The following is a 230,686-nucleotide window of genomic DNA, read 5'->3' as shown; positions in this document are numbered from 1 at the left end:
GAAGTACAATATGGACGTCGTTGAGTTTGCAAAAAGGGTTATGGAGGAAGGGGGCTTGAGATGAGTTTTCTCGATTACCTCGTTGTGATATCCACCTTGGGAACAGTGGTTTTCTCTTGGACTTACCTTCTTCTTGGAAAAGACAACGCTCATGGAGAGATAAAACAGGAAGAGATAGAAGAGAGGATAATGGAACTCATGGGAAAGTTCCGATATATGTCTGCAAACAGATTAGAGCTTCTTGACAGGAAAACACAGGAACTCAAAAAGCTCATAGCAGAAGCAAACACAATTATGTCAAAACTCATGGTGAGGATGTCAGAAATAGAAAGAGAGCAAGAAACAAAAATTGTGAGCTCATCCGAGGAAACCGCAGAGGTTGAGAAAGAAGAAAAGAACACGAAGGAGGACCGTGAAGGTGAAATCGAAGAAGTCGAAAAGGACTTCGGTCTAGAAAAAAGAATAGTTTCCATGTACGACAGAGGATTTTCAGAGGTAGATATCGCCAAAGAACTGGGAATCACAATAGGGGAAGTCAGGTTGGTACTTCAACTTTTCAAAAGAAGTGTCGGTTGAGAAGTAAAAAACGGAATCTTCCGCTAGAATCTTTCAAAAATTCCGCCTCTGGTACAAGTTTTTTAAGAGCTTCCACTTGATCCTCACCGATCTCCATGAGTACGATCTTTCCTTCCACGTTGTACCTCCTGAAAAACTCCTTGTAAAAATTTAGTCCATCTTTACCCCCAAAGAGCGCCTCTGAAGGTTCAAAAAGAACATCTCTTGGAAGTTTCGCGCCTTCTCTTACATAAGGAGGGTTGGAAAGGATCATGTCTATCAAATCGAATTTTTCTCTGAACGGTTCCAAAAAGCCTCCCCTTTTTACCAAGAATCTTTCAAGGACTCTGTGTCTTCTCGCATTTTTTTTGGAAACCTCTACCGCTTTTTCAGAAATATCTGTTGCTAGAACGATAACATCTGCAAACTTTGCAACACTCACACCTATAGCTCCACTTCCTGTCCCAATATCCGCAACTACTCTTACGTTGTATTTTTTTATGATATCCAAGGCCAACTCGACGAGTTCCTCCGTTTCAGGTCGCGGTATGAAAATTCCTTCTTCGACGTAAAAAGAAAGCCCCATGAACTCTTTCTCACCGAGGATATAATGAAGAGGATATCCCGTTGCTCTTTTCATCACAAGTTGTCTAAGATTTCTCTCTCGATCAGCAGGAACGAAAATGTTCTTTGACAGTAAATCTTCTTTTCTCACCCCTAAGACTTTCGAAGCTATCAAAAGTACCTCCAGAGAAGGACTCTCTGTTACATTCTCTAGAGTTACCGATAGCTCTTTCATCAAATCCCAAATTTTTCTCTCAACTCCGGAGACATTCTCTCTGGCGACCATGGTGGGTCGAAAGTAAGCTCCACCTCCACATTACCAACACCTTCTATTTTCTTTATTGCTTCCTCTGCATCAGAAAGAATCATGCCAGCCAATGGACACATGGGTGTCGTCATGGTCATGAGCACCTTCACATTGTTTTGATCGTCGATCTGTATATCGTACACAAGGCCCAAGCTGACCACATCCAACCCCAGCTCGAAGTCTATAACATTCTTTAGAGCGTTCAAAACGTCTTCTTTGGTAACTTTTTTTGACATTTTTATCCCTCCCATTTTTATTATACTATGATAAAATCAAAATTAGAAGAACCAAATTAGGAGGTGAAACTATGCCGAAAGTGACAGTCTCAATAAAGGTGATACCGGCTGTAGAAAATGGGAGACTCCATGAAGTGATAGATAAAGCGATCGAGAAAATTGGAACCTGGGGAATGAAATACGAAGTGGGTCCTTCCAACACTACTGTAGAGGGAGAATTTGACGAAATCATGGATCAGGTAAAAGATCTAGCAAAATATCTCGAAAAATTCGCTAAGAGATTCGTCCTTCAACTTGATATAGATTACAAAGTTGGAGGCATCACCATTGAAGAGAAGGTATCGAAATATCGCTAAGTGGAGTTTCTTGGTCGTGGTGATTCTCGTTTGGGAATTTTCTCATGTTCCACAATATCTTCTTCCCAAACCAACTTCCATCGTGAGAGAGATGATATCCCAATGGAAGATTGTGATAGATCACAGTGTGTACACTGTAGTAGAGGCTCTTCTAGGGCTAGTGATCGGCCTTTTGTTGGGAGTAGGACTCGCCGTTCTGATGGATCTTTTTCGGGTGATACGAGATGTGATATACCCTGTTTTGATTGTATCCCAAGCGATCCCTATAGTTGCAGTCGCGCCACTCGTAGTCATCTGGTTCGGACTTGAAATAGGTACGAAAATAGGGATCGTAGCTTTCGTCACCCTCTTTCCCGTCGCTCTTAACACACTGGAAGGCTTCAGAACGATCGACCCCGATGCACTAGATCTTTTCAAGGTGATGAAAGCATCGAAATTGCAGATGTACAGATACCTCATCGTCCCTCATACACTCCCTTACGTATTCTCTGGTCTAAAGATATCCGCAACCTACGCTGTTGTTTCCGCCGTAATAGGAGAATGGCTTGGCGCAGAGAAAGGACTTGGCATATACATGATAAGAGCAATGAACACTTTTAGAGCGGATCGTCTTTTCGTTTCCGTCATAGTGGTTGTGATTCTGAGTGTTCTTATTTTCAAATTGGTAGATTTTCTCTCCAGAAAATTGACGCCCTGGTTCGAAGAAAGGAGGTTGTTAACATGAAAAAGACACTTCTGATTCTTCTCTTGGTTTCCTCTCTACTTTTAGCAGAGGATATAACAGTTGTTCTGGATTGGTATCCCAACACGAATCACACAGGATTGTACGTTGCAAAAGATCTTGGTTACTATGAAAAAGAAGGTTTGAACGTAAAAATCGTCCAACCTTCCAGGCTCACAGCAGAACAACTTGTAGCCAGTGGAAAAGCCGAGTTCGGAGTGAGTTATCAAGAAGCCGTAACTCTTTCCCGGGGTGAAGGAATGCCCATTGTTTCCATAGCAGCTATCATCCAGCACAATACATCCGGTTTTGCTTGGCTGAAGAGTGAAGGAATAAATGGCGTTAAAGATTGGGAAGGCAAGAAATACGGAAGCTGGGGATCACCAATAGAAAAAGCGACTATAGAATATATTATGAGAAAGTACGGAGCGGATCCTTCAAAGGTGATCTTTGTGAACGTAGGACAAATGGATTTCTTTGCGGGGACATTGAACGATGTGTTCGATTTCGCTTGGATTTTCTATGGTTGGGATGGCGTGGCAAGTAAAGTTAAAGGAATAGAGATAGAGTACTTACCACTCAAAGAGATAGACGAAGTTTTCGACTATTACACTCCCGTCCTCATAACCAGTGAATCACTGATGAAAGAAAATCCAGAACTCATAAGAAGGTTTCTCAGGGCAACGGCAAAAGGGTATGAATATGCTATACAGCATCCCGTTGAAGCAGCCAAGATTCTACTAAAATACGCTCCCGAGTTGGACGAAAAAATAGTGATCGAGTCCCAAAAATATCTCGCTGGTCAGTACAAAGCAGATGCGGAAAAGTGGGGTTATCAGAAAGAAGAGGTATGGAGGAGATACGCCGAATGGCTTTATTCGATGGGATTCCTGAAAAAAATGATAGACGTGAAGAAAGCATTCACGAACGAATTTCTACCGTAATGACCGTGGAACACTTGAAAATCCGATACGATGAACTATTGGTTGTTGAGGATCTCTCCTTGAACCTATCTCAAGGAGAGATCCTCTCTCTTGTTGGACCTTCCGGATGCGGCAAAACCTCCATAATAAAAGCGATCTTGGGATTGATTCCATACGAAGGAAACGTGAAACTCTTCACCTCACGCGTGGGATATTGCCCTCAGAAAGATATTCTCTTCGATTGGATGACAGTCTATGAGAACGCGATTCTTCCCCTTATCTTAAAGAAAGAACGTTCACCCTCCAATCTCAAAGAATTGTTCAAACGATTTGGGCTCTCGGGGTTCGAGAACAAAAGACCTTATCAACTCTCCGGCGGAATGAGGCAAAGACTCTCTCTTCTCAGAGCGGTACTCTCAGGAGATGAGTTACTCATACTCGATGAGCCCTTTTCTTCTGTGGACGCTTACACGCGGAAAAAGCTTCAAATATGGCTTTCAGAAGAAGTCTATAGAATGCAAAGTTCCGTTGTACTCATAACTCACGATGTAGAAGAGGCAGTGTTGCTATCGGATAGAATATTAGTACTCTCCAACAGACCATCCAAGGTCCTCGAAGAAATATCGGTTCCACTTCCAAAACCAAGAACTCTGAAAACCTTAACAAATCCAAAATTTTCCCAGATTGAAGAAGGGATTCTAGAAATTCTTATGAATCAATCTTGACCTTTTCGGGTATACTCTCTTTTTCTTTCCCAACTACGGTTCTGTTGTTCACTATTCCGTTCAAATAGTTTCTCAATCTTCTCACTTGGAAGATGAACGTTTCCAGCTTATTTTGAATCACGGGAGTGAATGGGTTACCATCGGATTCTACGTGAATAACAGGTAGGTCTCCAAACTCTTCTAAAACCTTTTTCGCCATTCCTTTCGCTCTGAGTTTTTGTTCTTCCATTCCCCTCTTCACGATAGCTTCTGCTATTCTGCTCGGCATACACCCGAACGGTCCTATTGATATGACTCCATCGTAATAATTCACTATCTCATGAAGAATGGTTCCTATCGTAAGGATCGCTTCACCCGTTAGTTTTGGATTTAGAAAGTCTTTCGCTGAATTAACAATTTCTTCCACGTTCACGAGATGTCCTTTGTAAAATCCTGTCCTTTCAAGAATTTTTTTCACTTTCCTTTCAATGTATCTCTTCACAAAAATCTCCAGGTGCTTTTTAAATCTATCCATTGGAGTGGAATTCGGGGATATGAGCCTTCTCAAGAAGAGATAGTCGGTGTAATATATCCATTCATGAACCGGAGAAATATGCATGATGATACCGTTCCTCTCCATCAGATTCTCCAGATTCTTCCTCGAGAATTCATCTCTCCTCACGTATATTTCTCCGGTCAGAAGGACCTTCGGAGCTTTGTCGTAGTCCATGATCTTTTCGACACTCGAAATCACTTTCGCAACTTCTCCGAGTGTCTTGAAAAACTTGCCCAGTGAGTCGTTAGCCAAACTCATCAATATTTTTTCTTTACACGCCTCGACTATCTTTTTTGCTTCTTCTTTGTCTTTTGCCAGAGTCATCACTCCTCTTTCTACATCGAAGAAAACGTCGGAAACCACAACAGCAAGCCATAATCTGATTCTGAACGCCGTTCCGAGCCCTGCATAAGCATTTTCTGAATTCAAGCCGAAGAGAGTCACATTCTTCACGTTGTGCCTGTCTAACCATAGATTCATGAAAACACTGTATTGACCAAACCTACACGGTCCCATCGTCTCCGGCATGAAGTACAAGATGATCTCATCATCACTGCTCTTTTCCCCGATATACTTTATGAGACTTCCGAGCGTGAGTTGAAGTGGAAGGCACTCTTTGGAAAGGGAGTTGCTTCTTCCAAGTTTGAATTCTTCCACATTTGGAGGCGGACAAACATCAGATTTTATACCGTAGTATCTGAAAGCAGCAGAGAGACATTGTGAACCAAACTGACCCATCGAAGGGAAGACTACTTTCACTCGTTCATCATCGAGGGACTTTTTCGCACCATCTGGTGTCACAACGTAAAGTTTCCCTTTTTCCAAAACAGTATAAGGTCTTTTCACATCTTTCTTTGTCTCTTCTTCTTTCAATCTGAGATAACTTCTTACTATGTCGATGAACGCTTCTACACGGGTTTCTATACCTGCATCTGCTGTATGACTGTCTAGTTCCAAAACCAAAGATGGCTTTTTTCCCATTATGTCTCTGAAGTAGGATATGATGAAAGAATCAGGACCACAACTGAAGTTAGTTATGTAAACACCAAAAAGTTTTGGATGCTTTTTTACAAAGCGGGCCGCTTTCAAAATCATTTCTCCCCATGACCAGTACATGTTCCTGTAACCCTCTTCCATTTCGAAAGGTATCGAATCGAAATTTACGATAGGTATCCCGCGAGTGGCGAACTTTTCTGGAATACCCATGTTTGCATCAGAAGAGAACGCATTGTAAGACCTCCCGAAGAGCACGACACCAAAATCTGCGTTTTCCAACTCTTTCAAAAAATGATTCCATTCATCTTTTATCGCATCAAATCTTCCCTGAAACACCCTCCATGCTTTTTCGAAAGCCTTTTCCCCTTCTTCCCTTGACTTACCGAGCTTTTCCGCTAGTTTGAGAAACTGATCTCTTTCATCTCCGCGAGAGAAATCAAAATACTCACTCACAAACTTTTCTCTTAATTCTGGAAAAGCTGACACAATCCAGTCGGGTTCACTTTGAACGAAAGGACAGAAAACGTTGTAATTTTCCGAGTTCGTCACTTTTATTCCACGTATTCTCGGAACCAAGATCAAGTCAGGTTTTTTAGAAAGAAGATTGTACATATACCCATGAGAAAGCTCAACAGGAAAGCAGAATTCTGAGTTCTTTCGCTCCCAACCTTCTCTGTCGGATTTGTCGGGGACAACGACATCGAATCCCAACTCAGTTAAAAATGTGTAGAACAAGGGAAAAAGATTGTTCATGGCGAGAGATTTACTGAGCCCGATCGTTTTTCCAGAAACAGCGCGTTTTTCGAAATCGAAGATAAATCTTTCCCTCTTCTTCACAAAGTTGTACTTTGCACTGTCAATACTAGTGTGACGCACTACGTTTTCGTACTTGTTACAAGCGCCACCAAACGGAAACCGTTTACCCTCTATTTCTATGATCCTGATCTCACATTTTCTATCGCACTTCTCCTTTCCACCGGGACAAACGAAAGTTCCTCTGTATTTAACCTCCCTAGATACCAATTCTTTCAAATCGAACTCTTTCTTTTTCAAAAGGCCTAGTTCTATGTTTTCTTTGGTGAGAAGTGCCACACCGTACGCACCCATCAACCCGGGATGGGGAGGGACGATGATCGGTTTTCCAACCAGCGCAGCCATGGCAACAGGAACCGCTTTATTGTAGCAAACACCACCCTGCATGAAAATCTTATTGCCAACCGGCCTACTTCCTTTCACTCTGTTCAAATAGTTCATACAGACAGAGTACACCAAACCTGCACAGATATCCTCTTTGGAAATCCCCTCATTCACAGCGGTTTTAACGTCACTTCCAATGAAAGCGGCACATTGGTCACTGAAGTTCGGAGGATTCTCACCCTTCATAGCAAGATCTCCTATCTCTGTATAATGGATTCTGAGGGACTCCCCTGCTGCTTCTTCCAGAAAAGAACCTGTACCCGCGGAACACGCCTCGTTCATCGCATAATCAGTGGGAACACCGTTTACAAGATACGTGTATTTTGCGTCTTGTCCTCCTATTTCAAAGATGGTGTCCACTTCTGGATCGAAATGTGCAGCTGCTTTAGCATGGGCCATGATCTCGTTATAAACGGCATCGGTCTGAGAATAAAGACCTACGATCTTTCTTCCAGATCCTGTAACACCGAGACCAACGATCTTGACCTTTGTACCGTTTAGTTGCTCAAGAATGGAGGTATAACATTGACGAGCTGCCTTTATGGGATCCCCCAAAGTCCTCAAATATACTCCAGCCAAGATGGCATTGTCTTCGTATCTCATCAAAACTGCTTTAGTGGTAGTAGATCCAACATCTATTCCTACGATACAGATATCTCCGTTTTCAGGTTCCTGAAAAGGCATTTCTTTAAACTCAACGAGATGAGTGAATTTTCTCAAAGGTTCATGAGTAGGAAAACTCGACCTCTTCTCTTTTTTTATCAGAAATGAACGCTTCGTTTTGATGTTGTTCGATACTCCCCATAGATAGGCTCCATACGCTTCGAAAAACAAAGCTTCTTCGGGCACAATAACTTCCAGCATCTTTTTGAGATGTTTCAACATGAGATTGTTCCTGGTTGTGCCACCGACGAGGAGAATTTTCCTCACATTCGCTTTGTTCGCCAACTCTACAATTTTATCCGCCATCACTTTCCCCAAGCCATTCAAAACGAGTTCTTTCGGAACCCCTTTGTTCAAAGCATGCGTACAATCACTCTTACAGAACACAGTGCATCTCGAAGAAAGTTCGTAATATTTCTCCGTATTAACAAGATTCGCCTCTTCCAGAGAAACACCCATTCTTTGAAGCTGCTGGAGAAAGAATTCACCCGTTCCCGAAGCACATTTGCTTCCTGTGTATATACCGGTTATTATACCCTTTTTGTTTACTCTATAGAGAATGGTGTTCTCTCCGCCTGCACTGACCACAGCCTCTACCAGTCCGTACTTCTTCATTAGGTTTCTGTATGCAATCTCAGTGGCTTCGGCCTCGGAAATCTGGGGAAGATCTATGATTTCCCGTGTTTTACGCCCGGTGAGAACAACGGGGCCCTTTTCAAGGAAGGTAGGAATCATAGAAGACAGAAGTGCTAAAGGATCTCCATTATGGGGAAGATTCCCTTTCTCTCCTCTATTGTAAAACGATATGCTCGTGGACCCAGCACATACACCGGTCATTGGCATCACCTCTTTGTTGCATATTTTAACACTGAAAGAGCCTTTTCTCAACTCGCCCCCTTGAAATCTTTCACAGTCTGTGATATCATTTGTACCGGCGACCCGGTAGCTCAGCAGGCAGAGCACCTGACTTTTAATCAGGGGGTCGTGGGTTCGAATCCCACCCGGGTCACCAGTGGTGCGAGAGTGGCGGAACTGGCAGACGCGCTGGACTTAGAATCCAGTGGGCTGAAGCCCGTGTGGGTTCAAGTCCCACCTCTCGCACCAAGATACGTCAGGCGGGTGTAGCTCAGTGGTAGAGCACCAGCTTGCCAAGCTGGGGGTCGCGGGTTCGAATCCCGTCGCCCGCTCCAAAAGCTGAAGAAGGGGGAATATCCCCTTCTTTTTCTTCTTGGAGGTTGATGGGAGTTGTATTCATTCTCCGTTCTCATATCACTCCTGGCAATCGTGATCTTTCAGAGAATATTGAAGAAACTATCACTTTCGTTGCTCTCTGGCATAATCATCCTGTTTTTCGCTTTGAGAATTCACAGAATTGTTGAGATGGTCTCTCTTGTACTCGTATCCGGCTCTTTTTGGTCTCTTCTGACAACGGTTTTCTTGATTTACCTGTTGTCCAGCATAATGGAAGTTTCCGGCGATTACGAAAAATTTTCCAAGGAGATGAAAAACGTTTTCTCCAGAAACGTTGACTCCTTTGTACCCGCTCTCATGGGACTCATGCCGATGCCTGGGGGTGCCCTTTTCACAGCACCTATTGTGAAAAATTCCCTTCCGGATGAAAACCCACTGAAACTGGCTATCAGAAACTATTGGTTCAGACATACGATAGAGTTCTTCTGGCCCATATATCCCGCCTTTGTTCTAGTTTCGGAACTCTCTGAGATCAGCATTGATCGGATTTCCATGGGACTCTTTCCTGTTTTCGCCATCGCCTTTCTGGTAGGATGGGTGTTCTTCAACGGAAGGCAACTCCCAAAGATATCGCCTCCCGAATCTTTTTACAACCTTGTCTCTTTGATCCCTATCTTGGGAACAGGTGTTTTGATCTTCTTTTTCAAAATTCCTGGATGGCAAGCTTTACTCCTTAACACTGTAGGATACGGGATATTCAGAAGAAAGCATTTTTTTCAAGCTTTGAAGACTATTCTAAAAAAATGGGACATCATAGTGGTTCTCTTCCTCGTATATCTTTACAAGATCGCGATCGACCAACACAACGTCGGTGAAATGATTTCTATAGAATTCACTAGTTGGAATCTTCCTCCGTGGTTGCTCTTGGTTTTCTTACCTCTCATTGCCGGAATCTCAACAGGTATAACCCAAGCAGCAGTTGGTATTTCCCTTCCTGTCATTTTAGGAATTTTTGATGAAAAATCCGCTCTCTACACTTACATGTTCGCCGTTGGAGGGGTGATTCTCTCTCCAGTTCATCTTTGTGTGGTACTTTCTGCGAAATACTTCGCAGTCGACGTTTTCAGCATACTTAAAAGAGTGAGTTTGCCCCTCATCATCACTTTAGTGTTGGGAACGCTCGTGTTGGAGGCGGTAACGTGAATGAAATTATTGTCAGAGGAGCCAGAGTCCACAATTTGAAGAACATAACAGTGAGGATTCCGAAGAACAAATTGGTTGTCATAACAGGAATATCAGGTTCTGGGAAATCCTCATTGGCCATGGATACGATATACGCGGAAGGGCAAAGAAGGTATTTGGAATCCCTCTCTACGTATGCGAGGCAATTCCTTGGAGATCTGAAAAAACCGGATGTGGACGAAATAGAAGGGCTCTCTCCTTCCATTGCCATAGATCAAAAAACCGTGTCACACAATCCGCGTTCCACGGTGGGAACTGTTACAGAGATTTACGATTATCTTCGCGTCCTGTACGCAAGGATCGGAAAAGCACATTGTCCAGAGTGCGGTAGACTTCTTGAAAAGAAGAGCATCGACGAAATTTTGAATGATCTGTTCCATTCCTTTGAAGAAAAGAGTCGTATATACATACTTGCCCCAATCGCTACGGAGAAGAGAGGAACGTTCAAAAAGGAACTGGAAGAATTCGTCTCCAAAGGGTTCACTCGCGTTGAAATAGACGGTGAGATGTACAGACTCGAAGAAGTACCAGAACTTGACAAGAACAAAAGACACACGGTGAAATTGTTGATCGATAGGTTGACCCTTGAAAAAAAGAACGAACACAGAATTTTGGACAGTTTGGAGCTCGCTTTGAGGGAAGGGAAAGGATTTGTGGAGATAAAGAACCTCGATTCTGGGGGAAGTAAGGTCTTCAGTGAGAATCTCATGTGTCCGGTGTGTGGGATAGGTTTTCCAGAGATAACTCCGAAGTTGTTTTCGTTCAATAGTCCTTACGGGGCTTGTCCAAGTTGTCACGGCCTTGGTTTCACGTTCGAAGTGGATCCCCACTTGGTTGTGGATGAAGAAAGAAGTATACTCGATGGTGCGATAATCCCCTACAGATGGGATAGAAGACTCACACGTTGGGTAGCGAGAGAGATCGAGAAAAAAGGAGCTTCACCCTACACTCCATTCAAAGAACTCCCCGGAGAGATAAAAAGATTTGTTCTCTACGGTGACAATCGTTTTGAAGGAGTGATTCCAAAAGTTCAAAGGTGGTACAAGGAAACGAGTTCCTCCGAAATGAAAGAATGGTTGGAGAAGAACTTTATCGTCCAACGTACGTGTTCTGCCTGCGGTGGAAAGAGGTTGAACAGAGAAGCTCTTTCCGTAAAAGTAAACGGATTGAACATACACGAATTCACCGATCTTTCGATCGATGAAGAGTTAGAATTCTTGAACAACTTATCTCTCTCGAAGAGGGAACTTGAGATCGTAGGTGATCTTCTGAATGAGATAAAAAAACGATTAGAGTTTTTGATGGACGTTGGCCTTGGTTACCTTACGCTTTCGAGATCTGCCACCACTCTCTCTGGAGGGGAGTCGCAGAGAATAAGGCTTGCGACACAAATAGGATCAGGGCTTACAGGTGTTATATATGTACTCGACGAACCCACAGTGGGGCTTCATCCTCGAGACACAGAGAGATTGATAAGGACTTTGAAAAAACTCAGAGATCTTGGAAACACTGTGATCGTTGTCGAACACGATGAAGAGGTGATAAAAAGCGCAGATTATGTGATAGACATAGGGCCTGGAGGAGGAACAAACGGTGGGAAGGTCGTTTTTCAAGGGCCCGTGGAGGAACTTTTGAGAAAGCCGAATGGTTCCTTGACGGGAGAGTACCTTTCCGGTAAAAAGAAGATCCCTTTCAGAAAAGACCGTCGTGTCCCCTACGGGTTTTTGAAATTGAGAGGTGTGAAACACAACAATTTGAAAAACATAGATGTCGAAATACCTCTCGGTGTGTTCGTCTGTGTTACCGGGGTTTCGGGCTCTGGAAAGTCTTCTCTGATCATGGAAACGCTCTATCCAGCCCTCATGAACGTACTCCACAACACAAAAATGCCAGCAGGAGAGTTCGATTCCATCGAAGGTTACGAAAAGATTGACAAAGTCATAGCTATCGATCAGTCTCCCATTGGAAGGACACCCAGAAGCAATCCAGCAACTTATACGAAAGTTTTCGATGAAATACGCTCTCTTTTTGCCATGACTCCTGCTGCAAAAGCTCGTGGTTACACGAAGAGTAGGTTCAGTTTCAACTTGAAAGGAGGAAGATGCGAAGCTTGTCAAGGACAGGGTTACGTGAAAATTGAAATGCTTTTCTTACCAGACGTGTACGTTGAATGCGACGTGTGTAAGGGGAAAAGATACAACAGAGAAACCTTGGAAATAACCTACAGAGGCAAGAACATATCCGATGTACTCGATATGACAGTGGATGAAGCCTTAGAATTTTTCAAAAACATACCCACCGTGAGAAGAACCCTTCAGGTTCTTCACGATGTGGGACTCGGATACATAAAACTCGGGCAACCGGCTACCACACTTTCCGGTGGAGAAGCACAGAGAATAAAACTCGCATCTGAGCTAAGGAAAAGAGATACAGGCAAAACCCTTTACATCCTCGATGAACCAACAGTAGGACTACACTTTGAAGATGTGAGAAGACTTGTTGATGTTCTCCACAGACTGGTAGACAGGGGAAACACGGTGATAGTGATAGAACACAATTTAGATGTCATAAAAAATGCAGACTACATAATAGATTTGGGGCCTGAGGGTGGGAAAGAAGGAGGTCGAATTGTCGCAACAGGTACACCTGAAGAAATAGCAAAATGTCCAAACTCTCACACCGGTAAATTTTTGAAAAATGTGATATAATGCTTTAAGAGGTTTATCGATTAAAAACGCGCTTCGAAGCAGGCAAACATGCGAAAGGAGGTGCAAAGCGCCACCAGGGCGCGTAGCTTATGAAAACACTTCTCTTGATCATTCACACCGTTATCAGTGTGGCTCTTATTTACATGGTCCAGGTACAGATGTCGAAGTTTTCTGAACTCGGTGGAGCTTTTGGAAGTGGAGGACTTCATACAGTCTTTGGAAGAAGAAGAGGACTTGATACAGGTGGAAAGATCACTCTCGCACTTTCTATATTGTTCTTCATCTCCTGTATAGTAACAGCCTTCGTATTGACGAGGTGATGGGATGACCCCCGAAGAACAAGTAAGAATCCTCAAGAGGAACGTTGTCGATTTCATCAGCGAGGAAGAGCTTCTTGAGCGGATAAAAAAGAAAGGTAAACTTCGCGTGAAACTGGGTGTAGATCCTTCCAGGCCCGACCTTCACCTTGGTCACGCTGTAGTGTTGAGAAAACTGAGAGAATTTCAAGATCTTGGTCATACTGTTGTTCTCATAATAGGAGATTTCACGGCTCGCATTGGAGATCCTTCTGGAAGAAACGAAACACGTCCTATGTTGACAAAAGAAGAAGTGCTGGAAAATGCAAAAACATATCAAGAGCAAGCATTCAAAATACTCGACCCCAAACGCACGGAACTTCGATTCAATGGAGAATGGCTCGATCGCATGACTTTTGCAGACGTGATAGTTCTTTCCTCGAAGTACACGGTGGCCCGAATGCTCGAGCGAGACGATTTCGCCAAAAGATTCAAGGAAGGCATTCCCATCACCATATCCGAGTTTCTTTATCCCTTAGCTCAAGCGTACGATTCCGTTGCTATCCAAGCCGATGTGGAGTTAGGAGGAACAGATCAGCTGTTCAATCTTCTCGTGGGCAGGAAGATACAAGAAGAATACGGCCAGGAGCCCCAAATCGTTATGACGATGCCCATCATAGAAGGAACAGATGGAAAACTCAAGATGAGCAAGAGTTACGGAAACTATATAGCTTTCAACGACTCTCCCGAGGATATGTATGGAAAACTCATGTCTATTCCCGATGGACTCATAATAAAGTATATGAGACTTTTAACAAACATACCGGAAGAACAAATCGATGAATATGAAAGAAAAATGGAGGAGAAAAAGATAAATCCTAGAGATGTAAAAATGGTTCTCGCTTACGAAATCACCCGTTTCTTCCACGGGGAAGAAAACGCCAAAAAAGCTCAAGAACACTTTGTGAAAGTTTTCCAGAAAAAAGAAACACCAGACGAAATGCCGACTATCGAACTAGATCAAGAAAAGAACATCGTCGATCTTTTAATGGAAATTGGCGCTGTGTCCAGCAGAAGCGAAGCCAAAAGGCTCATTTCACAGGGCGGTGTGTACCTCAACGGTGAGAGGGTTGAGGACATAAAGTTCGTTGTGATTCCCGATGGAGAGAAGATTCTGAGGGTTGGCAAAAGGAAATTCTACAAGATCTCATACAGAGAGACGAAAAAACTTTAGAAAACTCTTGAATTTCCTTCAGTCGTGATGGTATAATCACCACAGGATTTCATGTAATCAATGTGAAGGGAGGTTTGTCCCATGAGAAGAGTGTTATTTGCAGTTGTTGTTTTGTCAATCATGTTCTCATCATTGTTTGCGTTCTTCCCTGATGTTCCAAAGGATCATTGGGCTTACGAGTACGTCTGGAAACTCTGGCAAAGGGGTATTTTCATAGGTTATCCCGATGGTGAGTTCAAAGGGGACAGGTACATTACCAGATACGAAGCTGCCACAGCTGTGAGTAGACTTCTTGACTTCATCGAGCAAAAAATGTTAGCAGGTGTCTCTGGAAATCTGACCCAGGTCGTTGGAAACCTGTCGGACAAGTACATGGCACTGGAAGAAAAAGTTGACTCTTATGCAACGATGATAGACACCCTTGCTGCTCAAATAGGCAATGTACAAGTTAATTTCATGAAAGCAGACAAAGACATATTAGCAAAAATCGATGCCCTCAGAGACGAGCTCAAAGGAGAATTCGGAAAGGGAATCGAAACGAACAGAGAAGTTATCAACAATGTGGCTCTCAGACTTGGAAATCTGTCCAGGGATTATGATCGCTACAAAGAAAACGTGGAATCCAGGATCGCAGAAGTCAACGACAAACTTTCATCACTCGAAAAAGAGCTCGGGAACAAGATAGCAGATCTCGAAGGGTTGGTCAATCTTCACGAGAAAGATATCATAAACCTCTACAATAAGGTCTCATCCGTGAAAGAGGAACTCAGCCAAAAGATTGCTGCAACCGAGGAAAAACTTTCCAAAAAAGACGAGGAAATTTCGGCGATGGTGGAGCTTCACGAGAAGGACATCATAAACCTCTACAACAAAGTCTCCGAACTGAACGAAGATTTGAATAAGAAAATACTTGACACGAAGGCCGAACTTTCTGCTAAAATAGAGTCACAGGAGAAGACAATAAACATGGTGTACACGAAACTCCTCGATGTTCAAAGCTCGTTGAGCGACGAAATCGATTCTCTTAAAGCGCAGAACGAGAAACTTCAGAAAACAGTAGATCTTCACGAAAATGACATCATAAATCTCTACGGAAAAACCTCGAAATTGGAAGAAGATCTCAACATGACAAACGATAAGATAGACCAAATAAAGGCTGAACTTGAGAGTAAGATTGAGAGTGTGAAAGCTTACAACAGAAATCTCAGCATCCTGACAGGTGCGTTCTTCGGAATCCTTGGCCTCATTTTGATCGCAATCAGTGGAAAATAACTCAAAATTTATCTTGAGGGGAGGTAAGATGTTATGAAAAAACTGCTCGCTCTTTTCTTGGTGTTGGGTCTTCTGTTCACAGCAGCGTTCGCCTACGAGGACACAGTAAAGGTCAGTGTTTCTGGTACTGGCTACTTCAACGTGTACCTAGATGAAGAAGGTATCGATCTCGAAGGTGGTATTAGTGATCTTTATGTTAGTGTTCTTCCCACATCTGGAAGCGTGACTTCTCCAGCCACTATCACGGCGAATTTCAGCATTGATGTTCTCGGCACAAACGCTTCTCTCAGCAACATTTCTGTGATGACCGATCTCTTCGATCTTGTATACTACAACTACTCCCTCTACAACGATGGATACATCTTCAACTACGTTGGCGAGAGAACCCTTGAATTCACACCAAAACTGGGGATCGAAGGAGTTTCTCTGACTGTTTACTTTGCTGATATTGCAACTGAAACCGATCTCGACAACGCTACAAACGACACGAACAACTTCTTCGATGACGCAGTTGCTTTGAAGGTTGGAGTCACGAATCTTGATCTTTTCGATGCCACTATCTTTGGAGCGTTCTACGACACCGACACCACCAACGCCACGAGCGCGTACGGTTATGCAGCTCACTTGGGTCTCACCGGAAAAGACATTCTTGAAGGCCTCAGTGTGAATCTTGCTTACGCATACGAAGCAACAAGCTCCTACTTGGTTGAAGCAGCTTACAGCAAGTCCTTCGAAATGGCTCCCGTTACTTTGACAGTGAGCCCGTACTTCGCCTACTCCGAAGGCACAGTAAGTTACTATGACAGCTACTCTGGTGATGGTTGGGCTGCACCTTGGGGTTCCAAACTCGTTAAAGTTGGTCTCAACGCACAAGCCGGTGTTACCGACGAGATAACGTTCAGCGCAGACCTCACCCCGACCTACGATCTGGCTGCCAACTCTTTCACTCTTCCCGTTACACTCGCTCTCGCTTATGCATCCGATGTTGCAAGCGCGAACGTGAAGGCTTCTTGGAGCGATGCCGTCAATGCAGCCACCGATGTTACTGTTGATGCAGATCTCACAGTCACCGCCGTTGAGAACCTCACAGTCAAGGCCGCCGCTAAATACTTGGTCAGCACCAACGAACTCGGCTACAATGTTGAAGCCTACTACGTCTACGGTCCTCTCACAACCGGATTCTTCTTCGGAACTCTCTTCGATGGTACAATCCACACCTACAGCACATGGTACCTCTACCTGAAGGCTTCCGTCTCCTTCTGATATGACAGACGAGCAATGCCACCCCCGGCTCTTGCCGGGGGTTTGTTCTTGTTGTATAATAGGTAACTGGAGGCGTGTCCGAACTGGCTAAGGAGCCGGTCTTGAAAACCGGTGGGCCGAGAGGCCCGTGTGGGTTCGAGTCCCACCGCCTCCGCCAGCCCCTCGTGGGGCTTTTCTTTTTAGGAGGTGAAAAGATGAAAGCCCTTCTCGTGATAGACATCCAGAGGGATTTCGTTGATAAAGAGGGTTCACTCTATTTCGATGGTGCCGAGAAAGTGATAGAGCCCGTCCTGAAATTGGTAGAAGAGTTCAAAGAACACAAACTTCCCATCATCACAACTCAAGACTGGCACTCTTTAGATGATCCCGAGTTCAACATTTGGCCTAAACACTGCATCGAGAACACAAACGGTGCAAGGCTCACAGAAAGGTTGGAAAAAGCACTCGAAGGGTACGATTTACATTTCCCAGTGAAAAAAAACAGATACAGTGCGTTTTACAACACAAACCTGGAAGAAATTATCAAAAAGAACAACATTGATGAAGTTTTTGTCTGTGGGGTTGTGACACACATCTGCGTTCTTTTTACTGTTGAAGAGTTGAGAAACAGGGAAATACCTGTTAAAATAGTCACTGAAGGAGTGGCTTCTTACGATGAAGAACTCCATAAATTCGCTTTGAGAGAAATGAAAGAAATTTTAGGTGCCGAACTCATCTGAGGTGATTGAGGTGAAAAGACTCAGTCCTGAGGTCTTCAAAGTACCGATTGATCGAATAAGAAACGGCTACTATTCCGATATATACTTCATCAACTATGTTAAAGTTTTGAAAAGAGATAATCGTCATCCACGTGTCTACTACCAATTCTTCCCAAGGAAAGATGCCGTTATTTGCGGTATAGATGAGGCTCTCGCTATATTAAAATTCTGCACCGGATATTACAAAGATGAAGAAAGAGCAAGAGAACTCTTCGAGGAGATTCTGAGGCTCGACAAAGAAATGCAAGCAGCTTCCGTTGAAATGGATGTTAAAAAAATTGTGGATCTCACTAGAAAAAAATGGGATCTCAGACTCGAGTTAAATGACTTGTGGGTGGACAAGTGGGAAGAAATAGAAGTTCATGCTCTCTATGATGGTGAGGAAGCAAAAGAAGGAGAACCTATCCTGACCATAGAAGGGAACCCTACCTATTTCGGATATCTGGAGACAGTCCTCCTTGGTGTTATCGCAAGGGCTACGAGCACCGCTACCGCTGTGAAGAAGGTTGTCAAAGCAGCAAGAGGAAAACCTGTGCTCTTTTTCAGTGCCCGCTTCGACCATTATTGGGTCCAAGCAACGGACGGTTACGCTGCTCTCAAAGCAGGCGCGTTCGGAGTTTCCACTGACGCAAATGCAGACTATTGGGGTGTAAAATCGATGGGAACCATGCCTCACGCCCTGATAGCAGCTTACGATGGAAAAACGGAAGATGCGGCTATTGCCTTCGATAAACATATGGAAGAGAATGTAAACAGAATCATTCTTGTAGACTGGGATAACGACGTGATAGGAACCACGTTCAGGGTGATAAAAGCTTTTTACGAGTATGTCATGAAGAAACCCTTTAAATTGGGTGTCACCGATCCTTCACCGATAATAGGTTCAGGAAAAAACAAAATCTGGGGAGTTAGATTTGATACGTCTGGAAATCTGAGAGACAGATCCGTCGTTCCGAAAGATGAATCTTCTTTTGGTGTCTGTCCCGAGCTTGTTTGGAGAGCGAGGCAAGAATTTGACAAGGTAGGACTAAAGGATTTGAAAATAGTCGTCTCTGGTGGATTCGATGAGAAAAAGATAGATCTCTTTGAGAGACTTGGTGTTCCCGCAGACGCTTATGGTGTGGGGTCACGCCTTCTGAGAGAGAAAATAGACATCACCGCAGATGTGGTTGAAGTGAACGGAAGACCTTGTGCGAAAGTGGGAAGACAGAAGATAGAAAATCCTCGCCTGAAGAGAGTAGGAAAGAGATATTGGGAAGATTGAGGAGGTGAGAAAAATGGAAGTGAAAAAAGGTACTTGGATAATAAAAAAGGGTTTTGCAGAAATGTTCAAGGGTGGAGTCATCATGGATGTTACAACTGCAGAACAAGCTAAAATAGCAGAAGAAGCTGGTGCCGTTGCTGTCATGGCACTTGAAAGGGTCCCGGCGGACATAAGAAAAGAAGGTGGAGTAGCAAGAATGGCGAGCATTGCCAAAATAAGAGAGATCATGGAAGCCGTCTCCATACCTGTAATGGCAAAAGTACGAATAGGACATATCGCGGAGGCGAAAATCTTGGAAGAACTGGGAGTGGATTTCATAGATGAATCCGAAGTTCTCACACCCGCAGATGACAGATTTCACATAAACAAACATGAATTCAAAGTTCCATTCGTTTGTGGTGCAAGAGATTTGGGTGAAGCACTGAGAAGAATTGCAGAAGGGGCTGCCATGATAAGAACCAAGGGTGAAGCGGGTACGGGGAACGTTGTAGAAGCGGTGAAACATATGAGAAAAGTGATGGAACAAATAAAACAGGTAACGAAAATGGAAGATGAAGAACTGGTCGCTTATGGGAAAGAAATAGGTGCACCTGTGGAACTCCTGAGAGAAGTGAAGAAACTCGGGAGACTTCCTGTTGTGAATTTCGCAGCTGGAGGAGTGGCAACTCCTGCTGATGCGGCTCTCATGATGATGCTTGGAGCGGATGGAGTATTCGTTGGCTCAGGTATTTTCAAATCCAAAGATCCTAGAAAGATGGCAAAAGCGATGGTACTTGCGGTAACTTACTGGGACAATCCCAAAATTTTACTCAAAATCTCTGAAGATATAGGTGAACCCATGAGGGGTCTTGATGTTGAAGAGCTCGAAGTAAGAATGCAAGAGAGAGGGTGGTAAAGGATGAAAATAGGTGTCCTGGGTATCCAAGGAGATGTTAGAGAACACGTAGAAGCGCTTCATAAACTCGGCGTTGAAACGCTGATCATAAAACTTTCGGAACAGCTGGAAATAGTAGACGGAATCATCCTTCCTGGTGGGGAATCCACTACCATGATTCGCATTTTAAAAGAAATGGGTATGGACGGGAAATTGAGAGAAAAAATAAAAGATGGAATGCCTGTTTTTGCAACGTGTGCGGGTGTCATCCTGCTTGCAAAGCACATAAACAACTATCAACAAGAAAAGTTAGACGTCATGAATATAACTGTTGAAAGAAACGCCTACGGGAGACAAGTAGAAAGTTTCGAAACTTTCCTTGAAATACCAGCCATAGGGAAAGATCCATTCAGAGCTATCTTCATAAGGGCTCCGAAGATAGTCGAAGTAGGAGAAGACGTGGAGATTCTCGCGCGACACGAAGAGGATCCTGTCCTTGTAAGAGAAGGTAAAATGCTCGCAAGTACGTTCCATCCTGAACTCACAGATGATCTTAGGCTTCACAGATACTTTCTTGAGATGGTGAAATGAGATGAAAGTGAGGATCGAGGTGGAGGACAGCAAACTCAAGAGAAGGCTAGAAAAACTTCTCAGAGAGGAGGGGTTCCTGATAAAGGAACCCGCTGATTTGGTTGTCAGTGATAACATAAAAGACTACGTGGAACCGCTCATTATGATCGCGGAGATCGTTCCTGAAAATGTACCGGAAGTCGTCCTGGATGTTGTTGATCCGCGTCTTCCAGATTCTCTGCTCAAAAAGAGATTTAAAATGATAAGAACATATTTAAAGTTCCCAAATGGAATACTTAGCTATCTCGAGGAAGAATTTGAAAAATCCAAAAGATATAATTTTCCTCTCTCCGTTGTCTATCTTTCTTTTGAAGACGAAGCCACGGCAAAAAGAGTTTATGAAATATTGGAAGAATCCCTGAGAGCCTCTGACAGATTCGATTTCGTGAGGAAAAACGAATTGATTCTTATTCTTCCAGGAACACCAAAAGAAGGAGCAGAGAGGGTTTTGAAGAGACTGAAAAGAAGGCTTCTCAGAATCAACTGGACAAAGCAAGTTTCCTTGGAACATAGTTGGGCTCAAGTCGAAGACTGGATGGACTCTATAGAGGATCTACTCATGGCCCTTGAAACTTCCACGAGGAGGTTGGGGATAACCTGAGCAGGAAAGAATGGGTGAACGTTGTTCTTGCGTTGATTTTTGGATTCATAGCCGTTTTTTTCATCTTCAGAGGGATCGATCCAAGAGAATTTTTTGAATACTTCCGCTTGAAATCTTTATTCCACGTTGCTTTGTTGTGTGGAATATTTCTTTTTTCTATTTTGATAGATTCTGTAAGAATGAAGTGGCTGTATTTCTTCGTTTGGAGGAGAAAGCTTTCTCTCTACCATTCTTTTTTCAACAACTACATGAGTTTCGTTTTCAGCATGCTCACCCCTTTCTATTTCGGTGGCCAAGTGTTCCAAACATACCATCTTTCGAGAATCGGTTTTGAATCCGAAAACAGCGTTAACGTGATCTTATCAAGGTTTGTAGAATACCTGATATCTGTTGCGATTCTTTCCATTCTCGGACTTTGGAAATACAAGAACATGCTTCTCACCGGTGGCTTGATTGCTCCTAAGTTGATCCTTTTAGCATATCTTGTGAGTGTATCCTTCATAGGAATTGTGATAACAGCACTAGTTCATCCGCCGATCATTGCCCATCTGTTCAACAACTTTAAAAAGGTGAGATGGGTAGATAAAGTCGTAAAGAAAATCACCAAAAAGGAAGATTGGGATACTCGGTTTTTGAACTGGACACACGATTTGAAGGAGAGTGTTCATGTTCTTTGGAAAAGTGGTTTCATGCTCTTAGATTTCCCCCTTACAATATTGTCCCTTCTCGTCCAAAGTTTCGCATTTTACATGGCCGTTCGCTTGAATTCTGGAAACTTGAGTTTCTTTGACACAACAGGTCTTCTCTACTTTTTAAGTTTGGTTGTTTTCTACATTCCAACACCTGGTGCCAGTGGAGGAGTGGAAGCCGTCTATCAGATTGTGTTCAGCAAAATCCTTCACTCATCTGAGAAAACCCTCGCATCTGTCATCACCTGGAGATTGGCCACGTATTATTTACCTATTCTACTAGGCTTGATTTTCCTGGCCGCCTACAGATATCCGAAGGAAGTGGGGAAATGAAAATAGTTCTCAGATTCAAAAAAAGAGGGATGAAAAGATTTTTGTCCACACTGGAAAGTATAAAATTTGTGGAACGGGCTCTCAGACGTGCTGAATTCCCATTGATTTTCACGGAAGGTTTCCACCCAAAGCCCAAAATGAGCTTTCTTGATGCCATGCCGGTTGGAGTGGTAAACTTGGCATTTTATGTGGAAGTACATGTGAAAAGCATCTCAATTGATTATGTTGAAAATCTCAAGAAAAACTTACCGAACGACTTTTTTCTAGAAAACGTTTGGATTTTTGATGAAAGTATAAACAAAATCGTCACTTCCTACCGTTTCAAGATAATAACACCTCACTATATAGACCTTTTGAGCAAGGAAGTCGAGAAAAAAGGAAAGAAACTACTTTTCAAAGAAAACGTGGAGGATTTTGAAGTTTCAAGGTTGAGAAAGTATTATATTTTTAGGTACACTCAAAGAAGAGAAAGGTTGATAAACCCTTTTCTTTTGATCGAAAAGGCAGATTTTTTCTTACCAATATGTGAAGAGGCACTCGTTGAAGGTGGAGAAACTCTCTCCAATCTCCTCGAAAGGAGGGGCATTCGTGTCAAAAAAAATTCTTCTTGTCGATGATTCAGCGGTTTTACGAAAAATAGTTTCCTTCAACCTGAAAAAAGCGGGATGTGAAGTTGTTGAAGCTGAGAATGGGCAAGTTGCTCTTGAAAAACTTTCTGAGTTCACACCGGATTTGATTGTATTAGATGTGATGATGCCCGTGATGGATGGTTTCACTGTTTTGAAAAAACTTCAAGAAAAAGAGGAATGGAAAAAAATTCCCGTGATCGTTCTTACAGCAAAAGGTGGGGAGGAAGATGAAGCCATCGCTCTTTCTCTTGGAGCAAAAAAGGTAATGAGAAAGCCTTTCAGCCCTTCCCAATTCATCGAGGAGGTGAAGCGCCTCTTAAATGAATGAAAGAAAAATATGCGAAAGGATTGCAAAGATACTGAATACAAATTACGATTGCTCGAAAGGAATAGAGGAGCTTTTAAACATTTTGGAATATGAGTTGAATGAATACAAGAAAAATCTTGAAGAACAAGCTATTTTCATGGAAGCTCAGCTTGAGGAACTTTCGCGCTCCTACGAAGAAATAACGACCCTACTGGAAATATCCGAGATACTCGGAGTTTTCGAATTCCCTATGAATCTCCAAGAAAAACTGGAGAAAGTTCTACCTCTCCTTAAGAACGTGATTAAATTCAAAACTTTCCTCGTTCGAATAGAGGAAGAAGGTCTTACAATGGGAAACCTGAGACAGGAAGACATAGAATCAGAGCTCAAAGAAAGAGAAAGAACAATTTTAATAGAACCCGGTAAGTCCGAGAAATTCTCTAACCTGTTGTTCGTACCCATAGCTGGTAGTAGGTACTATGGATACATGTGTTTCTCGGAAAAAGAAGAGGGAATCTTTACAGCGGGTGACAGAAAAATAGCAGAGGTAACAGCAAGATATATAGCAAACGCATTGGACAGAGTGGAATTCCTCAAAAAGGAAATCGAGCGTCAAAGATTGGAAGAGCAAATGGAGATAGCAAGGAATATACAATCCGTTCTCCTTCCTCAAAAGATCCCCACCACAGATTTTCTTGAAATAGCCTCATGTTCTCACCCTGCGGTTCAGGTGGGAGGGGACTACTACGATATCTTTCTTACAAAAGGCAAGCTACTCGCCATAATAGGAGATGTAGCAGGTAAAAGTGTACCTGCCGCTCTTCTCATGAGTGTGTTGAGAAGCTACTTAAAAGTACTCACCCCGTCGTACTCAAACCTAGAAGAACTGGTGAATCGTCTGAATAATTTACTCTGTGAAGATATGATGAATGATCGATTTGTGACAATGGCCTTCTTGGAAATTTTTCGAGATGGAAGGGTGAGCATTATCAACGCCGGTCACAATCCTATTTACTTTCTTCGCAATGGCGAAATAATAGGAAAAATAGAGGCGTCTGGAATCCCAATGGGTATATCGGAATGGAACTACAAAAAACGTATCGTGCATCTGAGACCAAACACCTTCATTATAACCTACACCGATGGAGTAACAGAAGCAAGAAACGAGATGAGTGAAGAATTCGGATACGAGAGACTAGAAAAAGTACTCAGAGGATATCAAGGAGAGTCATCACAAGAACTTCTCAACACTCTTTCGAGGGAAGTCAGAAAGTTTATGGGTAGCGCATCTCAGCACGATGACATGACGATCATGGTGTTAAAATATAAAGGACAACAGGAGGTGGAATGATGTCAGGTCATAACAAGTGGGCCAATATCAAGCATAGAAAAATGGCCCAAGATGCGAAAAGGTCTAAGATTTTCACAAAACTCATCAGAGAAATCATTGTTGCAGCGAGGGAAGGAGGAGGAAACATAGAAACCAACCCTAGATTGAGAGCAGCTGTCGAAAGGGCAAAGGCGGAAAACATGCCGAAGGAGAATATCGAAAGAGCCATAAAACGTGGAACAGGAGAACTCGAAGGCGTGGAATACCAAGAAGTAATCTACGAGGGGTATGCTCCCGGCGGTGTTGCAGTCTACATTAGAGCACTCACCGATAACAAGAACAGAACTGCTCAAGAGCTGAGACACTTGTTCAGTAAGCATGGAGGAAGCCTTGCTGAGAGCGGCTCGGTGAGTTGGATTTTCGAGAGAAAGGGTGTTGTCGAGATACCCAAAGATAAAGTGAAAGATCTGGAGGAACTCGTGATGGTCGCCATAGATGCAGGTGCAGAGGATATAAAAGACACAGAGGATCCAATTCAAATAATCACAGCACCTGAAAATCTTTCAGAATTGAAAAAGCAACTAGAAGAAGCAGGATACGAAGTAGAAGCCAAAGTAACATTCATACCCAAGAACACGGTGAGAGTAACTGGAAAAGATGCTGAAAAAGTTCTCGAACTTCTAAACGCCTTGGAAGACATGGATGATGTCCAAGAAGTCTACTCCAACTTTGAAATGGACGACAAGGAAATGGAGGAGATACTGTCCAGACTCGAAGGTTGAGTATATTCATACTCTTGATTTCTCTACATTTGAGCGCTTTTTCTGGTTTTTTTGAACTGGGAACCGGTTTCCAAAATGGAAAACCTATTTTTGGTTTCGTTCTATCACCGGAGCTGAAAACCGAGTTCATCGACGGAAGATTTCGCTTCGACTTTTTCGCGGATTTCAGGGAAGGAGAATTGTCGCTCCTTCCTTTTACCTTTGACAACCCTGTATACTTCAAGTTCGATGTGGACGAATTCACATTGGAATACTATTCGCCAAGGATTTTGAACGCGAGCTTCATCGAGTTTAAAAAATCTTGGAATGTACATTTTAATTCAGTGGGTGCTATTTGGAACGGAGAAAAGTTTTTCCTTTACACAGAAGTCCCCGTGATCGCTGTGGTTTCAAATGAAGGTGATTATCACATCGGAACGAAGATAGAAGTTGCGAATTTCAGTGTTGAACCCTTTTTCGAAAACGGCCAGTTCGGCGCTTGGATAGGATCTGAAAGTTTCAAAATTGGGATATCGAACTGGATCGGTTTTATTCTCAAATTCGAAGAAGCATCTTTTCGTTTTCTTTACGAAAGAAGGATGAAATTAGGATTTTCCTTTATGAACAACAGCGGCTGGATTTTCGTAGAAGAAGGTATCATAGAAGGTTGCTGGAAGGTAGGGAGGATACATGTGGGAGGAAAAATCGGAAAGGAAAATTGGACCATTCAAGCTTCCGTCGAGTTCTGAGTGGAAGGAGTTCCCACAAGAAGAATTCGAATGGTTTGTGAAAGAAGTGGAAAAGAGATTCGGTATCAATCTTTCATCTTACAAACCTCAAAGGGTGAAGCGCAGAACTGAACTTCTTCTGAGAAAGTACAACGTGGATTATAGAAAATATTTAGATATGATCACCAAAGACAAGAGGTATCTAAACGAATTCTTGGATAAGATGACAATAAATGTGACAGAGTTTTTCAGAAATCCCGAAAAATGGTGGGAGTTGAGGGATGATGTTATACCTTCAATTGCCAGAAATGCTTTGAGAATGAGATTCTGGAGTGCAGGATGTTCCTCAGGAGAGGAACCTTATTCCCTCTCCATCCTTGTTCACGAGCTAAAGCTTACTTATAAGACGAACATTTTAGCAACGGACATAGACGCTGGAGTCCTGAAGAAAGCCCAAGAAGGAGTTTATGAGGAAAGATCTCTGGTGAACACACCGAAAGAGTACATTGACAAATACTTCGAAAAACTACCCGATGGAAAATACAGAGTAAAAGACACTGTGAAGAAGATAGTTACATTCAAAAGACACGATCTTTTGAAAGATCCTTTCGAGAAGAACTTTGATCTTATATTGTGCCGGAATGTGGTCATATACTTCGAACCAGAAGCGAAACAGGAACTTTACAAGAAATTCGTAGAATCTTTGAAAACTGGTGGGTTTCTCTTCGTAGGAAGCACCGAAAGGATATTCAACTACAAAGAACTGGGACTCGAAATCTACAAGCCTTTCATTTATAGAAAGGTGAAATGAATGGCTTTTATCATGGTATTAACGATAGTGCTAGACCAGCTTACTAAAAAAATAGCAAGTAACATCCATGGGACATTTTACCTTATCCCAGGATTTTTGAAGTTCATCAAAGCCACCAACAGAGGGATAGCTTTGGGGCTTTTTGAAAATCTTTCTGAACAAATGCTATGGGCAGTGTTATTCGTTGTGGTTGGTCTTTCTCTTTTACCGTACGTTTTGAAATTCACTAAGTTCGAAAAGATAGCCATAGGATTCATTCTGGGAGGTGCTTTAGGAAATCTCTTGGATAGAATAAGATTTGGGTACGTCTTGGATTTTTTGAATCTGACATTTCTACCAACGATATTCAATCTCGCCGATGTATTCATAATAGTGGGTGGCGGATTAATGATTCTAAGTGTGTTTAGAGGTGAAGATGGTGAAAAGTTGGAAAGTCGAAAGAAGAGAAGAGGGATGGAGACTCGATCAGTTTTTGAAGGAGAAAACACCGGCATGGATTTCCCGTTCGATGATACAAAAGGCAATAAAGGAAGGAAAAGTGAAAGTCAACGGTCAGATCAGGAAACCGAGTTACAAATTGAAAGAAGGAGACTTAGTGGAGGTGGATCTACCTGAAAGACCAAAAGAACCAACGGTCCAACCCGAAGAAATAGATTTGAAGATCCTTTACGAGGACAGAGACATCATTGTTATCGATAAACCTGGTGACATGATAGTCCACCCTGTCCCTTCCAAACTGAGTGGAACCCTTGTCAACGCCCTTCTTCATCACTGCAATGACCTTCAAGGCATAGGCGGAAAATTGAGACCTGGCATAGTCCATAGACTAGATAAAGAAACCTCCGGTGTTATTGTTGTCGCAAAAAACGATTTTTCCCACCAGGCTCTTTCGAAACAGTTCAAAGATCGAAGAGTGAAGAAAACATATATCTTACTAGCAAGGGGATGTATAAAGAATGACGAAGGGATAATCGAACTTCCTCTTGCGAGACATCCCATATTGAGGATAAAGATGACTGTTAGTGAAAACGGGAAGGAGGCAATCACAATATACAGAGTACTCAAAAGATTCGACGACATAGCCACACTCGTCCTGGCTTTTCCAAAAACGGGAAGGACACATCAAATAAGGGTCCATATGAAAAGCCTTGGTCATCCCATCATGGGTGATAAGATTTACGGAAAGTACAAAGAAGACGAGATTTTCGGAATAAAAAGACAAATGCTTCACGCGTTGAAGTTAGGTTTCTTTCACCCTCGGACGGAAGAGTGGATGGAGTTCGTTTCTCCGCTACCGGAGGATTTTAAAGAAGCTATTAGGAGTATATCGAAATATGTGGAGGAAAGACGGAAATGATTCCTTGGGTGATATCCCCGTATTCTTTCGATGGATCCGTAGTCAGAATCGAAAAATTGATCACTTTGCTGAAGGAAATGAGATTAAAATCAGTTCTCCTCGCCGATAGAAATTTCCATATTGCCGTGAAATTCAACACTTTAATGAGAAAACACGATTTAATACCGGTTCATGGTTTATGGAAAGAAGAGAGGGTTTTCGTTGCAAGAAACAGAGAAGAATACGATCTTTTGGTGAAATTCTACAACGGCGAGGAAAAAGCAGACAATCTTTTGAGTTTTCAAATAACCGATCTTGTACCCGTCAGGTATCTGGACCCTACGGAAAGAGAAGCTAGCATTTTCATGAGAAAAGTGTTTGGTCTGGACGAGAATGTGAGGGGGTTTCCAAAAAGATGCGAAGATATCGCCAAGATTGTAAAGGCTGAAGCTTATGATCTCAAAGTCGATCAAAAATTACCCATTCCGCCGGAAGACTGGTACATCTCTCTCGAAAGAAAAGCGAAGGAATTAGGAACAAAATACGTTGAACGTTTGAAAAGAGAATACGATCTCATGGAGAAGAAAGGATTTGTCCCCTATGTATACACCGTAGAAAGGCTAGTGGAAATTGCAAAAAGAATGGGAATAAAGGTAGGGCCAGGAAGAGGTAGTGCTGTCGGTTCCTTGATGGTGTATCTCTGTGGTATCACGGAGGTCGATCCTCTGAAACACAATCTTTTATTTGAAAGATTCATGAACGAGGAAAGGGATGAACCACCAGATATAGACATTGATGTAGAAGATAGAAAGAGAAAAGAGTTGATATCGGAATTGGCGAGAGAATTTCACGTTTATCAAATTTCCACTTTTGGAAACTTAACGGAAAGATCCCTGAGAAATCTTATCAACTCTTTTCCCCTGGATTCTGAGCAGAAAACTCTGATCTACAAAACTGTCTACGGTTTGCCACATCATAGAAGTATCCATGCTGCAGGAATCGTGATATCAGAAACTCCTCTCACATTACCAATGAGGTTGGAAGAGGGAACTCCAGTGACAGATTACGATATGCACTCACTTGAGAACGTTGGTGTCGTGAAAATGGATATTCTAGGGCTGAAAACTCTCTCTTTCATAAAAGATCTTGAGAAAGGAAAGATAGATTACTCTGATGAGAAGACTTATCGTACTATCTCCAGAGGAAAGACACTGGGAATCTTCCAGTTAGAGGGGTTTCAAGCAAGAAAATTGTGCAGGAAAATAAGTCCAAAAAAATTGGAAGATCTCTCCATCCTTCTCGCCCTCAACAGACCAGGTCCCCTGAAATCCGGTATAGACAGTGCATACACCTCTCCTAAAAACGTTCCTCAACTTTTCAAAGAAATATTTCCAGAAACGAAGGGAGTCGTGATATTCCAAGAACAGATAATGAGTTTGGCAATGTTTGCGGGGCTTTCCGGTTCCGAGTCCGATACGTTGAGAAAAGCAATTGCAAAAAAAGAAAGAGAAATAATGATACCACTCCTTGAAAAAATGAGAGAAGGTCTTATCAAAAAAGGTGTTCAAGATGTGGATTTCATACTCAATATTCTCTTGAATTTCTCATCGTACGCATTCAACAAATCTCATAGTGTCGCCTACGCACACATCACGTTTCAAACAGCTTACTTGAAAACACACTTTTTTGAAGAATTTTTTAAAAAATACTTCGAATACAACATAGGAGACTCCGAAAAGATTTTCCTTGCCGTCCAAGAATTGAGAAGTGAGGATTACAAGGTTCATCCACCGGATGTGAACATCTCTGGAGAAAGTCTCATCATCGAGAACAAAGAAGTTTATCTTCCCTTAACAGCTGTAAAAGGTGTTGGAATCAGTTTGATAAAGGAAATAGAAAAGGTGCGTCCGATTAAGAGTGTGAGAGATCTTCAAGAAAGAGTTCCGAGGAATATTCTGGAGAACATGATCGCTGCTGGTGCTTTCGATAATTTGTATGAAAACAGGGCGGAAGCTTTCGACGATCTGAACAAAAGAGTGGACAGGGACATTTTGGAAATACGTGAACTGTTCGGTGAAAAGATAGACAGATCTGCCCCGAAGATGAAGGTGAGTGATGTAAACGAGCTGGAGAGAAAAAGTTTGGGATTTCCCCTTACACTGAATTACGAGGTACCCGTGGGACTCTTTGGAAACATACCCGATGTTTTCACCTACGGTAAGGTTCTTCCTGTAGTTGTCAGGAGAGTAACAAGAGGAATTGTAACAGACGGTGTTTCAATTTGTCAATTGTTAAACGATATACCAGATGGGTTGTTTCTGATTCTTCTCTCTCCTTTCCGAAAATCCTTGAGAATATGGCCTTTCAATGAAAACATGCGTTTCCTTTACAAGGTGAATTCACCTGTGAAACTCGAAAGAGCTGGTAAAAATGAAATAACACAGGTTGGAACGAAGATATACGAAGGTTACCGCCCAGTAAGTGATGAATACGAGTACAAAATCATTCAATAAATCTTCTTTCACATTATGCTATAATTCTGATATAGTAAGGTTCACTACATTTTTGGAAAGGGGGTACAAGTATGAGGAAATTTCTCGTGGTAATTTTGGCTGTGTTTTCTGTTCTGATTTTAGCCGAGGTGAAAAATCCAGACACTATCATCGATGCAACCATCGGGGAACCGGATACCCTCGATCCACATTACGCATACGATACAGCCAGTGGTGAAGTGATCTACAACGTGTACGAAAACTTAATCGCTTACAAAGGAGAAAGCCTCACGGAATTCGAACCTCGCCTTGCAGAAAAATGGGAGATCTTGGACGATGGAAAAACTTACAAGTTCTATATTAGAAAAGGTGTGAAGTTCCATGAAGGTGGGGATCTGACTCCAGAAGACGTGGAATACAGTTTCGAAAGAGGTTTGATTTTCGATCCTGTAGCAGGTCCAATGTGGATGCTTTGGGAAGCACTGTTCGGTGTGGATTCACTCGAAACCTTTGTCGAAGAGAAGATAGGGAAACCCTATAACGAACTGTTCGATGAAAACGGCGAACCACTTCCCGAGTACAGGGATGCTTTAATCAAAATTTACACAGATTACATTGATCCCGCCATTGAAGTTGAAGGTGATGCTGTTGTGTTCCATCTTGTAAGACCTTTCGCTCCGTTCATGTACATTCTCGCTCAGAGCGCCAGCTGGAGTGCCATTCTAGACAAGGAATGGTGTATCGAAATTGGTTGTTGGGATGGAAAGGCAGATACGTGGTGGAAGTACCACAACATCAGAAAAGAAGATTCTCCACTCTATGCCAGAATGAATGGAACGGGACCGTTCAAGTTCGTAGAATGGGATAGAACGCAGCAGAAAGTTATTCTTGAGAGAAACGACAACTACTGGAGAGAACCGGCAAAAATCAAGAGAGTTATCATCTGGGGTATCGACGAATGGAGTACCAGAAAAGCCATGCTCCTTCAAGGAGACGCAGACATCTGTGTGGTTCCGACACAGTATCTCGAACAAGTAGAGGGTAAACCCGGTATTACTGTGATAAAAGGACTTCCTGAACTCGCCGTTACTTCTCTCCATTTTGCCTGGAACGTTCCCGAAGACAGTAAATACATAGGTTCAGGGAAACTCGATGGAAACGGAATACCACCTGATTTCTTCACCGATGAAAACGTAAGAAAAGCTTTCATTTACGCCTTCGATTACGAAACCTTCATCAACGAAGTCCTAAAAGGTCTTGGTAGAAGAATCCCCACAGACCTCCCAGAAGGATTACTTGGATTCAACGAAGAATTGCTAAACGATCCGGATGCTCCTCACTTTGATCTTGTAAAAGCAACGGAATACTTCCAGAAAGCTTGGAATGGAGAAGTGTGGAAAAAAGGATTCAAACTTACGATTCTCTACAATACAGGTAACGATGTGAGAAGGACCGCTGCGGAAATGTTGAAGTCCTTCATAGAAATGATCAATCCGAAGTTCAAGATCGAAGTAAGAGGTGTACAGTGGCCAACGTACCTGGATGCTACAAAGAGAGGGGAAGTCCCCGTATTCATCATAGGTTGGCTAGCTGACTATCCAGATCCTCACAACTTCATATTCACCTATTACCACAGTGCAGGTGTTTATTCAGGAAGACAAGGTGAGAACTTCAGAAAATTCGTTTCCTCACCCCATCCAGAACTTGGTGGAAAAAGCCTTGACGAACTCATTGAAGAAGCTATCGCAAAGACCGATCCAGCTGAAAGGCAGGCTCTCTACGAGCAAATCCAGAGATTCGCAATGAAGCACGCACTCGGTATGCCGCTTTACCAACCATTGGGCGTAAGGGTTCAAAGAAGTTGGGTCAAAGGTTGGTATCACAATCCAATGAGACCAGGAGACGATTACTACGCACTTTGGAAGGCTGAAGAATAACATAAAAAGGGCCCCGCAGGGCCCTTTTCTTTTTGTCCTCTCTCACGCAAGTTTTTCTTCTGCCGCTGCTCTTGGGGTTTCTTCCACTTGCACTCCAGCAAAGACGTCCAATCCTGTACCAGCCGGTATGAGCTGTCCCACTATTACGTTCTCTTTCAAACCAATGAGAGGATCCACTTTGCCTTCAATCGCTGCAGCTGTTAGAACCCATGCTGTCTCCTCGAATGCTGCTGCACTGAGCCATCCTGGGTAGTTCAAAGCGGCCTTTTTGAGGGAGAGCAATCTCCTCTTGTACTTGATTGGTTCTTTTGGAAGGATCTGATATGTTACAACTCTATTTTTCTCCAGAACGTCTATTTCTTTTATTCCTGCTTTTATGAACTCATCGAGAAGCTCTTCTGTGACTTCTTCACCTTTTTGTGCAAGCTCGACCAATTGACCATCCTCTGATTCCGTGATCACCCTTCTCGCCAATGTTTTCCCTACAACCCATTTTCTGTTTTCTTCAACCTTTGCGTTTCCTTCGAATATTTCTCTGTTCACTCTTCTTATGTCCACAAGAGGTACTAGCTGATCCGGCAGGTAATCACTGTCTCCAGGGTCGACAACCAGCGCCATACTGAGCATTTGCCTGAAAATAATTTCGAAGTGTTTATCGTGAATGCTAACACCCTGTTGGACGTAAGCATTCTTGATGATCTTCAGAAGGTTCATAGCGGTGAGAACACCTTTCTCCGATTCTAGTTCGAGGAGTTTCCACCATACGATAGCACCCGTGGTTAGAGTTTCTCCTCTCAACACCTTCTGTCCCTTCTGTACCTTTACTTTCGCTCTCTTTGGTACTTTGTACGCATGTATACCACCCAAGTAATCTTCCACGTATATAACTGTTCGTCCTGTTTCATCGGTTGTTATGTCTTTTACAAATCCGTCTACTTCACACAAAACAGCTTCAGAACCATAATATTTCCTTATCTCTTTCTTCCCACCGCTCTTTTCTTCCCTCAGGAACGCATAAGGTTCGAACGTCTTTTCAACCGTTGTGAGACCGCTAACAATATCACTGGCACCCATGACACCTCCAACGTGGAAAGTTCTCATGGTGAGCTGGGTACCAGGTTCCCCTATGGACTGAGCAGCAACTATTCCAACGGACTCTCCCACGTTCACTATTTTGTGATTGGAAAGATCCATGCCATAACATGCGGCACAGACCCCGTACTCGGACTCACAGGTGAGAGGAGATCTCACGATGATATCGGGCCTTACAAGTACCTTTTCAACACCGTTTTCTTCAAGAAGCTTCGCTACGATCTCGTTTATCACTTCCTGATAAACCACCAATTGCTTTTCACCTTTTTTGTCGTATATAGGATTCTCATCTGCGTAGACCGTACCAACAACAGGATACATCTTCACTTTTATCTTGTACTTTCCTTCGTTCTTGGCGACTTTTATAACATCCCATGTGAGCTCCGTTCCCTCTTCAAAGTCTCCAACAGGTTCTGCGATCTCTGTGTACGTTTTGGGAAGCGTAAGTTCAGATATGTCTATTTCACCAAACTTTACAACATCAACCATCTTCTTGTAAGAAGCGAGGAAATTCGCGTCGTCGTCCGTGAGCATCGTGTTCCGTGTGTATTCCTTACCCGTCTCTGGATTTTTCAAAACTTCTTTCGTTTCTGGCTCAACGACGTCACTTGCCAATACTCTTCCAAAGAGGAAATCGTTGAGTTTCTCCACAACGGTACCATCTTTTATCAAGTCCATAGCTCTGACACCCTCATGCGTACCACAGTCGGGTTCTGTCACAGTAACACTCTGTGCCACATCAACCAAGCGCCTCGTTAGATATCCAGCGAACGACGTGTTCATTGCAGTATCGACTTGACCCTTTCTTGCTCCGTATGTGGATATGAAGAATTGAAGTATGTCAACACCCTCTCTAAGGTTCCTGTCAACTGGATAGTCGAATGTCAAAGCTTCGTGTATGGCTTGACCCTTGAAAATCTTTGATTTAATCTCTCTGGATCTTGGGTCGTAGGCTTTGATCATCAATCCTCTTATACCGGCTAACTGCTTCACCTGATCTATGTTCCCTCTTGCCCCAGAATTCACCATCATGTAGATAGGGTTGAATGGGTCCTCGGCAAGTGTTTTGGATGTAAGTTGTGTGATCTCCTCCGTTACGTTCATCCAAAGTCTTATGATTTCACTCTTTCGTTGCTCTTCTGTAAGGAAACCTTTTTCATAGTTTTCTTCTATGATTCTTACCTTCTCCCATGTTCTCCTAAGCATTTCATCCCTCGTTGGAGGAATCCTAAGATCTTTCAGGGACAAAGTAAGGCCAGATACCGTCGCATAGTGGAATCCAAGATCTTTCACATCATCAAGAAGATCCGCTGCTCTGTCTATTCCATATCTCTTGAAAGTTTCATAAACCAGGGTGTTTATCTGTTTCTTGTCGAAAATTTTGTTGTAGTCTCTCAAATCTTCTGGAAGAATGTTGTTGAATATAACCCTTCCAAGAGTTGTTTTGATTCTCTTTTCTTCTCCCCTTATGTTTACCTTTATGAGAATTGGTGTGTGGAGTTTTATGTATCCGAAATGGTATGCGAGCATCGCTTCTTCCGGCGATGAGAATTTCCATTTAACATCTTCCTCTTTCAAAGAATCGAAATCCTTTCCAACGGTTGTCAGATAGTAAGATCCTATGATTATGTCCTGTGTTGGTAGGGATATTGGTTTTCCATGAGCGGGCGATATTATGTTGTACCTTGAAAGCATAAGAAACCTTGCTTCGGCCTGTGCTGCAGCTGAGAGAGGCACATGAACCGCCATTTGGTCACCGTCGAAATCTGCGTTGAATGGAGGACACACAACGGGATGCAATTGAATGGCGTTACCTTCAACAAGCTTTGGTTCGAACGCTTGGATCGACATTCTATGAAGTGTAGGAGCTCTGTTCAGAAGCACAACGCTGCCTTTTATGACCTCCTCGAGGACTTCCCAAGCTTCTGGCATCTCTTTCTCTATTATGGCTTTTTTCACCTTTCTCATTGTTTTGCTCGCCGTTCCTTCGCCCAAGAGTTTCGCTAAAACAAAAGGTTTGAATAGTTCCATCGCCATTTTTTTCGGTATACCACATTGATGTATCTTCAAATGTGGTCCCACAACGATAACAGCTCTCCCAGAATAATCCACTCTCTTCCCAAGCAGATTTCTCCTGAATCTTCCTTTCTTACCTTTCAAGAGATCTGTGAGAGATTTCAAAGGCCTCCCGTTTCTATCTTTCAAAACCGCCCTTCTGTTTCTCTTTCCTTCGGAGTCTGAACCGTTGTGAATGAGAGCGTCCACAGCTTCTTGAAGCATCCTTTTTTCATTTCTCAGGATAATCTCGGGCGCTCCAAGTTCCAAAAGTTTCTTGAGTCTGTTGTTTCTGTTAATGAGCCTTCTGTAAAGTTCGTTCAAATCCGTTGTGGCAAACCTACCACCCTCTATTTGGATCATTGGTCTGAGATCTGGTGGAATGACGGGCACAACCTCCAGTACCATCCATTCTGGTTTGTTACCCGATTTGAGGAAATCCTTTACCATCTTCAATCTTCTTCTCAGTTTTATCGCTTTTGAACTAGAGGCGGGCAATTTCTTGAGTTCTGCTTCGATCTCCGCTCTCAATGCTTCCAGATCCAGATTTTGCAGAAGCTTCTTTATAGCTTGAGCTCCACTGTCTGCAACGATCTTTTCGGGGTAGATTTGAAGATAAGCTTCGTACTCGTTTTCCGTGATAATGTCACCTATTTTTAAACCTGTTTCTTCAGAAACCTCGGGATCTATGTCTGTTATAACAACTATTGGCCTATCGTTTTCCGTTCGTTCTTCAACATCGAACATGGCCGGGTAGTGAGATTCAAAAATCTTATATTCTGTGGAAGAAAGATATTCCTCTTCGAAAAGGAACCTATCTGCTAGATGATCTCCTTTTTTCACCACATCTCCGTTGTTGACATAAACGAGAGCTCCCTCGAAAACGGGATATTTTCTCTCTTCTATAACCTGCTCAACGTAGATATTACCCGTGGATAATACCTCGAAGTTTCCATCCTCAAGGGCTTTTATATTAAGATTCGAACCGAATCTCACAACACCCGATGTACTCGCTTTGACCGCTGGGAGAGTGGTGGATGTTGTAAGTTGATCCCCCTTCTTCACTTTCTGACCGTTGGAAACGAGAACTCTGGCACCATAAGGTATAGTGAAAACAACCGGTTGATCTTTGCTTGTTGTGAGAGGCTTTACCATTATTGTGTTCGAAACATCATCTATTTCCACATGTCCATCAAACGGAGCGTACATGGGTTCAACTGTCATCTCTTTTGTAAGCTCCTGCCCTTTTTCAACCTCTTGACCATCCTTCACAACGATCACCATGCCGGGAAGAACTGTATGTTCCGCTCTGTTCACGTTCCTGACAATGATCCAGGTGATCTCTTTTCCTGTAACTGTTTTTTCTGTTTTCAGGCTAATTTCGCCATCTATATCAGAAAGCACAGGAGATTTGGGATTCTTAACAATGAACGCCTGCTCAACATCGAAGTCCCATTTCTTTCTGTAAATTCTGTACTCCGTTTCGTAAAGAGTATCTCCACGCATGAAAGGAGTATCCTTTGGATCTGTCACAATAAAGGCTCTTTCTATAACTCTACGACTCCCATAGTAGATAATATTCTCGAGATCAGAAACACTCATGTTGAGTAGAGTCCCAAGGACACTTGGAATACTTTCCAGATACCAAATATGAACAGCGGGAGCTGCTAACTCTATATGCCCCATCCTTTTTCTTCTCGCTTCTCTGGATTCAACCCTGACACCACATCTTTCACAAACCGTTCCTTCGTATTTCTTCCCCTTGTATTTACCACAAGCACATTCATAGTCCTTCACAGGACCAAAGATTCTTTCACAGAACAATCCATCTCGTTCGGGCTTGAAGGTTCTGTAGTTTATAGTTTCTGGTTTCTTAACCTCCCCTCCAGACCAGCTTCTTATCACGTCTGGCGAGGCTATCTTTATTTGGATCGCCTTTATTTTTCTCTTGAAAGAAGACATGGGCATTCTATCACCCTCCCAATATCAGTACTTATCAATATCTATCTCATTTCCGTTTTCATCATAAAGCCGGACGTCGAGTGCCAATCCTCTCAGCTCTTTTATGAGAACTCTGAAGCTCTCAGGAACACCGGGTTCCGGTATGTTCATATTCTTCAAAATAGCTTTGTATGCTTCGTTCCTACCCTTGATGTCGTCGGATTTTATAGTTAACATCTCCGCGAGTGTATGGGCTGCACCGTACGCTTCAAGCGCCCAAACTTCCATCTCACCCAACCTTTGTCCTCCAAAGTGAGACTTCCCACCCAGAGGCTGTTGATGGATCAAGGAATAAGGACCCGTAGATCTCGCGTGTATTTTCTCTTTGGCTATGTGGATCAACTTGAGCATGTACATGTAACCCACTACAACAGGATTATCGAAAGGTTCACCCGTTCTTCCATCTCTCAACAAAACCTTTCCGTTAGGATTATTTTCATCGTCGCCTAGGTGAAGTCCTCTTTTCTTTCTCTCCTCGTAGAGTGGTTTCAAAATGTCATCTTCATTGGCTCCTTCAAAGACAGGTGTTGCGAACCATTTTCCTGTGAGTTTGGCAAGCCAACCAAGATGTGTTTCTAAAATCTGTCCCACGTTCATTCGGGAGGGAATTCCAAGAGGATTCAAAACCATCTGAACAGGTGTCCCATCGGGTAGAAACGGCATATCCTCCTTTGGGAGAATGTTGGAGACTACACCTTTGTTTCCATGACGCCCCGCCAATTTATCCCCTATGTCAAGGGTTTTCCTCGCTGCCACATACACTCTAACGAGCTTCAGAACACCCGAACCTAACTCAGCTATGTCATTCTGATCGTAGACATCTACTCTTATAACTCTTCCTTCGACACCATGAGGAAGCCTGAGTGAGGTATCTTTAACATCTCTACCCCTCTCCCCAAACACAGATCTGATGATCTTCTCTTCAGGTGTAGTGTCTCCTTCTCCCTTGGGGGTTACCTTTCCAACAAGTATAGCCTGAGAACCCACACCGTAATCACTGACAACGTATGCCCCTACTCTGATAATTCCATTCTCATCGAGATTTTTGAGAAGTTCTTTACTCACATTCGGTATATCGGCAGTGATTTCTTCGGGTCCAAGTCGTGTTTCCCTCGCCTGTGTTTCATAAACTTCGATATGAACGGATGTGAAAACGTCTTCTTCTAAAAGCTCTTGGCTAACCAAAATTGCGTCTTCGTAGTTGTAACCTTCCCATGGCATAAACGCAACCAAAATGTTTCTTCCAAGTGCAAGTTCACCCATATCAGTGGCCGGTCCGTCCGCTATTGGATCTCCTTCTCTGACTAAATCTCCTTCATTCACAATCGGCTTTTGATTTATCGTAGTATCCTGGTTGGATCTCACAAATTTCAGTAGTTTGTACTCATCCACAACTGGATTCCCGGCTTCGTCATACATTAAATTACCATTTTCATCGATTCGATGAACAACGATTTTGGAGGCATCCACCTCTTTGACAATACCATCATGTTTTGCCAGAACAACATAACCAGAATTCTTCGCCGCTTCCCATTCCATTCCTGTCCCGACGAGCGGTGCTTCTGTTTTCAAAAGAGGTACAGCCTGTCTTTGCATGTTGGATCCCATGAGAGCTCTACTTGCATCGTCGTGCTCGAGGAAGGGAATCAAAGAAGCAGAGACACTGAACGGCTGCTTTGTTGAAACATCCATCAGGTCTACTTCTTCCCTGGGGACAAGTCTTATATCTTCCCCTATACGAGCGACTACACGTTCTGGAATGATATTTCCGTCTTCATCCACTGGGGTTGTAGCGGGAACGATCTTGTATTCCTCTTCTTCGTTGGCTCTCAAATAGACAATCTCGTTTGTTACTTTGCCATTTTTCACTTTTCTGTAGGGCGTCATTAAGAATCCGTACTCATCCACCTTGGCGTATATAGCAAGTGACGTGATGAAACCTATGTTTGCACCTTCTGGTGTCTCAATGGGACAGAGCCTCCCATACTGCGAATAGTGCACGTTTCTTGCTTCAAAAACTTTGGATTCCCTACGCAAGCCGCCTGGTCCTACAGCGGAGACTCTCCTCTTGTGTGTTAGTTCTGACAAAGGATTGACCTGATCCATAAACTGGGAAAGTTGATTCATAGCAAAGAACTGGTTCACCGTTGAAATGATGGATTTTATGTTTATCAGACTCTGTATTGAGGCTTTGCTCAAAGAGTTTATGAGAGTCAATCTTTCTTGTATCGCCTTCTGTGCTCGAGCAAATAGCCTTTCGAATTCTCTTTGAACAAGCTCTCCCACTGATCTGACTCGTTTGTTTCCAAGATGATCCTTTGTGTCGAAGGGTATCGTTGGAAGTTCCTTATTTATGTTGGAAATATACCTGATAGCAGCAAAGACACTTATATCGGAACCAACATCATAGTTTTTTCTGAAAGTAGAGATGAGCTTTCTAAGATCATAGGATGCTGTCTTTCTTTTTTCAAGGTATTCTTCCTTGAATATTCTTACCAGATTTTTCATTTCGTAAGAATCTATTTCGAAATCGTTGATATATCGTCTTTCAAAGTAATCGAAAAGAATTCTAGAAGCTAAAACAATATCTAGAGGTTTTAAAATAGGAGAGGTCTCATTGTAAACTTTTTCACGCGCTTTTTCTGGATCTTCACCTTCCACTTCTATGAGGTACTTAACATACGCATTTTTGAGTCTTTCGTTGACTTTGTATCTTCCCACTTCAGAAAGATCGTATCTTTCTGAATTGAAGAAAAGGTCATGGAGATATCTTTTAGCGGCGTTAATTCTAGGAAGTTCCTCTGGTCTCAACTTCCTGAATATCTCCAGATATGCGTCGACAACAGTGACTTCGTTCAAACCGTAAACTCTCGTTTTTTCTTCTTCCTCTCCTTCGTTCGATGATGACAAGATCTCCAACATTTTTTCAAAAGTATTCTGCGCAATTGGATGAACAATCTTCACTTGTTCTATGTTATCTGACATCAAGATCCTCTCGGCCAAATCTTTGGTGAGAATTTCCCACTTTTCCGCGATCTTCCTATCGCCATCGTAAACATCTTCTAAAATGATGGACCCAACGTGAAGGAGCAGACTGTCCTCGTCGTCAGCATCGAGAAAGGTTGGATACAACGACAGGATATCTTCGTCCTTTTCATAACCGATCGTTTTTAAAAACAGGAAAAGATTGACTTTCTTTCCATCCAAACCTGCGTAGAGAACACCATCATAGGGATCCAGGATGACTTCAAGCCATGCACCTCGAGACGGAAGAAAATAACCACCGTATTCTTCTCTATCTATATACTCCGAAGAAAAATACAATCCAGGGGAGACCACTATCTGATTTACCACAACTCTCTCTGCACCGTTTATAATGAAGGTTCCCCTTTCTGTCATATAAGGAATGTATCCTAAAAAGACTTCTTCTTCCTTCATCTCGCCGCTTTTCAAATCTGTAAGACGGGCAGTCGCATAAACGGGAACACTGTAAGTTAATCCTTTCGCTTTACATTCTAGGGGTTCAACGGTTGGTTCTCCCACTCTTGTGGAAACGAACTCCAGTGCAAAACCCTTATCTGATTTTCTCAAATCTGAGCGGGTTGTCTGTGAGTAAATCGGAGAGAATTTTCTGAGAACTTCGAGAAGGCCTTCTTCAAGAAATTTTCGGTAGGAATTCTTCTGGATTTCCACTAGATCTGGTACGGATATGGGCTCTTGGATTTTGCCGAAAGAAAGCCTTTTTCTCCTACCGCAAGAAATCTCTTTCATTTTCTCACCTCTCGTTGTGGAGTAAGAAACCCCCAGGATTTTTTTCTCCTGGGCTTGATCTTTCGAGAGAAAGAAGAGGGAAATCGGGTGAGAAGGAACACTCGTATCGCACTTTACTTATTAAAACACAAAAACCCTGTACCGGCAAGAGGCGGTACAGGGTTGCAACATACTTTTTTCACAAATGAAAATTTATTTCAATTCCACTTCTGCGCCGACTTCTTCGAGTTTCTTCTTGATTTCCTCGGCTTCCGCTTTAGCTACTCCACTCTTAATAACAGCATCCGGTGTTCCGGCTTTCTCAACAAGATCCTTCGCTTCTTTCAGACCAAGTCCTGTGATCTCTCTTACAACCTTGATCACTTGAACTTTGTTCTGGCCAAAGCTCTTCAAAACGACATCAAATTCCGTTTTTTCTTCTTGAGCGGCTCCAGCAGCACCTCCAGCAACTGGAGCAGCAGCAACTGCTACAGGTGCCGCAGCTGTAACACCAAACTTGTCCTCCAACTTTTTAACGAGTTCAGCAAGTTCAGAAACGGTGAGTTTCTCAATCGCTTCAATGATTTCATCAATCGTCATTCTCAAACACCTCCAATCATTCAGATTTTTTCTCTTTAACGGCATTGAGCACAAGTACCAAATTCCTCAAAAGACCACTTAACACGAACACAAGGCCTGAAATGGGAGCTTGTACGCGACCAACGAGCATAGCATAGAGTTCTTCTTTGGTCGGAAGCTTGGCTATGTTTTCTACTTCTTCCGAAGTGAATTTCTTAGCTTCAAGGAATCCGCCCTTTAGCTTTGAAAAATCAACTTTTTTGTCTTTGTAAAAATTATAAATGATTTTCACAGCTTCCACAGGATCCCCATCTGTAACATAAAGCACGGCGGTGGGCCCTTTCAAAAATTCTTCATAACCTTCGTATCCTGCGTTCTTGAGCGAGAAGTTCAAAAGAGTATTTTTTACAACCTTGAATCGTGCACCATCACCGTACTTTTCTCTCAATTTAGAACGAAGCTCGGTGAGCTCCGCTACGGTAAACCCGAGAAAATCTGCAAAAAGAATCAACGAAGCTTGCTTGAACACCTCGCTCATCTCTTTTACAATAGCCTCTTTTTGTTGTCTAGTCAGCAATCGATTCACCTCCCAAAAATTTTTGTGGACCCCGGAGGGGTCCACAAAAAGGTTTCAAGACCTTTTTGGGACGCCTCCGGCAGGATTATTAACCCGTCGGCCCTGCCATCTACGGCGTCTTCGTATATCATTTAAGAATTTCTTACTCTTTCAGGATGCTTTGAAGGTTCAATTTTATACCAGGCCCCATTGTAGAAGAAAGAACAGTCTTTCTTATAAATTGTCCTTTGACGCCAGCCGGTTTCATTTGCAAAATCTGCTTTATAGCGGAAATTACGTTTTCCCTGAGTTTCTCATTGTCGAAACTCCTCTTTCCCACTGGTATATGAATGTTTCCTGTTTTATCAGTTCTGACTTCTATTCTTCCTTTCTTGAATTCTTTAACAGCCTCTGCCACTTCTTGGGTAACCGTTCCTGATTTTGGGGACGGCATCAAACCTCTTGGCCCGAGTATCTTTCCAAGTCGCCCTATAACTCTCATCATATCCGGTGTTGCTATTGCAACATCGAAGTCGAGAAATCCTTCCTTTTCTATCTTCTCCACCAAATCTTCGGCACCAACATAATCTGCACCGGCTTCTTGAGCTTCTTTTGCTTTTTCACCCTTGGCAAATACCAAAACTTTCACTTCTTTTCCTGTACCATGAGGAAGAGTGATGGTTCCCCTTACGTGTTGATCCGGTCTCCTGTAATCTATCCCTGTCTGTATATGGAGTTCTATCGTCTCATCAAACTTCGCGGTGGCCGTCTTTTTAACGAGTTCTATCGCTTCATCCAGATCGTAATATTTAGTTCTATCTACCATTTTTTTTGCTTCCAAATATCTCTTGGAGTGCTTCGGCATTGCGCCTCCTCCTTTCCTTTTACATCAATCCACCACTTCAATTCCCATACTTTTAGCTGTTCCTTCTATTATCCTCACAGCAGCTTCGAGATCGTTAGCGTTCAAATCTGGCATCTTAATTCTAGCTATTTCTTCGATTTGTTTTCTTGTAACCTTTCCCACTATCTTTCTTTTTGCTTCAGAAGATCCTTTCTCTATGCCGGCAGCCTTTTTTAAAAGGAAAGAAGCGGGTGGTGTCTTGATAATAAAGGTGAACGATTTATCCTCGTACACAGTGATGACAACAGGAAGTATCATACCAACCTTATCTGCCGTTTCTGCGTTGAACCTCTTACAAAACTCCATGATGTTAACACCATGCTGCCCCAATGCGGGACCAACAGGAGGTGCCGGCGTAGCTTTCCCTGCAGGCAGTTGCAATTTGATCTGGGCTGCTACCTTCTTAGCCATACTAACAAACCTCCTTTGTGTGGTACGGAAAACTCCTCCCACAACTTATCACTCGATTTTCTCAACTTCTGAAACGTGAAGCACAACAGGTGTTTCCCTTCCGAAAATGGTCACATTGACTTTCAATTCTTGCCTTTCTGGATCTATTTCCTTTATAACACCAGCAAAATCCTCGAAGGGTCCACTTATTATTTTCACGGTATCTCCCACTTTGAACCCCATTTCCACTTTCACAGGTTTCTTCTTTTCTTCGTACTCTTCAAGTCCCGCCAATCTGAGAATAGGTCTTATCTCTCTGTCTTTGACAGGAATTGGTTGTCCTCCCGAGCTCACGAATCCCATCACGTAAGGCACCGAGCGGACAAAATTGTAAGCTTCGTCGTTCATGATCATCTCTATGAAAACGTATCCAGGAAACAACTTTCGTCTCTTCGTTTTGTAGATTCTGATCTCTTTCCTAGTGGGAAAATCAACCACTTCTACCCTACCTGAAACTTTCGCAAAGAACTTCCGAGCTTCTGCCAACATTTCACCTTGCTTCACTTCTTTTCCCTTCTTCACCTTGTTTTTGTCAAAGACATCTTTGGGTATGTAGTAGACATCCTGCTCTCCGTCAGCTGTTTGAACAACCACTTTTTTCATTCGTTCAATTTCAACAATTCTTCCATCGAGTTCGCAGATATATTCCTCATCTTTGGAAAGGGGTAAGCCTTGCTTCACTTTGGTTCCCACTTTTAATCCCGATTCAATGCCAGAAGATTCTGGTATATAGTAAGTCTTTGTATATTTTCTATCCATCGTTTCTATCACGATTTTCCGCACGTTTTTTACTTCGATAATCACACCGGCTCTCCTGACATAGATAGGCGGTTCTTCAGCTATAAGATCACCCTTGTTTACATCTTTACCGTTGTTAACATGCAATTTGGCTTTGGGGGAGAGAATGACTCTCTCAGAAGGACTTGTGGCATCTAAAACTATCTCTTCAGGAATCACAATCCTACCGACAAAATTCCTGATCCCTGTAGCCTCTATTTTTCTCTCGATGTTTTCCTTAACTTTTTCTTCATATCCCGACATGGTGATTATTATGTACCATCTTTTCCTCATACCTCAACCACCTTATCCTATTCCAAGTGCTTTAAAAATGGCAGTCACGACTCCCGAAAAGATGAAATCGAGAATAAAAAAATAAAGACCTGTAACGACCAATATCACAAGTACAACACTAAAAGAAGTAAAGAGCTCCTTTCGGGAGGGCCAAGAAATTTTCTTTCCTTCAGCGATAACTTCTCTGAAGAATTTTCGAAGCTTTTCCATCTTCTGTGCCCCCTCAGTTCAAAAAATGGCAGGGCCGGCAGGACTCGAACCCGCAACCACCGGTTTTGGAGACCGGCGCTCTACCAATTGAGCTACGGCCCTGCAATTACGCTTTTGTTTCGGTGTGAACAGTATGAGTATTACACTTCGGGCAATATTTTCTAAGCTCCAACTTTGCTCTTTTTTCCTTGTTCTTTGTTGTGTAGTAATTCTTGTTACCACACTTGGAACATTTCAAAGCTACCAACACTCGCATGTTGTTTCACCCTTCCTTTAAAAGATACTGGTGGTGGGGGGAGGATTTGAACCTCCGAAGGCATTCTGCCAGCGGATTTACAGTCCGCCCCCTTTGGCCACTCGGGCACCCCACCATTGAAGTTTGTCGTGGAGCCAGCGGTGGGACTCGAACCCACAACCTACTGATTACAAATCAGTCGCTCTACCGGTTGAGCTACGCTGGCCCATTCGTCTTTTCGATGACCACGTTTTTCATGGCGGCGGTGGGACTCGAACCCACGACACGGTGATTATGAATCACCCGCTCTCGCCGCTGAGCTACGCCGCCCAGGACCGTTCAATAATTTTACTATCACCCTTTTTCTTTGTCAACCTCATTCTAACTTGAGGAATATAAAAAATGTGTTAAAATAATAAGGAGAGCAAAGCTCTCCTTATATTTTGGATCTGGTGGGCTCGGGAGGATTCGAACCCCCGACCACCCGGTTATGAGCCGGGCGCTCTGCCAACTGAGCTACGAGCCCATCCCGGTAGTACATTATATTCTAACACAACCACCTTGTCAAGGAGTGTGATGCACATGAGAAGGGACCCCATTAAAGAAATGCTTGTGAAATATCCTAGGATACTCGTCATAAAAGCTGCGTTGAAGATATTAAAAAACGGTAGCAAGATAGATAGAGAGAAAATCGAAAAAACCATCGTCAATATTATGTCAAAAAAAGAGGGCTGAGATCTCGGCCCTCTTTTCTGATTCATTTTTCCCCCTCAAATATCAGATGCTCAACGTTCATATTGTTATATGTTAGTATTGTAACAGATGATACCAAGGGAAGGGAGGTCTCAAATGAAGCTCCCTGTTTTGGATAAAGGATTCGTCGAATTGATAGACATGATGGGAAATGATCTTTCCGCTGTGCGTGCCGCTCGTGTATCATTCAACATGGAATTGAAGGATGAAAAAAGAGACAAGCATCTCGTTGAATACCTTATGAAGCACGGGCATGAATCCCCTTTTGAACACATTGTCTTCACCTTCCATGTAAAAGCTCCTATCTTCGTTACCAGACAGTGGTTCAGACATCGGATAGCTTCCTACAACGAGTTGAGCGGAAGGTATTCGAAACTTTCATACGAGTTTTATATACCTTCGTCAAAACGTTTTGAAGGATACGATATAAAAGTTTCCCCAGAAGAAATAGTGAGAAAAATATCAGGAATTGTAGACAAAGCTTACAAGATGTACACGGAACTATTAGAAGAGGGCGTTCCAAGAGAAGTCGCAAGAATTGTGTTGCCTTTAAACCTTTACACCCGATTTTATTGGACCGTGAACGCTAGAAGTTTGATGAACTTCTTAAATTTGAGGGCAGATTCCCATGCTCAATGGGAAATCCAGCAGTACGCCTTGGCCATTGCCAAAATTTTCGAAAAGAAGTGTCCCTGGACTTTCGAAGCTTTCCTTAAGCATGCTTATAAAGGAGATTTGTTAAGGGAGGTACGAACATGAAAAGGAAGCTCTTCACGCTGATCGTTTTTACAATTTTCAGTGTTTCTGTTATGGCCATTTACATTTCCGAGGTTAAATTCGAGGGATTGAACGTACTCAAGCCAGAGTTCATAACGGAAAAAGTGGGAAAATTGTTCGGGGAAGTCACATCAAATGAGATTCAAAATTATCTCAAAAAGATCTTCAATTTGGGCTATTTTTCCAGCTTGACCCCTTCTTTCGAACCATCAGATCTTGGATACAAGTTGGTTGTAAGTTTGAAAGAAAACCCCCTGGTTGAAGATTGGAAACTCGAAATAGAAGGTCCTGGTTTGATCGATAAAAAGGAGCTTGAAAAACTTGTTAAAATTGAAAAAGGCATGCCCTTGAACACAAATTCACTGAAGGAAAGCTTCGAAGCGATTAGGAACAAATACAATGAAGCTGGGTATTTTCTCGTTGAGATAAACGGAAACTTTGAAGATGGAATCTACAAAATTCTCGTAAAAGAGTACGCACTTTGGGATATTGTTTTCAACGGTGAAACAGATGGTCTGGACATAGTATCCATCTTGTCGAAGGCAAAGATAAAGACTTTGAGAGATTATTATTCTTCTTCTCCATTAGTTAGATTTTTCACCATGAGCAAAAAAGATTTTTACCCCACGTATTCAGAAATAAGCAATTTTATTTCCATTTTGAACACTTATCCCTTCTTCTCTGAAAAAACGTCCGTGGATTTCAAAAAAACCACGGTAAAAGATATAGAAGAAAAAAATGTGGTAATCATGGTCGTTAATGTGGTTCAAAGGAAAATTTTTGAAGGAGAAAAAGTCTTCAAAGAATTCGTTTTTCTTGGAAACACCATCTTTACAGATCGAGAATTGTTACACGCATCCGGTTTGTCCTCCGAAGAAAAGTACACGAACTCTCAAATTCTACTTGCCATGAATAGGATTGTCGATTTTTATAACAAGAACAACTATCCATACGTTTGGGTTGAAGCGAGAGTGGAAGACAGCAAACTCATCTTCAACGTTTATGAAAAATACGTTCGTTCGGTGAAGATAGAAGGTTTAAAAAGAACAAAACCTTACGTGGTAGAGAATCTGGTTGCCGTGAAAGAAGGAGAACCATTGAACAGAGAAAAAATCTCCCTCACCTATTCTTATTTGCAGAATAGCGAATATTTTGACGCAGTGAATATCTACCCACAGTTTTCTACCACAGCTACACAAGTTGATGTCGTGATCGATCTGAAAGAGTCGGAGAAAACACGAAATTTTATTGGTGGTATTGGATGGACCATGCCCAAAAAAGGTGAATGGTGGGAAGGTTTTTCAGGCAGCGCAAAAGTCTCCATGGTGAATACCTTTGGATACGGGGAATCTTTCTCCCTTGATGTAAATCTCGGGTTCACTGAAAGAAGCATTGAAGGAAATTTCAAAATCCCCGTTAAGTACGAAATTCCCATGAATATCGAATTTGGGATAGGATATACGAACTACGCTACTGGAAGTGGAACAGATACGATCAACATGAAGAGTGTGGTATCAACGCTTCCATACAAGGGTCATTCCTTTGGAATAGGATTCCTTTACGAAAAATTCCTCACTGAAGAAAGCAAAGGAACTCTTGCAGCACTTTTTAAATACAAGTACAACACGAAGAATTCTGCCATACTTCCAACAAAAGGTTACTTTTTGTCTCTCGATCTAACTCGTGCGGGACTTCTTAATCTAAATGAGCAGAAATATTGGAAAGCAATTCTTTCAGCACAAGCGTACTATCCTGTCTTCGAAAGTCTTTTCTGGAGTTTCAGAGGAATAGGCGGTGTCGTTTATAATGAAATTGGAACTGAACTTCTTGAAGTATCAGGACAGTACGCGGTACGTGGTTATAACTACTTTGAGACGAAAAAGATGTTCAAACTTTCAGCAGATTTGAATTGGATTCTACAGAGAGAAAACGTTCCAGTAGTTACAGGATTGTTCTTCGATTACGGTGGTGTGGAAGAAGGAAGTATGAGGTACCTCTCCTCTGCAGGAATAAAACTTGATCTCGTCGTACCGCTCTTTGGAAGTATTGAAATTGGAGGAGCTTACAAATTTAACGAAAAAGACTGGCAGTTTTACTTTCTCATGGGAAGTTGGTGAGGAGGGTGTGTAGGTGAAAAAGATCGGCATCATAGGTGGTGGACAGTTGGGGAAAATGATGAGTCTTGAAGCGAAGAAGATGGGGTTTTATGTAACAATACTCGATCCTACTCCAAAAAGTCCGGCTGGACAAGTTGCAGATGAACAGATTACTGCAAACTTTTTCGATTCGGAAAAGATAGAAAAACTGGTGAGAAATGTCGACGTCACCACCTATGATCTCGAACACATAGATATCAAAACCTTGAAAAGATTGTACAATGAAGGTTATGAGATCCATCCTTCACCATACATCTTGGAGATAATACAAGACAAATTCGCCCAAAAGGAATTCTTGAGATCCAAAGGTATACCGGTTCCCAGATACAAGTTGGTAACAAACTTGGAAAAAGACGTCGAAGAGTTTAGTTTCCCTGTCGTTCAGAAAGCAAGAAAAGGAGGCTACGATGGACGAGGGGTATTCGTGATAAAGAACAAAGCAGATATTGAAGAAGCTCTAGTGGGCGAAACCTACCTTGAGGAGTTTGTCCCTATAGAGAAAGAAATCGCTGTAATGGTGGCAAGAAACAAAAAAGGTGAAGTTAAATGTTATCCAGTAGTTGAAATGTTCTTTGATGAAGAAGCCAATATTTGTGATACAGTAATTGCACCTGCAAGAATTGAAAAAAAATTTGAAAAAAGAACAAAGGAAATAGCAACTTCCATTGTAGAGGCTTTCGAAGGTATTGGCGTTTTTGGAATCGAAATGTTCCTCACTAAAAACGGAGAAATTCTGGTGAACGAAATCGCTCCTCGGCCCCACAACTCAGGACATTACACAATAGAAGCGTGTGTCACAAGCCAATTTGAACAGCACATAAGAGCAATAATGAATCTTCCGCTCGGTTCAACAAAACTCCTCACTCCTGCTGTGATGGTCAACCTTCTTGGGGAAAAAGATTACCACGGAACACCTAAGTTGATTGGGCTCGAGAATGCTCTTGAGATAGAAGGACTTTCTCTCCACTTCTATGGAAAAAAAGAGACTAGACCCTTTAGAAAAATGGGACATTTTACGGTAGTCGATGATAATGTAGAAACAGCTTTAGAAAAGGCTTTAAGGGCAAAAAAAATTTTAAAAGTGGTTTCAGAGGAGGTTTCATCATGCCGAAAGTAGGAATCATCATGGGAAGCGATTCAGATCTTCCCGTTATGAAAGCAGCGGCAGAGATTTTAGAAGAATTTGGAATAGACTATGAAATCACTATCGTCTCCGCTCACAGAACTCCGGATCGTATGTTTGAATACGCAAAAACGGCCGAGGAAAGAGGTATAGAGGTCATCATTGCAGGAGCGGGCGGTGCAGCCCATCTTCCTGGAATGGTTGCAAGTCTCACACATTTGCCAGTCATAGGAGTTCCCGTCAAGACTTCTACGTTGAACGGCTTGGATTCACTTTTCTCCATTGTTCAAATGCCAGCTGGGGTTCCAGTTGCCACTGTCGCAATAAACAACGCGAAGAACGCGGGAATCCTCGCGGCATCCATTCTAGGAATCAAATACCCAGATGTGGCTGCAAAGGTTAAAGAATACAAGAAAAAGATGAAAGAAAGAGCCTTACAAAAGGCGAAAAAATTGGAAGAGTTAGGTCACAGTAAATATCTTGAAGAAAAAGATTGAGATTTGTGATAAAATTAACTTGGAAAGAGAGTTCCACCTGAGGTGAAGGGATTCCGACACCGAGGGGGAACATGCCCCTTCGGTTTATGAAGGGGATTTCTTTTTATGGGGTGATAGTATGAGACTTCCGGATGCAGGGTTCAGAAGGTATATAGTAGTTGCTGGAAGAAGAAACGTTGGAAAATCATCTTTTATGAACGCACTTGTAGGGCAGAATGTATCCATAGTGAGCGATCACGCAGGAACAACAACAGATCCTGTCTACAAATCGATGGAGTTGTATCCTCTCGGACCCGTTACACTGGTCGACACACCGGGTTTGGACGATGTAGGAGAACTGGGACGACTCAGAGTAGAGAAAGCTCGAAGGGTATTTTATCGAGCAGATTGCGGAATACTAGTGACGGACAGCGAACCAACGCCTTACGAAGATGATGTCGCTGAACTCTTCAAAGAGATGGAAATACCCTTTGTGGTTGTGATAAACAAGATAGACGTACTGAAAGAAACAGCCGAAAGACTGAAAAAAAATTATGAAGATCGGTACAGAGTGAAAGTGCTTCTCGTTTCTGCTTTGGAAAGAAAGGGATTCGAGGACATTGGAAAAGTACTCTCGGAAATCGTACCAAACGACGAAGAGTTGCCCTATCTTGGCGATTTGATAGACGGTGGCGATTTGGTTATCTTGGTTGTTCCGATAGATCTTGGAGCACCAAAAGGGAGACTCATCATGCCCCAGGTACACGCGATAAGGGAAGTTCTGGACAGAGAAGCAATCGCTCTGGTGGTGAAGGAAAGAGAACTCAGATATACGCTAGAAAATATAGGAATGAAGCCGAAACTTGTGATAACAGATTCCCAAGCAGTGATGAAAGTTGTATCTGACATACCAGAGGATGTTGAGCTCACCACATTTTCTATTGTAGAATCGCGCTACCGTGGTGATCTTTCTTACTTCGTCGAAAGCGTTAAAAAGATAGAGGAACTTGAAGACGGAGACACAGTGGTCATCATGGAAGGTTGCACGCACAGACCTTTAACCGAAGACATTGGGAGAGTCAAAATACCGAGATGGCTCGTGAATCACACAGGTGCTCAACTGAACTTCAAAGTAATAGCAGGAAAAGATTTCCCAGATGCTGAAGAACTTGAAGGCGCGGAATTGATTATCCACTGTGGAGGATGCGTTTTGAATCGCACGTCGATGATGAGAAGGGTGAGGATGGCAAAAAGACTGGGTATTCCTATGACTAATTACGGTGTAACTATCTCTTACCTACACGGGGTTTTAGACAGAGCTATTCGTCCATTCAAACGGGAAGTGGAAGTATGAGAAAAGAAAGAGACTACCTTGGAGAACTCGAAATAGAAGAAGACGTCTACTACGGAATTCACACGAAAAGAGCCTTGATGAATTTCCCTTCAACGGGTGAAAAGATAGATAGAGAATTCATTTGGGCCTATTTCATGGTGAAAAAGGCGTGTGCCCTCCTAAACATGGAATTAGGTTATCTGGAAGAAAGGGTAGGGAAAGCTATCGTTCAGGCATGCGACGAGTGGGAAACTTTGAAAGACTACATAGTAGTGGATCCACTCGCTGGTGGTGCAGGAACGTCGGTAAATATGAACATAAATGAAGTAATCGCAAACAAAGCAACCGAGATCTTGGGGGGGAAAAAAGGAGAGTACATTGTCGATCCTCTGATGCATGTAAACCTGCATCAGTCCACAAATGATACCTTTCCAACGAGTGCCAAGATTGCAGTCATCGTAAAGCTGAGAAAACTCATAGACGAAGTGATAAAACTTCAGGAGAAAATCCAAGGAAAAGAAAAAGAATTCTACACTATCAGAAAACCTGGAAGAACCCAACTTATGGATGGTCCTCCCATCATGTTGGGTCAAGAATTTGGAGCATTCGCAGATGCTTTGGCGAGAGACAGATGGCGGCTCCATAAGGTTGAAGAAAGGATCAGGAGCGTGAACATAGGAGGTACTGCTATAGGAACAGGCGTTGGCGCACCGAAGGACTACATCTTGAAGATCGCAGAAAAGGTCAGAGAAGTAACAGGAGTGAAAATTGCTAAGGCAGAGAATCTGATAGATGCCACACAAAATTGGGATGTCTTTGCGGAAGTACATGGTCTACTCAAATCTCTCGCCGTCAACTTGTACAAGATAGCGAATGATATAAGGCTTCTGGGAAGTGGTCCAAATACCGCTATAGGAGAACTCCTCCTACCCGCAGTACAAGCAGGGAGTTCGATCATGCCTGGAAAAGTAAATCCCGTTGTACCAGAGTACGTGATGCAGCTTTGTCACTCGGTATTTGGAAACGATGCTGTTTTGAATCACGCGTGCGCTCTTGGAAATCTCGAACTCAACCAATTCGCACCTCTCATAGTCCATCTCACTTTAAAATCTCTGTCCTTTCTGACCAATTCTTGCAAGGCTTTGGCGAGTTACATAGTTAAAATAGAGGCGAACAAAAAACGTTGTGAAGAGAATCTTTTAAGGTCAATTTCGAACCTCACACCTTTAATAAATATCTTTGGGTATGATTCTGTTTCCAAAGCTATAAAAAAGGCAAATTGGAACATTCAAGAAGCTTTGAAGATGCTTTCCAAAGAAAAAAACATCCCGATCGAAGAAATTCTAAAGAAGCTCAATTTGAAAAAGATGACCGGACTTGGTTATTCCTTGTAAAAATAATCTACGAGCTTTTCGTAAAGGTACTGATACTCCTTGTAAAGCTCATCGTACCTATTGTTTACTTCTGTTTCTACCTTGAAAACTTTTCTCACCTTAAGATGATTCGCCAAAAAGTCCTCGACGTTTTCTCCGAAAGATTTCAAAGCCATAACATACGCTCCGAAGGCTGATGGATTATTTATGTTCGTCACCACGATATCTTTCCCTAAGATATTCGCCAGAAGTTGAACCCATTCTGGTGCGGAAGTGAAACCACCTGTGGCAACGATTCTCTTTGGCTCAACTTTTCCTACTTTCGTTACTGCGTTGTATATATCTTTTATTCTGAAACAAATTCCCTCGAGTGCTGATCGAGCTATGTCACATCTTTTGTGTGATGAAGATAAACCCACTAGAACTCCACGGTACCTTTCACGCCAGTGAGGAGCTCGTTCTCCATTGAGAAAAGGCAAGAAAATTAATCCATTCGCTCCAATAGGAGATTTCATAGCTGTCCTCACAATCTCATTGTAATCTTCAAATTTCATAATATCTTTGAGCCACATCAGCACTATTCCTCCATTGTTTATTGCACCTCCTAAAACGTAGCTCTTTTCATCTATCAGATAACACCATGTCGAGATTCCTTCTCGATCTATGACGGGTTTGTCTAAAACTACTCGGAATGCTCCACTTGTTCCTATGGTTACGGTGGCGGAATCTGAAGTCATGGCGTTCACTCCTACATTCGTCATCACACCATCGCCACCACCGAGAACAAAGAGAACATCTTTAAAGCCCAACTTTTTCGCAATAGTTTCCTTCATCCTTACTCGCCCGTAAGGTGACAATATTATCGGTAGTTCATCTCTACTCACACCGAGTATCTCGAGAATACTATCGTCCCAGTCGAGACTGTGGATATTCATAATCCCAGTGCCGGAAGCAAGTGACAATTCTTCTACGAACTCCCCCGTCAATTTCTGCAAAATGTAAGACTTTATAGAACAGAACCTCTTGGCTTTTGAATTTTTTTTCATCCAAAGTATCTTCGAAGGCCAATACATAGGATGAAGGGGACATGCAGTTTTTTCGTAGAAAAACCGAACACCGTATCTTTTCTCGAGTTCTTCCTTTTCCTTGTAAGATCGACGGTCTGCCCAGTTGAGAAGAGGGGTTACGGGTTCAAAATCTTCATCAAGTCCGAGTATGCTATGAAAAACAGAACTCAAACCAACGTACAAAACATCGTCCTCTTTTGGAACCCGCTCCAGAAGCTTAAGAGTAGCGGACAGTATTTCGTTGGGATTTTGTTCTACTGCTTCAGGTGAAGGAAAGAAAATTTTATAAGATTCTTTCAAGATTTCCCAATTACCATTACGTTCAAAGAGAAGGCGTGCGCTCTCTGTTCCTATATCGATAGCAACGATCATCTTCTCCTCTCCTTCAAGTCGTAAAGGTACTTCCCACCCGGCTCTATCCAAAGAGAATACTCATCCATAAAGTCTTCTTTCCTTATTTTCGAAGGATCCATATATCCTAAATTCACTGCTTTACATTCATCTTCAGGGATGGATGTTGCAAGTATCACATCGAATTCAAAATCCTCTTTTCCCGTTTCGGGATCGAACACGCCTGCTCCTCTAACGTTGATCACATGTGCCGCAACGTTTTTGTTGAAATCAGGATGTTTCTTCAAGTACCATTTTACGTAATCTTTACAATGGTATCCGATCTCCCTGATCCATTTGTCCATCTGTGGATTGGAGTGGAACTTCTTGATATGAGGAGCGTAAATTATGATTTGTCCGCCTTTGGCCATCACTCCAGGTCTTTGAAGCTTGTAGGAACCCTTACCGGCTGTCCACACTTCGTCGTATTCTTCACCTATCACCTGAACTGCTCTTTTGAGAGAACGATCCAAGTATTTCACGTGAAGCTTTGCGCTGAGTTCACATGCCTTCTCATAAGCCCTCAGAAATCCTTCATATCCTTCGTCAATGTAAAGTGCTCTGGGAATCACTTCTTCTTCTTCCTCGTACACCATATTCAGGGTGAAAGACCTGATTTTTATCTTTTGAAAAACCAATTCAGATGCACGATTTATTATTTTCCTCGCCGGGTTGTCTACCGTCCCTATCAACCTTGGGATCCCTATGAGAACTGCAGCCCAATGAAAGGTGTCAACCACCTCGGGACTCGCGATTCCAGGTATGACTATCTTCAATCCTCCAGAAAATCCTGTAGATTCGTGTGGAACCGTCCCATTGATGAAAAAGATCACATCGAAATCCTCAAAAAGCATCTTATTCACCTTTACAGGTATTTCTTCCTCCAAATCTCCTTCTGTCATCTCCGAAACAAAATCTGGTGAAAGAGATCCAACGAATTCCAATGCTTCTGGATTGAAGAACTCGTGGTTGTGAAAGAAAACTCCTCTCTCGTATTTGGATATTCCCAGCTTTTTTTCGAACTCCTCAACTGTCATTGCTCTGTGTGTACCACTCGCATTGAGTGTATGAAATTCTTCTATTCCTTTCTCGAGGAGCAACTTGTACAGATTTCTAGCTATCAGGTTCGTGAAATCTACTCTTGTATAATCGGTATGGATAACCAGAACCCTTTTGATTTTTCCTAAATCCTCAACAAGCTTTACTAAACCTTCCGTTATTTTTTCTTCCGTAAGAGGTTCACCTTCTAAATACACAGTCACACTCTCACCCCTTCAATTTGCAGTCCAACCACCGTCGACAAATATGATTTGTCCCGTTATATACCTAGACTCTTCTGAGGCAAGAAAGACGGCAACACCCTTCAAATCTTCGGGAACGCCCGTTCTTCCCAACGGTATTCTCTTCAGCATGTACTCTACTTTCTCCGGATCGTTGAATACTTGCTCTGTCATTTTTGTTTTGTACCACCCGGGAGCAATGGCATTCACTCGTATTCCGTACTTTCCCCATTCTTTCGCGAGAGCTTTTGTCAACGAGGCCACTCCTCCTTTCGATGCCGCATAAGCAGCTATGTTTGGCATAGTAACCTCTTCAACGGTGAGAGAACCTATGTTTATTATCGAAGGATTATCGGATTTTCTGAGTAGTTTGAAAGTTTCTTTACACACGTAATAAGTTCCCAAAAGGTTCACAGCTATCACTCGTTCGAATTCCTCTATCGGAAACTTTTCCGCTGGATATCGTTTGTTTATTCCTGCCGCGTTGACCACAGTATCTAGTTTCCCAAACTCCTCTTCAACGATTTCTATCAATTTTTTCACATCCTCGTATTTAGAAACATCACACTCGTAAGCTTTCGCGATTACTTTGTATTCCTTCGATATTCTTTGAGCGGCTTCCACTGCTTCCTGAAAATTTCTGCTCACTAACAAAACAGTACTCCCTGCTTCTGCCAAACCTTGAGCGATTCCAAATCCCAATCCTCGAGATCCCCCCGTTATGAGTGCCGTTCTTCCTTTCAAATCGAACACTTCAATTACCTCCCAAAAGAGTTACATGCTTTTTAATATGGTTGGCAACTATTTCGTAGAAGAGTTCTTCATTCTGTTCGAGTGTTTCGAACAGCGCTTTTTTCAAAGATATATCACGAAGAACTGAACCGTAAGTGACGTGAAGTATCTGTCTCACATTGCTATCTTCAAAAAGTTTCGGGAGATCTTCATCCTTCACTTCATCGATATCAGGAGCTTTTGAAAGATCAGCTGAAATGTGATAGGACTTCCTGTCTTCTTCGAAATGATTAACGGCACATTTGAATATCTCACGGAACAATGAAGGTTTCACAATGGAAACAGTTTTTATAGCTTCCAAATAACTCGTACCAGCTGTTTTCACATGAAAGAGACCATCAGTTGCTGCAGAAAAGATAGGATACACAGAGAATTTGTCGCTGCCAGAATGAAGGGATAATTTGTATCCACCAAACATTCTAGAAATCTCCGCATGCATCTTTATCTCTTTTTCGAACAATGCAAGATCTCCTTTGTAGTCCACTCCTTTTTCCCACTCGCCAATGAACCTAAGAGCAAGGTTTGTAAACTCAACTTTTTTCCGCCTCAGCTCCTCAACCACGAAAATATGAAACAAAGGACTTGTAGGTGTTTCAGTTTCATCTACGGAAACCTCCAAATCAAAATCGGAAATTTCGTCCTTCAATATTTGATACATCATGCTCACATATACCACTGCATCGTAATAAACCAAAGCAGCATCTCTTAAGTTTTTTTCATCGAATTCGACTTTTTCTTTCACTACGGTGTATTTTTTTCCAAGGTAGATCTTGTCCAGACGCTCTTTTTTCAGGATGTTCTCAAATATCGCATTCTTTTCTTTTTCATCTAGTCTGGAAAGGTTTCTCACATGATCCGAAGGATCCAACGTGAACATTGAGAACCCCTCTCTCGCTGCAGCAATTAGATCCTCTTCCTTTTTGATGTGATCTGCATCTGCCCCAAAACTTTCACTGAAGCCTTCTTGGAAAACACCCCAGGTGGCATCATCCAGAACATCTCTCCAGTTCCTTCCAGTCCTTTCGTTTTCTCTTACAGACTGTTGTGCAAACACAGGAAAGAGCCCAGAATCTTTCAAAGCCCTAACGTGAGCAGGCGTGGTGATACCAAGTCTGTCTCCAGTTCCAAAAGAAGGCTTCAAACCTATAGGTACAGGTTTCAAATCGGAAAAGTACGTTTTCAAAACTTCTAGGTTTTCGTGATTTTTTCTACAGAAGAAGAATCTTTTATCCTCTATCTTATGTTCTTTAAAGAAAGAAAGACCCTCAGGAGCTTTTTCACCAGCAACGATGAGCAATTTTCCTTCCTCTCCTTTCGCCAGGAAGAAGGAAAAACCGGATTTTTCTCTATACGATTTTTCATAAACTTCATAACCTCTTCCAAAATGCTCTCTGAAGGCTTTCAAAACCATATTCTCACCCTTTCTCATAAAGGTACAGATTCCTCAAGGTTTCCCGCTCAACGTTCTTTAGATGTTCTTTCAGTTTATCGATAGCCCCTTCTTTGTCTCCTTGAAGGATTTTCTGAACGAGTTCTTTATGTTCCTCGTTTGAAACGGTGTACCTTTCATTGAGGTGTCTCACAAGATCTATTCGATCCCAGATCTTCTCGTAAAGAGAAATTATTAGCTCGTTCTTCGAAGCTCTTATGAAAAGCTTGTGAAGCCTTTTATCGGAATCATCGAAAAGATCTCTTCTTGAACTCCTTTCTACTTCTTCTATCTCTTCCTTTATCGTTCTGATTTCTTCTGAAGATGCTATCCTTTCAAAATAGTTATCAAGGCAAAAAACTTCCATCATGAGTCTCGTTTCTATGGTTTCCATTATGAATTTTTCATCAACTTCGGTGACAAAAAAGCCGACCCTTGGAACCACTCTCACAAGACCTTCCGAAGAAAGCTGAAGAAGGGCATCCCTCACCGGCGTAAAACTTATCCCGAGTTTTTCGGAGAGTTCTCTTACGTTGAGCTTTTCTCCCAATCTTAACTCGTGATTCAAGATCATTTCTTTCAAAAGATTGTATACTTTCGTTCTTACAAGATCCACTTCTATTTTTTTCATACTATCTCTCCTTCCTCCCAATCGATGTGAAATACTCCTTCTTTGTCGATTCTTTGAAACATATGTGCTCCAAAGAAATCTCGCTGAGCTTGTATGAGATTTGCCGGGAGCTTTTCTTCGGTCATACTCATGAAGTAATTGTAAGCGGAGCTCATAGCAGGTACGGGGATCTCATTATCTACGGCCATTCTTAGAACTCTTTTCAAAGAATCTAGACGATCTTCTAACAAAGAAATCATTTCTTTGCTTCCCAACAAATACGCGTTGTTATAAGATACATGCTTTCTTATCGTATCTATCAATCTCGCTCTGATGATACATCCACCTTTCCAAATTCTTAGAACTTCTGGAAGATCGATGTTATAGTTGAATTCCTCTGATGCCTCCGCTATTAACCACATCCCCTGAGAAAAAGCTGCCAACATGGCAAAGAAGAGAGCATTTTCAAGATCCTTTATCAGATTGTCACTTTTTTGAACGGTGTTTCTTTTTTTATTATACAATTTCGAAAGTTTGACTCTTTCATTTTTGAAATGAGAAATGATTCTTTCAACCACGGCAAGATTTATCGAGGGAGTAGGAATTCCAAGATCTAGAGCTGCTTGTGATGTCCATTTCCCAGTTCCTTTCTGCTCCGCCTTGTCCAAGATCACATCAACCATCGGCCTTCCCGTTTCTTCATCTTTCTTTCTCAAAATTTTGTAAGTTATCTCTATGAGAAATGAGTTGAGTTCCCCTTTGTTCCACTCTTCGAAAATCTGCGACATTTCTTCAGGAACAAGTTTCATCACATCCCTCATAATATGATAGATCTCCGCGATTGCTTGCATGATGGTGTACTCTATTCCATTGTGGACCATTTTCACAAAATGGCCTGCTGATCTTTCTCCAACGTAGGTGCAACAAGGTCCATCATCCGTTTTAGCAGCGATCTTGAGAAGGATCTCTTCGACCAATGCGTAGGCCTCTTTGCTCCCACCAGGCATCAAAGAAGGCCCATGAAGGGCTCCGCGTTCACCACCAGAAACTCCCATTCCAAGAAAGAGAATCCCTTTCTTCGAGAGCTCCTCGTATCTTCTTTCTGTATCCATGTAATGAGAGTTCCCCCCATCTATTATCAGGTCCCCCGGTTCCAGATACGGTAACAACTGTGAGATAGTGTCATCAACAGGTTTCCCTGCCTTTACCATCAAAATGATTTTTCGTGGCTTTTCGAGAGACTCAACAAATTTTTTGATGTCGTAATGAGCTTCTATTTCCTCGTTTCTAACGCGATTTTTCACAAACATTTCTGTTCTTTGCGCTGTCCTATTATAAACAGATACTTTATAACCTTTCCTTGCGATGTTCAAGGCAAGATTTTGTCCCATCACTGCAAGTCCTATGAGACCGATGTGTGATTTCAAGAACACCACCCCCTTATAAAAACAAAACGAGCATAGTGCTCCAGAAACACTATTTCATAAATTTGCTTCCCAAAAACATTGTAAACCATGGAACGTAAGTAACTAATAAAAGAACGATTATCATGGAAATATAAAATGGCCACATGGCTTTCACCGTTTTTTCTATGGTCGTTTTCCCTATTGCACAACCAACAAACAATGTGTTCCCAACTGGTGGAGTGCAAAGTCCTATAGATAAATTCAGCAACATTATGATTCCAAATTGGATCGGTGACCAACCAAGCTTTGTAACAATAGGTAGAAATATTGGTGTGGTTATTAAGATCAGAGGAGCCATATCCATTATCATTCCAAGAAGTAATAAGGTTAAGTTTATCAACAACATTAAAAGATACTTGTTAGTTGTCACACTCAAAAGCATTTGTGCAATCGTATGAGGTATTCTCAAATAAGCCATCAGATATCCAAAAGCAGATGCATTCGCTATCAAAAACAAAACCATGGCAATCGTTATGGATGCATTTTTGAAAACTGTTATTATTTTCCTAAAGTTCATAGTTCTATAAACAAAAACAGTTATTATCAATGCATAAACTGCAGCTATAACAGAAGCTTCTGTTGCCGTAAACACTCCAAATGCTATTCCCAGAATTATTATCAAAGCTGCCATTAATCCTAAGATCGAATCCCTCGTTATTTTCAGTGCCTCTTTGAATCCCACCTTTCCGGCTTTAGGATAATTTCGTTTTCTAGCTATAAAGTAAGCAACTATCATTTGCGACACTCCAACCATTATTCCTGGAATGTAACCTGCCATGAACAGTGCGCCTATAGAAACACCACCTGCAGCGAGGGAATAAATTATCATGTTATGACTTGGGGGAATGATGATTCCTTGTGTTGAAGAAGTTACGGTAACTGCAACCGAAAATTCTCTATCGTAACCTTCCTTTACCATCATAGGAATCAATAATGCCCCTATTGAGGAGGTATCTGCAACTGAAGATCCAGATACTCCCCCAAAAAACATACTTGCTACAATGTTCGTCATAGCAAGACCGCCTCTGATTCTTCCAACGAGTATTTTCGAAAATTCAACTATTTTCTCTGCTATTCCACCATCGGCCATTATTTGACCAGCAAGTATAAAGAATGGTATTGCTATAAGCGAAAATGCATTTATTCCTGCGCTCATTCTTTGAAACACTATCATTACCGGTATTCCTAAATAGTATGCGGTTAGGAATGCCGACAATCCGAGGGAAAAAGATATAGGCATTCCTACCATCATCGTTAAGAAAAATGTCGAAAGCAATACGGCAGTTCCCGCTGTTTCTCTAGAAACGTTTTGAACAAAAGGTAATCTCAAAAAGAATGAGACAAAAATAAATGCTAGTACAAAGATGGATATTAAAGTCAAAATGGTAGGAATTCGTATTTTCATTTTCTTCTCCTCCCGAAAACATCCACTGTTATTCTTATAAAAACACTGAATATTATTAGTATCCCACTTACCATCGCAGGAAGATACATCCACCAAACGGGAATTCCGGTTGCCGGCATTCTATTAGGTAACCTCACTGAAAGAATATAACTATATTTCGCCATTACGTATCCAAAACTCCCTATCAAAATCAAGACAATAAATTCCAAGGTTTTTTTAAACCATTCCGGAAGCAAATTCGTAAAAAGCTCCACCTTCATATGAATGCCACTTCGAACGCCAACCCCTGCTCCGAGTAAAGAAATCCAAATCATAATAAGAAGCGATATTTCTTCTGACCATGATGGAGGATTGTTGAATACATACCTTGCGATAACTTGATAAAAAATAATTACTAACATTGCAGCGAGGCCTATAACAGCAAAGTAAATTATCACTTTTTCTACAAGTTTTGATATTTTGTCTAGTATCTTCATTATTATTTCCTCCCTCGTTTATTATAGTAATCCGGGGGTTCTTTCCCCCGGATTACCTTGTGATAAACAAGGATATCATTTCACAGCTTGTATTTTCTCTATCAATTCTTTGTACTGCGGATATTTGTCATAAAGAGGCTGGACTGCTTTTTGGAACAACGAAACATCTGGATAGAATATTTTCGCACCACCTTCCTGAACAGCTTTAAGTGCTTCCTCTTCCCACTGTTTCCAGAGCAACTTTTCATACTCAACTGATGCTATAGCAGCCGTTTTGAAAATCAATTTTTCTTCTGGTGTCAATTTATCCCAAAGAACTTTTGAAACGAGGACCACTTCTGGTATCCTTGTATGACCATCCAAACTGTAGTACGGAGCTACTTCGAAATGTCTTGTTTCATAATAGCTTGGCGGGTTGTTTTCTGCACCGTCAATGACACCTGTTTGAAGTGCGGTATACACTTCTTCAAATGCCATTGGAACGGGAGATGCTCCCAGCACTTTCATAAGTTCAATCATGACAGGATTCTTCTGTACTCTTATTTTCAGCCCCTTGAGATCTTCAGGTTTGAGTATAGGCTTTTTCACTGTATAAAAGCTTCTGGCACCCGCATCATAGTAACAAAGACCAACAAGACCTACTTTCTCAAGACCTTTCAAGAGTTCTTCACCGATTGGTCCCTCCAAGACTTTCCACATATGCTCCGAATCTCTGAACAAATAGGGCATGGTAAGAACACCTATAGGTTCGTAGAAAGCAACTAGAGGTGAAACAGAAACTCTGTTGATATCGATTGCACCAAGTATCGTTTGTTCTATCGTTTCTTTCTCAGAACCAAGCTGGGCGCTGGGATAAACCTCTACCTTGTACTTTCCATTGGTCATTATCTCTATAACTTTTCCCATAACTTTCAGCGCTTCCACTGTGGGATAACCCTCTGCATGGTCGTCAGCTGCTTTCAAAATAATTGGATCGGCAAGAATGAATGTTGAGAAAAACATCAGGACCATCAACAAGATTGAAACGAACACGAACTTCTTCACAATAAACACCCCCTTGGACTAAGATATGTGACATATCACACCAGATATATTATATCGAAAAAGATGCATTATATTCAAGAATATACACTTTTAATGTTGAAAACCTATATTGGAGGCCGACGCTTTCTATTGCTTTTAGAAGATAAGATCCTTAACCATGGGATTGAGCCTCCAGATGTTCTAGAATGATAAAATGGAAACAGAATTTACCTCAAAAACGAGAATAGTTTGTTCGTTCAAACCTGAAGGAGGAATAGAAGTGCTGTCTACAACTTTCACAGCTATCTTGCCTTCTTTTTTTATCATTCTCATTGGATACACGGTGGGAAAAATTTTTTCACGAGAAGCCATGGGGCTTGCCTCTAAAATAGCAATCTGGGTCATGGTACCCACAGTGACGTTTACCTTCGTAAATGAGTTTACACCGAGTGTTTCTAATTTGAAAGACTTTGGTATAGGAATGGTGATCCTTTCTTTGTTTTTCTACCTCTACTCACGGTTCTTCAGGGAGAAGAAGGATCTCGTATTTGTAACCTCTGTCGCTAGTAACGCGGGATATCTAGGATATCCTATACTTTTATCTTTGTGGGGAGAAGAAGCACTTGCTTTGGGTGTCGTCTACGCTTTTTTAATAGTTCTTATGTATACCATCCTTCCCGCTTTTCTTGGAAAAAAGTTGGAATTCAAAAACCTCCTAAGGTTGCCGTACATTTATGTGTTGCCGATCGCTTTTTTAACAGGAAAATTGGGATGGCATTATAAGGATCTTCCTCCCTATATACTAAGCACAGTGCAAATGATCAAGGGATCAGCGATTCCCTATCTGCTTTTGTATGTAGGATTATCCGTTTCAAAAGTGAAGGTTGGTAAACACCTCCTAAAAATAGGAGCAACTATTATTTTCAATAAACTCGTCTTTGCACCACTGATTGCCTTAGGTTTTGTAGTGATTTACAAACTTAACGGTTTAGCAGGAAAAGTTTTTGTTTTGGAAACAGCTATGCCAGTAGCGGTAAACAGCGTAGTACTTTTGGCTGCTTTAAACGGCGACGATGAAACAGCAGGTTTCGGAGTAACCGTTACCACTTTTTTTGCAGTTTTCACTCTTCCCATATGGGCTATTATTCTAGAAAGCATCTTTATTTAGATTTTTTCGGTTTTTGCCACAACTTTTCATAAGATATCCCAGTTATTGCTTCACAAATTCCTTTAACATCTGCACTCACGGATGCCTTGCTTTCACCTTTCCTGAGTCTTTCTATTTCTGTCATTAAGATTTTGTGGATCTTAGGATTTATTTTAAATCTGAATGAGAAAAGTATACCAACGATAATCAAGGCAAGAGGAACAACTGCGGTCAAAATTTTCAATCCTAACAACGTTCTAGATGATTGAACTCCCTTAGGAACATATCCTATCAAATCAAGGGCGATGCCTATCGCGAAAAGTGCAAAAGCCTGCACAGATTTTCTTATGAAAGTCATCATACCAGAATACAACCCCGCTCTATTCTCCGAGGTTATCAATTCGTCAACATCCGCAACCATTGGAAGCATAGCCCAGGGTATCATAACACCTGCAGATAGTCCAGCTCCTATTACGATACTGTCAACAATTATCAGAAGGTTCGAAGAATTGGAAGGCATAAACGCAAGCATCAACATACCAAATCCCCACAAAGAAAGTCCTATCCTGTACGCCGTGGCACTTCCTAAAGAATTTGACAATTTTACGTATATGGGAAGAAACAGAATTTGAGTTAATAAAACTGCACCCATAACTACGGAAAACATATTCTCTTTGTTTAAATAGTAAGTCAAGTAATAAGCAAACAGGGCCATCATTATATCCATAGCCGTGTATGCAGAAATGTACATGGCAATGTGCACTCTAAAAACTCTGTTTTTGAAAACAGAAAGCACATTTCCAGATACTCTGGATGAAGAACCTTTCCTGTTTTCCCAGGTTCCGAGAAAAACGAATAGCCACGGAAGAGAGTAAATTATTCCGAATATCATTCCCATTCTGCTAAAACCTATTTTGGGATCAGGGGCTGAATCCACAATCATCTTTGGAAGGGTACCAGAAATAAGGGCAGAGATTTGAGAGAACATCATCCTTGCTCCGGAAAGTCTTGTCCGAACATAATAATCATCTGTCATATCAGTAATCAAAGCACTGTAGGGAACCATGACCATTGTGTAAACTGTTGAAAAGAATACATAAGCTAAAGAATAATAGATAAAAATAGAGAGCTGAGAACTTGAGACAAAAGGATACCAAAGGATGGAAAAGCTCACAAATATAGGAACAATTCCTATTAGAAAATACAAGCGCCTTCTACCAAAGCGTGACTTCGTGTTATCAGATATGTAACCCATTAAAGGATCTGAAACAGCATCCCAGATTTTCCCAATGATGATAACGAGTCCAGCTAGAGTAGGACTCAATCCTACTACATCCGTGAGGAAAATTAAAAAAAGAGTACCTATAACAATAAACGAACCCCCTCCAAATATATCTCCTAAACCGTAGAAAACGAGATTTTTGAATTTCACAGACTTCATATTTTCCCTCCCTTCCAAGCTGATTCGAAAAAATGAGGCTTTTTAAAACTTTTTATTATAATAATTCTTCCACGATTAGTATTATAAAAACATCATACTGAAACAACAAAATCAAAATATAATAAATATTTGTCAATAATCGGCCGTAATATTGTTTTCTTTGAAACATATCGTTAAAATCACACTTGACAAATTGGTATTACCAGATATAAAATATGAGCGTACAACTTCTCTACTAGGGGGGATCAGCATGAAGCGTTTCAGTGTGGTGATTCTTGCTTCTCTTTTGTTGGTCAGTGCGATAGCGTTTTCTTCAACGGTAAGAGTACTCCTTTGGGACGACGCTATGACCAGAGCTTTAAAAGCAGGTTTAGATGAGTTTGAGAGAAAAACGGGAATCAAAGTCGAACTCGAATTGGTACCAAGCGGTTCAATGCTCCAAAAAACACTTTTAAGTGTGACTCTTGAAAATTCGGATTATGATCTTGTCGCTGTGGATGAGCCTAACATACCGATGGTTGCACCTTTATTACTACCTCTCTCCGAATGGCCCTCTACAGATTATTATCCTCAGCCTGATATGAACGATATTATGCCTCTTGCACTCGAAGCGGGAAAATGGAAAGGTGAATTTATGGGCCTTCCTGTTAACGCAAACATATACGTATGGCTCACCAGAAAGGATATTATTGAAAAGTATAAGGATGAATTCAAAGCAGAATATGGTTACGAGATGAAAGTTCCAGAAACTCTTCAAGAACTCCTTGATATGGCCAAATTTCTTTCCAAGAAAGGCATATACGGATGGGCTCCATTTACAAAACCAACGGAGGGTAGTACTTGCGAAGCTATATGGATGTTCAGAAGTTTCGGAACAAAAGTTCTCGAAGTAACAGAAGATGGTTACAAAATAGTGCTTGACAAAGAAAAAGCAGTTCAAGCTATCGAGTTTTACAAAGAGCTTCTAAAATACGCTCCGAAAGGTGCTCTGGATTATGGTCATTCCGAAAGAATGGCTGCTTTTGCGCAAGGTCAAGTGTTCTCTATGTTCAATTGGCCCGCACTAATCCCGGATCTTGAAAATCCTGAAAAATCTCTTGTCGCGGGAAAAATTGTGTACTCTGCTCCCCCAGCTGGTCCCGCTGGAAGAGCGGCTGTAAGAGGAGCTTGGATAGTAGGAATACCCAAAGCTGCCAAAAACAAAAAAGCTGCTGCTGAATTTGCATACTGGTGGATGGCGTTGGATACTCAGAAAAAGCTCATTCCAGAAGGGATGACTCCTGCCAGAGCTTCTCTGTTACTTGATCCGGAACTTCAAAAGGAGAGACCTTGGTTTGCAGGAATTTATGACTCTCTCAAGTATGCCGTCGAAAGGCCAAGATTCGAGCATTATCCAGAAGTTTCTCAAGTCATAAGAGTTTACTGGCTCAAAGCCATCTCTGGAGAGCTCCCCGCTGAACTAGCGGTAGACAGGATGGTGATCGGCATTGAAAACGTCCTCAAGAAATACGGCTACTAAAAAAATAAAAAGGAAGGGGATCGGCCCCTTCCTTTTCTTCATTATTCCAACGCTTTTAATAGTTGCTTTTATTTTGTTATATCCGGTTGTATATGTCTTTTTCATCTCTTTTACGAATAGACAATTGCTATTCCTTGGGAATGTAAAATTCATTGGCTTTCAGAACTATTCCTCTATGTTTAAAGATCCAGATTTTTGGCATTCTTTATGGTTACAATTAGGTTTTATAGCCATAGCACTTCCTATAGAGCTTATTATTGGATTTTTCGTTGCATTGTTGTTCAACAAGGAATTTCCTTTTTCTAAATTACTTCGTTCTTTACTCATGCTTCCTGTATTTGTATTACCAGTTCTTTCCGGATTGACTTGGCGATTGATGTTACAACCGGACTATGGTGTGCTAGCTGCTCTGTTTCAGAGACTATCAATTGGGCCAGAAGCTTGGCTCGCGGATAAAACCTTTTCCTACGTGGCCGTGATTTTTCAAGATATATGGAGAATGTGGCCTTTCATGTTCATGATAATATTCGCTGGTTTATCCTCACTACCCAATGAATATATAGAAGCCGCTCTTATAGATGGCGCAGGTTTTTTTCAAAGAGTATCATACATCATTATCCCTTTTTTAAAGCCAGTTTTGGCAATCGCTTTTCTTTTAAGACTAATTGACGCTCTCAGAATTTTCTCGGAGGTTTACGTTATGACTTACGGAGGTCCTTCAAACGCGACTATGTTACTTTCACTGTATATACACAAGCAAGCTTTTGAGTTTGGAAACATATCCTACGCTTCTGCAGTGGGGACGTTCTTGATGATTATCTCGCTTGCAATATCTTACTTCGTTGTTAAAAGAGGTTTGCGTGGTGAGACACTATGAGAAAAAGAACAATGGGATGGATCATCTTTTTTATTGCCCTTTTCATAGTAGTTGTAGAACTTTTTCCAATTCTTATAGTTGTTCTAAACGGTTTTAAAAAAGACATAGACATCTGGAGTAGAAATCCTTTCTATTTTAAACCTACTCTTGCGAGCTATAAAAAAGTGTTCGAAAATGAGGATTTTGTTCGTGGCTTGAAAAATTCCTTGATAGCCGCAAGTATTTCTTCCTTTGTTTCTGTCTTCTTCGGTTCAATGGCCTCTTATGGATTATCCAGGTACAGATTCAAAATAAATGACGGCATTATTTTCTTGCTACTTCTTTTGAGAATGGTACCACAAATAACGTTGTCACTTCCTTTCTATCTAATCTTCAAGAAAATGGGCCTCAGTGACAATATTTTAGGATTATCTCTAGCACACATCAGTTTCAACCTTCCATATGCTGTGGCTTTGCTTTTACCATTTTTTGAAGGCATACCGCGCGATTTTGAAGAAGCTGCAAAAATAGATGGTTGCAAAGATTTCCAAATATATTGGAGGATATTCTTCCCTCTTGCATCAGCTGGGATTGTTGTAGCTGCTGTTTTTACATTCCTCATGTCATGGAACGAGTTTATCTACGCTTTAGTTTTAACCGGTGTGAGGGCAAAGACGGCACCTGTTGCAGTTAACGGATTCCTTGGTCAATATGCTCCATTGTGGGGTCAACTTTCGGCCGCTGGAACAATTATGCTCATTCCCGTTTTTGCCATAACTTTAGGTTTTCAAAGGTACATAATAAAGGGTTTGTCAGCAGGGGGCATTAAAGGATAAGGAGGTGTCGATACAATGAAATTCTTTCTCGATAGTGCCAAACTGGATGAGATTGAGTACGCCATTAAAAAATGGAAGATCGATGGTGTGACAACGAATCCAAGGCATTTGATGAATGCAGGAATGACAGTAGAAAATTTTGCCAAAGAAGTGAAAAAACTTGTCGAAGGAACGCATATCACCGTGAGTCTAGAAGTCAATCCACATTTAGATTCTCCAGAAGAAATCGTTCAGGAGGCTCTTTCGTTAGCAGCGATCTCAGAAAATTTTGCAATAAAAATTCCAGCTACAGAGAATGGGTTTGAAGCTTTAGCAGAATTGAGCCCTAAGGGAGTGAAAGTGAATGTGACTCTGGTTTTCAACATGGTTCAGGCGGTCCAAGCTGCTCGGCTAGGGGCTTTTTATATAAGCCCTTTTGTGGGATGGAGAGAAGAAAGAGGGGAAATGAACACAGATTTTTTGAAACAAATCGTTCAAGCTGTAAAAGGATACGGTTACAAATCCCAGATAATAGTCGCTGCTGTTAGATCTGGAAGGCACTTCATAGAAGCAGCCATGTCAGGAGCTGACATTGTGACAGCGGGGTTCGAAGTTTACAGGAGAGCCTTTGACAATCCGTATACAAAACTGGGACTTCAAATCTTTTCTGAAGCGTGGGATAGCATATACAGGAGGTGATACAGAAATGGTAGTGGATTTTTTGGTTCACAAAGAGGGAGATGACGTAGGAATAGCAGTTCGTGACATATCTGCCAATGAAAAAATAAAAGGAAAAACACTTGAAGGAGAAAAATTTTACGAATTGGAAACCAGAGAGGATATTCCACTCGGTCACAAAATAGCATTGAGGGACATCAAAGAAGGAGAAAAAATAAAAGAATACGGAGAAGTAATAGGTAAGGCTACAAAAAACATTACCAAAGGTTCCCATGTTCACGTTCACAACATACGAAGCCTGAGATGGGGGTGATAAAAATGGAAAGAACAATACTTGGTTATGTGAGAGAAAATGGAAAGGTTGGTGTCAGGAATTACGTTCTTCTATTACCGGTTGACGATATATCAAATGCCGTTGTTGAAGCTGTGGAAAAATCCATTGCTGGTACTCTTGCTCTTCCACATCCATACGGACGACTTCAGTTTGGGAAAGACTTGGAACTTTTCTTCAAAACACTTATAGGAACGGGATCCAACCCAAATGTCGCTGCGGTAATAGTTGTTGGTATCGAGCCAAAATGGACTCACAGAGTGGCAGATGGAATAGCCAAAACAGGAAAACCTGTCGAAGCCTTTTGGGTGGAGGGATATGGTCAACTCGCAACAATTGAAAAAGTCTCAAGAGTTGCTGTAAAAATGGTAGAAGATACCACCAACTTGAAACGAGAACCGGTGGATATCAGTGAAATTACAATAAGCTTGAAATGTGGAGAATCGGATACCACTTCAGGACTCGGCTCAAACAGAGTAGTAGGGAGATTCACTGAGAGATTCCTCGAAATAGGTGGAACGGTACTTTTCGGAGAAACAACAGAATTGACAGGTGCCGAGCATATCATAGCTTCTAGATTCAAGAAAAAAGAAGACAAAGAAAAATTCTTGAAGATTTTCAATGAATATCAGGAATTGATTAAATCACAAGGTGTAGATCTCCTTGGATCACAACCTACTGAAGGAAACATTGCAGGCGGTTTGAGTACGATAGAAGAGAAAGCTCTTGGAAATATTCAGAAGATTGGAAACGCCATGATAGATGGTGCTTTAGATTTCTTAGAGGATGTTCCAGGAAAAGGACTGTATTTCATGAACACTTCATCCGCTGCTGCAGAAGCCGTTACACTCTTTGCAGCAGCCGGTGCCGTAATTCATCTTTTCCCAACCGGGCAAGGAAATCCTATAGGAAATCCTATAATACCCGTCGTGAAAATCACAGCAAATCCGAAGACTGCACGTGTTATGTCAGAACATATAGACATCGATGTTTCGCCAGTATTAACAGAAGGAGTAAGCATAGATGAAGCAGCTGACAAACTTTGGCAGAGAGTTGTGGAAACAGCAAATGGGCGTATGGTGAGAGCAGAAACACTTAACCACAAGGAATTCGTTTTAACAAAACTTTACAGGAGCGCTTGATAATGGAAATAGTGCTTCCTTACGGCAAAAGTGAGATTATTTTAACATTTCCGAAAAATTTAAAAATCGAACTTTTAGAGAGACAGCGGGGGAATTTCCCCCGCATGGATGAGAAAGAAGTTAAAGAAGAACTCGAGAAAGCCTTCAAGGAACTTCATGTTTCTGGGAAAACAGTAGCAGTTGCTATTCCTGATCAGACACGACCTAACATATCAAAAGACTTACTTCCACCTTTAGTGAACATTCTATCGAGAAAAAAAGCAAAGGAAATACGCATATGTGTGGGGACAGGACTTCATAGAAGCCCATCAAAAGAAGAAATAACTGAACTTATTCCAATTAAAAGTCGCGAGATAAAAATTCTTGTACACAACGCGGATAAGAGAGAGACGTTAACCTTTGTGGGGAAAACTTCTTTCAATACGCCTGTATGGATCATGAAATATTTCGTGGAATCCGATCTTAAAATCGTCCTCTCTCTCGTGGAAGAGCACCAATTCGCGGGTTTTTCAGGTGGTGCGAAAGGAGTGGCAATAGGGTTAGGTGGAAGGGAAACCGTGAGCAAGAATCATTCCAAACTCGCTTCCCCTTTTGCAAAAATAGGAGTTATCAAAGGAAATCCAGTGAGAGAGGAAATAGATGAAATAGGAAACATGGTAGGTTTGGATCTTCTGATAAACGCCGTCACGAATGAGAGGAAAGAAATAATAAAACTGTTTATTGGAAGCCATCCAGAATCTCATCGGAAAGCATGCCATTTTGTAAAAGATATTAGTGGGATGCCTATAAAGAAGCTCTACAGTGCGGTAATAGTGTCCCCAGGAGGATATCCCAGAGACATAGATCTTTATCAATCCCAGAAAGCTTTAGTTGTTGCCCAAGAATTTTGCAAGTCGGGAGGGAAAATATTACTTTTAGCGGAATGTTCGAACGGGTTTGGTGACGAAGGAGGATACGTTCAAATCCTCGAAAAAGCCTCTTCCCCAGAGGATGTTATAAAGAATTTTGATTTTTCAAATTTTAAGGCAGGGCCTCATAAAGCATTTTTATTGGCTCGCACTCTTACTAAATGTAAAGTATTCATACTTTCATCTTTACCCGGAGAAAAACTAAGAAAAATGTTTTTTCATCCTTTAGAAAACACACGTGAGGTTCTCAAAATTGTCTCTTCTGAAAAAGAAATCGCTGTTATCCCAAACGCGTCCCAAATTATTCCGTACAAAATCTACAAACTGGGAGGGTGAAATCATGAAGATGCTTGTTGCTGGGAAATGGATAGATAGAGATGAGCAAATAGAGGTTTTAAATCCTTATGATGGAAGCGTGGTTGGTACAGTTCCCATAGCCACAGAAGAGGATATAGAAGAGGCCATTAGTAAAGCCGTCGAAGGGGCAAAAGTGATGAAAAAAACTCCGATTTGGAAACGAGTTGAGGTATTGGAAAAAGCAGCGGAACTGATCGAGAAAAGATCCGAAGAAATGTCGGTTCTTCTTGTCAAAGAATCCGGAAAAACTATAAGAGAGGCCAGAGCAGAAGTACTCAGAACTGCTGGCCTGTTCAGATTGTCAGCGGAAGAGGCAAAAAGGATTCATGGCGAGACCTTACCTTTTGATTCTCTGAAAGGTTCCGAAAAAAAGAAAGGATACTTTATAAGAGAACCTGTTGGTATAGTGGCTGCTATAGTACCTTTCAACGTTCCGTTAGCCCTTTGTGCTCACAAGATAGGTCCTGCCATAGCGGCTGGAAACGCTGTTATCATAAAACCTCCTACCCAAGATCCTCTCACGAATTTGATTCTAGGGGAGATACTACTTGAAGCAGGTCTTCCTCCTGAAGCCCTGAGTATTCTAACAGGACCGGGTGGAAAGGTGGGAACTGCCATCGTAAGAGACAGAAGGATAAGAATGGTTAGTTTTACAGGGAGTGTTTCAGTAGGAAAAATGATAATGCAAAATGCCGGCCTCAAAAAAGTTGCATTGGAGCTTGGGTCCAACAGTCCACTTATAGTAACAGAAACCGGAAACCTTGAAAAGGCAGTAAAAGCCACAGTATCTGGTGGATTTTCACAGGCTGGACAAGTTTGCATTTCTGTTCAAAGAGTCTATGTTCAGAGGACTATATACGAAGATTTTGTGGATCTACTCATAAAAGAAGTGAGCAAATTAAAGACGGGGGATCCCATGAAGGAAGAAACTGATATGGGGCCAGTAATAGATGAAGCCAACGCCATTAGAATAGAGGAATGGATAAGAGAAGCGGTAGAAAAGGGCGCCAAAATAGGAATAGGAGGGAACAGGAAAGACACCCTGATTCAACCAACAGTTCTGCTACACGTACCAAAAGATACAAAAATGATGACTGAAGAGCTCTTCGGTCCGGCAGTTGCTGTAAATGCTTTTGAGAGTTTTGACGAAGCCCTTAAAGAAGCGAATTCCACAAAATATGGCCTTCAAGCGGGAGTTTTCACCTCAAAAATCGATGAAGCGTTTAGAGCTATCGAAACACTGGAATTTGGTGGTGTTTTAATAAACGAAGGCCCGCGATATAGGGCAGATTTCATGCCATATGGTGGATACAAAGAAAGCGGAATAGGAAGAGAAGGGATCAGATTTGCGTTAGAAGAGATGATGGAAATAAAAACTATCATATTCGATCAGGGGTGATATCTATGATCAATCTTCTACTTGTTCCAGCCGTGAGAAGTACATATGAGGTGTCTGAAGGAAGGAGCATATTTGAAGAAGAATTAAATATCCTAAGAAAATACAAAGAGGTCAATTGGATCATACCACCGGATGTTGTAGAGTACCCAGAAAATTTAGAAGCGTTTTTAAATCGTTCGAAGAAGATAGACATAGACGGTATGGTAATCATGAGCTTAACCTTTCATCTTGGTAACATTGCTCTTCTTCTTTCGCAAGAATTTCCAAAAACTCCAATGCTTTGTTGGGCAGTCCCTGAGCCCCCTTATTCTTCAGAAGGGAGGGTAAAACTCAACTCTTTAGTAGGAGCGCATCTTGACGTATCTAATTTGAAAAAAATTGGAAGAAAGGATGTTGATTTCATTTACGGTTCATCAAAAGACAAATCTTTTCACCGAGAGTTCAAAGAATGGATTGATGTCATAAAAATCAGCAAAAAACTGAAAGGATCGAAAATAGGAGTTCTAGGGGGGCATGCAAAAACTTTCTTGAACATTGACATTTACGAACCCCTTCTTTTAAAAGAGTTGAATGTGATGGTAGAATACATTCCCTTGAACACTGCCTTTAATATAAGAGCGGATGATGAATCTTTAAAAACTCTGAAGCGTGAAATGGAAAAGATTTACGATACGAGTAAGCTTTCTGAAGACAAAAAAAATAAAGTATGCAATTTGGCTATTTCCTTGAAAAGAATCATAGAAACAGGAAACTTTGATGCTTTAGCTATTAGATGTTGGCCAGAGTTTGCTACCCATTACGGGATATCACCTTGTGCTGCTATGGCATGGAATATGGCAAATGACTTCGTTTTAAGCTGCGAAGGTGATATACTAGGAGCTATTACTATGTTGATGCTCAAAGCAATTGGATGTCAGGATGTTTACCTTTCAGATATTAGTCAGATCATCGAAAAGGATTCAACTTTTCTAATGTGGCATTGTGGAGTAGCGCCGCATACACTTTGGGATGGCAAATCAAGAAAATCTTTGGAAACCTATTTTGCAGGCGGAAAAGGTGTAACCACGGATTTTGTCCTTAAGCCAGGACATGTTACCATTGCTCGAGTAGATCATATGGATGGGGAATGGAGACTTTTTGTAACTGAAGGCGAAGCCATTCCCACTAAGCAAGAGTTAAAAGGAACATACGTGAGAGTCAAGGTAAAAGACCCTGTGAAAACCTTAAAAGTTCTCGTGGAAAATGGGTTCCCGCATCATGTCGTTTTAGGATACGGATCTTTTGCAAATCCACTGATAAGATTTGCGAAAATGAAAGGATGGAAGGTGTTTAGAAATGGTGATATTCAATCCCTCTAAGAATAAATTTTACATTAAAATCCAGGATCGAATCCTGTTTTCCTCAGAAAGGTTATGGGAAGGTACTGGAGAGGTAGAAATTAAAGAACACCATGGACACTACCTCATAAAATCGGTTTTAAAAGAAAAGAAAAAATTTGAGGGAACCTTAAGGGTGGTTTCTGAAGACCCCTTAGAAATAGAGATCAATGGGAACAAAACAAGTAACAGAATAATAATGGAGATCGAATTGGAAGATGATGAGATCATCTTCGGAGGTGGGGAACAATACAACGAACTCAATTTGAGAGGGAAAAAATTTCCATTGCTTGTGCAAGAACAGGGAGTTGGCAGAGGAAAAAACTTAATATCCCTCCTTGCAGCACTAAAAGGAGTGAGGGGAGATTGGTACACTACATATTTTCCTCAACCAGTTTTTTTCTCCAACAAAGGATACGGAATCGTCTTGAAAGTCTTTACTCCTGTAATGATTGAATTGAAAGATGTTGCTACTTTTGAAATATGGAATAACAAGTGTAGCGTCATATTCCTCGAAGGTTCAATAGAGGATATGGTGAGAAAATTCTATGAAATTTTCGGTGGAATATTTGAGTATGAAGATTGGATGTTTGGTGTATGGTTAGCCTCCCAAGGAGGAATAGAAAAAGCTGAAAAAGTCATTGAAACAGCCAAAAAGTGGGATATCCCTCTTCATGCTATTTGGTGTCAAGATTGGTCTGGAAAAGTGTACACCAAGTTTGGAAGACAAGTGTACTGGAACTGGGAATACGACAGGGAGGATTACCACGATCTGCCGGAGTATATCTCAAAATGGAGGGAAATGGGCATCCATTTTTTGGCTTATATAAACCCGTTCTTGATAAAAGATGGGAAAATGTACAAGGAAGCTGCCAAAAACGGCTATTTAGTTAAGAAAAGAGATGGTAGTGTCTACGACATTATTGTTACAACATTCCCAGCCGGGCTTTTAGATTTAAGCAATCCGGAAGCATTCGAATGGTACAAGTCGGTAATAGTAAGGAATATGATATCGATAGGTATAGATGGTTGGATGGCCGATTTCGGGGAGTATTTACCATTAGATGCTCTTTTGAAAACCTCGTCAGCCGTTGAGTTCCATAATAAATATCCAGTAGAGTGGGCAAGGTTGAACTTTGAAGCTGTAAAAGAATCATCGAGAAGTATTATCTATTTCATGAGATCGGGATTCCTCGGATCAACCAAATTTTGCCCATGCTTTTGGGCAGGAGATCAAAACGTCGATTGGTCAAAAAGCGATGGATTACCAACCGTTGTTCCAGCTATGTTGAGTTCTGGTCTTTCTGGCGTAAGGTTCATGCATTTTGATATAGGAGGGTACACTTCTCTATTTTGGTTGAAAAGAACTCCCGAACTGTTTATGAGATGGGCCGAAGTGGGAGCTTTCTCTCCTGTCATGCGTACCCATCAAACTAATCGACCATTGAAAAATATTCAATTTGACACACAGGACGATATACTAAAACATTTCTCGAAAATGGCAAATGTACACGTGTCCCTTATTCAATATATAAAAGAACAATTCAACACTTCTCTGAAAAACAACTTACCAGTTGTGAAACCTCTGTTTTTAAACTATCCCGAGGATCTTGAGTCTTGGAGGACAAAATACCAATATCTCTTTGGAGACGACATACTAGTGGCTCCCGTTTTGAAACATGGTAAGAGATGGTGGAGAGTCTTTTTGCCACGAGGAGAAAAATGGGTACACATTTGGTCCCAAAAAACATTCAAAGGAGGATGGGTGGAGATCCCCGCTCCTCTTGGTGAACCACCTGTTTTTATAAGAGAGGATTCCAAATTTTCAGAAGATATTCTGACTACCATAAGAAAGATAGAAAGATTTTATGGATAGTTGCTAGAGTACCTATTGAACGAAACTCAAAGGCTTAGATGATCGAGGATGTTTTTGTAATGATTTTCTATAGCCTTTAGAAGATGCGTTTTGTTATTTGAGACTATTGCATTGAGTATATCCTCATGAAACTTTATGGATCTTTTCTGATATTCCGAATCTGCCAGATAATCCTTTTTCAGAACATACCAGATACGGCTTTTCATGTATTCCAACAAATTACCCGCTAAAGATGAAATGATGGGATTCCGCGCTGCTTTTATGTACACTTTGTGAAACATTATATCTGCCTCTGTCAAAGATTGGAAATTCTTTCGCTTGTAGTTTTCCTTCATCATGGAAAGAAACCGCTCCATATCCTCTATCATTTGAAGAGTAAAATTGTGAAGACAAAATTCCGCAATTGCTTTGTCCAAAAACTCACGAGCGTTCACCAATTCATCTATATCATACTCTAAAAAAAGCTCAAAATTTTCTGATCTACTGTTTTTTTCCCTGGGAAGTCTTACAATGTAATTTCCGCTCCCTCTTCTACTTTTGATGATTCCTGAAGCTTTCAGAAAGCTCAGAGCTTCTCTTACGATTATTCGTGAAGCACCCGTTCGTTCACACAACTCTCTTTCCGAAGGAAGTCTATCACCCTTCTTCAGATTCATTTCTTCTATCAATTTTTCGATTTTTTCCACTGTTTCATGAACCTTTGACACAAAACCCCTCCTTTAGTAAAGATAAAACTTCCTATCTTGATCTGTTTTTTCTTTTTCTGTTGCTATTCAAAATGAGTCTCTTTCGAAGCAGATTCAAAGAATCCGCATATTCGTCGGCAAATCTATCCATCGAATTTATCTCCAATATGACGATTCCATCGAAACCAGATTCCCTTATGATTTTCAACACTTTGTTGTAGGGGATATCGCCTTCCCCAATGGGAAGATGGAGGTCCCCTATTCCATAAACAAAACGAAAGGCTTCTATATCCGGAATCTTTTGATACGTCTGAGGCGATTCACCAAAATTATCACTGAGGTGCAATTCTACAGCATGTGGGAGACCTTTTTTCAACTCTCCATAAAAATTGATCCCTGTGTAACTTGTAAAGATAAAGAGATGCCCTACATCTATGACTAACTTAACGTTAGGATGATTCACTGTTTTTACAAGTTCTAACACCTCGGAAACGGAATGGGTTACATTTTCAATTCCTATCACAACGTTCTTCTCTCTTGCGAATTCTGCGAGTTCACCGAGGGCGTTAATTTCCGCTTTTCTCTGCAACCTTTCAGGTATGTCTATGGAATGGTCTACATCACCGTAATGGTATACCACCACTTCTGCCTTTATCTCTCCGGCAAACTCTATAGTAGCCTCCATAACCTTGTAATGCCAGGGATTTGTTTTTATCTTGAGGTTGATAACATCAGGGGCGTGTACCGTGTAACGAAAATTGTAATTGGAAAGTAGTTCCTTTACTCGTTCCAACCTTTTCCTGATGATGCGACCTCTAGCAATGACATCGAGTCCTGCTGCCGGTATCTCCACGTAATCAAAGCCAATACTCTTGAAGAATTCAAGCTCACTCACCAATCTCTTTATCGATCCGTTCACCCTTCTCGTATCGACGTTCGTTCCTATTCCTTTGATCATCACCGCACCTTCTTTAGAAGATCGTCTCCTCAGTTTGTGGATCGAACAAATGTAGCTTTTCTACGGACGGAACGAGGAACACCTTCTCCCCTGGCTGCGGTATTTTACCGAGCTCGCCAAAAACCTTTATCAACTCTCCGTGCTCTGTTTGCACATTCACTATTATATCTCTTCCTAAAGGTTCTACAACGTATACATTTCCCGGAATAGCGTTTTCTTCACGCTTGTAAGATATCTTACAATGTTCAGGCCTGATTCCCACTACCACTTCCTTTAAATCGGTACGTACAACTTGTGGTATTTTTAAAACTACGTTGTCTCTTCTCAAAATAGTCTGGTTTTCTGCCACGACAACAGAAAAACCTTTCAAAAAATTTGTAGGGGGATTTCCTATGAAGGAGGCAACAAACATGTTTTTCGGTTTTTCATATACCTCGTCCGGTGTTCCATATTGAACAAGTTTTCCCTGATTGAAAACCGCTATTCTCGACGCCATCGTCATAGCTTCAGCCTGGTCATGTGTCACATAAACCGATGTGATACCAAGCTCCTGCTGCAAATGTTTTATCTCTGCTCTCATGAGCATTCTTAAGTTTGCATCCAAATTCGACAAAGGTTCGTCGAAAAGCAGAACTTTCGGCTCTTTCACAAGGGCTCTTGCGAGTGCTACCCTTTGTTGCTGACCCCCTGAAAGCTGCGCAGGTTTTCTATCTAGCAAGTTATCTATGAGGAGTTTTTTCGCTATCTCAACAACTTTCTTTTCTATTTCTTCTTTAGGAAATCTCCTAGCTCGCAAAGGAAACGCGATGTTCTCAAAAACGGTCATATGAGGATACAGGGCATAGTTTTGAAAGACCATCCCAACTTCTCTGTGTTTTGGAGGTATTTCGTTGACAAGAACGTCGTCAAAGTATATCTCCCCCGAAGTGGGTTTATATATCCCGGCCAAAGTTAAAAGAGTAGTTGTCTTGCCGCACCCAGACGGTCCAAGAAGCGCTACGAATTCCCCATCCTTCACTTCGAAGCTAACACCATCTACCGCTCTCACCTTTCCAAAATACTTCCTCAGATTGACTACTCTGATACCAGGCATTATCCTTTCACTCCCCCACCAATCGTCAACTTTATCATATGCTTGCTGACAAAGAAGAAGAAAATGATGGTTGGTATCATGTAGAACAACCCAACGGCTGTAACGAGTCCATAGTCCGCGAATCTGTAATCTCCTATAAATCCCTTCACATACTTCGAAAGTGTCCACAAATTCTGAGAAAAGATGAATGTGTTCACGAAGACAAATTCAGACCACCCTGATAGGAAAGCAAAGATAGCGGTAACTGCAATTCCTGGTTTCACAAGGGGCAATAGGATCCTTCTCCATACTTCGAATCTGCTGTATCCGTCAACAAGGCCTGCCCACTCGAGTTCCCAGGGTATACCATCGTAAAATCCTTTCATAATCCAAGTTCCCCACGGAACTTCCAAAGAAGCCTTGAGAAGAATAACTCCCCACAGGGTATCTAAAAGTTTGAGTGTCCAAAGCAGATAGAAAACTGCTGTCATGAGCGAAATGGCAGGAAATGCGTGTAAGGCTAGGATGAATTTCATCATAGTGGATCTCCCTGGAAAATCGTATCTTGAAAGGGCATATCCTCCTAAACTCGTAATTATAACTTCAACTCCCATAACACCAAGTGCAAGTAATGCTGTGTTCAGGGTGGTATGCCAAATATTCGGATATCCCTTTATTTCTTGCCAAAGAAATCTCCAATTTTTTAAAGTAAGCTTAGTGGGAATGAATCCGTTAACAAGGTCTTCACTGAAAGATCTAAGGACGAGCCAGACGTATCCAATTAGAATTGGAGAAGTGATCAAGAAGAGAATGAATATTATCACTATTGTTCTTATTTTCTCCGAATTTCTTTGCCAGAAGGAGAGCCTCATTATTCCACCTCGACCTTCGGTCTTTCCATCAAAGACTCGAAACCAAAGAATCTCATGTAAACAAATGCCGAGATCACACCAATAATGACCAGTATTATGGAAAGAGCAGCACCGTAACCGAATCTAAAATGGGAGAAAGCATTGTGATAGGTATAAAGTGCCCAAACTTCTGTTCTGTAAACCGGTCCCCCATCGGTTATGATGAGAATGTATTCAAAAGAAGCCAGGAGTGAAAGGGTTTGGTAAGCAGTTACGAAAAGCAGATGCCATTTTATCAACGGAAGAGTAATTCGGCGTGCAATCATGAACCAACTTGCACCATCGATTTTCGCAGCTCGGTAGTAGTCTTCTGGAATGGATTTTATTGCAGCAGTGAAAACAAGCATACCCATAGATGCTCCGATGAACCCATTTGCGAAAATGATCATCCACATTGGAGCGGTGTGGAGCCAATCCTGTGGTGGCAATCCGAAAAAGCTCCTCAGGAAATTTACAAGTCCGTATTCAGTAGGATCGAACATCCAAAGCCAGAGAAGACCGTAAACAACAGATGGTGTGAGTCTTGGTAACATCCAAAGAGTTCTGAAAAAATTCCCCCATTTATCGCTTATGGAAGTGGTGAGAAGGGAAAGCAAAAGGGCAGTTCCCAGATTAAACATCCCTAGGGTACCAAAAGTATAAATGAAAGTGTTTGCGATTACTTTGGGTATGATGAAATCAGTGGAAATGTCCTTAAAATTCTGAAAACCCACAAAATTCCACGAAAGCGTGTAATCCATATCTGTGAATGCTATCACTACAGTGAGTACCACCGGTATGAAAAAGAACACTATCACAAAAAATAAGAGAGGCGAAAGAAGGAACCAAGCTTTCAACTTTTTCATGTCCTCACCTCACGAAAAGAGTGAGGGGAGAACCCCTCACTCAATGATCACAACTCTGTCTTTCAGTTGAGATTTTAATCTTTTCGCCACATCCTCTGCCACTTTCTCCGGATTCATACCACCTTCTGCCATTTGCATACCTTCGAAAATGATTTGATTGTAGAGATTGAACATATCATCGTTCGGTATGAAGCCTGAATACGGTAGAAGTTTTGTTCCTTCAACCATGATGAATTCCTTCGTATATTCTGGAAGGACGGTCTGTTGCCACCTGATGGGAAGATGCCCGCTTTCAACGGCATGTCTCATGTTGAGTTCCGGCGCGGAAGCAAGTGTTATAAGCAAGAAAGCAATATCAGGATGTTTGCTCGTACTCGGTATCATGTAAACAATGGGATGGGACAATGTATTCGGTCTCCCTTTATCTCTGAACTTTGGAACCGGCGCAAGGATGAACATGCTCTGAAGCTCTTCTTCGGTTTTTCCGTAATCCTTCTTCCATTCTGCCCAATTCCAGGTACCACCCATCCATGCCAAAACTTTTCCACTTGTGACATCTTTGTGCACAGAGGTCCAAGGTGTTCCTATCATGTTCTTAGGCAAGATCTTGTAGGTATTCGCCAAATCGTACAGGAGTTTATAATAGCGCTTCATGTCCTCCACATTGTAAACAAACACCGCGTTTTCTTCATCATAGAAATCGATACCCATGCTGATCATAAGCTGGTAATAGTCGATACCTGCTTTTGGCCTGTGATAAATACCCCACTCAACATACCCTTTTTCCACAGCCTCTTTTGCTACTTCGATGAAATCTTCAAAGGTGAATTCTCCCTTGGCGATACGTTCCGGTAATGAGTTGATTTCCTCATCAGACCATCCAAGTTTTTTCAACACCTGTTTGTTGATATAGAACGGCCTAGCTTCTGTATCCTGTGGAATACCGTAAATCTTCCCTTTGTACTTCGTCGATTCCCAGAGCGATGGTATGAAATCGTAATAGACCTCGTCCCAATACTTCTTCACGTATTCATCGAGAGGAATAATATATCCTGCTCTAGCCCAAGCTCCTATGTCGTCGTGGCCTGAACAGACAATATCCACAACCTGACCCGACTTGATACCGAATACCACTTTCTGTTTGAAAGAGCTCCAATCTGTGGTGTCAAAATATCCATCCACTTTAATCGTAAGATCTACTCCAAGATCTCTGAGTATCTTGTTGAGCCTCTCTGCTGCGGTCTTTAAGTTTTCAAACCTGTAATAGGAAGGATTGTCAGGACCCACCGTCCATGCGGTAATAGTGATTTCTTCTGCGAAAATCAAGAGAGATGCCACCAAAAGGATCGTCAGTAGAAGTTTACGCATATCCTCACCCCCCATTGGAACAATTTTATCACGATTTGTTTAGAATTTGTTAATGGTTTTCAAGAAGACATCAATCTATTGAGTTTTTCGTAAGAAAATTGAGCTGCTTTCTCCATACCACCTGGCAACGGAAGACACTCCACAGACACATACCCATTGTAGCGTATTTCTTTCAACGTTCTAAAAATGCCCTCAAAATCTATATGACCAAATCCTGGAGCCCATCTGTTACTGTCCGCCACATGAAAATGGTAAAGCTTTTCACCAGCTTTTTTCAAACTCTCTGAGATATCTACTTCTTCTATGTTCATGTGGAAAGTATCTGCAAGTATCCCTACTCTTTCCGAGTTGATTTTCCCCAACAGTTGTAGTGCTTCATCCACGGTGTTTATGAAGTCTGTTTCGTATCTGTTAAGAGGCTCTATGACGAACTTCACATCAGTTGTGATCTTGAGAAGATATTTCATACTGTCGATAAAAATGTCCTCAACTTCTTGTCGCGATCTTCTTTCTCTCCTTCCACGGATAAGACCGATGATGACAACCGCTCCGAACATCGTTGCAACTTTCGCATGGCTTTCCACTCTTCTCAGTGCTTTCTTCCTGATCTTTTCATCAGGGTGTGTTAAAGATAAACCCTCCGCAAGATAAGCTTGACCAGTTCCAAAGGCACAAATAGGGAGTTCCAATTCTTCTGACATATTTCTAACTTCGTTCCAATCTACAGTAGAGGGATCTCTCACCGCTATTTCCACCGCTTGATATCCTATCTTTCTAGCAAGTTCCATTCCCTTTTTTAAATCTCCTTTAAAAGCTAATGCATCAAAAGCAGCATCAGAAGTACTTATCACCAAAGAAAGTTTCAACGCTCTCCCTCCCATTCCTAACGTTTGCATCTTTAAAAAGTAATAGATTTACCCGGTAACGCCTGCCGCAGCAGCTATTATGTTCATCACTTTCTCTGGAGTAACTTCCTTCTTATCGTAATCACCTATTTTTTCTCCTTTCTCCAGAAGGACTAACCTATCAGCCACTTCATAAACGTGATAAATGTTGTGCGTGATAAATATCACAGAAATCCCTCTTTTCTTCGCTTCCAAGATATGTTCAAGAACTTTCTTTGTTTCACCAACGGAAAGAGCCGCCGTTGGTTCATCCAATATGAGAAGCTTCGCACCAAAATATATAGCCCTTGCGATTGCAACTGCTTGTCTCTCTCCTCCTGAAAGGAATGCAACTGTTTCATCTGGAGACCTGATGAATATTCCCACATCTTTTAGAACCTCTCTTGCAATTTTTTTCATCTTTCCAACATCCAAAAACTTGATAGGACCTACCTTACGAGTGATTTCCCTACCAAGGAAGAAATTTCTCCAAATAGGCATCAAATTGACGAGAGCAAGGTCTTGATAAACTGTTTCTATTCCCATTCTTCTGGAATCCCAAGGAGATTTAAAAAATACTTTTTTTCCTTCAAAATATATTTCCCCTTCATCTGGTTGATAGTACCCAACGAGAATCTTTATAAGCGTTGACTTCCCCGCCCCATTATCACCTAGAAGACCGACTATTTCCTGCTTTTTCACGTAAAAATCTACCCCTTTTAACGCTTGAACCTTACCGAAACTTTTCTTTATCCCTCTCATTTCAACTATGTAGTCACTCATCCTGCCACCCTCTTCCTGATCTTCGCATTTATGATCGCTGATATAACAAGTATGACTCCTATAAATGCTCTATACCAATAAGCGGGGGCACCTGCGAGAACCAAACCACTTCTGACCATTCCTATCATGAAAGCTCCTATAAAAGTCCCTAAAATACTTCCATAGCCACCTGTGAGGAGTGACCCTCCTATTACGGCAGATGCTATGGCTTCAAGTTCCATTCCTTGCCCGAGAGTCGGATCTATTATCTTGAATCTTCCAAAGGTCGTGATACCCGCTATTCCCGCAAGAAGACCGCTTATCATGAAGTTTATAAGTTTCACTCTCTCTGTTGGTATTCCAAGAGCTTTTGCCGCTCCAAGATTGCCACCAGTAGCAAATACCCAATTTCCATAAGCGGTTCTTTCGAGAATTAATCCGAACACAAAAGCAAGAACTATAAACCAAACACCTGAATACCTAAGATCCCCCGCCAAACTTCCTCCAAAAAATTTCAGAATCTTGCTACTTTTTTCCAACATTATAGGAAATCCCCCAGTGACTGCAAGAAGAACTCCTCTCCAGAACATCATCATACCAAGAGTTGTTATGAACGATGGAATATTTGTTTTCAGTGTGACAACACCGTTCAAAAAGCCAATTCCAATACCCACAAGCAATGAAACCAAAAGAGCAAAAGCACTTGAAAAACCAGAATTCATCATAAGGGCCATCACCATAGGAACAACGGCATAAGTGGAACCAACAGAAAGATCGAATTCCCCCGAAATCATTAACATAGTTATACCTACAGCAACTATTCCTAGTTCTGATGCCATTGTGAAGGTAGAAGCAAGATTTTCTATACTTAAAAATCTTTCTGATATAAACATGAACAGGATGAAAAAGATGCATATACCAACAATTGCTCCCATTTCTTTGAGTCTGAGAATTTTCATTAAGAATCTTTCAGATTCCAATTTTCCACCTTCCATGAGTTATCCCCCCGGTTTGAAAGGGGGGGAATCCCCCCTTTTTCTATTATCTGTATCCCATCTGTACTGTCTTCTCAACTATCTCAACATTACTCTTGTCAATGATTGAAGGCCCCGTAAGAACTTTTTCGTGTGGTATTAAACCGTACTCTTTGTACAAATACAGGAAGACGATCGGCAGGTATCCCTGGAGATACTGTTGTTGGTCTATGGTAAACACAATCACTCCTTCTTTTATGGCGTTTATGATTTTCGTTGATAAGTCTATAGCACCTATCTTAACCTTTCCTGCCAATCCTTCTTCTTCTACCAGTTGTATTGCAGGATGTGCACCCAAAGGTCCCAAAGTAAAAATAGCGTCTGTGTCAGGATGCTTCATCAAGTAACTCTTCATTACTGTCAATGCTTTTGTCGGGTCCGTCGTTATATCCAATTTCTCAACGGGTATGTGTTTCTCCGATAAGACATCTATGATACCCTTGGCTCTAGCCTCTAAACCCGCGTGTCCTGGCTCGTGAATAGCAACAACTGCCCTCTTTGGAGTGAATTCTTGTAACATCCTTCTAGCAGCGTAAACACCGGCCAGGTATTCATCCATGCCGACGTAAACCAAATAAGGTATGGCCTCTTCCGGAGGTCTTGTATCGGGAACGTTTATCGCGACAACGGGTATACCCATCTTTATAGCCTTCCGTAATGGTTCATCAAGGGCAACAGGATTGGTTATAGTGACAATCAAACCATCGGGTTTTCTAGCTATCGCACTGTTCACAAGATCGATGAATTCCTTCAAGGAGTACTTTTCGGGTCCCAAATAGACAGCTTCCACTCCAAATTTTTCGGCCGCGTCCTTCATGCCTTTCATAACTACTCCCCAGAATGGATCAGCTGGACCACCGTGAGATACCAGATAGAATGTGTACTTAGGAAACGCCAGCACAACTACTACCAAGAGTATCACCAAGAGAAACTTCCTCATGACAGATCCCCCCTCAGGTAATTTATCCGGCACAGACAAGCCGGATATTTAGCGATTTCTCAGCATTGTTCATCTTTTAAAAAGGCTTCAACATCTTCTCTTTTCAAAGGTCCAGGATGTTTCATTTTCAGAGAAGTTATCTTTGCGGAAAATTTAGTAGTTTCTTCCAAGTTCATTTTTTTGAACAAATATGCCACCAAAAATGCTGCTGTACAGGTGTCTCCCCTTCCTGTTCTTCCTTCCATGGTCCACCCTTCGAAAGGTGCTTCAAAGAACATCCCGTTGAACACTATTACTCCATTTCCATGTGTAACAAGAACTAATTTCACACCATGAGAATAGACAATTTTACACGATTCTCTCAAATCATCGGTTCCTGTCAGTACTGCAGACTCTTTGGCGTCCATTTTGAAAAGATCGAAGAATCTTAAATACTCAACTCTTTTCCATTTTTTGTAAACTAACTTTCCATTTTCGGGAACTCTCAGAAAACCTTGCGCGTCTGCGGAAAGAAAATTCACCTTTTTTCTCAATATTGGTATCAGATCTTCTGGAAATTCACCAAACCAAAGAGGATTAACGTGAACAACTTCCCCAGTTACATACTCCAGATCATCTTTCGTGAACGGATCAGCCGCAGAAATGAGGAAACTCTCTCGCTTATCCGGTTCGTTGGAATATCTGTTCTCTATACTCGTTGTTTTAGGACTATCGAGAAAGATCACTTCGATACCGAAATTTTTCAAAAAGGAAAAATAAGGCACATCCTCTTTCGAACACTTGGTGACTACCTTCGATCGCACCCCAAGGAGGGAGGCGGCGATGGAACCCATTACCACCCCTCCTCCACGCATAACTTTGCGTTCCCCAGATACCACATTCACATCCTTGGAAACGTGCCCGACGAAGGTGATCACAACATCACTTCCTCTAATCTCACAGGTCTTTTTTCTTCCATAGATTTCTTTGCAGCATACCCGAGAAGAAGTGCCATCTTACCATCCTCTCCACTCACTGCAGGCGGCTTATTGTTTCTCACACTGTCCACAAATGCTTTTAACTCTTCCAGATAAGCTTCTTTGTACCTTTCAAGGAAGAAATAGAGATACCTAGAACCGCGATCACCATGTTCATCGGTGAAGACAACAGTGGATTCTCTCACGTTGTCTACAGAAATCTTTCCTCTCGTTCCGAACACTTCCAATCTCTGGTCGTAACCGTATATAGCCTTCCTTGAATTATCTATCACTCCCAAGGCTCCGCTTTTGAATCTTAGAACGACCACTGTTGTATCAACATCCCCTACCATCCCAATTTCTTTGTCTATCAAAACAGACCCTGTTGAAAAAACTTCCTCTACTTCTTCTCCCATCACATATCTTGCCATGTCAAAGTCGTGAATAGTCATGTCAAGGAAGATACCACCGGAAACCCTTATGTAATCGATCGGTGGCGGTTCTGGATCTCGACTTGTGATTCTGAGAATGTGTGGTTCACCTATCGTTCCCTTTTCAACAGCTTCTTTCACTTTTCTAAAATTCCTGTCAAAACGCCTGTTGAAACCCACGAACAAAATCACTTTGTTTTTCTTCGCTTCTTCTATCATCTTGTTCACATCTTCAAGAATCAACGAAAGAGGTTTCTCACAAAAAACATGCTTCTTTGCCTTTGCACAAGCAACGACCAAATCTGCATGAGTGTCAGTGCTAGAACAAACTAGGACAGCATCAACCTTCTGATCTTCTATGAGCTCGTAAGGATCTACATAAGCTCTCGCTACATTGAATCTTTCCGCCATCTTTTTCAGATGGTCTTCTCTAACATCGGAAATTGCGTACAACTCTACATCATCTAATTTCATAATATTTTCCGCATGGATCGTTCCTATCCTACCAAGACCGATAACACCGAGCCTCACAGTATCATCCCCAGAGATTACCCGCAGTGTAGAGATTCCTCCATCCTTCACTCAAGGGTTCTTTTGTGAGAGCTTCCAGTTCCTCCTTCGGCCTTTGTGAAAGCATTTCAGCAGGAGGTAATTTCCCTGCTGGAAACCTTTCCATGATGTCTCTCACAAGTTTTTCAAGATAATCGAGTAAAGCTTCCACTCCTTCTTTTGCTTTTTCAGCAGACGCGAGAGTAGCTTTTCCAACCACTCCTTCGGGATACGCCACCACTTCAATTGGCCCTCCACCTACATGTCCATACCAGGCAATTGGTCTGTGGAGGAGGTTACCAGCTTTATCTATGTGTCCCTCGGGAAGAAATCCTTTCGGTTCGGTATCTACCGCCCATTCTTGATGCATGAACTCTGGAAAGAGTGCTAAACTCCAGGAAGTCTCCACTTCATCTGCATGAATAAAAGGAGTTTCGTAAGGACCACCTTCGTCTTTTGTTTTGAACTTGTCCTGTATCGCGTGATACCAGTTTAAATTGATTATGATGGCGGGAACTTGGAAGATCTTGGCAAACTTGTGTATAGCAACGGGAATCACGAACTCTTGACCGTGGCCGTTGAGAAGAATCTGTTTTCTAAAACCTGTGTTCCAAAAACCCGCTATGACGCTCACCAAGTAGTCTATGAACGCTTCATCCTTGACTGGAACGGTTCCAGGCATACCAATGTGGTGATAAGGATGGTAACCGTACCAAATTGGTTCGGCCACTGTACATCCCGTCTTCAGAGCAACTTGCTCTGCCATTCGTGTAACGAGAAATGTATCTTCTCCTGTTGGAGCGTTCGGACCATGATTCTCTGTACTTCCCACAGGAATTATGATGAGATCGCACTGTTTCAGTCTTTCTTTTATCTGTTTCATCGTCATAGTTTGGTAGTAAACACCCGTTGGCCTTTCCATGTGTCCTCCTTCGGGAGGAATTTGCCATTTACCCATAATCTCTCACCTCACTCGTTCAACATGGTGACTTTCACCAAAGATTTGTCTGTTTGAAGCTTCTTTATGTACTCAGGAATCTCTTCCAATGAAACCACTTTGGAAATGATCTTTGTCATGTCCATACCGGAAGCCATCAAACTTATCACTCTTGGAAACGTACCATGACCAGAATGTCCCTGTGAACCAAATATTTGTGCTCTTCTTACTTGAAACACTTCTCCAGTCAATGGTATCTTCGCATCTGCTCTCGCCACGATCACCACTGTAGAGTTGATACCTCTAGATCTCCAAATCACTTCTTCTATCTGAGGCCAGACAATCTGTGGGACACCAGTTGCTTCTAAGAAGAGTTTTGCACCCATACCACCTGTGTAATCGAGAACTGCCTCCACAAAATCTTCTTTTGTCGGATCTATCACATAATCTGCACCGAGTTCCTTACCCAGATTTCTTCTGGGTTCCGATGGTTCGGAGAGAATCACATTCGCTGCCCCAGCATGTTTTAATATTGCTACCGCTGCGAGTCCGATAGGTCCTCCTCCAAGAATTACCACATTATCACCAGGTCTGATTCCTCCACCTCTGACAATCACAGCATTGTAAGCAACAGAAGTTGGTTCAACAAGACTTCCCGCGAGGAAGAGTTTGTCTCCTTCATACTTACCCTCAAGTTCCTTCAAACTCCAGGCATACTTTGCGTCTACTTTTATGTATTCAGCGAACGCTCCATCCACGTTGAAACCCAATTCGTTTAAATTTTCACAGTGATTTGGAAATCCCTCTGCACAGGGTCTGCAATGACCGCACCACAACATCTCTTCCGCACAAACAGGTTCTCCTATCTCAAAACGTTTGTTCGTTCTTCTGTTGATAGCTTCCGGCCCTGCTTCCACTACCACTCCGGAAAACTCGTGACCAAGTGTAACTGGAAAACCTGTGAGGCCAGGATAGAGAATGTATCCTTCTTCATCAGTCTGGGCCATGTGTACATCACTACCACAGATACCACACGCTCTTACTTTAATGATGATCTCTGTTGGTTTTTCTATCTTCGGTTCTGGAACTTCTTCCACCTTAATCTCAGGATATCTCCAAACTTTGCTGCCAAGCCAAGTGAGTTTTCCTTCGACATCCTTTGGTCCCAACTTGAATCCAGATCTTGGATCCCATTTCGCATGTAACCGTACAGCCTTCATAAGATATCCCTCCTTTACACCAATCCCAAGATGTTTTTGATAACAAAAAGAGCTCCCCCGATCGCTACCCCGTATTCTTCGATTTCACCTTTTTTAATGACAACATCTTCGAGAATGTCTTTTGGTACGGTGTTCTCCAAAACAGATTTGATTATAGGCTCAATTTTCTCGAATTGATGAAATCCTATTCCACCTTTGATGATCACCACATCTGGGTCAACCAATACAACAGCATTCGCAATGGCAACACCGAGGTGCTCTATTCCCTCTTTCAAATCCGAAAAATGTTGGTCAAACACTTCATTAGGTTCAATTTCACCAAACTTTCTCTTCAGGGAAAAACCGGAGAACCACTCCTCCAGGTGTCCGAAACCTTTCTCAGGAACTCTCTTTCTCTCCTTCACCCAATCAGTTACAATGTGTCCAAATTCCCCTGCCTTTCCCTTGGCACCTCTAAAAATCTCCCCGTTGTAGACCATCCCCGCTCCAATACCCCAACCTATGGAAATCAAGAGCACGCATTTAAACCCTTTACCAGCTCCTATTCTGCTTTCTGAAAATGCATCTAAATTCGCATTGTTTTCTATGAGAACGGGTAAACCCGTTCTACGTTCCAACTCGTGCCTCAGATCCCAGTTCATCACTCCAAAAGCAGGAAGTCGTTTCACAAAACCTTTTTCGTCAACAGTCCCTGGGATGCCTATTCCTATCCCAAGGACTTTGTCTTCCCTCAAAAAGGGATCAATAACATTCACAATTTCTTCAAAAAGATGTTCCTTGCCAATTTTTTCCGGCAAGTTTTTATGTTCTTTCCTTAAGACAGTTCCGTTTAAATCCGTAAGGATAGCATCGATTTTTGTACCTCCGATATCCACACCCACAACGTATCTGTTTCTTGGAACAAAAGAAAGCAAAATAGGTCTCCTTCCTCCTCTAGATGAGCTCTCCTTTTTTCCGGTTTCTTTAACAAACCCCAAATTTATCAGCTTGTTCACAGCCTTAGAAACAACGGGTTTACTAATTCCCAATTTCCTGCTAATGTCTATTCTTGAGATATTTTTCCTGTCTTTTAGTATTTGAAGAATTGTTCTTTCAAGTTCGTTCAACATACGACTTCTTCGTCCTCCCTGTTCGTTCGTTCTTATAAACTAACTAACTCCATTATAATCAATTTGTCAATATACAGAAAAATAAGAAAAAAAGAGGAAACAAAAGTTTCCTTGGGTTAAAATTCTATATTCAACCAAGAATTATTATTTTCTAATGAATATTATTGTTATTCAGGAATCAAATGAATTTCTCTTTCATTTAAAACTCTGATCCCGTTTTTTTCCAGAAAATAGGCGGTGACCCCCTTCCCTTCAACTAATTTCCCTAAGAAGCTCCCATCGTAGACACACTTATTTCCACAAGAAGGACTTTTTGATTTGAGGATTGCGAGATCAATCTTCAAAAGGCGGGCAATATTGAAGGTGAGTTTTGCACCCCTTACGTAATTTTCTGTTCTATCATTTCCGAACTCGTCAACAACTTTCTCTTTTCCTGTCCAACCGTGTCCACCTATGATTTCACAGCGCGGTCGTGGTGTAGGAAGACCACCCAACTGTTCAGGGCAAACGGGAATCAAGACATGCTTTTCTAAAAGAGAAATCACTTTTTCATCGATTTTTGAAACACCATCGTATCTTGTGGGTATCCCAAGAAGGCAGGCACTGACAAGGATCTTCATTCACCACCAGCACCCACCAATTCTTTTTTTAAAACCCAGATCTTACTTGGCAAGTAGTTCAGAGGATTCACAGCCTTCTCTCTCACTCTGATTTCAAAATGGAGATGAGGTCCTGTACTCAATCCCGTGCTTCCAACCCGCCCTATCAGTTGTCCTTTTTTCACGTATTGTCCTTCATAAACATCTATCTGCGATAAATGACCATACACATGTTCATAAGATGAAGATTTTATCTTCACCATAAGACCATAACCGCCGTTTACACCGGCAAATTCCACAATTCCACTTTCAGCTGCGAAAATGGGAGTCCCTGTGGGAGCGGCTATATCGATTCCAGAGTGAAAGGAATACTTCCCCGTTATCGGGTGTATCCTCCAACCGTATCCCGAAGAGATTGTTCCGTAAACCGGCCATATGAAAAACTTCTCGTCGTTGAAGGCTTTCCCAATAGCACTCTCAGGAATGAACAACTTTTGACCAACGTATATGATGTCCGATGTCAGATGATTTGCCTCTTTTATCAAAACAGGGGTCGTGAAAAATCTTTTTGCTATGATATCGAGGTTATCTCCTTTCTGTACTGTGTACATGTATCCTGGAGGCTGAGGGATAATGATAATCTGACCAACCTTAAGATTCCAAGGTGTAAGACCCGGGTTCCAATCCAAGATGAGTGAAGGTGATACACCAAAGTCAAGTGAGATACTGTACAAGGTATCGTTCTTCTGTATCTTATAATGTACTAAGAAATAGGAAGAAAGGCCATACGTAATCGAAACGAACAGCCAAAGAACAAGTAACCACCGCCTCATTTTTCCCCATCCTTTCATACGAGCTCTATCAGTTTTTCAGGTATCTTGTAAGCTGGTAGGATGTAATCTGCATATCCTTCTTCTATTACTGACTTTGGCATACCGAAAACTACACAAGTCTCCTTGGATTCCGCAATCACTTTCCCTCCATAAAATTTGACTTTGAACGCTCCCTTTGTTCCATCTTTACCCATCCCCGTCAGAATAACGGCGATTGTTTTCGATTTATAGATTTCAGCTGCTTTGTCCAAAGTGAAGTCTACGGCAGGTCTTACGTTGTTTATTTTATCAGATTTGTCCAGAAAGAAAAAAACCCTACCGTTCTGTGCCTTCAAACCAAGATGAAAATCCCCTGGGGCCACATACACATGACCTGGCTTGAGCTCTTCACCCTCTTCAGCTTCTTTTACAACCAGTTCCGAAGAACTGTTCAACCTCATAGCCAGCGATTTTGTAAAACCTGGCGGCATATGTTGAACCACAACAATGGGAGCAGGGAAATTTTTGGGAAGATTCGGTATGATCATATCCAAAGATCTAGGGCCACCTGTTGAGGAACCTATAACCACGATTTTCCCACCAACAACAGGTTTCGATATAGTCAGCCGCGAAACTTTGGGTTTAAAAATCAAAGTACGAGGATCAACGTTCATAGCCTGTCTGATCTTATTTAAAAGATCCGATGCAACCTGTCTAAAGGTCATGGAAATCGAACCATGAGGCTTTGTAACGAAATCTACGGCCCCATTCCTCAGTGCTTCTATGGTTATCTCTGCTCCTTCCTCTGTTAAACTGCTCACCATTATGACGCGAGTGGGAGACTTCTTCATAATGAGCTTCAGCGCTTCAATTCCATTCAACTTTGGCATTTCAACATCCATGGTTACGACATCTGGCTTCAATTCTATTACTTTCTCAACCGCTTCTAGACCATCTTTTGCAAAACCGATTACCTTCATGTCAGGCTGAGAATCTATAATGTCTTTCAGCACCATTCGCATGAAAGCGGAATCATCCGCCACTAGAACTTTTATTTGTTTGTCTGTCATATTTTTTATACCTCCTCATTATCAAAGAGAGCACAGGGAAGAATATCAAAACGCCAGAAACAAAAAATTTTGCTATAGATGGAGGCCATGAAAAGAGATTTTTTCCTAAGATCAATATTCCCACGACTATCGAAAACAAAGAGTACCAAAGCACTAATCCAGCCGCGATATCCTTTACCAGTCTGACAGATTCACTGTAATCTTCAAAAAAAAGATCAAGAAACTTCTCCACAACAGTATTCAGCAGTTCGGCTCCTATAACGGAAAACACAGCAAAGTAAAGCCACAACAAGTCTTTACTATCCAAAGGTAGAAACAATGAAAACATAGCTATCGCTATTCCTATGAAAAAATGTATTTTGAGATTTCTCTCTAACTTTAAAGCTTCTTCTATTCCTCTAAAAGCGTTTTTAAAAGAATTCAGAATGTTATTCGAATCCCGGCGCAAGTTTCTTCCACACCCTCTCCGTTCTTATTTTGAATTGTTTTTCAAACATGTTGTATCCAATTTCCAATGCTTTTAAATTTACTTCCCATAATGACCGACGAACATAATCTTTTAAAGCTCTTCTCAAATACTCTAATTTCGCAATGTTGCAAACCTTTGCCAACACCCCTATCATTATCATGTTTGAGACTAAAGGAGTTTTCAACTCAGATATGGCTCTTTCTGTAGCAGGAACGAAGAGTATTTTACGAGTAATCCGATTTACGAAATCTGGAACGTTTTTTACAAACGCCTTATCGAGTAGTACTACCCCGTTTATCTTAACGGATTTGTACAATTCATCCATCGCCTTTTGATGCATTATGCACTCGATATCGAAATACTCGCTTTCTGGATAATCTATTCGTTCGTCATCGAAAAGGATATCACAATAACTCACATCTCCCCTTACTTGAGCAGTGTACGATTGCGTCTGAACCACCCATTTCCCTTCGTAAACAAGAGCTTTTGCAAGAATCAACCCTGCCAAAATATTTCCCTGACCGCTAATTCCTGCTATGCGGATAGATACTGGTTCTGTCATTCCATCGCCCCTTCTCTCTTTGTCAGGCGCCTGTAAGATGTGAGAAAGTCTTCCTTTTCTATATCGCGGAAAACACCTATTTTTATTTTACCTTCTTCGACTCTTTCCAAGGAACAAGTATGACTTTTGAAATACTCCATCATTTGATAGGGTTCTGGCATTCCATTGTATCTGCCAAAGTAAGTGTGGCAATTCGTTAAAACATCTACGACAGAGATTCCTCTGTGCTTGAGTGCTTTTTTCAGAATTTCAACAAGATGGTCGTAATGGTAAACTGTGCTTCTTGCCACAAAAGTGGCTCCAGACGAAAGAGCAAGGTTCACCACATCGAGAGGTTCTTCAAAAGATCCAATAGGAGTGGTTGTTGTTTGCTGATAAAGAGGAGTTGTTGGTGAAGCTTGCCCACCTGTCATACCGTATATCATGTTGTTGAACACGATTACCGTAATATCTATGTTTCTCCTACAAGCATGAATAAAGTGATTACCACCTATTGATACGATATCTCCATCTCCACCCATGACAACTACTTCGAAATCTGGCTTTGCAAGTTTTACACCTGTCGCAAAAGGAATTGCTCTTCCATGAAGTGTGTGAAGGGTGTTGAAGTCAAGGTAACCTGTTGCTCTTGAAGAACATCCAATACCAGAGACCACTGCCAGTTTTTCCTTAGGAAGTGAAAGGGAATCAACTGCCTCTAAAAAAGCTTTTAAAATTATGCCGTTTCCACAACCCGGACACCAAACACTGGGCCACCTTCCCGGTCTGAGATAAGATACAAGTTTCCTCGTTTTCATTTCATATCACCCTTAAATTGAACACTCTCCACTCCAGTGAGTTTAAAGAAAAAATCCGTCAAAGGGTCGGGATAATCTTTCTCATAAACGACTCTCTTTATTCCAGCGTTGACAATGAGTCTTGCGCAAATAGAGCAAGGTTTATGGGTTACGTAGATAGTGGCACCGTCCACCGCTATACCAAATTTCGCTGCTTGCATTAAAGCATTTTGTTCCGCATGCAGTGCATAACACACTTCTTGATGTTCTCCAGAGTTTATACCTAGATCATCACGAACACAACCTATTTCATTACAGTGAGGAAACTTTGAAGGAGGTTGGTTGTAACCTGTGGCGAGAATTCTATGATCTTTAACGATCACTGCTCCAACTTTCCTATGGAAACACGTGGATCTCTCGCTCACCATCCTGGTTATCCGCATAAAATAGGAATCCCAAGATTCCCTGTCGTCTGGCTTTTTCCCTATTCTCAAATTGTTCAAATACTCTGTTAATCTCTCCTTCACAGGATCACCCTTAGTGATTGTATCATAATAAAACTAAGGGGGTTTACTTCCCTCGTTCTTTGTAGTATAATCATTATCCCCGACCCCTGCCAGGTGAGAGGGACGGAGAAGAAAAGAGGGAGGAGAAACCTCCTCCCGAAAAAGAAATCATCCTATGGCCTCCCGTCCCCTCTCTCCTGTCCTTACCCTTACGCAATCCAGAAGATCCAAAACAAAAATCTTCCCATCTCCTATTTTTCCTGTCCTCGCACCTTTCTGTATCGCGTCTATTGTTGGTTCCACAAATTCTTCATTCACGGCAATCAATAACATCACTTTTTTTAACAAATTTACCTCTTCTATTTCTCCCCTATATGTCTCGGTGTAACCCTTTTGTTGACCACATCCCAGAACGTTCATAACAGTCATTTTATAAATTTGGGCATCGAAAAGTGCTTTTTTTACATTCGGAAGTTTATGAGGTTGTATAACTGCTATTATCAACTTCATTTTCTATCACCTCCTCATCTTGTTGTAAATATCTCGAAGTCTGCATACCCTTCCATGCCGTGCTCATCGATGTCAAGACCTTTTAGTTCAGTGTCTCTATCAACTCTCAAGCCTATCGTTTTTTTGATCATCCAGAAAACGAGAAAGCTTGTTACAACCGTCCAAACAAAAACACTAGCAACTCCCATCAATTGAACCACAAGCAAATGGATTCCTCCTCCAAAGAAAAAACCATTAATATCCCCTATCCCACTTGCTTGAGCATACTTGCTTTGTACAAACAATCCTACAGCGATCGTACCCCACGCTCCGTTGATACCATGGACCGATATGGCACCAACAGGATCATCGATTTTCAAAACCTTATCAAAGAATTCTACAGCAAAAACAACGAGGATTCCGCCGATCGCTCCTACAATGATAGAACTCACTGGGGAGATAACAGCACACGGGGCGGTAACAGCAACAAGTCCGGCAAGAGCCCCATTCATAGTCATGCTTGCATCAGGCTTTCCAAATCGCAACCATACAGTCATCATAGCAGTAATTGCACCGGCTGCGGCAGCAAGATTGGTGTTCAGGATTATCATACCTATCGCTGCATTCGTTCCCGCAAGAGTGCTTCCTCCGTTGAACCCAAACCATCCAAACCAGAGAATGAAAGTCCCAAGTGCAGCAAGTGGAATGTTATGTCCAGGAATGGGTCTAGGATTACCTCGACTGTCATATTTCCCAAACCTGGGACCTAGGAGGGCTGCTCCTATCATAGCGGCCCATCCTCCAACAGAGTGCACAACAGTAGAACCCGCAAAATCAATAAAACCTTTTTGAGCAAGCCATCCCCCTCCCCAAATCCATTTCCCGACGACTGCATAGATGAAACCTGTGACGAAACCTGTATAAAATAGGTATGCACTGAATTTTGTACGCTCTGCCATGGCTCCAGATACGATAGTTGCAGCAGTCCCTGCAAACGCCATTTGAAACATCCATACTGCGAATTCCCATAGTCCTTCTTTTGTTGAGGGATCGAAAGAAAGCGGATGTTTTCCAAACATTATCCAATATCCAAAGAGGAAGTAGACTATGGAGCCTACAGAAAAATCCATGAGATTTTTCATGATGACATTGACCGTGTTTTTTGCACGTGTGAAACCAGATTCAACCATGGCAAAGCCTGCTTGCATAAAGAAAACTAAGCCAGCAGAAAGAAGAATCCATACCATGTCTAGAGCTTTTTCTATGTCTACACTTTTACTTTGACCAAACCCTAAAGAAATCATAAAAAGAATAGAAAATAACAAGAACACCTTCTTTCGCATAAAAACACCTCCTTTATAAGTTTGTATGAACAAAGTTTATCAACAATAAAAATACAACACTATGGAGTTCTTCCTTTTAAGGGCACGAACCCCATATTTATCTATCTATTTAATTTAAAATATCGTCAAATTTTCTTTGGAGGAATTTTTGTATGCTTTAATGGTAACAATCATCATCACGAAAGTCAATTACGAGAATGTTTCGATCATATATATAGTGATATAATGCTCTAGGAGGGATTTTATGTCTGGAAAGCTGACAGTAATAACAGGTCCCATGTACTCTGGGAAAACAACAGAATTACTTTCCTTCATAGAAATATACCGACTAGGAAAGAAAAAGACGGCTGTTTTTAAGCCAAAAATTGATACAAGATATCATACAGTCAAGGTGGTTTCCCATTCGGGCAATGGTGTAGAGGCCCTTGCAATTGAAAATCCAAAGGAAATCCTAGAACATGTCGATCGAGAAACGAAAGGAGTTTTCATAGATGAGGTTCAATTTTTCGAAAAAGATCTTTTCCATGTGGTAAGAGAACTGTTGGATAGAAGCATTGATGTCTTCTGCGCAGGATTGGATCTTACACACAAACAAAATCCATTTGAAACAACCGCGCTGTTACTCAGTCTCGCAGATACGGTGATAAAGAAAAAGGCAGTATGTCACAGATGCGGTGAGTACAATGCAACCCTTACACTAAAAATTTCGGGGGGTGAAGAAGAGATAGACGTAGGAGGCCGGGAAAAGTACATATCGGTGTGTAGAAAGTGCTACAATTTTCTCAAAAAATCAGTTTGAAGATGCTTCCCTCACCTTCTTGACTCTCTAATATCACCTTTGCACCCAACTTTTGAGATAATTCCTTTACTATAGAAAGCCCCAGACCTGATCCCTCTGTATTTCTTGATATTCTATAGAATCTTTCGAATATCTTCTTTTGTTCTTTCTTCGGAATACCTGGGCCTGTATCTTTCACATAGATCGTTAGCTTACTGTCCTTGTAAGCTCCCACAGTAACTTTTCCTTTTTCTGTAAACTTTATGGCGTTGTCTATCAAATTCTCAAGAATGGTTCTCAGGGCATCTTTTTGAACTTCTAAATACAAGTTATCCGGACATTCAATTTCCAATGTTAGACCTTTCGTCTCCGCTTTCGGTTTGAATTCCTCTAAAATCTGTCTCAAAAGCGTTTTTACATTCACCACCTCTCTCATTTCACTTTTGAACGGTTCGCCACTCTTAGCCAAAAGAAGAAGCTGTTCTACTTGTTTTATCATCTTGTTCACGTGTTTTTCCATTGTAGAGAGTTTATCTTTTACCTTCTCTGGAAGATCTTTCTGGTATTTCAAGATGTCTAAGGTGGTCTTTAAAACCGTGAGAGGAGTCTTAAGTTCGTGAGAAGCATCCATAGAGAATCTTTTCAAACTTTCGTAGGCAATTTTTACAGGATTAAGAGCAAGTTTTGATATGAAATAGCCAAATATCCAAGCACCACTGGATGTGAAAACGAGAAGTAACAAGTACATGGAAACAAGTCTCTTTCTTCTTTCGATAAGATCAGACATATCTCTTCCCACTCTAAGAAAAATTGTAGTATCTCCAAGTTCGATCTTCTTAGTGAACACTCTGTAATTTCCTTCCGTCGAAAATCCTTCCTTTACTGGAGTCCCTGGTGCTTTTAGTTGTTCACCGACTTCGAGGAATACTTCACCAGAAGGAAAAACAAATTGAAATCCTTCCCCACGTGGGACAAAAACAGGATTCAATTCTCTCATCATCCGCAACATTCCCATCATTCCAGGTACCCTGAGTCTCTTTTCGATGAATTCTAATGTTCTCATGAGCTCTCCATCGAATTGCCTTGTGATCCTGTTTTTTTCGGCAACAAAAATGATTCCCGCTGCTATTGCCACAACGAGAAGTATGGAAAAGGTGAAAATGACAGTCCAGGTGAGATGTGTTTTTTTGAAAGCTTCTTTTTCATTCGTCACGAATGACATAACCGATTCCCCTTATAGTGTGAATTAATCTCCTCTTGAATCCTTTGTCCACTTTCTTTCTCAAATTTTTTATATGACTTCTTAAAACATCAGAGAAAAAAGTATCTTCAAGGCTCCACAAGTGTTCTTGAAGCTCTTCTTTTGTAACTACCCTGTTCTTGTTCATCATAAGGTATTCCAAGATTTGGTACTCTTTCCTTGTGAGATCTATTTCTTTTCCAGCTCTGAAAGCTTTCTTACTGATGGTATCCAACACGAGATCATCGCAAACAAGCTTTGTGTTCTTGTTCTCTGTTTTTCTTCGAATCAGGGCTTTCACTCTGGCAATTAGTTCTCTTAGATCAAAGGGTTTTGGAAGGTAATCATCTGCTCCCATGTTGAGACCCTTCACACGATACTCCACATCAGAAAGAGCTGTCAGCATCAGAATAGGTGTGTTGATACCTTTTTCCCTCATCGCTTTCAGTATTTCCCAGCCATCATGGACAGGTAACATAATGTCCAATATTACAACATCGAAGACTTCATTCAAAGCCATGTACATTCCTTCTTCTCCATCATAACAAACGTCAACTGTGAACATTTCTCTTCTCAACGCTTCTGCTATTAAGTCGGCAAGATCGCGCTCATCTTCGACCAAAAGGATTCTCACCTCTCACCCCTCCATGTATTTTGACTCAGTGGAATTTTACCAGTTTGAATGTAAAAAAAGCGTGTAAAATCGACATACCTTGCTTCTCTTGTTCTCGATTCGTATTTTCGAAAAGGCTCCTTATCTTTCTTGAAAGGCAGTTATTTTTGAGGTATAATTTAACACGCAAAAGTTGGGAGGTCGTCTAACGGTAGGACGGCGGACTCTGGATCCGCTGGTGGAGGTTCGAGTCCTCCCCTCCCAGCCAGTACAAGGGATGCAGTGGCATCCCTTGTTTTTTCTTCATAGACAGTTTTTATTTTTATGCGGTATTTTGAATAATTACAGGTGTTTTTCACAAATACCACCCACATTTCTCAATTGAAAAATTTATGCTACATTTCTTGCACAAACATATTTGATATGGTATAAATGTTATACACAAGATTTTATATTCATGCTTTTTCCATCCTTCAGGAGGTGAATGTCTTGCCTTATGACCTCCCGCATTTGTTACCTGATAAGGATTTCAGGGTACCATCTGCGTGCGGTATATCTGGAATTATGAACACATCCGGTAAAAGATTCAGCGGCAGCATCATAATCGAATCGATGGCACTCATGAGGGAAAGAGGAAACGGTCTTGGTGCGGGTTACGCTGCTTATGGAATTTATCCGGAGCTGAGAGACTTTTACTGTTTTCATATGCTCTACAATAGCAATCTCGATAAAAAAAACACTGAAGAATACATAAAAGATCATTACGAAATCATCGAAAGTGAACCTATCCCCACTAGAAAAAATCCCCATATCAAAGAAGTTCACATTCTATGGCGATACTTTTTGAAGCCAAAGGATATTCCTGAGGACAGAACAGAAGAAGATTACGTGGTTGACACCGTTATGTTCATAAACGAAAAAATGAACGGGGCTTTTGTGATGTCCAGTGGAAAGAACATGGGAGTGTTTAAAGGGGTCGGTTTTCCAGAGGATATAGGAGACTTTTACAGAATAGACGAGTACAAAGGATACATTTGGACTGCACACAACAGGTTTCCAACGAACACGGTTGGATGGTGGGGAGGAGCACATCCTTTTGGCATTTTAGACTGGACGGTTGTACACAATGGGGAGATTTCTTCTTACGGCATAAATAGGAGATTCCTAGAGGCTTATGGCTACAAATGTACCCTCATGACGGATACGGAAGTTGTTGCTTACCTTGTTGATCTCTTTATGAGGAGATTTGGATACAGTCCTCAACTTACCGCCAAAATACTTGCAGCCCCCTTATGGAAAGATATAGATCTCATGCCTGAAGAAGAAAAAAAGCTATACACTGCATTGAGAATGAACTATGGAGGAGCTCTTCTCAACGGGCCTTTTGCCATAATTGTTGCGAACAATAACATGATGATGGGATTAAACGACAGGATAAAACTTAGACCTTTAGTCGCTGCAACAAAGAACGACTTTTTGTACATAGCTTCGGAGGAGTCCGCTATAAGGATTATTTGTCCGAATCCTGATGAAGTTTGGACTCCCAAAGCTGGTGAACCCGTAATTGGAACTCTGAAGTCTGAAGAAAAAGTTCGGATGGTATTGGAGGGAGAAAATGGCTAAGAGAAAAGTCCCAGCGGAATTCGTTGTGGAACGTGACGATTACAAGTGTATAAGGTGTCTCGCATGTGTTAGAGTGTGTTCCTATGGAGCTAACTATTACGATGAAAACGCCAACAAAGTTTATACAGAAAACTATAAATGTGTTGGATGTCATTTCTGTGAAGCTATCTGTCCAACTGAAGCGATAACTATTAAAAGAAATAACTTTGACATCAAGCCGCTCGCTCATTGGACTCCGGAACACCTGATAGGAATTATGAAACAAGCAGACACTGGCGGGGTTCTTCTAACTAGCATGGGAAACGACAGACCATACTTCAGTTATTTTGACAGAATTGTTCTCAACGCAAGCCAAGTGACCAATCCTTCCATAGATCCCCTCAGAGAACCCATGGAAATCAGAACCTATATAGGAAGAAAAGAATCGAAATTGGAGATAGAAGAAGAGGAAGAAGGTAACGTGAAGCTCAAGACAGAAATAGCACCCCAACTGAAGCTCGAAGTCCCAGTGATGTTCACAGCCATGTCTTATGGTTCCATCAGCTTGAACGCTCTTTTGTCCCTTGCGAGAGCTGCAAGAACGGTGGGGACGTTTTTCAACACAGGTGAAGGAGGTTTACCAAAGGAACTCAGAGAATTCAAAGACAACATGATTGTACAAGTTGCCTCAGGTAGGTTCGGTGTGAGTGCAGACTACTTGAACGCAGGATCCGCTGTCGAAATAAAGATCGGGCAAGGAGCAAAACCGGGTATCGGAGGCCATCTTCCAGGTGAGAAAGTCACAGAACCTATCTCGGAAACCAGGATGATACCTGTTGGAACAGACGCGCTGTCTCCTGCTCCTCATCACGATATTTACTCCATAGAGGATTTGAGACAACTCATATACGCCATAAAAGAAGCAACAAGGTACGAAAAACCAGTTGGCGTCAAAATAGCCGCCGTCCACAACGTTGCTCCGATAGCTGCTGGTATGGTTAGAGCGGGGGCGGATTATATAGTCATAGACGGTATCCGTGGTGGAACAGGAGCTGCTCCCAAGATAACGAGAGACCATGTTGGAATACCTATAGAGTTCGCCATAGCCGTTGTAGATCAGAGATTGAGAGAAGAGGGTATCAGACACATGGCTTCTATTGTCGTTGCAGGAGGAATAAGAAACAGCGCAGATGTCATAAAAGCGATTGCTCTTGGAGCGGATGCGGTTTACATTGGTACGGCTGCTTTGGTAGCTCTCGGTTGTCACCTTTGCCAAACATGTTATCTGGGGAAATGTAATTGGGGAATCGCAACACAAGATCCCAAACTTACGAAGAGGCTAAATCCAGAGATAGGTGCAAGAAGGGCAGCAAATTTGCTGAGAGCTTGGGCACATGAAATAAAAGAAATTTTAGGTGGTATGGGAATAAACGCTATTGAGTCTCTCAGAGGCAACAGAGAAGCTCTCAGAGGTATCGGACTCCACGAATACGAATTGAAACTTCTCGGTATAAAACCTGCAGGAGAGGCGTGGTGAGAATAATGAAAAGAATACTCATCAGAGAAGAATATTGTATGGGGTGTAAACTCTGTGAAATAAATTGTGTGGCCGCACAAGTGGGAACGGAGAATCTCATAAAGGTTTACAGATATATCCCCGACCTTCCAGAGCCAAACGTGATCGTTGAAGAACACGACTACATTACCTTCGCTCTTCAGTGTAGAAACTGTGACGACCCTTCGTGTTTGAAAGCTTGTATGACGGGAGCGATGTACAGAGATAAGCAAACTGGGGCTATAAAGGTGAATCAAGAAAAATGTGTGGGATGTTGGATGTGCGTGATGGCTTGCCCGTTTGGTGCTGTTAGAAGAGATACAAAAAAGAAAAAAGTTGCTTCAAAGTGCGATTTGTGTACTGACAGAGGAAATCCTGCTTGTGTTGAGGGATGCCCAAATGAGGCACTTGTGTTGGTTGAGGTGAGAGAATGATGAGATATGTAATAGTAGGATCAGGACCTGCCGGGCTGAACGCGATAGAAGCGATTAGAGAACTCGATAAAGACAGCGAGATACTTCTCATCACCGCCGAAAAGTATGTTGGTTATTCAAGACCTCTCATAACTTATCTTCTAGGTAGAAAGGTAACGGAAGAAAAAATGTATTACAGAACTGAGGAATTTTTAAGGGATTTGGGTGTTGATATAAAACCCGCCACAAGAGTAAAGAAGGTTGTCCCGGAGAAAAAAATTGTTGTAACACAAGATGGGCAGGAATTCGCGTACGATAAGCTGCTTCTTGCTGTCGGCGGGAAACCGTTTGTTCCAAAAATAGAGGGTCTTGAGGGAAAGGAAGGTATATTCACTTTTACCACCTGGGAAGATGAGGAAAAGGTGGAAAAGTACATAAAAGAAAACAATATTAAAGAGGCGATCGTACTTGGAGGAGGTTTGATAGGACTTAAGACAACAGAAGCGTTGATGGAACTCGGAGTGAAAGTTACTATTGTTGAGCTAGCAGACAGAATTCTCTCCGTAACATTTGATAGGAAAGCCTCCGAAATTATCATGAACGCCTTGAAAAAAGTGGGATGTGATGTTATAACGAACGATACTATCGAATCTGTAAAAGGCAACGATAAAATCTCTTCCGTCATTCTGAAAAGCGGCAAGGAAATACCAACAAAACTTTTAATAATCGCGATCGGTGTGAGACCAAACGTGGATTTTTTGAAAAGCTCAGGTATAGAAATAAACAGAGGAATAGTCGTCAACGAAAAGATGGAAACGAATGTGAAAGACATCTACGCAGCAGGAGATTGTACTGAATTTTACGATTTAATAGACGGTCAAAGGAAAACTATTGCAATTTGGCCTGTAGCAGTTGCACAAGGAAGAGTAGCGGGATACAACATGGCAGGAGGAAATGTGAGATACCCTGGTGGAATACCGATGAACTCTGTCGAACTTGCAGGTATTCCTACCATTTCTGTTGGGCATACCAATGTAGAAGGAGAAGAGTACGAAGTCCTTACTTATGAAGACGAAAACACTTACAAAAAGATGGTACTGAAAGGTGACAGACTTGTTGGAGCTGTGCTCGTCAACGATATAGACAGAGCGGGAATCTACACAGGCCTCATCCTTCAAAAACTTGATGTATCTTCTTTTAAAGACAAACTCCTCGATGAGAATTTCGGCCTTGTCTATTTACCAAAGGAGTTCAGGAAGAAAATGTTGGAGGGGGAAGTAAAAATATGGTTAGAATAGATGCGAAAGGAGTCCACTACAAAAAACTCAATGATATCATATGGGAAAGTGTGGAAAATGGGGAAACGGAGGTAATAATCGATAACGTTTGTGGTCAAAGGTACATCGGAGCAGGAATGAGAAAAAAGGTGAAAATAGAGATAAACGGAGTTCCAGGAAACGATTTGGGGGTTTTCATGGATGGTCCAGAAATTGTTGTGAATGGAAATGCCCAAGATGGAGTAGGAAACACAATGAACAATGGAAGAATTGTTATTCACGGACACGGAGGAGACATCATCGGATACGCTATGAGGGGCGGACACATATACGTGAAGAGAAACGTGGGGTATCGAGTGGGAATACACATGAAGGCTTACAGGGAGAACTATCCTGTAATAGTAGTAGGTGGATTCGCTCGAGATTTTCTTGGAGAGTACATGGCAGGTGGGCTTTTAATAGTTCTCGGACTCGAAAGAGATGAAGATGGTAGCATTGCTGGAAACTACGTGGGAACGGGTATGCACGGTGGAGAGATATTTCTACGAGGGACAATAGAAGAGCACAAACTAGGAAAAGAAGTGAAAATTTTCGAACCTACCGAGGAAGACATGGGACGTGTTAGACCTTACATAGAAGAATTTTGTAAACTCTTCGATTACGATCTTGAAGAAGTTTTGAGTGAAGAGTTCGTTCTTTTGAAACCTTACACTCATAGACCGTACGGTAGACTCTACGCGTATTAAAAACACTCCCGGCAAACGCCGGGAGTTGTCATTCCACAATAGAAAAAAGATAATGTTTTACTACTGCCCGAGCCGCACCGAGCATCCAATCAAGGTCCGCCATAGTAAATTCCACATCCCCTATGAATTCAGAAATGAATCGTTTTCTTACATACTTTTCGAGAAGCTTCACCATATCTTCGTTAACCAAACCTTCTCCAACGAAAAACACTTTTGCCGGTCTCAACATCATCAAAACGTTCCCTAAAACAATGGAGAAACTTTGAAATGCCTTCTCATAATGCCTCTTAACGGATTCGAAATCTTCTCTAGCAGTTTTCCTCAAGCTTTCAATGATTTTTCGATATTTTTCCTCCTCATTTTCCACAAAATCCTGGAAATCTATGTCTGTATTTAAATATGACTTCAAGACAGCGTATTCTGAGGAATGATATTCCAGACATCCTGTTTGCCCACAATAACATTTTCCTTCGGAAGAAACGATGGTATGTCCGAGTTCCACGTGGTGAACTTTTCCGTTACTCCAAAAACTTGCCCCTATTCCCGTTCCATAACTAACAACGAGAAAATCTGAGTTCATCCCTTGAGAAATTTGATAACATAAAACATCTACATCATTCATGAGAATGAGATTATTCACTTCTTTTAAAACTTCCCTCACATCCCAGTTTTTCACACCCATAAGATGGGACACCACAACCTCGCTTTCCTCAACTATTCCCGAAGAACAAACACCTACCCCCAGCACATCATCAGCGATCAAATGCTGAACCACTTCTTTCAGAGCAGCGGTGTATCCATCTTTGTTTCTCATCGTAGAAAATATTCTTCTAGCATACTTCCTCAACGGATTCAGTGAGGCATCAAAAAGAGTTCCACGTACTTCTTCTCGCCCAACTTTCACACCGATCAACGAGAATCTTTTGGGATTTATCCTCAACATTTGATACGGTCTTCCTCTTTTCGTTTTGATCTCCTCAATGATCAAGAACCCTTCTTCTGCCAATTCCCGCACAATATAACTGAGGGTACTGTGAGCAACCCCTACTTTACTCACGAGTTGGTCTCTTGTGACTCTACTGTGGTCGAAAACATATTCAAGTACCTTGACTTTGTTTTCCTTTCTCAGTAGATGAGATGGCAAGATATCACCTCATGATTTCTAAAAACATTCTAAGGTAGTTCTCCAAGTGAACGGTGATGATAAAATTATCCACTACCGTTTTCTTACCATTCTCTCCCAGTTCCTTTCTCAATCTTTCATCTTTCAAAAGTTTCTTCACGTAATCTGCTAACTCCTCTTTCGTCCATGCAAGGTATCCGTTCTCTCCATGTTTTACCTGAATTTTAACGCCCCCGACCGGTCTAGCGACAACTGGAACTTTTTTGTAAAGTGCTTCACTTATCACAAGTCCAAAACCCTCCCTTGTCGCCGTGTGAAGAGCTACTGTTGCCGATCTTTGGATAGCGTTTACTTCCTTGTTACCAACACCTTTAAGATTCGTGCAGAATTTTACATCATCATCCATACCAGTGTATCTAAGCACTTTTTCGAAGAAAATCCATCCTTCTGGGTCGTCCGTGGCCATGGCCGAAACGATTGCAAGCTGGACCTCAGGTATATCTTTTTTCACCAACCTATAAACGTCTATCGCACTGAAGAGATCTTTCCATGGATCAAACCTTGCCACAACCGTTATGAGAGGCTTATTGGGATCTATCTCGAATCTTTCAAGTGTCTTCTTTATAAACTGTTCGTCCAATTCACAGTTTTTTTCACTCAATGGGTCTATACTCGGAGGAAATGCCGTACTTTTTTCTTCCCAACCTTTCGGGAAATACTCTTTCAAATGGAAAACGAGTCTATCGTATCCTGTAAGATAACGTGAAAACCTCTTCCAAACCTCCAAGTTCGGCGTTGAAAGATCTATATGGCACCTCCAAACCCACTTTTTATCTACTCCGCCCACGTAGTTTCTCACCGCAGCAGGTTGCGGATCGTGGATGACAACTATTTCTTCATCTTTTATCAATTTCGAGTTAGCTTTACAAACTCGATCATAAAGATCCCATTCTTCTTCTGAAATTTCTACGTCCGCTCCCTGGAGAGTATTGTGAAACTTCTTAGTAACATTGAAGAACCCATCCGGTGCTTCCAAAACCCTCCATTTTGCATCCAACCCTACAGATCTCATGAGAGGAACGAGATTGTGAAGTATTTCTGCAACACCACCACCGTATGCTGTCGCATTCACATGGAGTATTTTCACTCCCTTCAGAGGTTTTGCAAGTTCCTTGATCTCGTCCACTTTCTCTCCAATCACCTTTCTGTAGTCTTCTATGTTTTTTATCCCAAGATTCACTTCCATGAAGATTCCCTCCTTTTTTCGTAACATGAATTAATACGTTTTTAATCATACCACACTCAAAAAAATTTTCAAAACATTTCCCTCAAACCTTCAGAACGTATAATTTAGTAAAAAAGGGGGTTTAAAGGTGAGATTCTTTGTTCTTGGTGCTGGAAGTTGGGGAACCGTTTTCGCCCAGATGTTGAAAGACAACGGGGAAAACGTGATCCTTTGGGCAAGAAGAAAAGAAGTCGCTGACTACATTAACTCTTCGCACACGAGTCCTTATACCGAAGGAATGAAAGTCTCAGTTGAAGCAACAAACAAATTGAACAACCTTAGCAGTTCAGATATCCTCGTAATAGCTCTTCCTGTTCAACATGTTAGAGAAATACTTTTGAAACTCCCAAGAAAGCCAAAGATGGTTTTGAATCTTTCAAAAGGGATAGAGATTAACACAGGGAAAAGAATTTCCGAAATTGTCAAAGATACGCTGAATTGTCCGTACGCGGTTCTCTCAGGACCCTCTCATGCTGAAGAAGTGGCAAGGAAACTCCCTACAGCTGTCACACTCGCTGGAGCAAACGCAAAGGAACTTCAAAAGAGGATTTCTAACGATTATTTTAGGGTTTACACTTGCACCGACGTAGTAGGTGTGGAAATTGCCGGAGCTCTGAAAAACGTCATAGCAATAGCAGCGGGTATTCTTGATGGTCTTGGGGGATGGGATAACGCAAAAGCGGCTCTTGAAACACGAGGGATATATGAAATTGCAAAATTCGGCATCCACTTTGGAGCAAAACAAACTACGTTTATGGGACTCGCTGGAATAGGTGATCTGATGGTTACTTGTAACAGCAGATACAGCAGAAATAGACGATTCGGTGAACTGATAGCGAAGGGTTTTGAACCTTTGAAACTTCTAGAGAGTTCCCATCAAGTTGTAGAAGGTGCTTTCACAGTGAAAGCTGTTCTGAAAATCGCAAAAGAGTTAAAACTGGAAATGCCCATTTCCGAAGAAGTTTACCACATTGTCTATGAAAGAAAGTCGCCAATCCAGTCTATGAGAGACCTCATGAGAAGAAGCTTGAAAGATGAATTCTGAGACTATTGGAGCACATTTTTCTACTTATATTGTTGAAATTGAATCTTTAAAGTGGTAGAATTACAATGGGATTGTGAATTTTTTCTCTTTAGGAGGTGAAAGTATGAAGTACGATGTAGTAATTGTAGGAGGCGGGCCAGCTGGTCTCGTCGCTGCGTTCACCGCCAAGAGGTTCTATAAAGACAAAAAAATTCTCGTGGTGAAGAGAACAGAAAAAGAGATGGTACCATGTGGAATTCCTTACATATTCTATACCCTTGGAGGTGTTGAAAAGGATTACATGGGAATAGAAGAACGTTTCAAAAGTGCTGGAATAGATCTTATGATAGACGAGGTTGTAGGCGGCGATACTGATCAGAAAAAAATCACTACGAAAGATGGGAAAGAGGTTTACTACGACAAATTGATCATAGCAACAGGATCTTCCCCAAGAATTCCGAAGATCCCTGGTGTTGATTTAGAAGGTGTCTTCACAGTTCCAAAAACCGCCGACTACTTGAAAAAGCTCTTTGAAAAAGTTAAAGAAGCAAAAAACGTGGTGATCGTTGGTGGAGGATTCATAGGAGTGGAAGTTGCAGACGAACTGAAAAAGACGGGGAAGAATGTTACCTTGGTAGAGATCATGGATAGTCTTCTCCCTATCTCTTTCGATCCCGACTTTGGGGAGCTAGCAAGACAAGAAATAGAAGCGGAGAATCTGAAAGTTCTGACAGGAAGAAAAATTGTGGAAATACTCGGTTCAACAAAAGTTGAAGGAGTGAAATTGGACAACGAAGAAACTATTCCTGCAGATGTGGTTGTACTGGCGACAGGTTACAAGCCAAATTCTGAACTTGCAAACAAACTTGGGTTGAAAGTCACAGACCTCGGATTCATAGAAACCGACGAGTACATGAGAACATCGGCAACCGATGTTTTTGCAGCGGGAGACTGCGTACAACACAAAGATTTCTTGACTGGAAAACCCTCCAGACTCATGCTCGCTTCTGCTGCTGTTTTCGATGCAAGAATAGCCGCCTCGAACTTGTACGGATTGAAGGTAATCAGAACGAACAAAGGATCGTTGAACGCCTATTCGACGGTAATTGGGAGCAAAGCATTTGGTTCTGTAGGAATAACCGAGAGGGTAGCAAAAGAAGAAGGATTCGAGATTATCGTCGGTAAAGCAGAAGCGCCAGATAGGCACCCTGGAAAGTTTGAGGATACCACTAAGCTCATCGTGAAACTTATATTCTCTGAAGACAGCAAAATACTTCTTGGAGCACAGGTATGCGGTGGAAAGAGTGTAGGAGAAATTGTAAATATACTTAGCCTTGGAATTCAAAAAGGAATAACAGCAAACGATCTCTTCACAATGCAAATAGGCACTCACCCGCTTCTCACTGCAGCGCCGACAGTCTACCCGTTGGCGAAGGCTGCGGAAATGGTTTTATAACATCTAGTGACAATTTTCTCAAATTGGGAGGTGTTACAAATGGCGAGCAAGGAAAAACTCGAAGAAATCAGAAAACAGCTTCAAGAGTTGATCGGAAAAGCTTCTGAAATCGGTAAATTTGCAGAATATGTTCACGCAGCTGAAAGCCCAAAAACTCTCGACACAAAAACAAAAGAACTTATCTCACTTGGAATAGCTATCGCAGTAAGATGTGAACCCTGCATAATTTGGCATACAGAAGCTGCTGTGAAAGCCGGGGCAACAGAAGAAGAAATTTTAGACGTGATAAAGGTCGCTGTTTGTATGGGAGGAGGTCCTGCGTTAATGTACAGTTTGAGAGCTTACGAAATCGCCATGGAGTTCCTTGGAAAATAACACCTCCCCTCCCAGTTGGGAGGGGATTTTTTAGGAGGGAACGATATGTACGACGCTGTCATCATAGGTGGAGGACCCGGAGGATACGTCTGTGGAATAAAGTTAGCACAACTCGGCAAGAAGGTCGCCTTAGTGGAAAAGGAAGCTCTTGGAGGAACATGCACAAATAAGGGATGTATTCCCACAAAAGCGATGCTCACGGTTTCACATTTGATGATCGAAATAAAGGAAAAAGCATTGAAGTACGGTTTGAGAATCACAGGAATCGACTATGATGTTTCCAGTATAATGAAGCATGTTGAAAAAAGTGTAATGCTCTCCAGAAAAGGAATAGAGTATCTTATGAAAAAGAACGGTATAGATGTTTACAAAGGAACGGGGATAATAGAAAATAGGAACACCGTTGTTTTGAAAGAAACAGGTGAGAAATTGGAGACCAAAAATCTTGTTTTGGCACACGGATCTGTTCCATCAGTGTTCCCTCCTTTTGAAACGGAAGGAGTTTGGACGAGTGATGATGTTTTCAAGATGAAAGAATTTCCCAAGTCAATTGTTATAGTTGGTGGAGGAGTTATCGGAATAGAATTTGCGACATTTTTCAGCAGCTTTGACGTGGACGTAACGATCGTAGAGATAGCAGACCACATTCTCCCTTACGAAGATTCAGACGTTGCAGAAGAGGTGAAAAAGTCTTTGAAAAGAAGAGGTGTGAAAATTCTTGAAAAGACAAAGATCTCTTCTCTAAAAAAATTTGAAGATGGCTTTGAAATACTTCTCGAAACAGGAGAGTCCTTAAAAGCGGAACGTGTTCTCCTTGCAACTGGAAGACAACCAAACATCCCTGAAGATGTGAAAGCACTTGGCATTAAGATAGACAGAGGAGTGGTGACAGACAAAAAGATGAGAACAAACATAGAAAATGTTTACGCGATAGGAGATATCAGAGGAGATATCATGCTTGCACACGTAGCCATGTATGAGGGAATCGTGGCTGCGGAAAATATCGCAGGGGTAGAAAACGAAATGGATTATTCCGCCGTACCCAACATCATCTTTTCTTCGCCAGAGATAGCATCTGTTGGTTTAAAGGAAAAGAATGTGAAACCTGAAGATGTAGTGATCTCTAAATTTCCTGTTTCCGCAAATGGAAGGGCAAGGACAATGTTGGAAAACATCGGATTCGTGAAAATCATAGCAGAAAAGAAAAGTGGTGTTCTTCTTGGAATGAGTATCGTTTCACCATACGCGACTGATATGATCATGGAAGGAGTCATTGCTGTAAAATACAGAATGAAAGCAAAAGATCTCGAAAAAGCTATACATCCTCACCCCACTCTGTCTGAAACCATACTTGGAGCTTTGGAAGGCGTGTCAGGTAGACCGATTCATCTGTGAAAAATAACAATCTCCGTTTAAAGGACATTTGTCACACTTTGGGTTTTTTGTACAGAACTTTTTGGCGTGTTCCACAATAAGTCCGTGCAGTTCCTGATACAAAGAGGTATTGGGAGGATAGTACGTCATAAAAAGTTGCTGGATCTCGTCGTAATCACAAATCTTTATGTTGAAAATTCTTTCTAGAATTCTCTTTGTATAGCTGTCAACAACGAAAACAGGCTTTTCCAATGCATACAACAAAATGGCATCGGCTGTTTCTTTGCCGATGCCTTTTATTTTCAGCAGTGATTCTCGTAAAATATTTGTTGGCACCTTTTCGAGGAGACCCAAATTGTAATCGTAACTTTTCAAAAATTCTAATAGTGACTTCAATCTATTCGCTTTCACATTGAAAAAACCAGCAGGTTTTATGAGATCAGCGATCTCTTCAACGGGCATGGAGTTCAACTCTTTCAGAATATTGTTTTCATTGATTCGCTTTTTTACGTTGTTCATAGCACGCTCAACGTTTTTCCAGTTTGTATTCTGGGTTAGAATGGCTGTTATCACTATCTCTTCGGGCGTTCCAGGCCACCATTTACCAACGGAACCGTGAATCGATTTTAACTTTTTGTAAAGCTCGTTCAACTTCATACTTAAAATTATACCGGGGGTGAACATGATGAGTATCATTTACAAAAGAAGAAGTATCAGAAAATACCAGAAAAAGGATGTCCCTGACGAATTAGTAATCGAGTTGATACGAGCAGCTATGCATGCGCCATCCGCGTGCAATCAACAACCATGGCACTTTGTTGTGATTCGTGACGAGAGGACAAAAAGGAAAATAGCGGAACTCCATCCGTATGCGAAAATGGCTGCAGAAGCTCCCGTTGTGATTCTTGTTTGTGGGGATCCCACCCTTGAAGAATGTAAAGGTTTCTGGGTACAAGATTGTTCCGCCGCAGTGGAAAATCTGCTTTTGAGAGCAGCAGAGCTTGGTATCGGTACCGTCTGGTGTGGTGTGTATCCCAATAAAGAAAGAGTGAAAAACTTCAGAAAACTTCTCGAAATACCAGAACACGTTATACCGTTCGCTCTTGTCCCTGTGGGATATCCAGCCGAGCATCCTGAACCAGAGGACAGATTCAAACCCGAAAGAATACATTATGAAAAATGGTGAAAAACATTAACATACTCTTCCAGTGTTTTAGAATCTCCATCAACAATTTATTGATATGTAACTCATAGTACCACAATATATTGTGGTATAATCTTGTTGGAACTCATCGAGAGAGGGGGTTTTCCCATTGTACATAAACAGAATCGGTACATTCAGAGATCATCCAGATCTCCTTGGGGTATCTGTCTACTTTCAAGGGTGCGATGCCGAACCAAAGTGCTACATGTGTCATAACCCAGAGACATGGCTTGTTTCTGAAGAGTACAAGAGAGATCCAGAAAAGACGCTAAAAATAATCAATGAGAAGATATCCAATCTCTTGACACACTTTCCAAAAGTCTCTTTGGCACTGCTTGGGGGAGAGCCTTTGGCACCAAACAACCGAAAAGATGTTCTTCTCCTATCAAAACATTTCAAAGAAAAGTACGGATCCAGACTTGTGATTCTTCTTTTCAGTTGGAGAACACCAAAAGACATTGTGAGGGAGAGACTACTAGAATACGTTCAATACGTTGATGAATTCGTTCTCGGAAGGTATCTTCACAAGTATCATCAGGATGGTTTTCCAGCCTCTAAGAACCAACTTCATATTGACAGAGAAACTTTTGAAAAGATGGTAAACGTTATCAAAAGGAGGGAGCATCGTGATAGTTCGATATTCATTTGAGAATGATTTCGAAAATTTGCTGAACAGTCTTATTTCCAAATACGGTCACGAAATGTTTCAATTGGACGGCCTAGGGGATCAACTCGATGTGGTAAAGTTCACGGAAGAATTCGTAAAAAGGGGTATCATAGAATCCACCATCGATACCAACGCAAATGTGAGGGTAACCAATATAAGTACTTACTTCATTGAGATTTCCAAGCCTCACACTTATCTGTATTCACTTTATAGAATCTGGCAGAAGATGAAAGAAATGTTCGGAAAAGAATATGCCGATGAATTCATTGAGTCTCAGATAAACGGTGCTATTTACCTTCATGATAGACACCACGCTGCTCTCATGCCTTATTGTTTCGCTTACACTTTGAAACCGATTGTTGAGAGAGGACTTCCTTTCATAAAGACCATAAAATCAGAACCCGCCAAACACCTTTCTACATTTATACAACATGTAATCCAATTCGTAATGTTTGCATCCAATCAAAGCTCCGGTGCAGTTGGATTACCAGACTTTTTTGTGTGGATGTGGTATTACATTAAAAAGGATTTAGAGGAAGGTATCATTCCTCCTGAAAAGCTCAACTGGTATATAGAACAGCACTTTCAAATACTCACATATTCACTCAACCAACCCATCAGAACAACACAATCTCCTTACACAAATTTCACTTATCTCGATAGGAATTACATAAAGGCCATTTTCGATGGAGAGTACTATCCCGATGGCACCTTAATAACCGACCACGTGGAAGACATAATAAGACTTCAAAAACACTACTGGGAATGGGTTTCTAAAGAAAGAGAAAGGCAGATGTTCACCTTCCCCGTTCTCACTGCAAGTTTGCTTTACAAAGATGGAAAATTTTTGGACGAAGATAGCGCCCGCTTCATAAACAGAATCAATATGAAATGGCAAGATACAAATTGGTACATTTCCGATTCAATCGATGCGGTTGCCTCGTGTTGCAGACTTACTTCCTCCACTCGGACGTTGAAAAAGTTCTCACTTTCAAATGAAGAAGATACAAAACTGAAAGGGAGAATGAACTCCATAGGTGGTTCAGATTTGAATATAGGTTCGTTCAAAGTTATAACAATAAACTTACCAAGGATAGCGTTAGAAAGCAATGGTGATAAAGAAAGATTCGTCCACATTTTGAAACATAGAGTACAGCTCGTAAAGAAAGCACTTTCAGCGGTTAGAGAGATCATAAAAGAAAGAATTTCTGAGGGGCTTCTACCCCTTTACGAAAATGAACTCATGTTGTTGAACAGGCAATACGGTACGATAGGAATTACAGGAGTTTGGGAGAGTGCTTCCATAATGGATATGACAGAAGAAGACGTCGATGGACTAAAGTATACAGAAGAAGGTGAAAAGTTCGTGGATACCATGTTGGAACTCATAAGGGAAGAAGCAGAAAAAGGATACGAAGAGTACGGATTCACATTCAACATAGAACAGGTTCCCGCAGAAAAGGCCGCAGTAACACTCGCTCTCAAAGATAGGTTCATATTCGGAAAAAGACAGCCTTTCGAGATTTACTCCAATCAGTGGATACCTCTAGCTGCAAACACAGACGTTTTAAACAGAATCAGATACTCTGGAAAATGGGATAAGAAAGTGAGCGGTGGTGCCATATTACATATAAATCTTGGAGAACCGTTCAAAACTGAAGAGGAATCGTTCAACATGGTGAAAATGATAGCAGACATGGGAGTAATGTACTTTGCTTTCAACACAAAGATCAGTGTATGTGAACAAAATCATGCGTTCTACGGAAATAGATGTCCTGTTTGTGGAAAACCGAAAGTAGATGAATACATGAGGATAGTAGGTTATCTTGTTCCTGTATCAGCGTTTAACAAAGAAAGAAGAGAAATCGAATACCCAAAGAGACAATTCTACAGCTCAACGGCTATAAGAAGATGAATCACCCCGCTCAATGCGGGGTTCTTTTATGGTACAATGATCGTTGAGAATTAGTTTTAGCTTAGCTAGGAGGGAAAGTATGAGAGTGAAACCCTTTGAACTTCTGACGGAAGAAGGGAAGAAGTTTACACACACAGATCTCTATGGAAAGTACACGATCCTATATTTCTTTCCAAAAGCCGGTACAAGTGGGTGTACCAAAGAAGCGATAGATTTTTCTAATGAGCAGTTTGAAGAGACACAAATTGTGGGTGTTTCTAAGGACAGTATAAAAGTTCTGAAAAATTTCAAGGAGAAACACAATTTGAAAATCACTTTCCTTTCAGATTCAGAGGGAACACTCCATTCGATGTTCGATGTTCAAGAAGGGCAAAAAACAATACGGTCTACGTTCATCCTCGACAGATGGGGATTTGTTAGAAGAGAATGGAGAAAGGTCAAAGTTGAAGGTCATGTAGAAGAGGTAAAAAGAGAACTCTTAAATATGATAAAAGAAGACCTGTCCCTCAACAAATACATAGAATGGAGAAGAGCAAGGAGAGCCTTGAAAAGGGACAAAATACCAAGAGAGGAGCTAGAGATACTCATTAAAGCCGCACACCTTGCTCCATCGTGTATGAACAATCAACCATGGCGTTTTGTGGTTGTGGATGATGAGAATGTTCTTTCAAAAATACACGAGACTTTACCTAGTGGAAATTACTGGATGAAAAACGCACCCGTTCTGGTAGCGGTTTATTCACAAAGAAAACTCGACTGTGAACTATCTGACAGAAGAGAATACTTTTTGTTTGATACGGGTTTAGCGGTTGGGAACTTGCTCATTCAAGCAACTCAAATGGGATTTGTAGCACACCCTGTTGCTGGATACGATCCTGTAAAAGTTAAAAACATATTGAATATACCAGAAGACTATATCCTTATAACACTTATCGCCATTGGATTTCTGGGCGATGAAGCCATTCTTTCAGAAAAACATAGAAAAATAGAGAACACCGAGAGAGTGAGAAAAGATCTCTCTGAAATTGTCAAATGGAATGTTTAATCTTCTTCTCTAAAAACGAGAATAGATGTATAAAATACGAATGCAAGTCCGAGTAGAAACATCACAGAAGTTGTGAAAAGATACTGAGAGAATGGGAATATTTCAAAACCCATGGAATATCTGATAAGTTCCACACCGTACTTTACAGGAAGAAAGTAAGAGACAAATTTCAGATAGCGAGGAAGGAAGGAAACAGGGAAATATACACCTGCTAAGAACATCATTATTGTAAAGATTATGACGGCGACTTCTGAAGCTATTTCTGATTTCTTAAAAACGAGAGAAATAAAAGCTCCCAACGCGATGAAGGAGAGAACAGAGCTCACCACAGAAAGAAGAAAAAAAGGTACATTCAAGGAGTAGTGCACGTCGAAAATGAGAACACCAAGTATTAGAATAATCGACGTACTCACGATACCATAAAACATTCTTGCTGATATCAAACCAAAGACGAAAGAAAAATTTCCAATTGGTGTTGCTTTTAACCTTTTCAAGAACCCTCTCTCACGATAGTGTGAAAACACCTCTACCGTTCCAAAAAGGCCAATTGAAAGAAGGGAAATGGCTATAACTCCAGTGAGGGTGTAATCGAACGGAGTGAGCTCTTTAGAGCTTCCCACAGCCTTCTTTTCCACAATCACAACGGGATTCAATCTGTTGAGGAGTCTCTCCACTCTGGTTTTCAAAGACATTTCCCAAGAATCGAGGAGAGATGAATAATATTCGTCGCTTGTGTTTCTTATGAAGATTATTTTATCGCTCTTTATCACAGCTACCTCGTGGTAGTAATCCTTTATTTCTTCGAGAGACGAAAAGACATCACCGAAATCCGAAAAACTTGAGGGTTCGTAGTCAGCAACTACAACAGCTGTCTTCGCAGAAGTTCCAGAACCCCCGAAGATGAAACCAAATATCAAAAGAAACAACACAGGAAAAGCTACTCCGAAAAAAGTAGCTGTTCTATCCCTCCAAGCTTGTTTCCACATAGCGAGAAAGAGAGCTAAAAACTTACTCAACGACCATCACCTGCCTCCATCTAAACAAGAAAAGGATCAGAGAAACAGCAATCCATATGACTGGAACCAAAAGGTGGTTCGAATAGATCATCTTGTAACCAAGATTCCCCCTCAAATAGTCCACAAGATACGTGGCTGGATTCCCCAGAACAAAAGCTTTCAAAGGCCAAGGAACGTTTGACACGTCGAAGTAGAATCCCCCCATGAACATAAAAATTTGGTTGAAAACCTGCGAAGCCGCACCAAGAGCGGAAAAACTTTTGAACAAAGAAACCATGAGGAAAGAAATGCTCAGAAAAGTTAGGAAAGAGAAAAGTACACCGCCGAAAAAATTTAAACTCAAACGGGAAACTCCGTAAACCACCCGTGCGAGGACCATGATTCCGGTAGACGTCATTGTCATAGCAAAGAGCCCGCAAACGATAAGAACGACTAGGTATCCATATTTGCTCAAAGGAGATGCGAGGAGTCTTTTCAAAATGCCTTGTTCTTTGTAAAGTACCAGTTGATAGGGAACCGTGAAGAGGCCGACGGACATTATCCCTACAAGTAAAATGGCAGGAAACACGAAATGTGAGTAATTAATATTTTCCCTTTCCTTCTTTTTGTATTCCACCTTGACTTCCTTGAGTTTTCTAATCTGTAAATCAAGAGATTCTAGAATACTTGAAATAATGTTGGCTAGGGCTATCGATTCTTGCCTTTCCGCTGCATAGGCGACGGTTATCCTGACCGGAACTCGCACTTTTGTTTTAGAAAGAAAGAGGGCTTGTGAAAACAAAGAATCAAAATTTTCAGGTATGATAATACATGCATCAACTCTCCCATATTTCAGGGCTTTCTCAGGTTCTTCGATTTCAATCACTTTTATTCCCGATGGTAGGTTATCGAAAACGCTTTTCAATATCTTGCTATCCCCAACTATCCCTATTCTAAGATTCATACTGGATGGCATGCCACCGAAGATAGAAACCAGAATTAAGTATAGAACAATCGGAAAGATGAAATTCCAAAAAAGAGTGCCTTTGTTTCTGAAATAATCGTTCTTCAGAATGGAGACGATCAATCGCCTCATTCTCTCAGATCCCTACCTGTGAGTTTTAAAAAAACGTCTTCGAGATTAGGCTTCCTGATCATAATATTTGAAACGTCCCATCTCTTTATGAGATCTTTTATTAACTCTTCCGGTTTATCTGTTTCAACAACGTAATGACTGCCTTTTTTTTCAAGAAAATCCACCGTGATGCTCTGTTCGCTGTCGAACTCTACAACCGTTTTCAGGCCTGAAGAGTTTATCAAGTGATCTGGTGACCCTTCGGCGATGATCTTGCCGTGATCGATGATACACACGTAATCCGAAAGTCTCTCTGCTTCTTCCATATAATGGGTTGTTAAAAAGATCGTCTTGCCACGATTTTTGAAATGTTTGATCACTTCCCACACTTGTCTTCTCGCTTGAGGATCGAGTCCTGTGGTAGGTTCATCGAGAAAAACGATCTCAGGATCATTGATAAAAGCGATCGCTACAGCAAGTCTTTGAAATTGTCCGCCGGAGAGATTTTTCACTCTCTTGTTTCTTATCCCTTCTAGACTAAACAAATCAACAACTTCTGAAAGTTCTAGTCCTCTTCCGTAAAGCCCTTTGAAAAGTTTCAGAGTTTCCCACGCGGTGAGGTTTTCAAAAAATGAATTTTTCTGAAGGCAAACCCCTATTTTCTTCTTAGTATCGTTATCCAAAAATTCTTTCCTTTTTCCGAAATAGTAGATCTCTCCCTCATCTTTCTTTCTTAACCCTTCTAGAATCTCCACTGTGGTTGTCTTTCCAGCACCATTGGGGCCAAGAAATGAAAACACAGTTCCTTTTTCCACGGAAAAACTGATCCCATCAACCGCTTTCACTTCGCCATAGTATTTTTTCAGATTAACAACTTTCAACACTTCCAAAATCATCCCCCCTCTTTTCATCATGTTATCATCTTTTTGTGATATTTCAAGCATTTGGAGGTGACCACGAATGTTATTTTTTGCTTTTCTTGGAGGTATCTTGGCAGGCTTTCTAAACGTAATGGCAGGCGGAGGATCGATGATCACTCTTCCGATACTCACCGCATTGGGGCTTAGTATTGACGTAGCAAACGGTACAAACAGAATCGCCATAATCTTACAAAACCTTGTTGCCATTGAAAGGTTCAAAGCCAAAAAGATGCTGAAAATGAATGAGGCTTTTCTTGTGTCCATACCAGCTATTGGAGGGGCCCTATTGGGGAGTAGCATAGCCGTCCAAATAAACAAAGATCTCCTTCAAAAAATCGTGGGTGTGATATTCCTTATCATGGCGATATCTCTCATATGGAAACCAAGAATATGGGTGGAGGATAGAGAAACAAAGAGAAATTGGATGTTGATATACATCGCTTTCTTTTTGATAGGTGTATACGGCGGCTTCATACAAGCAGGAGTAGGATTCCTCCTCATGCCGGCTATCACCCTACTTCTTGGATACGAACTGGTAAAAACCAACGCCATAAAAGTTTTCATCGTGGCATCTTACAACTTGATAGCGCTTGTGATTTTTATACTCAACGGAAAGGTGAACTTTCTGTACGGGTTTGTACTAGCTCTTGGCAACATGACAGGTGCCTGGCTTGCAGCGAATCTTTCTATCAAGAAGGGATCGGAATGGGTGAGATGGATAGTGTTCATTGCAATAGTGATTGCAGGAATAAAATACATTTTTTAATTAACTTTCAACGAGAAAGAAATAAAGATGTGTAATTATATCGATTGGAATAAATGCATAAACCAAAGGAGGTGCAGGTGTTGATAAAAAAAGAACCAGGAATTATTGTAGGAGTGAGCAACAGACATGTTCATCTCTCAAAAGAAGATCTTGAAGCGTTATTCGGTAAAGGTTATGAACTTACACCAATAAAAGATCTCAGACAGCCAGGTCAGTACGCTGCCAAAGAAACTGTTACCATAGTAGGGCCCAAAGGTGCTATTGAGAACGTGAGGGTACTTGGACCCGTAAGAAAAGAAACACAGGTTGAAATCTCAAGAACAGATGCTTTCAGATTGGGAATTCGGCCTCCGGTGAGAGATTCTGGTGATCTCGAAGGCACTCCCGGCATCGTGATAATCGGACCGAACGGGATCCTGGTGAAAGAAAAAGGTGTGATCCTTGCAAAGAGACATATTCATATGCACCCTAAAGATGCAGAACATTTTGGTGTGAAAGATAAAGATATTGTCAAAGTGATCGTCGAGAACGGTGACAGAAAATTGATATTTGACGATGTTCTCATAAGGGTAAGAGAAGATTTTGTATTGGAGTTTCACGTTGACACCGATGAGGCGAATGCTGCCATGCTGAACACAGGGGACTTTGTTTACATAGTAGAATTTTAAAAAGGGGAGCGATTGCTCCCCTTTATCTTACTCTTGAACTTCCACTTCTATGACTCTCTTCTTTCTCTCTTCTTTCTTCGGTATTCTGATAGTCAAGACTCCATTCTTGTACTCTGCTTTGATCTTTTCCACGTCTACATAGTCTGGTAACCTTATTGCCCTTTCGAATTTCCCGGCGCTCCTTTCGACGAAGTAGTAGTTCTTCCCCTTCTGTTCCCTTTCGACCTTTTTCTCACCGGAAATTTTCAATATGTTTTCTTCGACCGTTATTTTGACATCCTTTCTATCTATACCCGGAATCTCAACTTCTACCACCACTTCGTCGTCTGTTTCGTACACGTCCATATCCGGTGCAAAAGCCTCAGCAGCTGGCCTCAGGTCACTCCTGAAGAAATCTTCGAAGAGCCTGTCTATTTCCCTCTGGAGTTCCCTGAACGGTTTGAATATATCCTCTCTTCTTCCGAGAAGCATCGTATCACCTCCCCCTCTTTTATTGATTCGATGATTCACCACCAGTTGCGGATTTATAGAGATACTCCCCTATCTTCATACTTTCTTTCTGGAGGTCATCGAAGAGCATTTTAACTCTCGGAATGTCGTTTCTATTAATAGCATCCCGAAGTTCTTTAATCATGTTCTCCAATCTCGATCTGAGATCTACGGGGACTTTGTCACCGTACTCTCTCAACGTTTTTTCAACACTGTAAGCGAGATCGTCTGCTTTATTCTTGAGTTCGATTTCCTCTTTGATGCGCCTGTCTTGTTCTTCGTACCTCTTAGCATCCTCTATCATTCTCTTTATGTCTTCCTCCGAGAGTTTGTGTCTACCGGTGACAACCATAGATTGCTCTTTTCCAGAACCCAGATCCTTTGCAGACACGTGAACAATACCATCGCTGTCTATGTCGAATGTCACCTCTATCTGAGGTACCCCTCTCGGTGCAGGTGGTATTCCCACGAGTTTGAAGCTTCCAAGGAAAATATTTTCTCTCGCAATAGGTCTTTCTCCCTGATAAACTCTGATTTCCACCTCTGTTTGACCGTCCTCGACAGTCGTGAAGATCTTACTTTTCCTTACAGGTATCTTGGTATTTCTTGGTATGATCGGTTCAAAGAGACCTCCTTTGACTTCTATCCCAAGGGTGAGTGGTGTGACATCTACAAGAACAATGTCCCTTCCCTTGGCCCCCTCCGTTCCTGCCAGTATGGCTGCTTGTATTGCTGCTCCGATCGCAACAGCCTCATCCGGATTAACACTCTTATTGGGTTCTTTCCCAAAGATCTCCTTTATAAACCTTTGAACCATTGGGACTCTCGTCATTCCACCAACCAGTATGATCTCGTCTATATCCTTTGGCGAAAGCTTAGCATCGTTTAGTGCTTGTTCTATAGGCCCACGAGTCATTTCAACGAGATCTCTGGTGAGCGATTCAAACAAGGACCTTGTGATTCTCATCTCGAGGTGTAAAGGTTGACCACTTGGAGAAACTGCTATGAACGGAAGACTAACATCTGTCTCCATCTTCGTCGAGAGTTCTATCTTAGCCTTTTCGGCTGCATCTCTCAATCTCTGAAGAGCTTGCCTGTCCTCTCTGAGATCTATTCCGTGTTGCTTTTTAAACTCCTCAGCCATCCAATCTATGAGTCTCTGGTCGAAATCATCTCCACCAAGATGATTATTACCAGCGGTTGCGATAACCTCGATCACTCCATCACCTATTTCAAGTATTGAAACATCGAAAGTTCCTCCTCCGAGATCATAAACCAAGACTTTCTGTTCTTTACCAGCCTTATCCAAACCGTACGCGAGAGCCGCCGCTGTTGGTTCGTTGATGATTCTCAAAACTTCAAGTCCCGCTATGATTCCTGCTTCTTTTGTTGCCTGTCTTTGAGCATCGTTGAAGTATGCAGGACATGTGATGACTGCTTTCTTTATTTCCCCACCCAAATACGCCTCAGCGTCTTTTTTGAGCTTTTTCAAAATGAATGCACTGATTTCTTGCGGAGTATATTCTTTGTCATCTATTCTAACTCTGTAATCGGTTCCCATTTTTCTCTTTATGGATTTTATTGTCCGCTCGGGATTGAGTATCATTTGCCTCTTGGCAGGTTCACCAACGAGAATTTCTCCACTTTTAGTAAAAGCAACAACAGATGGTGTTATTCTACTACCCTCCGCGTTGGGTATCACCTCAACCGTTCCATCCGGTTTCATCCAAGCTATGACAGAATTAGTCGTTCCGAGGTCTATTCCAACAACAAATTCTTTCTTTTCTGCCATTTTTCCACCTCCTTATCGGTCTTTCCGTGGAAAATTATAGAAAGCTCTGGGTAATATGTCAAGTGTTAGGATTCAAATTGGTTAATAGATAAAAATATGATAAAAAGACCATTTTGTGTATGGTAATGTATATGTAATAATATTGTATAGCAAACGAAATGTATGAATGACAAGAACATTTTCCTAAAAAAATAAGCTATAATAAATTGCGTTAGGGAGGGATACAAATGAAACTAGCAGAAGCATCATCAAAGAGACCTATTGCCATCCTGATGTTACTAACCGCTGTTGTATTCTTAGGGATTATATCTTTTCAACACCTGAAGTTAGATCTCCTACCGCAGATCGAATATCCGTATGCCGTCGTTATAACCACGTACATGGGAGCAGGGACGGAGGAAGTAGAAGAACTCGTAACAATCCCTCTCGAAAAGTACATCTCCTCTACACCAGGGGTTAGAAGGTTTACTTCCATGTCTATGGATTCTGTTTCGTTCATAATTGTGGAGTTCAACTGGAACGTGAAAACTTCTGACGCAGTAGGCAGACTCTCTCGATACATAGACCTTGCAGCAAGAGAGCTCCCGGAAGGCGTGAAACCAATAGTAGTTGAATTTGATCCATCTTTGCTACCAGTGTACGCCTTCTCAACTGAAGAAAACTACGAAGAAGTTGTCTCACATATAAGAAGATTGTCCGACGTTGCCAGTGTGGAAGAGTTGGGAAAACCTAGGAAAGTCGTTGAAATCGTTCTGAACCATGAAAAAATAAAGAAGTTGGATGTAGATCCATCACTTATAGAAACTCTTCTCTCTGGAAACTTGGTTTATCCTTTTGGTTATGTAGAAGACAGTGAAGGAAATATCTATCCAGTGTCCGTGGACGGTCGTTTTAAAAGCTTAGAAGATTTGAAAAACACTATCGTTGGGTTCAGAGGAGTGAAATACCAGTCTCTGTTGAGAGGAGATATTCCCAAATTACTCGTCCCCGTTCGTTTAAAAAACATAGCAGATGTCAAGATAACAGAAGAAAACGTTCAAGGAGAAATCAGGGTCAACGGAAAAAAAGCATCTCTCGTCGCAGTATATAAAAGAAGTGGTGCGAACACGGTTAAAACTGTACGAGAAATAAAAAAGATCTTGAAAAATTCCGGCATAAATTATGTCGAAGCTGTGAATCAAGCCTATTATACGGAAAGAGCTATAGACAATCTCCTCAAAAATCTGTTTTATGGCTTTATTGCTGCTTTTATCGTGGTTTTGATATTCCTTAAAGATTTCACCTCCACATTCGTCACCTCTTTTTCTATACCTCTCTCTTTGACGGTAACTTTTGTCTTTCTGTACGCTTTCGGAATCAACCTAGATACACTGACGCTCGGCGGATTAATAATGGCATTGGGGATGTTGGTGGATAACTCGATTGTTGTGTTCGAAAACATTTACAGACACCGTTCCCAGGGAAAACCTATCCCCGATGCTGCTAGGGAAGGAACTAGCGAAGTATGGGTCGCCATACTGGCATCTACTCTGACTACCGTATCCGTATTCCTTCCCGTTGTCTTCTTTACTGGCTTCGTGGTTAGATTGTTCAAGTACTTCGCGCTTGCCTTTGCGTTGGCCCTCTTTTCTTCACTCTTTGTGTCAACGGTCATCGTTCCAGCTGGCACACGTTGGATAAAGCCGAAAAAGGGCAGAATGACCGAGAAACTTCAAAGATCGTACAGAAAAGCACTGGAGTGGTGTTTGGAGCGAAAAAGTATCGTTCTCACTGTTGCAATTGCTCTTGTGATCATATCTGCAATGTTTCTTCTTTCAAAACCACTGGGTTTCATTCCGACCTTTCAAACGAATCTTGTTGTAATTGATATGAAACTCCCCCCCCAAGCTTCTTATAAGAAAACAGCAGAAGCAGTCCGAGTGATAGAGGACTACCTGAATACATATCGATTGGATTACAACATAACATCTTTTTATTCGGAAATAGGTGTGACGAGTGAATATTCCCAATTGATGGGAAGAGGGCAGAATGAAGCTCGAATCATGGTGAATCTAGGAGGTAGCAGAAAAGAGTTCGGTCGAAATAGAGAGAGACTGAAAAAAGACATATCTTCGCTTAATATTTCTGGCGCGAAGGTAGAAGTTTTGGAACAATCCCAACAGATTTACGAGATCCTCGGATATCCTATAACAATCGAGGTGAGAGGAGATAATTTGGAAGTAATCCAAAGGAAAGCCGAAGAAATTTACAACTCACTGAAAGCCATTCCAGAAATCGAAAAGGTTCAGATCAGAGATTCATATAAAAAGAATGTAATGCACATCGAAATCGATAGAAATAAAGCGCTTATGAACGGTGTGGTAGCTGGTCAGGTATTCCTGGATCTGCAAACGTACCTTCTCGGAAAGACTCTGGGAACTTTGAAAACATCTGAAGGAACATTACCCATAATCTTAAGAAAAAGCGAATCTCTCACGGTGGAATATTTGCCCAAAATACCTCTTGGAGGCTTGAAAGGTGATGTTCCTCTCGGAACAATCGCAAGCATTTCTCAACGAGACATTCCCTCGGTGATAGATCATTCAGACGGTGAAAGAGTTGCTTACGTGGATGTGGTGATAGCAGAAGGGTCGCTTGGAAACATATCAAAGAAAGTAGAAGAAACTCTAGAAAAACTGGACCTTTCAGGAGTGAAAGTAGATCTTTCAGGACAAAAAATTTTCATGGATGAAGCGCTTTCTGAGCTTCGTTCAGTTGTTTACATAGCGATTTCTCTTGTATACATGATCCTTGCGGCTCAGTTCGAATCTTTCGTTCTACCATTCGTCATTTTCCTCACCGTTCCCTTCGCAATCGTTGGTGTAGCCTTTGCTGTTTTGATAAACAATTACTCGCTGGATGTACCCGTTCTTGTCGGTCTTTTAACACTATCTGGAACTGTTGTTAACAACGCAATCGTTATGCTTACTAGAATCGAGCAAATAAGAAAAGATAAAGATTTGAAAGAATCTATTTTGGAAGGAGCACAAGGAAGGCTTAGACCCATATTAATGACCACCTTCACTACCATTGTGGCGTTGCTTCCAACAGCCTTGAGCCATGGAGAAGGCGCCGAAATAGAATCTCCCATTTCATGGGTTGTGATCTTTGGAATGCTCATATCCATGCTGTTCACACTGTTTGTAATACCGGTGATTTACTCATTGTTCCGAAGAAAAATCAAAGTATAGAAGAAAGCTTTTCAACGATCTTTTCACAGCTTTCAGTATCCCTCACAGCAACAAATATTGTATCATCACCTGCAAGCGTTCCCACAATTTCATCAATGTCAAGTCTATCGATGACTCGGGCTATACCACTGGCAGTTCCTGGTATAGTCTTTATAACGATCAAATTTCCCGCTTTATCTATACTCTCAACGAAGGACTTGAAATTTCTTTTCAATTCTTTCCAGGGATCGATAACGGGCGTTTCATCCAAGAGTCTATAAACGTAATGCCCGTTTTCATCCATAATTTTCACCGCTCCGATTTCTTTTAGATCACGAGCTATGGTTGGTTGAACGGCCCTTATTCCATACTTTTTCAGCTCCTCTACGATTTGAAATTGATTGCTTATTTTCTTTTCGTGTATTATCTTTTTTATCAATTCTTGTCTTCTTTTTTTTGACACTTTCAAGACCAATCACCTCCGTTCTTCAATATTGAAAGCACATACAATTATACAGCATAAATATAAAAAAATCAGAAGAAAAATTCATTTGTTATGGTGATGTTAATTTAATTGTAAGTTTTTTGTTTATCGATCTTAATATATCTCTGCTAAAAATCATAGAGGGGGTGGGAAAATGATCAAAAGGGTAAAAACGGGTATCCCAGGTATGGATGAAATTCTCCATGGAGGAATACCTGAAAGAAATATTGTTCTCCTTTCAGGGGGACCTGGAACAGGTAAGACCATCTTTTCTCAGCAATTCCTTTGGAATGGGCTTCAGATAGGAGAACCAGGCATTTACGTTGCTCTTGAAGAGCATCCCGTTCAAGTAAAGAAAAATATGGAAGAATTTGGTTGGAATGTAACACCTTTTGAAAAGGAAGGAAAATTTGTCATAGTGGATGCTTTTACTGGTGGAATCGGTGAGTATGCAGAAAAAGAGCTGTATGTTGTGAGGGATATAGACGACGTAAGAGAACTCGCTGAGGTTTTGAGAAGAGCAATAAAAGATATACAGGCAAAGCGAGTGGTTATAGATTCTGTTACAACTCTTTACATAACGAAACCAGCGATGGCAAGAAGTGTGATATTCCAACTCAAAAGAATCCTTTCCGGTCTTGGTTGTACTTCGCTTTTTGTAAGTCAAGTATCGGTTACGGAAAAGGGATTTGGAGGCCCTGGCGTTGAACACGGTGTGGACGGTATCATAAGACTCGATTTAGACGAGATAGATGGTGAACTCAAAAGAAGTTTGATCGTATGGAAAATGAGAGGAACATCACATTCTATGAAAAGGCATCCCTTCGAGATCACCAACAAAGGAATCGTAATACATCTTTCAGAGGGGGGTGAAAAAGATGAAGCTTAATTTCAATCCGGTGACTAAAGAGGAAATCCATCGACTCGAAGTTGCTTTGCTCGTTGGAACTCTTTTCAGAAAAGAGGTACTAGAAGAGATCCGCAATTCTTCTGAAAGACTCACATGGGTAGACAGCTTGGCAGTGGCATCCGGTGCGCTTGCAAGAGCGAAAGCAGGAATGACCGCATCTGAGATCGCTGAAGAACTTGGAAGAACTGAAGCAACTATTAGAGAACACGTTAAAGGAGATACCAAAGCTGGGAAGCTCGTAAACGAAACCTATGAATTGCTTAAAGAAGGAAGATTGAACGTAGAAGGAATCATAGGGGAAGGCATGTCGATTTCTGAGAGTGAAAAACTCCAAGTGATCAAAAAAGAACTTGAAGAAATTAAACAGAAATTGGAGTCCATCATCCAGAAATTATGAGGCGGGGGATCTCTCCCCGCTTCTTGTAAAAAATAATACCACAAGACCTCCTAAGAGTATCACACTTCCTAGTACTGAAAACATGAGATCATAGGATTTCTCCGCGAGAATACCCGCCAAAAGAGGTCCAACGGTAGCACCAAAGAACCTTGCCGAGCTGAGAAGGCCAAGGGCCTGTCCTCTTTGGAGATAATGGAACCTTCTTCCCAAAAAATTGTTGGTACCGTTGATGAAAGCCCCAAAACTTGTACCTAAGGTGGCATAAGCGAGAACAGGAGCCCATCGTTCAGGAACCATCATTAAAAATGGAGTCAGCGCTGATAAAAAAATCCCCAAAGCGCTCACTATTTTCGGATCGATTTTCTCTGACAATCTACCGAATAAAAAATGAGAGGGTATCTGAATGAGCGGATTTACCGATGTTATGAACCCTATTGTTGAAGCATCAAAATGGAAGGTATCGTTCAAATAAACTGCTATCAAAGACATAGATCCGGAGGTTCCCATTTGCCTCAGAAGGCTGCCGACGTATACAGCCCATGTTCCATTTTCGAGAACGAGTCTCTTAAAATGTTTCTCTTCTCTCTTTTTCTCCAATTTCTTTTCTTTCAACATAAGAATGGGAATCACCGCAACGGCTATAACAATCGAAAAGAAAACAAAAGCCATTTTTAAATCGATGAAGATAAGTAGAAAACCTATAGAGAGCCTGCTCAAAAGCATCCCCAATGAGTTTGAAGAATTGTAGAGAGAAAAACCAAGTGCCATTCTTTTTTTGGTACTACTGAGTGCCATAGCTGCAGGAGGATACATTCCGTTGAAAAAAGCAATTACCATAGAGATTATTAGGATAGAAAGCGGACTATTTATGACTGCATACAACGGATAAAATGCAGAAGCCAGAACCAGACTCGAAATAAGAAAAGGCTTCCTACGACCTGTTTTATCGGATATTCTTCCCCAGAAGAGATTTGAAAAGGTACCAACAGCCCCTCGAAGACTGGAAAGGAGACCTATCAAAAAAAGCGTTGCCCCGATTTCCTTCATGCGAAGCTGTATCAACAGATTAAAACTCATGGTCCCCATTGAGCGAAGTGTGTTAGTTAAAAAAAGCATAAGTCTCCTCCCATTTTTGTTCGTTTCACGAACTATTTTACCACAATACGAGAACTATCTACTCCCTGTTTTTTTGGATACAAGAGATTCGATCCATTTAACAAATGCGGAATAATTCCTAGTTTGAATGTAAACTCTACCGGGCCCCGTGAAAGTGCATACTAATCCTTCACCACCAAAAATAGTAGATTTCAATCCACCAAATGTTCTGACATTCCAATTTACCGTTCCATCAAAAGCAACAACATGACCTGTGTCTATTGTTATCTCTTCGCCCGGTTGAAGATCTATTACTTTGATGCCGCCAAAAGAAGAAACAGCCACATCACCAAATCCTAAAAGCTTCAACAAAAATATTCCTTCTCCAGCAAAAAACGATTTGAATCCTCCAAAAGAAACATCTATATCCACCGAGGTATCGCTAGCCAGAAAAGAAGTAGATTGTACGTAAAGTTCCTCTTTCAGGGATATCACTTCAATATCACCGGGAAGTTCCGGAGCTACACCAACCTCCCCATTTCCGTGGGAGGTATAGGTATTCATGAAGAAACTCTCACCACCAAGGATGGCTCTTTTTAAAGCTTTCCAAACACTGCCTCCTGATGAGGTATTGACTTCTATGTCCCCCTTCATGTACACCATTGCACCTGGCTCTACTTTCACACTTTCACCTGGAGATAGGAAAATTTTCAAGAGGGAGTAGCTTCCCTTTAGCTCTATTCCGTAGTTCATCTTTCTTTCCCCCTTTTTCTGTAAAATTCACAGTGTTTTTTCAAGAAACACTCTTCGCATTTTGGATTCACTGGTCTACACACTTTTCTTCCAAACTCGACCATCGAACCGTTGATAGGTCCCCAGAGATCTTTAGTTAAGAGCTTCTTCAATTTTTTTTCTGTTTCCTCCGGTGTTTTCGTTTTCACCCATCCCAATCTGTTACTGATCCTATGAACATGGGTATCTACTGCAAGAGCTGGTTTTCCGAATCCAACCCAAAGCACAATATTAGCGGTTTTCCTCCCTACACCTGGAAGTTTCAGCAACTCTTCTAAATCGGAAGGAACTTTTCCATTGTACTTTTCCACGATGATTTTGGATATCTCAACGATTCTTTCGGCTTTTTGTTTGTACATACCAGATTCCTTTATCAGTTCATAAAGATCCTCTGGTTTAACTTTGGCAAGATCTTCTGGCGTTCTATAAACTTTGAAGAGTTTCGTCGAAGCTCTTTCTGTGTTTTCATCACGAGTTCGCTGACTTAAAACGGTCGAAATCAGCACTTTAAAAGGATCTTTCTCTTTATGATCCCTTGGAAAACGTCTTATAATCTCTCGCGCGAGTTCTTCTATCAACATCTCACCTCACAGATCTTCGAGTAAATATTTGTAAGCTTTGTAAGTTTCGAAAAGATCCGCTTTTGAGGAGAGTTCAAAAGGAGAATGCATTCCAAGAAGAGCGGGTCCCATATCGACCACATCTGCTCCTCTTTCCGCAAAAAATTTCGCTATTGTACCTCCTCCCCCCTGATCAACTTTTCCCAGTGTCGCCACTTGCCATATCACATTTCTTTCGTTCAGAACTTTTCTGACACGGCCAACGAATTCCGCGTGAGCATCGTTTGTAGAATATTTTCCCCGGGCTCCCGTGTATTTGACAAGCGCCACACCGTAACCAACTCTGGGAGCGTTTTGCAAGTCGTGCACATCTTTGTAAGGTGGATTAACCGCGGCACAAACATCTCCGGAAATCACCGATGTTCTCTCTAGAACTTCATCGAGAGCAAATTCTGAATCTTTTGCCCCTTGCATTTTCAGAATTTGCCTCAAAACTCTTAGATAGAATCTTGCTTTTGCTCCCGTGTTTCCATCACTACCTATTTCCTCCTTATCGAAAAGCACAACCCCCACAGACTTTTCAGGCTGTGAATCGAGCAGAGCTCTCAAAGCTGTATAAGCACATATCCTATCATCCTGTCCATAGGCTCCTATAAGACTTCTGTCCACACCTACTTCTTTGGGAGGAAAAGCGGGAACAACCTCTATCTCAGCACTGACGAAATCTTCTTCTGTGATACCGTACATTTCATTCAAGATTTTCAAAACGTTCGTCTTCACCGCTTCTTTTTCTTCCTCATTCAGAGGAATGGTTCCAGCAATGAGCATGAGATTTTCCCCTTTGAACTTCTCGGAGATCTTGGCATCTTCTTTGTCCAGATGAGGTAGAAGATCCGGAATGGTGAAAACAGGATCGTCAGGCTTATCACCTATATGAATTTCTACCTCACTCCCATCCGATTTGAACAACACTCCATGAATCTCAAGAGGTATGCTGAACCACTGATATTTTTTTATTCCGCCGTAGTAATGAGTTTTGAACAGTGCAATTTGTTCGTCTTCAACCAAGGGATTGGGTTTGAAATCTAGCCTGGGAGAATCGATGTGAGCCACTACCATATTTAAGCCTTTTCTCAGATCATCTACCACCTTGAAAGCGGCAATTGCTTTCCCTCTGTTCACAACATAAACAGTCATGTTCATAGGATCTCCTACAAAATCTCCAAGAGGAACAAACCCTGCGTTTTCAAGAAGGTCTTTCACCTCTTTTACAACGAGACGTTCCGTTTTCGCTCTTCCTATGAATGCTATGTAGTCCTTTGAGAAAGATTCTATCTCTCCTCTTTCTCTGTAGTGCCAGACATTCCTTTTTTCCGCTTTCACTCAAATCACCTCCGTACTGTAAGCTTTTACATGAACACCTTCGAAAACATGTTCCTCTCCAGACAAATTGTGGAACACTTTTAGAGAGTGGTTCTTATCTTTTAGTCGATATACAAGAAGTTTCCCTTCTCTGCAGAGAAATTCCAATTCTGCATTGTCCAACCATGGATTTTCCTTCCGAAACGTGGCCCATTTCAGAAAGTGAGAAAAAACAGAGTTTGGATCCTTTTTTTGATGCTCAACGGAAATTCCACTGAAAGGTTCGTTGAAAGATGGCCATTTCCAAAAAGCCTGTCCCTCAACGCACATATTCTCACTCCAAGGAAATGGATCCAACACTTCTTCAGTATGTGGTTTCCGATAAATCCCTTTCATTCCCAGTTCATCCCCGTAAAATACCAACGGCACACCGGGAAGCGTAAAAAGAATGGAGAGAGAGAGTTTCACTTTCTCTTTTATGAAACCATCTTCAAAGCTTGCAAGTCTCGACATATCATGGTTCGATGTGAAATTGACGGGAAGATAGTCTTTCCCGATCAACGCTCTCTCGATGGATGCAACCAAAATACTGGCATTTTCTTTCCAGATGGCTTCTTTTATACAATGAGACGTATCGAAATTCAGCATGTATCCAAAAATTCTACCATGCTCATCGACTACTTTGTATTCCGCCCATATTTCCGCAAGGAAAATACCGTCCAATCCGGAAAGAAAATGCCTCCAAAAACGCACATTTTGTTCGAGAGAATCTTTCATATGTTTTGCTGCATCGAATCTAACACCATCCACGCCCATTTCTAAAAGATATTGAACCAGTTTTTTCATCTCTTCGAACACCTTGGGATTGTTGTAATTCAAATCCGGGGAAAGCGGCCCGAACAATCCTCTGTAGTATCTTCCATCTTCCAAAGGATGCCATATCCTCTCCCCATCCCAATCCCTTCTTTCATCTAAATTTGTTTTATCGTCCGCCCAAACATAATAATCTTTGTACTTCTGATCACCTTTCATAGCTTTTTGAAACCACAAATGCAGGAAACTCGTATGATGAATGGGAAGGTCGAGAACGATTTTCATACCATTTTCATGAAAGACACAAACCAATTTTTTGAACTCTTCCACCGTACCATATTCAGCTTTAAAAGAGTAAAAGTCCACTACATCGTATCCATGAAATGATATGGAAGAAAAAACCGGCATGAGCCAGACAAAATCTACACCGATGTCTTTGAAATATCCGATGGAGGATATCAACCCTTTGAAGTCTCCTAAGCCATCGAAATTTCCATCTCTGAAAGATCTTACGTACAACTGATACCCTATCATTCCTCCAACCTCCTAGGTTCTACCAATATTGTTTTGTAGTTCGTGTATATGACCATCCCAGGTTTGAACCCCTTTGGCTTTTTAACATATTTTATGAGAGTATAATCTACTGGGACTTTCCCGGAATCTTTTCCTTTTGAATAACCTGCAGCGAAACTCGCTGCGTACTCTATAACCTCCTGTGGAACTGTTTTGCCACCTGCTTTTACAACAACGTGTGCTCCCGGCATCTCGTGAGCGTGCAACCAAATATCTTCTTTGGAAGAAGATCTAACAAGTTCATCATTTTGCTTGTTGTTCTTTCCTATAAGAATTCTAAACCCCATATATTTCGTCTCTCTAAATCGAGAAGTTTCTCTTCTCTTGTGTTTGTTTTTACTTTCTTTTTTCCTCAAGAGCCTAGCTTCTCTCATTTCTTCCTCTATTCCTTCAAGTGACTCCAGATCTTCCGCGTCGTCTATGGTTTGCCATAGTTGATAAAGATAATCCTTCTCTTTCTGAATATCCTGGATTCGTTTGCTAACCTTTTCTTTCTTTCTCAAAAGTTTTTTGTAAGTGTCATAGTACTTTTGAGCAGTACGAGAAGGATCATTACCTACATCTACAACAACCTTCTCACCCGTTTCCCAGTCCACAAGTTCAACTTTCCCTGTTTTCCCTTTGATTTTCCAAAGATTCTGAATTATCAGATCACCGATTCTTTTATGCTCTTTCGCTTTTGTTGTACTCGAGAGCTCCTTCAAAAGCTTTTCCTCTAACTCTTCCAACTCCTCGATCTTTTTCGTCACGATTTTAGAAAGACGATTCTTCATGTTTTCCAAAGTAGATTTTTCTTCTTTCCATCTTACAAACTCGTTGAGTCCTTCAGAAGGGCTTTCGAAATACTTTTCATCAAGGTTCAGCATCGTATATTTGAAAGCAGAAATTTCCACAGGGTGTGATTTCTCGTAGTAAACAAAAACACCGTTATCAACGATCTCTTCCTTTATCCGATTTAGGGCTTCGAGGATCCTTATCCTGTCCACTTCATTCCATGGTGTATCGGAGGAGTATCCACATCGGTACAACACTTCCTCCACAGACAAAGGGGAGAAACCTTCTAAGAGAGACAAAAGAACATTCTTTGCCGTCTTCGGACTTTTATCAGGAAGTTCTTTGAGCTCAAATAAAGAAAACTTCCCAGATGGAAAAGGAGTGAACTCTTTCCCGGGAAGAATCTCTCTTTTCTTCGTCACAATTCTCTTGTGAGCATCTACGATTTTTCCTTCTTTCACCAAAATTATGTTAGAGTGTGCCCCCATTATTTCTACAAAGAGGTTTTTTTGAACATTTCCTTCTACCTCATCTAACTTTTCAAACTCGAAAACGATCGTTCTATCCATTCCCAGCTGTTTTATACCCAGAAGCCTCGCTCCTTTCAGTTCCTTCCTCAGAAGCATCGTAAAAGAAGTAGGCATTTTTTCTGATGAGCTTTCCTTTTCGGCAATAGAAACGTGAGAAATATCTGGTTTCAGACACACACGAATAACTCTTGACCGAAACAAAAAGTAATAATCAACGGTTGTAGGCTGATATATCTGCCTGAGGTATTCGTTTTTTAGGTTCCTCAATTCCCTGACCACCTTGTAGATCAATAAACCGTCTACCGGCATATCACTCAACCTCTATGCCATACTTCTCTATGATCTCAAAAACTTTTCTGATATCCTCCGCATGTTCTTCGTTTCCACCTGGTGTTTCCAAAATCCAAGGCACATTGCGAATCTCTTTGAAAGAAAAGAAAACGGCGAAACCTTTTTCACCGATAAAACCCTTTCCTATCCTCTCATGCCTGTCCTTTGCGGCTCCAAGAGGATATTTAGAATCGTTGAGATGAATCATCTTGAGCTTTTCCAGTCCAAAAAGATCTTCTATTTCGTTCAAGAGAGCTTCCACTCCTTCTTTTTTGGTGATATCGTAGTTGGAGTCAAAACCATGACACGTGTCGTACGTGATCGCCATCCTATCTTTCTGATCAACAAGATCGTATATCTTCTTCAAATGTTCCAGCTTGTAACCGATATTCCCTCCCTTTTGAGACACATTTTCGAGGAGTATAACAACGCGTTTTGTGGTGTTCAAAACTTCGTTCAAACCACGAGCGATTCTATCCATTCCTTCAGCTTCACCAGTTCCAAGATGACTCCCAGGATGAATGTTCAAGTATTTTATCCCCAATTTGTTGCAAATCTCTACCTCTGTTTTCAACAAACTTACAGACTTTTCCCACACGTCTTCTTTTGGACTGGCGAGATTTACCAAATATCCGCAGTGACAGAAAGCATTTTCCCAATCGATTTTGCACCTTTTCATTTCCCTCTTGAACTTATTAGAAACATCATCAGAAGGGATGGAAGCTCTCCATGAACGGGCGTTGTGGGGAAATATTTGAAAAGAATTTCCCCCAATTTTTACTGTATCTCCCGGAACTCTATCGAATCCTTTCGAAATTGGCATATGAGCACCTATCTTTATCATTCCACTTCCTCCTTTCGAACACCTTGTGTTATCATTGGTGAGGGTGATCTAGATATGTGGACAGTTGCTTTGATTGTGTTAGCCTTCACCATATATTCATTTTACACTTGGGCCTTTCTGATTCGCCACAGAAAAATCATCAAATACATAGAGAGAGACATATCCATTTTGGAGGAGAGAGAAAAACTCTTCAAGAGAGAAGTAAAATCCGGTAATTCTCTTGTCGAAGGAAAATACAAAGAAATACTGTCCCTTTTGGAAAAAGCGAGAAAGGAATACTACTCAGAGGTGGAAAAATTCAACCGAAAACTCAGATCACCCATTTTCTTTCTACCCGCTAAACTCTTTGGTGAGAAACCCATAGAAAAGATAGATTAAACTTTCTTCTTGCGCTCTCTCCAGATTTTTTCTGCTTCCTCCAGTGATATTCTTCTTTCCCAAAACAACCACGGTTTTCTGTGAGAGATTTTCTTTACCACTCTTTTTATAGAATTATCGAGGTTTATTCCATAATCCCTTTTGGCCACTACTCCTACAAGAAAAGCATCGTATATCAAATCCCCTATCTCTTCCTCGAGATTGTCTAGATCTTTCTCATCAAGGGCTTTTTTTATTTCCTCGATCTCAGAAGAAAGTGCTTGGAGAAGATCGTACAGACTTTGTTTTTCAAGCCACGGACATTTTTGAAGGCTCCTCTGGATTATATCCCAAAGTTCTTCTATCATAGCACACCTCCTTTAAAACTCTTTTGTCCATATTAGCAACTCGACCAAGTCACAATCCTTCGCTGGTTTAAAATAATTATAGTAGAAGAATCAAAAAATAAGGAGGTGAAAGATATGAAGATAGCATTCATCAGTAGATGGGGCGCCACATGTGGCGTGGGGATGCATGCAGAGATCCTCGCAAGAGAATTAATCAGAATGGGGCACAAAGTGATAGTTTTCGCCCCAACGGAAGAGAGCGCCTTAAAGGAAGTGAAGTACTACAAAAGAACGGAAGCTCAAGACCCTGAATTTGTTAAAAGGGAAATGTACACCGAAGTGGACAACGTCACGGAAGAGGGATGGATAAAAGAAGAAGAGATTTTGAAGGAAGATTTCGACCTGTTGATAGTAGAAGCATTTTGGAAGATCCCAGTGAAACCTCTCACGAAATTGATCGAAAAGCTAAAAGTTCCTATTATATCTGTCTTCCACGAGGCCAACATTTTCAAGGCAAAAGAAATTGTGAAATTGCCAGCCGACAAGATCGTAATATTCGATAGGAGGTTTTACGATGAAATCCTTGAATTTTACGAAATTCCCAGAGAAAAAGTAGAAGTAATCAGCTATCCAGTGATGAAACCATTCGATGTAACGCCGGAAAGACCCATTGATGAAAATAAATTTTTGTTTTTTTCCTTCGGAAGGCAGCCCGTTGAAGAGTACTGTGATTTCCTGAACGCTTTGAGGAAACTGAGAAATAAGTTCTCCAATCTTCATTATTGGATAATTAGATCGGATGGTAGAGTCGACTACGATGCAGAATGGATTACTCAGTGGCAGAAACGACCGACTGTGGAAAAATTATACAGCTATCTAAAAGGTTCGAACGTTCATCTGCTACCAAAGGGGAATACACCAAATGTGGTAGTATCTTCTACACTCTATCAGATTATCGCAAGTGAAACCCCTATCGTCATAAGAGACAGTAGATTCGTTGAAACGATTCAAACGGATTCTTACGGATTCGGGCCTATCGTAAAGTACAAGGATGTACACGATTTGGTGAAAAAACTTGAACTTCTTATGATGGATGAGGAACTAGTGGAAGATATAAGGAAAGAAGTAAGGATTTTTGTGGAGAAGTATGGTGGAGATAAAATAGCTCAAGAGTTTTTGGAGCTTGCAAAGTCTATCAAAAAGTGAGGGGTATTTTCCCCTCACTTTTCCACCATTACTTTCAATGCCTTTGGTAATATAGAGAAAGTCACTTTTTTTACCCAAATAGTTTCTCCATCCAGCTCTATTGGTTCCTCTTTCTGAAATTCCACGGTCACCCTCTGCGCTTGATAACCTTCAACACCGGGATGCTCCAAAAGTTTCCCATTAAACACCCTGTGAACATTAGCCAATATTCTGAGTTTACCTATATCGTTGATCACCGTAACCGCGAGAAGTCCATCGTCGGGAACAGCATGGGGTACTTGGTTCATCCCCCCTCCATTGTACTTACAAATTCCAACGTTCATAGAGAAAACTTTCTTTTTCCATTTCTTTCCATCGATTACAATGATTGCATCCGTGGGTTTGTACTTTAAAATGGAAGAGAAAATCCTCAAAAAATAAGAAAATCTGCTCTTCTTCTTGAGAAGATTTGTTCTATACGTTACAAATCCATCGAAAAACAATCCAGCGACGTTAACAAACGCTCGTTTTTTCCTTTTACCATCCAGTGCCTCATATTCTGCTATTCCCAAATCCTGCACGAAAGTTTTACCTTTTTTCAACACTTCGACTGCCTTTTCGAGATCCAAGGGAACGTTAATCGTCCTGGCCCAGTCCTTTCCACTTCCAACGGGGATCCATCCGAAAGTAACTTTTTCCAAGTCACAATCACTCAAGAACACTCCGTTTACTACTTCGTTCACTGTACCATCTCCACCCATCGCGACGATCCTATCATAACCTTTCATACAAGCGTCTCTAGAGATCTCAACAGCATGACCCGGCTTTTTCGTGAAAATAACTTCGTATGATATTCCGTATTTTTCAAGGATTTTTTTTACTTTCGGCCAAACTTTTCCAGTATTTCCACTATTCGATACTGGATTGCAGATCAGAAAGACCACACTCATCCCCTGCCAACCAACGCAAGAGTTATGGATACAGCAAAGAAAATGAGACTCAAAAGAAGGAATTTCTTTCCCTTCTTATCGTAAAACCTTTTCTTTTGTTCCTGTTTTCGTTTAATGGCACGAGTCCCAAGATCAAAGAACACGATGGATACAAAAAGGGCACCAAACCCCACAAAAAACGAGATATCAGAAACGAGTCTCAACATTTCACCTCCGCAAAAGATATTCTAACAGAAAAAGGGCAGGATTTCCCTGCCCTTGTTGTTGTAGCCTCTTTGTACCAATCAATTGTAAGGTTTCATGGATTCACTATAAATCGTTTTGACCAATTCCTTATCGACATTCATCGGAGCTGAATTTAAAAGGAGATCGAGAACAGGCGTTTCGAAGGCAAGTTTTACGAGTTTGGGAATATCTTCCTCCGAAAAACCGACGTCCGCGAGTTTTTCTTTAACTCCAAGCTCGAAAATCCACTGCTCCAGCTTCGCAGCAACTTCCTCGGCTTCGTCTGATATACCCTTTAGCCCGGGGATTATTGGCTGATAGATATAGGCTAGTATCTGAGGTTTAACTTTATAAGTATACTTAACAACAGCTGGAAGGAGCATTGCAAGCCCCAACCCATGGGGCAAGTCTGGTTTTACGGCACTCAATGGATGCTCGAGAGCGTGTGTGAGGTGTAGCATGCCGTTATCGAAAGAAACACCGGCAATCATGGAAGCGTACATTAAGAAATAACGTGTTTCCAAATTTTCAGGTTCTTCAATCACCTTTGGTAGATATTCTGCTATCAGTTCCACAGTGTCCCTTGCAAGGTTTATAGAGAGAGAATTCGTTAGAACGGTTGTCGATGCTTCCGTTACATGGTTTAGAGCGTCCAGTGATGTATAAATACTTTGTTTTTCTGGAAGTGTTTTTGTAAGTTCTGGATCATCGATAGAAAAGGTTGGATATATACAATCATATGCAATTGCTGGCTTGTATTCTTTTTCGAGAATAGATGCCACTGCGAACCTATCAACCTCTGTACCAGTACCATGAGTTGTGTTTATAGCCACTATGGGTTTTGCCCTCTCTGGAGCAAACTTTTGCTCATACAATTCCTCAGCACTCCTTTGAGAATATTCCAAGAGAATCGCCACACTTTATAGCTGTGTCTATAGGACTTCCCCCACCAATACCGATTACCGCTTGAGCGTTAATATCCAAAGCTTTCTTCGTTGCCTCATTTATTTGCGCAGTAGTTGGATTCGGTGTAACATTTTCATACACTATGTACTCGATACCCTTCCTCTTCAACTCGGGTTCCAGAACATCCCAAACACCAGTAACCTTGTATGCAACTTTATCTGTGATAATGGCTATTGATCTGATTCCCATTTTCTCCTTCAAAAAATCGAGAATATCTTTTATCTTTCCCAGAGCACCGACACCGAAGTAGCAAGTTGTTTTGAGCCTCATTTCAACTACATTTTTTATATCAACTTCTTTGGTCCACATCGTTTATCACCTCCCAGTGTCGATCGTAAACCATGTAACTTAATTGTGAATCTCATAACGATTACAATTGTGAAAATTTTCTCATACAGTCATCCGGGTATTCTCACTTCGTATCCCTTGGCGATAAGGACTCTTTCTATCTCTTCGACATGCTTTTCGTCGACTGTTTCAAGCTCGAGTTCTATTTTCGCATATCCGATTGGAACATCTTTGGAAGATCTGTTATGGGATACAGAAAGGACGTTTGCTCCCAGTTCTGCCACAACTCCGAGAAGCTCTTTGAGCGCACCTGGTCTATCCATCACGAAAGTTTCTATGAAGACCTTCCTACCACTTTTTACGAGTCCTTTGTTTATTATGCGATCTATCATGTTCACATCTATGTTCCCACCGCTTATAACAATCGCAACTTTCTTCCCCTTCACATCTAATCTGTTCAAGAGAGCCGCTACACCAACAGCCCCTGCTCCCTCAGCTACTACCTTTGCTTGTTCCAAAAGAAAAAGAATTGCATCTGCTATTTCTTCTTCGTTAACCAGAATCATTTCATCAACGTATTTTTTTATTATCTCGAACGTCAAATCTCCGGGCTTTTTCACAGCTATTCCATCGGCGAGAGTGGGTTTTCCTTCCACCTTTTCCACTTTTCCTCGTCTCAAAGAAGCAACCATAGAAGGCATGTTCTCAGTTTGGACCCCTATCACCTGAACGCCAGGCTTTGAGGATTTAATAGCAACAGAGATACCAGATATCAACCCTCCTCCGCCAACTGGTACGACAACGAGATCCACATCCGGCAAATCTTCTAGTATTTCAAGTCCTATTGTTCCTTGCCCTGCTATCACATAAGGATCGTTGAAGGGATGGATGAAAACCGCTCCAGTTTTTTCTTGAATTCTCAAAGCTGCCTCATATGCTTCGTCAAAGACATTACCTTCGAGGATCACTTGCGCTCCCAATTTCTTTGTTTTAGTGATCTTTGACAGAGGCGCGTATTTCGGCATGACGATGGTTGCAGAAATACCGAAAATTCTTGCAGCCAATGCAACTCCCTGGGCGTGATTCCCTGCGGAGGCAGCAACAACTCCTTTCTCTTTTTCCTCATCGCTCAAGTGAGCTATCTTGTTGTAAGCACCTCTTATTTTGAACGCACCTGTTTTTTGGAGATTTTCCATTTTCAAGTAAATCTCTCCGCCAGTAATTTCACTCAAAACAGAAGAATAAGTTAGAGCAGTTCGATGGACTACTTTCTTTAAAACATCTTGAGCTTCTTTTACATCCTCTATGGAGACCATATTACCACCTCCTTTCGAACCGATTGAATTGTACAATAAAAACTTCCCGTCAAAACAATGATGCTCTCTACTTGTCTATGAAAAAGTCAATTTTCATGTTTTTCCCCATCGGAGGAATAAAATTTGAAAATTTTAAAACAAGGAAGTATCTACATGAAAGTTCCTTAGAAACTTTGAGATGCGAATAAATTCTGATAGAATCCTAGAAAAACAAAGGCGGGTGAAGAGGGATTATGCTCTCCATATTCCTTGGAAGCTTCCTTGTGGGTCTCTCCGGTGCCATGGCACCAGGACCTTTAATGGTGGTGGCAATTTCAAAAAGTGCAAAAAATTGGAAGAATTCTTTGAAATTGATCTTAGGACACGTGATCCTAGAAGCGTTCTTGGTACTCCTTTTGATCGCGGGTGTCCAAGTACTAAAATCTTCTGCTTCGATGAAGATTGTCTCTGCAGCAGGTGGTTCATTCCTTATTTACATGGGGATTTCTCAATTCCGTGAGATGAGAGAACTCCCATCGTTCCTGAGGAGCAGAAAAAGAAAACTCTCTCTTCCGATACCTCTTCAAGGAGTTCTCATATCCATTTCTAACCCCTATTTCCTCTTTTGGTGGTTTACGGTAGGAAGCACTTTTCTCCTTCAAGCACAAGAATCTCTCTTTTTCGGAGTTCTTATGTTTTACTTGGGCCACATACTTTCGGACATATCCTGGTACACCCTTTTAGGAATTTCTGGACATCTTTTCGCAAAATCTTCATGGAAAGTGGTGTACAAGATTATGCTAATTTTGACGTCCTTGATGTTAATAGGTTTTGGAATATATTTTTTAATTGGTGTTTTCAAATGACCTCTTCCAATTTCCTTTTTATGTACTCCAAAGCCAAGATGTAACCGTGCAGGCCAAGACCAGTGATTTGGCCATCGCACGCTTCTACCGTGACACTTATTTTCCGGAATTCCTCTCTCTTATGTATATTGGAAATATGAACCTCTACCTTCGGTACTTTCACTATTTCAAGGGCGTCTCTTATAGCATAACTGTAATGAGTAAAAGCTCCAGGATTTATCACAAGTCCATCGAAATCTAGTCTATGTAATCGATCGATAATCTCCCCCTCGTGATTAGACTGGAAAACTTCCACTTCTATGCTGTTTTCCTCCCCCCACTTTTTTATTTCCTCTACCAAATAGTTGTGCGTAAAATTACCATAGACATTCTTATCTCTCTTTCCCAACATGTTCAGATTCGGTCCATTTACGACGAGAATCTTCAATCTATCACCTCCAAAAGGTCAAGAGGATCCACTTCCAAGAAATCCACCTTTCCTATTTCTTTTACATAGGGAAGTCGAACTTTAGAACCTTTCAATATTTTTTTGTCGTTCAAAATGAGTTCCTTCGCTCTTTCTTTATCGACAGAAGGTACAGGAATTGGTACAATCTGCTTGAGCTTTTCAACGATCCATTTCAAAATCTTTTTTGAGACAACCCCTCTCCTGTAAAGATACATAGTTTCCTTCTCCAATCCCCATGCCACCGCTATTCCATGAGGGATTTCTTCTAGCATTTCGTAAACATGTCCCAAAGTGTGACCTAGGTTTAGAACATGTCTGATCCCCATATCGTATGGATCTTCCATCACTATCTTTGCTTTTTCTTCAACAGAAATTCTCACCATTTCACTGATGATTTTGAGATTTCTCTTCTCTATTCCCTTTGGATCATCGAGAAGATCTACTCCCCTACCAGAAATGAGAATCATTTTGAACGCCTCGACTATACCTTCTTCAAATCTACCTTCGTCCATAGAAATCGTCACTGAGGGATCTATAATCACATAATCTGGCATTCTGAAAGTCCCTATAACGTTCTTCACGCCAGCGAAATCTATTGCGTTTTTTCCACCAACAGAAGCATCAACTTGGGCTAGCAAAGTTGTTGGATAAAAAGAAAGGCCAACACCTCTTTTGAAGGTACTCGCTATAAAACCCGTGAAGTCTGTGAGTGCTCCCCCACCAACACCCGCTATAGTTTCACCCCTGGGAAAATCCATTCGCACGAGCTCGTAATAAGCCCTAGACACATGTTCGAGGGTTTTCACCTCTTCACCATCAGGAAAGAGAAGTTTCCTTTCTGGAAGGTACCTTCCATAAATCTTTTCTACTCTCTCCGTGGTAAAGACTAATTCTTCGTTTTTCACTCTTTTAAAGCCACCAAGAACGACCTCAATACGGTGGGGTTTCTCGATCGATGTCACTTCTATTTCATCGAGAGTTTCAAGCACAACAAGAGCGGTTGTTTCCCATTCGTTCAATTTCGAAGTATCTATTCTCTTGAACTCTGCATAAAATGATTTTCGCTTCTCCCATATTTCGTATATCTTTTCCTTCCCTTCACTGAGAAGGGGTCTGTTTTCCACAGTAACTCGTTGAACCAGCTCTTCAGGAGGAGCGTAGAGAAAAAGTGTTTTCGTTCTTCTTAAAAGAGCTCTGTTTTCGGGGTCGGTCACCACGCCTCCACCTGTTGACACTACAACATTGTCTTTCTGAATGAGTTCTTTCAAAAGTTCCTTTTCTTTCAAACGAAAATAATCCTCGCCATCTTCTTCGAATATCCTTTTGATACTTTTCCCCTCTCTCTTTTCTATCTCCTCGTCCATATCCACGAACTGAAGATCGAGGATCTCAGCTACCTTCTTACCGATCGTACTTTTCCCAGAACCCATCATCCCAACGAGGAAGACTTTCATTTTCAAGCCTCCTTTTCAAATCCTGAATGTTTCCATCACCCAGGTGTTCGAGTAGAGCATCGGCCAACACAACCGCGAGCGCTGCCTCACTAACCACGGAAGCGGGTGGGACAGCCGTTACATCGGATCTAACATAAGGAGTTCTAGCAGGTTTGAGAGTTCTCAAATCAACAGAATTCAAAGATTTTCCCGTTGTGGGAATAGGTTTTACATAAACGTTCACCCAAATATCTTCTCCATTAGAAATTCCACCCTCTATTCCACCAAGATTGTTCGTTTTTCTTTTTATCCGATCGTTTACGATTTCAAACTCATCCAAATAATCGAATCCATACCACATTTCTTCACTTCCCACAATAACCCCTTTCACCGCAGGAATAGCAAAGAAAAGAGATCCTATTTTCGAGTCGAGTCTTTTGAACAAGTTCGAATAGCTTCCTATTCCCATTGGAACACCCCTGGCAATTACTTTTATCTTCCCTCCGAGGGTATTCCCCTTTTTCTTTGCTTTATCTATCTCTTCAATCATCTTCTTCGTTGCTTCCAGATCCGGACAGAACACAGGGGATTCGTCTCTTCTCTTTTTTATTTCTTCATAATTCGAAGGAGTCTCTTTGACTTCAATATTCCCTATCCTCGTAACAAAACCCATAATCTCTATTCCAAATTCTTTCAAAAGACTTTTCAACAACGATCCGACGGCAGTTAAAGCCACAGTCCATCTTGCACTGGCACGTTCCACATAAACATTCAAATCTGGCAGTTTGTACTTTACCCATGCAGAAAAATCCACATGACCTGGTCTTGGAACACTTCGAACATCTTTTACAGGATTCCCTGATTTGTTTGGGATGAGGATCGTGATAGGCGCTCCTGTTGTAAGACCTTTCCAGACTCCAGAAACTATCTCAAAGTTATCTTCTTCCATGTTCATTCTCTTTCCTCTACCATAACAGTTTCTCCTTCTGAATAAATCAGTTTTCATAATGTCTTCATCGATCTTCACTCCTGCAGGGATACCCTCTAAAACGGCAACCATGCACTTTCCATGCGAATCACCTGCTATTGTGAGTTTCATCCTAGAACCTCCTTGAACACCTCGTAAAAATTTCCTTCGACAAATATTCCCCATATCTTAAGATTCTCCATAGCCTGATAATAGAACATCAGATTCCCTTTTATGACATACCTTATACCGAGCTTTTTCGCTGTGGTTACAAGCGGAGTATCAAAATATATCACGTCGTAAACGAGATTAAGGTCTCTCAAAGAATCTTCAGAAATATTGAATCTTTCCCCTTTCATTCCCACAGAAGTGGCGTTAAAAAAACTACGAGCTTTTTTCACCATTTCTTCAAGTTGGTCAAAGGAAAAAACTTGAACGGGGAATTCTAAATTCCTTGCTTTTTCGAGAGTTCTGTTCGTTACCCAAATATCTTTCACTCCTTTTTGAAGAAGGGCATAGATCAACGCCCGTGCAGCTCCTCCTGCTCCCACGACCACTGCTGGTTCTTCTACCTCCACCGTCTCAAGTGACTTCAACACACCCAACCAATCGGTGTTATATCCCTTTCCTTTGTAAACACAGTTGACTGCTTTTATTGCTTTCGCCTCTTCAGAAGGTTCAATATACTTCATCATTCTTTCCTTGTGAGGGATCGTGACGTTGAAACCATCGTATTCCTCTAACACTTTCTCAATTTCGGAACCAAAAAGCTCAGGAGGTATCTCCTTCATATCGTAAGAATGGTTCATTCTAGCTTTCTTGAAATATTCGTTGTACAACTTGGGAGATATACTGTGTTTAACTGGGTAACCAATTATGCAGAATTTCACTCTATCACCTTCTCGAGAAGTTCGTAGAAATTGGGAAAAGACACTTCCACACACCCGTGGTTTTGCACTTCTATTCCTTCTTCACTCACAACTCCTGCTATAGAGAAAAGCATTGCTATTCTATGATCCCCTTTCGGATCCACCTTACCTCCTTTTATTCTCTGTTTGCCAGTAATTTTGAAACCATCATTGTACTCCTCGATTTTTACTCCTATTTTCCTGAAATTCCCTACAAGAACACTTATCCTGTCTGACTCTTTCTTTCTCAACTCCTCCGCGTTTCTGACGATTGTTTCACCCTCGGCAAAGGCACCAAGTAATGCGACAAGGGGAAGTTCATCTATCATGGACGGGATCAACTCTTTTGGAACGATGATGCCTTTCAAATTTGGAGATGTCTCTACTTCGATCCTTCCAATCGGTTCGAGATCTTCTCTCGTGATTTTCCATTCTACGTTTGCCCCCATGAGTTTCATAACCTCGAGGAGACCTATACGAGTAGGATTCAACCCCACGTCGTTCACAGTAATACGAGCGTTGGGATGTATTGCACCTAAAACAACGAAGAAAGAAGCCGAAGAAATATCTCCTGGTATCTCTATCTGAAATCCTCTGAAAGAAGAAGGGTTCAAAACCACGCGTGTTCCTTCTTCGTGGACAGGAACTCCTAAATTCTTCAACATTCTCTCTGTGTGATCCCTACTCTTCCGCGGCTCGATAACGATCGTTTTCCCGTCAGCCTTCAGTCCAGCCAGGAGAATAGCACTTTTCACTTGAGCACTCGCAACAGGTGTTTTGTAGCTTATTCCCGAAAGACGATTGCCTTTTATAGCCATAGGCAAATAGTTGTTCCGACGTGCCATGAATCTTGCTCCCATGATTTCAAGGGGTTCAATAACTCTCCCCATAGGTCTTTTGGATAGAGAATCGTCACCGTACAGTACAGTAAACATTTTGTAGGAAGCCAGAACACCGCTCATCAGTCTCGTTGTTGTACCAGAGTTTCCACAGAAAAGAGGTTCAATTGGCTCAACGAATGGTTTTGGAAAAACTTTCATTTTTTTCCAATCACCTGCGAACTCCGTTCCGAGTATTCGAAGAATATCATAAGTTCTTTCCGTATCAAGACATCTCAATAGATTATAAAGCGTACTTTCCGTCTCAGAAAGGGCAGCCAGAATGAGGGCTCTATGCGTTATAGACTTGTCGGGAGGAACACTCAAAACTCCCTTCACGCTCTTTGCAGGTTCAATCTTCATGATGTCACTTCCCTTATCGTTCTTTCCAAATACTCGAACTCTTCGTTTTTCACCAGGGTGTAAAGAGAACTCAGAAAGTTTCTTGCACCTTCCAAATATTTAAGAACGTTTCTTTTATTATATCTGATCATATCCAACGCCATTTCCATGTTCTGTTTTGAAAGCCTAGTATTCGATCGATAACCAGGACCAGCGAATCTCTCATGATTCTTTCCGATGTATTTCGCTGTCAAAGATATTAAGTACTGCACATGACTCACTGCAGCAACAATCTCATCGTGCATGTTGTGATCTATCCATACAGGTTTCGCCCCAAGATCTTTTACAACGGTTTCTACCTCTTCATCCTTAAGCCCATCCAAAGAGCAGAGAAAAAAAATCTTTCCCTCAAACATCTCAGGGTCCCAACCTTCTTTTCCCTTTCGTTCGTTTCCGGCCATTGGATGACCTCCTACAAAACGCAACCTTCTTTTCTTTGCTATCTCCATGAAAGGAGATTTCACACTCGCAACATCGAGAATTTTTCCCTCGAAGTCCGTCTCGTTTAAAAACCTTTCCTCTTCCCTCATCGGAAGTGCAAGAATAAGAAGATCTGTGTCGTAAAGATCTCTTTGATTGAAAACCACGTTCAATCCTCTTTCCAGTAACACTTTCCTCGTTTCTTCATCGTTGTCAAAGACCTTGAGCTGATGCTTTCCATTCAATTTAAAAACTATTGAACCACCTATACATCCAGCCCCCAAGATAGAGATTCTCAATTCACCTTCACCCCCAACGCTACTGCGAGTCTTTTCATCTCTTTGATCAATTCCTCAAACAATTTGAAATCGAGGCTTTGTTTTCCATCGGAGAGAGCCCTTTCCGGATTCGGATGAACTTCTACCATGATTCCATGGGCACCAACAGCGATAGCGGCTTTTGAAAGTGGTACGACGAGATCTCTTCTTCCACCAGAATGACTCGGATCGACCAAAATAGGAAGATGTGATTCTTTTTTGATTACGGGAACAGCGGAAATATCCAGGGTGTTTCTAGTAGCCTTTTCGAAAGTCCTTATTCCCCTCTCGCAGAGAATTATTTTCGCATTTCCAGAATTCGCAATATATTCAGCAGAGAGCAAAAATTCCTCAACGGTGTTCATAAAACCTCTTTTCAGAAGAACGGGCTTGTTGTAGTTACCAGCTTTCGAAAGGAGCCTGAAATTCTGCGCATTCCTTGCGCCAATTTGGATGATATCGGCGTATTCTGCAACCTTAGAAAGTTCTTCCTCGCCCAAGGCTTCCGTTACAACGAACATACCATATTCATCAGCTGCTTCTCTCAAATACTCCAAACCCTTTTCACCAAGGCCTTGGAACGAATAAGGTGATGTACGAGGTTTGTAAGCACCACCCCTGAGAATACTCACACCCATTTCCTTTAAGAAATGAGCTGTTTCCATGAGCATTTCTCTATCTTCCACAGCACAGGGTCCCGCCATGATGGTGAAGTATCCATCTCCTATTTTTACTTTTCCAAGATCTATCACCGTATCCTCTGGTTTGAACTCACGAGAAACAAGCTTGTAAGGTTTTAAAACTCGAACTACGTTCTCAACACAATCCAACGATTCGAATTTGTCTGCAACTACATACCTATCGTCTCCGATGATACCTATAACTGTTCTTTCCTGACCTTTCGAAATATGACATTTCAAATTGTAACTTTCCGCCAACTTCACCACCTTCTTTATATCTTCTTCCGTAGAACCAGGTTTCAAAACCACAATCATAGGTGTACCACCTCCCTAATTGGTAATAAAAAAAGGGCTCCGCTGCCCGGAGCCCTTTTGTTCTTTGATTTAGCTCCGGGCAGATACCGAAAAAGGCACCTGCCCGGAGCTGTTGCACTCACGGACAGGTGCCCTTGTTAAACCAAAAGTAATAATAATTGTGCTTGACAGGTTCAATCCACATCGTTTTGTCTACAAGCATAACTTTCCACCTCTATTTGATTATTATTCTAACAGAACACTTCACGAAAATCAAGAGATCTGAACGTTTTCGAATCTGATATTTTTCGATCGCGATTCCCTCAACGAGTTGCACACTCACCCTTGACTTATCACAGACAATATATGTATAATACATATATGGTAAGAAGGTAATATACAGCGAGAACAAAAGGAGGTGAAGAACATGCCTGGACTTGATGGAACAGGACCAGCAGGAATGGGTCCAATGACCGGTCGTGGCCTTGGATGGTGTCGTTATGGGGCCGGCTATGGTCCTTACGCTGTTTCACCTTGGTACAGAAGACCTTTCGGATTCTGGCCCGGATGGGGCAGAGGATTCGGATGGAGACGAGGATGGGGTTTTGGCATGCAGTTCAGAAGAGGTTGGGGATGGCGTGGAGGCCCTAGAGCCGGTTTTTGGTGGTAAGAGGCATGGCCCCTCTTTTGTAAGAGGGGCCATTTATCGAAGATAACATTACGGAGGTAATCGAAATGATAATCACAGTTTTGAGTGGTAAAGGTGGAACGGGAAAAACCACTGTTGCTACTAATCTTGCATGGGTTCTATCTTTTGAATGGAAAGTACAATTACTAGACGCAGATGTCGAAGAACCAAATGCTCATCTTTTTCTATCGCCACAAATAGATGAAACGAAATCTGTCGAGATATTAATTCCCAAAGTGAACCAGACCGTTTGTACCAAATGTGGGGAGTGTGCCAAAGCATGCCAGTTCGGCGCCATATCTGTGTTCAAAGCGGGTGTGATGGTTTTTGAATCGCTTTGTCACGGTTGCGGTGCCTGTTCTATGATATGTCCTGAAAGAGCCATCACAGAGATTCCCAAACCCATCGGTCAAATAAAGTTAGGGGAAGCTCTCAATGATATTCGTTTTGGTATGGGAGTTTTAAATATCGGAGAACCTTCTGGTGTGAAAATTATCAGAGAATTAAAGAAAAACATAGACACTTCAGCTGACGTTGTGATAATTGACGCACCCCCGGGTACGTCCTGTTCTGTGGTGGAATCCCTCCGTGGGGCAGATTTTGCTTTGCTTGTTACCGAACCTACACCGTTTGGTCTTCATGATGTCCGTATGGCAGCAGAATTGGTGGCAGAAATGGGAATTAAATCCGGGATAGTTGTGAACAGAGATTCTGAGGGCTTCAACGGTATAGACCTTTTTTCAAAAGAGAGTGGTATACCGATTCTTATGAGAATCCCTTATGATACCCGGATTGCAGAGCTTTACTCGCGAGGAATACTTCTCTCGGCTCAACTTCCAGAGTGGAAGACAAAATTCACCGAACTTTTCAAAGAGATCAAGGAGCTGGTGAACGTATGATACAAATAGCTGTCGTAAGTGGGAAAGGTGGAACAGGAAAGACCACACTCTCAGCTGCTTTGAACCTGCTCTTCGAAAATAACGTAATAGCAGACTGTGATGTAGACGCTCCGAACCTCCATCTTATCTTTCGGCCGATCATACAGCAAAAATACGAATACTTTGGAGGAAAAAAAGCGGTCATAGATTACACAAAATGCACTTCTTGTGGAGTTTGCGAAAAGTTTTGTAGATTCAACGCAATAAAACACGAAGAAGGTAAGGTAACGATTGATCCTTACGCTTGTGAAGGCTGTGGTGTCTGTGTACTCAAATGTCCATACAGTGCAGTAAATTTAGTGAGTAACAAAGCCGGGGAATATTATGTTTCCATGGCAGGTAATCGTCCCATGGTTCACGCAAAACTCCAGCCTGGTGAAGAGACCAGTGGAGGCCTTGTCGCGGAAGTGAGAAAAGCTGCCCTGAAGTTCAAGGAATCTGGACGGGATATCGTTGTCATTGATGGAGCCCCAGGTATCGGTTGTCCTGCTACTTCTTCTATCACCGGCGCGACTTACGTTGTAATAGTGACAGAACCCACCGCATCAGGATTTCACGATCTTCAACGCATTGTTGAAACTGTTCGGCTCTACAGAAGGAGATTTGGAGTGGTAATCAACAAGTCTACAATAAATCCCGAAAGAAAAGAAGAAATAGCTTCATACTGTAAAAATGAAAATATCACTATTTTGGGAGAGATTCCTTTTGACCCAATTGTAAACACTGCTACTGTGAACGGTGTATCCATTTTAGAATACCCTGAGAGTCCGGCAGTGTACAGTATTGTTGAGATATTCAAAAATCTGAAGAAAGAACTCGAAATCTGAAATGGGAGGGGTTGAAATGAAAATAGCTATACCTGTCATCAAAGATGAGGGTTTAAATTCAGTGATATCAGAACATTTCGGCCGAGCACCGTATTACGCATTCATAGAAGTAGAAGATGGAAAAATCGTCTCTGTGGAAGTGGAGCCAAATCCATTCATCGAACATGGCCCTGGTCAGATCCCTGGATACATGAAAGGGAAAGGTGTAGACGTTCTGATCGCACGAGGTATAGGCCACAGAGCCGTTGAATATCTGAATGAGTACGGAATTCGTGTTTTACGTGGTGCTCATGGAACTGTAAAGGAACTGGTAGAGTCCTACCTTCGAGGCGAGTTGAAGGACTCTGAGTACGAACCTACAGAACATTTTCACAGTCGGAAACCGAAAAGAGTGGCTATACCGGTTACTTCAGAAAGCCTCGATGCAGAAATAGATCAGAGATTCGCACGAGCATCTTATATTGCGATTTTCGATGAGGCAACGGGCGAATTCAATTTCCATGAAAATACTGTAGCTGAAGCTCATGGGGCAGGACCACGGATGGCACAGTTCCTGGCGGACAAAGGAGTTGATGTCTTGATCACCGCAAATGTAGGCGCCAATGCCTACGAAGCGTTGAAAATGGCAGGTATAGAGATATACTTGTTCCAAGGCAAAACTCTCAAAGGAGCGATCGAGGCGTACAAACAAGGAACGCTGACGAAAATGAGTGGCCCAACTCACTCTGTAGAATGAATGGTGATGTGTATGGATTACAAGTATGTTTATGGACCTGTGTTTTCAAGACGCCTAGGGAAATCCCTAGGGGTTAGTCCTATTCCCGCGAAAACGTGTAATTATTCCTGTGTATATTGTCAGCTCGGTAGGACCACAAGAATGACCAACACAAGGCAAGAGTTCTATCCGGTGAAGGATATCATAGAAGAGATAGCGAATATTCCACCGAGCGATGCGGATGTTGTTACCATAGTCGGAGAAGGAGAACCGACACTTTATTCAAAACTCGACGAACTCATATTGGGAATTCGAAAGTATGTGAGTTTACCAATAGCTGTCATCACCAACGGTTCGCTGCTTTACAAACCAGAAGTAAGAAAAGCACTGTCGTACGCCGACATCGTTCTTCCATCTCTGGATGCATGGGATGAGAAAAGCTTTCGTCGAATTAATCGACCACATCCGTCGCTCAAATTCGAGGAAATCATCGAAGGTTTGAAAACGTTCATCAAAGAATACACGGGACAAGTATGGTTGGAAATAATGTTAATGAAAAACATCAACGACAGTGACTCAGTTCTTTCCAGAATAAAACATATCGTCGAAGAGATCTCTCCAGATAGGGTTTATCTCAATGTTCCTATAAGGCCTCCAGCAGAAGCATGGGTAGAGCCACCTGATACTCAGACTTTGAAAAAAGCAGCTAAAATTTTGAATGCGATCGCACTGGACTTCTTTACTGAAAGTGACTACGAAATTTTCTCGCAAAATCCCATTGAAGGTATCATTTCTATAATCAAACGTCATCCTATGACTGAAGCAGAGGTGACTAGTCTGCTCTCTAGATTTTCCAACGACCCGAGGATGTCCGTTGAAAACCTTCGAAAACATCCTCGGGTAATTTTGAAAGAGTGGAGATCTATAACATTCTATTACTATAAGGTGGAGCAATGAGGCCGCTTTTAAGCCTCATTCTGAAAAGTTGTCGGAGAAAAAGTTCTTCCCTCTAATTGTAATCAACAGAGCTGAAGCCAAAACCAACGATGAAATTCCAATTGTGTAATAGAGCAAATGTGTTGGTAAACTGTCCACGAGATAACCGTACAATGCGGATCCGAGTGGTACCATACCACTGCTGACCAGTACTAAAAAAGAGAAAGCACGAGCTCTTATGTGTGAAGGTGTCATTCTTTGAAAAGCAGTATCGAGAGGAACATTTATAATCGGATTCAAAAATCCCATAATCAGAAGCATCACGAAGAATGAGATGAAAAGAGTAGCCTTCTCAAGTGCTGCTACAACATTAGGCGCAACCAATATACCCATAAGTATGATGGGAACCTCGAAGAGAAAGACGGAAACTTTCATTGCTTTCCATATATTCCTTTTCGACAAATAGGAAGCTATTAAAAAGTTCCCCAACAGTGCTCCCAAAGTGAAAGAAGTCTCCAGAAAACCAAACTCTTGGGCTGAAAATTTCATCACTTCCCTCATCGTGTAAGGATAAACTACCATGAAAAGGGGGGATACGAGAAAGTTGAGAAACAAGGCGAAGATCAATATAGTACGAATAAGGGAGTGATTCCACACGAAAAGGAATCCCTCTTTGAGATCTGCGAAGATTTGAGAAACGTGCGCAGATTTTTTTTCTATTTTTTGTTTATAAACTATGAACAGCTCACTGATGGCCGAGAGGATAAAAGATATCCCGTTCACGAGAAATACTACCGTTATACCGTAGAAACCGTACAGAACACCCCCTAGAGCGGGTCCGAGAATCTGGGGAAAGATTCTGACCATACCCATGATAGAGTTTGCTTTCATTAAGAACTCCTGTGGAACTATGTCAGGAAACATGGCGCCGGTTGGTATTTCAAAAAGATTGTCCATGACTGCCATTGCAGCCTGTACGAAAAGGAGGATTGGTAAGCTAACCAGATTCCTGGAAGCAAGAAATGCCAAAAAACAAATGAGAAATCCTCGCAAGAAGTCCATTGAAACCATGAGAAATTTTCTATCTCCTCTGTCCCCAATGATTCCAGCGATGGGCATAAGGAATATTCTAGGAAGCATGTAGGCTATTGACATAGTGGCAACGGCGGCACCAGAATGCGTTAAATCTAACACAAAAAGAGGAATTGCCACCGCTTGAATCGAACTGCCAAGTATAGAGACAAACCGCCCAACGGCAAGAAGAATAAAATTTCTTTTCCAAGAAACCTTGTTTTTCACACAATCCCTCCTTATCGATCTTTCTGTTTTGGTGGAAATATATTGGAATTGATGTTGATAGATGCACTTCTATCGAAAACTATGAAAATTTCTTTTGAAACCTCTGACATTCCATTAGATAGGTTTAGATCTTCTACTGATGACGCATAAAATTCTTGCTCTGGAGATGGAAACAATATTACATACAATCCTATCAACGAAAATAACAATCCCACGAAAGCTACCGATACCATCAGATAAATCTTCATAAAATCACTCCTCTCCGTGAATTTCCTCTTTTTTTCGCTTTTTGGAAGAAACAGAGATATTGTCTATAAAAGGTGCTATCATCTTCAAAATCCCTCCGATGAAAAAGTTGGAGATTTTGGCAATTTCACCTTCAACAACCGGTTTTTCGCCCAACTCTTTCGCTCCGATCAACGCAAGATCACCTTTCACTCTACCACCGTCGAACACCACTTTTCCGCTGATCACCGCAAGATCTCCATCCACTTCTCCTGAAAAAATTGTATTGCAGTTTATGAGAGCAAGATCTCCTCTGACCTTTCCCTTTATGATCACCTTTTTCTTGCTGAGAACAAGATCCCCATCCACTACTTCATCTCTCTCGAGTATGAAATCTTTCTCTGATGAGACTTCTGAATTTTTGGAAAAATCGATTTTTTCTTCCTTTTCCAGGAGAGCGTTCACCAACATCTCTCCCTCCTCAGGACTGATTTCACCTCTTGCTACCGCTTCCAGGATCTTTCTGATTTCCTCAGACATCACTTTCCCCTCCCTTTTTCCTTTTCTTAAGGAGTTCCAAAGCTTCTTCAACACTGATCTTTCCCTCCTTCACTTGTTTAAAAAGATCTTCCTCTGAAACCTCTTCTTTCACTTCTCCAAGCGGTTGAAGTTTCATCTTCTCCAGAATTCTTTCCAATCTCCCTCTCAGAGCGAAATATCCTTGTCCCGTGTAACGCTCTATCTCTTTTAAATTCCCTCGCGCCCTAAAAAATAGAATGACGAATTCGAGATCATCTTCATCCAGAAAATCAAAGGGACTTGCTCTAAAACGTCCTTTCACGGTGACGTTATCTCTATCACAATGAAGCCCTGTCACAATCATCTCTTTTCCACACACCGGACATTTCGGTAGCATATTTTGTCACCTCCTACAAAATATTTTAGTCATATTCCAAATAATTTGTCAAGTACCCCAAAAAATTTTTAATAAAAGAAAAAAGAGCTAAAAGTGCCTTTTTAATGGCAAATTGTTACATTTAATTAGCTGCGGCTCATTTAATTCTTAACATTCGAGTGGTACGATTTGAACAGTAGATGAGAATCATTCTCAAAAAGGAGGTGAAAAGTATGATACCATTCATACCAGCAAATGTATTGATAGCTATTCACAATGAAAAAGTTGGCAAAAAGAGAAAGCAGTGAATGGGCCCCTGTGTTTTCTTTATTCCTAGGACAAATCTTTTCTTTGAGAGGATTTTGGTTTAGAATATACAGGGTGATACACAGTGTTTCTTCCTACAACGCGCGAAGAAATGGAAAGTTTAGGTTGGAAAGAACTGGACGTGATTCTTGTAACGGGAGATGCCTATGTCGACCATCCTTCCTTTGGAGTAGCCTTGATCGGTCAGTTGTTACTCTCAAAGGGATACAAAGTGGGTGTCATTGCCCAACCAGATTGGAGAACCGAGAAAGATATCACACGACTTGGAAGACCCCGCCTTTTCTTTGGCGTAACATCCGGAAATGTAGATTCCATGGTTGCAAACTACACCGCCTCAAAGAAGAGAAGAAAAACAGACGATTACACTCCCAGTGGAAAGTTTGGTAAGAGACCAGATAGAGCAACCATCGTTTACTCAAATCTCATAAGACATTTTTTCTCTGGTGTTCCCATCGTGCTCGGAGGTATCGAGGCCAGTCTTAGGAGATTCGCACATTACGATTGGTGGCAAGATATTGTTAGAAAGTCTGTCTTGGTCGACTCTAAAGCGGACTTACTCGTTTATGGAATGGGTGAAAGAGCGATCTTAGAAATTGCAAGGATTCTTTCAGAGACAGGTGATATTGAGAAATGCAAACGCGTTCCTGGGGTTGTCTGGTGGACTTCCAAAAAACCAAAGAATGGAATAGAACTGCCCTCTTACGATGAAATCAATGAAATACCCGAAAAGTATGCAGAAGCACTCAGGCTTCAAACATGGTACACCGATTCTTACAGAAACACCATTCTGTACCAACGCCAGGACACAAGATATGTGGTTCAAAATCCTCCTTTTCCGCCCCTATCACAGAAAGATCTGGATTATCTCTATCTTCTTCCCTTCGAGAGAGAAGTACATCCTTTTTATAGAAAGATGGGAAGGGTGAAGTCAATTGAAACTGTGAAATTTTCGATCACAGCAGTTCGTGGCTGCTTTGGAAGTTGTTCTTTCTGTGCTATTACTCAACATCAAACAACACATGTTGTTTCAAGGAGTAAAGGATCGATACTCGAAGAAGTGAAAGTTCTGACAAAGAGGGAAGATTTCAAAGGTGTCATCACAGATGTGGGCGGTCCAACAGCGAATCTTTATGGTTCGAGATGCCTTGTCAGAGAGGCCAAAGGGCAGTGTCAAAAATTCTGTCTGTATCCACATGTGTGTGGAGGGAACAAACCAAACCACAATGAATTCATAGACCTCCTCGAATCCATCAAAAAACTTCCTAAAGTGAAAAATGTTTTTATCTCCTCTGGTATCAGACATGATTTTGTACTTGCTGAGAAAGATCCAAATATCTTTTTGAAGGAATTGGTGAAGTACACTCCAGGTCAATTGAAATTAGCACCAGAACACGCTCACCCAAAAGTCTTGTCGCTCATGAGAAAACCCCCTGTCGAGTTATTTTTAGAATTCAAAAGGAGATTCGAACACTTCGCTCGAAAACAGATGAAGAAAAAGTACGTGATCGGATACTTCATGGTGGGTCATCCAGGCGAAGGCTTGAAAGAGAACAACTATCTGAGAGAATTCATACTAAAGCATTTGGGCTACTTCCCACAACAAATACAAATCTTCACACCAACCCCAGGAACAGTGAGCACAGCAATGTATTACTCGGGGATCGATCCGTTCACCGGTGAAAGAGTTCATGTTGAAAGATCTCTGAGAGTGAGAAACAAAATGAAAGAAAATGTTCTGATCAAATTCAAGAAGAGGAGGGAGAAAAAATGAAAAAACTCGTTCTCTTTTTCGTTTTCGCAAGTGTCTTCTTGTTTGCATCGTTCGATCAACAAGTGTTTCTTTTCGTTCAAACACTTGTATCCGAAAAATTCGACGCCGCTCTGAAAATGTGTACCGATCAAGTAAAAGCTCAACTCACCCCGGAAAGTCTTTCAAACATCTGGAATTCATTGAAAACTCAATTTGGAAGTTTCAAAGAAGTAGTGAGTTACGAAGGCACACAAAAAGGTGAATATGAAGTCTATAACGTCGTTCTAAAGTTCGAAAGGGGGAAAATTTCCACTCTAGTCACCGTCGACAGAAATGGAAAAGTTGCAGGTCTTTTTTTCACCCAAGCACCAGAAGAGAAATATTCTCCTCCTGAGTACGTGAACACAGAGAGATTCATTGAAGAAGATGTGATGGTAGGTGATCTCCCTGGAAAGATCACCGTTCCAAAAGGTACAGGACCTTTCCCCGCTGTTGTCCTGATCCATGGATCTGGTCCAAACGATATGGACGAAACCATCGGACCCAACAAGATATTCAAGGACATAGCTTATGGTCTTTCTTCGAACGGGATAATAGTTCTCAGATATCACAAAAGAACATACGTGAAACCAATGGATCCGTCATCGTTGACAGTTGAAGAAGAAGTTATAAAAGATGCAATCAAAGCTGTACAAATCTTGAGAAAAAGAAAGGATGTTTCTAAAGTATTTGTACTGGGTCACAGTCTTGGTGCCATGCTCGCACCCGAGATTGCAGAAAGGTCGCACGCAGATGGTGTTGTCATGATATCTCCTCCTGCAAGACCCCTTGAAGAAGTGATGGAAGATCAGCTGAAATATCTTCAATCTTTGGGACTCGCTCATGATGTAGAAAAAAACCTGGAAATTCTTGAGAAACTCAAAAAAAGAGAAGTACCACCTGATGAGATTGTTTTAGGAGCCTCTGCTCGTTATTTCTACGATTTGGAAGATAGAAATCCTGTTTCCGTTGCGAAAGAGATTTCGATACCTATGCTTCTAATCTTTGGCGAAAGAGACTACCAAGTGACGAAAAAAGATCGCGAAATTTGGAGCAGAGAGCTTTCGGAGAAGCAAAATGTGAAAATTGTCGTGTTCAAAGATCTCAATCATCTCATGATGAGTGGGAAGGAGCAGTCTACTCCAATCGAATACATCAAGAAAGGTCATGTTGACGAAAACGTAATAGAAACTATTGCAAAATGGATGGTAAAATAATCGGAAGAAAGAAACCTCGGAGGGAAAACGGTGAGAATCTACGATCCTTTTCGAAAAAAGTGGCTGGAGGAAGATATTAAAACTCCTTTCCCGTCTAAAGGTTTAATCGCTACTTCTCCGTTCGTTGATCTTCACACTCATATCAGACTCAACAACGGAGAAGATTACGACTCTTTAGAGAAAGCCTCCCTTGTGGGAGGCTTTTCTAAAACATTAATTCAACCGAACACGTCTCCACCCATAGAAAATCGCACCGTCCTTGAAAATCACTTGAAATTATCAAAAAACAAAAGAGTGGAGTTTCTCTTCACCGTGTCTCCTTTCGGATCACTCGAAGTAGAAGATGAAAGGGTGGTGGGCTTCTCAACAGATGGGATAGAATACGATTATCCTACGCTGGTTGAGGCAATGAAGAAAAAAAGAGAATCGCTCTGGTTTGATCACAGTCAACTTTATGAAATAGATGGCATCCTTTACGAAGGCGCCCATTTAGAACTCCCCAAGAGACCTCGTTCGAACGAAGCGATCGGTATAGCAAGGACCGTCTTTACTGGCTTGGAATTTGGATTTCGCAAATTTCACATTCAGCATTTAACAACGAAGTATTCGATAGAAATGATTACTTTTCTAAAACGGTTCGCCAAAGTCACATGCGAAACCACTCCACATCACCTTTTTTTCTGCTACAGTGACATCAAAAACACGAACTTCAAAGTTAATCCCCCTCTCGGATCTCCTGAAGACAGGGAAGCCCTAGTTGAGGCGGTGAAAACGGGTGTGGTGGATGTCTTGGCTACAGACCACGCACCCCATCCTGAAAAACCAAACGATTTCTCTACCGCACCGTACGGTTCAACCTCTATAGAAATCGCTTTCTCCGCTTACTACACTGTTCTGAAAGATCTCGAATTAGTGATAGACAAGCTCACAAAGCGCCCTCTTGAAGTTATCGGCATCAGTAGGAAATTGGAGAAAGATTCGCTGGTTTTCATAGATCCCGAAGCCGAGTATGTTGTCGATGCGAAAAAATTCAAAAGTAAGGGAAAAAATTCCATGTTCGACGGTGTAAAACTGAAAGGAAAGGTAATCGCTTTGAAACTCAAGGGAAGATGGGTGATGATAGATGGAGAAGTTCTGCCTAACGAAGAAAAAAAGTATCCGGATAAATGAAGACACTTGGATAATCATTTTCGAAGAGTATCTTGATTTCTTACCAGGTCAGTTTGTTATGTTGGAAACCCCAAAACTCGTTCGAAAACCATTCGTCCTCGGTTATTGGGAAGACAATCTCGCAATATCTGTTCAGGTAAAAGGAAAGGGAACAAAATGGCTCGTCGAGGAGACACGGAAAGTTAAAGGTCACGGTCCACTTGGAAACGGTTTCAAAAAAGACGGGAAGGGAATCCTCATCGTTTCCCCTACATGTCTCACTATGGTGAATGCCTTTAGAAAGAAAGTTAATGTGGATGTTCTGGTGGGAAGTAAAACACCCGTACTTGTACCTCTTGAGTTCGACGTTGTTGTAGGAAACGAAGAATTTTTGAATAAGATCTCTACCCTTCCAGAGTACGATTGGTATCTCGTTTCTGGCTCCAAAAGTATGGAAAAAGTGTGTTGGAACCATCTGAGGGGAAAAAACGTTTATTTTTCCCTTGAGGAGTATATGGGTTGCGGTATAGGAGCATGTAAATCATGTGCCGTTTTTACAAAGAATGGGGTGAAACATGTCTGCACAGATGGACCTATATTTAGAGGTGATGAGTTGTGTTGGAGTTGAGTCCTCCACTTGTGTTACTTTCCGGTCCCACTGGTTTTGGAGAATATTTGAAGCTCGTTGATCCAAAATACGTTGGAGGAGTTATATTGAAAACTGTCACGCTCCATCCTAAAAAGGGAAACCCCACTCCGAGAATGGCAGACGGAGATTTCTATGTGATAAACAGAATAGGTTTAGAAAACCCAGGGATTCATGCGTTCATTCGTCAGATCCCTCAACTTTCTATCCCAACAATAGCAAGCCTAGGTGGAGATTCCTTCGAAGAATACTTGGAAGTTTCACGCATTTTCAAGGAAGTTTCAGAGAGATTTTGCGGTGTTGAATACAATTTTTCCTGTCCGAACGTAAAAGAAGGTGGTCTTTCGATCGTCGAAGACACAAACAGGTGGAAAAACCTCTTGAACGAGATCAGAACCATCCTTCCAAATACTTTCTTGATCGCGAAGGTGGGAATAGAAGGTGTCTTTGTCGAAAAAGCTGCAAAAATCGTAGTGGATTCCGGTTGGAACGGTATCACCCTCGTCAATACAGTGAGAGGACTTCATTTCGAAAGAGGTCACATGATCTTGGGAGGTCTTTCCGGTCCTTTGTTGAAGCCAATAGCTCTCAGGGCAGTTTACGAAGTCAGAAAAATGTATCCTGATCTCTTTATCATCGCGAGTGGAGGCGTTTATAGTGTTAAAGATGCAGAGGAATTTCTAAATGTTGGCGCAAATGTTGTAGGTGTAGGAAGTGCTTTGTTCAAAAATCCCGAAATCGTAGAAGAAATCGGCAGATATCTTTTGGAGGTGAAAGGATGATACCGGTTTTGAGCTTGGATATGGAAGACCCTCTTGACTTTATAAAAAAGAACGGTAGTTTCGATGTGGTGAAAGTGGGGCACAACTTGGCCGTCTACGGGAAAAAGATTCTGGATAGTCTATATGAAATGAACTTAAAAGTGATCTTGGATTTGAAATTTTGCGATATTCCATCAACAGTAGAACGTTCTATTAAAAGTTGGGATCACCCCGCCATTATAGGTTTCACTGTTCATTCCTGTTCGGGGTATGAAAGTATTGAAAGAGCTCTTAAGACGACAGACAAGTACATTTTTGCCGTTGTAAAACTCACCTCTATGGAAGGAAATCTCGAGGATTATATCGACTGGATTGAGAAGTTGAACAATATCGGATGCGATTTTGTTCTGCCAGGATCCTGGGCAAAAATCTTGAGAGGGAGAATAAAAGGAAAAATTCTCGTTCCCGGAATCAGAATGGAAGTCAAAGCAGATGATCAGAAAGATGTGGCGACCTTGGAAGAGATGAAAGGAATAGCGGATTTTGCAGTACTGGGGCGAGAAATTTACTTAAGTGGAAATCCTAAGGAAAAAATAAGGAAAATCAAGGAGACGATAACATGATAGAAGAAATCTTGGAAAAGACCGGTGCCCTTATGGAAGGCCACTTCGTCCTTTCTTCTGGGAAACACTCTTCCAAATATGTTCAATGTGCAAGACTTTTTGAATTTCCAGAGTATGGTGATGTCGTGGGTAAAGAGCTAGCGAAACTTCTTGAAAAGTACGATGTGAAGACGGTTGTCGGACCTGCAATGGGTGGAGTGATACTTTCTTACGTAGTAGCGAGATATCTGAAGGCAAGAGCTCTCTTTGCGGAAAGAGAAAACGGTGTAATGAAACTCAGGAGAGGATTTCATGTGAAGTCAGGAGAAAGAGTAGCGGTAGTTGAAGATGTCGTAACGACAGGTGGTTCTGTAAAGGAAGTTATAGAACTTCTCAAGAAAGAAGGTGCCACTGTGGTGTGTGTTGGGGCAATAATTGATAGATCGAGAAGCAAAGTGGACTTTGGTGTTCCTTTTAAAAAATTACTAACGCTTGATCTACCCACATACGAACCGGACGAATGTCCCCTTTGTAAACAAGGGATCCCCTCGATGAAACCGGGAAGCAGGGGATTGAAATGATTCTGAAAGGTGCTCTTGTCTGGAATGGAAATAGATTTGTGCAAAAAGATTTATTTGTTGAAAACGGTGTTTTCGTTGAAAAATCACACGGTCCTTCGATCGATGTGAAGGGATACTTTCTAGTACCCGGTTTCGTAGATTCACACGCACACGTTGTGGGAACTGGATTTGCCAAAGATTCCATTTCTTTTTCCTCATGGGATGAACTTTTTGAAAAGCTGAACGAACGGAAACAGGAGAACGTGATATTTGGAAGAGGATGGAGCGAAGAACCGGATGGAACCACTTTGAAAAAACTAGATGAGATAGAAAAACCTATTTTCCTTATTAGAAGATGTGGACACAAAGCTCTTCTAAATATATCAGCTATGAAAGTGCTGGGCATAAAGACCAGATACATCGTTGAAAACCTCGAACCGATATACGAACATGTATTCAAAAAAGAACTCTTGAAATTTTACAAAGTCGGAGAACAAGAGTTTTTGAAACATGGAGTGACTTTCGTTCAAAGCGATGATCTAAATGGTGTTGAGGTAGAAGAACTCCTCGATGTCCTCAAAAATTCACGTGTTAGACTCTTCGAGAAACTGAAGTACAAAAATTTGAGACCACACTACTTTCGCGATCTCAGCCCTAAAGTCCATGTTAGAGGAATAAAAGTTTTCATGGATGGTTCGCTTGGTGCGAAAACAGCTTTCATATCTGGTGAATACGAAGATGGCACACACGGTGTTCAACTCGTTTCAAAGAAAAAACTCGAAAAATTAGCTGAATTCTGTGATGAAAAAAGTTTGATCCTGAACATACACGCGATTGGTGACGAAGCGGTGAGTGTTACTCTGGATGTTTTAGAAAAACACCCTGGCCATAGAATCGTTCATGCTCAACTCATAAAAGAAGAAGATCTAAAAAGATTAAAGAGCGCTTCTCTCACCGTTCAACCACATTTTTACTTCGAAGACTTACCTCTACTCAAAAATATAAAAGTTAACGCACTTCTTTATCCGTTTCGAAAGATATTCGAAATGGGTATCTCCATTTCCTTCTCGTCTGATTCTCCAGTTTCTCCAAGTGATCCCAAGTATGTGGCAGAACACGCATTGAAGATGGGATTTTCTAGAGAAGAAACTTTTTATCTGATGACAGAAGCTGGGGCAAGACAAGTAAAAATAAAGACGGGAAAGATAGAGACAGGTTTCAAAGCTGATTTTTGTTTATACGAAAGAAATCCTCTTCTTTTTGAAGACGATCCAGCAGCAGTGTTCATTGAAGGTGAGAGGGTGTTGTAAGTGTATAGGGAAAAAGAGACAAAAAAAATGGAGCAGGCGGTGGGACTCGAACCCACACCCTCCGCCTTACCAAGGCGGCGCTCCACCGCTTGAAGCTACGCCTGCTCGTCGCTGGAACTATTTTAACACATAGTCCTTTCTGGTTCAAGAGGCCTCCTGATATCCCTTTCTCTTCAGTATATCAACAACTTCTTTGTTCACAATATGTTTTGGAACCTTACCTTTAAAAAACTCAGCAACGGACTGAGCAGCCATCATGTTCATTCTATAAATGGCTTCTTTTGTGTGTGCTCCTATGTGTGCGGTTACGATAAGATTTGGACATTCAAAGAGCGGTGAGTTAGGGTCTGGTGGTTCTTCTTGAAAAACATCGAGAGCCGCTCCCGCTATTCTTCCTTCTTTCAACGCTTTTACGAGGGCGGCTTCATCCACTAATCCTCCTCGAGAAGTATTTATTAGAAAAGCAGATCTTTTCATGAGGTTCAATTCTCTTTCTCCTATCATGTTTCTTGTATCTTCATTCAAGGGAACATGTAAGGATACGATATCGCTTTCTTTCAACAGTTGATCTAACTCATCAACAGGAATCGCCTCATACAACCTTATGGAATCTTTACTAACGAACGGATCATAGACCAAAACTTTCATACCTAAACATGTAGCTTTTTTGACAACTTCCCGGCCAATCGCTCCGAATCCTACTACACCAAGAACCTTCCCCGCAATTTCTTGACCCACTATGCTTTCCCACTTTCTCTCATAAAACAGCATGTTATGAGCCCATATCAACCCCCTGCTCAGAGCAAATGCAAAAGCTATGGTAAGTTCTGCAACGGAAAGTGAGTTCGCCCCAGTTGTAATGGTAACCGGTATTCCTTTATTTGTAGCCGTTTCAAGATCTATGTTATCCACACCCACACCGTGTTTCGCTATTATTTTGAGATCGGAGCTCTCTATCATTTCCGCTGTTACAGGATGAGTTCCCACTATAAGCGCATCAACTCCCTTCAAAGCCTTGGCATCTATCCTATCAACTTTTATCACTTCGAAGCCTTCTCTTTCAAGAAAATCTATTGGATCACGAGAATATTTTCCAAAAGTGCGTGTAACAACCAAGATTCTTTTCTTCATGATTTCCCCTCCGTGTTCAATACTTGAGCTCCGAGACCGCTAACCTGCTCTTGTTAAGATTTTCTATAGCTCGTGGATCTCTTGCAGCGAGAAGTGTGTATATCGTATCGAGGATTACGAGTTGCACTATTCTCGACGTCATAGCATCAGTTCTTATCTTGGTTTCTTTGGTGTTTGTAACGAGGACAACATCGGAATACTTTGAAAGAGTAGACTTCTTATTGCCAGTTATTGCAACAACAGGTATCCTCAGACTTTTCGCCTTTTTAGCAAAATTCACGATAGAAATCGTCTCACCGGTGTGCGAGATGGTGACGAGAAGATCGTCAGGAGTAGCTGTTGCGAGTATGGTGGCTACAATGTGTTCATCGTTAGAAAACAAGCAATTCTTTCCTATTCGGGTGAACTTATGAAATGCATCAAAAGCAACGGCAGCAGAAGCAGCAAAGCCCACAAATATGATTCTTCTAGCATTTTTGAACAACTCTACTGCTCTTTCTACAGAGGCAACATCCAAAGAATCTAAAGTATCCAAAATCGCCCTCACTGTGGCTTTGAATATCTTTTCAGTGACGACCTTCGTGTCATCTTCATCAGAAACATCCTCGTAAACTATCTCTAGGGGGGCGCGAGAGATGCTCTGTGCGAGTAACACCTTAAATTGCTGGAAACTGCTCAAACCCAACTTTTTATAGAACTTCACAATAGATGCTTCACTTTTTACTCCTGCCCTCTTACTCAAATCACTGATAGAACTTTCTATGATACTTCTTGGATTTTCAAGAACAACGTCTGCTATACGTTTTTCCGCTTTGGTAAATTCCTCATACTTTTCTCTAATTGTTTGGATAACGTCCATTTTGATACCTCCTCACACCGCTGTAGAACCCCCATCTATCGATATGATACTACCCGTCATAAATCCCGCTTCGTCACACGCTGCAAACAATATAGCAAAAGCTATTTCTTCCTCTTTTCCGAGTCTTCCCATAGGTATTCTAGAGGTCATCTTCCTCAGAAGTTCTTCAGGATTGGGGGATGCCTTCACCCTCGCCATCAAACCTTCAGACTGAGTCGTTCCAGGGCAGACAGCGTTAACTCTTATTCCGTATCCGACGTAATCAACTGCCAACGATCGGGTAAGCCCAATCAAGGCAGCTTTTGATACACTGTACACACATCTTCTGGGTATACCAACTAGGCCCGCCTCTGATGAAACGTTGACAATCACACCACCACCCTGTTTTTTCATCTGTTCAACTGCATACTTAGAAAGCAAGAACGGCCCCTTAACATTGATCGAAATGGTCCTATCGAAATCTTCCTCTGATGTTTCCTCTATGTTTCCGTACGGTACAATTCCTGCATTGTTCACAAGAATATCAAGTCTGCCGAATACATCCACCGTCTTTCTCACGATTTTCTCCGCATCTTTTGCCACATCCCCGTAGACAAAAAACGCTTCTCCTCCTTTTTCCTTTATCAACTTTACGGTATCATTTCCTTTCTCTTCAGAAATATCGTTAACAACTACTTTTGCTCCTCTTTCTGCAAACATAATAGCAGCTTTCTTTCCTATACCAGATCCGGCTCCCGTTATCAAAACCACCTTACCTTGAAAGTTCATTTCTCAATCCCTCCTTATCCGAAGATGAGATTCGGTATGAAGAGAACAATCTGTGGGAAGAAAATAACAATGAGTATAGCGATCACAGTAACTACCAAGAAAGGCCAAGACGCTCTAATGTATTCTTCTAACGTGGCACCAAGGACAGAACATCCTGCGTACATCGATGCTCCGACAGGCGGAGTTTGATTCCCCATCGCAGCGGAGAGAATGAAAACCAATCCAAAATGAACAGGATCTATTCCCACATGTCTCGCAACAGGAAGTAAAATGGCTGTGAGCATGAGGATGAGAGCGGTGGCATCTACAAACAATCCAGCGAATACCAAGAAAATAGATATCATAATCATCAACAAGTTCGGATTGCTAGTGATACCAAGTAAAAATTCAGCCAACTTTTCAGGGATTCTTTCCCAAATCATTCCATAACCGAAAATGGAAGACATCGACAGAATAAACATTACACTACCTATGTCCCCAAGAGAATTTTCAAGAGTTTCCCAATAGAGAACCCTAAATGACATCTCTCTATGGATAATAAATCCTACAAATATTCCATATAACACAGCAAAAGATCCTACTTCTGAAGGTGTAAAGAGGCCTCCCCTGAGACCTATAATTAACAAAATAGGGAAAATGAGCGCCCAAATGCTTTTTCCTAAAGATCTCATTATTTCACCAGTTGAAGCCTTTTTTTCCCTTTCTGGTGCAAGATTCAACCGCTTTGCTACAAACCAGATGGTGATCATGTAAACAATCATCAGAAGAAGCCCTGGTCCAATACCTGCTGCAAAGAGTCTACCGATCGAAACCTGACCAATCGTTCCATAGATGATGAACGCAATTCCAGGAGGTATGATCGGTGTGATCAAAGACGTCCATACATTTACGGCCACTGCAAATCCCCTGGGATAACCTCTCCTCAACATTTCAGGTCCAAGCATTCTTGTTTCCATCGCTGCGTCCGCTATACTGGAACCCGAAACCCCTCCCATCAACGTGGAAAGAACCGCCGAAACTTGACCGAGTCCACCTCTCATGTGACCGACGAGCGTCGAAGCAAAATCGAGAAGGCGCCTCGTCACCCCAGCTGAATTCATCACATTTCCAGCCACTATGAACATGGGAATCGCGAGTAAAGTGAAGTTCACTGTCTGCGACAGCAATCTTTGAATGGGTATGGTTATAGGAAGTTCGGGATGCTGAAGAAACCAGAGAAATCCCGATATTCCTATAGCGAAAGCAACGGGCATTCCTAAAATCAAGAAAACGGCAAAAGCAATCAGTACTATTACCATATCACTTTGCCTCCTTCTTGTTGTCTCTGAATTCTGCGATTATCTTCAGAATTGTGGTCCTAAAGAGGAGTATTCCGCCAACCGGTATACTCAGAGTAACCCATGTGTAACTAAAATTCGGCATCCCAACGAAAGTTCTGTATCTAGTTTTATAGGAGAGGTAGAACCCCCATATGATGAGGTAAACAACAAACGCCAGGATAATTATGTAATTTGCGAGCCTTATAATCTTTTGCGTTCTGTTAGAAAAACGTTTTACCAGAATATCCACAGACATCATCTTGTTTTCTCGCCAAGCAACATCCACCGCAAAAAAACATGCCCAACCGAATAAAAAAGTACTGAAGTCCACCGCCCAGTTTATGGGATGCTTCAAAAACCTTGCAATTCCAGAGGAGAAAACCAGAACAATCATCACTAAGAGTAATACTTTTGCGGAGTGTTTTTCAAATTTCAGAAGCATTTCATCGAATTTTTTCACAACTATCACCTCTGTCAATTCAGAATAAGCCCAGCCCATTGGGCTGGGCCTTGAAGATCACTCTCCTTTCACTTCCTTGATTAACTGATTTAGTGCATCTTCGAGTCCTAACTTCTTGTACGCTTGTTTCGCCCTCTCCATGAAAGCTTCTCTATCGATTTCAGAAGCGGGTATAACAGTCATACCCTTTTCTATACATTTCTGCTTGTACTCTTCTTCGAGTTCTTTCATGATCTTGAGCGATACTTCTATTCCCGCTTTATCCATCTCTTCTTCGACTATTTTCTGATATTCCGGTGGCAAACTGTTGAACCAATCTGCACTGACAATTTCGAAGTTTATGAGGAGGAAATGACCAGTTTCAGACATGTACTTCAAAACCTCGTATAGACCACCGTTGTAAACATTTGCATAGGTGAGTTCTGCCCCATCAACAGCTTTGGTTTGAACTGCCGTATAGATCTCTCCGAAATTGATAGCTACAGGAACCGCACCGAGTGCTCTTATAGATTCTTGCCAAGCGGGGGCTCCAGGGGTTCTTATTCTCAAACCACTCAGATCTTCCGGTTTTCTGATAGGTTTGTTTGTCACAAAATGTCTGTATCCTTGTACCCAGTAAAAGGACAATACCTTGATACCAAACCTTTGCTCTAGGTCTTTCAACCACTTTTGCATAGTTGGTGATTGTTTGATTTTCTTCAATGTCTTTATCACCTCTTCGGGCGTCTTTGCACCCATGAAATCGATGAAGTACGCGAGATTCATTACTCCTATATCTTTAACATACATCCCAAGTCTTGCAGAATCTGTGTTCCAACCAACCGGTGCTCCCATCCTGATCTGTTCGATAACATCCTCTTCGACTCCGAGCTGTGAACTCGGGAAAACCTCGATTCTAACATCTCCATTCGTTCTCTCTTCAACTGCTTTCGCCCATTTCAAGAACGCCTGATGGTAAGGTTCTCCTGGAGCGAGCACGTGTCCAAATCTTAAGGTATACTTTGCACCGAACGTTAATGAAACAATCAATACTCCCAAAACAATGGCTAACAATACCTTTTTGCTCATTAACCAACACCTCCCTAAATAAAATTTTTTTCTAAATTGTATTAAATAGATCTTTTTGCAAAAAAATTTTATTACATAAAAAGTTCCAGAGTCAACTGTTAACTTTTCTGTTACATATGACAGTAGTAGCATTAGACCGAGGAGGGGATTGTCATGAAAATTTTTGCTTTTCTTGGAGACAAATATCACGATCACGACCTTTATTTGGAAACTCTTCAAAATGTTTTGGAAAAAGGTATCATCTACGATTACTCGCCAAACAAATTCTATGAAATACGGAAGCTACCGAACTTGGTTGTTATAGGAAGATGGAACCTCATCGATGAAAATAAACCATGGTTAGAAGAGAAGGAAATAAAACTTTTGGAAGGATACATCAGATCCGGTGGAAAACTTTTTGCCTGGCATTCGGGTCTTGCCCACTTTCCAGAGAGTTACAACAGGTTAGTGGGGGGAAGATTCATCCATCATCCCCCACAGAAGAAAGTGAGATACTACGGAGAAAGGGTTGAATTTGTACTCGCGGATGAACAATATTTTATCGAGCTTAGATCGGATGTAGAAATATTTCTCTGGAGTGAATCAGAGGATGGAAAAACCGTTGCAGGATGGAAGAGGAGATTTTTTGAAGGTGAAATATTGGCCCTCACTCCTGCTCACAATGAGGGCCTTAAAGATGGAAAATTTCGAATTTTTTTGAAAAGGGTTTTGAAAGATTTTCTTCAAGCTTCCGTATAACTTTCGACAGGATAATCAATCTCTTCGAGCTTTCTCAAAACTTTATCGAGATCGTTGGTTTCAACGATAACCTTTTTCTCTTCAACGTTCACCTCGTAATCATCCACACCGATTTCCTCCAACGCCTTAGAAATTCTCATCTTACAATGATTACAAGAGATATCCGGCACGCTCAACACATATCTCATACACACACCTCCTTACAAAAATTTAGATTCGATTTCCTTTATTATCCTCTCTTCTTCGTTTATCTCATCTACGATCCTGTTTAACTCCTTTAGAAGTTCTCCAACGTTTAATCCTTTATCCTCACATGCGTCTTTCAGATTTTTCATCTTTGCACAACAAGTATCGAATCCATACTTCCTGAGAACTTTTTCCAACCTCTCATGAGCTTCTATGATCTCTTTGAGAGTTGTGTTTTCCCTTATCCTTTCAAGCATCTTCACACCTCCTTTTTAGCAACTATCAAGCGCACCACATCCTTCAAAAGAAATTCCTCTTCCTCTATGGCAAAGCCCGCCATTCTTATGTTCTCATCGGTCTTTCTGAGCATGCTCGTTCCCAGCAATGATTTTGTGAATATATTCATGAAAAAAAGTATCAAGTTGATGTACCATTTTTCACTTCTCATATGTTCGAGGAAATACACCTTGCCAGATGTTTTGAGAACCCTTCTTAATTCTTTCAAACCTTTCAAAGGATCGGGTACCGTACAGAAAACGAACGTAGAAACAACACAATCGAAACTTTCATCTTCAAATGGTAGATTTTGAACATCCGCTCTGAGGAGTTTTACATGCTTTTCTGGATAACTTTTCAATTTCTCTTCGCATATTTTCAACATGCCTTCGCTCACATCGATCCCTACTATTTCCACATGGTCCGGATAATAAGGTAGGTTCTTTCCGGTACCTATGCCAACTTCGAGAATTTTCCCTCCCTCCAACTTTTCGAAGAGTTTTTTACGAAAATGGGAGAGATATTTCTTCTCAAAAAAGCTTTCGACTTTATCGTAAAATCTTGAAAACTTGTCATATTTTTTTGCCACACTCATTTTCTGACCCTCATCGAATTCACAGTCACAGTTATGGAACTGAAAGCCATTGCGAGTTCTGCAATCACCGGATGAAGCAATCCCATCATCGCCATCGGTATAGCCACCACGTTGTAGAAAAAGGCCCAGAACAAGTTTTGCTTTATGATTTTGAACGTTTTCCTGGATATTTCTATGGCATCGACGACTTTCGATATGCCACCCTTTGTTATGATGATATCGGCGCTATCGATGGCAAGGTCGGTTCCCGAACCTATAGCGATCCCTACGTCCGCACCTTTTAAAGCAGCCGCATCGTTCATTCCGTCACCAACCATTGCCACCTTCTTTCCATGAGTTTGATAAGTTCTTACAAGATCCAATTTTTCAGAAGGTTTCACACCCGCATGAAATTTCTCTATCCCAAGACGCCTGGCAACTGCTTTCGCGGTCTTTTCGTTGTCCCCAGTTATCATGACCAAATCAATTCCCATTTCTTTGAGTCTTTTCACAGCAGCTGGACTGTCTTCTCGAATTGGATCTTCTATCGCGAGAAATCCTACAATTTCATCGTTTTTCCTCACTTCAACAACGGTTTTTCCTTCACTGAGCAAAGAATCATATCTCGAGTAGTCAAGAGGTTTCCCCACAAAATATTCATTTCCTTCGTAATATGCTTTCACACCTTCTCCAGGGATTTCTTCGACATTCTCTATAGGAACAGATTCTTGAGAAAGCTCCGAAATAGCTTTTGCTAAAGGATGGTTGGAGTTTTTCTCTATACTCGCAACAATCTTGATCAAATCATCGGAGAGATTATGATCCACAACTTTGGGTCTCCCTTCAGTGAGTGTCCCCGTTTTGTCCGAGAGAACAACTCCTATATCTTTCGAAGTCTGTATCGCCTCGGCATTCCTTATGAGAAGACCTTTCTTTGCGGCAAGGCCTGTTCCCGTCACAAGGGCCATAGGAGTAGCAAGCCCAAGCGCACATGGACATGCTATAACAATTGTGGCAACGAAAACGAATATGGAAAATGTCAAAGGATCACTGGTCTGTATGATCCAAGGAAATATAGATCTTGCCTTCTCCACGAATGGCAAAAAACTTTCGTAATTAAAATACCAAACAAAGGCACTGGCTATCGCCAGAATGATGATGGCAGGGACAAACCACATGGTGATCCTGTCGGCGAGTGCCTGTATTGGAACTTTTGACCCTTGGGCCTCCTGAATCAATTTGATCATCTGCGAAAGGAACGTATCTTCTCCAACCTTTGTAACCCTTATCTTGATGGGGCTGGATAGATTCAGTGAACCTCCTATTACCTCACCACCTTCTTCTTTCAAAACTGGTATGGATTCCCCCGTGACAACTGACTCGTCTATAGAAGATTTTCCCTCCACGATCACACCATCCACTGGAATTCTCTCACCAGGCTTCACTAAGACAACAAACCCTTCCTTAACTGCTTCTATAGGAGTCATTACTTCTCCTTTATCCGTAAGAACTCGAGCTTCTTTTGCCTGGAGTTTCAGAAGCGCTTTGATCTCTTTGCTTGCTCTGTCCCTTAGGTACGATTCTATGAAACGTCCTGTGATATGAAAAGCAACGATCATCGTACCTATTGCTCCAAAAGACATCACAGGAAGTCCCAAACTGTCCAATAGAGCAGTTACCCAGGAAGTCACAGCACCGAAAAAGATCAATGTATCCATGTTCGTGTGCCTGTGTGTCAAAGCGATCCATGCACCTCTGATAGTTGCCCTTCCCACATAGAAGGTAACAAACGCTCCGGCAAAGACTTCAATCCAAGTAAAATAAGGAATTTCAGCGATGAACATATGATAGAGCATGAGAACGGCAAGAGGAGCTGTGATAAGCCATGCAAAAATCAAATTTCTTTTGGACTCTTTATAACGTTTCCTCTCGACATCTTCTGGGGATTCCTTGCTCACACCGTATCCAACTTCTTCAACTGTCTTTTTTATTTCATCGAAAGAGACTTCCCTTTCTGCTACTATAAAGCCCGTGGACGTTGCCAAATTCACCGCGGCAAATTTCACTCCGTCGAGTTTTTTCAAAGCTTTTTCCACCGTTTTCGCGCACGTTGCGCAAGTCATACCTGTTACGGTGAACGTCTTTTTCACTTCATTTGCAACACGATTCTCCTTGGTTTTCAATGTTTCGCCCATACTTCCAAACCTCCCTCGCCCAGGTTTCTGAAATGCAGGCTCCCATGGTTATAGCTACCTCGAAAACTTCTTTTATTTCCTCGTCTGTGGCTCCCAATTCGAGAGCTTTCCGATAGTAACTCTGGGCGCAAGGTTTACATTTCTCCATAACAGACACAAGGAGCGCCATCAACACTTTGTATTTCGCAGGTATAGCCCCATCGGAAAAAGATTTGTTCCTCATTCGCATGACCGCTCCACTAACCTCGGGAAAAGTCTTTCTCCATAACTCGAAGTCGCCCATTAATCCTCCAACCTCCTTCTGAGCCTTTCGTACTCTTCCTCCGAAATTTCTCCACGAGCAAGTCTCTCTTTCAAAAGTTCGATGGCTCTTTGATTTCCAGCATCTCTTTCATGCGTTCGATTACCTTCGATCCATCTGAATAAAAGGACAAACAAAACCACCAAAATCACTGCCCAAAATACCATCATGATGATTCCTCCTCCCCAAGTCCAGTTCCAGGGCCAGAAGCCCCAATGCCAAAAACAGAATGGACACATGCTTGATTCCTCCTTTTGAATTATGCTAAACTAATTATAGCACAAGGGGGTGATTTTATGAAAGTGAAAGATCCTGTCTGTGGAATGAAAATCGAAAAGGAAGAGGCTGTAGAACGGGTAGAATACATGGGAAAGGAATATTTCTTCTGTTCGAAAGAATGTGCTGAAAAATTCAGAGATGATCCAGAAAGATACGCACACCAAGGAAAACCACGTGGTCATGGTTGTTGTCATTAAAAAAAAGGCGCCGTTCGGCGCCTTTCAACTTCCTAGTATCGATTCTATCTCTTTCATAATACCCTCAGTGAGCTTTTCTTTAATTTCAACCGCTTTTATGTTTTCATCCAATTGTTCTGGTCTGCTTACGCCAAGAATCACACTACTCACATTTTTGTTCTTCAAAATCCAGGCTATCGCAAGTTGTGGTAAAGTCGCACCAAGTTGGTCCGCTATCTTCTGAAGAGCTCTAAGTTTCTCGAACGTCCTTTCGTTGAGGAGTCCACCTTCCTCTAACCACTTCCTGACTTGTGGAAAAGTTGCCAGTCTTGAACCCTCGGGAATTCCATTGTTGTATTTGCCAGAGAGAAGGCCAGACGCGAGAGGCGAGTAAGTGGTAAGACCCATTCCGTATTTTTCGTAGAGTGGTGCATACTCTTTTTCAACACGTTCCCTCACAAACATGTTGTACTGAGGTTGCTCCACAATCGGTGGCATAACACCAAGTTCTTTACACACTCTATGGGCTGCTTCTATTTCCTTTGCACTCCATTCAGAAGTTCCCCAGTAAAGGGCTAAACCTTCTCTCAGAATGTAATCTATAGCGAAAACGACTTCTTCCATGGGAACGTTGGGATCTGGCCTGTGACAATAGAGAATATCCACGTAATCCATTTGAAGCCTTTTCAACGAGTTCCAGGTTCCCTCAAGAAGATGTTTTTTGGAAAGGCCCAAATCATTTGGTCCCTTGCCACCCCAGAAGATTTTCGTGGAAACAACAAGATCCTCTCTTCTGAAATTCTTGAGAATCTTCCCCAACATAGCCTCCGCTATTCCACCTGCGTAAGCTTCAGCTGTGTCAAAAAAATTAATGCCACTGTTGAATGCCTTTTTCACCACTTCCTCGGCTGTGTCAAGATCGAGTTGCTTCCCGAACGTAAGCCACGAGCCCAAAGAAAGCTCGCTAATTTTGATACCCCATTTTCCAACTTTTCTATACTCCATGCAAAACACCTCCTTCAAAGCAGAAACTCAGATATGAACGTCTTTTCTCCGTTCGATTTCACACAAGCCTCTATGAAAGCAAGATCCTTCAAGGCTTCTTCCGGATTTCCCAAATTATTTGGTTTTCCCGTTACAATTACATGATAAAAATCTTCAAACTCTCTTTGATAACTATCTTCCTGCGGAACAGCAACAACATCGTCATTCAAAACGATTTTGTCCCAAAAAATAAACATTTTTCCTTTCGTTCCAACAACTTCGAATTCGTCCTCACCCTTCAAAGAGTAAGAAACGGTATAATTTCCAACAATACCATTTTCGAACTCGAAAAGCGTTGAGAGAAAATCCATACCTCCAAGATGAGGTGACAAATCCTCTGCAACGGCTGAAACCCATTCGACCTCTCCGAAGATCAATCTCAGTGCTGCCGCATGATGAACTCCTCCATCGGAGAGGAAACCACCTACGTGTTTTGGTTCCTTTCTCCAATCGGTACGAACATATTCGTTGCTTTCATCCATACCCACCCATATTTGCCAACTCGTGTATACGACTTCACCAATCTTTCCAGCTTCGATTAACTCTTTCGCTTTCCAAAAAACAGAAGCATGTCTGAAATTCTCCGCAATGTACACCACTTTGTTAGAGTTCCTGGATAGCGCAACAATCTTTTTACCTGTTTTAACATCCGTTGAAATCGGCTTTTCACAGATAACATGGACACCTTTCTGAAGAGCTCTTTCAATGAACGGGAGGTTCAGATCGACAGGAACCGCAAGATCAACAGCATCAACAAGTCCTGAATCTAAAAGTTCTTCGTAGCTATCAAACACCACTGGATTTCCCGACATTCTTGCGAATTCTTCTGCATGCGCTCTTGTTCTACTGGTAACAGCCGTTATCTCAAAAAGATGAGAAAGCTCTTTCAAAGCTGGAAAATGCAACGTTCTAGCAGCAATTCCGCAACCTACGATACCGAGTCTGATTTTCTTCACAGATATCACCTTCCACATCTGATATTTTACCACATTATAATTTAAAAATATTTTCATTTTAAGGCGGCAAGAATCTATCCGTTTTCCAGTCTTTGCCAAATCCTCTTCTAAAATTTCATGTGATGATAACTGAAAGAAAAGTTGCCCGGAAGTTCACAACGAGCAACTTGGTAGGACTGAAGAAGGTAGGATTTCGAACGAAACTTTTCATATTAACAACACTTTACGATTGATCTGAATCCTCTTTCTTTCTTCTCTCTTCTAACAATCTATGGTGATAAGATCCCTCTCTCAAAAGAACAGATCCACAGTTTGGACATCTTTCTTCCTTACATGGGACACCTGGTGTGTGCGGTTTTTTGTAACCACATTTGGGACAAACACAAAAGCCTGCAGGGCCCATCCCACTATGAGTGTGATTACGATTAGATCTTCCAAACATGACAATACCTCCTCAAAGGCGAAAAGCCAAAGTTATCATAATACCAGATCAACCTGAATAGCCAAAGAGACGTGGTAGGAATAGAACGAAATCTGGCCAAAATGTTATGATCATCAGCGCGGCGACCTCTATTGGTATCCAATATTTCAACATTTCTTTGAAAACCTCTCTCAGTGGTGTTCCGCTTATCGCACTGGTAATATAACCGGTTTGGCCATAGGGAGGTGTATCCAACGCCATCATTAGATTGACGGTGGTTATTATACCAAAATGCACTGGATCTATCCCTGCAGCTATCACCAATGGGAAAATCATAGGAATCACAACTAATTGAATTATGGAAACATCTATGAACATTCCTAGTACGAAATACAGGAGGTTAGCACTCAACAAGAGCAAAATTCTGTTCGAAAGCAAACCTGCATTTATGAAAGCTTCTGTTAAAAGCTGAGGAACATGTTCTCGGGCAACCACATAAGTGAAAATGTTCGCCGATGCGACTATAAAACTAATGTAACCAACCGTTTCTGCCGTCTTCATTAAAATTTTGTAGAGTTTCTTCCAACCGAGAGTTCTGTATATTAACCAACTTATCAACATAACATAAACTGCTACTATCGCGGCAGCTTCAGTAGCTGTGAAGATACCTCCATAAAGACCGGCTAGAAGAATGGCAGGTGCTAAAAGTGCTGGTAGAGAGACCCAAAAAGACCTTATAAGTAAAGGTAATGGGACTCTCCCGGTACACGGATAGTTGCGTACTCTCGACAAGATATAAACCATTAACATTTCAAGAGCTCCCAAAAGAAGCCCTGGCAAGAAGCCTGCTAGAAATAGATATCCCAGGGAAGTCCCGGTGAGCATCGAATAAATCACCATAGGAATGCTCGGAGGAATGATAGGACCAATCGTAGCAGAAGCAGCTGTAACAGCACAAGCGAATGCTCCGTCGTATCCCTCATCTAGCATGGCTTTTATTTCGATGCTACCTATTCCCGAGACATCCGCTATCTCTGAACCACTCATACCCGCAAAAATTATACTAGCAGCAATGTTAGCGTATCCAAGCCCCCCTCTAATTCCTCCCAATGCCTTTTTTATGAAATCAAATAATTTTGTTGTTATTTCACAATCGTTCATGACGTTGGCTGTAAATATGAAAAGCGGCACAGATATCAGAACGTATTGACCAGAAAATTGTATTGTTAAAATGTCCAACAGATTTGGAAGACTTATTCCTGTTGAAAGAAAATAAACTATACCAGCAGCTATCATGGCAAAGACTATAGGATACCCTAAAACGAACATTATACCGAACGTTAGAAAGAAAGAAATCATTCCCATGGTTTTCCCTCCGTTTTTGCAGGAACGCCTGTTATCAATTCTCTAATTCCGTAGTATACATACGAGATATTGTGATAAATAACCAATATCATGAAAACAGGAAGACTTATAACTAAATAAGTCCAGGGGATCCCTAAAACCTCCGACCGAATCAGGTGATACCAGAAAGTTTGCTTTAAGATAGGTTTCAATGAGATTATGAAAAGAATTGTTATGAACGAATCAAAGGTTATGTCTATTACTAACTGAACCTTTCTAGGAAGTTTTTCATAAATTATATTGAATCTCAAATGATCACGATAACGATGGGCACATGCTGCACCGAGCAAAACCGTCCACACGAAACAGTAAGAAGTTATCTCATAAAGCTCAGGAGAGGGAAATTTGAAAACATATCTCAACAAAACCTGAAGAAACAAAGAGATAGTGAAAGTAAAAAGCAAAATCGATGGTAGGTGAATTTCCAAAACATCCAATATTGTTTTTAAAATAACCCTTAGTATCTTCATTGAAAAGTCTCACCTCTTTTCAAAACCGGTAGAGCGCAAAGGCTCTACCGGTTTTAACAAACTATTACATCTCTTGGATCTTTCTGTACAACTCCTTCCATTTCTCATCAAATGCCGGATTATTCAGATAGTATTCGTGTGCATGTTTGATGAATGCTTCTTTATCGGGGACAATTATTTCCATTCCATATTGTTCTCGGAACAGTTTCAACAATTTTGCCTCTTGCTCCAAAACAGTATAGTTCATGTAGTAACGAGCGACCTGAATGGCTCTTTTGATGTAATTTCTATACTCTTCCGGCATACTTTGCCACAGTTTTTCGTTAATCACCGGACAAATCATTCCTATTTGATGATCGGTGAGAACTATGTAGTGAGTTACCTCACAGAACTTTGCACTGTAATCCGTTGGAAGGGGATTATCTTGTCCATCCACGGCTCCTGTCTTCAGTGCTAGATAAACTTCTGTAAAACTCATCGGTGTGGGATTTGCTCCCAAAGCTCGAGCCATGTGGAGGAAGGTTTTGTTGTTGGGCATTCTGAGCTTTACACCTTTAAGATCCTCCGGTTTTCTCACAGGCCCTACTCTTTCAATGAAATTGAGTTCACGAGTTCCAAGATACCAAACATCCAAAACCCTGAGGTTGGTTTTCTTTGCCAATTTGTCGAAGAGTTCCTGAACCATCTGGCTCGTCATAACTCTGTACATATGGTCAAGATCTCTGAAAGCGTAAGCCGCCTCGAAGACACCAAATTCAGGCATTGCTGCAAGATCAGCGAACCACGATGGAGCGGAATCACTACACATCTCGAGGTCTCCCCTCATTACTGCAAGTAACTCTGTTCTTTGATCTCCCAACTGTCCCGAATGGTACACCTCTACCTTAATTTTTCCGCCACTAAGCTCTTCTACTATCTCCGCAAATTTCTGCATCGCAAGTACTTGGGGCTGAGTGGGAGCAGCAACTGTACTGAAACGAATTACGTAATCTGGTTTGACTTCCGACCAAGCGATCACCGTTAGTGACAACAAAACTACCAGAAGTATCCTCCATCCTCTCATAAAAACACCCCCTTCTGAGATTTTAATGTATCAATCTATTTTCCCGATTCTTTTCAACACATCCTTCAATTTTGCTCTTTCTTCATCAGTCGCAGGAATCAGAGGCAAACGAACAGCAGAAGTAGGTAATCCTGAAATCATCTCGAATGCAGCCTTCACGAGTGGAGTAGGATTAACTCTTTTACCATCCACTCCGTGAAAAGCAGCAAATAGATCCATAAGAACATGATATTTCTTCATTGCTTCTTCGTTTTTTCCGTTCAGATGATCATCTATCATAGCTTTTATAATATCCCCTACAACGTGCGCTCCACCACTTACAACACCTACTCCTCCCTGCACAAGAACTTGAAGAATCATCGTGTCATCTCCAGAATAGACAGCCAGTTTTCCACTCGTAGCTTTTATATAATCCGTAGTTTGAACAGGATGGAGACCGGCTTCATCTTTAACTGCAATAACATTGTCGAACTCCGCTATTCTTGCGAGAGTCTTAGGTTCAAGGTTCACTCCAACAAAAAGAGGAATATTGTAGACCATTATAGGAAGAGAGGTATTTTCAGCGATTATCTTGAAATGCTGGTAAATACCTTCTTGTTCAGGGTGACAATAATAGGGAAGTACCACCATCACAGCATCATACCCCAACCTTTCTGCCTCTTGATTCAATCTAATAACATCTTCTACGAAGATAGCACCTGTTCCCGCTATGAGAGGAACCTCATTCCCCACCTCATCTTTGATCTCTCTGAGCAGTCTAATTCTTTCGTCAACACTCATAGCATAGAATTCACCGGTCGTTCCACTCACAATGATAGAATCACAAAATCCCCTTTCGATCACATATCTTGCAACTTTTCGGGTGGTTTTGTAATCAATCGACTGATCTTCCTTGAAAACCGTTATGAGAGGCAGAAGCACTCGTCCAAATTTCTCTACAACGTTGTACCTAAAATTATGTATTTTCATCCAATAACTCCTCCTTTCTATTTTATTTCATTATATGAAATGATTTATCATTTATCGAAACCAGTTATAATTATATCGAAGTACAACCCTGTAAGTCAAACTCTAGAAACAAGAGATTGCTAAGGAGGACAGAAAATCGATGCAAGTATTAAAAAGGGCGGTAGAGATTTTAAGTTGTTTCAGTATGAGAAAACCCGTTCTCAGTCTCGGAGAAATATCGGAACAGACAGGTATGCCTAAACCGACGGTCTATAGAATCTGTAATGCTCTTGTTGAATTGGGAATTTTGACAAAAAATCCTGATAAAACTTACAGCTTGGGATATAAGCTTTTGGAACTGGGGAGTATAGTACTCTCCTCTCTGGAAATAAGGAAAGCAGCGATAGACGTTATGGAACAACTGCAAGCCATAACTGGAGAATCCATACACCTTGGAATTCTTGAAGGAACGCACGTTCTCTCTATAGAAGCGTTGGAAAGTTCCCAGTCCTTGAGAACAAAGGTTTATATTGGAAAGCGGGCATCTTTGTACAGCACAGCCATTGGAAAAGCTTTGCTAGCTTTTCTTCCTGAAAAGCAGCAGGAAGAAATATTGGAAAAAATCAAATTAGAACCACGAACGAAGAATACCATCACGGATAAGCTAAAACTCATTGAAGAATTGAGAAAGATACGCGAAAGAGGATACTCCATTGATAACATGGAAGATGAAGAAGGAATTCGTTGTATAGGAGCTCCCATTCTAAACGAAAAAGGTTTTGCAGTAGCCTCTATAAGTATCTCAGGGCCAGCTTCGAGAATATCCGAGGACAAAATAGAAGAGTATGCAAAGCTGGTGACAAAAGCTGCGAAAGAAATATCCAGAAGATTGGGCTTTCTGATTAAATGACGGATAATTCTACTTCAAGAATTAATGTTCGATCGTCGTGTTTCGAAAGACTTTTCGGAATGATGATTTCAGAATTTTCACCTATATTTTTAAAATCGAGATATTTACCTGTTAAGAAATGTCTCACTTTCCCCTCAACATTGAAATTTCTTATTATCACTCTTTCCTCTTCTGGTATACCAAGGAAGATTACATAAAGTTTCCCATTTTTCGTGGTAAAACGGATTTCCAAATTATCTTCCGTCTTTGCACAACATCTTTCCCATGGTCTTGTACCATATATGACCTTTCCATACTTTTCCAACCATCTTCCAATTCCTAGAAGTCTTTCTCTTTGAATTTGCGGGATCGTACCATCGGCTTTTGGACCCACATTCAGAAGAAGATTGCCACCTTTACTCACCACATCTACTAACACGCGAACAAGCTGATCAATGGTAAGCATATGTTCCGCCTTTTCGTTTCTGTTGAAACCAAATGAAAGACCCATTCCTCTTGTAAATTCCCATTTGTATCCCGGAATGTCATCTGGATAGTTTAGATGATACTCCGCTGTTCTGAAATCCCAATGAGGAACTTTCCATCTATCGTTAACTACTCCTTTAGGCTGGTTGTTGTAATAATAGGCAAACAGGTACTTCACATCTTCTCTTCCTTTCTCTGGCCATTCTATGTCGTTCCACAAAATATCGGGAGAATAAGAATCTATCAATTCCACAATTTGTTTGTAAGCATAGTCGGAATATTCATAAGTGTTTGGTTTGATGTACTCAAAATCCTCTACATGTTCAATAGGTTTTGTTGTAAAGCGCCAATCCAATCCCCCTGAATAATAAACACCAAACCTCAATCCGACATCTCTCACAGCCTTTGAAAAATCCTCTACAATGTCTCTCTTGGGACCTCTTTGCAACGCGTTGAAATCAGTATACCTCGTTTTCCACAGACAAAATCCATCATGATGCTTTGTTGTCAAAACCGTGTATTTCGCACCTGATTTTTTAAAGAGTTCTGCCCACTCACGAGGATCCCATTTCTCTGCTGTGAATAGGTCGGCAAACTGTTCATATTTGAAGTTCTCACCATAGTTTTTTACGTGATATTCCCAAGTAGGACTTCCTTTGATTCTGAGAGAGTTTTCATACCACTCCGCATAAGGGTTTCGAACAAACCAGATATCCATTGGTACTTTCCCAAGTTCTCCTGTTGGTGGTGCCCAACCTGGAACAGAGTAAATACCCCAGTGAATGAAGATTCCAAATTTTGCCTCATCGAACCACGTAGGGAGAGAATGTCCTCTTAGAGATTCCCATGTAGGTTTATATCCCATTCATACTTCCTCCTTATAAAAAAAAATATGGGGCGCCTTGGCGCCCTTATTTCATAAGTACGAAGTCAATACCAGTTATTTCACAGAATGTCTTTATTTCTTCAACATAATCCCCGTAAACACCGTGGATGTGGTTGGATGAATATCGTGACAAGAAATCCTCTATTGGTGTTTCCATCTTTAAAAACGCATGAGGCCAGTTGTTCTGTATACTATCCGCTATCTCATAATTTTTTTCCTCACCGAAATCCACAAATTCCCCAGGAACTACTGTAAACTTGTATCTTCCATCTTCTCTTGTGAGCCTCCCAAGTGTCACTTTTCCAGGTGCAGCTATGTGTTTAACTGCAGCACCTCCCGCCGGGAAGTAGAACGTCTGTGGGTAGAATTCAACTTTCTTCATGTTTTCATCCGGATCAAAGGATTTGTTTGCAAAATATGTGGCATGATTCCCAGAATTACACAGATCCAAAATGTCGTATTCTTCTACGTAATGCCTGACATCTGCAAAAAGAACGGGGGTTTTTGCGATTAGCTTGAAGATTTGCATTGTAAGTGCTCCATCGGAATCTGCTTCTGTTGCACAAACTATTGGTTCATGAGGTCCCTCCCAATCGTATGGATCGTTCAAAAAGGCTTCTGTTACGTCCATCGTAACAAAATGTTCTGTAAGTTCCAACTGACCCTTTATACCAACAAAATCCAATTCCATCTCCTCTATTATGTTCCTCACAGCATGGTAGCTTTTGATTTGAAGCTCCAACTTTTCGGGTGTAAGATACTTTCCATCGTAATGCACAGCTTTTGCTTTCTCTTCTATCCAGAGTCTTCCCTTTCTTGCCCTCTCATCGGATATCTCTTGACTTCTTCTTACAATCTCGAATTGATCAATGTGTTCCACATCCACACCGAATATCTTGTTCCAAAGATCTACGTTAGGAACAGCAGTATACATTCCCATAGATCTTCCTCCAAACATACCATACCTCTGTCCCCTGAGTTTTTTGTACGTACTTCCAGCCCTTATAAAAGCCATGACCCTCCTGAGGACTTTCTCGTCTTCTATATCTCCCCACATTCTGTAATGCTTCGTTCCATCTTGTTCCAAAGCACCAGCCGCGGAAAGCATTGCTACCATTCCGGGGTACTGTGGATTTATATTGGAGAAAAGTAGGAATGGACCCGGAGCAAACTTGCTTGCAAGTACTGAAAAATGAGGAAATGCCCAAACTGCATAATTGAATATCGTCACTTCCGCTCCCTCTTCTGTCAATCTTCTACCTTCTCTTTTAGCAATCGATGGTTTCCACACAATCTCTTTTGCCCTGATAACTTCTACTTCACCTGTTTCTTCCAACTTTCTTGCTATCCTATCTTCAAATTCTTTTACCTTCTTTTCCAATTCCTTGTGAACATATTCCCTACCGTCCGAAAAACTAATGAGACCCACTTTGTATTTCATCTACAACACCCCCTGATATGAAAATGTTTATTGCCTACTCTTTCTAAGTTGATCCACACCGACTGCAGCTACAACGATGATACCTACCAGTACCCTCTGCCAGAAGGGGTTGACGTTCAAATGAACTGAACCATTATAGATGGTAGTCATAACTAAAGCCCCAAAAAAGGCTCCTAAAGCACTCCCTTCTGCACCCGATAAGCTAGCTCCTCCTATAACTGCAGCTGCTATAGCATCCAACTCGTAACCCGTTCCCGTTGTGGGAACTCCCATCCACAATCTTGCCGTTTCTAAAATACCTGCAAATCCTGCTAGCACCGATGCCAAAATGTACGCCGCGTATGTAACAATTCTTATGTTTACACCGGATAATCTTGCGGCCTCGATATTGCTTCCCAATGCAAACAAGTATCTTCCAAGCTTGGTGAATCTGAAAATCACTTCAATACCGACCACAACAAGTAGCAGAAGCCAGAAAAATAAAGGTATGCCCAGAGAATCACTATTCGCAAAATCCGCTAAACTTCTTGGTAACCCAAATACATTTCGTCCATTTGAAATCAACAGAGTTACTCCTCGTGCGATACTCATCATTCCAAGCGTTGCAATGAATGGAGGAAGTTTCAAATCGTATACCATCAATCCATTTGTGAAACCTATAAGAGCTGATAACAGAAGACAATAGAGTATAGAAGATCCTATGTTTGCTCCTTTTGAAACCATCAATGATAGTACAATGTTCACAAGCGCAACTACCGAACCAACGGATAAATCAATGCCTCCTGTTACGATAACGACAACAGCGGCGATACCTAATATTCCCTGTATAGTCATTTGTCGCATAATATTCTTGATGTTGTCATAGGTCAAAAATCTCGGAGTAGCAATTGCTAAGAAGATCCATAGAGCTACAACCACTAAAGCTAATACCATTTGTGTGCTCAGTTTTATTTTCGATCCGAGCTTATTTTTTTCCGTCATACCCTAGAACCTCCTTGTGAAACACTGTTTCTTATGGCAAAACTCAATATTCTCTCTTCATCAAATTCTTCTCTGTTGAGATTGGCGACGATTTTACCGTCTCGCATGACTAATATACGATCACATACTGCCATAAGCTCTGGCATATAAGAAGATATGAAAATAATTCCTGATCCTCTCCGGGCAAGTTCATTTACAAGATCATATATCTCCTGTTTGGCACCAACGTCTATTCCATTAGTTGGTTCGTCCATTATGAATACGTTCGACTGACTTGCCAACCATTTTGCTAGGACCACCTTTTGCTGATTTCCACCACTCAAATTTGCTACGATTTGATTTATATGGGGTGTTTTTATAGACAGAACTTTCACATAATGCTCTGCATTCTTCTTCTCTTCAGTGAGCTTGATAAATCCTAAGCGCCCTATCTTTCTATAGACAGGCAAGTTTATATTGACCTTTACAGATAACTTCAAAGCCAATCCATGTCCTCTCCTATCTTCAGGAACCAATCCCAGTCCTAAATTAATTGCTTTTCGGGGATTTTTTATCTTTACTTCCTGACCGTTGAGAAATATCTTTCCTTCTGTAACTGGATCAGCTCCAAATAAAGCCCTTGCTAATTCCGTTCTTCCAGAACCAACCAGACCATAAATTCCAACAATTTCCCCTCTTCTCACTTCAAAAGAACATTTTTTCAGTTTTTCGTTGGTCAAATTTTCAACCCTCAATATTACATCTCCTATTTTCCTGTTGGGATCATAAAGATCTTTTCTTATCTCTCTACCTACCATCATTCTTATCAACTCATCTTCGGTGACTTCTTTGACACTCTTTTCACCAACGACTTTACCATCTTTCAAAACCAAAACATTGTCACACAATTCGAATATTTCTTCCAAGCGGTGAGAAATGTAAATAATTGATTTTCCTTCACTTTTGAGCTGCCTGATTACCCTGAACAGCTCCCGGACTTCTTTTTCGGCAAGAACAGCTGTTGGCTCATCAAATATGAGTATCTTTGCATCTCTTGAAAGTGCTCGAGCAATTGCAACCATTCCTTGCTGAGCCGCACTCAAATTTCTCACCTGCTGTCGCGGAGAAATTATACCTTTGTAACCTATTCTCTCTAAAATTTCTTCTACTCGTTTTTCCATCTCACGCCTTTTCAAAAACCCCAGAAACGATGGCTCTATCCCCATTAGAATGTTTTCCAAAACTGTCAAATGCCCTGCAAGAATTAAATTCTGATAAACAGCCGATATTCCCAAACGCTCAGACAAAATAGGATTCATTTTTTGGTATTTTTGACCAAACAATAAAATCTCTCCACTGTCTGGTGTGTACGCACCAGTCAATATTTTTATCAAAGTGCTTTTTCCTGCTCCATTTTCACCAACTAAAGCCTTCACCTCTCCTTTTTCCAACTTCAAATCCACCTTATCCAATGCAACAACTCCCGGAAAAGTTTTTGTGATCGCTTTCATTTCAAGAACTGCTTCCATTCAAACACCTCCTGAGAATTACTTTAATTAAACGGGAGGGGGCAAGCCCTCCCGTTTAATTGACTATATCCCATAATATCACCAATTCTTGTAGAAGTTCACAGGATCCAGAATTGCTTCTGCCTCAGGTTTACCCAACATGTCGGGAGTAATTGCTACAATACCCGTGTCGATGAATTTGGGGAATTCAAAACCGAGTGCTGTCAGATTTCTAGCTAAAACAGCGAAAGCAACACCAGAGTATCCCATGACCCACGGTTTCTGGAGGATAAGAGCGTCAACATATCCATTCTCCAGTCCCCAAAGTTCTTGTGGTCCGGCGTCTACCGCCACGAATGCAAGATTTTTCACTCCTCTCATATCAAGTGCACGTACCACTTCATCACCCGTGTACTGGTTGTTAGCAAATATGCCTCTAAGATCTGGATAAGCTGTTAAAACGTCTATCGCCATGTTGAGAGTGTTTCCTTGTTTACCCATAGCGTCTCTCACAGTGACTATTTCAATTCCAGGATACTTTTCTTTAACTCTATCCAAGAATCCCTTCATTCTTGCTTCTAAAGAACCAACTCCTGACATGAACGTAAAGGCTGCTACCTTTCCCTTGGCTTCACCAAATTTTTTGATCATAGCCTTTGCCAATTCATCTGCTGCTAGTTGTCCTATTTTGTAGTTATCAGAGGCAAGGAACGTCACGTACTTATCAGTGTTGGCAGCCGAGTCGATTATGATAACAGGTATTCCCATAGCAGTGGCCTTCTCTATTCCCGGAACCAAAGCATCTGCAACTGTTGGAGCCAAGACAATGGCATCAGGCTTCATAGAAATTGCTGTTTCCAGGATGGAAACCTGTTTGGCCACATCTGCTTCTGAGGTAGGTGCCTGATCGATAAGTTCAACTCCATAATGTTTAGCTGCCTTTCGAGCACCATCGAGAACTATCTGCCAGAATTCGGATTCACTCGCTTTCACAATGAAGAAAATCTTCATCTTGGATACCTGCTGTGGTGTGTTGTAACCCATCAATAGACTTCCCATAGCAAAAACCAGCACCAAAGCTAAAACCAAGAACTTCTTCATAAAAACACCCCCTCTAAAAGATGATGTGATGTGTTTCTATAGTATTCTCACAGGTGTTTCAAACTCCACTATGTGTATATCTCTTTCAACTGTTGCTTTATCAACAATTATTAAGAAGCGCATCTCATCCGTTAAAGGATAAGGTGCCCAATGCCACGTACCCTTTCTTAACAAAAAAGCAGATTCACTGCCTATGAAAAAATGTGTTATCTTATCGGGTTCTTTTGAAGGATCATTTTCGGCTGGACAAAGAGAGAAAACGCCATATCCCGTCAGAGGGATAAAAATCTCATCGGATAAAACGTGTTTTTCCATTTTGTTCAATACGAATTCCCTTTTAACTACCCTGAGAAAACCTACTACAGGCTCTTTCATCTCCAGTGACGAAAGATCACACACATTGTGCCAATAGTCGAAAAACTCTGTACTTACCGTCGCTTTTTCTGAAGGCATTTGAATCAAAGAGCCAAATGGAGCGAAAATATCAGCAGATGGTGTTAGTAATCTTGTATTCATCTTTTAACCCCCTTTTTGTAACTCAAACGTTTTCGATAGCATTCTATCATATCTCTTAAAGAAAAGTCAAGAGTAAATTTATATAATCTTTAAAGCTGTGATATAATCTATTCTGAAATCAAGGAGGGAAGGGAAATGAGAAAAGTTACAATGAAAGACATAGCAAATAAATTGGGAGTCTCAGTGTCCGCTGTTTCTCGAGCTTTATCGGGAAAACCAGGTGTAAGCAAACGTTTGAGAGAAAAAATTGTTGAAACAGCAAAAGAAATGGGGTATCATCCCGATCCTCTAGCAGTTGCTTTGAAAAAAGGAACAACGAAGACGATAGGTGTACTCATTCCAGAACTAAGCGGCAGCTTTTTTGCAGAAGTAGTAGCAAGTATGGAAAAATCGTTATTTCACCTTGGATACAGACTTCTCCTCTGTTCGACTGACGATGATCCCGAAAAAGAAGCAGAACAAATAAAAACCCTTATAAATCAACGTGTGGAGGGAATACTAGCAGCACCTGTTTATGTTAAATCGAACAAAGATTTGTTCAAAGCAGTTATAGAAGATTACAAAATTCCCTTGGTGTTCTTTGACAGGATAGTAGAAGGAGTCGATACAGACTACGTTATTTCAGACAACGAGGAAGGAATGAAGGCGATCATGGAGTATCTCATATCGAAAGGGCACAGAAAGATCGCCTTTATATATCCATTAAGAGGAACATTTACAGGAGAAATGCGATTAAAAGCCTTTTTGAAATACAAGGACTATATTGAAACAAGAGAAGAATGGCTCAAAGATGGTCATTCCAACGAATATTTTGCTCACGACGCTTTCATAAACATCATGGCCTCTGAAGATCGACCGACGGCTGTTGTTGTTGGTAACAATCTCATGACATTGGGAGTCTTGAAAGCAGCAAGAGAAATGAAGCTCAAAATACCCGAAGAAATATCAATAATCAGTTTTGATGATGCCTATTGGAATGAAATTTTTGACCCTCCAATAACATGCGTAAAACAAGATCCCCAGCAAATAGGATTGATCGCAGCAACGATACTGTTGAATAAGTTGAAAAATAAAAAAAGAGAAAATCAACCGATGCAAGTTGTTCTAAAAGTGAAATTCATAGAACGATCGTCCGTTAAAACTATCCGGGGATAAAAACTCCTTTCATCAGTGCTTTCTTGTGTGTTTCGAGATAGGATTTGACTCCTTCAAGATTCACTCTGTCTGTGACAAGTTTTTCAAAAGGAAACTCGTTGGACTCTATCATTCTCACTGCGTCCTTCATGATGAATGGGTTCAAGTATGATCCTAAAATTTTCAATTCTTTCTTGTAAATTTCAAACGGTGACACCTTGGAAGTTTTATCTTTCGAAATAACACTGAAAAGAAGGAGGGTACCGCCAACTCTCAGATGATTGAAGCACAGTTCAAATCCGTCAATGCTTCCGGAGCATTCCACCGTCAGTTCGTAAAAACCCCTTGGTTCTTCTACTTTCAAATCAAACGTTTGCGCAACAAATTGTGCGCGCTTGGAATTTCTTTCAACAAGAACGATTTCTGCCCCAGGAAAGATCTTTTTGAAAATCAGGCCAAACATCGTACCTATTGCACCCGCTCCAACGATGAGAATACGATCAAAAGACTCGTGCTTCACCTTTTTCACACCATGGAGCACACAGGAAAGAGGCTCTGCAAATACGGCTCTCTCAGCAGGTATCTTTTCTACGGGATAAATCTGATTCTCTTCAACAAGTACGTACTCCGAAAACCCTCCTGTTTCTGTTACGCCAGTCGCTCGAAGATTTTCACAAAGGTTTGGCTTACCTTTTTTACAATAATCACATTTCCCACACGATCTATTCGGATCAATCACCACCATCTGACCCCTTTCAAAGATTTCAGAAGACTCTACAATCCCCACTATCTCATGGCCAGGTACAATAGGATAAATCGCCTCCGTCTCTCCAGAGAAGATCTTATAATCTGTTCCACAAATGCCACAGGCGAGCACCTTCACAAGAGCTTGTCCCTTTTGAGGAGAAGGAATTTCCGCTTCGACGATCTTTGCACTCTTAGGTCTCTCTATAAAAAGAGACTTCATGATCTCACCCCCATATGTATACTCTACTACAGAAATCATATTGAAGGAGGTTGTCGCCATGAAAATACTTTGCACAGGTGAAGTCGTAGTAGATTTCATTTCAGAAAACAAGGGTGCAAATCTCTCGCAAAGTGACCTCTTCAGAAAAAAAGCGGGAGGTTCGCCTTTGAACGTCGCAGTTGCGTTGAAAAGGTTGGGAAGAGAAGTAGCCTTCCTTGGAAAGCTAGGGGGAGACCAATTCTCCCAATTTCTTTTTCAGGTGATAAAAAAAGAAGGTATCGATACATCCCAGATCGTTGTCGATCCAACTTGTAAAGCCACGCTAGCTTTCGTTGCAAGAGACGAAGCGGGAAACCCTGATTTTGTGTTTTTCAGGGAAAATCCCGCAGATACTAATTTAAGACCCGATGAAGTGAAGTTGGATCCAAAAGATTTTTCTTTTCTCCATGTGGGATCTTATTCGCTCGCTGTAGAGCCCTCTCGAAGTACCTACCTGAAAGTGATGGAGGATTTCCTAAAAGTAGGTAAACCTGTTTCCTATGATCCAAACGTGAGAGCTTCTCTCATTGAAAGCAAAGATCTTTTTGTGAAAGATTTTCTCGAGATCTCTTCGAAAGTAGATATAGTAAAGCTCAGTGATAAAGATTTGGAATACATTTTTCAGGAAAATCCAGAAAAAGCTATAGGAAAAATACCAACAAGAGAAGATGGGCTGCTTTTTGTGACCATGGGTGAAAAGGGGTGCCTTATAAAATTCAAAGGAGAAGTAAAACACGTGCCTGCTTTCAAGGTAAAACCAGTCGATGCAACGGGATGTGGAGACTCTTTTACCGCAGGTTTGATTCACAAATACTTGGAAAGGAAACCTACAACAGTCGAGGATGCAGCAGAGATGGCAAGATTTGCAAATGCAATCGCCGCTATCGTTATCACAAGAATTGGAGGGGTAGATGCGATGCCTACAAAAGAAGAGGTTGAAAATTTTCTCTCAAACCAGATATTATGATACTTTTCATAATTTTTCAGTGGATCTTTAAAGAGGATAAGAGATAATAACTCTTGGGAGGTGATAGAATGAAGATCTTCTTAGATACAGCGAACTTAGAAGAAATTCAAAAAGGTGTCGAATGGGGAATAGTCGATGGTGTCACGACGAATCCAACGTTGATTTCCAAAGAGGGAGCAGAATTCAAACAGAGAGTGAAAGAAATTTGCGAACTTGTGAAAGGTCCTGTTTCTGCGGAGGTTGTTTCTCTTGATTACGAAGGCATGGTCAAAGAAGCAAGAGAGCTTGCTCAACTCAGCGAGTATGTGGTGATCAAAATACCGATGACTCCAGATGGTATCAAGGCGGTAAAAACTCTCTCTGTCGAGAGAATAAAAACGAATGTAACGCTCGTGTTCAGCCCGGCGCAAGCTATCTTAGCTGCAAAAGCGGGTGCAACTTACGTAAGTCCTTTCATTGGAAGGATGGACGATCTTTCAAACGATGGAATGCGAATGCTCGGAGAGATCATTGAAATCTACAATAACTACGGTTTTGAAACAGAGATAATCGCAGCGAGCATTAGACATCCCATGCATGTTGTGGAAGCGGCTCTTATGGGAGTAGACATTGTTACCATGCCGTTTTCCGTTCTCGAAAAACTCTTTAAACATCCAATGACGGACTTGGGAATAGAAAGATTTATGAGCGACTGGAAGAAATATTTAGAAAACTTGAAAAAATAAAAAGCCCGCCTGCGCGGGCCTTTTCACACTACCCACATGTTGTCTATGTGAATTACCACCTTACTACCCTCATACCCTAGTATTTTCTTCAACTCCGAGGTCTTATGACCTGCTATCTTTTCAAGATCAATCGAAGAATAGTTCACAATTCCTTTTCCTACAAGTTCTTCCTTCTCATTCACAATTTCAACAACATCTCCCACATCGAAAGTTCCTTCAACACGAAGAACTCCAACTGGCAACAAACTGTTCCCTTCCTTAAGCGCTTGTTCTGCCCCTTCGTTCACATAAATTTTGCCGTTTGGTTCCGATAAAAACGCAATCCACGCCTTCTTGGCCCTCAATTTTTGTTTTGGTTCGAACATCGTACCCACAGATTCTCCGTTCACAAGCTTTGTGAGATTCGAAACATCGTTACCGTTACATATACTCACTCTAACACCACACTGAGAAGCCACGAGGGCACTCTCTACTTTCGACTTTATACCACCAGTTCCCCACTTACTTTTCCCCAAATTTTTTAATTCAACGTCTTGATCGTACTTCTCTATAACTTTTCCATCTATTCCTACAACACCGTCTACCACTGTAAAAAGTACCAATAAATCTGCATTCCATGCTATTGAAAACATGGCAGCAAGAGTATCGTTGTCACCCAAGGTGATCTCTTCCGTCGCAACAGTATCGTTTTCATTCACTATAGGAATAACATTGAACTCGGAAAGACCTATGAGTGTATTTCGGAGATTCAAATACCTTTTTCTGTTCGAAAACGTATCCCTTGTGAGGAGAATCTGAGCGATTTTCACACCATAAAGATCGAAGGCAGTCTCGTAGACCTTCATGAGCTGTACTTGTCCTACTGCACACAAGGCTTGTTTCGTGTGAAGATCCTGGGCTCTCTTTCTCTTACCGAGATAAGTAAATCCAGCAGCACGAGCACCAGAAGTTATAATAGCCACATCGTGACCCTCTTGCTTTAAGTAGGCGATCTCTCTACAGAGTTCAGCAATGTAAGATTTTCTCAATCCTGAACCACTTACGAGAAGATTACTTCCAACTTTAACCACAACTTTCACAACTGTTCCCTCACATGATAATCGCCAAGCACAACAAACTTGTACGTAGTGAGCTCTCTCAAACCAACTGGTCCCCTCGCATGAAATCTCTGTGTACTGATGCCGATTTCAGCTCCGAATCCAAACTGTCCTCCATCGGTGAATCTAGTGGAAGCGTTCACATAAACAGCCGCAGCATCTATTTCTGATACAAATTTCTTGGCATTCGAGTAATTTTCTGTCAAGATTGACTCAGAATGTCCAGTAGAATATTTTTTTATGTGCTCTATTGCTTCGTTCACGTCCTTAACTACCTTTATCGCTATTATCATATCGAGATACTCGGTGGACCAATCTTCATCAGTTGCCGGTATTACGTCAGAGACAATTTTCCTTGTTTTCTCACAACCTCTCACTTCTACTCCATGATTTTTCAACACCTCAACGATTATCGGTAAGAATTCTTTTGCGATCTTTTCATGAACGAGCAATTTTTCAGCGGCATTGCATGTTCCCGGCCTCTGAGTTTTGGCGTTGACGATAACGGAAATTGCTTTCTCTAAATTTGCACTCTCATCAACGAAGATATGGCAATTTCCTACTCCCGTTTCTAAAACAGGAACGGTGGCATTATCACGAACGAAACTTATAAGTCCATAGCCCCCACGGGGGATGACAAGGGATAAATACTCCCTGAGACGGATCATTTCGAGAACAAGAGATCTGTCTGTGTTCTCTATGAATTCTACGGAGCTTTCTGGTATCTCCGATTCTCTAAGAGCTTCTTTCATAACCGAAACAATAGCTTTGTTGGAGTTCAAAGCATCTGAACCACCTCTGAGAAGAATTGTGTTCCCGCTTTTCAAAGCAAGAATTGAAGTTTCCAAAGTAACATTGGGTCTGGATTCATAAATAATTCCTATAGGGCCTATGGGAACTCGCACACGTGCGATTCTGAGTCCGTCTTCCCTCACCCAAGAGTCGATGACTTCCCCAACAGGATCTTTTAATTTAACAACCGTTTCACACGCTTCTATCATTCCATCGATTCTCTTATTGTTCAACACGAGCCTGTCCACAAGAGATTCTTTCACACCTCTTGCTCGAGCTTTTTTTACATCTTCTTTGTTCGCTTCCAAGATCTCATTTCTCTTCTTATCGAGTTTTTCCGCTATTTTCTTTATAGCTTCGTTCTTCTTTTTCGTCTCCACGCTTCTCAACTTTTCCCATGCTTCTTTCACTTTCTTAGCCTTCTCAAGGAGTTCATCCACGGCTCTTCCCCCCTTAGACCCTCGGGAACGTACCATGTTTTTTCAAGTAATTAACGATCCCATCCTCCTTCAATATTTCAAGAAGGAATCTAGGTATAGGATTGAATCTGTACTCTTTGCCCGTGGTAAGATCCTTTAAAATCCCGTTTTCTAGGTCTATCTCGAGCTCATCACCTTGGTTGATTTCATCCACTTCTTTCAACTCTATAAGAGGAAGACCCACATTGAAAGCATTTCTGTAGAAAATTCTGGCGAAAGACTTAGCTACAACACAGGAAACACCAGCAATTTTTATGATTCGCGCTGCATGTTCCCTGGAAGACCCAAGTCCAAAGTTTTTTCCAGCAACTATGATGTCCCCTTTCTTAACTCTCTTCGCAAAATCTTCCATTGCATCCTCCAAAACATGTTTTGCAAGCTCCTCAAGGTTGTTTCTCAAATGAAAGTACCTTCCTGGCGCTATATGATCGGTGGAAATGTTGTCACCGAATTTCCAAACCTTTCCCTTTATCATACTCTGCCCTCCTTCAAATGAATCTCCTGGGATCCGTTACGTATCCAGTTATCGCTGTAGCAGCTGCTGTAGCTGGAGACGCAAGATAAATCTCCGCATTTGGATTCCCCATCCTACCCTTGAAATTTCTATTTTGTGTAGAAAGAACTCTCTCCGCATCTCCAAGCACACCCATGTGTATACCAACACACGGACCACAGCCAGGAGGTATAACGGCTGCTCCTAGTTCAACAAATTTCTTTATGATGCCTTTCTCAAGAGCATCCATGTAAACCTTCCTCGAAGCGGGTCCAACTATAAGCCTAACATCTGGATGTTTCCCGTGTTTCTCCAAAATCCTCAATGCGATTTCGAGGTCTTGTAACCTGCCGTTTGTACACGTTCCAATGAAAACCTGATCTATCTTTATTTTCTCTTTCTCGACTTCACTTACCTTTTTTACATTGTCTACGTAGTGTGGGAACGAAATAAGTGGTTCGAGTGAAGAAGCATCTATCTCCACTTCCATTTCGTAATTTGCATCCGGGTCTGCTTTGAGCTCCCTAAAATCCTCCTCTCTTCCCATTTTTTTCAAAAATTCTTTTGTTTTTTCATCCGAAGGCATCAGCCCTGCTTTCGCCCCCACTTCCACTGCCATGTTCGAAATAGTGAGTCTGTCCTCCACTTCCATACCCTCAATACAATCTCCGTGAAACTCCAACGCTTTGTAAGTTGCTCCGTCACTTTTCAGAAGCCTTGCGATCTCCAAGATTATGTCCTTTGCATAAACTCCTTTTTGAAGTTTCCCACTTATTACAATCTTTATCGTCTCAGGCACTTTAAACCAGTTTTGTCCTAAGCCGAAAATAATAGCAACATCTGTGGAACCCATCCCCGTACCAAAAGCACCGAGACCACCAGCAGTGCAAGTATGTGAATCCGCTCCAGCAACAAGATCACCTGGTTTCACATAACTTTCTGCAAGGATTTGATGAGAGATCCCATCACCAGCATCGTAAACCCTTACATCCATCTCTTTTCCAAACTCTCTCATCATCTTTTGTGAATTCGAAAGCTCCTTTTTTGGGCTCGGAGAAGCGTGATCGATGAAAAGAAATGCCTTTGGTACCTTTACCTCCTTGAATCCCATTTCTTTAAACTCCTTTATCATGAGCGGGCCTGTTCCATCCTGGGCCATAGCGATGTCCACCTTCGCAATAACAATATCTCCAGCTTTCACATCTTTTCCAACATGTTCAGAGAAAATTTTTTCAGCAAGAGTTTTGCCCATCTTCATCCCTCCGCTCAATAGAAATGTATTCAACGTTCAAAGGTCCTACGTATTCACTCGTTGGTCTGATCAACTTGTTGTCATTTACGTACTCTATCACATGGGCTGTCCAACCCACGACACGTGCAGTGGCGAACAGAGCAGTAAACATGTTTCGTGGAAATCCAAATTCTTCAAAAAGAATGCTGGAATAGAGATCCACGTTGGGATATATGTTTTTGATTCTGTTCGAAACAATGTATTCCTCTAATCTTTGGGCAATCTTAAACAATCTGCTTTCAGAGAAATGCTCCTGTAAAACCTTTTTTAAGTAGACTGCTCTGGGGTCGAAAGTTCTGTAAACTCGATGCCCAAACCCCATGATCTTTCTCTTCTCTGAAAGGCATTTCTGGACGAACGCTTCCACTCTGTCCTCGTTTCCTATTTCTTCCAACATAGGTGGTACCTTCTCACTCGCTCCACCGTGGAGCGGCCCTTTTAAAGCTCCCAGCGCACCAACAATGGAAGAGTACATATCAGAAAGTGTCGATGCTATCACCAAAGCAGCAAAAGTGGAAGCGTTTATATCTTGTTCCATCAGCAGGATGAACGTGGATTCTAAAAGGTGAACCTTCCCATTAGTATCTCCAAACATCATGTAGTAAAAATTTTCCACGTGTGAAAGATCTTTTCTAGGCCTTATTATTTCTTTTCCTTGAGAGTACCTGTAGTAATAAGCTAGAATGGTTGGAAAAACGCTGGCTATTTTTATGGCTTTATCTTCAAGATCCTCATCCACTTCATCGGTCGAACCCTGTATGGAGAGAAATATTTTCAAAACGTCTATGTAATGAAGTCCTTTCGGAAGATTGTGCAGCATCCTTACCGATTCGTCTGAAAGCTCCCTGCACTCTGCCATTTTTTTTCTGAAGTTTTCCAACTCTATTTTTGTGGGAAGTTTCCCAAACCACAAAAGATAAGCCGTTTCCTCAAAAGAAGATTTCTCAGCCAACTCTTCCACTGGGATTCCTCGATAATAGAGCCTTCCATTCTCTCCATCTAGAAAGCAAATGGAACTTTTACATATTTTGACCCCTTCTAATCCCTTTCGTATCAAAGTAACACCTCCACTTGTATAACTATACATCAGTTTGATTAAAAATAACGAAGAGCTTTTGGAAATTCTATCATATAAACTTAAATGTAAGGTTAAATTCTTGGGCTCAGATCGATTTAGCATTTTAATGCTTTCAGTGGAGGGAAAAGTTTAACATTTCTGCAGAAAAGTTGGTAGAATATATTTCGAAGACATTAAGCAAAGGAGGGATCAAAGTGGCCGAAAAGATAGGGATACTGGTTGGGGGAGGTCCTGCTCCAGGAATCAACAGCGTAATCAGCTCTGTTACCATCGAAGCCATAAACAGTGGTCTTGAAGTCATAGGTATTTACGATGGATTCAAGCATCTTGTAGAGGGAAAGACGAATATGGTGAAAAAATTGTCCATTGAGGATGTGTCCAGAATACACATCGAAGGTGGATCCATTCTGAGGACTTCCAGAGTGAACCCGGCAAAATCGGAAAAGACCCTTGAAAAAACCGTCCAAACCCTCAAAAAACTTGGAATAAAATATCTTGTTACGATAGGTGGTGACGACACAGCATTCTCCGCAAGTAGAGTGTGTGAAAAATCCAAAGGAGAAATAAAAGTAGCACACGTTCCTAAGACGATCGACAACGATCTCCCCCTTCCCGACAACATGCCGACGTTCGGCTTCGAAACCGCACGCCATGTGGCAACGGAATTGGTATACAACCTCATGCAAGATTCAAGGACAACTGACAGGTGGTATTTTGTGGCTATGATGGGGAGAGAAGCAGGCCATTTGGCTTTGGGTGTTGGAAAGGCAGCGAGTGCTACTATCACAATCATTCCCGAGGAGTTCAAAGAAGGAGTAACACTTGAGGAAGTTTGCGACGTCCTTGATGGAGCTATTCTGAAGAGAAAATTGATGGGAAGAAACGATGGAGTTGCAATCATAGGTGAAGGAATAGCTGAAAAGATAGATCCGGAGGAACTTGCCAATATTCCCGGTGTGATCGTCGAAAAAGACCCACATGGCCATCTGAGACTCGCGGAAATACCACTCGCGACGATTCTTAAAAGAGCCATAGAAAAGAGGTTTGCAGAACGTGGTGAAAAAGTACGCATCGTTGATGTAACTATCGGATACGAACTCAGGAGTGCGAGACCTATTCCGTTCGACATCGTTTATACCAGAACTCTCGGTTACGGTGCAGTGAGATTCCTCCTAGGAGATTACTCGGACCTTCCGGGAGGAATGGTGTGCGTCGCGGGTGGTAGAATAAAGATCTTACCTTTCGATGCTTTCATGGATCCAAAAACAAAAAGAACGAAGGTCAGATTGGTAGACGTACATTCTGAAGATTACAAAGTGGCAAGAAAATACATGATAAGACTGGAGAAAAAAGATCTAGAAGATGAAGAAACCCTCAAGAAGCTTGCGAAAATAGCTAAGATGGATCCAGATGAATTCAAGAAAAAATATTGGCACACTACGGAACTTCCGTGAGCCCTCCGGGGCTCATTTTTTTCAAACATTTCCATTCCCAATAATTTGAGCACTTTTGCCTGAGAAATGTTTTGAGCATTCGTCTTTGACATCACGCTTTCATTCTATTTCATTAAAAACATACTCAGAGAAGGGTTTCAGAAGATTCAAACCATCAAGAACGTCGAGAACAGTGAACCTGGCTCTTATGGTGTTTGCAAGTCTCACAATTTTCATTAGAAAGTTTTTACTATACTTTTTTAACATCGACTGGACATCTAGGATGTTGAGAACTCTCTGTAGTTGTGGAAAGTATTCAACGTACAGCCCTTTCAATGACTCTTTGATTATTTTCAAATTGATCATGGTAGGAATTTTCTTCCCTTCATAAGTTTTCAGGAATTCCTCCACTTTTTCTTTACTGAACATTTCAAGTAATTCTTTCCTTCTCTCCTCAAGAGAGAAATGTTCCTTCGGAAGAAAGAATTCTTCCATTATCAACTCAAAAGCCTTTGCTGAGACAAACACACCTATCATTACACTCAATCCATGAAGAGGAGGAATCTCTCCCCTCTCTTCATGAAACATTTCTATCAAGTGGGAAATCATATGTTCCGCGCCGGAAGCTGGTCTAGAATTCCCCACAATGACCATATTAATTCCAGAAACAAGTTGCGCATCCATAAGCATCCTTACAGCACTTTCATCCCTTTCGAGGATGTATCGTGACTTTGCAAGAATTTCTTTTAGAAGGTCCTTTATATCCTTCCATACGAAATCACAGATATGTTCATCATTCAAAACGTTCGATAGAGTCCAATCCATTCTTGCAGGTATTTTGGCAATGATATCTCCTATTCCCGCTCTCAAAAGATCAACAGGAGCATTTTTCAGAATATCAATATCGATGAAGATCCTTCTAGGAGGAATCGCTTTGAACGTTTTTTTCACACCATTAACCAAGATAGGTGCCACGGAAGAAGTGTAGGCATCGACAGAAGGAGCGGTGGGAATACAAGAAAAACTTTTTCCAAAGAGAAAAGCAGTATACCTTGTTATATCCGTGAGACTCCCCGAACCAACAGAAACAATTTCTGGAAAATCCTTTGATACTTTCGCGATCTTCTTCACGTTCTCCATCGTAGCAAGAGGCCTGCCCTCTTCAAAAACAAAATACCGCCCTCCTGGTAAATTCACCAGAAGAGCGGTGTTTCTATCTGCCACAAAAAATGCTTCAGGAAACACATTTGGAACTTCTTTTATGGAAGATTCTATGATCTCTATACTTGGAACAGAGTGCTCTTTTCCACAGACACATTTGAAGTTTTCCCCAAAAATATCTCTCACTCTCATAATCTAGCCATCAGCTCTTTCGTTCTTTCATAGAGTTCCCTGTATATCTCATAGTATTTGTCATAAATTCTCTTATTTTCTAGATCGGGCTCTACAGGTTCTCTGTACTTCACCCACTCCTTTATCCTTTCGGGTTTATCTATAACACCCGTTCCAAGTCCAGCCAAAAACGCATCTCCGTATGGAGCTTCTACAAGACTAGCAACTTGCCTCATTTTGTAACCCGTAACATCCGCAAATATTTTAACCCAAACTGAAGATTTTGAAACACCCCCAACTATCCAACATTCATCGTTCAGCTTCAGCCCTGCCTTCAAACCCTCCTCCATGTTGTGTCTCAGAGCATATGCTCCTCCTTCCATCAAAGCTCTGTAAAGATGCGCCCTTTTGTGATACAGAGTTACACCGAAAAATACACCCCTTGCAGAAGGATCCCATATTGGAGATCTTTCCCCCATGAAATACGGAAGAACAACTATTCCCTCACTTCCAGGAGGGATGCTCGCCACCTCCTTGTCGAACAATTGATAAGGTGATATACCCGTCCTCTCACCAACTATCGTCTCACTCTCTCCAAATTGTTCTTTGAACCATCTTGCGAGTGCACCCGTGGTAGCAGAACCACCGAAAGTATAAATTCTTTCGGTATCGTATACCACGTACGGATAATTTACGAGGCCAAAAGCCAATTTTGAGCCGTCGTGAACGGTTCCCCAACAAGTGGAGGTCCCCACCATCGCAACGTGTTCTCCTTCTTCGAGTGCACCGGCAGAAAGTTGGGCAACAGGAGCATCTATTCCACCAGCAACGACAGGTGTTCCCTCGAGAAGTCCGCAAAGTTCAGAAGCTTCTTTTGTTACTTTGCCCACCACGTCGGAGGATTTTACTATTCTTTCAGGTAAGTACTCGATTGGTATCCCCAAGATATCACACATCTCTTTAGACCAAGTGAGTTTTCTGATATCGAACACACCACCCAGATTTCCTGCGGAAGAGTAATCAATCACTATTTCACCTGTCATTTGATAGATCACATAATCTTTCGGTGTGATGAATTTGTAGATTTTTTTCCAAATCTCTGGCTCGTTGTTTCTGATCCACATGATCTTTGTGAACCCGAAATAAGAATCTACATAATTTCCCGTGATCTCAAAGAGTTTCTCCTTTGGAACGTTTTGTTTTACCCATTCGGTTTCTTTCACGGCCCTCCTATCCATCCAGATCAAACAGGGTCTCAAAGGTTCCATGTTTTTGTCAACAGGTATTCCAGATCCTCCATAAAGACCACTTATAGCGATGCCAGCTATTTCTTTTTTTGGGACACCAGATTTTTCCACTGCTTTTTTTACTGTCTCGAAAACGGCCTTTACCCACACATCTGGCCATTCCTCCGCCCAGTTTGGTTTTGGTGTGAGCACCTCATACTCTCTAAAAGCTTCCGCAAGTACTTCTCCCTTCTCGTTCACAACAACAGATTTCGTCCCCTGCGTTCCAATATCGCTCCCAACGAGATACATGATCTCCCCCCTCTCATTTCTGGCCATATTTAGTGTGATACTGGACGTAGAGACGTTCTATTACAACAAAATCTTCTGGCTTCAAAACAGTATAAGGAACACCAGAAGGCTTTATCAAAACGTGATCCCCTATTTTCACACTCACATTTCCGCTCGTATAGGTTACAAGACCGTATTTTTCCAATATCATATGAGCTTCGCACAATTTCTCTCGTTCATTTTCGTACATATTTTTCCCTCCCGCATGGATAATTTCCAATCACACAGGAACACATCTTGTCGCCAATGTATAAAGATCACCTTTCCACATCGAACTTGTACACTGTAATTTGATGATACACCTTTCCTGGATACAACAAAGTGCTCGGAAAATTGGAATGATTTGGAGAATCCGGAAAGTGTTGTGCTTCCAAACACACTCCAGAATAGGAACTATAATACCTACCACACTTTCCTTTTACATCAAGGAAGTTACCTGTATAAAGTTGAAGGCCCGGTTCCGTCGTGTAAACCTCCATTTTTCTTCCAGATTTTCTGTCTTTCAAAACAGCTGCGAGTTTCAACTCCCCGCACTTTCCGTTTAAAACGAAGTTTGTATCAAATCCTTTCGTCAGAGAAGTCTTCAGAGGATCTATAGCTTCTCCCAAGTTCTTAGCTTCTCTCAAGTCATAGGGTGTGTTCTCAACAGGAACTATTTCACCAGTTGGGATTAAATTTTCATCAACCGGTGTGTAATGATATGCGTTCACCGATAACTCATGGTCGAGGATAGTTCCTTCTCCGGAGAGATTAAAGTAAGAATGGTGAGTCAGGTTCACAATCGTTGGTTTATCGGTAGTTGCAGTGTATTCTATTTTCAATTCGTTGCTGTTCGTGAGAGTATAAACGATAGTAAGATCCAAATTCCCTGGATAACCCTCCTCACCATCGTGACTGAGATACTTCAAAACAAGAGAAGGTCCATTAGGTGTTTTCATGGGTATCGCCTTGAATATCCTCGTGTAGAAACCCTTCACACCACCGTGAAGGGCGTTGGGTCTATCTCCATCGTTCAAAGCAAGTTGGTACGTTACGCCATCGATTGAAAAACGACCTCGAGAGATTCTGTTCGCGTACCTTCCTACAATCGCTCCAAAAAAGTAGTGTGAATTTTTTTTCTCATACTCCTGAAGGGTATCGAATCCTAAGACAACATCAGAGAGAGTGCCAGACTTATCTGGCACCCAAAGTTCTCTCAATATTGCACCATAAGTTATGATCTTTGCTATTGAACCTTTTTTATTTATCAATGTATATTGATACACAGGAGTCCCTTCGGAGGTTGAACCAAACAGCTCTTTTTCAATGTGGCACATCAAGTATTCCACCCACTTCTCCTCCTTTTATCCTTTTAATCTTGACTTTCACCATTTCAATTCTACCTCGATTACACTGTAGAAGGAATGTTTAGACACATTGGAAGATTTATCCCTTCACCGCTCCGAAAGTGAGACCTCTGATCAAGTATCTCTGTGCAATGATAGCGAAAATCACAACGGGGAGCATGGTTACTATTCCCGCAGCAGCCAGAGGACCCCAAGCTACTCTCCAGCCTGTTATGTACCTCCCAAGGAAAATGGGTAAGGTTTGTGTTTTTGATTAGTAGATTGATTTAAATAAAATAATGAGGGGCAGGACCCCTCGTCTTTTTAATATACCCTAATAATTCTGTACTTCGGCAGAATTTTGAATCACCTCATCTAACGAGTTTTTCTACTATTTCCTTTGTGTCCCTCGCTATCATGAGTTCCTCGTTGGTTGGAACTACCAGCACTTTAACTTTGGAATCAGAAGAGGAGATAATTCCTTCCTTCCCTCTTATCGTTTCCTCATTCTTCTTGGTGTCGAGCTTGACCCCAAGGTATTCCAAATAGGAGCATACATCCTCTCTTGTGATCGGCGAATTCTCGCCCACACCCGCAGTGAAGACAATCGCATCCACTCCATTCATGACAGCCGCGTATGCTCCTATGTATTTAGCCACTCGATAATGATAAATATCCAAAACGAGTTTACACCATTCATCACCCTTCAAAGCAGCTTCTTCGATATCTCTCATATCGGAACTGAAGCCTTTGGAGAGCCCATAGACACCACTCTTTTTGTTGAGTATATCGTACATTTCCTGTGGAGAAATACCTTCTTTCTCCATGATGAAAAAGGGTATGGCAGGATCTAGATCACCGGATCTAGTTCCCATGACAAGTCCCTCGAGTGGAGTAAAACCCATCGAAGTATCTACACATTTTCCATACTTCACCGCAGCGATGGAAGCCCCGTTTCCTATGTGACAGGTTATTATTTTGAGTTCTTCAGGTTTTTTTCCTAAAATCTCAGCGGCTCTTTTTGACACATACCGGTGACTTGTCCCATGAAAACCATAACGTCTTATTTTGTATTTTTCGTAATACTCGTAGGGTATAGCATAAAGATAAGCTTTTTGAGGAATTGTCTGGTGAAATGCTGTGTCAAAAACAGCAACATTTGGAACACCAGGAAGGAGTTTCATAGCAGCCTTTATTCCCATAAGATTTGCAGGATTGTGAAGGGGGGCAAGTGGCGCGACCTCTTCAATTGCTTTCAATACTTCATCATCAATGAGAACAGATTCCTTGAACTTTTCACCACCGTGAACCACTCTATGGCCGACAGCATCTATTTCTTTGAGATCTTTTATAACCCCCAGTTTCTCATTCACAAGTGTGTCCAAAACTAACTTCAGTGCCCGTTCGTGATCGGGAAGTGTCTCCTCTATAATGTGCTTTTCCTCGTTCACCCTATGAACAAGCCTGCTACCTTCTATTCCTATTCTTTCAGCGATTCCTTTACAAAGAACCTCCTCTTTTTCCATCTCTATGAGCTGATACTTTATGGAAGAACTTCCAGAGTTTATTACTAGAACCTTCATCTTTTTCACCTCACACCTTTCCACTTGAACCGAATATCCTAATTCTTTCCTTAACAGTTTTTTTCACTTCTTCAAAAACAGGTTTGAAGATTTTTCTGGGATCTATTTGAGATTTGTCCTCGGAGAGCACCTTTCTCAGATAAGCAACGAACGTAATTCTCAAGTCAGTATCAGTGTTTATTTTGTTAATGCCAAGTTCTATAGCTTTTCTCAACATGTCTTCAGGTACTCCTTTTGCACCTGCAAGTTCGGCACCGTACTCGTTTGCAAGCTCGACAAGATCTTGTGGAACCATTGAAGCCCCGTGTAACACAAGAGGAATCTGGGTGTATTCCTTCACCTTTTTCAAACGTTCGAAATCGAGTTGTGCTTCCCCTTTGAACTTGAAAGCCCCATGACTGGTTCCAATGGCAGGAGCGAGAAAGTCCACTTCCGTTTCTTTCACGAAAATTTTCGCTTCCTCTGGATCCACGAGAACGGATTCCTTTTCCACAACGTTGTCCTCAATCCCTTTCAATTTTCCTAATTCGGCTTCAACACTTATACCAACAGCATGAGCGATTTCTACTATCTTTTTAGTTTGCCTGAGATTTTCTTCGAAGGGGAGGTGAGACGCATCGATCATCACGGAAGAATACCCAGCTTTTATGGCAGCCATGATTATTCTAAAATCTCTTCCATGATCCAAATGAAGTGCGACCGGAACAGAGAACTTCTCTGCGTAAGTTTTTACCATTTCAACAGCCAGCTTCGCACCTGTCTCCACATCACCTTTTCCAATATATTTTATAGCTCCCTCAGAGGTCGCCACTATAACAGGCGCACTTTCCTCTTCAGCTGCTTCCAAAATCGCCTGCAGGAACTCCATGTTGTTGAAATTGAAAGCACCAACAGCGTAACCTTCTTTACTTGCCTTGTCTAAAATTTCCTTTGTGTTCTTCACGTACGGCATTCACAGCACCTCCTTCAAGGTAAAGGCCGGGCTTGCCCCGGCCTTAAGATTTTCATTGTTTGTTTTTGAGAGCCGCCTGAGCTGCCGCAAGCCTGGCAACAGGTACCCTGTACGGGGAACAAGAAACGTAATCGAGCCCTACTTTATCGAAGAACAGAATCGATCTTGGATCTCCTCCATGTTCTCCACAAACACCAACTTTGAGATCTGGTCTGGTGCTTCTTCCTTTCTCCGTACCTATCTTTACAAGCTCACCGACACCATCGTAATCAAGGGATTTGAATGGATCATGCTCGAGAATTCCTTTTTCCAGGTATTCAGGCAAGAACTTTCCAACGTCGTCTCTACTGAACCCAAAGGTCATTTGCGTGAGATCGTTCGTTCCAAAACTGAAGAATTCTGCTTCTTCTGCTATTTGATGAGCAGTAATAGCAGCTCTTGGGACTTCTATCATCGTTCCGATCTTATAAGTAAGATCAACACCTGCTTCTTTGATGAGTTCATCGGCTGTCTCTTTAATTACCTTCTTGAGATACCTGATCTCATTGACGTGACCAACGAGTGGAATCATGATCTCTGGAATGACATCTATTCCCTCTTCTTTCTTCAGTTCGATAGCAGCACCAATTATAGCTTTTGTTTGCATAACAGCGATTTCAGGGTATGTAATGGTGAGCCTACAACCTCTGTGACCAAGCATTGGGTTGAGTTCCCTGAGGTTCTCCACAACGTTCTTGAGTTCTTCAAAAGAAACTCCCATCTGTTCCGCCACTTCTTTTATCTGTTCATCCTCTTGAGGCAAGAATTCGTGTAGCGGTGGGTCTATAAGCCTGATAGTCACAGGGAGTCCTTTCATGACTCTGAAGAGTCCCTTAAAGTCTTCTTTCTGGAGCGGCAAGAGCTCGTTCAATGCTTTTTCTCTTTCCTCTTTGGTCTTTGCAAGGATCATTCTTCTTACCTTCGGTATTCTGTCCTTCTCAAAGAACATGTGTTCGGTTCTACACAAACCAATTCCCTCTGCTCCAAATCTCCTAGCAACTTCTGCATCTCTTGGAATATCAGCATTGGTTCTTACGCCGAGCCTTCTGATTTCATCAGCCCACTGCAAAAGTTCGGCAACAGGTCCTTCAAGACCCTGAGGCTTTATGGTTGTTACCTTTCCAAGAAGAACTTCACCGGTCGTTCCATCGATAGAGATCCATTCTCCTTCCTTAACAGTGACGTCCCCCACCTTGAAATAACCAGAATCTGGATGAACTTCGATAGATTCTGCTCCAACAACTGCCGGTTTCCCCATTCCTCTTGCAACAACCGCAGCGTGGGAAGTCATACCTCCTCTGGAGGTGAGAATTCCCTGAGCAGCCGCCATACCTCCAACATCTTCAGGACTGGTTTCCGGCCTCACCAAGATAACCTGCTCTCCTGATTTCCCAAGTTCTTCAGCCTTCTTGGCGTTGAAGACAACTTTTCCAGTGGCAGCACCAGGAGATGCGGGCAACCCTTTGGCTATAACCTTTGCCTGTGCTTTTTCTTTCGGGTCGAAAACAGGATGCAATACTTGTTCGACATCTTCGGGTCTGACTCTGAGTACTGCCTCTTCTTTTGTAATGAGTCCTTCATGCACCATATCAACGGCTATTCTTATAGCTGCTTGAGATGTCCTCTTTCCATTTCTCGTCTGAAGGATGTAGAGCTTTCCTTTTTCAACAGTAAACTCTATGTCTTGCATGTCTCTGTAGTGCTTTTCGAGTTTTTCCATTATCTCAAGGAGCTGATTGTAAACCTCCGGCATCCTGTTCTTCAATTCTTCAAGTTTCAGAGGGGTTCGTATACCGGCAACAACATCTTCACCTTGAGCATTTGGCAAAAATTCACCGTAAGGTTTCTTTTCACCAGTGTTCGGATCTCTGGTGAAAGCCACACCTGTTCCGGAATCCTCACCCATGTTACCGAAAACCATAGCTACGATGTTGACAGCGGTTCCAAGAAGATCTCCTTCTTTGATTCCATGAATTTGTCTGTATTTGATAGCTCTTTCGTTCATCCAGCTACCAAATACAGCATCGATGGCGAGCCAAAGTTGTTTCCAAGGATCCTGCGGAAATTCTTTTCCCTCTTCTTTGTAGATCTCCTTGTACCTTTCGACAAGCTTTTTCAGATCTTCAGCATCAAGTTCTGTGTCGAGCTTAACACCTTTTTCCTTTTTCAACTCTTCGAGAGCTTTTTCAAATTTCTCATGGGGAATCTTGAGGACAACATCACCGAACATTTGAAGGAATCTTCTGTAAGCATCATAAGCGAATCTCTCGTTGTTGGTCAATTTGGCAAGTCCTTTTACAGTCTCATCGTTCAAACCGAGATTAAGGACGGTGTCCATCATTCCTGGCATGGAAATGGCTGCACCGGACCTGACAGAAACGAGGAGTGGATTACTAGGATCACCGAACTTCTTCCCAGTAACCTCTTCAAGTCTTCTCATTGCTTCCTCGACTTGTTCCTTCAGCTCCTCAGGGTAGGTTCTTCCATGATCATAATAGTACTTACACACTTCAGCAGAGATGGTGAAACCAGGAGGAACTGGTATTCCCAAGTTGGTCATTTCAGCAAGATTGGCACCTTTACCACCAAGGATGTCTTTCATATCTGCCCGACCTTCTGCTTTACCGTTTGCAAAGAAGTACACGTATTTCTTAGACATCTTTGACTCCCTCCTTTTCCTTTCGTATCCAAAGATTTATTATAAACTCAGAAGCTTACGATTTACTTCACTATCATTTCACGTTAACATAGAGAAGCATTCTACCATTTTCATACCAAGCTTTTGCCAATATATAGGCTTCCTCCCCTTCTCCTACAAGAGCTTCCATTACCGTCTTCATATCCAAGAAGAGGAAGAACACATCTTTCCCATCAGGATGCTCTTTCAAAGTTTTTGGGCTGAAAGTTTTACTCTTCAAAGTAATCGCTCCATCGCTCACCACAAGATGGAAGTTATTCTCAAGGATGAATTTATCTCCGCTTTTTTCGTACCGAATTCCTGCCTCTTTCAAGACTTTTTCGACAATGGACTTTGAATCTTTCAGTTTCGCTCTTGCGATGATTTCAAGGTTAGTAGGTGTAGATCCTGCTATCAGATCCATTAAAGCCCCGGAAATGTTAGCGGAGAAAAACATAGGAGTGTCCAAACTTTCTGAAAGAGTGTCCAAAATCTTTTCTACATCCATGTCCGGTGGCTGAAAAGGAAGCCCTGATCCATTACTTGGAAAGCTGAAACCAACATCTGAGATAATGTCTCTCAGACCTTTGTAATCCTCTGTGTTGAAAATAATCGTTAACTCACCGTAGACATAATAATCTGGTGGTACCTCTTTTGACTTTCCTAGCTTTTCCAGAAAAGATTTCGAAGATTCATCCTCGGGAACGATCTCTGTTTCCAAGGTGAGATGATCTCCAGCTATCTCCTTTTTGTTCACAATTGTGAAGGAATAATCACCCACCTGAACCTTTGCATACCCAAAGAAATCTAATTTCTTCAATTCCTCTGGTACATCTCCTCCACCTTTCAAAGTTGAATTCACCGCTTCACTTGTTCCCAAGAAAAGGTAATCGTTATCCTCTGCAACGATAATATCTCCCACTCCGAAAAGTTCGGATACGATGGATTTTATGTTTTCTTTGAGTCTTTTGGTACTTTTAGACGGCCCCACTATCAAACAAAAGTTTTTATTATCCAACTGCACATAAAGAAATTCATGGGAAAGAAGATCGTAGAAATCGGAGGGTTCTATGCCTTGATTGAGAAGCTGTGATTCCAAGATCCCTTGGATCATCATTTCCAAGCCGAGGGTTTCGGTAAGAAATTGCCCAGAAGGAAGGGTCTTAATTTCGGAATAAAACTCCGAGAGATTTTTCACATATCGAACAACCTTGAAATTCGCAGGGACATAGTTTAATATTTGTGAAAAAGAGAGGACCGCAATCACCAGTAACATAAAGATAAACCATTTCCTCATAAGTAGGACCTCCTTTAGTTTTTTCCCAAATCTTATGATAACACAGGAAAGGAGGTAGCAAGTTGAAAAAATCTCTTGAGAATGGAAAATGTGTCGTCTTGGAAGTGCTGACCCCACGAGGAACGAACCTCAAAAAATTCTTCGATTTCACAGAAAAAGCTTGGCAAACCGGTATTGACGCGTTTACTGTAACAGATATGCCCATGGGAAGAGTAAGAATGGCTCCCTGGGCGGTTTCACATTTGCTTATAGAGAGTGGAAAAGAGGTTCTTATGCATTTCACGAGAAATACTCGAAATATGATAAGAATACAATCTGATCTTCTGGGTTGTCATGCTCTTGGTATAAACAACCTTTTGCTTTTGTCCGGTGATAATCCGGTCCACGGTGACTATCCCAAAACGACTTCTGTGAATGATATAGATATATTGGATCTCATTCGCCTCACAAAACTTCTGAACGAAGGAAAAGATCTTGCGGGAAACAAAATGAACGGAAAAACCAACTTTTTTGTGGGAGGAGCGTTGAATCCTTTTAGCAACAAAGATATAGAAAGAGCAAAACAGAAAATAGAAGCGGGAATAGATTTTCTGGTTACACAACCCCTTTTTCAAGGCAATGTAGCCCGCACTTTGAAGGATAAATTGAACACAAAAATACTCGCTTCCATCGTGTTCTTCGAAAGTGTCAAGCAAGTGGGATACTTCTCCGGTGTTCCAGGAATAGAGATCCCCAAGGAAATCATCGATTCATCTGAAAAGGGTGATGAATACGTCAAAGAAAAGAGCTTTGAAGCAGTTTTGAAATTCGTTGAAGAAACCAAAAACGTTATAGACGGTTTTTACATAGTAGCGATCGTTAAAGACCTTGAAAAGATAAGGAAGGTGGTAGAGATTGCAAAAAATTGAGATAGATCCAAGATCGGTAAAAATACCCGATAACGTGCTGAAAGCCATACTTGGTTTTGGGAAAATCAAAGAGATACCAGACGAGTTCAGAACACACGTTCAAAAAGCGTACGAAGAACTTTTGAAAGTCGCACGACCTGTTGTTGTTTGGGAAGATTTCAAAGTAAAAGATTCGCTCTCCTTTAATGATATAGAACTCACAGGAGAGCTTGTCGAAAAGCATCTAAAGGGTAGCAAGATTATAACAGTCCTTCTCGCCACACTGGGTAAGGAAGTGGATAATAAGATTGAGGAGTTCTTCAGGGAAGGTAACGACCTCCTCGGTTTTTTCATTGATAGCATCGCTTCTGAAATGGTAGAGTACGCTCTCAGAATGGTGGATTCAAATCTGAGAATTGAACGTTCTGACATGGAAGGAAGCTTCAGAATATCACCAGGTTATGGTGACCTTCCCATTTCGTTGAACAAAAAAATAGCAGAGCTATTTAAAGGAGTTGTAGACGTTGAAATAATCGAAGATTCGTACATTCTTATCCCCAGAAAAACCATAACTGCCTTCATCGGCTGGAGGGAGAAGAATGAAAAAGAGAAATGAGGTAGCAAAGCTTCTTACGGAAAAAGTGCTCCTTCTGGATGGAGCGTATGGAACAGAGTTCATGAAAATGGGATACGACGAACTCCCTGAAGAGTTGAATATAAAAGCTCCTGAAGCAGTTTTCCGAGTTCACAAAACGTACATAGATAGTGGGTCGGATGTCATACTGACGAACACCTTTGGTGCAACAAGAATGAAACTCAAGAAACACGGACTTGAAAGCAAACTGGAATCCATTGTAAGAAATGCGGTGAGAATAGCGAGAAAAGCGGCCGGTGAAAAGCTCGTATTCGGGGACATAGGTCCCACAGGTGAACTTCCATATCCGTTGGGAGAGACACTGTTTGAGCAATTCTATGAAAACTACAAAGAAACTGTGAAGATCATGGTGGAAGAAGGTGTGGATGGTATCATTTTCGAAACCTTTTCAGATATTTTGGAATTGAAGGCAGCCGTCCTCGCAACAAGAGATATTTCAAAAGAAGTTTTTCTAGTGGCACATATGACGTTCGACGAAAACGGTAGAAGCCTTACGGGAACAGATCCTGTTAACTTTGCTCTTACTTTCGATGAAATGGATGTTGATGCTTTAGGAATAAACTGTTCACTTGGTCCGGAAGAGATCTTACCTATTTTTCAAGAACTTTCCCAATACACTGATAAATTCCTGGTCGTAGAACCGAACGCCGGGAAACCTATCGTAGAAAATGGAAGAACCGTCTACCCACTCAAACCTGAAGATTTTGCTCTTCACATAGATTCTTATTACGAATCGGGTGTGAACATATTTGGGGGATGCTGTGGAACCACCCCACAACACGTGAAACTCTTCAGGAAAGTTCTTGGGAATAGGAAACCTCTTCAGAGAGTGAAGAAAAAAATATTTGCAATTTCTTCTCCCTCGAAACTCGTAGTGTTCGATCATTTCGTGGTGATAGGTGAGAGAATAAATCCAGCCGGTCGTAAGAAACTTTGGAAGAAAATGCTAGAAGGAGATGAAAAAATTGTAGCAGACGAAGCAAAATCTCAGGTAGAAAACGGCGCAGAAGTTCTTGATATCAACTTTGGAATAGAGTCTCAAATAAATCCAGAATACGTTAAAAAAATCGTACAATCGATTCCCTACACTACGAACGCTCCTCTCTCGCTGGATATTCAGGACATACATCTCGTGGAAAAAGCACTAAAAGTATATCCCGGAAGACCTCTTTTCAATTCCTCAAAGGTCGAAGAAAAAGAAATCGAAAAGAAAATAGAATTGTTGAGAAAGTATGGAGGAATACTTGTCGTGCTTCTCATGGGAAAAGACGTACCAAAGACTTTCGAAGAGAGGAAAAAAAACTTTGAGAAAGCTCTCAAAATACTGGAAGAAAATAACTTTGTTGAGAGGGTAATATTCGATCCTGGAGTGCTTCCCTTGGGAGCTGATGGTAGACCTCAAGAGGTTTTAAAGACAATAGAGTTTCTTTCAGAATTAGGTTTCAAAACCACTGTAGGATTATCCAATTTGTCTTTTGGAATGCCAGACAGGAGTTTTTACAACACATCTTTTCTTGTTTTGGGAGTTTCAAAAGGATTGTCTTCTGCGATTATGAACCCCTTAGATGAGATGATGATGAAAATACTGAACAGCACACTCGTGATTCTTGGAAAAAAGGAACTTCCGAAAACACAAGTTAAAGAAGACAAGATTGTTGACGCCATTCTCTCAGGGAAAAGAGAGGAGTTAGAAAAAATAGTAGAAGAGGCTCTGAAAGAGAAAGATCCCCTTTCAGTGATAGAAGATCTTTTAAGACCTGCCATGGAACGAGTGGGGGAACTTTATGACAAAGGAAAAATCTTTCTACCACAACTCATATTGGCAGCCCAAACTGTGAAACCTGTTTTCGATAAACTAACTTCGTTATTGCCAGCCGACAATCAAGGAGCAACTTTTGTGATAGCAACCGTGAAAGGTGATGTGCACGATATTGGAAAAAACATCGTTGCCTCTGTTATCAGAAGTAGCGGATATCGCGTGATAGATTTGGGAAAAGATGTTGAAACCGAGAAAATAGTGGAGACAGTGGAAAAGGAAAAACCTGTTGCCCTCGGACTTTCCGCCATGATGACAACCACCGTAGGAAAGATCAAAGAGGTAGTAGAAAAACTTAAAGAAAAGGGTCTGAAAGTACCAGTTATTGTGGGTGGTGCCTCTTTGAACGAAAAACTTGCAAAAGAGTTGGGAGCAGACTATTACGCCAAAAATGCTTCTGAAGCAGTTAAGATACTGAAATCTATAGGGAGATGAGATTGTGGACACGATCGTTGCTGTAGCAACTCCACAAGGGAAAGGTGCGATAGCCATACTTAGACTGAGTGGGCCATCCAGTTGGGAGATCGTAAAAAAGCATTTTCGAACGGGGTCAAAGATCACTCCCAGGAAAGCTATCCATGGTTGGATACACGAAAGGGGAGAAGACCTAGACGAAGTAATAGCGATATTCTACAAGAGCCCCAAAAGTTACACAGGAGAAGACATGGTGGAGATCATGTGTCATGGTGGCCCGCTCATCGTGAAAAAGCTTCTTGATTTGCTCATAAATGCTGGATCTAGAATGGCAGAACCCGGTGAATTCACCAAACGCGCTTTTTTGAACGGAAAGATGGATCTCACTTCTGCTGAAGCTGTGAGAGATTTGATCGAAGCAAAAAGTGAAATGGGATTGAAATTATCCTTGAGAAATCTGAAAGGGAGTTTGAAGAATTTCGTTGAAAACTTAAGGCAAGAACTTATAAATATTCTTGCGGAAATCAGAGTGGAATTAGATTATCCGGATGAGGTAGAAACAGATTCCGAGAAAGTAAGATCTAAAATAAAGGAAGTACACAAAAAACTGACAGAACAACTAGAAAAAGCTACTGCCGGTATTCTATTGAACAGAGGACTCAGAATGGTGATCGTTGGAAAACCGAACGTAGGTAAATCTACACTTTTGAACCGTCTTTTGAAAGAGGACAGGGCGATTGTTACCGACATACCAGGAACCACAAGGGATGTGATAAGTGAAGAAATTGTCATAGGGAGCATTTTATTCAAAATCGTTGATACTGCAGGTGTAAGATCCGAAACGAGTGATTTGGTAGAAAAATTGGGAATTGAGAGAACTCTTCAAGAGATAGAGAAAGCTGATATTATCCTTTTTATGCTAGATGCTTCCACTCCTTTGGATGATGAAGATCGCAGGATCATTGACAAGATAAAAGACAAACGTTATTTGGTGGTAATAAACAAAGTAGATGTTATTGAAAGGGTAGACGAGGAAGAATTAAAAAGGAAGCTTGGAACGAACAAACACGTGGTGAAAATTTCTGCCTTAAAAGGAGAAGGTCTCGAAAAACTGGAGGAAGCCATTTACAAGGAAACCCAGGAGATTTTCGAAAAAGGTAGCGATTCTTTGATAACCAACTTCAGACAAAAGCAACTACTCGAAAACGTGAAAAAACACCTTGAAAATGCTCTTTCATCGTTAGAAAACGGGTTCCCAATCGACTTGGTCTCTATAGATCTAGAAAGAGCTTTGCAACTATTGGATGAAGTGACGGGAAGAAGTTTCAGGGAAGATCTTCTAGACACGATATTCTCAACTTTCTGTGTTGGAAAGTGAAGAAAAGGGGAAGGAGTCCCCTTCCCCTATCACTTAACCTTCTCTTTGAGGGCTTTCCCAGGTCTGAACTTTGGAACTTTTCTCTCAGGAATGGTAATGGGCTTCTTCGTCTGAGGATTCACACCTTTTCTGGCAGCAGCTTTTCTGACTTCAAAGCTTCCGAAACCTACGAGCTGAACTTTCTCGCCTTTTGAAAGTGCTTCTGTGATCGTTTCAAGAATCGCATCGAGAATCTCCCTAACATCTTTCTTCTTTGCACCTGCCTTCTTTGCCACTCTGTCAATAAGTTCCTTCTTGTTCATGAAACCCCCTCCTTTCTAGGGTTGTGAAGCGTCCCTTTCACTGCTTGTAAATATACCATTTTGTCGCGGGGGTTTTCAAGTCCCTATACAAAAGCATTTCAGAAGTGACAAGTTCAGAACCACCCATTACAAGCGGTTTCTGTGATTTGAGGAAATAAATCAGATTTTTTACTAAAAGTTTACATTAGAGTTTTTCCAAAATTCTTTTTGCGATCACATTACTTCCTATTACCCTTGCTATTTCTTCTACAGAGGCGTTCCGAACGTTTTCAACGGATCCGAAATGTTCCAGAAGCTTCTTTTTTCTGACAGGCCCGAGACCTGGTATTTCGTCCAAAATAGATTTCAAAGAATCTTTTTCTCTTCTCTTTCTGTGATAACCAACAGCAAATCGATGTGTTTCGTCTCTTATTTGAACAAGAAGTCTCAAAGCCGGATGGTCTAAAGGAAGAGCCAATTCTTTCTCTTTAACAACTACTATTTCTTCTTTTTTTGCAAGACCAACAACAGGACAATCCTTTTTCAGATCTTTCAAAGCATCTAGAACAGCTTTAACTTGACCTTTTCCTCCATCAACAAAAATCAAGTTTGGAAGGGGATACTTACTGTAACGCCTCTTCACCACTTTTCTTATTGCCTCATAATCGTTTGGATGATCTAAATTCAGCCTGTATCGCCTGTAATCATTCTTTTTTGGAAAACCATCTTCAAAGACCACGAGAGAAGCAACAGTATATTTTCCTTGGAGATGAGAAATATCTATTCCCTCTATCCTATAAGGGAAATCTTCCATGTTGATGAGCTTCATCAATTCTTTCAGTGCTTCTCGTTTCAAACCTCTCAAACTCAGATCGTTTTCCAAATTCTTTTTTGCCTTTATCAGAAGTTCTTCTTCAATTTGAGATCGTGGTTTCCCCACGTAATGGAATCCCAAAGAAGTGTAATCCATTCCATTCAAATTTTCTTCCACTATCAAACTCTCCGGAATATCTCCTCTTCCGAAAACATAGTATTCCCTTATAAAATCCTCTATCCCTCCTCCTTCCATTTCAAAAGAAACTTTTCCCATGAGATAACCTTCCCTGATTCTGAGAACAACGAACAAATCGTGATCGTGAACTACGACGTCGCAATTGATGTTTTCACTGAAGGTTACTCCCTGAGACTCCAACACGTTGGAAAGATTAAAAAGGAGATCCCTGTATTTTGTAGCATTTTCAAAATCCAACATCTTGGCGTGAGTCTCCATCTTTCTCTGTAGATAATCCAAAACTTCCCTTATTCTACCCGACAGAAATTCTTTGAGCTTGTGTATAGCTTTATCATGCTCTCCAAGATTTCCAATACAAGGCCCAACACATTGCCCAAGATGGTAAAGAAAACAAGGTCTTTTGATTCTTTTCAAATCGGATCTACATGTTCTGAAGCCGAATATTTTTTGAAGAACTTCCAACAATTCTTTGACAAAACGAGTGTTCGTATAGGGACCGAAGTATAAACCATCTTTCAGCTTTCTTTTAACAATTTCCACGTACGGAATCCTATCGTTCGATATTCGAATGTAGGGGTAAAACTCAGTGTCTTTGAGTCGAACGTTGTACTTCGGTTTGTGTTTTCTTATAAGATTGGCTTCCAAAAGGAAGGCTTCTTTCTCACTTGCAACAACTATCATTTCAAGATCATCGGATTCTTCTACGATATTTCTAACCTTTTCTGTGGAAGGAGTAAGGTAACTTTTCAATCTTGCAGAAAGATTCTTCGCTTTCCCTATATATATGGGGACATTCTCTTTTTTGAAAAGGTAAACACCCGGTTCACTGGGAGCGAGTCTTATCTTTCTTTCAATTTTTCTCTTCAAAAATCGTCTTCACCTCCTCTTCGGTCAGAAACCTGTACTCACCGGGTTTCATATCCTCCGGTAAAATCAAGTTCCCTATTCTCACTCTTTTCAAACGAATGGTCCTCAACCCGACAGCAGCGGTCATTCTCTTCACCTGATGATACTTCCCCTCCGTTATGACCATCCTCAGAGTATCGCTCGAAAGCCTTTCCACAAACTTTGCCTTTGCAAAGAAACCATCCTTCAAAATCACACCTTTGGTCAACTTTTCTAACTTGTTTTCAGTTATTTCACCATCCACTCTGACTATATATTCTTTCTCAACAGACCACTTCGGTGAGATGATTCGATGAGCAAGCTGTCCATCGTTTGTAACAAGAAGTAGTCCCTCCGCATCTTTGTCCAATCTTCCAACGGGGAAGATACCTTTTATTGGCGGCAAAAATTCCATAATGGTTTCAGCATGAGGATCTTTTGTACTCGTCACATATCCTGCCGGTTTGTAAAAAAGTATATAAACCTTATCAGGCAAATCTACAACTTTCCCATCGAGTTTCACAACATCATTTTTTGAAAGCTTGTAGTCAGGTTTTTGAACAACCTTATCGTTTACAATCACCCTGCCTTGCTTTATCAGCTTTTTAACTTCTTTTCTTGTACCTATTCCTCTGTTAGAGAGATACCTATCCAACCTCATCGTTTCTTCCCGTCCAGATAGACTATGAGATTAGAAATATCGGACGGGTTTATACCCGGTATTCTCATTGCTTGACCTATTGATCTTGGTTTCACTTTCTTCAATTTATCACGAGCTTCGGTAGAAAGATTTGGAACAGTGTCATAATCTATATTCGGAGGAATTTGAAAATTCTCGTACTTCTCGAAAATAGACACTTCTTCGAACATTTTCTGTATATATCCCTCGTACTTCACGTTGATTTCCACTTGCTCCACAACTTCCGGATCTTCAATGGGATTTGGATCGAGTTGTTTCAGGACTTCGTACTTCAACTCGGGCCGTTTCAACAACTGATAGAGGGAAACTGCTTCTTTCAAGGAACTCGTTCCGACTTCGACCAGGATTTCGTTGACTCTATCGGAAGGTTTCACGATCACTTTTTTCAGACGTTCCATTTCCCCTTTAACTTTCATCTCAAGGTTCAGAACTTTTTCGTAAAACCATTTCGGTATCAGACCAACGCGGTAACCATATTTTGTTAGACGAAGGTGTGCATTATCATGCCTTAAAAGAAGACGGTATTCCGCTCTCGAAGTAAGAAGACGGTAAGGTTCATCAACACCTTTGGTCACCAGATCGTCTATTAGAACACCTATGTAAGCCTCTGAACGTTTCAAAATGAGAGGGGGTTCTCCTCGTAGTTTCAAGGCAGCGTTTATTCCCGCTATTAAGCCCTGACCAGCTGCTTCCTCGTATCCACTCGTACCGTTGACTTGACCGGCGAAGAAAAGATTCTCTACAATTTTCGATTCGAGTGTTGGGTAGAGCTGTCTTGGATCTATGTAATCGTACTCTATAGCGTACGCTGGACGGGTTATAATAGCTTTTTCAAGGCCTCTAACGCTTCTGATCATCTTTATTTGAGCTTCGTAAGGGAGGCTGGTGCTTAAACCGTTCAGATAGTACTCTTCGGTATCTTTTCCTTCTGGTTCAACGAAAACTTGATGAGATTCCTTATCTCTGAATTTGATAACTTTATCTTCTATGGACGGACAATACCTTGGCCCGATTCCCTCTATTAGCTTGACGGAACCGTAGAGAGGAGAAAATTCAAGATATTGTCTTATTACACTGTGAGTCTCAGGATTAGTGCGAGTGAGCCAGCATGGATAATCTTTCGGCAAGATCTTTGGTTCGTTGAAAAAAGAAAAGGCAAGGGGCTCATCGGAAGTGTCCTGTCTTTCCATGATGGAAAAGTTTATACTCCTTTTCAAAACACGAGCCGGTGTACCGGTTTTGAACCTTCCCACATCGAACCCAAGTTCGATGAGACTCTGAGTGAGTTTAGTGGCAGGGAACTCCCCCATTCTACCTGCAGGGAAAACAGATCTACCGATGAATATCTTCCCTCTCAAGAAAGTACCTGTTGTGATTATCACCGCTTTTCCCAAATAATCTATGCCGTAATTGTCAACAACACCTTTCACCTTTCCGTTCTCCACCAGTAACTTTTCAACTATTCCGTGTCTTAGGACAATGTTTGGATGCGTTTCTAATTTTCTTTTCATGGTACGACTGTAGGAAATTTTGTCTATCTGCGCTCTCAAAGCTCTCACAGCAGGTCCCTTACTCACATTCAGCATGCGAACGTTGATCATCGTTTCATCTGTGGTTTTGGCCATTTCTCCACCCAAAGCATCTATTTCACGAACCACAACTCCTTTCGCTGGACCTCCTATAGCGGGATTGCACGGAGCCCATCCCACAGTATCTGGATTCACTGTGAGTACGAGAACTCTAAACCCCATTCGAGCGGCAGCGAGGGCCGCTTCTATTCCAGCATGCCCAGCTCCTACGACGATAACATCGTAGATCCTATCATCATCAGGCCTCAAATTCCATCACCTCATGCGAGTCTTATGGGCATGACTATATATAGATACCCAGAAATGTCAAGAGGATTTATTTGACAAGGACTGGTCGAATCGACGAAATTCATTTCTATTTCCTCTGTTTCGATGTGTCTCAAGACGTCAGAGATAAATTTCGGGTTAAAAGCGATCACCAGATCTTCACCTTCTTTTTGTATCTCCAACTCGTCTACGACTTCTCCATATTCCGGATTCTTACTCATAAGTTTCATCGTACTCTCTTCTATTTCTAATTTCACTGATTCCGAACCCTTACTCGCGATCACCATGATTCTTTTCAAAGACTCTTGAAGAGATTTTTTCGAAACGATTACCTTCGTCTTGAAAGTTTCTGGTATCACCCTTTTATAATCCGGAAATTCGGCATCCACCACTCTCATGACGGTTTCTACGTCGTTGGTTGTTAAAGAAGCTCTCCTTCCATCGTACCTTATCGTAACGGATGGTTCTGTTGTATTTTTCAAGATATTTTGGACCTCTTTCATGCTCTTGAGAGAAAGCAAAAAGTTCGTCTCTTCTTCGTTTTCTATTTGTTCCTCTGCCAGTGCGAGTCTGAAACCATCGCTCGCCACGAGTCTGAGTAGATTCTTGTGGAGTTCCCAGAAAACACCATTCAAATTTCTCATGAATTCATCAGTTGCAGCTGCAAATATTACTTTCTCGACCATTTCTTCGAGAAGCGAAGTGTCGACTTCGAAAGAGATTCCTGATTCTGCAGGTGAGATATCTGGAAATTCATCGGCAGGCATGGTCGTAACCCTGAAAACGGTGCTACCCGAAGTTATGACCAAAGTATCTCCTTCCAAAGAGAGCTCTGTAGTATCCTCGCTCAAAACCTTGACAAGCTTTTGAAATATGTCCCCCGGCACCACAAAACGTGCTTCTCCGGAGATTTCAACAGCGTTCACATTCGCTCTAACACCTGTTTCGAGATCTGTCGCACAGATATAAAAACTACCGTCTTTCACTTCGAAAAGAAAACCTGCAAGAATGGGTTTTACCGATTTTTTAGCCAAAGCCTTAGAGGCCATTGTTACTTTATCCTTAAGCTCGAGCGTTGTAGTTATGACTTTCATAATCACACCCCCATTAGAATTTTAATACGAGTTTCAAAACGTAATATATTCCAGCGGACGTTGCTGCAACAGTCGGGACTATAAGAAACCATGATATAATGATGTTTTTCAAAATACCAACATTCACCACTTCAAGCCCTCTTGCTAACCCCACACCGGTAACCGCTCCAACAACAACGTGAGTTGTAGAAATCGGTAGCCCGAGAGAGGAAGCAAGAAGAACGGTTGTTGCTGTTGAAAAATCAACAGTAAATCCCCTTGAGTTAGTTAAGGTTGTGATTTTTTCTCCCACCGTTTCCATGACCTTTTGTCCCATGAAATAAACACCCATGGAAATCCCTATTCCTCCCAAAACGAGAGCCAAGAGAGGTATTTCCACCGTCTTAGGAATCACTCCAGTTGATGCAACAATCATAACAGCTGCTACAGGACCAGCAGCGTTCGCCACATCGTTTGCACCATGAGAAAAGGAAACATAACACGAAGTCAATATCTGGGCCCTTTTGAAGACATCTTCCACCAGATCGTATTCATTTTTCCCCTTCTGAATCAATTTTTTTACCAAAGCGTGTACTACAAAGAAAACTATGGCTGCAGAAACGATGGCCAAAATTATTGACTCGTTTAGGGACTGTTTCAAAGTTTTCCGTATGAAAAGAGAGATCATGGTGAAAACCGCGAGAGATATGAAGAATGGAACAGTGAAAACCGAAGATTTTTTCGGATTTTTAGTGTGAAAGATGGTGAGTGATATTATTTTAAAAATCACAAAAGACAAAGCCCCTCCTAAAAGGGGAGAGATGATCCAAGAGAGCACTATGAAAAAAAATGTTTTCCAGTTTATGCCAGTGAAACCAGTTGCTACAAGACCAAATCCTATCATTCCACCAACGATAGAATGGGTGGTAGACACAGGATAGCCCCAATTCGTCGCTATCAAAATCCACAGAGACGCCGCAAGTAAAGCAGAGAGGGCACCATACATCAGCTCCACCGGTTGTACCATTTCGACTTTTACGATTCCCTTCACTATTGTCTGCGAAACATGAGCACCAAACATCACAGCCCCTAGAAACTCGAGAAACATTGCTATAAAGGCAGCTTGCCTAACCGTGATCGCTCTGGCCCCAACAGCCGTTGCCATAGAATTCGCAACATCATTGGCACCTATAGAGAATGCCATTATGAATCCAAGAATTCCAGCCGCAACGAGTACGATCACGTTGCTCCCTCCTTTATCTTAGAATAGAATTTATTCTCTTCGTTATATCTTTGCCCTGATCAGCGATCTTTGAAATGAGTCTCGCTACTTTGTTCAGGAATATCAAATCAACTGGATTCATAGAATTCTTGAGAGAGTAAAGCTTTTTTCCTATACTTCTCGAGATAGTATCTACTTCCCTCTCTTCCATAGAAACGTCGAAAATTTCCCTCTTCTCTTTTTCTTTCTCGATAGGAGAAAAATCTGTCTCAGCGAGAATACGAAGTTGTTCAATGGCTTCAACAGTTTCTCTAACGGTGTCCAAGACACTATCAACAAGATTCACGAACGAATTTCTCACCTCTTCCGGTATTTCCTCTACTTTGTTCATGTCAAGCATGATGATGATATCTCTCACTATATCCAAAATTTCATCTGCCTTATGTACTATGTAGAGGAAATCGTCCCTCTCAAAGTAGGCGTACTTGATTCTGTGGTAGATCTTCTTCAACTTCGACTTGAGTTGATCGGCATCACGTTCCAACTCTATGACACGACCGATGTATCCTTCTCCAAATTCACCTCGAAGGTAAGCTTCAACCGCACTCTTCAGAAGAACAACCGCAGCCTCCCCTCTCCGAGAAAGGTTGATAAGCAATTGAAGGGGTGATTCTTCGGGTATCATCTTTTCTATGAATCTCATATCTTCACTCTCCTTTCAAAAAAGCACTTCTTATAACGATGTCTATCAACTCTTCAAATTCAATCCCCGCAGCCTTTGCACTTGCAGGGAGATCGCTGAGCTCGGTGAGGCCGGGAACGGTGTTTATCTCAAGAAAGTAAAAATCTCCGTTGTAAAAAATACCATCAACTCTTCCAAATCCCCTGCAACCAGCTTCGACGAAAGCAGAAAGAGAAGCTCTTTTTATCAATTCCACTTCCTGTGGTTCCAATGGAGCTGGCAAGAGAAATTCAGTTTCTCCTTTGGTATACTTTGCAATAAAATCGTAGAACCTTCTTTTTTTTGGCCTCAACTCCAACAATGGCAGCACTTCAAAACCTTTCTCGGTTTCTATGATCGACACCGTTATCTCACGACCTGGAACGTATTCTTGTACGATCACACTTCCATATCGCCGTAGATCTTCTTCCACCGCTTTCTGAAACTCTTCCTCAGTTTCACAGATGAAAACACCTATGCTTGAACCTTCTCTCCGGGGTTTCACCACACAAGGGTATCCAACTGGTGAGGACCCCAAAGGCTTGTTAATCTCTGTGAATGTTGGTATTTTAACGAAATCCTTCAAAAATCTGTAGGTGAGCAACTTGTCAAAACACACCATACTAGAAAAAGCATCAGATCCCGTGTATCTAACTCCAAGAAAATCCAATATAGACTGAAGTGAACCATCTTCACCGAATTTACCATGAAGAACGTTAAACACCACATCGAACTCCTTCAGAATCGATATCTTCTCCAAAAAGTCTTCCTTAACGTCGAATGCAACATAATCGTAGCCTAGCTTTTCAAGTGCCTTTCTCACTCTTTCGCCGCTTTTTAGGGAAATTTCTCTTTCTCGAGATATTCCCCCCATTAGAAGTGCTACTCTCATCACTTCTCCTCCCGATAAATACTTTCTCTCCGTCTATAACAGCTATTTCGTCACTTTTCACGCTTTTGCTGTTTCCACATTCACATTTCAAATAGAAACCGTATCTTCCAAAAGAGAGTATCATCTCTCTCCCACAGGAACATTTTTGATTCGATGGATAATTAACTATTATTCTATCTTTTTCGTCGAACACTTTGGAAAAAGCCTCATAGAACGTTTGCAGAACTTTTTTGTCGGTTTTTTCGCCTCGTTCAATTTCATCGAGGTCTTTTTCCATTTCTGCAGTGAAGGAAATATTCACTATGTTTGGATATCTCCGTTCCAGATAGTCCATAACAACGCTTCCTATTACAGTGGGATAAAGGTATCCCTTTATCTTTTTCACGTACTTTCTGTTGAGAAGAAGTTTTATTGTAGCAGCATAAGTACTGGGACGTCCTATTCCCAAACGCTCCATTTCTTTGACCAAAGTTCCTTCGGTGTATCTGGATTTCGGCTTTGTTTCTTGCTCTTTTATTTCTAATACGACCGGTTCTACAACTTTCCCTTCTTCGAAGGGGAAATCCCCAGTATTCCTTTCCGTCTTCCATAGCTTTTCGTAACCATCGAAAATTTTCTTCAATACTGTTCCTTTGAAACGGTACTTACCATCTTCAGTCCTAAGAACGAAACGAATCTCTTCATATTCCGAAGATTTCATTTGAGAGGCCACGAATCTTTTCCAAATCAGTTCGTAGAGCTTTTTCTGGTCATCACTCAAGTAATTTGAAGCTTTTTCCGGTGTCATGAAAACATTTGTAGGACGAATAGCCTCGTGTGCGTCTTGCACTTTCAAATTTTTCAGATTTTTTGATTTCCTTGCTGAACCGATGTACTCTTTTCCAAACGATTTTTCAATCAATTCATGAGCTTCTTCTCTTGCATAATCCGAAACTCGAGTAGAATCTGTCCTCATATAGGTAATAAAAGCAATATGACCATCTTTTGTTTCCACTCCTTCATAAAGCTGTTGGGCGATCATCATAGTCTTTGCCACCGAAAAACCCAGTTTCGAATAAGCTTCTTGTTGAAGAGTGCTTGTTCTAAAAGGATCAGGTGGTGTAAATTTTTTTCTTACGATGTTTTTTTCTTCCACAACCAATTTCTTTATATTTCTGAGCTCTTCAAGCACTTTTTCTTCAAGAAGCTTTTTCTCCTTCATAATCATTTCTGCTTCCAAATCGCGAAATTTTGCAACCACGCGATGGTATCTCTTTGGAACAAACCTCAGAATCTCTCTTTCTCGATCGCAGATGAGTTTTAATGTGGCAGATTGGACTCTCCCAGCGCTCAGGTTAGATTTGAAGTTTCTCCAAAGAACGGGACTCAGAGAATAACCAACTATCCTATCGAGTATTCTTCTTGCAAGCTGAGCGTGGACCTTGTTCATATCGATCTTTCGAGGATTATTGACCGCTTCTTTTATTACCCTTGGGGTAATTTCAGAAAAAATTATCCTGTTCTTTTTACCGAGAGTGTTCGTGATTCTAGCTACATGCCAAGCAATTGCCTCTCCTTCTCTGTCCATGTCGGATGCTATCAAAATATCTCCCTCTTTAGAAAGAGATCTTATCTTCTCAACCACCTTTTCTTTTCCTTTTATCACAGTAAATTCTGGTTCGAAATCCTTTCCTAAATCCACACCGAATTTACTCTTCGGGAGATCCACAATATGACCCATCGATGCGAAGACTTCGTATTCGTCACCCAGAATGTTTTTTATCGTTTTCGCTTTAGCAGGCGATTCGACTATTATATACTTCTTCACTTTCCTACTCATCTATTCTTTCACCTCTTATGAAGATTCTTCTCCCAAGGTTCTTATCATACTCTGTCCACTCTTGTTCTGCCTCGGTGTTTTCAATGATCTCGGTGAACCTTGCTAGCTTGGAATCAAGATTTTCCAGATGATGGACTATCAAAGCTTCCATCGTTTTCGGTACGACAGGAGAACCCCATTCCAACTCACCATGATGGGAGAGGATAATATGTTCCACCTCCAAAATCTTCCTCTCAGGAACATTAATCTTCTTTGCTCTTTCTCTAACCATCATAACACCTATGGCGATGTGCCCTTTCAATTCTCCTTCGGTACTGACCTCGATTCCTGATTCCGTTACAACATACTCTTCTACCTTTCCTATATCGTGAAGGAGGGCACCAGTTATGAGTAGATCCCTATTCAGTGGATAATACTTACTTATTTCCTTACACATTTCCGCGACTGTCACGCTGTGTTCCAAGAGACCTCCTATGTAAGCGTGATGTACTCTCATTCCCGCTGGAGAACGGAAAAACTTTTCCGAAAACTCCCGGTCCTCCACAAAAAAGGCTCTCAACAATTTCTTGTAATCCTGATCTTTCACTTGGTCTACGAGAGCAAAAAGTTTCTTCTTCAGAACATCCAAGTCTTTTTTTGTTTGGGCTACGAATTTTGTGTAATCGTATTCCTCTTTCCTCAAAAGTTTCACCGCATTGTAATCATTTTCCACATTTATTTGAAGTCTGTTTTCGAAAAAGACGACCCTTCCTCTCACTCTGATAACACTTCCTTCTTTTAAACGACGATCGTTCAGCTCAGCGTTATACCAGTCAACAGCCCTGACCGAACCCGTTCTATCCTCGAGAGTCATTATCAAAAATTTCTTACTATCTTTCGTCTCCTGCAACTTTTTGCTTCGAACTTTCAGAACGATTTCGACATTGTTATTAATGTGATCTCTCAAATCCTGGACAAAAAGTTCGTGGTTAACGAGCCCTTTCGGCATAAGATCTCCTAACTTCAACTTACCCACTTCCTTTCTCACGAATCAGTTTTTCTAAAAACTCAAAATCTTCAATCGGATGAGGGAAGAACACAAAAGTGCCATCCTTGAAATAAAAAATGATCGACAGATTCTTTCGTTCAACTCTATCAACATTGGAAAGTCTATACCCTTTTCCATTAATTAGGAGTCCGTCATCAGTTTGGTCGATCACTATCTCTTTTCTGTACACACTAAGTATCCACACACCAAAGATTATATCCAAGATCAGGATGGGCCACTTCAGAGAAGGATGGAGAGGTTTATACAAAAGGAAAATTGTGAGGTCAAAACTCACAACCCATAGAACAACCAACATGAATTTGTACCAAAACGGTATCCTGAATCTCACTATCATGAACAATGCGGGCAAAATGCCCGCTCACACCTCCGAAACTTGACCAACGTATTTTTTCACCTTACCAGCTTTCAAACATGCCGTACAAACTCTCATTCTCTTGACAGTCCCATCTGGAAGAACTACGCGCACTTTTTGAAGATTTGGCCTGAACCATCTTCCAGTTTTCTTGTTTGAATGACTGACGTTGTTCCCAGATCTGGGAGCTTTACCACACACCTCACATCTCTTTGCCATGATCACGCCCTCCTGTGGTTTGGTCTTTTCTCTTCATGAGTATATCACAGAACAGATCATCTGGAATATTTCATGTATTCTCTCATTCTCCTCTCCAATTCTCTTCTCTTTATTGTTTCTCTCTTATCGTATTTTTTCCTTCCACGGGCCACGGCGATTTCCACTTTAGCAAACCCTCGATCGTTGAAATATATCTTTAACGGAACAATCGTTACTCCCTCTTCCTGCACTTTTCCCATGAGTCTTTTGAGTTCTCTTTTGTGAAGAAGGAGTTTTCTTGGTCTTTCCGGATCGTGGTTGTACACTCCCCCATGGCTGTAAGGAGGTATGTGTAGATTGAGAAGATAAAGCTCACCATTTTTGAACCTACAAAAAGAATCTTTAAAGCTCACAGAACCATTTCTTAAAGATTTTACTTCAGTACCTGTGAGCACAATCCCTGCTTCATAAGTTTCCAATATTTCATAATCTGTGTAAGCTTTCTTGTTGGTGGCAACTATTTTCACCTTCTCACCCCAGCCAAATATCTTTCAAATGATCTATCCCTTTTGGTGTCACTCTTATAAAATCCACTCTCACAGGTCCTCTCACGCCATTTTGGATCATGTATATTCTCGCTGATTTTTCTAAATTTCCAATCTTTCTTCGATCGATTCTTTCTAGAGGATCTACTTTTCCACTGCCACTCTTTACTTCCACAAATACAATCTCTTTTCCGTCACGAGCTACAATGTCTATTTCACCATAACGAGTTCTGAAATTCCTCGCCAAAATCTTGTAACCCTTCTTCTTGAGAAAATCACAAGCAGTATCTTCAGCCTTTTTCCAATCGATCATTGATGGATCCCCGGAACCTTTATGTGACCATCTTTTTCATCCGGGAAATTCTTCTTTATTAGATCCCTCCCCTCGAAGAGTTTCGGTTCACCTGTTCTGAGAGCCGCGTTATTTTCAACGGGTGTGTACATCGGTTCCACACCTTCAACTTCAACTTCGTTCAAAAGTTCAACGTAATCGAGTATTTCCTGAAAATCTTTCATAAGACTCTGCCTTTGTTCCTCCGAAAGCTCAAGTCTTGCTAAATTCTCAAGATGAAGGACCAGTTCCTTTGTAACCTTTATCATTTTTCAAAACCTCCTTCAGATCGTCTTTTGAAACTCCAGAAGCTTTTATGTTTTCATTCTTGAGTTCTTCATAAAGCTCTGCTCTCAAGATTCTTACGTATTTCGGTGCTTCTATTCCGATTTTAACAGAATTTCCTTCTATCCTCAGAACAGTAATCACAATTTCATCCCCTATGACGATTTTCTCTCCCGGCTTTCTCGTGAGAACCAACACAATATCACCCCAATGCCCTGTATATTCCCCCTGTAGATTCTATCAATCCCATTATTTCCATTTCCGATATCGTTTTGAGAACCTCCGATATCTCCCAACCCAACTCCTCGGCCAAATCATCGACAGATTTCGGAGAAACTTTCAACAGTTCATAAATCTCTCTCTGATGTTGATTAACAGAGAACGAACTTTTCCTGGTAATTCCGAAGTAAAAAATGAGATCCTCTTCACATGTGAGAGGATACGCTCCCGATTTTATCAGATAATTCGTTCCCTCGCTCGTCTTTCTATCTATGTCTCCAGGTATTGCAAACACGTCTCTACCATTATCGATAGCAAACTTCGCGGTCAAAATGGCACCGCTCTTTGCAGGGGCTTCAGTAACAATAACAACTTCAGAAAGACCAGCTATGATACGATTTCTCGCAGGAAAATGATGTTTTTTTGGATTCGTTCCCATCACATATTCACTTACAACACATCCGTTTTTCAGAATTCGAGCTAGCAGTTGTTCATTTGTTTTAGGATAAATCTTATCTACTCCCGTTCCGAGTACTGCCAAGGTTCTACCACCGTTCTCCAACGCCGTCCTGTGAGCAACTGAATCTATTCCTAAAGCCATTCCAGAAACAACCACAAAATGCTCAGAAAGCATCTTGACAAATCGTTTGGTTACACTTACTCCATATGCCGTTGGCCTTCTAGTGCCAACAACCGATACACATCTCTCTCTAAGAAGCTTTTCATTTCCTCTAACAAAAAGAACGACAGGAGGTGACTTCATGTTTTTTAAGGGATCAGGATAAGCT

At 41.5% G+C, this 230,686-nt stretch carries 226 protein-coding genes, 11 tRNA genes and 2 pseudogenes (2 of these 239 only partly in view); 97 read left to right on the top strand and 142 right to left on the bottom strand.

Annotated features, from left to right (window positions below; translation table 11 throughout):
* Both AS005_RS05630 and AS005_RS05625 read left to right on the top strand, forming a co-directional pair.
* Positions 1 to 64, top strand: partial view of an NAD-dependent protein deacylase gene (locus AS005_RS05630; RefSeq protein WP_101510717.1) — the 3' portion only. 671 nt of this gene lie to the left of the window's left edge; the window shows 64 of its 735 coding nt (coding positions 672-735); its start codon lies beyond the left edge, outside the window; its stop codon occupies positions 62 to 64.
* Positions 61 to 576, top strand: a complete 516-nt coding sequence (locus AS005_RS05625) for a hypothetical protein (RefSeq protein ID WP_101510716.1) — start codon at positions 61 to 63, stop codon at positions 574 to 576. Before AS005_RS05630 ends, AS005_RS05625 begins: the two co-directional genes overlap by 4 nt.
* Here the strand turns inward: AS005_RS05625 and prmC are convergent.
* Positions 557 to 1,405: a peptide chain release factor N(5)-glutamine methyltransferase gene (gene prmC / locus AS005_RS05620; protein ID WP_101510715.1), complete on the bottom strand. Its 849-nt coding sequence runs from the start codon at positions 1,403 to 1,405 to the stop codon at positions 557 to 559. The genes AS005_RS05625 and prmC overlap by 20 nt on opposite strands.
* Positions 1,354 to 1,662: a metal-sulfur cluster assembly factor gene (locus AS005_RS05615; RefSeq protein WP_199203857.1), complete on the bottom strand. Its 309-nt coding sequence runs from the start codon at positions 1,660 to 1,662 to the stop codon at positions 1,354 to 1,356. The genes prmC and AS005_RS05615 overlap by 52 nt, the downstream gene beginning before the upstream one ends.
* 71 nt (positions 1,663 to 1,733) lie before the next feature.
* Here AS005_RS05615 and AS005_RS05610 point away from each other — a divergent pair, with 71 nt between their 5' ends.
* From AS005_RS05610 to AS005_RS05595, 4 genes are read left to right on the top strand one after another with little or no spacing between them, the layout of a single operon-like run.
* A complete protein-coding gene (locus AS005_RS05610) occupies positions 1,734 to 2,018 on the top strand; it encodes an MTH1187 family thiamine-binding protein (RefSeq protein WP_101510714.1) in 285 nt (94 codons plus the stop codon).
* Positions 1,990 to 2,742 carry an ABC transporter permease gene (locus tag AS005_RS05605; protein WP_101510713.1) on the top strand — a complete coding sequence of 251 codons (753 nt, stop codon included), beginning with the start codon at positions 1,990 to 1,992 and terminating at the stop codon, positions 2,740 to 2,742. The genes AS005_RS05610 and AS005_RS05605 overlap by 29 nt, the downstream gene beginning before the upstream one ends.
* Complete coding sequence (locus AS005_RS05600) at positions 2,739 to 3,683, top strand: ABC transporter substrate-binding protein (RefSeq protein ID WP_101510712.1); 945 nt, start codon at positions 2,739 to 2,741, stop codon at positions 3,681 to 3,683. Before AS005_RS05605 ends, AS005_RS05600 begins: the two co-directional genes overlap by 4 nt.
* Positions 3,608 to 4,387, top strand: coding sequence for an ABC transporter ATP-binding protein (locus AS005_RS05595; protein ID WP_101510711.1), 780 nt, complete (start codon positions 3,608 to 3,610; stop codon positions 4,385 to 4,387). Before AS005_RS05600 ends, AS005_RS05595 begins: the two co-directional genes overlap by 76 nt.
* On the opposite strand, the gene AS005_RS05590 is transcribed toward AS005_RS05595, so the two are convergent.
* Positions 4,371 to 8,615 carry an acyl-CoA dehydratase activase gene (locus tag AS005_RS05590; RefSeq protein WP_158241062.1) on the bottom strand — a complete coding sequence of 1,415 codons (4,245 nt, stop codon included), beginning with the start codon at positions 8,613 to 8,615 and terminating at the stop codon, positions 4,371 to 4,373. The genes AS005_RS05595 and AS005_RS05590 overlap by 17 nt on opposite strands.
* A 99-nt stretch (positions 8,616 to 8,714) precedes the next feature.
* Here AS005_RS05590 and AS005_RS05585 point away from each other — a divergent pair.
* The 26 genes and pseudogenes from AS005_RS05585 (at position 8,715) to AS005_RS05460 (ending at position 32,464) form a co-directional block, all read left to right on the top strand.
* Positions 8,715 to 8,790, top strand: a tRNA-Lys gene (locus AS005_RS05585).
* A gap of 5 nt (positions 8,791 to 8,795) precedes the next feature.
* Positions 8,796 to 8,882: transfer RNA gene (locus AS005_RS05580), tRNA-Leu, on the top strand.
* An 11-nt stretch (positions 8,883 to 8,893) separates the two neighbouring features.
* Positions 8,894 to 8,968 (top strand) — tRNA-Gly (locus AS005_RS05575).
* Positions 8,969 to 9,023: 55 nt separating this feature from the next.
* Positions 9,024 to 10,172, top strand: a complete 1,149-nt coding sequence (locus AS005_RS05570) for a TIGR00529 family membrane protein (protein WP_101510709.1) — start codon at positions 9,024 to 9,026, stop codon at positions 10,170 to 10,172.
* Positions 10,169 to 12,919: an excinuclease ABC subunit UvrA gene (gene uvrA / locus AS005_RS05565; protein WP_101510708.1), complete on the top strand. Its 2,751-nt coding sequence runs from the start codon at positions 10,169 to 10,171 to the stop codon at positions 12,917 to 12,919. Before AS005_RS05570 ends, uvrA begins: the two co-directional genes overlap by 4 nt.
* Positions 12,920 to 13,008: 89 nt before the next feature.
* A complete protein-coding gene (secG, locus tag AS005_RS05560) occupies positions 13,009 to 13,239 on the top strand; it encodes a preprotein translocase subunit SecG (RefSeq protein ID WP_101510707.1) in 231 nt (76 codons plus the stop codon).
* Between the two features lie 4 nt (positions 13,240 to 13,243).
* On the top strand, positions 13,244 to 14,449 hold the full coding sequence (tyrS, locus tag AS005_RS05555; RefSeq protein ID WP_101510706.1) for a tyrosine--tRNA ligase: 1,206 nt from the start codon (positions 13,244 to 13,246) through the stop codon (positions 14,447 to 14,449).
* Between the two features lie 81 nt (positions 14,450 to 14,530).
* Positions 14,531 to 15,721, top strand: coding sequence for an S-layer homology domain-containing protein (locus AS005_RS05550; protein ID WP_101510705.1), 1,191 nt, complete (start codon positions 14,531 to 14,533; stop codon positions 15,719 to 15,721).
* Positions 15,722 to 15,754: 33 nt separating this feature from the next.
* A complete protein-coding gene (locus AS005_RS05545) occupies positions 15,755 to 16,984 on the top strand; it encodes a hypothetical protein (RefSeq protein ID WP_101510704.1) in 1,230 nt (409 codons plus the stop codon).
* A 68-nt stretch (positions 16,985 to 17,052) separates the two neighbouring features.
* Positions 17,053 to 17,141 (top strand) — tRNA-Ser (locus tag AS005_RS05540).
* A gap of 37 nt (positions 17,142 to 17,178) precedes the next feature.
* Positions 17,179 to 17,703, top strand: a complete 525-nt coding sequence (locus AS005_RS05535) for a cysteine hydrolase family protein (RefSeq protein ID WP_101510703.1) — start codon at positions 17,179 to 17,181, stop codon at positions 17,701 to 17,703.
* Between the two features lie 10 nt (positions 17,704 to 17,713).
* A complete protein-coding gene (locus tag AS005_RS05530) occupies positions 17,714 to 19,006 on the top strand; it encodes a nicotinate phosphoribosyltransferase (RefSeq protein WP_101510702.1) in 1,293 nt (430 codons plus the stop codon).
* Between the two features lie 13 nt (positions 19,007 to 19,019).
* Entirely contained in the window at positions 19,020 to 19,901 is an 882-nt protein-coding gene (gene pdxS / locus AS005_RS05525; RefSeq protein WP_101510701.1) for a pyridoxal 5'-phosphate synthase lyase subunit PdxS, read from the top strand.
* Between the two features lie 3 nt (positions 19,902 to 19,904).
* Positions 19,905 to 20,471 (top strand): pyridoxal 5'-phosphate synthase glutaminase subunit PdxT, encoded by a 567-nt coding sequence (gene pdxT, locus AS005_RS05520; protein WP_101510700.1) that lies wholly within the window; start codon positions 19,905 to 19,907, stop codon positions 20,469 to 20,471.
* A 1-nt stretch (position 20,472) separates the two neighbouring features.
* Positions 20,473 to 21,111 carry a diguanylate cyclase gene (locus AS005_RS05515; RefSeq protein ID WP_101510699.1) on the top strand — a complete coding sequence of 213 codons (639 nt, stop codon included), beginning with the start codon at positions 20,473 to 20,475 and terminating at the stop codon, positions 21,109 to 21,111.
* A gap of 14 nt (positions 21,112 to 21,125) precedes the next feature.
* Entirely contained in the window at positions 21,126 to 22,133 is a 1,008-nt protein-coding gene (locus AS005_RS05510) for a lysylphosphatidylglycerol synthase transmembrane domain-containing protein (protein ID WP_233186258.1), read from the top strand.
* Positions 22,130 to 22,750 (top strand): TIGR03936 family radical SAM-associated protein, encoded by a 621-nt coding sequence (locus AS005_RS05505; RefSeq protein WP_101510698.1) that lies wholly within the window; start codon positions 22,130 to 22,132, stop codon positions 22,748 to 22,750. The genes AS005_RS05510 and AS005_RS05505 overlap by 4 nt, the downstream gene beginning before the upstream one ends.
* Positions 22,722 to 23,090: a response regulator gene (locus AS005_RS05500; protein WP_101510697.1), complete on the top strand. Its 369-nt coding sequence runs from the start codon at positions 22,722 to 22,724 to the stop codon at positions 23,088 to 23,090. The genes AS005_RS05505 and AS005_RS05500 overlap by 29 nt, the downstream gene beginning before the upstream one ends.
* Positions 23,083 to 24,420: a PP2C family protein-serine/threonine phosphatase gene (locus AS005_RS05495; protein WP_101510696.1), complete on the top strand. Its 1,338-nt coding sequence runs from the start codon at positions 23,083 to 23,085 to the stop codon at positions 24,418 to 24,420. Before AS005_RS05500 ends, AS005_RS05495 begins: the two co-directional genes overlap by 8 nt.
* Positions 24,420 to 25,181, top strand: a complete 762-nt coding sequence (locus AS005_RS05490; protein WP_199203856.1) for a YebC/PmpR family DNA-binding transcriptional regulator — start codon at positions 24,420 to 24,422, stop codon at positions 25,179 to 25,181. Before AS005_RS05495 ends, AS005_RS05490 begins: the two co-directional genes overlap by 1 nt.
* Positions 25,178 to 25,909, top strand: coding sequence for a hypothetical protein (locus AS005_RS05485; protein WP_233186257.1), 732 nt, complete (start codon positions 25,178 to 25,180; stop codon positions 25,907 to 25,909). The genes AS005_RS05490 and AS005_RS05485 overlap by 4 nt, the downstream gene beginning before the upstream one ends.
* The gene (locus AS005_RS05480; RefSeq protein WP_101510694.1) at positions 25,851 to 26,699 is read left to right on the top strand and encodes a protein-glutamate O-methyltransferase CheR; all 849 of its coding nucleotides are present in this window, start codon (positions 25,851 to 25,853) and stop codon (positions 26,697 to 26,699) included. The genes AS005_RS05485 and AS005_RS05480 overlap by 59 nt, the downstream gene beginning before the upstream one ends.
* Positions 26,700 to 27,095 (top strand): annotated as a pseudogene (locus tag AS005_RS08860) (signal peptidase II); the annotation flags it as partial.
* A 22-nt stretch (positions 27,096 to 27,117) separates the two neighbouring features.
* The gene (locus AS005_RS05470; RefSeq protein WP_101510692.1) at positions 27,118 to 28,056 is read left to right on the top strand and encodes an RluA family pseudouridine synthase; all 939 of its coding nucleotides are present in this window, start codon (positions 27,118 to 27,120) and stop codon (positions 28,054 to 28,056) included.
* Positions 28,053 to 30,548, top strand: a complete 2,496-nt coding sequence (locus AS005_RS05465) for a DNA polymerase III subunit alpha (RefSeq protein WP_101510691.1) — start codon at positions 28,053 to 28,055, stop codon at positions 30,546 to 30,548. The genes AS005_RS05470 and AS005_RS05465 overlap by 4 nt, the downstream gene beginning before the upstream one ends.
* Before the next feature lie 71 nt (positions 30,549 to 30,619).
* The gene (locus tag AS005_RS05460; RefSeq protein ID WP_101510690.1) at positions 30,620 to 32,464 is read left to right on the top strand and encodes an ABC transporter substrate-binding protein; all 1,845 of its coding nucleotides are present in this window, start codon (positions 30,620 to 30,622) and stop codon (positions 32,462 to 32,464) included.
* 42 nt (positions 32,465 to 32,506) lie between these two features.
* On the opposite strand, the gene rpoC is transcribed toward AS005_RS05460, so the two are convergent.
* The 14 genes from rpoC to AS005_RS05390 form a co-directional block, all read right to left on the bottom strand.
* The gene (rpoC, locus tag AS005_RS05455; protein WP_101510689.1) at positions 32,507 to 37,579 is read right to left on the bottom strand and encodes a DNA-directed RNA polymerase subunit beta'; all 5,073 of its coding nucleotides are present in this window, start codon (positions 37,577 to 37,579) and stop codon (positions 32,507 to 32,509) included.
* Between the two features lie 18 nt (positions 37,580 to 37,597).
* Positions 37,598 to 41,383, bottom strand: coding sequence for a DNA-directed RNA polymerase subunit beta (locus tag AS005_RS05450; protein ID WP_101510688.1), 3,786 nt, complete (start codon positions 41,381 to 41,383; stop codon positions 37,598 to 37,600).
* Between the two features lie 192 nt (positions 41,384 to 41,575).
* Positions 41,576 to 41,962 carry a 50S ribosomal protein L7/L12 gene (gene rplL / locus AS005_RS05445; protein ID WP_199203855.1) on the bottom strand — a complete coding sequence of 129 codons (387 nt, stop codon included), beginning with the start codon at positions 41,960 to 41,962 and terminating at the stop codon, positions 41,576 to 41,578.
* A gap of 16 nt (positions 41,963 to 41,978) precedes the next feature.
* Complete coding sequence (gene rplJ / locus AS005_RS05440) at positions 41,979 to 42,518, bottom strand: 50S ribosomal protein L10 (RefSeq protein ID WP_101510686.1); 540 nt, start codon at positions 42,516 to 42,518, stop codon at positions 41,979 to 41,981.
* A gap of 142 nt (positions 42,519 to 42,660) precedes the next feature.
* Entirely contained in the window at positions 42,661 to 43,362 is a 702-nt protein-coding gene (gene rplA, locus AS005_RS05435; RefSeq protein ID WP_101510685.1) for a 50S ribosomal protein L1, read from the bottom strand.
* A 24-nt stretch (positions 43,363 to 43,386) separates the two neighbouring features.
* Positions 43,387 to 43,812, bottom strand: coding sequence for a 50S ribosomal protein L11 (rplK, locus tag AS005_RS05430; RefSeq protein WP_101510684.1), 426 nt, complete (start codon positions 43,810 to 43,812; stop codon positions 43,387 to 43,389).
* A gap of 48 nt (positions 43,813 to 43,860) precedes the next feature.
* A complete protein-coding gene (locus AS005_RS05425) occupies positions 43,861 to 44,922 on the bottom strand; it encodes a transcription termination/antitermination NusG family protein (RefSeq protein WP_101510683.1) in 1,062 nt (353 codons plus the stop codon).
* 12 nt (positions 44,923 to 44,934) lie between these two features.
* Complete coding sequence (secE, locus tag AS005_RS05420; protein WP_101510682.1) at positions 44,935 to 45,132, bottom strand: preprotein translocase subunit SecE; 198 nt, start codon at positions 45,130 to 45,132, stop codon at positions 44,935 to 44,937.
* Between the two features lie 26 nt (positions 45,133 to 45,158).
* Positions 45,159 to 45,234 (bottom strand) — tRNA-Trp (locus AS005_RS05415).
* Positions 45,235 to 45,238: 4 nt separating this feature from the next.
* Positions 45,239 to 45,388: a 50S ribosomal protein L33 gene (rpmG, locus tag AS005_RS05410; RefSeq protein WP_101510681.1), complete on the bottom strand. Its 150-nt coding sequence runs from the start codon at positions 45,386 to 45,388 to the stop codon at positions 45,239 to 45,241.
* 28 nt (positions 45,389 to 45,416) lie between these two features.
* Positions 45,417 to 45,503: transfer RNA gene (locus AS005_RS05405), tRNA-Tyr, on the bottom strand.
* Between the two features lie 14 nt (positions 45,504 to 45,517).
* Positions 45,518 to 45,593: transfer RNA gene (locus AS005_RS05400), tRNA-Thr, on the bottom strand.
* Positions 45,594 to 45,624: 31 nt separating this feature from the next.
* Positions 45,625 to 45,697: transfer RNA gene (locus tag AS005_RS05395), tRNA-Met, on the bottom strand.
* 120 nt (positions 45,698 to 45,817) lie between these two features.
* Positions 45,818 to 45,893: transfer RNA gene (locus AS005_RS05390), tRNA-Met, on the bottom strand.
* Between the two features lie 56 nt (positions 45,894 to 45,949).
* Between AS005_RS05390 and AS005_RS08800 the strand changes: the two genes are divergently transcribed.
* The 7 genes from AS005_RS08800 (at position 45,950) to AS005_RS05360 (ending at position 53,379) form a co-directional block, all read left to right on the top strand.
* A complete protein-coding gene (locus tag AS005_RS08800) occupies positions 45,950 to 46,102 on the top strand; it encodes a hypothetical protein (RefSeq protein ID WP_158241061.1) in 153 nt (50 codons plus the stop codon).
* A gap of 114 nt (positions 46,103 to 46,216) precedes the next feature.
* Positions 46,217 to 46,879, top strand: coding sequence for an FAD-dependent thymidylate synthase (gene thyX, locus AS005_RS05385; protein WP_101510680.1), 663 nt, complete (start codon positions 46,217 to 46,219; stop codon positions 46,877 to 46,879).
* Positions 46,876 to 49,014, top strand: a complete 2,139-nt coding sequence (locus AS005_RS05380; protein WP_101510679.1) for an outer membrane protein assembly factor — start codon at positions 46,876 to 46,878, stop codon at positions 49,012 to 49,014. Before thyX ends, AS005_RS05380 begins: the two co-directional genes overlap by 4 nt.
* A gap of 13 nt (positions 49,015 to 49,027) precedes the next feature.
* Positions 49,028 to 50,170, top strand: coding sequence for a 5-(carboxyamino)imidazole ribonucleotide synthase (gene purK / locus AS005_RS05375; protein WP_101510678.1), 1,143 nt, complete (start codon positions 49,028 to 49,030; stop codon positions 50,168 to 50,170).
* A complete protein-coding gene (purE, locus tag AS005_RS05370) occupies positions 50,158 to 50,673 on the top strand; it encodes a 5-(carboxyamino)imidazole ribonucleotide mutase (protein WP_101510677.1) in 516 nt (171 codons plus the stop codon). The genes purK and purE overlap by 13 nt, the downstream gene beginning before the upstream one ends.
* A 118-nt stretch (positions 50,674 to 50,791) precedes the next feature.
* Complete coding sequence (gene hydF / locus AS005_RS05365) at positions 50,792 to 52,006, top strand: [FeFe] hydrogenase H-cluster maturation GTPase HydF (RefSeq protein ID WP_101510676.1); 1,215 nt, start codon at positions 50,792 to 50,794, stop codon at positions 52,004 to 52,006.
* Entirely contained in the window at positions 52,003 to 53,379 is a 1,377-nt protein-coding gene (locus AS005_RS05360) for an aspartate ammonia-lyase (RefSeq protein WP_101510675.1), read from the top strand. The genes hydF and AS005_RS05360 overlap by 4 nt, the downstream gene beginning before the upstream one ends.
* Here the strand turns inward: AS005_RS05360 and AS005_RS05355 are convergent.
* The 9 genes from AS005_RS05355 to AS005_RS05315 form a co-directional block, all read right to left on the bottom strand.
* Positions 53,367 to 54,797 carry a gluconokinase gene (locus AS005_RS05355; protein ID WP_101510674.1) on the bottom strand — a complete coding sequence of 477 codons (1,431 nt, stop codon included), beginning with the start codon at positions 54,795 to 54,797 and terminating at the stop codon, positions 53,367 to 53,369. The two genes, AS005_RS05360 and AS005_RS05355, sit on opposite strands and share 13 nt — an antisense overlap.
* On the bottom strand, positions 54,794 to 56,077 hold the full coding sequence (locus AS005_RS05350) for a lactate racemase domain-containing protein (RefSeq protein ID WP_101510673.1): 1,284 nt from the start codon (positions 56,075 to 56,077) through the stop codon (positions 54,794 to 54,796). The genes AS005_RS05355 and AS005_RS05350 overlap by 4 nt, the downstream gene beginning before the upstream one ends.
* 12 nt (positions 56,078 to 56,089) lie before the next feature.
* Positions 56,090 to 56,848: an SDR family oxidoreductase gene (locus AS005_RS05345; protein WP_101510672.1), complete on the bottom strand. Its 759-nt coding sequence runs from the start codon at positions 56,846 to 56,848 to the stop codon at positions 56,090 to 56,092.
* A gap of 1 nt (position 56,849) precedes the next feature.
* Entirely contained in the window at positions 56,850 to 58,298 is a 1,449-nt protein-coding gene (locus AS005_RS05340; protein ID WP_101511006.1) for a tagaturonate epimerase family protein, read from the bottom strand.
* A 4-nt stretch (positions 58,299 to 58,302) separates the two neighbouring features.
* A complete protein-coding gene (locus AS005_RS05335) occupies positions 58,303 to 58,947 on the bottom strand; it encodes a GntR family transcriptional regulator (RefSeq protein WP_101510671.1) in 645 nt (214 codons plus the stop codon).
* Complete coding sequence (gndA, locus tag AS005_RS05330; RefSeq protein WP_101510670.1) at positions 58,944 to 60,353, bottom strand: NADP-dependent phosphogluconate dehydrogenase; 1,410 nt, start codon at positions 60,351 to 60,353, stop codon at positions 58,944 to 58,946. The genes AS005_RS05335 and gndA overlap by 4 nt, the downstream gene beginning before the upstream one ends.
* A 49-nt stretch (positions 60,354 to 60,402) precedes the next feature.
* Positions 60,403 to 61,797 carry a TRAP transporter large permease gene (locus tag AS005_RS05325; protein WP_101510669.1) on the bottom strand — a complete coding sequence of 465 codons (1,395 nt, stop codon included), beginning with the start codon at positions 61,795 to 61,797 and terminating at the stop codon, positions 60,403 to 60,405.
* Positions 61,794 to 62,273 carry a TRAP transporter small permease gene (locus AS005_RS05320; RefSeq protein ID WP_101510668.1) on the bottom strand — a complete coding sequence of 160 codons (480 nt, stop codon included), beginning with the start codon at positions 62,271 to 62,273 and terminating at the stop codon, positions 61,794 to 61,796. The genes AS005_RS05325 and AS005_RS05320 overlap by 4 nt, the downstream gene beginning before the upstream one ends.
* Positions 62,274 to 62,348: 75 nt before the next feature.
* Complete coding sequence (locus AS005_RS05315) at positions 62,349 to 63,317, bottom strand: TRAP transporter substrate-binding protein (protein ID WP_233186255.1); 969 nt, start codon at positions 63,315 to 63,317, stop codon at positions 62,349 to 62,351.
* 259 nt (positions 63,318 to 63,576) lie between these two features.
* Here AS005_RS05315 and AS005_RS05310 point away from each other — a divergent pair, with 259 nt between their 5' ends.
* A complete protein-coding gene (locus tag AS005_RS05310; protein ID WP_101510667.1) occupies positions 63,577 to 64,464 on the top strand; it encodes an AEC family transporter in 888 nt (295 codons plus the stop codon).
* On the opposite strand, the gene AS005_RS05305 is transcribed toward AS005_RS05310, so the two are convergent.
* Positions 64,457 to 65,884, bottom strand: a complete 1,428-nt coding sequence (locus tag AS005_RS05305; RefSeq protein WP_101510666.1) for an MFS transporter — start codon at positions 65,882 to 65,884, stop codon at positions 64,457 to 64,459. The genes AS005_RS05310 and AS005_RS05305 overlap by 8 nt on opposite strands.
* A gap of 250 nt (positions 65,885 to 66,134) precedes the next feature.
* On the opposite strand from AS005_RS05305, the gene AS005_RS05300 reads away from it, so the two are divergent.
* From AS005_RS05300 to AS005_RS05255, 10 genes are all read left to right on the top strand, one after another.
* Positions 66,135 to 67,403, top strand: a complete 1,269-nt coding sequence (locus AS005_RS05300; RefSeq protein WP_233186254.1) for an extracellular solute-binding protein — start codon at positions 66,135 to 66,137, stop codon at positions 67,401 to 67,403.
* Positions 67,404 to 67,578: 175 nt separating this feature from the next.
* Positions 67,579 to 68,280 (top strand): carbohydrate ABC transporter permease, encoded by a 702-nt coding sequence (locus AS005_RS05295; protein WP_233186253.1) that lies wholly within the window; start codon positions 67,579 to 67,581, stop codon positions 68,278 to 68,280.
* Positions 68,277 to 69,095 (top strand): carbohydrate ABC transporter permease, encoded by an 819-nt coding sequence (locus AS005_RS05290; RefSeq protein ID WP_101510665.1) that lies wholly within the window; start codon positions 68,277 to 68,279, stop codon positions 69,093 to 69,095. The genes AS005_RS05295 and AS005_RS05290 overlap by 4 nt, the downstream gene beginning before the upstream one ends.
* A gap of 15 nt (positions 69,096 to 69,110) precedes the next feature.
* Positions 69,111 to 69,773, top strand: coding sequence for a transaldolase family protein (locus AS005_RS05285; RefSeq protein ID WP_101510664.1), 663 nt, complete (start codon positions 69,111 to 69,113; stop codon positions 69,771 to 69,773).
* Between the two features lie 7 nt (positions 69,774 to 69,780).
* Positions 69,781 to 70,065, top strand: a complete 285-nt coding sequence (locus AS005_RS05280; RefSeq protein WP_101510663.1) for a UxaA family hydrolase — start codon at positions 69,781 to 69,783, stop codon at positions 70,063 to 70,065.
* 5 nt (positions 70,066 to 70,070) lie between these two features.
* On the top strand, positions 70,071 to 71,225 hold the full coding sequence (locus AS005_RS05275) for a UxaA family hydrolase (protein ID WP_101510662.1): 1,155 nt from the start codon (positions 70,071 to 70,073) through the stop codon (positions 71,223 to 71,225).
* A 2-nt stretch (positions 71,226 to 71,227) separates the two neighbouring features.
* Positions 71,228 to 72,469: a nickel-dependent lactate racemase gene (gene larA, locus AS005_RS05270; RefSeq protein WP_101510661.1), complete on the top strand. Its 1,242-nt coding sequence runs from the start codon at positions 71,228 to 71,230 to the stop codon at positions 72,467 to 72,469.
* Between the two features lie 4 nt (positions 72,470 to 72,473).
* The gene (locus AS005_RS05265) at positions 72,474 to 73,889 is read left to right on the top strand and encodes an aldehyde dehydrogenase family protein (RefSeq protein ID WP_101510660.1); all 1,416 of its coding nucleotides are present in this window, start codon (positions 72,474 to 72,476) and stop codon (positions 73,887 to 73,889) included.
* A 5-nt stretch (positions 73,890 to 73,894) separates the two neighbouring features.
* A complete protein-coding gene (locus AS005_RS05260) occupies positions 73,895 to 75,247 on the top strand; it encodes a fucose isomerase (RefSeq protein ID WP_233186252.1) in 1,353 nt (450 codons plus the stop codon).
* Positions 75,225 to 77,141, top strand: coding sequence for an alpha-glucosidase (locus tag AS005_RS05255; protein ID WP_101510658.1), 1,917 nt, complete (start codon positions 75,225 to 75,227; stop codon positions 77,139 to 77,141). The genes AS005_RS05260 and AS005_RS05255 overlap by 23 nt, the downstream gene beginning before the upstream one ends.
* A gap of 26 nt (positions 77,142 to 77,167) precedes the next feature.
* Here AS005_RS05255 and AS005_RS05250 read toward each other — a convergent pair whose 3' ends face one another.
* The 24 genes from AS005_RS05250 to AS005_RS05135 form a co-directional block, all read right to left on the bottom strand.
* Entirely contained in the window at positions 77,168 to 77,848 is a 681-nt protein-coding gene (locus tag AS005_RS05250; RefSeq protein WP_101510657.1) for a FadR/GntR family transcriptional regulator, read from the bottom strand.
* A gap of 31 nt (positions 77,849 to 77,879) precedes the next feature.
* Positions 77,880 to 78,785: a TIM barrel protein gene (locus tag AS005_RS05245; RefSeq protein ID WP_101510656.1), complete on the bottom strand. Its 906-nt coding sequence runs from the start codon at positions 78,783 to 78,785 to the stop codon at positions 77,880 to 77,882.
* A 13-nt stretch (positions 78,786 to 78,798) separates the two neighbouring features.
* Positions 78,799 to 79,878 carry an ABC transporter ATP-binding protein gene (locus tag AS005_RS05240; RefSeq protein ID WP_101510655.1) on the bottom strand — a complete coding sequence of 360 codons (1,080 nt, stop codon included), beginning with the start codon at positions 79,876 to 79,878 and terminating at the stop codon, positions 78,799 to 78,801.
* The gene (locus AS005_RS05235) at positions 79,878 to 80,729 is read right to left on the bottom strand and encodes a carbohydrate ABC transporter permease (RefSeq protein WP_199203853.1); all 852 of its coding nucleotides are present in this window, start codon (positions 80,727 to 80,729) and stop codon (positions 79,878 to 79,880) included. Before AS005_RS05235 ends, AS005_RS05240 begins: the two co-directional genes overlap by 1 nt.
* Positions 80,729 to 81,613: a carbohydrate ABC transporter permease gene (locus tag AS005_RS05230; RefSeq protein WP_101510653.1), complete on the bottom strand. Its 885-nt coding sequence runs from the start codon at positions 81,611 to 81,613 to the stop codon at positions 80,729 to 80,731. Before AS005_RS05230 ends, AS005_RS05235 begins: the two co-directional genes overlap by 1 nt.
* Before the next feature lie 36 nt (positions 81,614 to 81,649).
* Positions 81,650 to 82,981: an ABC transporter substrate-binding protein gene (locus AS005_RS05225; RefSeq protein ID WP_101510652.1), complete on the bottom strand. Its 1,332-nt coding sequence runs from the start codon at positions 82,979 to 82,981 to the stop codon at positions 81,650 to 81,652.
* Between the two features lie 59 nt (positions 82,982 to 83,040).
* Complete coding sequence (gene iolO, locus AS005_RS05220) at positions 83,041 to 83,847, bottom strand: 5-keto-L-gluconate epimerase (RefSeq protein ID WP_101510651.1); 807 nt, start codon at positions 83,845 to 83,847, stop codon at positions 83,041 to 83,043.
* 48 nt (positions 83,848 to 83,895) lie between these two features.
* The gene (locus tag AS005_RS05215; RefSeq protein WP_101510650.1) at positions 83,896 to 84,648 is read right to left on the bottom strand and encodes an ATP-binding cassette domain-containing protein; all 753 of its coding nucleotides are present in this window, start codon (positions 84,646 to 84,648) and stop codon (positions 83,896 to 83,898) included.
* The gene (locus tag AS005_RS05210) at positions 84,645 to 85,622 is read right to left on the bottom strand and encodes an ABC transporter permease (RefSeq protein ID WP_101510649.1); all 978 of its coding nucleotides are present in this window, start codon (positions 85,620 to 85,622) and stop codon (positions 84,645 to 84,647) included. Before AS005_RS05210 ends, AS005_RS05215 begins: the two co-directional genes overlap by 4 nt.
* A gap of 46 nt (positions 85,623 to 85,668) precedes the next feature.
* Positions 85,669 to 86,601, bottom strand: a complete 933-nt coding sequence (locus AS005_RS05205) for a sugar ABC transporter substrate-binding protein (RefSeq protein ID WP_101510648.1) — start codon at positions 86,599 to 86,601, stop codon at positions 85,669 to 85,671.
* Positions 86,602 to 86,660: 59 nt separating this feature from the next.
* Positions 86,661 to 87,518, bottom strand: a complete 858-nt coding sequence (locus tag AS005_RS05200; RefSeq protein WP_101510647.1) for a carbohydrate kinase — start codon at positions 87,516 to 87,518, stop codon at positions 86,661 to 86,663.
* Positions 87,515 to 88,519: an inositol 2-dehydrogenase gene (iolG, locus tag AS005_RS05195; protein WP_101510646.1), complete on the bottom strand. Its 1,005-nt coding sequence runs from the start codon at positions 88,517 to 88,519 to the stop codon at positions 87,515 to 87,517. The genes AS005_RS05200 and iolG overlap by 4 nt, the downstream gene beginning before the upstream one ends.
* A 4-nt stretch (positions 88,520 to 88,523) precedes the next feature.
* Positions 88,524 to 89,495: a 3-dehydro-scyllo-inosose hydrolase gene (gene iolN / locus AS005_RS05190; RefSeq protein ID WP_199203852.1), complete on the bottom strand. Its 972-nt coding sequence runs from the start codon at positions 89,493 to 89,495 to the stop codon at positions 88,524 to 88,526.
* Positions 89,496 to 89,506: 11 nt separating this feature from the next.
* A complete protein-coding gene (iolM, locus tag AS005_RS05185; protein ID WP_101510645.1) occupies positions 89,507 to 90,694 on the bottom strand; it encodes a scyllo-inosose 3-dehydrogenase in 1,188 nt (395 codons plus the stop codon).
* Between the two features lie 14 nt (positions 90,695 to 90,708).
* Positions 90,709 to 91,803, bottom strand: coding sequence for an ROK family transcriptional regulator (locus AS005_RS05180; protein ID WP_101510644.1), 1,095 nt, complete (start codon positions 91,801 to 91,803; stop codon positions 90,709 to 90,711).
* A gap of 167 nt (positions 91,804 to 91,970) precedes the next feature.
* Positions 91,971 to 92,423 carry a DUF523 domain-containing protein gene (locus AS005_RS05175; RefSeq protein ID WP_101510643.1) on the bottom strand — a complete coding sequence of 151 codons (453 nt, stop codon included), beginning with the start codon at positions 92,421 to 92,423 and terminating at the stop codon, positions 91,971 to 91,973.
* On the bottom strand, positions 92,420 to 93,235 hold the full coding sequence (locus tag AS005_RS05170) for a peptidoglycan DD-metalloendopeptidase family protein (RefSeq protein WP_101511001.1): 816 nt from the start codon (positions 93,233 to 93,235) through the stop codon (positions 92,420 to 92,422). Before AS005_RS05170 ends, AS005_RS05175 begins: the two co-directional genes overlap by 4 nt.
* A 14-nt stretch (positions 93,236 to 93,249) precedes the next feature.
* Positions 93,250 to 94,284 (bottom strand): chemotaxis response regulator protein-glutamate methylesterase, encoded by a 1,035-nt coding sequence (locus AS005_RS05165; RefSeq protein ID WP_101510642.1) that lies wholly within the window; start codon positions 94,282 to 94,284, stop codon positions 93,250 to 93,252.
* Positions 94,247 to 94,732, bottom strand: a complete 486-nt coding sequence (locus AS005_RS05160; protein WP_101510641.1) for a diacylglycerol kinase family protein — start codon at positions 94,730 to 94,732, stop codon at positions 94,247 to 94,249. Before AS005_RS05160 ends, AS005_RS05165 begins: the two co-directional genes overlap by 38 nt.
* Complete coding sequence (locus tag AS005_RS05155) at positions 94,713 to 95,315, bottom strand: 2-oxoacid:acceptor oxidoreductase family protein (protein ID WP_101510640.1); 603 nt, start codon at positions 95,313 to 95,315, stop codon at positions 94,713 to 94,715. The genes AS005_RS05160 and AS005_RS05155 overlap by 20 nt, the downstream gene beginning before the upstream one ends.
* Complete coding sequence (locus AS005_RS05150; protein ID WP_101510639.1) at positions 95,312 to 96,112, bottom strand: 2-oxoacid:ferredoxin oxidoreductase subunit beta; 801 nt, start codon at positions 96,110 to 96,112, stop codon at positions 95,312 to 95,314. The genes AS005_RS05155 and AS005_RS05150 overlap by 4 nt, the downstream gene beginning before the upstream one ends.
* Positions 96,109 to 96,618 (bottom strand): cytidine/deoxycytidylate deaminase family protein, encoded by a 510-nt coding sequence (locus AS005_RS05145; protein ID WP_101510638.1) that lies wholly within the window; start codon positions 96,616 to 96,618, stop codon positions 96,109 to 96,111. Before AS005_RS05145 ends, AS005_RS05150 begins: the two co-directional genes overlap by 4 nt.
* Before the next feature lie 147 nt (positions 96,619 to 96,765).
* The gene (locus tag AS005_RS05140) at positions 96,766 to 97,107 is read right to left on the bottom strand and encodes a P-II family nitrogen regulator (protein WP_101510637.1); all 342 of its coding nucleotides are present in this window, start codon (positions 97,105 to 97,107) and stop codon (positions 96,766 to 96,768) included.
* 14 nt (positions 97,108 to 97,121) lie between these two features.
* Entirely contained in the window at positions 97,122 to 98,429 is a 1,308-nt protein-coding gene (locus AS005_RS05135; RefSeq protein WP_101510636.1) for an ammonium transporter, read from the bottom strand.
* Positions 98,430 to 98,673: 244 nt separating this feature from the next.
* On the opposite strand from AS005_RS05135, the gene AS005_RS05130 reads away from it, so the two are divergent.
* Positions 98,674 to 99,228 (top strand): thymidine kinase, encoded by a 555-nt coding sequence (locus AS005_RS05130; protein WP_101510635.1) that lies wholly within the window; start codon positions 98,674 to 98,676, stop codon positions 99,226 to 99,228.
* Here AS005_RS05130 and AS005_RS05125 read toward each other — a convergent pair.
* Together AS005_RS05125 and AS005_RS05120 are read right to left on the bottom strand one after the other, a co-directional pair.
* Positions 99,212 to 100,429, bottom strand: coding sequence for a HAMP domain-containing sensor histidine kinase (locus AS005_RS05125; RefSeq protein ID WP_101510634.1), 1,218 nt, complete (start codon positions 100,427 to 100,429; stop codon positions 99,212 to 99,214). The genes AS005_RS05130 and AS005_RS05125 overlap by 17 nt on opposite strands.
* A complete protein-coding gene (locus AS005_RS05120; protein WP_101510633.1) occupies positions 100,410 to 101,081 on the bottom strand; it encodes a response regulator transcription factor in 672 nt (223 codons plus the stop codon). Before AS005_RS05120 ends, AS005_RS05125 begins: the two co-directional genes overlap by 20 nt.
* 173 nt (positions 101,082 to 101,254) lie before the next feature.
* On the opposite strand from AS005_RS05120, the gene AS005_RS05115 reads away from it, so the two are divergent.
* The 6 genes from AS005_RS05115 to AS005_RS05090 all read left to right on the top strand — a co-directional run bounded on the left by AS005_RS05115 (position 101,255) and on the right by AS005_RS05090 (position 106,653).
* A tRNA-Gln gene (locus AS005_RS05115) sits at positions 101,255 to 101,328 on the top strand.
* Positions 101,329 to 101,549: 221 nt separating this feature from the next.
* A complete protein-coding gene (locus AS005_RS05110; protein WP_101510632.1) occupies positions 101,550 to 102,683 on the top strand; it encodes a glutamine amidotransferase family protein in 1,134 nt (377 codons plus the stop codon).
* Positions 102,676 to 104,199, top strand: coding sequence for a glutamate synthase-related protein (locus tag AS005_RS05105; RefSeq protein ID WP_101510631.1), 1,524 nt, complete (start codon positions 102,676 to 102,678; stop codon positions 104,197 to 104,199). The genes AS005_RS05110 and AS005_RS05105 overlap by 8 nt, the downstream gene beginning before the upstream one ends.
* Before the next feature lie 5 nt (positions 104,200 to 104,204).
* Entirely contained in the window at positions 104,205 to 104,651 is a 447-nt protein-coding gene (locus tag AS005_RS05100) for a 4Fe-4S dicluster domain-containing protein (protein ID WP_233186275.1), read from the top strand.
* A complete protein-coding gene (locus AS005_RS05095) occupies positions 104,648 to 105,928 on the top strand; it encodes an NAD(P)/FAD-dependent oxidoreductase (RefSeq protein WP_233186251.1) in 1,281 nt (426 codons plus the stop codon). Before AS005_RS05100 ends, AS005_RS05095 begins: the two co-directional genes overlap by 4 nt.
* Positions 105,916 to 106,653: a hypothetical protein gene (locus AS005_RS05090; protein WP_101510629.1), complete on the top strand. Its 738-nt coding sequence runs from the start codon at positions 105,916 to 105,918 to the stop codon at positions 106,651 to 106,653. The genes AS005_RS05095 and AS005_RS05090 overlap by 13 nt, the downstream gene beginning before the upstream one ends.
* A 28-nt stretch (positions 106,654 to 106,681) precedes the next feature.
* Here the strand turns inward: AS005_RS05090 and AS005_RS05085 are convergent, their stop codons facing one another.
* On the bottom strand, positions 106,682 to 107,797 hold the full coding sequence (locus AS005_RS05085) for an ROK family transcriptional regulator (protein WP_101510628.1): 1,116 nt from the start codon (positions 107,795 to 107,797) through the stop codon (positions 106,682 to 106,684).
* A gap of 4 nt (positions 107,798 to 107,801) precedes the next feature.
* Complete coding sequence (locus AS005_RS05080) at positions 107,802 to 109,022, bottom strand: glycosyltransferase (protein WP_101510627.1); 1,221 nt, start codon at positions 109,020 to 109,022, stop codon at positions 107,802 to 107,804.
* Between the two features lie 127 nt (positions 109,023 to 109,149).
* On the opposite strand from AS005_RS05080, the gene AS005_RS05075 reads away from it, so the two are divergent.
* The 4 genes from AS005_RS05075 to lpdA all read left to right on the top strand — a co-directional run bounded on the left by AS005_RS05075 (position 109,150) and on the right by lpdA (position 113,311).
* Positions 109,150 to 110,106: an NAD(P)H-dependent glycerol-3-phosphate dehydrogenase gene (locus tag AS005_RS05075; RefSeq protein WP_101510626.1), complete on the top strand. Its 957-nt coding sequence runs from the start codon at positions 109,150 to 109,152 to the stop codon at positions 110,104 to 110,106.
* A gap of 103 nt (positions 110,107 to 110,209) precedes the next feature.
* The gene (locus AS005_RS05070; protein ID WP_101510625.1) at positions 110,210 to 111,541 is read left to right on the top strand and encodes an FAD-dependent oxidoreductase; all 1,332 of its coding nucleotides are present in this window, start codon (positions 110,210 to 110,212) and stop codon (positions 111,539 to 111,541) included.
* A gap of 39 nt (positions 111,542 to 111,580) precedes the next feature.
* Positions 111,581 to 111,916 (top strand): carboxymuconolactone decarboxylase family protein, encoded by a 336-nt coding sequence (locus tag AS005_RS05065; RefSeq protein ID WP_101510624.1) that lies wholly within the window; start codon positions 111,581 to 111,583, stop codon positions 111,914 to 111,916.
* Positions 111,917 to 111,961: 45 nt separating this feature from the next.
* A complete protein-coding gene (lpdA, locus tag AS005_RS05060) occupies positions 111,962 to 113,311 on the top strand; it encodes a dihydrolipoyl dehydrogenase (protein WP_101510623.1) in 1,350 nt (449 codons plus the stop codon).
* On the opposite strand, the gene AS005_RS05055 is transcribed toward lpdA, so the two are convergent.
* On the bottom strand, positions 113,288 to 113,947 hold the full coding sequence (locus AS005_RS05055) for an endonuclease III domain-containing protein (protein WP_101510999.1): 660 nt from the start codon (positions 113,945 to 113,947) through the stop codon (positions 113,288 to 113,290). The genes lpdA and AS005_RS05055 overlap by 24 nt on opposite strands.
* Positions 113,948 to 113,975: 28 nt before the next feature.
* Between AS005_RS05055 and AS005_RS05050 the strand changes: the two genes are divergently transcribed.
* From AS005_RS05050 to AS005_RS05035, 4 genes are all read left to right on the top strand, one after another.
* Complete coding sequence (locus AS005_RS05050; protein WP_101510622.1) at positions 113,976 to 114,476, top strand: nitroreductase family protein; 501 nt, start codon at positions 113,976 to 113,978, stop codon at positions 114,474 to 114,476.
* Positions 114,477 to 114,603: 127 nt separating this feature from the next.
* Positions 114,604 to 115,143, top strand: coding sequence for a 4Fe-4S cluster-binding domain-containing protein (locus AS005_RS05045; RefSeq protein ID WP_101510621.1), 540 nt, complete (start codon positions 114,604 to 114,606; stop codon positions 115,141 to 115,143).
* Positions 115,121 to 117,076 carry an anaerobic ribonucleoside-triphosphate reductase gene (locus AS005_RS05040; protein WP_101510620.1) on the top strand — a complete coding sequence of 652 codons (1,956 nt, stop codon included), beginning with the start codon at positions 115,121 to 115,123 and terminating at the stop codon, positions 117,074 to 117,076. Before AS005_RS05045 ends, AS005_RS05040 begins: the two co-directional genes overlap by 23 nt.
* A 79-nt stretch (positions 117,077 to 117,155) precedes the next feature.
* A complete protein-coding gene (locus AS005_RS05035) occupies positions 117,156 to 118,121 on the top strand; it encodes a nitroreductase family protein (protein WP_101510619.1) in 966 nt (321 codons plus the stop codon).
* Here AS005_RS05035 and AS005_RS05030 read toward each other — a convergent pair.
* Genes AS005_RS05030 through AS005_RS05020 form a run of 3 tightly spaced genes read right to left on the bottom strand, consistent with a single transcriptional unit; the run spans position 118,118 to position 121,087 of the window.
* Entirely contained in the window at positions 118,118 to 119,137 is a 1,020-nt protein-coding gene (locus AS005_RS05030) for an ABC transporter permease (RefSeq protein ID WP_101510618.1), read from the bottom strand. The two genes, AS005_RS05035 and AS005_RS05030, sit on opposite strands and share 4 nt — an antisense overlap.
* Positions 119,130 to 120,212: an ABC transporter permease gene (locus AS005_RS05025; RefSeq protein ID WP_101510617.1), complete on the bottom strand. Its 1,083-nt coding sequence runs from the start codon at positions 120,210 to 120,212 to the stop codon at positions 119,130 to 119,132. The genes AS005_RS05030 and AS005_RS05025 overlap by 8 nt, the downstream gene beginning before the upstream one ends.
* On the bottom strand, positions 120,209 to 121,087 hold the full coding sequence (locus AS005_RS05020) for an ABC transporter ATP-binding protein (RefSeq protein ID WP_233186250.1): 879 nt from the start codon (positions 121,085 to 121,087) through the stop codon (positions 120,209 to 120,211). The genes AS005_RS05025 and AS005_RS05020 overlap by 4 nt, the downstream gene beginning before the upstream one ends.
* A 64-nt stretch (positions 121,088 to 121,151) precedes the next feature.
* Here AS005_RS05020 and AS005_RS05015 point away from each other — a divergent pair, with 64 nt between their 5' ends.
* A complete protein-coding gene (locus AS005_RS05015; protein ID WP_101510616.1) occupies positions 121,152 to 121,877 on the top strand; it encodes a sulfite exporter TauE/SafE family protein in 726 nt (241 codons plus the stop codon).
* A 53-nt stretch (positions 121,878 to 121,930) separates the two neighbouring features.
* Positions 121,931 to 122,545: a phosphate propanoyltransferase gene (locus tag AS005_RS05010; protein ID WP_101510615.1), complete on the top strand. Its 615-nt coding sequence runs from the start codon at positions 121,931 to 121,933 to the stop codon at positions 122,543 to 122,545.
* 27 nt (positions 122,546 to 122,572) lie between these two features.
* On the opposite strand, the gene AS005_RS05005 is transcribed toward AS005_RS05010, so the two are convergent.
* Together AS005_RS05005 and dnaK are read right to left on the bottom strand one after the other, a co-directional pair.
* Entirely contained in the window at positions 122,573 to 123,016 is a 444-nt protein-coding gene (locus tag AS005_RS05005) for an Hsp20/alpha crystallin family protein (RefSeq protein WP_101510614.1), read from the bottom strand.
* 19 nt (positions 123,017 to 123,035) lie between these two features.
* The gene (gene dnaK / locus AS005_RS05000) at positions 123,036 to 124,826 is read right to left on the bottom strand and encodes a molecular chaperone DnaK (protein WP_101510613.1); all 1,791 of its coding nucleotides are present in this window, start codon (positions 124,824 to 124,826) and stop codon (positions 123,036 to 123,038) included.
* Positions 124,827 to 125,053: 227 nt separating this feature from the next.
* Between dnaK and AS005_RS04995 the strand changes: the two genes are divergently transcribed.
* The gene (locus tag AS005_RS04995) at positions 125,054 to 128,056 is read left to right on the top strand and encodes an efflux RND transporter permease subunit (RefSeq protein ID WP_101510612.1); all 3,003 of its coding nucleotides are present in this window, start codon (positions 125,054 to 125,056) and stop codon (positions 128,054 to 128,056) included.
* Here the strand turns inward: AS005_RS04995 and argR are convergent.
* The gene (gene argR, locus AS005_RS04990) at positions 128,046 to 128,504 is read right to left on the bottom strand and encodes an arginine repressor (RefSeq protein WP_101510611.1); all 459 of its coding nucleotides are present in this window, start codon (positions 128,502 to 128,504) and stop codon (positions 128,046 to 128,048) included. The two genes, AS005_RS04995 and argR, sit on opposite strands and share 11 nt — an antisense overlap.
* 169 nt (positions 128,505 to 128,673) lie before the next feature.
* On the opposite strand from argR, the gene AS005_RS04985 reads away from it, so the two are divergent.
* On the top strand, positions 128,674 to 129,408 hold the full coding sequence (locus AS005_RS04985) for a KaiC domain-containing protein (RefSeq protein WP_101510610.1): 735 nt from the start codon (positions 128,674 to 128,676) through the stop codon (positions 129,406 to 129,408).
* Positions 129,398 to 129,826, top strand: a complete 429-nt coding sequence (locus AS005_RS04980; protein WP_101510609.1) for a transcriptional regulator — start codon at positions 129,398 to 129,400, stop codon at positions 129,824 to 129,826. Before AS005_RS04985 ends, AS005_RS04980 begins: the two co-directional genes overlap by 11 nt.
* Here AS005_RS04980 and AS005_RS04975 read toward each other — a convergent pair.
* The 7 genes from AS005_RS04975 to AS005_RS04945 are packed head-to-tail and all read right to left on the bottom strand — an operon-like array spanning position 129,821 to position 137,499.
* Positions 129,821 to 130,942, bottom strand: a complete 1,122-nt coding sequence (locus tag AS005_RS04975) for an MFS transporter (protein WP_101510608.1) — start codon at positions 130,940 to 130,942, stop codon at positions 129,821 to 129,823. The two genes, AS005_RS04980 and AS005_RS04975, sit on opposite strands and share 6 nt — an antisense overlap.
* A gap of 54 nt (positions 130,943 to 130,996) precedes the next feature.
* Positions 130,997 to 131,674 carry a TIGR00266 family protein gene (locus AS005_RS04970; RefSeq protein WP_101510607.1) on the bottom strand — a complete coding sequence of 226 codons (678 nt, stop codon included), beginning with the start codon at positions 131,672 to 131,674 and terminating at the stop codon, positions 130,997 to 130,999.
* Positions 131,671 to 132,291 carry an endonuclease III gene (gene nth, locus AS005_RS04965; protein WP_101510606.1) on the bottom strand — a complete coding sequence of 207 codons (621 nt, stop codon included), beginning with the start codon at positions 132,289 to 132,291 and terminating at the stop codon, positions 131,671 to 131,673. The genes AS005_RS04970 and nth overlap by 4 nt, the downstream gene beginning before the upstream one ends.
* A 9-nt stretch (positions 132,292 to 132,300) precedes the next feature.
* Positions 132,301 to 133,656, bottom strand: a complete 1,356-nt coding sequence (locus AS005_RS04960) for an aminopeptidase (protein ID WP_101510605.1) — start codon at positions 133,654 to 133,656, stop codon at positions 132,301 to 132,303.
* Complete coding sequence (locus AS005_RS04955) at positions 133,657 to 134,982, bottom strand: alpha-amylase family glycosyl hydrolase (protein ID WP_101510604.1); 1,326 nt, start codon at positions 134,980 to 134,982, stop codon at positions 133,657 to 133,659.
* Complete coding sequence (locus tag AS005_RS04950) at positions 134,979 to 136,634, bottom strand: NFACT family protein (RefSeq protein WP_101510603.1); 1,656 nt, start codon at positions 136,632 to 136,634, stop codon at positions 134,979 to 134,981. Before AS005_RS04950 ends, AS005_RS04955 begins: the two co-directional genes overlap by 4 nt.
* 1 nt (position 136,635) lies before the next feature.
* Complete coding sequence (locus tag AS005_RS04945; protein WP_101510602.1) at positions 136,636 to 137,499, bottom strand: deoxyribonuclease IV; 864 nt, start codon at positions 137,497 to 137,499, stop codon at positions 136,636 to 136,638.
* Positions 137,500 to 137,553: 54 nt separating this feature from the next.
* On the opposite strand from AS005_RS04945, the gene AS005_RS04940 reads away from it, so the two are divergent.
* Positions 137,554 to 137,877: a hypothetical protein gene (locus tag AS005_RS04940; protein WP_101510601.1), complete on the top strand. Its 324-nt coding sequence runs from the start codon at positions 137,554 to 137,556 to the stop codon at positions 137,875 to 137,877.
* Here AS005_RS04940 and AS005_RS04935 read toward each other — a convergent pair.
* A complete protein-coding gene (locus AS005_RS04935; RefSeq protein WP_101510600.1) occupies positions 137,874 to 138,224 on the bottom strand; it encodes a MazG nucleotide pyrophosphohydrolase domain-containing protein in 351 nt (116 codons plus the stop codon). The genes AS005_RS04940 and AS005_RS04935 overlap by 4 nt on opposite strands.
* Positions 138,225 to 138,338: 114 nt before the next feature.
* Between AS005_RS04935 and AS005_RS04930 the strand changes: the two genes are divergently transcribed.
* Positions 138,339 to 139,409 (top strand): glycosyltransferase family 4 protein, encoded by a 1,071-nt coding sequence (locus AS005_RS04930; RefSeq protein ID WP_101510599.1) that lies wholly within the window; start codon positions 138,339 to 138,341, stop codon positions 139,407 to 139,409.
* 14 nt (positions 139,410 to 139,423) lie between these two features.
* Here AS005_RS04930 and AS005_RS04925 read toward each other — a convergent pair whose 3' ends face one another.
* The 5 genes from AS005_RS04925 to ilvA form a co-directional block, all read right to left on the bottom strand.
* Entirely contained in the window at positions 139,424 to 140,338 is a 915-nt protein-coding gene (locus AS005_RS04925; protein ID WP_101510598.1) for a diacylglycerol kinase family protein, read from the bottom strand.
* The gene (locus AS005_RS04920) at positions 140,335 to 140,544 is read right to left on the bottom strand and encodes a hypothetical protein (RefSeq protein ID WP_233186249.1); all 210 of its coding nucleotides are present in this window, start codon (positions 140,542 to 140,544) and stop codon (positions 140,335 to 140,337) included. The genes AS005_RS04925 and AS005_RS04920 overlap by 4 nt, the downstream gene beginning before the upstream one ends.
* 78 nt (positions 140,545 to 140,622) lie before the next feature.
* Complete coding sequence (locus AS005_RS04915; protein ID WP_255408093.1) at positions 140,623 to 141,438, bottom strand: iron-containing alcohol dehydrogenase; 816 nt, start codon at positions 141,436 to 141,438, stop codon at positions 140,623 to 140,625.
* A 4-nt stretch (positions 141,439 to 141,442) separates the two neighbouring features.
* On the bottom strand, positions 141,443 to 141,838 hold the full coding sequence (locus tag AS005_RS08870) for an iron-containing alcohol dehydrogenase (RefSeq protein WP_255408092.1): 396 nt from the start codon (positions 141,836 to 141,838) through the stop codon (positions 141,443 to 141,445).
* 89 nt (positions 141,839 to 141,927) lie between these two features.
* The gene (ilvA, locus tag AS005_RS04910) at positions 141,928 to 143,133 is read right to left on the bottom strand and encodes a threonine ammonia-lyase (protein ID WP_101510596.1); all 1,206 of its coding nucleotides are present in this window, start codon (positions 143,131 to 143,133) and stop codon (positions 141,928 to 141,930) included.
* Between the two features lie 233 nt (positions 143,134 to 143,366).
* On the opposite strand from ilvA, the gene AS005_RS04905 reads away from it, so the two are divergent.
* Positions 143,367 to 143,978 (top strand): LysE family transporter, encoded by a 612-nt coding sequence (locus AS005_RS04905; RefSeq protein WP_101510595.1) that lies wholly within the window; start codon positions 143,367 to 143,369, stop codon positions 143,976 to 143,978.
* On the opposite strand, the gene aroQ is transcribed toward AS005_RS04905, so the two are convergent.
* From aroQ to aroF, 7 genes are read right to left on the bottom strand one after another with little or no spacing between them, the layout of a single operon-like run.
* Complete coding sequence (aroQ, locus tag AS005_RS04900; protein ID WP_101510594.1) at positions 143,971 to 144,405, bottom strand: type II 3-dehydroquinate dehydratase; 435 nt, start codon at positions 144,403 to 144,405, stop codon at positions 143,971 to 143,973. The two genes, AS005_RS04905 and aroQ, sit on opposite strands and share 8 nt — an antisense overlap.
* Entirely contained in the window at positions 144,402 to 145,880 is a 1,479-nt protein-coding gene (aroB, locus tag AS005_RS04895) for a bifunctional shikimate kinase AroK/3-dehydroquinate synthase AroB (protein ID WP_101510593.1), read from the bottom strand. The genes aroQ and aroB overlap by 4 nt, the downstream gene beginning before the upstream one ends.
* Positions 145,828 to 146,958, bottom strand: a complete 1,131-nt coding sequence (gene aroC / locus AS005_RS04890) for a chorismate synthase (protein WP_101510592.1) — start codon at positions 146,956 to 146,958, stop codon at positions 145,828 to 145,830. The genes aroB and aroC overlap by 53 nt, the downstream gene beginning before the upstream one ends.
* Complete coding sequence (locus AS005_RS04885) at positions 146,955 to 147,716, bottom strand: shikimate dehydrogenase (protein ID WP_101510591.1); 762 nt, start codon at positions 147,714 to 147,716, stop codon at positions 146,955 to 146,957. Before AS005_RS04885 ends, aroC begins: the two co-directional genes overlap by 4 nt.
* Entirely contained in the window at positions 147,713 to 148,975 is a 1,263-nt protein-coding gene (aroA, locus tag AS005_RS04880) for a 3-phosphoshikimate 1-carboxyvinyltransferase (RefSeq protein WP_101510590.1), read from the bottom strand. Before aroA ends, AS005_RS04885 begins: the two co-directional genes overlap by 4 nt.
* Positions 148,972 to 149,733 carry a prephenate dehydrogenase gene (locus AS005_RS04875; protein ID WP_101510589.1) on the bottom strand — a complete coding sequence of 254 codons (762 nt, stop codon included), beginning with the start codon at positions 149,731 to 149,733 and terminating at the stop codon, positions 148,972 to 148,974. Before AS005_RS04875 ends, aroA begins: the two co-directional genes overlap by 4 nt.
* On the bottom strand, positions 149,730 to 150,746 hold the full coding sequence (gene aroF / locus AS005_RS04870) for a 3-deoxy-7-phosphoheptulonate synthase (protein WP_101510588.1): 1,017 nt from the start codon (positions 150,744 to 150,746) through the stop codon (positions 149,730 to 149,732). Before aroF ends, AS005_RS04875 begins: the two co-directional genes overlap by 4 nt.
* Positions 150,747 to 151,152: 406 nt before the next feature.
* Here aroF and AS005_RS04865 point away from each other — a divergent pair, with 406 nt between their 5' ends.
* The 5 genes from AS005_RS04865 to AS005_RS04845 all read left to right on the top strand — a co-directional run bounded on the left by AS005_RS04865 (position 151,153) and on the right by AS005_RS04845 (position 154,850).
* On the top strand, positions 151,153 to 151,395 hold the full coding sequence (locus AS005_RS04865; RefSeq protein WP_101510587.1) for a DUF5320 domain-containing protein: 243 nt from the start codon (positions 151,153 to 151,155) through the stop codon (positions 151,393 to 151,395).
* Between the two features lie 65 nt (positions 151,396 to 151,460).
* Positions 151,461 to 152,312: an ATP-binding protein gene (locus AS005_RS04860; RefSeq protein WP_101510586.1), complete on the top strand. Its 852-nt coding sequence runs from the start codon at positions 151,461 to 151,463 to the stop codon at positions 152,310 to 152,312.
* A complete protein-coding gene (locus AS005_RS04855; RefSeq protein WP_101510585.1) occupies positions 152,309 to 153,178 on the top strand; it encodes an ATP-binding protein in 870 nt (289 codons plus the stop codon). The genes AS005_RS04860 and AS005_RS04855 overlap by 4 nt, the downstream gene beginning before the upstream one ends.
* 16 nt (positions 153,179 to 153,194) lie before the next feature.
* Positions 153,195 to 153,914: a NifB/NifX family molybdenum-iron cluster-binding protein gene (locus AS005_RS04850; RefSeq protein WP_101510584.1), complete on the top strand. Its 720-nt coding sequence runs from the start codon at positions 153,195 to 153,197 to the stop codon at positions 153,912 to 153,914.
* A complete protein-coding gene (locus AS005_RS04845; protein WP_101510583.1) occupies positions 153,915 to 154,850 on the top strand; it encodes a radical SAM protein in 936 nt (311 codons plus the stop codon).
* A gap of 15 nt (positions 154,851 to 154,865) precedes the next feature.
* On the opposite strand, the gene AS005_RS04840 is transcribed toward AS005_RS04845, so the two are convergent.
* The 3 genes from AS005_RS04840 to AS005_RS04825 all read right to left on the bottom strand — a co-directional run bounded on the left by AS005_RS04840 (position 154,866) and on the right by AS005_RS04825 (position 157,269).
* The gene (locus AS005_RS04840; RefSeq protein ID WP_101510582.1) at positions 154,866 to 156,128 is read right to left on the bottom strand and encodes an MFS transporter; all 1,263 of its coding nucleotides are present in this window, start codon (positions 156,126 to 156,128) and stop codon (positions 154,866 to 154,868) included.
* Between the two features lie 252 nt (positions 156,129 to 156,380).
* Positions 156,381 to 156,893 (bottom strand): hypothetical protein, encoded by a 513-nt coding sequence (locus AS005_RS04830; protein ID WP_101510580.1) that lies wholly within the window; start codon positions 156,891 to 156,893, stop codon positions 156,381 to 156,383.
* Entirely contained in the window at positions 156,886 to 157,269 is a 384-nt protein-coding gene (locus AS005_RS04825; RefSeq protein WP_101510579.1) for a DUF2089 domain-containing protein, read from the bottom strand. Before AS005_RS04825 ends, AS005_RS04830 begins: the two co-directional genes overlap by 8 nt.
* A gap of 370 nt (positions 157,270 to 157,639) precedes the next feature.
* Here AS005_RS04825 and AS005_RS04820 point away from each other — a divergent pair, with 370 nt between their 5' ends.
* Genes AS005_RS04820 through AS005_RS04785 form a run of 8 tightly spaced genes read left to right on the top strand, consistent with a single transcriptional unit; the run spans position 157,640 to position 165,609 of the window.
* A complete protein-coding gene (locus AS005_RS04820; RefSeq protein ID WP_101510578.1) occupies positions 157,640 to 159,346 on the top strand; it encodes a YgiQ family radical SAM protein in 1,707 nt (568 codons plus the stop codon).
* Positions 159,343 to 160,581: an alpha/beta fold hydrolase gene (locus AS005_RS04815; RefSeq protein WP_101510577.1), complete on the top strand. Its 1,239-nt coding sequence runs from the start codon at positions 159,343 to 159,345 to the stop codon at positions 160,579 to 160,581. Before AS005_RS04820 ends, AS005_RS04815 begins: the two co-directional genes overlap by 4 nt.
* 30 nt (positions 160,582 to 160,611) lie before the next feature.
* The gene (locus tag AS005_RS04810; protein ID WP_101510576.1) at positions 160,612 to 161,751 is read left to right on the top strand and encodes a dihydroorotase; all 1,140 of its coding nucleotides are present in this window, start codon (positions 160,612 to 160,614) and stop codon (positions 161,749 to 161,751) included.
* A complete protein-coding gene (locus tag AS005_RS04805; protein ID WP_101510575.1) occupies positions 161,705 to 162,358 on the top strand; it encodes a dihydroorotate dehydrogenase in 654 nt (217 codons plus the stop codon). Before AS005_RS04810 ends, AS005_RS04805 begins: the two co-directional genes overlap by 47 nt.
* Complete coding sequence (locus tag AS005_RS04800) at positions 162,346 to 163,158, top strand: dihydroorotate dehydrogenase (RefSeq protein ID WP_101510574.1); 813 nt, start codon at positions 162,346 to 162,348, stop codon at positions 163,156 to 163,158. The genes AS005_RS04805 and AS005_RS04800 overlap by 13 nt, the downstream gene beginning before the upstream one ends.
* Positions 163,155 to 163,760 (top strand): orotidine-5'-phosphate decarboxylase, encoded by a 606-nt coding sequence (gene pyrF / locus AS005_RS04795; protein ID WP_101510573.1) that lies wholly within the window; start codon positions 163,155 to 163,157, stop codon positions 163,758 to 163,760. Before AS005_RS04800 ends, pyrF begins: the two co-directional genes overlap by 4 nt.
* Positions 163,757 to 164,320, top strand: coding sequence for an orotate phosphoribosyltransferase (pyrE, locus tag AS005_RS04790; RefSeq protein ID WP_101510572.1), 564 nt, complete (start codon positions 163,757 to 163,759; stop codon positions 164,318 to 164,320). The genes pyrF and pyrE overlap by 4 nt, the downstream gene beginning before the upstream one ends.
* A complete protein-coding gene (locus AS005_RS04785) occupies positions 164,317 to 165,609 on the top strand; it encodes an amidohydrolase family protein (RefSeq protein ID WP_101510571.1) in 1,293 nt (430 codons plus the stop codon). Before pyrE ends, AS005_RS04785 begins: the two co-directional genes overlap by 4 nt.
* Positions 165,610 to 165,637: 28 nt before the next feature.
* Here AS005_RS04785 and AS005_RS04780 read toward each other — a convergent pair.
* The 7 genes from AS005_RS04780 to AS005_RS04750 form a co-directional block, all read right to left on the bottom strand.
* Positions 165,638 to 165,714: transfer RNA gene (locus tag AS005_RS04780), tRNA-Thr, on the bottom strand.
* 39 nt (positions 165,715 to 165,753) lie between these two features.
* Positions 165,754 to 166,740, bottom strand: coding sequence for a phosphoglycerate dehydrogenase (locus AS005_RS04775; protein ID WP_101510570.1), 987 nt, complete (start codon positions 166,738 to 166,740; stop codon positions 165,754 to 165,756).
* A 16-nt stretch (positions 166,741 to 166,756) separates the two neighbouring features.
* Positions 166,757 to 167,599 (bottom strand): MurR/RpiR family transcriptional regulator, encoded by an 843-nt coding sequence (locus AS005_RS04770; RefSeq protein WP_101510569.1) that lies wholly within the window; start codon positions 167,597 to 167,599, stop codon positions 166,757 to 166,759.
* A 12-nt stretch (positions 167,600 to 167,611) separates the two neighbouring features.
* The gene (locus AS005_RS04765) at positions 167,612 to 168,367 is read right to left on the bottom strand and encodes an SDR family NAD(P)-dependent oxidoreductase (protein ID WP_101510568.1); all 756 of its coding nucleotides are present in this window, start codon (positions 168,365 to 168,367) and stop codon (positions 167,612 to 167,614) included.
* 14 nt (positions 168,368 to 168,381) lie between these two features.
* On the bottom strand, positions 168,382 to 169,665 hold the full coding sequence (locus tag AS005_RS04760) for a TRAP transporter large permease subunit (protein ID WP_101510567.1): 1,284 nt from the start codon (positions 169,663 to 169,665) through the stop codon (positions 168,382 to 168,384).
* 1 nt (position 169,666) lies between these two features.
* Positions 169,667 to 170,146: a TRAP transporter small permease gene (locus tag AS005_RS04755; RefSeq protein WP_101510997.1), complete on the bottom strand. Its 480-nt coding sequence runs from the start codon at positions 170,144 to 170,146 to the stop codon at positions 169,667 to 169,669.
* Positions 170,147 to 170,203: 57 nt separating this feature from the next.
* Positions 170,204 to 171,214: a C4-dicarboxylate TRAP transporter substrate-binding protein gene (locus AS005_RS04750; protein WP_101510566.1), complete on the bottom strand. Its 1,011-nt coding sequence runs from the start codon at positions 171,212 to 171,214 to the stop codon at positions 170,204 to 170,206.
* 153 nt (positions 171,215 to 171,367) lie between these two features.
* On the opposite strand from AS005_RS04750, the gene AS005_RS04745 reads away from it, so the two are divergent.
* The gene (locus tag AS005_RS04745; RefSeq protein ID WP_101510565.1) at positions 171,368 to 171,952 is read left to right on the top strand and encodes a ThuA domain-containing protein; all 585 of its coding nucleotides are present in this window, start codon (positions 171,368 to 171,370) and stop codon (positions 171,950 to 171,952) included.
* On the opposite strand, the gene AS005_RS04740 is transcribed toward AS005_RS04745, so the two are convergent.
* From AS005_RS04740 to AS005_RS04715, 6 genes are read right to left on the bottom strand one after another with little or no spacing between them, the layout of a single operon-like run.
* Positions 171,937 to 172,140 (bottom strand): heavy-metal-associated domain-containing protein, encoded by a 204-nt coding sequence (locus tag AS005_RS04740; protein ID WP_101510564.1) that lies wholly within the window; start codon positions 172,138 to 172,140, stop codon positions 171,937 to 171,939. The genes AS005_RS04745 and AS005_RS04740 overlap by 16 nt on opposite strands.
* Positions 172,141 to 172,152: 12 nt before the next feature.
* Complete coding sequence (locus AS005_RS04735; protein ID WP_101510563.1) at positions 172,153 to 172,395, bottom strand: DUF542 domain-containing protein; 243 nt, start codon at positions 172,393 to 172,395, stop codon at positions 172,153 to 172,155.
* A gap of 2 nt (positions 172,396 to 172,397) precedes the next feature.
* Positions 172,398 to 173,009, bottom strand: coding sequence for a class I SAM-dependent methyltransferase (locus AS005_RS04730; protein ID WP_101510562.1), 612 nt, complete (start codon positions 173,007 to 173,009; stop codon positions 172,398 to 172,400).
* Complete coding sequence (locus AS005_RS04725; protein WP_101510561.1) at positions 173,006 to 175,183, bottom strand: cation-translocating P-type ATPase; 2,178 nt, start codon at positions 175,181 to 175,183, stop codon at positions 173,006 to 173,008. The genes AS005_RS04730 and AS005_RS04725 overlap by 4 nt, the downstream gene beginning before the upstream one ends.
* Positions 175,140 to 175,466 (bottom strand): carboxymuconolactone decarboxylase family protein, encoded by a 327-nt coding sequence (locus tag AS005_RS04720; protein WP_101510996.1) that lies wholly within the window; start codon positions 175,464 to 175,466, stop codon positions 175,140 to 175,142. The genes AS005_RS04725 and AS005_RS04720 overlap by 44 nt, the downstream gene beginning before the upstream one ends.
* Positions 175,466 to 175,654, bottom strand: a complete 189-nt coding sequence (locus AS005_RS04715; RefSeq protein ID WP_304442514.1) for an SHOCT domain-containing protein — start codon at positions 175,652 to 175,654, stop codon at positions 175,466 to 175,468. Before AS005_RS04715 ends, AS005_RS04720 begins: the two co-directional genes overlap by 1 nt.
* A 126-nt stretch (positions 175,655 to 175,780) precedes the next feature.
* Between AS005_RS04715 and AS005_RS04710 the strand changes: the two genes are divergently transcribed.
* Positions 175,781 to 175,960: a YHS domain-containing protein gene (locus AS005_RS04710; RefSeq protein ID WP_101510559.1), complete on the top strand. Its 180-nt coding sequence runs from the start codon at positions 175,781 to 175,783 to the stop codon at positions 175,958 to 175,960.
* Positions 175,961 to 175,984: 24 nt separating this feature from the next.
* Here AS005_RS04710 and AS005_RS04705 read toward each other — a convergent pair whose 3' ends face one another.
* From AS005_RS04705 to dapA, 6 genes are all read right to left on the bottom strand, one after another.
* Positions 175,985 to 176,944, bottom strand: coding sequence for an aldo/keto reductase (locus AS005_RS04705; RefSeq protein ID WP_101510558.1), 960 nt, complete (start codon positions 176,942 to 176,944; stop codon positions 175,985 to 175,987).
* A 14-nt stretch (positions 176,945 to 176,958) separates the two neighbouring features.
* Positions 176,959 to 177,939, bottom strand: a complete 981-nt coding sequence (locus AS005_RS04700; protein WP_199203849.1) for a Gfo/Idh/MocA family protein — start codon at positions 177,937 to 177,939, stop codon at positions 176,959 to 176,961.
* Between the two features lie 490 nt (positions 177,940 to 178,429).
* The gene (locus AS005_RS04690; RefSeq protein ID WP_101510556.1) at positions 178,430 to 179,725 is read right to left on the bottom strand and encodes a TRAP transporter large permease; all 1,296 of its coding nucleotides are present in this window, start codon (positions 179,723 to 179,725) and stop codon (positions 178,430 to 178,432) included.
* The gene (locus tag AS005_RS04685) at positions 179,716 to 180,234 is read right to left on the bottom strand and encodes a TRAP transporter small permease (RefSeq protein ID WP_101510555.1); all 519 of its coding nucleotides are present in this window, start codon (positions 180,232 to 180,234) and stop codon (positions 179,716 to 179,718) included. The genes AS005_RS04690 and AS005_RS04685 overlap by 10 nt, the downstream gene beginning before the upstream one ends.
* A gap of 64 nt (positions 180,235 to 180,298) precedes the next feature.
* Complete coding sequence (locus AS005_RS04680; RefSeq protein WP_101510554.1) at positions 180,299 to 181,297, bottom strand: sialic acid TRAP transporter substrate-binding protein SiaP; 999 nt, start codon at positions 181,295 to 181,297, stop codon at positions 180,299 to 180,301.
* Positions 181,298 to 181,327: 30 nt separating this feature from the next.
* Positions 181,328 to 182,266, bottom strand: coding sequence for a 4-hydroxy-tetrahydrodipicolinate synthase (dapA, locus tag AS005_RS04675; protein ID WP_101510553.1), 939 nt, complete (start codon positions 182,264 to 182,266; stop codon positions 181,328 to 181,330).
* A 139-nt stretch (positions 182,267 to 182,405) separates the two neighbouring features.
* On the opposite strand from dapA, the gene AS005_RS04670 reads away from it, so the two are divergent.
* Positions 182,406 to 183,155, top strand: coding sequence for an IclR family transcriptional regulator (locus AS005_RS04670; protein WP_101510552.1), 750 nt, complete (start codon positions 182,406 to 182,408; stop codon positions 183,153 to 183,155).
* Here AS005_RS04670 and AS005_RS04665 read toward each other — a convergent pair.
* The 6 genes from AS005_RS04665 to AS005_RS04640 all read right to left on the bottom strand — a co-directional run bounded on the left by AS005_RS04665 (position 183,148) and on the right by AS005_RS04640 (position 190,032).
* The gene (locus AS005_RS04665; protein WP_101510551.1) at positions 183,148 to 184,485 is read right to left on the bottom strand and encodes an alpha-L-fucosidase; all 1,338 of its coding nucleotides are present in this window, start codon (positions 184,483 to 184,485) and stop codon (positions 183,148 to 183,150) included. The genes AS005_RS04670 and AS005_RS04665 overlap by 8 nt on opposite strands.
* A gap of 46 nt (positions 184,486 to 184,531) precedes the next feature.
* Entirely contained in the window at positions 184,532 to 185,947 is a 1,416-nt protein-coding gene (locus AS005_RS04660; RefSeq protein ID WP_101510550.1) for an L-fucose/L-arabinose isomerase family protein, read from the bottom strand.
* A 27-nt stretch (positions 185,948 to 185,974) separates the two neighbouring features.
* Positions 185,975 to 186,928, bottom strand: a complete 954-nt coding sequence (locus tag AS005_RS04655) for an ABC transporter permease (RefSeq protein ID WP_101510549.1) — start codon at positions 186,926 to 186,928, stop codon at positions 185,975 to 185,977.
* Positions 186,925 to 188,436: a sugar ABC transporter ATP-binding protein gene (locus AS005_RS04650; protein WP_101510548.1), complete on the bottom strand. Its 1,512-nt coding sequence runs from the start codon at positions 188,434 to 188,436 to the stop codon at positions 186,925 to 186,927. The genes AS005_RS04655 and AS005_RS04650 overlap by 4 nt, the downstream gene beginning before the upstream one ends.
* Before the next feature lie 78 nt (positions 188,437 to 188,514).
* Entirely contained in the window at positions 188,515 to 189,516 is a 1,002-nt protein-coding gene (locus AS005_RS04645; RefSeq protein ID WP_101510547.1) for an ABC transporter substrate-binding protein, read from the bottom strand.
* A 36-nt stretch (positions 189,517 to 189,552) separates the two neighbouring features.
* Complete coding sequence (locus AS005_RS04640; RefSeq protein ID WP_101510546.1) at positions 189,553 to 190,032, bottom strand: ureidoglycolate lyase; 480 nt, start codon at positions 190,030 to 190,032, stop codon at positions 189,553 to 189,555.
* Between the two features lie 102 nt (positions 190,033 to 190,134).
* On the opposite strand from AS005_RS04640, the gene AS005_RS04635 reads away from it, so the two are divergent.
* Entirely contained in the window at positions 190,135 to 191,187 is a 1,053-nt protein-coding gene (locus AS005_RS04635) for a LacI family DNA-binding transcriptional regulator (RefSeq protein ID WP_369819486.1), read from the top strand.
* On the opposite strand, the gene AS005_RS04630 is transcribed toward AS005_RS04635, so the two are convergent.
* Positions 191,174 to 192,133 (bottom strand): alcohol dehydrogenase catalytic domain-containing protein, encoded by a 960-nt coding sequence (locus AS005_RS04630; RefSeq protein ID WP_101510544.1) that lies wholly within the window; start codon positions 192,131 to 192,133, stop codon positions 191,174 to 191,176. The genes AS005_RS04635 and AS005_RS04630 overlap by 14 nt on opposite strands.
* A gap of 58 nt (positions 192,134 to 192,191) precedes the next feature.
* On the opposite strand from AS005_RS04630, the gene AS005_RS04625 reads away from it, so the two are divergent.
* Both AS005_RS04625 and fsa read left to right on the top strand, forming a co-directional pair.
* Positions 192,192 to 193,139, top strand: a complete 948-nt coding sequence (locus AS005_RS04625) for a carbohydrate kinase (RefSeq protein WP_101510543.1) — start codon at positions 192,192 to 192,194, stop codon at positions 193,137 to 193,139.
* Between the two features lie 68 nt (positions 193,140 to 193,207).
* The gene (gene fsa, locus AS005_RS04620; protein WP_101510542.1) at positions 193,208 to 193,864 is read left to right on the top strand and encodes a fructose-6-phosphate aldolase; all 657 of its coding nucleotides are present in this window, start codon (positions 193,208 to 193,210) and stop codon (positions 193,862 to 193,864) included.
* Between the two features lie 23 nt (positions 193,865 to 193,887).
* Here the strand turns inward: fsa and proB are convergent, their stop codons facing one another.
* The 5 genes from proB to AS005_RS04595 are packed head-to-tail and all read right to left on the bottom strand — an operon-like array spanning position 193,888 to position 199,073.
* Positions 193,888 to 194,943: a glutamate 5-kinase gene (proB, locus tag AS005_RS04615; RefSeq protein WP_101510541.1), complete on the bottom strand. Its 1,056-nt coding sequence runs from the start codon at positions 194,941 to 194,943 to the stop codon at positions 193,888 to 193,890.
* On the bottom strand, positions 194,940 to 196,193 hold the full coding sequence (locus AS005_RS04610) for a glutamate-5-semialdehyde dehydrogenase (protein WP_101510540.1): 1,254 nt from the start codon (positions 196,191 to 196,193) through the stop codon (positions 194,940 to 194,942). Before AS005_RS04610 ends, proB begins: the two co-directional genes overlap by 4 nt.
* A gap of 13 nt (positions 196,194 to 196,206) precedes the next feature.
* Positions 196,207 to 196,707, bottom strand: coding sequence for a 3-isopropylmalate dehydratase small subunit (locus AS005_RS04605; protein ID WP_101510539.1), 501 nt, complete (start codon positions 196,705 to 196,707; stop codon positions 196,207 to 196,209).
* Positions 196,708 to 196,720: 13 nt separating this feature from the next.
* Positions 196,721 to 197,977, bottom strand: a complete 1,257-nt coding sequence (locus AS005_RS04600; RefSeq protein ID WP_101510538.1) for a 3-isopropylmalate dehydratase large subunit — start codon at positions 197,975 to 197,977, stop codon at positions 196,721 to 196,723.
* The gene (locus AS005_RS04595) at positions 197,958 to 199,073 is read right to left on the bottom strand and encodes a citrate synthase/methylcitrate synthase (RefSeq protein WP_101510537.1); all 1,116 of its coding nucleotides are present in this window, start codon (positions 199,071 to 199,073) and stop codon (positions 197,958 to 197,960) included. The genes AS005_RS04600 and AS005_RS04595 overlap by 20 nt, the downstream gene beginning before the upstream one ends.
* A gap of 215 nt (positions 199,074 to 199,288) precedes the next feature.
* Here AS005_RS04595 and pfp point away from each other — a divergent pair, with 215 nt between their 5' ends.
* On the top strand, positions 199,289 to 200,548 hold the full coding sequence (pfp, locus tag AS005_RS04590) for a diphosphate--fructose-6-phosphate 1-phosphotransferase (RefSeq protein ID WP_101510536.1): 1,260 nt from the start codon (positions 199,289 to 199,291) through the stop codon (positions 200,546 to 200,548).
* A gap of 99 nt (positions 200,549 to 200,647) precedes the next feature.
* Here pfp and AS005_RS04585 read toward each other — a convergent pair whose 3' ends face one another.
* The 9 genes and pseudogenes from AS005_RS04585 to AS005_RS04545 form a co-directional block, all read right to left on the bottom strand.
* Positions 200,648 to 201,880, bottom strand: a complete 1,233-nt coding sequence (locus tag AS005_RS04585) for a sn-glycerol-1-phosphate dehydrogenase (RefSeq protein WP_233186247.1) — start codon at positions 201,878 to 201,880, stop codon at positions 200,648 to 200,650.
* A complete protein-coding gene (locus AS005_RS04580) occupies positions 201,877 to 203,397 on the bottom strand; it encodes an FGGY-family carbohydrate kinase (RefSeq protein ID WP_101510535.1) in 1,521 nt (506 codons plus the stop codon). Before AS005_RS04580 ends, AS005_RS04585 begins: the two co-directional genes overlap by 4 nt.
* Positions 203,398 to 203,410: 13 nt before the next feature.
* Positions 203,411 to 203,626, bottom strand: a complete 216-nt coding sequence (locus AS005_RS04575) for a class II aldolase/adducin family protein (protein WP_233186246.1) — start codon at positions 203,624 to 203,626, stop codon at positions 203,411 to 203,413.
* Between the two features lie 67 nt (positions 203,627 to 203,693).
* Complete coding sequence (locus tag AS005_RS04570; RefSeq protein ID WP_101510534.1) at positions 203,694 to 204,764, bottom strand: aldose epimerase family protein; 1,071 nt, start codon at positions 204,762 to 204,764, stop codon at positions 203,694 to 203,696.
* 97 nt (positions 204,765 to 204,861) lie between these two features.
* Positions 204,862 to 205,035 (bottom strand): annotated as a pseudogene (locus AS005_RS08885) (carbohydrate ABC transporter permease); the annotation flags it as partial.
* 97 nt (positions 205,036 to 205,132) lie between these two features.
* Positions 205,133 to 206,344: an acetate kinase gene (ackA, locus tag AS005_RS04560; protein WP_101510533.1), complete on the bottom strand. Its 1,212-nt coding sequence runs from the start codon at positions 206,342 to 206,344 to the stop codon at positions 205,133 to 205,135.
* 10 nt (positions 206,345 to 206,354) lie between these two features.
* A complete protein-coding gene (gene fba / locus AS005_RS04555; RefSeq protein WP_101510532.1) occupies positions 206,355 to 207,296 on the bottom strand; it encodes a class II fructose-1,6-bisphosphate aldolase in 942 nt (313 codons plus the stop codon).
* Positions 207,297 to 207,348: 52 nt separating this feature from the next.
* Entirely contained in the window at positions 207,349 to 209,994 is a 2,646-nt protein-coding gene (gene ppdK, locus AS005_RS04550) for a pyruvate, phosphate dikinase (RefSeq protein ID WP_101510531.1), read from the bottom strand.
* Positions 209,995 to 210,067: 73 nt separating this feature from the next.
* Positions 210,068 to 211,309 carry a hypothetical protein gene (locus tag AS005_RS04545; RefSeq protein WP_101510530.1) on the bottom strand — a complete coding sequence of 414 codons (1,242 nt, stop codon included), beginning with the start codon at positions 211,307 to 211,309 and terminating at the stop codon, positions 210,068 to 210,070.
* 62 nt (positions 211,310 to 211,371) lie between these two features.
* On the opposite strand from AS005_RS04545, the gene AS005_RS04540 reads away from it, so the two are divergent.
* From AS005_RS04540 to mnmE, 4 genes are read left to right on the top strand one after another with little or no spacing between them, the layout of a single operon-like run.
* Positions 211,372 to 212,217 carry a methylenetetrahydrofolate reductase gene (locus AS005_RS04540; protein ID WP_101510529.1) on the top strand — a complete coding sequence of 282 codons (846 nt, stop codon included), beginning with the start codon at positions 211,372 to 211,374 and terminating at the stop codon, positions 212,215 to 212,217.
* Positions 212,204 to 212,812 carry a methionine synthase gene (locus tag AS005_RS04535; RefSeq protein WP_101510528.1) on the top strand — a complete coding sequence of 203 codons (609 nt, stop codon included), beginning with the start codon at positions 212,204 to 212,206 and terminating at the stop codon, positions 212,810 to 212,812. The genes AS005_RS04540 and AS005_RS04535 overlap by 14 nt, the downstream gene beginning before the upstream one ends.
* The gene (locus AS005_RS04530) at positions 212,796 to 215,102 is read left to right on the top strand and encodes a homocysteine S-methyltransferase family protein (protein WP_101510527.1); all 2,307 of its coding nucleotides are present in this window, start codon (positions 212,796 to 212,798) and stop codon (positions 215,100 to 215,102) included. Before AS005_RS04535 ends, AS005_RS04530 begins: the two co-directional genes overlap by 17 nt.
* A 4-nt stretch (positions 215,103 to 215,106) precedes the next feature.
* On the top strand, positions 215,107 to 216,459 hold the full coding sequence (gene mnmE, locus AS005_RS04525; protein WP_101510526.1) for a tRNA uridine-5-carboxymethylaminomethyl(34) synthesis GTPase MnmE: 1,353 nt from the start codon (positions 215,107 to 215,109) through the stop codon (positions 216,457 to 216,459).
* Between the two features lie 29 nt (positions 216,460 to 216,488).
* Here the strand turns inward: mnmE and hup are convergent, their stop codons facing one another.
* The 17 genes from hup to dprA all read right to left on the bottom strand — a co-directional run.
* Entirely contained in the window at positions 216,489 to 216,761 is a 273-nt protein-coding gene (gene hup, locus AS005_RS04520; RefSeq protein WP_101510525.1) for a DNA-binding protein HU, read from the bottom strand.
* Positions 216,762 to 216,945: 184 nt separating this feature from the next.
* A complete protein-coding gene (gene uvrC, locus AS005_RS04515; RefSeq protein WP_101510524.1) occupies positions 216,946 to 218,619 on the bottom strand; it encodes an excinuclease ABC subunit UvrC in 1,674 nt (557 codons plus the stop codon).
* Entirely contained in the window at positions 218,603 to 219,298 is a 696-nt protein-coding gene (locus AS005_RS04510) for a pseudouridine synthase (protein WP_101510523.1), read from the bottom strand. Before AS005_RS04510 ends, uvrC begins: the two co-directional genes overlap by 17 nt.
* Positions 219,295 to 221,175, bottom strand: a complete 1,881-nt coding sequence (mnmG, locus tag AS005_RS04505) for a tRNA uridine-5-carboxymethylaminomethyl(34) synthesis enzyme MnmG (protein ID WP_101510522.1) — start codon at positions 221,173 to 221,175, stop codon at positions 219,295 to 219,297. Before mnmG ends, AS005_RS04510 begins: the two co-directional genes overlap by 4 nt.
* An 11-nt stretch (positions 221,176 to 221,186) precedes the next feature.
* Positions 221,187 to 222,287 carry a DNA polymerase III subunit beta gene (gene dnaN, locus AS005_RS04500; RefSeq protein ID WP_101510521.1) on the bottom strand — a complete coding sequence of 367 codons (1,101 nt, stop codon included), beginning with the start codon at positions 222,285 to 222,287 and terminating at the stop codon, positions 221,187 to 221,189.
* Positions 222,288 to 222,300: 13 nt separating this feature from the next.
* Positions 222,301 to 223,470 carry an inorganic phosphate transporter gene (locus AS005_RS04495; RefSeq protein ID WP_369819485.1) on the bottom strand — a complete coding sequence of 390 codons (1,170 nt, stop codon included), beginning with the start codon at positions 223,468 to 223,470 and terminating at the stop codon, positions 222,301 to 222,303.
* A gap of 52 nt (positions 223,471 to 223,522) precedes the next feature.
* Positions 223,523 to 224,191, bottom strand: a complete 669-nt coding sequence (locus tag AS005_RS04490; protein WP_101510519.1) for a DUF47 domain-containing protein — start codon at positions 224,189 to 224,191, stop codon at positions 223,523 to 223,525.
* Positions 224,192 to 224,195: 4 nt separating this feature from the next.
* Entirely contained in the window at positions 224,196 to 225,101 is a 906-nt protein-coding gene (locus AS005_RS04485; RefSeq protein WP_101510518.1) for a D-alanine--D-alanine ligase, read from the bottom strand.
* Positions 225,016 to 226,920: a type I DNA topoisomerase gene (gene topA / locus AS005_RS04480; RefSeq protein WP_101510517.1), complete on the bottom strand. Its 1,905-nt coding sequence runs from the start codon at positions 226,918 to 226,920 to the stop codon at positions 225,016 to 225,018. The genes AS005_RS04485 and topA overlap by 86 nt, the downstream gene beginning before the upstream one ends.
* Entirely contained in the window at positions 226,913 to 227,926 is a 1,014-nt protein-coding gene (locus AS005_RS04475) for a 3'-5' exoribonuclease YhaM family protein (protein WP_199203848.1), read from the bottom strand. The genes topA and AS005_RS04475 overlap by 8 nt, the downstream gene beginning before the upstream one ends.
* Position 227,927: 1 nt before the next feature.
* The gene (locus tag AS005_RS04470; protein ID WP_233186245.1) at positions 227,928 to 228,317 is read right to left on the bottom strand and encodes a hypothetical protein; all 390 of its coding nucleotides are present in this window, start codon (positions 228,315 to 228,317) and stop codon (positions 227,928 to 227,930) included.
* A 9-nt stretch (positions 228,318 to 228,326) separates the two neighbouring features.
* A complete protein-coding gene (gene rpmB, locus AS005_RS04465; protein WP_101510515.1) occupies positions 228,327 to 228,539 on the bottom strand; it encodes a 50S ribosomal protein L28 in 213 nt (70 codons plus the stop codon).
* Between the two features lie 56 nt (positions 228,540 to 228,595).
* The gene (smpB, locus tag AS005_RS04460) at positions 228,596 to 229,045 is read right to left on the bottom strand and encodes an SsrA-binding protein SmpB (protein ID WP_101510514.1); all 450 of its coding nucleotides are present in this window, start codon (positions 229,043 to 229,045) and stop codon (positions 228,596 to 228,598) included.
* A gap of 4 nt (positions 229,046 to 229,049) precedes the next feature.
* Complete coding sequence (locus tag AS005_RS04455; protein ID WP_101510513.1) at positions 229,050 to 229,376, bottom strand: YraN family protein; 327 nt, start codon at positions 229,374 to 229,376, stop codon at positions 229,050 to 229,052.
* Positions 229,373 to 229,663 carry an Asp-tRNA(Asn)/Glu-tRNA(Gln) amidotransferase subunit GatC gene (gatC, locus tag AS005_RS04450; protein WP_101510512.1) on the bottom strand — a complete coding sequence of 97 codons (291 nt, stop codon included), beginning with the start codon at positions 229,661 to 229,663 and terminating at the stop codon, positions 229,373 to 229,375. The genes AS005_RS04455 and gatC overlap by 4 nt, the downstream gene beginning before the upstream one ends.
* Positions 229,626 to 229,877, bottom strand: coding sequence for a carbon storage regulator CsrA (csrA, locus tag AS005_RS04445; RefSeq protein ID WP_101510511.1), 252 nt, complete (start codon positions 229,875 to 229,877; stop codon positions 229,626 to 229,628). Before csrA ends, gatC begins: the two co-directional genes overlap by 38 nt.
* 4 nt (positions 229,878 to 229,881) lie before the next feature.
* Positions 229,882 to 230,686, bottom strand: the 3' portion of a protein-coding gene (dprA, locus tag AS005_RS04440; RefSeq protein ID WP_101510510.1) for a DNA-processing protein DprA. Its footprint extends 209 nt past the window's final position; 805 of the gene's 1,014 nt are visible here — the last part of the coding sequence; its start codon lies off the right edge, out of view — the gene reads right to left on this strand; it ends in the stop codon at positions 229,882 to 229,884.

The organism is Thermotoga sp. KOL6, from assembly GCF_002866025.1.
Taxonomy (GTDB): Bacteria; Thermotogota; Thermotogae; order Thermotogales; family Thermotogaceae; genus Thermotoga.
The sequence above is the reverse complement of the archived record's forward strand: the minus strand, read 5'-3'. Positions and strand labels throughout refer to the sequence as shown.

What these genes read in the sequence shown, in the direction of transcription:
- AS005_RS05625 (WP_101510716.1), top strand. Translation starts at nt 61, where the DNA reads ATGAGTTTTCTCGATTACCTCGTTGTGATATCCACCTTGGGAACAGTG.
- prmC (WP_101510715.1), bottom strand. Translation starts at nt 1,405, where the DNA reads ATGGTCGCCAGAGAGAATGTCTCCGGAGTTGAGAGAAAAATTTGGGAT.
- AS005_RS05615 (WP_199203857.1), bottom strand. Translation starts at nt 1,662, where the DNA reads ATGTCAAAAAAAGTTACCAAAGAAGACGTTTTGAACGCTCTAAAGAAT.
- AS005_RS05610 (WP_101510714.1), top strand. Translation starts at nt 1,734, where the DNA reads ATGCCGAAAGTGACAGTCTCAATAAAGGTGATACCGGCTGTAGAAAAT.
- AS005_RS05600 (WP_101510712.1), top strand. Translation starts at nt 2,739, where the DNA reads ATGAAAAAGACACTTCTGATTCTTCTCTTGGTTTCCTCTCTACTTTTA.
- AS005_RS05595 (WP_101510711.1), top strand. Translation starts at nt 3,608, where the DNA reads ATGGCTTTATTCGATGGGATTCCTGAAAAAAATGATAGACGTGAAGAA.
- AS005_RS05590 (WP_158241062.1), bottom strand. Translation starts at nt 8,615, where the DNA reads ATGACCGGTGTATGTGCTGGGTCCACGAGCATATCGTTTTACAATAGA.
- secG (WP_101510707.1), top strand. Translation starts at nt 13,009, where the DNA reads ATGAAAACACTTCTCTTGATCATTCACACCGTTATCAGTGTGGCTCTT.
- tyrS (WP_101510706.1), top strand. Translation starts at nt 13,244, where the DNA reads ATGACCCCCGAAGAACAAGTAAGAATCCTCAAGAGGAACGTTGTCGAT.
- AS005_RS05550 (WP_101510705.1), top strand. Translation starts at nt 14,531, where the DNA reads ATGAGAAGAGTGTTATTTGCAGTTGTTGTTTTGTCAATCATGTTCTCA.
- AS005_RS05545 (WP_101510704.1), top strand. Translation starts at nt 15,755, where the DNA reads ATGAAAAAACTGCTCGCTCTTTTCTTGGTGTTGGGTCTTCTGTTCACA.
- AS005_RS05535 (WP_101510703.1), top strand. Translation starts at nt 17,179, where the DNA reads ATGAAAGCCCTTCTCGTGATAGACATCCAGAGGGATTTCGTTGATAAA.
- pdxS (WP_101510701.1), top strand. Translation starts at nt 19,020, where the DNA reads ATGGAAGTGAAAAAAGGTACTTGGATAATAAAAAAGGGTTTTGCAGAA.
- pdxT (WP_101510700.1), top strand. Translation starts at nt 19,905, where the DNA reads ATGAAAATAGGTGTCCTGGGTATCCAAGGAGATGTTAGAGAACACGTA.
- AS005_RS05515 (WP_101510699.1), top strand. Translation starts at nt 20,473, where the DNA reads ATGAAAGTGAGGATCGAGGTGGAGGACAGCAAACTCAAGAGAAGGCTA.
- AS005_RS05505 (WP_101510698.1), top strand. Translation starts at nt 22,130, where the DNA reads ATGAAAATAGTTCTCAGATTCAAAAAAAGAGGGATGAAAAGATTTTTG.
- AS005_RS05495 (WP_101510696.1), top strand. Translation starts at nt 23,083, where the DNA reads ATGAATGAAAGAAAAATATGCGAAAGGATTGCAAAGATACTGAATACA.
- AS005_RS05490 (WP_199203856.1), top strand. Translation starts at nt 24,420, where the DNA reads ATGTCAGGTCATAACAAGTGGGCCAATATCAAGCATAGAAAAATGGCC.
- AS005_RS05480 (WP_101510694.1), top strand. Translation starts at nt 25,851, where the DNA reads ATGTGGGAGGAAAAATCGGAAAGGAAAATTGGACCATTCAAGCTTCCG.
- AS005_RS05465 (WP_101510691.1), top strand. Translation starts at nt 28,053, where the DNA reads ATGATTCCTTGGGTGATATCCCCGTATTCTTTCGATGGATCCGTAGTC.
- AS005_RS05460 (WP_101510690.1), top strand. Translation starts at nt 30,620, where the DNA reads ATGAGGAAATTTCTCGTGGTAATTTTGGCTGTGTTTTCTGTTCTGATT.
- rpoC (WP_101510689.1), bottom strand. Translation starts at nt 37,579, where the DNA reads ATGCCCATGTCTTCTTTCAAGAGAAAAATAAAGGCGATCCAAATAAAG.
- AS005_RS05450 (WP_101510688.1), bottom strand. Translation starts at nt 41,383, where the DNA reads ATGAAAGAGATTTCTTGCGGTAGGAGAAAAAGGCTTTCTTTCGGCAAA.
- rplL (WP_199203855.1), bottom strand. Translation starts at nt 41,962, where the DNA reads ATGACGATTGATGAAATCATTGAAGCGATTGAGAAACTCACCGTTTCT.
- rplA (WP_101510685.1), bottom strand. Translation starts at nt 43,362, where the DNA reads ATGCCGAAGCACTCCAAGAGATATTTGGAAGCAAAAAAAATGGTAGAT.
- rplK (WP_101510684.1), bottom strand. Translation starts at nt 43,812, where the DNA reads ATGGCTAAGAAGGTAGCAGCCCAGATCAAATTGCAACTGCCTGCAGGG.
- AS005_RS05425 (WP_101510683.1), bottom strand. Translation starts at nt 44,922, where the DNA reads ATGAGGAAAAGATGGTACATAATAATCACCATGTCGGGATATGAAGAA.
- secE (WP_101510682.1), bottom strand. Translation starts at nt 45,132, where the DNA reads ATGGAAAAGCTTCGAAAATTCTTCAGAGAAGTTATCGCTGAAGGAAAG.
- rpmG (WP_101510681.1), bottom strand. Translation starts at nt 45,388, where the DNA reads ATGCGAGTGTTGGTAGCTTTGAAATGTTCCAAGTGTGGTAACAAGAAT.
- AS005_RS08800 (WP_158241061.1), top strand. Translation starts at nt 45,950, where the DNA reads ATGAGAAGGGACCCCATTAAAGAAATGCTTGTGAAATATCCTAGGATA.
- thyX (WP_101510680.1), top strand. Translation starts at nt 46,217, where the DNA reads ATGAAGCTCCCTGTTTTGGATAAAGGATTCGTCGAATTGATAGACATG.
- AS005_RS05380 (WP_101510679.1), top strand. Translation starts at nt 46,876, where the DNA reads ATGAAAAGGAAGCTCTTCACGCTGATCGTTTTTACAATTTTCAGTGTT.
- purE (WP_101510677.1), top strand. Translation starts at nt 50,158, where the DNA reads ATGCCGAAAGTAGGAATCATCATGGGAAGCGATTCAGATCTTCCCGTT.
- hydF (WP_101510676.1), top strand. Translation starts at nt 50,792, where the DNA reads ATGAGACTTCCGGATGCAGGGTTCAGAAGGTATATAGTAGTTGCTGGA.
- AS005_RS05360 (WP_101510675.1), top strand. Translation starts at nt 52,003, where the DNA reads ATGAGAAAAGAAAGAGACTACCTTGGAGAACTCGAAATAGAAGAAGAC.
- AS005_RS05355 (WP_101510674.1), bottom strand. Translation starts at nt 54,797, where the DNA reads ATGATCGTTGCTATCGATATAGGAACAGAGAGCGCACGCCTTCTCTTT.
- AS005_RS05340 (WP_101511006.1), bottom strand. Translation starts at nt 58,298, where the DNA reads ATGGTTTTGAAAGCCTTCAGAGAGCATTTTGGAAGAGGTTATGAAGTT.
- AS005_RS05335 (WP_101510671.1), bottom strand. Translation starts at nt 58,947, where the DNA reads ATGAAAAAAATAGAAGTGGATCTTGTAAGAACGAAAGTATACAATCTT.
- AS005_RS05325 (WP_101510669.1), bottom strand. Translation starts at nt 61,797, where the DNA reads ATGAAAATACGAATTCCTACCATTTTGACTTTAATATCCATCTTTGTA.
- AS005_RS05320 (WP_101510668.1), bottom strand. Translation starts at nt 62,273, where the DNA reads ATGAAGATACTAGACAAAATATCAAAACTTGTAGAAAAAGTGATAATT.
- AS005_RS05305 (WP_101510666.1), bottom strand. Translation starts at nt 65,884, where the DNA reads ATGAAGTCTGTGAAATTCAAAAATCTCGTTTTCTACGGTTTAGGAGAT.
- AS005_RS05300 (WP_233186254.1), top strand. Translation starts at nt 66,135, where the DNA reads ATGAAGCGTTTCAGTGTGGTGATTCTTGCTTCTCTTTTGTTGGTCAGT.
- AS005_RS05295 (WP_233186253.1), top strand. Translation starts at nt 67,579, where the DNA reads ATGTTTAAAGATCCAGATTTTTGGCATTCTTTATGGTTACAATTAGGT.
- AS005_RS05290 (WP_101510665.1), top strand. Translation starts at nt 68,277, where the DNA reads ATGAGAAAAAGAACAATGGGATGGATCATCTTTTTTATTGCCCTTTTC.
- AS005_RS05285 (WP_101510664.1), top strand. Translation starts at nt 69,111, where the DNA reads ATGAAATTCTTTCTCGATAGTGCCAAACTGGATGAGATTGAGTACGCC.
- AS005_RS05280 (WP_101510663.1), top strand. Translation starts at nt 69,781, where the DNA reads ATGGTAGTGGATTTTTTGGTTCACAAAGAGGGAGATGACGTAGGAATA.
- AS005_RS05275 (WP_101510662.1), top strand. Translation starts at nt 70,071, where the DNA reads ATGGAAAGAACAATACTTGGTTATGTGAGAGAAAATGGAAAGGTTGGT.
- larA (WP_101510661.1), top strand. Translation starts at nt 71,228, where the DNA reads ATGGAAATAGTGCTTCCTTACGGCAAAAGTGAGATTATTTTAACATTT.
- AS005_RS05265 (WP_101510660.1), top strand. Translation starts at nt 72,474, where the DNA reads ATGAAGATGCTTGTTGCTGGGAAATGGATAGATAGAGATGAGCAAATA.
- AS005_RS05260 (WP_233186252.1), top strand. Translation starts at nt 73,895, where the DNA reads ATGATCAATCTTCTACTTGTTCCAGCCGTGAGAAGTACATATGAGGTG.
- AS005_RS05255 (WP_101510658.1), top strand. Translation starts at nt 75,225, where the DNA reads ATGGTGATATTCAATCCCTCTAAGAATAAATTTTACATTAAAATCCAG.
- AS005_RS05245 (WP_101510656.1), bottom strand. Translation starts at nt 78,785, where the DNA reads ATGATCAAAGGAATAGGAACGAACGTCGATACGAGAAGGGTGAACGGA.
- AS005_RS05240 (WP_101510655.1), bottom strand. Translation starts at nt 79,878, where the DNA reads ATGCCTGGTATCAGAGTAGTCAATCTGAGGAAGTATTTTGGAAAGGTG.
- AS005_RS05235 (WP_199203853.1), bottom strand. Translation starts at nt 80,729, where the DNA reads ATGAGGCTCTCCTTCTGGCAAAGAAATTCGGAGAAAATAAGAACAATA.
- AS005_RS05230 (WP_101510653.1), bottom strand. Translation starts at nt 81,613, where the DNA reads ATGAAAAAGTTGAAAGCTTGGTTCCTTCTTTCGCCTCTCTTATTTTTT.
- AS005_RS05225 (WP_101510652.1), bottom strand. Translation starts at nt 82,981, where the DNA reads ATGCGTAAACTTCTACTGACGATCCTTTTGGTGGCATCTCTCTTGATT.
- AS005_RS05215 (WP_101510650.1), bottom strand. Translation starts at nt 84,648, where the DNA reads ATGAGTGACTACATAGTTGAAATGAGAGGGATAAAGAAAAGTTTCGGT.
- AS005_RS05210 (WP_101510649.1), bottom strand. Translation starts at nt 85,622, where the DNA reads ATGGAAGGTGGAAAATTGGAATCTGAAAGATTCTTAATGAAAATTCTC.
- AS005_RS05205 (WP_101510648.1), bottom strand. Translation starts at nt 86,601, where the DNA reads ATGAGGAAGTTTCTCTTGGTGATACTCTTGGTAGTAGTTGTGCTGGCG.
- iolN (WP_199203852.1), bottom strand. Translation starts at nt 89,495, where the DNA reads ATGGGTAAATGGCAAATTCCTCCCGAAGGAGGACACATGGAAAGGCCA.
- iolM (WP_101510645.1), bottom strand. Translation starts at nt 90,694, where the DNA reads ATGAAGGCTGTACGGTTACATGCGAAATGGGATCCAAGATCTGGATTC.
- AS005_RS05180 (WP_101510644.1), bottom strand. Translation starts at nt 91,803, where the DNA reads ATGTTGAACGAACTTGAAAGAACAATTCTTCAAATACTAAAAGACAGG.
- AS005_RS05175 (WP_101510643.1), bottom strand. Translation starts at nt 92,423, where the DNA reads ATGAAGATCCTTGTCAGTGCCTGCCTTCTTGGGATACCCACAAGATAC.
- AS005_RS05170 (WP_101511001.1), bottom strand. Translation starts at nt 93,235, where the DNA reads ATGAGGCGGTGGTTACTTGTTCTTTGGCTGTTCGTTTCGATTACGTAT.
- AS005_RS05165 (WP_101510642.1), bottom strand. Translation starts at nt 94,284, where the DNA reads ATGACAGACAAACAAATAAAAGTTCTAGTGGCGGATGATTCCGCTTTC.
- AS005_RS05155 (WP_101510640.1), bottom strand. Translation starts at nt 95,315, where the DNA reads ATGACAGAACCAGTATCTATCCGCATAGCAGGAATTAGCGGTCAGGGA.
- AS005_RS05150 (WP_101510639.1), bottom strand. Translation starts at nt 96,112, where the DNA reads ATGAAAACGAGGAAACTTGTATCTTATCTCAGACCGGGAAGGTGGCCC.
- AS005_RS05140 (WP_101510637.1), bottom strand. Translation starts at nt 97,107, where the DNA reads ATGAAGTTGATAATAGCAGTTATACAACCTCATAAACTTCCGAATGTA.
- AS005_RS05135 (WP_101510636.1), bottom strand. Translation starts at nt 98,429, where the DNA reads ATGCGAAAGAAGGTGTTCTTGTTATTTTCTATTCTTTTTATGATTTCT.
- AS005_RS05130 (WP_101510635.1), top strand. Translation starts at nt 98,674, where the DNA reads ATGTCTGGAAAGCTGACAGTAATAACAGGTCCCATGTACTCTGGGAAA.
- AS005_RS05125 (WP_101510634.1), bottom strand. Translation starts at nt 100,429, where the DNA reads ATGTCATTCGTGACGAATGAAAAAGAAGCTTTCAAAAAAACACATCTC.
- AS005_RS05105 (WP_101510631.1), top strand. Translation starts at nt 102,676, where the DNA reads ATGGCTAAGAGAAAAGTCCCAGCGGAATTCGTTGTGGAACGTGACGAT.
- AS005_RS05100 (WP_233186275.1), top strand. Translation starts at nt 104,205, where the DNA reads ATGAAAAGAATACTCATCAGAGAAGAATATTGTATGGGGTGTAAACTC.
- AS005_RS05095 (WP_233186251.1), top strand. Translation starts at nt 104,648, where the DNA reads ATGATGAGATATGTAATAGTAGGATCAGGACCTGCCGGGCTGAACGCG.
- AS005_RS05090 (WP_101510629.1), top strand. Translation starts at nt 105,916, where the DNA reads ATGGTTAGAATAGATGCGAAAGGAGTCCACTACAAAAAACTCAATGAT.
- AS005_RS05080 (WP_101510627.1), bottom strand. Translation starts at nt 109,022, where the DNA reads ATGGAAGTGAATCTTGGGATAAAAAACATAGAAGACTACAGAAAGGTG.
- AS005_RS05070 (WP_101510625.1), top strand. Translation starts at nt 110,210, where the DNA reads ATGAAGTACGATGTAGTAATTGTAGGAGGCGGGCCAGCTGGTCTCGTC.
- AS005_RS05065 (WP_101510624.1), top strand. Translation starts at nt 111,581, where the DNA reads ATGGCGAGCAAGGAAAAACTCGAAGAAATCAGAAAACAGCTTCAAGAG.
- lpdA (WP_101510623.1), top strand. Translation starts at nt 111,962, where the DNA reads ATGTACGACGCTGTCATCATAGGTGGAGGACCCGGAGGATACGTCTGT.
- AS005_RS05055 (WP_101510999.1), bottom strand. Translation starts at nt 113,947, where the DNA reads ATGAAGTTGAACGAGCTTTACAAAAAGTTAAAATCGATTCACGGTTCC.
- AS005_RS05050 (WP_101510622.1), top strand. Translation starts at nt 113,976, where the DNA reads ATGAGTATCATTTACAAAAGAAGAAGTATCAGAAAATACCAGAAAAAG.
- AS005_RS05035 (WP_101510619.1), top strand. Translation starts at nt 117,156, where the DNA reads ATGAGAGTGAAACCCTTTGAACTTCTGACGGAAGAAGGGAAGAAGTTT.
- AS005_RS05025 (WP_101510617.1), bottom strand. Translation starts at nt 120,212, where the DNA reads ATGAGGCGATTGATCGTCTCCATTCTGAAGAACGATTATTTCAGAAAC.
- AS005_RS05020 (WP_233186250.1), bottom strand. Translation starts at nt 121,087, where the DNA reads ATGATTTTGGAAGTGTTGAAAGTTGTTAATCTGAAAAAATACTATGGC.
- AS005_RS05015 (WP_101510616.1), top strand. Translation starts at nt 121,152, where the DNA reads ATGTTATTTTTTGCTTTTCTTGGAGGTATCTTGGCAGGCTTTCTAAAC.
- AS005_RS05010 (WP_101510615.1), top strand. Translation starts at nt 121,931, where the DNA reads ATGCATAAACCAAAGGAGGTGCAGGTGTTGATAAAAAAAGAACCAGGA.
- AS005_RS05005 (WP_101510614.1), bottom strand. Translation starts at nt 123,016, where the DNA reads ATGCTTCTCGGAAGAAGAGAGGATATATTCAAACCGTTCAGGGAACTC.
- dnaK (WP_101510613.1), bottom strand. Translation starts at nt 124,826, where the DNA reads ATGGCAGAAAAGAAAGAATTTGTTGTTGGAATAGACCTCGGAACGACT.
- AS005_RS04995 (WP_101510612.1), top strand. Translation starts at nt 125,054, where the DNA reads ATGAAACTAGCAGAAGCATCATCAAAGAGACCTATTGCCATCCTGATG.
- AS005_RS04985 (WP_101510610.1), top strand. Translation starts at nt 128,674, where the DNA reads ATGATCAAAAGGGTAAAAACGGGTATCCCAGGTATGGATGAAATTCTC.
- AS005_RS04980 (WP_101510609.1), top strand. Translation starts at nt 129,398, where the DNA reads ATGAAGCTTAATTTCAATCCGGTGACTAAAGAGGAAATCCATCGACTC.
- AS005_RS04975 (WP_101510608.1), bottom strand. Translation starts at nt 130,942, where the DNA reads ATGCTTTTTTTAACTAACACACTTCGCTCAATGGGGACCATGAGTTTT.
- AS005_RS04970 (WP_101510607.1), bottom strand. Translation starts at nt 131,674, where the DNA reads ATGAACTACGGAATAGAGCTAAAGGGAAGCTACTCCCTCTTGAAAATT.
- AS005_RS04955 (WP_101510604.1), bottom strand. Translation starts at nt 134,982, where the DNA reads ATGATAGGGTATCAGTTGTACGTAAGATCTTTCAGAGATGGAAATTTC.
- AS005_RS04950 (WP_101510603.1), bottom strand. Translation starts at nt 136,634, where the DNA reads ATGCCGGTAGACGGTTTATTGATCTACAAGGTGGTCAGGGAATTGAGG.
- AS005_RS04945 (WP_101510602.1), bottom strand. Translation starts at nt 137,499, where the DNA reads ATGATAAAGATAGGTGCTCATATGCCAATTTCGAAAGGATTCGATAGA.
- AS005_RS04940 (WP_101510601.1), top strand. Translation starts at nt 137,554, where the DNA reads ATGTGGACAGTTGCTTTGATTGTGTTAGCCTTCACCATATATTCATTT.
- AS005_RS04935 (WP_101510600.1), bottom strand. Translation starts at nt 138,224, where the DNA reads ATGATAGAAGAACTTTGGGATATAATCCAGAGGAGCCTTCAAAAATGT.
- AS005_RS04930 (WP_101510599.1), top strand. Translation starts at nt 138,339, where the DNA reads ATGAAGATAGCATTCATCAGTAGATGGGGCGCCACATGTGGCGTGGGG.
- AS005_RS04925 (WP_101510598.1), bottom strand. Translation starts at nt 140,338, where the DNA reads ATGAGTGTGGTCTTTCTGATCTGCAATCCAGTATCGAATAGTGGAAAT.
- AS005_RS04920 (WP_233186249.1), bottom strand. Translation starts at nt 140,544, where the DNA reads ATGTTGAGACTCGTTTCTGATATCTCGTTTTTTGTGGGGTTTGGTGCC.
- AS005_RS08870 (WP_255408092.1), bottom strand. Translation starts at nt 141,838, where the DNA reads ATGTGGACCAAAGAAGTTGATATAAAAAATGTAGTTGAAATGAGGCTC.
- ilvA (WP_101510596.1), bottom strand. Translation starts at nt 143,133, where the DNA reads ATGGTCTCCATAGAGGATGTAAAAGAAGCTCAAGATGTTTTAAAGAAA.
- AS005_RS04905 (WP_101510595.1), top strand. Translation starts at nt 143,367, where the DNA reads ATGCTCTCCATATTCCTTGGAAGCTTCCTTGTGGGTCTCTCCGGTGCC.
- aroB (WP_101510593.1), bottom strand. Translation starts at nt 145,880, where the DNA reads ATGAAAGTCTTCCTCGTTGGGATGATGGGTTCTGGGAAAAGTACGATC.
- aroC (WP_101510592.1), bottom strand. Translation starts at nt 146,958, where the DNA reads ATGAAACTCACAATAGCAGGTGATTCGCATGGAAAGTGCATGGTTGCC.
- aroA (WP_101510590.1), bottom strand. Translation starts at nt 148,975, where the DNA reads ATGAAGATTGAACCTGCAAAGAGCGTGAAGGGAGTTTTGAGTGTTCCT.
- aroF (WP_101510588.1), bottom strand. Translation starts at nt 150,746, where the DNA reads ATGATTGTGGTTTTGAAACCTGGTTCTACGGAAGAAGATATAAAGAAG.
- AS005_RS04865 (WP_101510587.1), top strand. Translation starts at nt 151,153, where the DNA reads ATGCCTGGACTTGATGGAACAGGACCAGCAGGAATGGGTCCAATGACC.
- AS005_RS04860 (WP_101510586.1), top strand. Translation starts at nt 151,461, where the DNA reads ATGATAATCACAGTTTTGAGTGGTAAAGGTGGAACGGGAAAAACCACT.
- AS005_RS04855 (WP_101510585.1), top strand. Translation starts at nt 152,309, where the DNA reads ATGATACAAATAGCTGTCGTAAGTGGGAAAGGTGGAACAGGAAAGACC.
- AS005_RS04850 (WP_101510584.1), top strand. Translation starts at nt 153,195, where the DNA reads ATGAAAATAGCTATACCTGTCATCAAAGATGAGGGTTTAAATTCAGTG.
- AS005_RS04845 (WP_101510583.1), top strand. Translation starts at nt 153,915, where the DNA reads ATGGTGATGTGTATGGATTACAAGTATGTTTATGGACCTGTGTTTTCA.
- AS005_RS04830 (WP_101510580.1), bottom strand. Translation starts at nt 156,893, where the DNA reads ATGTCTGAGGAAATCAGAAAGATCCTGGAAGCGGTAGCAAGAGGTGAA.
- AS005_RS04825 (WP_101510579.1), bottom strand. Translation starts at nt 157,269, where the DNA reads ATGCTACCGAAATGTCCGGTGTGTGGAAAAGAGATGATTGTGACAGGG.
- AS005_RS04815 (WP_101510577.1), top strand. Translation starts at nt 159,343, where the DNA reads ATGAAAAAACTCGTTCTCTTTTTCGTTTTCGCAAGTGTCTTCTTGTTT.
- AS005_RS04805 (WP_101510575.1), top strand. Translation starts at nt 161,705, where the DNA reads ATGGAGAAGTTCTGCCTAACGAAGAAAAAAAGTATCCGGATAAATGAA.
- pyrF (WP_101510573.1), top strand. Translation starts at nt 163,155, where the DNA reads ATGATACCGGTTTTGAGCTTGGATATGGAAGACCCTCTTGACTTTATA.
- pyrE (WP_101510572.1), top strand. Translation starts at nt 163,757, where the DNA reads ATGATAGAAGAAATCTTGGAAAAGACCGGTGCCCTTATGGAAGGCCAC.
- AS005_RS04785 (WP_101510571.1), top strand. Translation starts at nt 164,317, where the DNA reads ATGATTCTGAAAGGTGCTCTTGTCTGGAATGGAAATAGATTTGTGCAA.
- AS005_RS04775 (WP_101510570.1), bottom strand. Translation starts at nt 166,740, where the DNA reads ATGAAGAAAAGAATCTTGGTTGTTACACGCACTTTTGGAAAATATTCT.
- AS005_RS04770 (WP_101510569.1), bottom strand. Translation starts at nt 167,599, where the DNA reads ATGGACGTTATCCAAACAATTAGAGAAAAGTATGAGGAATTTACCAAA.
- AS005_RS04765 (WP_101510568.1), bottom strand. Translation starts at nt 168,367, where the DNA reads ATGAACTTTCAAGGTAAGGTGGTTTTGATAACGGGAGCCGGATCTGGT.
- AS005_RS04760 (WP_101510567.1), bottom strand. Translation starts at nt 169,665, where the DNA reads ATGGTAATAGTACTGATTGCTTTTGCCGTTTTCTTGATTTTAGGAATG.
- AS005_RS04750 (WP_101510566.1), bottom strand. Translation starts at nt 171,214, where the DNA reads ATGAGCAAAAAGGTATTGTTAGCCATTGTTTTGGGAGTATTGATTGTT.
- AS005_RS04745 (WP_101510565.1), top strand. Translation starts at nt 171,368, where the DNA reads ATGAAAATTTTTGCTTTTCTTGGAGACAAATATCACGATCACGACCTT.
- AS005_RS04740 (WP_101510564.1), bottom strand. Translation starts at nt 172,140, where the DNA reads ATGAGATATGTGTTGAGCGTGCCGGATATCTCTTGTAATCATTGTAAG.
- AS005_RS04735 (WP_101510563.1), bottom strand. Translation starts at nt 172,395, where the DNA reads ATGCTTGAAAGGATAAGGGAAAACACAACTCTCAAAGAGATCATAGAA.
- AS005_RS04730 (WP_101510562.1), bottom strand. Translation starts at nt 173,009, where the DNA reads ATGAGTGTGGCAAAAAAATATGACAAGTTTTCAAGATTTTACGATAAA.
- AS005_RS04725 (WP_101510561.1), bottom strand. Translation starts at nt 175,183, where the DNA reads ATGGGCGAAACATTGAAAACCAAGGAGAATCGTGTTGCAAATGAAGTG.
- AS005_RS04720 (WP_101510996.1), bottom strand. Translation starts at nt 175,466, where the DNA reads ATGGGCGACTTCGAGTTATGGAGAAAGACTTTTCCCGAGGTTAGTGGA.
- AS005_RS04715 (WP_304442514.1), bottom strand. Translation starts at nt 175,654, where the DNA reads ATGATGGTATTTTGGGCAGTGATTTTGGTGGTTTTGTTTGTCCTTTTA.
- AS005_RS04710 (WP_101510559.1), top strand. Translation starts at nt 175,781, where the DNA reads ATGAAAGTGAAAGATCCTGTCTGTGGAATGAAAATCGAAAAGGAAGAG.
- AS005_RS04705 (WP_101510558.1), bottom strand. Translation starts at nt 176,944, where the DNA reads ATGGAGTATAGAAAAGTTGGAAAATGGGGTATCAAAATTAGCGAGCTT.
- AS005_RS04690 (WP_101510556.1), bottom strand. Translation starts at nt 179,725, where the DNA reads ATGGGAATGATTTCTTTCTTTCTAACGTTCGGTATAATGTTCGTTTTA.
- AS005_RS04685 (WP_101510555.1), bottom strand. Translation starts at nt 180,234, where the DNA reads ATGAAGATACTAAGGGTTATTTTAAAAACAATATTGGATGTTTTGGAA.
- AS005_RS04680 (WP_101510554.1), bottom strand. Translation starts at nt 181,297, where the DNA reads ATGAGAGGATGGAGGATACTTCTGGTAGTTTTGTTGTCACTAACGGTG.
- dapA (WP_101510553.1), bottom strand. Translation starts at nt 182,266, where the DNA reads ATGAAAATACATAATTTTAGGTACAACGTTGTAGAGAAATTTGGACGA.
- AS005_RS04670 (WP_101510552.1), top strand. Translation starts at nt 182,406, where the DNA reads ATGCAAGTATTAAAAAGGGCGGTAGAGATTTTAAGTTGTTTCAGTATG.
- AS005_RS04665 (WP_101510551.1), bottom strand. Translation starts at nt 184,485, where the DNA reads ATGGGATATAAACCTACATGGGAATCTCTAAGAGGACATTCTCTCCCT.
- AS005_RS04660 (WP_101510550.1), bottom strand. Translation starts at nt 185,947, where the DNA reads ATGAAATACAAAGTGGGTCTCATTAGTTTTTCGGACGGTAGGGAATAT.
- AS005_RS04655 (WP_101510549.1), bottom strand. Translation starts at nt 186,928, where the DNA reads ATGACGGAAAAAAATAAGCTCGGATCGAAAATAAAACTGAGCACACAA.
- AS005_RS04650 (WP_101510548.1), bottom strand. Translation starts at nt 188,436, where the DNA reads ATGGAAGCAGTTCTTGAAATGAAAGCGATCACAAAAACTTTTCCGGGA.
- AS005_RS04645 (WP_101510547.1), bottom strand. Translation starts at nt 189,516, where the DNA reads ATGAAGAAGTTCTTGGTTTTAGCTTTGGTGCTGGTTTTTGCTATGGGA.
- AS005_RS04640 (WP_101510546.1), bottom strand. Translation starts at nt 190,032, where the DNA reads ATGAATACAAGATTACTAACACCATCTGCTGATATTTTCGCTCCATTT.
- AS005_RS04630 (WP_101510544.1), bottom strand. Translation starts at nt 192,133, where the DNA reads ATGAAGTCTCTTTTTATAGAGAGACCTAAGAGTGCAAAGATCGTCGAA.
- AS005_RS04625 (WP_101510543.1), top strand. Translation starts at nt 192,192, where the DNA reads ATGAAAATACTTTGCACAGGTGAAGTCGTAGTAGATTTCATTTCAGAA.
- fsa (WP_101510542.1), top strand. Translation starts at nt 193,208, where the DNA reads ATGAAGATCTTCTTAGATACAGCGAACTTAGAAGAAATTCAAAAAGGT.
- AS005_RS04605 (WP_101510539.1), bottom strand. Translation starts at nt 196,707, where the DNA reads ATGATAAAGGGAAAGGTTTGGAAATTCGGTGACAACATTTCCACCGAT.
- AS005_RS04600 (WP_101510538.1), bottom strand. Translation starts at nt 197,977, where the DNA reads ATGGGCAAAACTCTTGCTGAAAAAATTTTCTCTGAACATGTTGGAAAA.
- AS005_RS04585 (WP_233186247.1), bottom strand. Translation starts at nt 201,880, where the DNA reads ATGAGAGTGAGAGATATTTTTGGGGAAAACTTCAAATGTGTCTGTGGA.
- AS005_RS04580 (WP_101510535.1), bottom strand. Translation starts at nt 203,397, where the DNA reads ATGTATCTCGTTGGGAGCGATATTGGAACGCAGGGGACGAAATCTGTT.
- AS005_RS04575 (WP_233186246.1), bottom strand. Translation starts at nt 203,626, where the DNA reads ATGTACGAAAATGAACGAGAGAAATTGTGCGAAGCTCATATGATATTG.
- ackA (WP_101510533.1), bottom strand. Translation starts at nt 206,344, where the DNA reads ATGAAGGTTCTAGTAATAAACTCTGGAAGTTCTTCCATAAAGTATCAG.
- fba (WP_101510532.1), bottom strand. Translation starts at nt 207,296, where the DNA reads ATGCCGTACGTGAAGAACACAAAGGAAATTTTAGACAAGGCAAGTAAA.
- ppdK (WP_101510531.1), bottom strand. Translation starts at nt 209,994, where the DNA reads ATGTCTAAGAAATACGTGTACTTCTTTGCAAACGGTAAAGCAGAAGGT.
- AS005_RS04545 (WP_101510530.1), bottom strand. Translation starts at nt 211,309, where the DNA reads ATGAGGAAATGGTTTATCTTTATGTTACTGGTGATTGCGGTCCTCTCT.
- AS005_RS04530 (WP_101510527.1), top strand. Translation starts at nt 212,796, where the DNA reads ATGAAAAAGAGAAATGAGGTAGCAAAGCTTCTTACGGAAAAAGTGCTC.
- hup (WP_101510525.1), bottom strand. Translation starts at nt 216,761, where the DNA reads ATGAACAAGAAGGAACTTATTGACAGAGTGGCAAAGAAGGCAGGTGCA.
- AS005_RS04510 (WP_101510523.1), bottom strand. Translation starts at nt 219,298, where the DNA reads ATGAGGTTGGATAGGTATCTCTCTAACAGAGGAATAGGTACAAGAAAA.
- dnaN (WP_101510521.1), bottom strand. Translation starts at nt 222,287, where the DNA reads ATGAAAGTCATAACTACAACGCTCGAGCTTAAGGATAAAGTAACAATG.
- AS005_RS04495 (WP_369819485.1), bottom strand. Translation starts at nt 223,470, where the DNA reads ATGGCATTCTCTATAGGTGCCAATGATGTTGCGAATTCTATGGCAACG.
- AS005_RS04490 (WP_101510519.1), bottom strand. Translation starts at nt 224,191, where the DNA reads ATGAGATTCATAGAAAAGATGATACCCGAAGAATCACCCCTTCAATTG.
- AS005_RS04485 (WP_101510518.1), bottom strand. Translation starts at nt 225,101, where the DNA reads ATGAGAGTAGCACTTCTAATGGGGGGAATATCTCGAGAAAGAGAAATT.
- topA (WP_101510517.1), bottom strand. Translation starts at nt 226,920, where the DNA reads ATGAGTAGGAAAGTGAAGAAGTATATAATAGTCGAATCGCCTGCTAAA.
- rpmB (WP_101510515.1), bottom strand. Translation starts at nt 228,539, where the DNA reads ATGGCAAAGAGATGTGAGGTGTGTGGTAAAGCTCCCAGATCTGGGAAC.
- AS005_RS04455 (WP_101510513.1), bottom strand. Translation starts at nt 229,376, where the DNA reads ATGATCGATTGGAAAAAGGCTGAAGATACTGCTTGTGATTTTCTCAAG.
- gatC (WP_101510512.1), bottom strand. Translation starts at nt 229,663, where the DNA reads ATGATAAAGGTTACAAAGGAACTGGTCCTTCATCTTGAGAATTTAGCA.